Below are 229693 nucleotides of genomic sequence, written 5' to 3'. Positions count from 1 at the left end.
TGCCGTCGCCGGAGGTGACCAGCTCGGTGCGGCCGGTCCAGCGGTCGCGGACGAAGACGTCGCTGGGGTGCTTCACCTGTCCGGGCAGCACATTGCCGGCGTAGGTCGAGAACGCCACGTACCGGCCGTCGCCGCTGATCGCCGCGTCGTTGCTGCCGTTGTCCAGCGCGGAGCCGTCGGTGGCGACGCTGATCCGCTCGGTGTGGCCGTTGCGCAGGTCCCGGACGTAGAGGTCGCCCACGGCGCCGGCGCCGCCGGGCAGCAGATCGGTCGCGGACGAGGAGAACAGCGCGTAGCGGCCGTCGCCGCTCAGCCCGAGCGCGAGCGAGGGGCCGTCCAGGGCCTCGCCCTTGGCGCCCTCGCTGACCCGGGCGGTGTCGCCCTTGGGCGGCCTGGCCTCGGCGGCGGGCATCGCGGCGCCGGCCACGGCGACGGCCACCAGGACGGCCGCGGTACGGGCGAGCCGGCGGCGGGTGCGTGCGGTGGTCATGGATCATCCTCCCCTGATGACGGTGCCGGGCCCTTGACCCCCGCGGCCCGGTGGACACGAGCCAAGCGCCGGGCCGGTCGGGCGGTCAACGACCGGGAGCGATCTCGTCCGGAAACCGCCGTTCCGGCCCGCCCCCTCCACGCCGGCGGGTCCGCCCCGCCGCGCTGGCAGAATTGGTCCGTGATCGACGCACGACGGCTGCGGACCCTGCGGGCCGTGGCGGACCACCGCACCGTGACCGCCGCGGCGGCCGCCCTCTACCTGACCCCCTCCGCGGTCTCCCAGCAGCTGGCCGCCCTGGAACAGGAGACCGGCCACCACCTGCTCGCCCGGGAGGGCCGGGGCGTGCGGCTGACCGCCGCCGGGGAGATCCTGCTCGGCCACGCCGACGTGGTGCTCGCCCAGCTGGAACGGGCCGAGGCCGACCTCGCCGCGTACAGCGCCGGCGTCTCCGGGGAGGTCACCGTCACCTCCTTCGCCACCGCCATCGCCTCCGTGCTCGCCCCCGCCGTCGGGCTGCTCGCCGAGCGCGCGCCCGGGGTGCGGCTCAAGGTGCTGGACGCCGAGGGCGACGCCAGCCTGCCGATGGTCCTGGACGGCCGGGCCGACCTCGCGGTGGCCGTCGAGTACCGGGGCGCCCCGCGCGCCGACGACGCCCGGTTGACCAGGGTGCCGCTGTACGCCGAGCCCTTCGAGGCGGTGCTGCCGCTCGGCCACCGGCTGGCCGCCGAGTCCGGCCCGCTGGCCGTCGCCGCGCTGGCCGACGAGCCCTGGATCGGGCCGTACCCGGGCAACCCCTGCCACGACGTGGTGCTGCTGGCCTGCGAGCACGCCGGGTTCCAGCCCCGGCTGCTGCACTCCTCCGACGACTTCCGGGCCGTGGTCGCGCTCGCCTCGGCGGGCCTCGGGGTGGCGCTGGTGCCGCGCTCGGCACTGGGCGGCGTCGACCTCGGGCAGGTCGCGGTGCGCCCGGTGGACAGTGAGCTCGCCACCCGCCGGGTCTTCGCCGCCGTCCGGGCCGGCGCCGACGGCCACCCGCTGATCCGGCCGGTCCTGGACGCCCTCGCCGAGGCGGCCGCCGCGGGCGCCTGACCGGCGGCCGTGGGCGCCCGACCGGCCGCCGCCCGACCAGCCGTGATGCCCGCCGCATAGGGTGGGGGCGCCCGACGACCGCGCAGCACAGGAGCCTCCATGAGTTCGACAGCCGCCCCCGAGACCCCGCTCCCGGTCGGGGTGATCGGCCTCGGCGACATCGCGCAGAAGGCGTACCTGCCGGTGCTCACCGCGCTGCCCGGACTCGACCTGCGGCTGATGACCCGGGACCGGGCCAAGCTGGACCGGCTCGGCGAGGCCCACCGGATCGCCCCCGAGCACCGCTTCACCGACCTCGGCGCGCTGATCGGCAGCGGCATCCGGGCCGCGTTCGTGCACGCCGCCACCGACCAGCACGTCCCGATCGTCGAGCAGCTGCTCACCGCCGGGGTGGACGTCTATGTCGACAAGCCCCTCGACTACACCCTGGACGGCGCCCGCCGCCTGGTCGACCTCGCCGACCGCACCGGCCGCTCCCTGATGGTCGGCTTCAACCGCCGCCACGCGCCCGGCTACGCCCAGGCCAAGGAGCGCCCGCGCGACCTGATCGTGCTCCAGAAGAACCGCGAGGGCCTGGCCGAGAGCGCCCGCACCCTGGTGTTCGACGACTTCATCCACGTCGTGGACGTGCTGCGCTTCCTGGCCCCCGGCGAGATCGAGCACGTGGACGTCCGCTCCCGCGTCCGGGACGGGCTGGTCGAGCACGTGGTGCTCACCCTCGGCGGCGAGGGCTTCACCGCGCTGGGCATCATGAACCGGGTCTCCGGCTCCACCGAGGAGGTGCTGGAGGTCTCCGGCGGTGACTCCAAGCGCGAGGTGCGCAACCTGGCGGAGGTGATCGACCACCGCGGCCAGCCGACCGTCCGCCGTCGCGGCGACTGGGTGCCGGTGGCCCGTCAGCGCGGCATCGAGCAGTGCGTGCTGGCCTTCCTGGCGGCCGTCCGCGCCGGACAGCGGCTGGACGCCCATGACGCGCTGCGCACCCACGAGCTGTGCGAGCTGGTCGTGGAGCGGATCGAGGCTTCCTGGGAGTCGGCTGGGAGCGGGCTGTGAGGATCCCGGGTTGATCCACCGTCACGTCACCACCGGGGAACCGCGCGTTCACCGGTGAGGTCTTGTCGGGGTGATTTCTACGCGCGTATCTTAGGGGCGCCGCGGGGGGCGGGTGTCCGTTCCCCGCTACTTCCCCTCGCGAGCAGCGCGCGCTGAAGCGCGCCTCCGCCCGGACCGCCGTGCCACACCGTGCCGCACGACGGAGCTAGGAGCCCTGCCCCGGTGACCACCGCCCCCGCACCCCGCCCCCGCCTGCTGCGCGCCGCCCTGATCCCGGCCGCGCTGGCCGCCTCGCTGGTGCTCGTCCCGCTGCCGGCCGCGAACGCCGCCACGGCCGCCACCCCCGCCCCGACCGAGGTCGGCCCGCTGCGCGTCCACGACATCAAGGGCACCACCCGGATATCCCCGCAGGCCGGCAAGCCCGTCACCGGCGTGCCCGGCATCGTCACCGGCGTGCGCGCGTACGGCAGTTCCAAGGGCTTCTGGCTCCAGGACCCGAACCCGGACGCCGACCCGGCCACCGGCGAGGGCATCTTCGTCTTCACCGGCGGCAACCCGACCGTCAAGGTCGGCGACTCGGTGCTGGTGAGCGGCAAGGTCACCACGTACTACCCGAACTTCAACGGCGGCTCGCAGTCCCTCACCGAGATCTCCTCCCCGGCCGTCACCGTCCTGTCGGCCGGCAACCCGCTGCCCGCCCCGGTGGTCGTGGACACCCGCAACATCCCCGGCACCTACGCCCCGCCGGCGGGCCCGGACGGCACCATCTCCTCGGTGACGCTCAACCCGGAGAAGTACACCCTGGACTTCTACGCGTCCCTGGAGGGCATGCTCGTCCAGGTCAAGGACGTCCGGGTGGTGCAGGCGACCGACAAGTACAACGAGCTGTGGGTCGCCGCCGACAAGCAGGACCAGCGCAGCAAGCGCGGCGGGCTGCTGTACGAGTCGTACAAGGAGCCCAACGTGGGCCGCCTGATGATCCAGCAGCAGGCGGCGGTCACCCAGCAGCCGTTCCCGGTGGCCAACGTCGGCGACGAGCTGACCGGCACCACCACCGGCCCGCTGGACTACAACGGCTTCGGCGGCTACACCCTGGTCGCCGGCACCATGGGCACCCTGAAGGACAACCACCTCCAGCGCGAGGTCACCCCCCAGGCGACCGACCGCGAACTCACCATCGCCACCTACAACGTGGAGAACCTGGCCCCGGGCAACCCGGACGCCAAGTTCGCCGAGCTGGCGCAGGCCGTGGTCACCAACCTGCGCTCGCCCGACGTCGTCGCCCTGGAGGAGATCCAGGACAACAACGGCAACAAGAACGACGGCACGGTGGACGCGAGCCAGACCGTCGCCAAGTTCATCGCCGCGATCAAGGCGGCCGGCGGCCCGGCGTACGACTGGCGCTCGGTCGACCCGCAGGACGGCAAGGACGGCGGCGAGCCCGGCGGCAACATCCGCCAGGTCTTCCTGTTCAACCCGCAGCGGGTGTCCTTCACCGACATCCCCGGCGGCGACGCCACCACCGCCGTCGGCGTGACCGGCACCGGCGCGAACACCGCGCTGACCGCCTCGCCCGGCCGGATCGAGCCGAACGACGAGGCCTGGACGAACAGCCGCAAGCCGCTCGTCGGCCAGTTCTCCTTCCGTGGCAAGAAGGTCTTCGTGATCGCCAACCACTTCAACAGCAAGGGTGGCGACCAGGGCATCGACAGCCGCTTCCAGCAGCCGACCCGCGGCTCCGAGGTGCAGCGGATCAAGCAGGCCACCGTCGAGCAGTCCTTCGTCGCCAAGCTGCTGGCGGCCGACAAGGAGGCCAAGGTCGTCTCCCTCGGCGACTTCAACGACTACCAGTTCTCGCCCGCGATCTCCGCGCTCACCAAGGGCGGCGTGCTGCGCGACCTGGTGAACGAGCTGCCGGAGACCGAGCAGTACTCGTACGTCTACCAGGGCAACTCGCAGGTGCTGGACCACATCCTGGTCAGCCCCGAGGTCGGCTACGCCAAGTACGACGTGGTGCACATCAACGCCGAGTTCGCCCAGCAGGCCAGCGACCACGACCCGCAGGTGGTCCGCATCAAGCCGTGACGCCGTGACTGCCGCCTCCGCCGCCGGTTCTCACCGGTGGCGGAGGCGGCCTCGTTCTCAGCCCAGGTACTGGGCCAGGGCCTCCCCGGTGAGCGTGGAGCGGGCCGCCGCCAGCTCGGCCGGGGTGCCCTCGAAGACCACCCGCCCGCCGTCGTGCCCGGCCCCCGGACCGAGGTCGATGATCCAGTCGGCGTGCGCCATCACCGCCGGGTGGTGCTCGATCACGATGACCGACTTGCCGGACTCGACCAGCCGGTCCAGCAGCCCGAGCAGCTGCTCCACGTCGGCCAGGTGCAGGCCGGTGGTCGGCTCGTCCAGGACGTAGACACCGCCCTTGTCCGCCATGTGGGTGGCCAGCTTGAGCCGCTGGCGCTCGCCGCCGGAGAGCGTGGTGAGCGGCTGGCCGAGGCTCAGGTAGCCGAGGCCGACGTCCGCCAGCCGCTCCAGGACGCGGTGCGCGGCCGGGAGCTTCGCCTCGCCCGAGCCGAAGAACTCCAGCGCCTCCGTCACCGGCATCGCCAGCACCTCGGCGATGTCCCGCCCGCCCAGGTGGTACTCCAGCACCGCCGGCTGGTACCGCTTGCCCTCGCAGTCCTCGCAGGTGGTGGCCACCCCGGCCATCATCGCCAGGTCGGTGAAGACCACGCCGGCGCCGTTGCAGGTCGGGCAGGCGCCCTCGGAGTTGGCGCTGAACAGGGCCGGCTTCACGCCGTTGGCCTTGGCGAAGGCCTTGCGGACCGGCTCCAGCAGCCCGGTGTAGGTGGCCGGGTTGCTGCGCCGGGAGCCCTTGATCGAGCCCTGGTCGACGGAGACCACGCCCTCCTCCACGGGGATCGAGCCGTGGATCAGCGAGCTCTTGCCCGAGCCCGCCACCCCGGTCACCACCGTGAGCACCCCGAGCGGGACGTCCACGTCCACGTCCCGCAGGTTGTGGGCGCTCGCGCCGCGGATCTCCAGCACCCCGGTGGGCTTGCGCACGCTCTCCCGCAGGGCCGTACGGTCGGACAGGTGGCGGCCGGTCACCGTACCGCCGGCGCGCAGCCCCTCGACACCGCCCTCGTAGCAGACCGCGCCGCCCGCCGTCCCGGCCCCCGGGCCGAGGTCGACCACATGGTCGGCGATCGCGATGGTCTGCGGCTTGTGCTCCACCACCAGCACCGTGTTGCCCTTGTCTCGCAGGCGCAGCAGCAGCCGGTTCATCCGGTCGATGTCGTGCGGGTGCAGGCCGGTGGTCGGCTCGTCGAAGACGTACGTGGTGTCGGTGAGCGAGGAGCCGAGGTGGCGGATCATCTTGACCCGCTGCGCCTCGCCGCCGGAGAGGGTGCCGGTGGGGCGGTCCAGCGAGAGGTAGCCGAGGCCGATCTCCACGAAGGAGTCCAGGGCCTGCCGGAGCGTGCCCAGCAGCGGCGCCACCGAGGGCTCGTCGAGTTCGCGGACCCAGGTGGCGAGGTCGCTGATCTGCATCGCGCAGGCGTCGGCGATGCTGATCCCCGCGACCTTGGACGAGCGGGCCGCCTCGCTGAGCCGGGTGCCGCCGCAGTCGGGGCAGGCGGTGAAGGTGACGGCCCGCTCCACGAAGGCCCGGATGTGTGGTTGCAGCGCGTCCTTGTCCTTGGAGAGCATGGACTTCTGGATCTTGGGGATCAGGCCCTCGTAGGTGAGGTTGACACCGTTGACCTTGACCTTGGTCGGCTCCCGGTACAGGAAGTCCCGCACCTCCTGCTCGGTGAACTCGCGGATCGGCTTGTCCGGGTCGAGGAAGCCCGAGTTGGCGTAGACGCCGACCGTCCACCAGCTGTCCGTCTTCCAGCCGGGAATGGTGAACGCGCCCTCGGCGATCGACTTGCTCTCGTCGTACAGCTGGGTGAGATCGATGTCCGAGACCCGGCCGCGGCCCTCGCAGCGCGGGCACATGCCGCCGGTGATGCTGAAGCTGCGCCGCTCCTTGACGGTCTTGCCGCCGCGCTCGATGGTGACGGCCCCGGCGCCGCTGATCGAGGGGACGTTGAAGGAGAAGGCCTTGGGGGAGCCGATGTGCGGGGTGCCGAGGCGGCTGAACAGGATGCGCAGCATCGCGTTGGCGTCGGTGGCGGTGCCGACGGTGGAGCGCGGATCGGCGCCCATCCGCTGCTGGTCGACGATGATCGCGGTGGTCAGGCCCTCCAGGACGTCCACCTCGGGGCGGGCCAGGGTGGGCATGAAGCCCTGGACGAAGGCGCTGTAGGTCTCGTTGATCAGCCGCTGGGACTCGGCGGCGATGGTGTCGAAGACCAGCGAGCTCTTGCCCGAGCCGGACACTCCGGTGAACACCGTCAGCCGGCGCTTGGGGATGTCGACGCTGACGTCCTTGAGGTTGTTCTCGCGTGCGCCGTGCACGCGGATCAGGTCGTGGCTGTCGGCGACGTGCGGCTGTGCGTCCGTCCGCTTGGGCATCGTTCTCTTCGCTCCTGGGCTGGGCGGTCTGGGCGGTCTGGGCGGTCCCGACGGTCTCGGGCTTCTGCGGGGTCCATTGTGCTGCTGCCCGGCACCGGGCATGCCCGGTGCCGGTGCGAACTCCGCGGAATCGCCTCAGCTCAGCTCGTTGAAGCGGACCATGTTGCCCGCCGGGTCGCGGAACGCGCAGTCGCGGACGCCGTACGGCTGCCGGGTCGGCTCCTGGACGAGCTCGGCGCCGCCGGACTTCAGCCGGTCGAAGACGCCGTCCAGGTCGCGGGTGCCCAGGACGAGCCGGGCGTAGGTGCCCTTGGCCATCATCTCGGTGATGGTCCGCTGCTCCTCCGGGGTGCGGCCCGGGTCGGCGGAGGCCGGCTCCAGCACCAGGGAGACGTCGGGCTGGCCGGCGGGGCCGACGGTGATCCAGCGCATCGGGCCGCCGCCGACGTCGCTGCGCACCTCGAAGCCGAGCAGGTCGCGGTAGAAGGCGAGGGAGGCCTCGGGGTCGGTGTGCGGGAGGAAGGTCCAGTGAATGGTGATGTCGCTCATGACCGCAACGCTAGGCGTGCCCCCGGGGCGGGCGCTTCTCGAATCCTGATCGGTTCGGACGCCCCGTACGGCCGTGAACGGGGTCCGCGGATCGGGCGGTGGCGGCCTGCTGCTGGTAGACGGCCATGTGGGCGGCGAGCCCGGTCGCCCGGGCGCCACTGAGGGCATCGCGCATCAGGTCCAGGCGCTCCGGGCCCGGCTGCGCCTGTGCGGCGGACACCGCGGACAGGGCGGTGCGGACGGCCTCCCGGAGAGTGGCCCACGTGGCGTTCTGCCGCTGCGGCCAGGCCGACTCGGGAACCCGGAGCATCCGCTCCGCGGATTCGAGGTGGCGCTGCGCTTCACGGGTCGCCGTCTGCCGAGTGCGTCCGCCGTGGAGCGGCGGGTGGGCCGCGACGGTGTTCATGCCGGTTGCCGCGAGCGATGAGGGGCCGCCTGCCGGGCGTCGGCCAGGAAGGAGCGCAGCGGCTCGGCCAGTTCCTCGGCGCGGGAGAAGGTGTGGTACCTGGCGTCCACCAGCGGTGCCAGGTCCTGGAGCAGGGTGGTGCGGATCGGGCAGGAGGAGTGGACGGCGAAGAAGACGGGCAGCCGGGGCCCGGCGTGCACGTTGTAGGCCACCTCGTAGGCGCCGGACTCGCTGAGTTCGGTGCGCACCACCAGCATCGCCCGGGCGCTGTCCAACAGGCCCAGGCGCCAGGCCCGGAACGCGGCGGGTGTGAACGCGAGGCCGGTCTGCTCGGTGAAGGCGTCCCGGAACGTGCCGGCGTGCTGGGCGGAGGGGTAGGGCAGCAGGGTCACCGGGCCGCCCGCCACCCGGGGGTCGGTGGCCAGGTCCACCACGGCCTGCACCACGTCCCGGTCCCCGGGGCCGGAACGGGTCAGCGGCTGGCGGACGAACAGGCGCAGGGGCTCCGTTCCGGGCGCGGCCGGAGTCGTCGCGAGCGGGGGAGGGGAAGAGGCCGTGTGGATACCCACGGTGATCACCTCATGTATGTTTACCATTCCGTAATGTAATCGTAACTCTTGGCTTGCGTGCGGCGTCATTGCGTGTGGGCGGTGCGGTGCGGTCGGTCTACGATGCCGGTAGGGCGGGATGCCAATCAACCACACATGTGTACGGGATCTGCGATGAGTACACACCTGCACCCTTCTCCCGCGCGCCCGGCCCGGCCGCTGCGGATGCACAGCCGCCTGCGGCTCCACGAGCGGGCCTCCCCGCGTCGACCGCACCCCCCGACGGTCCACGGCGTCGCCACCCATCTGGCGGAGGCGGCAGTCGCTCTGCGCGGCGTCGACGAGACCGGCGACCGGGAGCGCGCCGAGATCTGGTGGACCGCGCGGCAGGCCACGGACACCGCGCTCGGCGTGCTCGCCGCGCTGGACGCGGCCCCTGGCCCCCGCCGGCTGGAGTTCCTGCGCGAATCGGTCCGTGCCGCGCGCGGCGCGGTGGAGTCCGGGAAGGCGGCGATCTACGAGAGCATCGGCAAGCGGCCCGGCTGACCCTCGGGGCGTACGCGGCCGACTCGCCCGTTCGGCGCACTCGGCGTGACGGCTCGACCGCGACGGGTGGCATCCGGCGTTACGGTACTTCCCGGCCCGACAGCTGGAGGAGACGCCGATGCCGGACGGGTTCAGTGCGGGCGACACCGCTTTCGTGCTCATCGGTGCCGCGCTGGTGATGTTGATGACCCCCGGGCTGGCCTTCTTCTACGGGGGCATGGTCCAGGTCAAGAGTGCCCTGAACATGCTGGCCATGAGCTTCGTCGCGCTGGCGGTCGTCAGCGTGCTGTGGGTGCTCTACGGCTTCTCGCTCGGCTTCGGACCCGATGTCTTCCACGGTCTGATCGGCGGCCTGGACCACCTGGGGATGCGCGGCATCGGCCTGGACGACCTCAGGGGATCGATCCCGGTCACCGCCTTCGCGGCCTTCCAGCTGATGTTCGCCGTCATCACCCCGGCGCTGATCAGCGGCGCGATCGCGGACCGGGCCAGGTTCTCCGCCTGGGCGCTGTTCGTCGCGCTCTGGGACACGGTGGTCTACTTCCCGGTCGCGCACTGGGTGTTCTTCTCCGACGGCGGGCGCGGCGGCTGGTTGGTCGACCGGATCGGCGTGATCGACTTCGCCGGGGGGACGGCCGTGCACATCAACGCGGGCGTCGCGGGGCTCGCGCTCTGCCTGGTGCTGGGCCGGCGGATCGGTTTCCGCAAGGACCTGATGCGTCCGCACAGCCTGCCGCTGGTGATGCTGGGCTCCGGGCTGCTCTGGTTCGGCTGGTTCGGCTTCAACGCGGGATCGGCGCTGGCCGCGAACGGCGTCGCCGGTATGGCGTTCATGAACACCCAGGTCGCCACCGCCGCCGCGATGCTCGGCTGGCTGGCCTACGAGAAGGTCCGGCGTGGTGTCCCCACCTCGCTGGGCGTGGCGTCGGGGGTGGTGGCCGGGCTGGTCGCGATCACCCCGGCCTGCGGCTCGGTGTCGATGGTCGGCGCCCTCGCGATCGGGCTGGCCGCGGGCGTGGCCTGCGCCGCCGCGGTCTCGCTCAAGTACCGCTGGGGCTTCGACGACTCGCTCGACGTGGTGGGCGTGCACGCGGTCGGCGGGGCGATCGGCTCGCTGCTGATCGGGCTCTTCGCCACCGGGCACGTCGGCCAGAGCGCCAGGGGCCTGTTCTACGGTGGCGGGGTCGGACAGCTGGGCAAGCAGGTGGTCGGGGTCGTGGTGGTCGCCGCCTACTCCTTCACGCTCTCCTGGCTGCTCGGCCAGGCGATCCAGCGGACCGTCGGGTTCCGGGTCGCCCAGGAGGTCGAGGCGGCCGGCGTCGATCAGGCCGAACACGCGGAGACCGCCTACGACTTCACGATGACGGCGGACCGCTGGCCGGTGGCGCCTCCGGAACGCCGGCGGCGGCCGAGGGCGTCGACCGGACGGCTGAGGGCGTCGCTGAGAAGGGTCCGGGGAGCGGGCCGGGGAGGGGACTCGGCCGGGGAGGGAGATGAGCCGGGCCGGGCGTCGGACGAGACCGGTCGGGGGGAGTCCTGACCGGTCCGTACGACCGCCCCGGGGAACGGGACCGTGCCGGTCGCGGCCACCGGGGGCCGGACCGGCACGGTCGTCGTGTGCGCTAGCAGTCGGGGATGACCGTGCCGTTGTTGTCCTTGGCCGTGTCGCTGCCCCAGTGCGACAGGTAGTAGGCGGAGACCCACTGGCCGGCCGGGCCGCCGTCCGCGTCCGTCTTCAACCACCAGTGGTTGTAGCTGCTGCCGTTGGAGACCTCACGGCCCCAGGCCTTGCAGTAGACGTAGTTCGTCCCCTGGTTCAGCGTGCCGGTGGCGTTGGTGGAGGTCGGCGAGGGGTAGACGCTGGCGCTGCTGAAGGTGTCCACCCAGTACTTGCCGGTGGAGCCCGGGGCGCCACCGCCCGCACAGGTGGGGATGACCGTGCCGCTGTTGTCCTTGGCCACGTCGTTGCCCCAGCGGGACAGGTAGTACGCCGACACCCACTGGCCGCCGGGGCCCGAGTCCGGGTCGGTCTTCAACCACCAGTGGTTGTACGCGGTGCCGTTGGAGACCTCACGGCCCCAGGCCTTGCAGTAGACGTAGTTGGTGCCCTGGTACAGGGTGCCGGTGGCGATGGTGGAGGTCGGGGAGCCGTACACCGACACGGTGGCGTTGGTGTCCACCCAGTACTGGCCGCCGTTCGACGGCGGCGGGGTGGTCGGCGGGGTGGTGGAGGTGCCGCCGGGGCCGTACAGCCGGATGGCGCCGTAGTAGTCGCCGTGCGAGGAGAGCGCCGCGACCTGGACGTAGCCGCCGGAGTACGGGGCCTCGGCTATGTAGCCCTGGCCCAGATACATCGCGACGTGGTGGATGGTGGAGGCGGTGTTGCCGAAGTACACCAGGTCACCGGGGAGCAGCGGTGCCGTCCCGTCCGCCCGGTAGTAGCGGGCGACCGCGCGGGAGGTCGGCCACTGGGTCCGGGTGGTGCCGTTGATGACGTCCTGCCCCACCGCCAGGTAGTAGGCGAAGCGGACCATACCGGAGCAGTCCAGGCCGCGGACATTGCAGTCGTTGGGCGCACCGTTGGCGGGGTCGCAGAGGCCGTACGTCGGGCCGGGCTGCGAGCCGTGGCCGCCGCCCCACGAGTACGGGGTGCCGATCAGCCCGCAGGCGGAGCGGACGGCGGCGTTCGCCTGGTCGGCCGCACCGGAGGAGAGCACCCCGCAGGCGGGAGCCGCGTGGGCGGGCTCGGCGCCGGCGAAGAACACCCCGACGGACACCAGCACCGACAGCAGGGCAGCCCACCGCAGCGGGGCCAACAGCCGCCTTGACAAGAGGTTGACGCGCGTAGTCATGGTCGCGCATCTTTCCGGAACCGTTGACTCCGGGTCAATGGATGTGTCGCACATAGCCCGTGTGGCTTCCGCACTTGCCGGTTGGCCCGTCACGGGCAGGGCAACCGGCAACTTCGCGCCGCCCTGTGAGGGGGTTGTGGAACGTCTTGTCGCGTGGGGCGAACCGGGCCCTGAAAACAAGCAAGCATGATTGCTTTTTTCCTCGGGCGGTGCCACGCTGCTGCCCGGCGGCGCTCGGCTGCGGGCGCGCCCAACTCGCCGACAGGGGAGGCGCATTGGTGGACGACGGCGCGGTACTGCGGATCGGCAACGCCTCCGGGTTCTACGGGGACCGCTTCGCCGCGGTGCGGGAGATGCTCACCGGCGGGCCGCTGGACGTGCTCACCGGGGACTACCTGGCCGAGCTGACGATGCTGATCCTCGCCCGGGACCGGCTGAAGGACCGCTCGCTCGGCTACGCCCGGACCTTCCTGCGGCAGATGGAGGAGTGCCTCGGCCTGGCCCGCGAGCGGGACGTGAAGATCGTGGTCAACGCAGGCGGGCTCAACCCCGCCCGGCTCGCCGAGGAGCTGCGCGCCCTGGCCGGGCGGCTCGGCGTCGAGGCGGCCGTCGCCCACGTCGAGGGCGACGACCTGCTGCCCCGGCGCGCCGAGCTGGGGCTGCCCGAAGGGCTGTTGGCGGCCAACGCCTACCTCGGCGGCTTCGGCATCGCCGCCTGCCTGGCCGAGGGCGCGGACGTGGTGGTGACCGGCCGGGTCACCGACGCGGCGCTGGTGGCCGGGCCCGGAATCGCCCGCTTCGGTTGGACGGCCGAGGATTTGGACGCCCTGGCCGGCGCCGTGATGGCCGGGCACGTGCTGGAGTGCGGGGCGCAGGCGACCGGCGGCAACTACGCCTTCTTCCATGAGCACGACGTGACCCGCCCCGGCTTCCCGCTCGCCGAACTGCGGGCCGACGGGTCCAGCGTGATCACCAAGCACCCGGGCACCGGCGGCGCCGTCACCATCGGTACCGTCACCGCCCAACTCCTGTACGAGACCGGTGGATCCCACTACCTGGGCCCGGACGTCACGGCCCGGCTGGACACCGTACGGCTCACCGGGGAGGGCCCGGACCGGGTGCGGATCGACGGGGTGCGGGGCGAGGCCCCGCCGTCCACCCTCAAGGTCGGGCTCAACCGGCTCGGCGGCCACCTCAACGAGGTGGTGTTCGTCCTCACCGGCCTGGACATCGAGGCCAAGGCGGCCCTGGTGCGGCGGCAGTTCGCCGACGCCCTGCCGCCCGAGGCCCGCCCGGCCGAGCTGCGCTGGACCCTCGCCCGGACCGACCACCCGGACGCCGCCACCGAGGAGACCGCCTCCGCGCTGCTGCGACTGGCCGCCCGCGACCCCGACCCGGCCAGGGTGGGGCGCGAACTCGGCAAGGCTGCAGTCGAGTTGGGGCTGGCCGGATACCCGGGATTCCACCTCACCGCGCCGCCCGGTCCGGGCGCGCCGTACGGGGTGTTCGGTGCGGCGTACGTCGACGCCAAGGCGGTCGAGCACATCGCGGTGCTGCCGGACGGCCGCCGGATCGCCGTACCGCCGGCCCCCGTCACCGCCCAACCCGACCTGAGAGAAGCCGAGTTGCCCGAACCGCTGCCCGCCGGGCCCACCCGTCGGGCCCCGCTCGGCCTGGTGGTCGGCGCCCGCAGCGGCGACAAGGGCGGGGACGCCAACCTCGGCCTCTGGGCCCGCTCCGAGGACGGCTGGCGCTGGCTGGCACACACCCTCACCGTCGAGCGGCTGCGCGAACTGCTGCCCGAGGCCGCCGAGTTGACCGTCGGCCGGCATCTGCTGCCGAACCTGCGCGCGGTCAACTTCACCCTCACCGGCCTGCTCGGCGAGGGAGTCGCCGCCCGGCACCGCTTCGACCCGCAGGCCAAGGCCCTGGGGGAGTGGCTGCGCGCGCGCCACCTCGACATCCCGGAGGTCCTGCTGTGACCGTCCTGCCCACCCGTGTCGACCCGGCCGGGCCCGACCACGCCGAGCACCGCGCCGTGATGCTCGCCAAGCTCGCCGAGCTCGACGCCGAGCACGCCAAGGCGCTGGCCGGCGGCGGCCCCACGTACCTGGAACGCCACCGCAAACGCGGCAAGTCGACCGCCCGCGAGCGGATCGAGCTGCTGATCGACCAGGACTCCCCGTTCCTGGAGCTGTCCCCGCTGGCCGCCTGGGGCAGCGACTACCCGGTGGGCGCGGCCCTGGTCACCGGCATCGGGGTGATCGAGGGCGTCGAGTGCGTGATCACCGCCAACGACCCCACCGTGCGCGGCGGCGCCAGCAACCCCTGGACGCTGCGCAAGGCCCTGCGGGCCAACGAGATCGCGCTGGACAACCGCCTCCCCCTGGTCAACCTGGTCGAGTCCGGCGGCGCCGACCTGCCCAGCCAGAAGGAGATCTTCATCCCCGGCGGCGCGCTGTTCCGCGACCTCACCCGGCTCTCCGCCGCCAGGATCCCCACCGTGGCCGTGGTGTTCGGCAACTCGACGGCCGGCGGCGCCTATGTGCCGGGCCTGTCCGACCACACCGTGCTGGTCAAGGAGCGCGCCAAGGTCTTCCTCGGCGGCCCGCCGCTGGTGAAGATGGCCACCGGCGAGGAGGCCGATGACGAGTCGCTCGGCGGCGCCGAGATGCACGCCCGCACCTCCGGCCTGGCCGACCACGTCGCGGCGGACGAGGCGGACGCGCTGCGGATCGCCCGCCGGATCGTCGCCCGGCTCGACCACCGCAAGCCCGGCCCGGACCCGGACCCGCTGGCCGAGCCCCCGAAGTACGCCGAGGAGGAGCTGCTGGGCATCGTCCCCGGCGACCTCAAAGTGCCCTTCGATCCGCGCGAGGTGATCGCCCGGATCGTCGACGGCTCCGACTTCGACGAGTTCAAACCGCTCTACGGCACCAGCCTGGCCACCGGCTGGGCCCGCCTGCACGGCTACCCGGTCGGCGTCCTGGCCAACGCCCAGGGCGTGCTGTTCAGCCAGGAGTCCCAGAAGGCGGCGCAGTTCATCCAGTTGGCGAACCAGCGGAACACCCCGCTGCTGTTCCTGCACAACACCACCGGCTACATGGTCGGCAAGGACTACGAGCAGGGCGGCATCATCAAGCACGGCGCGATGATGATCAACGCCGTCGCCAACTCCACCGTCCCGCACCTGTCGGTGCTGATCGGCGCCTCGTACGGGGCCGGCCACTACGGCATGTGCGGCCGGGCCTACGATCCGCGCTTCCTGTTCTCCTGGCCGAGCGCCAAGTCGGCCGTGATGGGCCCCCAGCAGCTCGCCGGGGTGCTGTCCATCGTCGCCCGCCAGTCCGCCGCGGCGAAGGGGCGGCCGTACGACGAGGACGCGGACGCGGCGATCCGGGCGATGGTCGAGCAGCAGATCGAGGCGGAGTCGCTGCCGGTGTTCCTCTCCGGCCGGCTCTACGACGACGGCGTGATCGACCCGCGCGACACCCGAACGGTGCTCGGCCTGTGCCTGTCCGCGATCCACAACGCGCCGGTCGAGGGCGCGCGCGGCTACGGCGTCTACCGGATGTGAGGGCTCGAATGATCACCAACCTGCTGGTCGCCAACCGGGGCGAGATCGCCCGCCGGGTGTTCCGCACCTGCCGGGAACTCGGCATCGCGACCACCGCCGTGCACTCCGACCCGGACGCCGACGCCCCGCACGTACGCGAGGCCGACGCCGCCGTCCGGCTGCCCGGGGCCGCGCCCGCCGACACCTATCTGCGCGGCGACCTGATCGTCCGGGCCGCGCTCGCCGCCGGTGCCGACGCCGTCCACCCCGGGTACGGATTCCTCTCCGAGAGCGCGGAGTTCGCGCGGGCCGTGCTGGACGCCGGGCTGGTCTGGGTCGGCCCGCCGCCGGCCGCGATCGCCGCGATGGGCTCCAAGACGGCCGCCAAACGCCTGATGGCCGAGGCCGGGGTGCCGGTGCTCGACGCCCTCGCCGAGCCCGCCGAGGCCGACCTGCCGGTGCTGGTCAAGGCGGCGGCGGGCGGTGGCGGACGCGGCATGCGCGTGGTGCGCCGATTGGCGGACCTGCCCGGCGAGCTGGCGGCCGCCCGGGCCGAGGCGGCCAAGGCCTTCGGCTCGGACGAGGTGTTCTGCGAGCGCTACCTGCCCACCGGGCGGCACGTCGAGGTCCAGCTGCTGGCCGACGCCCACGGCGCCGTCTGGGCGGTCGGCGACCGGGACTGCTCGCTGCAACGCCGGCACCAGAAGGTGATCGAGGAGGCCCCGGCCCCCGGCCTGCCCGCGGACGTACGGGCCGAGCTGCACACCGCGGCCCGCGACGCCGCCAAGGCGATCGGCTACGTCGGCGCCGGGACGGCCGAGTTCCTGCTCGCCGAGGACGGCCGGTTCCACTTCCTGGAGATGAACACCCGCCTCCAGGTCGAGCACCCGGTCACCGAGGCGGTCACCGGCCTGGACCTGGTGGCGCTGCAACTCGCCGTCGCCGAAGGGGAACCGCTGCCGGCACCCGAGCCCCCGGCGCCGCGCGGCCACGCGATCGAGGCCCGGCTGTACGCCGAGGACCCGGCCGAGGACTGGCGGCCCGCCACCGGCACCCTGCACCGGCTCCAACTCACCGTTCCGCACCAGGAGTTCACCGGCGCCGGGCTCCGACTGGACTCCGGCATCGCGGACGGCGGCGAGATCACCCCGCACTACGACGCGATGCTCGCCAAGGTGATCGCCTGGGCACCGACCCGCGCGGCCGCCGCCCGCCGACTGGCCGACGCGCTCGCCCGCGCCCGCATCCACGGCCCGGCCACCAACCGGGAGTTGCTGGTCCGGGCGCTGCGGCACCCGGCCTTCCTGGCGGCGGAACCGCACACCGGCTTCCTGGCCGAGCACGCCGCCGCACTCACCGCCCCGGACACCGGGGGCACCGCCCGCGCCGCCCTGGCCGCCGCCCTCGCGGACGCCGCCGCCCGGCGCACCGCGCTCCCCTCCGGCTGGCGCAACCTGCCCTCCCAGCCGCAGCTCAAGCGCTACCGCAGCGCCGACGGCACCGAAGCCGAGGTCCGCTACCGCCTCACCCGGGCCGGGCTGCTGGCCGAGGACCACCCGGACGTCGAACTCGTCGAGGCCGCACCCGAACGGGTCGTCCTGCGGGAGGGCGAGGTGCGGCGCGGCTACCGGATCGCCCGCTACGGCGACCGGGTGTACGTCGACACCCCGGGCGGCAGCATCGCGCTCACCGCCCTGCCGCGCTTCCCCGACCCCACCGTCCGCACCGAGCCCGGCGCGCTGCTCGCCCCGATGCCCGGCACCGTCGTCCGGGTCACCGCCGCCGTCGGGGACACCGTCGCCGCGGGGCAGCCGCTGCTGGTGCTGGAGGCGATGAAGATGGAGCACCGCGTCGCCGCACCCGCCGACGGCACCCTCGTCGAGCTGCGCGCCACCCCCGGGCAGCAGATCGAACCCGGCACCGTGCTCGCCGTCGTCCGGCCCGCCGAGGCCGTCAACCAGCCTCCCGAGGCCACCGCCTAGCCCCCGAAGCCGCTGCCCAGCCCCCGAGAAGCCTGAGGAAGGACCCGCGCATGTCCACCATCGGCAGTCAGCTCCTCGAAACCCCCGAACGCGCCGCCCTGCGCCGCGCCGTCGGCGACCTCGGCCGCCGCTACGGCTCCGCCTACTACCTCGCCAAGGCCCGGGCCGGCCAACCCGCCGACGAACTGTGGGCGGAGGCCGGGAAGGCCGGCTACCTCGGCGTCAACCTGCCCGCCGAGTACGGTGGCGGGGGCGGGGGCATCACCGACCTCGCCATCGTCCTGGAGGAACTCGGCGCGGCCGGCTGCCCGTTGCTGCTGCTCATCGTCTCCCCGGCGATCTGCGGCACCGTGATCGCCCGCTACGGAACCGAGGAGCAGAAGCGGCTCTGGCTGCCCGGACTGGCCGACGGCAGCCGCAAGATGGCCTTCGGCATCACCGAGCCGGACGCCGGCTCCAACACCCACCGGATATCCACCGTCGCCCGCCGGGACGGCGAGGACTGGCTGCTGACCGGCCGCAAGGTCTTCGTCTCCGGCATCGACCACTGCGACGCGGTGCTGTTCGTCGCCCGCACCGAGGACGCACGCACCGGCAGGCTCAAGCCCTGCCTGTTCGTCGTCCCGCGGGAGACCCCCGGCTTTGAGTACCGGCCGATCCCGATGGAACTCGTCGCCCCGGAGAAGCAGTTCCAGGTGTTCCTGGACGACGTCCGGCTGCCCGCGGAGGCCCTGGTCGGCGACGAGAACGCGGGCCTGCTCCAGCTGTTCGCCGGCCTCAACCCCGAGCGCGTCCTGACCGCCGCGTTCTCCCTCGGCCTGGCCCGCCAGGCCCTCGGCAAGGCCGTCGAGTACGCGAAGACCCGCACCGTGTGGTCCACCCCGATCGGCGCCCACCAGGGCCTGGCCCACCCGCTGGCCCAGTGCGCGGTGGAGATCGAGCTGGCCCGGCTGATGACCCAGAAGGCCGGACTGCTCTACGACGCGGGCGAGGACCTCGCCGCCGGGGAGGCCGCCAACATGGCCAAGTACGCCGCCGGGGAGGCCGCCGCCAGGACCGTCGACCAGGCGGTGCAGACCCTCGGCGGCAACGGCCTGACCCAGGAGTACGGGCTGGGCGCGCTGCTGGCCGCCACCCGGGTGGGCCGGGTCGCCCCGGTCAGCCGCGAGATGGTGCTCAACTACGTCGCCCAGCACACCCTCGGGCTGCCCAGGTCGTACTGAGTCCCGGTCGGCCGGACGGATGCGCGAGCCCGAGCGGACGTCCGACGGGAGTGACCAAGGGGGCGGGCGAGGCTCCAGGGGCGGTCAACGGTGGTGCGCGCCGTCCGGACGGGCGCCCCCCGGGAGCAACCGCGCCTCCCCTGATCCATCACGGGTTCCCCACAATGGCCGAGCCAGCCCCCCGACTGTCCGTATGCTCCTGAAAGCGCCCGCCGCACCGAATTGCTCGCTGGTTTGTTGCTATGTCAACTTCCTTACTGGAGGCTCACCTTGGTGTTCCGAAGCGAGTTCCCCGACGTCCCCGTGGTCGACCTGCCGATCCACGAAGCGGTGCTCGGCGCCGCAGCGAGGTACGGCGACCGACCGGCCCTGATCGACGGCCTCACCGGCGAGACCACCAGCTACGCCCAACTCGCGGCCGCCGTCGAGCGGGTGGCCGCCGGGCTGGCCGAGACAGGCGTGCGCCGCGGGGACGTCGTCGCCCTCTTCAGCCCCAACTCGACCGCCTACCCGTTGGCCTACTACGGCGCGAGCCGCGCCGGTGCCACCATCACCACGGCCTCCTCGATGGCCACCGCCGCCGACCTGGCCGGCCAGCTGCGCGACAGCGGCACCCGCTGGCTGGTCACCGTCGCCGCGTTCCTGCCGACCGCCCGTTCGGCCGTCGAACTGCTCGCCGAACAGGGCCGGCCGCCGGTCGAGATCATCGTCCTGGACGGCGCCGAGGGCCACCGCTCGCTCGCCGACCTGCTGGCCGCCACCGGCCCCGCCCCCGAGACCGCCGGCGACCCGGGCGAGGACATCGCCGTCCTGCCGTACTCCAGCGGCACCACCGGCCTGCCCAAGGGCGTGATGCTCACCCACCGCTCGATCTCCACCAACCTCGCCCAGTGCGACGCCCTCTACCACCCCGCCGTGGGCGAACGAGTGCTCGCCGTCCTGCCGTTCTTCCACATCTACGGACAGGCCGCGCTGCTCAACCAGCCGCTGCGCTGCGGCGCCACCGTCGTCGTGCTGCCCCGCTTCGACCTCGAACTGTTCTGCCGCACGATCCAGGAACACCGGGTCCAGGCCCTGGTGGTGGCCCCGCCGATCGCCCTCGCACTGGCCCGGCACCCGATCGTGGACCGCTACGACCTGTCCAGCGTCGAGTACCTGTTGTGCGCCGCCGCCCCGCTGGACCACGACCTCGCCACCGCCTGCGCCCGCCGCCTCGGCCTGCCGCACCTGCTCCAGGGCTACGGCATGACCGAGCTCTCCCCGGTCAGCCACGTGGTCTCCCCGCACGAGGACAACCCCCCGCCCGGCTCGGTCGGCCGGATGCTCCCCTCCACCGAACTGCGGATCGCCGCCCTGGACGGCTCCGACGGCGACCTCGGGCCCGGCGAGCGCGGCGAAATGCTGATCCGCGGCCCCCAGGTGATGAAGGGCTACCTCGGCCGCCCCTCCGAGACCGCCGCGCTGGTCGACGCCGAGGGCTGGCTGCACACCGGCGACGTCGGCTTCGTGGACGAGCGCGGCTACCTGCACATCGTCGACCGGGTCAAGGAGCTGATCAAGTACAAGGGCTACCAGGTCGCCCCCGCCGAGCTGGAGGCCGTCCTGCTCGGCCACCCGCAGATCACCGACGCCGCCGTGATCGGCGTCCCGGACGCCGAGGGCACCGAGTGCCCCAAGGCCTTCGTGGTCCGCGTTCCGGGCAGCGCCCTGACCGCCGAGGAGGTCGCCGGGTACGTCGCCGGGCAGGTCGCCCCGTACAAGAAGGTCCGCGCCGTGGAGTTCGTCGACGCCGTCCCCAAGTCCGCGGCCGGCAAGATCCTCCGCCGCGAGCTGCGCGCCCGCGAAGCGCAGCGCGCCACCGTCCGCTGACCGGCCCCGGCACCCGGCGGCCGGTGCCCGTCTGTGAAGATCGTCCCGCCGCGCCCCGACCGGGAGCCGCCGCGTCCCGACCGGAACAGGAACCGCCCGCCGCCATGACCAGCCACCCCGCCGCCCGCACCCCGCAGCAGGACCGCAGCCGAGCGACCAGGGCCCGGCTGCTCGCGGCGGCCGTGGACTGCCTGGCCGAACTCGGCTGGCACGGCTCCACCGTCGCCGTCGTCGCCGAACGGGCCGGGGTCTCCCGGGGCGCGGCCCAGCACCACTTCCCGACCCGCGAGGACCTCTTCACCGCGGCCGTCGAACACGTCACCGCCGAGCGACTGGCAGCCGTCCGCGCCCACGCGGACGAACTGCCCGCCGCGGGGCCCGACCGCACCCGGGCCGTGATCGACATGATCGTCCGCCTCTACACCGGCCCGCTGTTCCGCGCCGCCCTCCACCTGTGGACCGCCGCGGCCACCGAGGAGGCGCTTCGCGAACGGATCGTCGCCCTGGAGGGCCGGGTCGGCCGGGAGGCCCACCGGGCCGCCGTGGAGTTCCTGGACGCCGACCAGAGCCGCCCCGGAGTCCGCGAATCGGTGCAGGCCACACTGGACCTCGCCCGCGGACTGGGCCTCGCCAACCTGCTCACCGACGACAGCCACCGACGTTCCGGAGTGATCAGGCAGTGGGCGGGCGTTCTGGAGAGTACGCTGCGGCCGGTACGCCCATGACGCCCGTACATCCGGAGCGGCCGGACGCCCCCTGACCAAGGGGTCGCCGGGCGGCCGATGTCCGTGCAGTCTGGAGAAGAACCCGGCCGGCACGGACCGCGAGGCCCACCCCGGCCGGGCACGAGCCGAACCGGGGTGCTGCCTGATCATGCACGGACACGAGTGGGACGCGACCGCCGCCGACCCGGCACCGGGCGGAACCCCGACACGCCCCGAGGCCGCCCACTCCGAAAGTGAACGCCCCGAAGGCCACCGGCTCGTCCCGCTCGCGACGGCACTGCTCCAGGGCGACGGACTGATCCTGCACTGGAGCGAGGACGCCGAGGCCCTGCTCGGCTACACCAGCGAGGAAGCCGTCGGCAGCTACGCCGCCCAGCTGCTCACCGACGAGTCCGACCGCGCCGAGATCCTCGACCTGTTCCAGCGGATCATGGGCGGCACCGGCTGGTCCGGCGTCTTCCCGGTGCGCCACCGCGACGGCCACAAGGTCGACCTGGAGTTCCGCACCTACCCCATCTCCGGCCCGGCCGGCACCCTGCTGCTGCTCGCCACCGCCTCCGACACCCGCGCCCTGCACGCCGTCGAAGCCGACCTCGCCGTCCTGGACGGCATCTTCGACCGCTCGCCGATCGGCATGGCCGTCTACGACACCGGGCTGCGCTACATCAGGATCAACGAGGCACTCGCCCGGATGAACGGCGTCCCGGTCGCCGCCCACCTCGGCCGCCGGATATCCGCGGTACTGCCCGGCATCAACAGCGCCGAGATCGAACAGATCATGCGCCAGGTGCTGCGGACCGGGAAACCCGTGGTGGACGCCCGCTCGCACGGCCGGGTGCCCGGCGACCCCAAGCGGGACCGCGCCTGGTCCGCCTCCTACTTCCGCCTGCAGGACTCCACCGGGCGGATCTTCGGGGTCTGCTCCTCGATCATCGACGTCTCCGAGCGCTTCCAGGCCGAGGCCCGCGCCGCCCGGGCCCAGGAGCGGCTCGCCACCATCGCCGAGGCGACCGCCCGGATCGGCACCACCCTCGACCTCCAGCGCACCGCCGAGGAACTGATCGAGGCCGTCGTCCCCCGGTTCGCCGACTTCGCCACCGTCGACCTGCTGGAACCCGTGCTGCGCGGCGCCGAACCCACCGTGATCCCCTCCGACCGGAACATCACGCTGCGCGCCGTCGCCGTCGGGGAGTCCTACGACACCGGCCTCGCCCACGCCGTGGACGTGGTCGGCGAGACCTCCGAGTACGGCCCCGAGCGGAGCTACGTCCAGTGCCTGCGCAGCGGGAAGCCGCTGCTGCGCGCCCAGGTGGACGAGGAGGCGCTGCGCGGACTGGTCTCCAGCGAGGACCGGGTGGCCCCCGGCATGGCGGCGGGCATCCACTCGTACCTGATGGTGCCGATCACCGCCCGGGGCATGGTGCTCGGCGGCTCCGAGTTCATCCGGATGCGCAACCCCCAGCCGTTCAGCGCCTCCGACGTCGCCCTCGCCGAGGAACTGGTCGCCCGCACCGCGCTGGCCCTCGACAACGCCCGGCTCTACCGCCGCGAGCGGGAGACCGCCCTCACCCTCCAGCGCAGCCTGCTGCCGCAGGAGGTGCACCGCACCCTCGGCCTGGAGATCGCCTACCGCTACCTGCCCAGCAGCGTGGTCAGCGAGGTCGGCGGCGACTGGTTCGACGTGGTGCCGCTGTCCTGCGGCCGGGTCGCCCTGGTGGTCGGCGACGTGATGGGCCACGGCATCCGGGCCGCCGCCACGATGGGCCAGCTGCGCACCGTCGCCCGGACCCTCGCCACCCTCGACATGCCGCCCGAGCAGGTCCTCACCCGACTGGACGAAACGGCCTCGGGAATCGGCGAGGGCCAGTTCGCCACCTGTATCTGCGCGGTGTACGACCCGCTGGAGCGCACCCTCCAGGTCGCCTCGGCCGGGCACCTGCCGCCGGTCCTGGTCGCCCCCGACGGCACCGCCGCCAAGGTCGAGGTGCCGCCCGGGGTACCGCTGGGCGTCGGCGGGGTGGCCTTCGAGTCGATCGAGTTCACCCTTCCCGAGGGCGGCACGGTCGCGCTCTACACCGACGGCCTGGTCGAGCGCCGCGGCCAGGACCTGGACGCCGGGATCGACCTGCTCGCCCGCACCCTGGCCGGCCCCGGGCGGACCCTGGAGGAGAGCTGCGACGCCGTCCTCGGGGCACTGGTCACCGACGGCACCGAGGACGACATCGCGATGATCATGGCCCGGGTGCTGCCGCTGCCCGCCGACCGGGTCGCCGTCCTGCCGCTCACCGGCGGCGGCCGGGTGCCCGGCAAGGCCCGCCGCTTCACCCGCGCCACCCTGGAGGCCTGGGGCCTGTCCGGGCTCACCGACTACGCCGAACTGCTGGTCAGCGAGCTGGTCACGAACGCCCTGCTGCACGCGGGCGCCCCGCGCCGGCTGCGGCTGTTCCGCGACCGGGTGCTCACCGTCGAGGTCTCCGACGCCGGCGGCCAGACCCCGCAACTGCGGCCCTTCGCCGAGCAGGACGAGGGCGGGCGCGGGATGTTCCTGGTCAGCGAGCTGGCCCAGCGCTGGGGCAGCCGGCTCACCCGGGACGGCAAGGTGGTCTGGGCCGAGCTGGAGCTGCCCTTCGGGGTCTCGTAGAGAACGGGCGTTCCGGGTACGAGAACGGCCGTTCCCCCGTGGGAAACGGCCGTTCTCGCCCCTACGCGTCCACCCTCGGCTGGGCCGGCGGGGCGTCGACCACCTCCGCCGCCGACTGCCGGGGCTCCGGCTCGGCGAGCCCGCGCAACAGCCGCCAGGCCATCACGGCCGCACCGACCAGCAGCGCGGCGGCCAGCAGCCCGGCGCTGTTCATGCCGTCGACGAAGACCGACCGGGCGCTCGCCAGCAGCGGCCGCGCCAGCTCCGCCGGCAGTCCCTGCGCGGTCTCGATGGCCGAGCCCAGCGATTCGCCGGCCCGGGCGGCCGCCGCCGGGTCCGTCCCGGCCGGGACCGCCAGCCCGTTCGCGTAGATCGAGCCGACCACCGAGCCCACCAGGGCGATGCCGAGCGCGGTGCCCAGCTCGTACGCCGTCTCCGAGACCGCCGAGGCGGCGCCGGCCTTGTCGGCGGGCGCGGCGCTCAGCACCAGGTCGGCGCCGAGCGTGTAGACCACGCCCTCGGCCGTCCCGACCAGCAGGAAGGAGGCGGCCAGCAGCAGGTAGGTGGTGTCCTGCTCCATCCAGCCGAGCACGCCCACGCCCAGGCCCATGGCCAGCAGGCAGACCGTCAGCGCCGTACGGGCGCCGAACCGCCGGGCGATCCGGGCGGTCAGCAGACCGCCCGCCACCGAGCCGGCGAAGGCCGGCAGTTCGGCCAGGCCCGCCTGGAGCGGCTGGTAGCCGCGGACCAGCTGGAGGTACTGCGAGACCACGAAGATCACACCGGAGAGCCCGACCAGCGAGATCAGCGAGGCCGCGACGGCCGCGGTGAACCGCCGGTCGCGGAAGAGCCGGACGTCGAGCAGCGGGGTCTCCAGCCGCAGCTGGCGGCGGACGAAGAGGGCCAGCGCGGCGGTGCCGGCCAGGAAGGCGACCGGCACGTCCCAGCGGTCCACGCCGTGGGCGGCGGCCTCCTTGATCGCGTACACCGTGCCGATCACACCGGCCATCGACAGCAGCACGCTCAGCACGTCCCAGCGGCCCGGCTTCGGGTCCTTGGACTCCGGCAGCAGCCAGGCGCCGGACACCAGCAGCAGGAGCAGCACCGGGATGTTCATCAGGAACACCGAGCCCCACCAGAAGTGCTCCAGCAGCACCCCGCCGACCACCGGCCCGAGCGCGGCGCCGGCGGTGGCGGCCGCGCCCCAGACACCGATCGCGGTGGCCCGCTCCCGGTCGTCCGGGAAGAGGCCGCGGATCAGCGAGAGGGTGGAGGGCATGATCGTCGCGCCGGCCACGCCGAGCAGCGCGCGGGCCAGGATCAGCCAGCCGGGGCTCGGCGCGTAGGCGGCCAGCAGCGAGGCGGCGCCGAAGGCGGCGGACCCGGCCAGCAGCAGCTTCTTGCGGCCGATCCGGTCGCTCAGCGCGCCCATGCTGACCAGCAGTCCGGCCAGCACGAAGGAGTAGGAGTCGCCGATCCAGAGCAGCTGGGTGCCGCTGGGGCGCAGCGTCTCGCTGATCGAGGGGATGGCGAGGGAGAGGACGGTCGCGTCCAGCGCGACCACGGTCACGGCCAGGACGAGGACGGCGAGGCCGGTCCAGCGCTGGCGGGCGGTCAGGGTGCTCACGCTCCCACCTCGCTTCGCTCGCTCATGGGCGAATCGGTGTCCGGCCTGTGGTCGGAGGGGACGGGGGAGGGGGTGCGGGCGTCCGGTCTGCGCAGCGCGCCGCCGAGGAACAGCTCGGCGAGCGAGAAGGCGGCGTCGCGCGGGGCGAGCCGGCCGTCCTGGATGGACCAGCCGACGCCGGCCACCAGATCGAAGAAGGCCTCGCTCAGCCAGGCGGCGCTCAGCTCGATGCGGAACACGCCCTGCTGCTGGCCGCGCAGGAAGAGCGTGTGCAGCCGGGCGATCTGGACCTCCCAGAGGTCGTTGATGTCGTCGTTCTCGTAGAGCTGGTTCTCGCCGGCCAGGAAGGCGCAGAGCATGGCGTCCGGGACGGAGGCGTCCACCAGGCGGCGCAGCGCGGCCTCGGCGTCGCCCTGTTCGACCTCGGCGGTGTCCAGTGCGGCGGCGAACCGGCGCAGCCCGAGCAGCCCGACCTCGCGGATCAGCGCGTCACGCCCCGGGAAGAGCCGGTGCAGGGTGGCGCGGCTGATGCCGGCGGCGCGCGCGATCTCGTCCAGGTGGGCGCTCGGGCGGCGGGAGAGCACGCCGACGGCGGCTTCCAGGACGGTGTCACGATCGGTGGCCATGAGTCGAGTCTAGTTCAGATGAGACATTGATGTCTCAATCATTTATCCGAGGTCTCACCTGAGGCGCGGGCTGGAGGCGCCCGGACGGCAAAGAACCGGGGACGGTGGGTACCGTCCCCGGTTCGGGGGTGCCGTTTCGGTGCCGCTGCCCGGCAGCGGCGGCGGCTCAGCTCTGGTTGTAGAAGCCGGTGTCGTCCAGCGGGCGGTCGATCACCATGACCTCGACGTCGGCCGGGGTGAGCAGGAAGACCCTCCGGGCGATCCGCTCGATGCCGCCCTGGGTGCCGAAGATCAGCCCGGAGGCGAAGTCGACCATGCGCTTGGCCTCGGCCTCCTCCATCTCGGTCAGGTCCATGACCACCGGGGTGCTCGCCCGGATGTGCTCACCGACCGTCCGTGCCGCCTCGAAGCCCGTCGGCCGCAGGGAGACGATCTTCGCGGGCGCCGGGGAGGACGGAACCGTCTCCTGGTCGACCCACTCGTCCTCGTACACCGCGGCGGGGTAGCTTCCCGAGGGCATCAGCCACCCGTTGTGGTGCTCGTCGCGAAGTGCTCCCATGCCGCGCCTCCCTGTCTCGTCCCGTCCTGGTCCCCCGGGGGCGCGCGTCTGTTTTTGACACGTCATCCACTCGTCGGAACTGTCCGAGTATCGCACTGTTCACCGGTCCCGTGCCCGCTCGCGACCCCCGTACGAGTCGTGCCGCGCCGGAAACCCGGGCGGACCCGGGCACTCCCAGCGACGCGGCGCGGCGCCGTACGGTTGCGCGCGTTGACCTTATCGGTCGCATCAGCCCAGTAATTGACCGTCTGTCAACAATGCGGAAACGATTTCACCCGCCGCTTCACTCTCCGGTCACCCCGTCGACCGATTCCCGCAGAAGATCCGCGTGACCGTTGTGTCGCGCGTACTCCTCGACCACGTGGGCGAGGATCCAGCGCAGCGTCACCGGCTGTCCCCGGCGCGGGTTCTTGCCGACGGTGTCCAGCGGCAGGCCGTCGGCCGCTCGGCGGGCGGCCTCGATCTCGGCGCGCCAGACGGCGAAGTCGGCCGCGACGTCGGCGGTGTCGACGTCGTCGAAGTCGCCGTCCTCGTTGTCCTCGGTCCAGAAGTGGGCCTCGCTGATGTCCCGGCCGAGCAGGATGAACTGGAACCAGTACTGCTCGACCTCGGCCATGTGCCGGACCAGGCCCAGCAGCGACAGGTTGGACGGCGGGACGGCGCGCAGCCGCAGCTGGTCGTCGGCCAGGCCCGCGCACTTCATGGCGAGCGTGCTGCGGTGGTAGTCGAGGAAGCCGGTGAGGGTGGTGGCCTCATCGGCCGTCATCGGCGGGTCCACCCGCGGGTCGATTTCGATCATGCGGGCCATCCTGGCGGCCCGCGCCGTGCGGACGCCAACGATTTTGGGGCGCCGGGATTCCCCGGGGTCGGTCAGCCCGCCAGCGCCCGGCGGCGGGCCGACCAGGTCCGCCAGAGCCCCACCACGGTGCCCACCCCCAGCAGGGCGATCACCCCGGCCGACAGCAGGAAGGCCGCCGAGTCCGGCCGGCCGGCGCTGGCCGCCGCCGTGACGTACACCGCCGTGTTCGGCACCACGCCGATCGTGGTGGCGAGGATGAAGGGCAGGAAGCGGACCCCGGAGAACGCCGCGCCGTAGTTGGTCGCCTGGAACGGCATGCCGGGCACCAGCCGCAGTACCAGCACGCTGCGGAAGCCCTTCTCGGTGAACCGCTGGTCCATCGCGCCCAGCCACTTCCCCCGCAGGTACGGGCGCAGCGCCTCGCGGCCCAGGCTCCGGCCGAGGGCGAAGGCCACGACGGCGCCCACCACGGTGCCGAGCAGCGCCAGCGCCATCCCCAGCTGGAAGCCGAACAGCAGGCCGGCCGCCGCGTTCAGCGCCAGCCTGGGCATGAAGGCGAGCGTTCCCAGCGCGTAGACCAGGGCGAACAGCGGGCCGAACCAGTAGCCGGGCATCCGGTCGGCCAGTCCGCCGGAGAGCACCTCCGTCGGGCTCCACAGCAGCAGCGAGCCGGCCGCCGCCGTGAGCACCACCACCAGCGCGGCGAAGCGCCACCACGGGGAACGCGGCGCGACGGCGGGTATCGGGGGCGCGGCGGGCGGCGCGGTGGTGGCATCGGGCTCGGACACGGCGCGAAGCCTAGCGGGTGGTTACACCGCCCGCGTCGCCCGGGCGAGGAAGCCCAGCAGGCGGTGCCAGGAGTCCCGGGCGGCACGGGCGTGTTCGGCGGCCGAGAGCTCGAAGAAGTTGTGCGGTGCGTCCGGATAGCGGACGAACGAGTGGGGGCAGCCGGACGAGGTGAGCGCCGCGTCGAAGGCCTCGACCGTGGCGGCGGGGATGTGCTCGTCGGCCCCGCCCCAGAAGGCGAGGATCGGCGCGGTCAGCTCCGCGGCGAGCTGAGTGGGTCCCGGGGCGCCGTTGATGACGTCCGGGTAGCCGTAGTACCCGACCGCGCCGGCGAGGCCGAAGCGCGGCGCGGCGGCCCGGAAGGCCTGCCGGCCGCCGAAGCAGAAGCCGAGCGCGACCACCTCGGCGGGCCCGACGGCGCGCAGCCGGTCCAGCGCGGCGGTGATATCGGCGTCCAGCCCCGCGGGGGTGAGCGCGAGCAGGTGGGGGAGTAGGTTCGGCAGCTCGCCGAATTCCGCCGGGCGACTTTCCGGGGCGGCGCCGGCGGTGCGGCCGTAATAGTCGAGGACAAGGGCCGGATGGCCCTGTTCGGCGAGCCGCACGGCGGTCTGCCGGTAGAACGGGGAAAGGCCCTTGTTGTCCGGGAGGACGAGCACGCCGGCCCCGGTGGCGACCTCCGGACGGGCCAGGAAGGCGCCGAACCCGGTGCCGTCGGCCGAGGTCAGGGTCAGCGGGGCGGCCTCGGCCAGCGGCCACAGGGCGGGGCTGAAGGCGGGCGGAGCGGCGTCCGGGTCGTAGCACACGGGAATTCCTCTCGCGGAGCACGGAAAACCGCCGGGCGCGGCGGCGCCCGGCGGTTCGGGACTCTAGCGGGGAATTCCCTCAGGAATTCACGATCATATCGTGGAGAGATCTTTTCCGGAAGGATTTTCCGGTGACGATGTGGTCACGTTTTCGCCGCCGGAATTCCGTTCGGCCAGTCGCAGTGCCCCGGCGCTCAGCAGCAGGGCGAAGGTGAGCGCGGTGACCAGCCCGAAGGAGACGGTCAGCGAGGTGGCCTGGGCGAGGGTGCCGATCACCGCGGGGGCGATCAGGCCGGAGGTGTAGGTGACGGTGGCGACGCCCGCGATGGCCTGGCTGGGGTTGCTGCCGATCCGGCCGGCCGCGGCGAAGGCGAGCGGCACGATCACCGCGATGCCGATGCCGATCAGGGCGAATCCGGGGATGGCCAGCGCCGGGCTGTCGGCGGCGACCACCAGCAGGCCGCCGGCGGTGGCGACGGCGCCGCCGATCCGGGTGGTGCGGACGGCGCCGAGGCGGCTGATCGCGGCGTCCCCCGCGAGTCGACTGACGGCCATGGTGAGCGAGAAGGCGGTGTACGAGGCGGCGGCGACGGTGGCCGAGGCGCCGGTGACGTCCCGCAGGTAGACGCCGCTCCAGTCCATCGAAGCGCCCTCGGCGAAGACCGCGCAGAAGCCGACCAGGCCGATCACCAGCGAGCTGCGCGGCGGCAGCGCGAACCGTGGCGGCTCCTCCGCGCCCTCGTGGGCCCGGATGTCGGGCAGGCCGCGGCAGACGGCCTGGGCGAGGACGAGCAGGACCAGCGCGGTGACGGCCAGTTGGAGCCGGGCGTCGAGGTCCAGGTGGGCGGCGAGGATGCCGAACGGGGAGGCCAGCAGGCCGCCCGCGCTCCACATCCCGTGCAGACCGGACATGATCGAGCGGCCGAGCCGCTCCTCGATCTCCACGCCCTGGGCGTTCATCGCCACGTCCGCCATCCCGGACGTGGCCCCGTACACCAGCAGGGCCGCGCACAGCACCGGCAGCGAGGGGGCCAGGGCGGGCAGGGCGAGGGCCAGGCACCAGAGCGAGAGCAGTCCGCGCACCGCGGCCCGGCCGCCGTAGCGGTGTACGAAGCGTCCGGCCAGCGGCATGGCGAGGGAGGAGCCGACGGCGGGCATCACCAGGGCCAGGCCGAGCTGGCCGGCCGAGAGGTCGAGGTGGTGCTGGATCCAGGGGATGCGGGTGACGAAGCTGCCGGTGACGGCCCCGTGCACGCAGAAGACCAGGGCGATGCTCGCCCGGGCCCGGCGGGGGGCGGTCAGCGGCTCCGGCGGTGGTGGTGCGGTCGTCCCGGTCATGCGGTTCCCTCCCGGTCGCGCGGTGCGGGGCGCGACAGTGCCCTGTGGGTGGCCGTACTGGCAGTCAAGCGCAGCCGACCGCGGTGCGTCCGGTCCGCGCGGTCGGGGCGGGCCGTCCGGCGGACGGCCCGGTCGGTCGGACGGGTGGGGCCGGACGGTTCGATAAATTATCAGGAAGGGACCCTGATAGAAACACTCTGGAAGGATGCGCTGCCATGACCACCGCGCGTACGGCCACGCCGAGCACCGCCCGGGCGATCAACGACCGGCTGGCACTCAACCTCCTGCTCGAACAGGGCCCCCTGACCGCGACCGAGCTGCGCGACCTCACCGGCCTGTCCCGGCCTACCGTCGCCGACCTGCTCGAACGCCTCCAGCGCGGCGGCCTGGTGGCCGTCGTCGGCGAACGCGGCGAACAGCGGCGCGGCCCCAACGCCCGGCTCTACGCCCTGGTCGCCTCCCGGGCCCACCTCGCCGCCTTCGACGTCCGCTCCGGCGGCGTCAGCCTGGTCGTCGCCGACCTGACCGGGCGCGGCCTGGCCAGTGCCGAAGTCCCGGTCGAGGGCGAGGGCGGGCCGGACACCGCCGGGGCGATCGTCGCCACCCTGCTGGAGACCGCGCGCGACGCCGGCGTCGAGCGGCTGCACACCGTCGCGGTCGGCGCCCCCGGGCTGGTCGACCCGGCCACCGGGCGCCTGCGGAGCACCGGCAAGCTCCCCCGCTGGCACGCCGAACTCCTGGCCGCACTCAGGGAGTTGCCCGGCACCGAGGTGATCCTGGAGAACGAGGTCAACCTCGCCGGGCGGGCCGAGTACCGGGTCGGCGCCGCGGGGGACCGCGACACCTTCGTCCTGATCTGGCTGGGCCACAGCGTCGGCGCCGCCGTGATCCTGGACGGGCGGCTGCGCCGGGGCTTCTCCGGCGGCACCGGGGAGATCTGCTTCCTGCCCGTCCCCGGCGCCGTCGGCCTGCCCAGCGCCGACAGCTGCGAGGGCGGCTTCCACGGCCTGGTGGGCAGCGCCGCGATCTGCGCGCTGGCCCGCGCCCACGGGCTGCCCGCCGACCCGGCCGAGGACGCGCCCGCCGCCGAGGCCGCCGTCCGCGCGGCCCTGGCGGGCGGCCCGGCGGGGGAGGCGTTCCTGGACGAGCTGGCCGGGCGGATCGCGATCGGCGCGGCCGGCGTCTGCGTGGTGCTGGACCCGGGCTGCGTGGTGCTCGGCGGCGAGGTCGGCCGGGCCGGCGGGCCGGAGCTGGCCGACCGGGTCGCACGGCGGCTGGCCGGGCTCTCCCCGCTGAGCACCGAGGTCCGGGCCGGGACGGCGGGCGGCGGCGCGGTGCTCGCCGGGGCGGTGCTCACCGCCGGGGACGCGGTGCGGCGGGAGCTGTTCGGCGGGCCGTAGCGGGACTCAGGTGACCGCCCGCGCCGCCGGTACGGCAGGATGGCGCGGGGGCACCCCGCCCCCGGACCTCGAACCACCGTCAGGAGACGCCCATGGGCCAGCCGGAGGCGCCGGCCAACCCGTACCGCATCGGCGAGGCCGCGGCGCTGCTCGGCGTCAGCGCCGACACCATGCGGCGCTGGGTGGACGCCGGGCGGGTCGCCGCCACCCGCGACGAGCACGGGCACCGGATCATTCCGGGCGCCGAACTCGCGGCCTTCGCCCGGGAGTTGGCCCGGCCGGAGAACGCCGAGGCCGAGGGCCGCCCGTCCTCGGCCCGCAACCGCTTCCCGGGGATCGTCACCCATGTGGTGCTCGGCGACGTGGCCGCGCAGGTGGAGGTCCAGGCCGGGCCGTTCCGGGTGGTGTCGCTGATCAGCCGGGAGTCGGCGGAGGAACTGAACCTGGTCCCCGGCGCACCCGCCACGGCGGTCATCAAGTCCACCAATGTGATGATCGAGCGGCGCTAGCCGGTCCGTCCGTTCCTGCCCGTCCCCACCCGTCCCCGTCCGTCTCCGCCCGTCCCTGCACGACGAGTCCCGGAACCAACGAGAGGCCCGGATGCCACCCCCGCAGCTGCCGACCACCCAGAGCGCCGTCCTCGCGATCGAGGCCGTGGCCGAGCGGCACGGCCGCACCGTCCGCGCCCAGCACGACATCGGCCGTGACCGGACCTTCGCCGGGCTGGTCGGCGGTGTCGACAGCCTTGACGGGGAGCCGGACGGCATCCCGCACGAGGCACTGCTGGAGTTCGACGGCCACCCCGCCGTCACCGTCCGGCTGTTCACCCACGACGAGGTCACCGTGACCGTCGAGGGCATCGCCTTCGACGTCGACCGGGACCGGGTACCGGGCTTCCTGAACGCCCTCTGGTCCGACCTGGTGCACGTCAAGGCGCGCACCTTCCCGCCCTCCACCACGCTGATCGTCACCGTCCCGGGCGAGCGCGGCTACCGTGAAGCCATCGGCGTGCACGACCTCACCCCCTGGCTCGCCGGAAGGATCCGATGAACACCGCCGCCAAGCCCCTCGCCGTCGCCCACCGCGGGGACCCGTACCACCACCGGGAGAACACCCTGCCCTCCGTCGAGTCCGCGCTCGCCGCAGGGGCCGACGCCGTCGAGGTGGACGTCCAGCTCACCCGCGACCGGGTGCCCGTGCTGCTGCACGACCGTACGCTCGAACGGCTCTGGGGCGACCCGCGATCGATCGACCGGGTCACCACCGAGCAGCTGGCCGAGCTGCGGCACGGCCCGCTCGCCGTGCCCACCCTGGCCGAGGCGATCGAGGTGGTGGCCGCCGTCGACAGCCGCAGGCTGCTGATCGACCTGGACGACGCGGTGCCGGTCGCCGCGACCTGGTCGGCGGTCACCGAGCTGGGCGCGCAGCGGTCGGTCGCCTTCTGCGGCCCCGTCACCGCCATGCTCGCGGTGCGCGAACTGGCCCCCGACGCCGAGATCGCGCTCACCTGGAAGCAGCCCCGGATGCCGGTGCGCGCCCTGCTGGACGACCTGCGCCCGCGCTACCTCAACCCGCCGTTCGGCCTGGTCACCCCCGAGTTCACCGCCGCCGCGGCGGAACAGGGGCTCGCCGTCTCCACCTGGACCGCCGACCTGCGCCGCACCATGCGCCGGCTGCGCGCCGCCGGGGTCTCCTCCATCACCTCCAACCGGATCTCCGTGCTGCGCTCGGTGCTGGACGGCCGCCGGTGACGGTGCCCGGTCCCCGAGTGCTCGGCGCCCGGGCGCTCGGCCGGGCCCTGCTGGCCCGCCAGCACCTGCTCACCCGCACCGACCAGCCGCCCACCGCGCTGATCCACCACCTCGTCGGGCTGCAAGCCCAGGCCGCACCCCAGCCGCCCTACCTCGGCCTGCTCGCCCGGCTCGACGGCTTCGCGCCCGAGCGGCTGAGCGCGCTGATCGAGCGGCGGGCGGTGGTCCGGATCGCGCTGCAACGCGGCACCATCCACCTGGTCACCGCCGAGGACTGCCTGACGCTGCGCCCGCTGCTCCAGCCGATGCTGGACCAGGCGCTGCGCACCACGTACGGCAAACGGCTCGCCGGGCTCGACCTGGACGCGCTGGCCGCCGAGGCCCGCGCACTGGTCGAGGCGCGGCCGCGCACCTTCCAGGAGCTCGGCGGACTGCTCGCCGCGAGCCGCCCGGAGCACGACCCGGCCGCCCTGGCCCAGGCCGCCCGCTGCCGGCTGCCGCTGGTGCAGGTCCCGCCGCGCGGGCTGTGGGGGTGCGGCGGCCCGGCCGCCCACACCACCGCCGAGGACTGGCTCGGCCACCCGCTCGACCCCTCGCCCAGCCTGGACGACCTGGTGCTGCGCTACCTCACCGCCTTCGGCCCGGCCACCGTCGCCGACGTCCAGAAGTGGTGCGGGCTCAGCCGGCTCGGCGCGGTGCTGCGGCGGCTCGCGCCCCGGCTGCTCACCTTCCGGGACGAGCGGGGCCGGCAGCTGTACGACCTGCCCGAGGCACCCCGCCCGGACGGGGACACCCCGGCGCCGGTGCGGCTGCTCGCGCCCTTCGACAACCTGCTGCTCTCGCACGCGGACCGCACCCGGGTGCTGCCCGAGGAACACCGTGGCCGGGTGATGACCCGCAACGGGATCGTGCACGGGACGCTGCTGGTGGACGGGCTGGTCGCCGGGACCTGGCGGCTGACCGGCGACCGGGAGGTGGGTGTGTCGCCGTTCGGGCCGCTGCGCCGGGCCGACCGGGAGGCGGCGGAGGCCGAGGCGCGGCGGGTGCTGGCCTTCGCGGGGGCCAGGGCGGACGGCTCCGACGGCTCGGGGGGTACGCACGGTCCGGACGGCTCCGACGGCGAGGTGCGGTTCGAGGAGCCCGGGTAGCTCGTTCGGGTGCTCGCGGCTGATCCGCCGCGCGGCCCGGCGGAACCTCTGCTGAGCTGGGGCGGTCCGGAATCGTCGACGACCCCCCGGCGGAGGTGGCCGTGACCGTGGAGCGCGTGCCCGACGAGCGGCAGCGGCCGGACCACCTTCGGCCGTACCTGATGCTGCCGCCCGCCCTGCGGCAGGCGGCGGCCTGGTCGGTGGCGGTGATCCTGCTGATCGCCGTCGCCTCGCTGGTGGTCTTCGCGCTGGTCGAACTGCGGGCGGCCACCGTGCCGTTCGTCCTGGCGCTGCTCGGGGCCTCGCTGCTCTACCCGGTGGTGCCCTGGCTGGTGAGCCGGGGCGTCGGGCGGGGCCTGGCCGCAGGGCTGACCTGTACGGTGCTGGTCGCCGCGGTCACCGGGGTGATCGCCCTGCTGGTCAACTCCCTGGTGCACAGCGCCCCGCAGATCGCCTCCTCGCTCCAGGAGGCCGGGGCGCGGCTGGCCGACTGGCTCGGTCCGCTCGGGGCGAAGATCCAGCACGCGCTGAACAACGCCAAGGGAGAGACCAACTCGCTGGTCTCCACCCTCACCAACGGGGTGCTCTCCGGGCTCGGACTGCTCACCCAGCTGATCGCCGGCGGGGTGCTGTCCCTGGCCCTGGTGTTCTTCTTCCTCCGGGACGGCCACCGCACCGGCGACGCCATCCGCTCCTACCTGCCCGAGCGCAGCGCCGCCACCGTGATCGCCTGCGCCGAACGGGCCTTCGACGCGATGGCCGGATTCATGCGCGGCACCACCCTGATCGCCCTGATCGACGCGGGCTTCATCACCATCGGCCTGATCGCCCTCGGCGTGCCGGGCGCCCCCGGGCTGGGCGCCCTGGTCTTCATGGGCGCCTACATCCCGTTCGTCGGCGCCTTCCTGTCCGGCACCGTGGCGGTGCTGGTGGCCCTCGCCGACGGCGGCCTGGGCACGGCCCTGTGGGCGCTCGGAGTGGTGCTCGCGGTGCAGATGATCGAGGGCAACATCCTCCAACCGGTCATCCAGAGCCGCACGGTGGAGCTGCACCCGGCCACCATCATGGTCGCGGTGGTGGCCGGCTCCGGCATCGCCGGGATCATCGGCGCCCTGCTCGCCGTCCCGGTCTGCGCCGCCGGCATGGGCGTCATCTCGGTGCTGCGGGGCGACCCGGGCCGGGCGGGGAGGTAGCAGGTACGGCTACGAGTTCAGGGCCGCGCCACCGGCTCGGGCGAAGTCGTCCACCGCGTTCCAGAGCACGGTGATCGCGGGGCGGAAGTCGTCAACGGCACAGCTGCCCGCGACTATCGCCTTCAGAACACGGAGCACCTCCGTCGCCTCGGCGTGCACGGTTCTCGCGTGCGCGGCCACCGCTTCGGGGCCTTCGACGCTGACACGGTGCATCGCGATGTTCGCCAGGCTGTGGTGCGGCGAGAGCCTGTGTACGGCATCGAATCCCCCATGAGGGGCAGGGTAGGCGCGCCAGGGCGACGGCGGCAGCGGAAACGGGTTGCCGTCCATGAGGCGGTGTGCGAGCATCGCTAATGCGACGGTAGTCGCGATAGTGCTCGGGAGGGGCTGGATGGAACTGATCGAGGTCGCCGAGGCGGGGGCCGGGCCGTACGGGGTTGCCGTGGGGCCCGACGGGGGCGTCTGGTTCACCCTGGTGCACGCCGGGGAGATCGGGCGGCTGGCTCCGGACGGGGCGGTGGAGCGGTTCGGGCTCGGGGCACCGGAGTGCGGGCCGGCGGTGATCACGGCGGGGCCGGACGGCGCGATGTGGTTCAGCCGGATGCGCGATCACCGGATCGGGCGGATCGGCGTGGACGGGACGGCGACGTCCTTCGCGCTGCCGACGGAGAACGCCGGGCCGTACGGAATGGCCGCCGGGCCGGACGGGGCACTCTGGTTCACCGAGCTGAACGCCGACCGGGTCGGGCGGATCACCGTGGACGGGGAGGTGGCAGAGTATCCGCTGCCGATCGACGGGGCCTTCCCGTCCTTCATCACCACCGGGTCGGACGGGGCGCTGTGGTGCACGCTCAACCAGGCGGACACGGTGGCCAGGATCGGCACGGACGGTGAGGTGGCCGTCCACCGGCTGCCCACCGAGGGCACCGCGCCGGTCGGGATCACCGCCGGGGCCGACGGGGCGCTCTGGTACGTCGGCATCGGCGGCGGGCTGGTCGGGCGGATCGCCGTGGGCGGGGAAGTGACGGAGTACCCGCTGGCCGACCGGGCCGCCAAGCCCCACGCGATCGCGGCCGGGCCGGACGGCCGGCTCTGGTTCACCGAGTGGGGCGCGGGGCGGATCGGGGTGCTCGCCCCGGACGGGCGGCTCGACGGGTACGCCATCCCGGGCGGGGGCGCCGAGCCGCACGGCATCGCCGTCGCGCCGGACGGGGCCGTGTACGCGGCGCTGGAGCGAGGGCAGATCGCCCGGCTGGGGTGAGGCGTTGGCGCCCTCCGGGCCCGGGTGGTTCGTGCCCTCCGGGCCCGCGTTGCTGCTCCCCTCCGGGGCGCGGGATTGGCGGGGAAGAACAGTCAGACGGGGTCGGTTCGGGGGCGCAGGGTTGGCGGGTGATGGAACGTCGGGGCGGGGTGGGCTCGGGGGAGGCCAAGGGCGCGGGATCGGCCGGTGAAGGGAAGTCAGCCGGGCTGGGTTCGGGGGAGCCCGGGAGGGCGGTGGAGGGGCCTGACGCCTGGTCAGGGGGTCTGATGCCCGGTCGGGAGGTCCCGGTCGGGGGGTGGGAACTCGGGCCCAGCGGCCCCGGGCGGGCGGGCCCAAGGGCCCTGGGGTGCGGGGGCGGCCTGTTCGGATCATGGATCGCCATCCATTCGCACGACGTTCCGAAGGAGTGCGTCCTTGAGCGCCACCCAGGCACAGGGCGACCCCACCTCACCGCCAATTGCCCTTCCGGCAGCGGCGGTCAGGGCCAGGCGGCCCGGTTCGGCCCTGGTCAGGATGCTGACCACGACCGACCACAAGACGATCGGCACCATGTATCTGGTGTCATCGTTCGCGTTCTTCCTGATCGGCGGCATCCTCGCCCTGGTCATGCGCGCCGAACTCGCCCGGCCCGGAACGCAGATCCTGTCCAACGAGCAGTTCAACCAGGCCTTCACCATGCACGGCTCGGTGATGCTGCTGCTGTTCGCGATGCCGCTGTTCACCGGATTCGCCAACTGGATCATGCCGCTGCAGATCGGCGCTCCGGACGTGGCGTTCCCGCGGCTGAACATGCTGTCGTTCTGGCTGTTCATGTTCGGTTCGCTGATCGCCGCGGCCGGCTTCGCGACCCCGCAGGGCGCCGCCGACTTCGGCTGGTTCCTCTACGCGCCGCTGTCCGACGCGATCCACTCGCCCGGCGTCGGCGCCGACATGTGGATCATGGGCGTGACGCTGTCCGGCTTCGGCAGCATCTTCGGCGCGGTCAACTTCATCACCACGATCATCTGCATGCGCGCGCCCGGACTGACCATGTTCCGGATGTCCATCTTCTGCTGGAACGTGCTGCTGACCTCGATCCTGGTGCTGCTGGTCTTCCCGGTGCTGGCCGCCGCGCTGCTGGCGCTGGAGTGTGACCGCAAGTTCGGCTCGCACGTCTTCGACCCGGCCAACGGCGGGGCGATGCTCTGGCAGCACCTGTTCTGGTTCTTCGGCCACCCCGAGGTGTACATCCTGGCGCTGCCGTTCTTCGGCATCGTCTCGGAGGTCATCCCGGTGTTCAGCCGCAAGCCGATGTTCGGCTACGGCGGCCTGATCGCCGCGACGGTGGCCATCGCCGGCCTGTCGGTGACGGTGTGGGCGCACCACATGTACGTCACCGGGCAAGTCCTGTTGCCGTTCTTCTCGTTCATGACCTTCCTGATCGCCGTCCCGACCGGGGTGAAGTTCTTCAACTGGGTCGGCACCATGTGGAACGGCTCACTGAGCTTCGAGACGCCGATGCTGTGGACGGTCGGCTTCCTGGTCACCTTCCTGTTCGGCGGCCTGACCGGCGTGCTGCTGGCGGCCCCGCCGATCGACTTCCACGTCTCCGACTCGTACTTCGTGGTCGCGCACTTCCACTACACGCTGTTCGGCACCGTGGTGTACGCGATGTTCGCCGGCTTCCACTTCTGGTGGCCGAAGATGACCGGCAAGAAGCTCGACGAGCGCCTCGGCCGGATCACCTTCTGGACCCTGACCGTCGGCTTCAACGCCACCTTCCTGGTCCAGCACTGGCTGGGCGTGGAGGGCATGCCGCGCCGGTACGCGGACTACCTGGCCTCGGACGGCTTCACCACCCTGAACACCGTCTCGACCATCGGCTCGTTCCTGCTCGGCCTGTCGATCCTGCCGTTCCTCTACAACGTCTGGAAGACCGCCAAGTACGGCGAGAAGGTCACCGAGGACGACCCGTGGGGCTGGGGCCGCTCGCTGGAGTGGGCGACCTCCTGCCCGCCGCCGCGGCACAACTTCGTCAAGCTGCCGAAGATCCGCTCCGAGTCCCCGGCCTTCGACCTCCACCACCCGGAGATCGCGGCCCAGGACTACCTGGTGCACACCGGGGAGCGCGCCAAGCACCTGGCCGACGTGGAGCCGGTGAAGTACGACCGGCCGCTGAGCCGGGCGAACAGGTCCGCCGCCCTCGCCGCCGAGCGCCGCAAGCCCACCGACGGCTGAGGACGCTCCACCCCTGAACGGCCGTCCCCGTCCGCGTCGCTGCCCCCCAGTTCGGGCGGGGACGGCCATCACCTCCAGTCCAGTTCGATCTCCCGTTCGATCCAGGAAGGCCGGGTCGTGAACCACACCGTTCTCGCCATCGGCACCGCCGCGCTCACTGCGAGCGGCTGTGTCTGGTACCTGCCCGCCATCGCCGACCTTCAGGCCGGCGCCGACCGGCCCCGCTCCACCCGTACGGCCGCCGCGGCCTGCGTGCTGTGGTGGGCCGGGCTCGCGCTCGCGGGCGGGCTGCTGCTCGTCCTGCCGGACTGGCAGCCGGCCGCACAGGTCGCGCTCGCCGGACTGGTCGGCGGCGCGGCACTGCGGGTGCGGGCCCTGTGGGACCGCCGCAGTGAGGTGCGGGAGACGGCGGCGCGCTGGGCCGCCCTGGACGCCGGGCCCGCCCCGCGCTCCCACCGGACGCCGGCGCTCGCGCTGGCCGGCTGGCTGGTGGTGGGCGCGGCCGTCGCCTCGCTCGGGGCGGTGGCGATCCTGCTCTCCAGCGGCGGCGAGGTGATGCCCCGGGTGATGCTCGCGGCCGCCAGCGGGGCTGGCGTCGCGCTCGCCTTCCTGCTGATGGGGCTGGGCAACGTCCGGCGGCAGGGCCGCTGAGTACGAATACCGTGAGCCGCGCCCCGAGGGCCCAGGCACTCCGACCCCGTCCGAATGGGGCCGTTGGGCCCTGGGCCCGCGGCCGCTTCCGGGGGATGATGCCCTGGGCCCCGCTGGGAGTGTGCGGGGGTTGACGAAGGTGGAGCCGCGTGATGGCGACCAAGACGGAGGGTGCCGAGGCCTCGGCGCCGGTCCGGGTGTTCCTGCTGGACGACCACGAGGTGGTGCGCCGCGGGGTGCACGACCTGCTGGACGGCGAGCCGGACCTGGAGGTGGTCGGAGAGGCCGCGACGGCCGAGCAGGCGCTCGTCCGGGTGCCCGCGCTGCGGCCCGACGTGGCCGTCCTGGACGTCCGGCTCGGTGACGGCGACGGCGTCTCGGTCTGCCGTGAGCTGCGCTCCCGGATGCCCGATCTGGCCTGCCTGATGCTGACCTCCTTCGACGACGAGGAGGCGCTGCTGGACGCCGTGATGGCGGGTGCCGCCGGGTACGTGCTCAAGCAGATCAGCGGGACCGACCTGGTCGCCGCCGTCCGCACCGTCGCCTCCGGGCGCTCGATGCTCGACTCCGGCGCCGCGACCCGGCTGCTCAACCGGCTGCGCAGCGACGCCGAGCCGGCCCAGCCGGTCACCGCCGGGCCGGGCCTGACCGCGCGCGAGCAGGAGGTCCTCGAACTGATCGGGGAAGGCCTGACCAACCGGCAGATCGGCGAGCGGCTCTACCTCGCCGAGAAGACGGTCAAGAACCACGTCTCGCGGCTGCTCGCCAAGCTCGGCGTCGAGCGGCGGGTGCAGGCCGCCCTGATCGCCACCGAGCTGCGCCAGGCCTCCGCCGCCCCGCAGCCCTTCGCGCCGCGCTCCAGCCGGTACTGACGCGGGCGTACCGATGCGGCTGTACTGACACAGCTGTACCGGCATGGGCGTATCGATGCGGCTGTGCCGGGCGTGGGTGTACTGACGCGGGCGTACCGATGTGAGCGCACTGGCACAGTCGTACGGATGTGGACGTATTCGAGGCGGCTATACCCACACGGGCGTGCCGATGGGGCCGTACTGGCGCAGTCGTGTCGATGCAGCCGTACTGATGCAGTCGCACCGATTGCGACCCAGTCGGTGCGACTGTTCCGGTGCGGCCGTTCCGATGCGACCCAACCGGTGCGCCCGTTCCGAGGCCGCCGGGCCCGGGTCCTCGGCCCGGGTCCGACGGTCCGCCGACCGGGGCCCTCGCCCGGCCGTGCCGGGACCATCGGCCCTCGCGACCCGGGCCCGCTCCGGGTGAGCATCACTCGCATGAACCGCGACCACGTGCCGTACCCTCGGTCCTCCTCGTACGACCGAACCGACCTCCCCGGACTCCGTGAACTCGACCGGAAGCGGTCGCTGGAGCTGCTGTCCCGGGCCGCCGTCGGCCGGGTGGTCTACACCGTCGACGCCCTGCCGGCCGTCCTGCCGGTGCCGTTCCGGCTGGGCCCCGGCGGGGTGCTGGTCTCGGCCCCGGCCGACTCCGAACTGGTCCGGGCGGTCGACGGCGCCGTGATCGCCTTCGAGGCCGACGAGGTGGACGGCCGGGACGGCTCCGGCTGGTTCGTCACCGTCCTCGGCCGCGCCCAGGTCCGCCCGGCCGCCAGGGCGGCCGACCCGGAGGACACCGTACGGATCCGGATCCGCCCGGAGCTGGTCATCGGCCGCCGCCTGCTGTGAACCGGCCGGGGGAGCGGCGTTCGGAACTCCGCTGCCAGGGCCGGGAGTTACCGTCGGGACAGATCCGCTCGCCCGATCCGGATGGGCGCGATGACCGAGCAGACCGCCACCGGCCCCACCTCCGGCCTGCGTTCGTTCGACAGCGGCGACGGCCGCCTCGCCTGCCTCGGCTTCCTGCGCGCCCTGCGGGGCTGACCCGGCCTACGGCGAGCCCCGCGCGTCGGGAGGCCTCAGGACCCGATCGGGGCCTCCCACACCAGCCGGGTGCCGCCGCCCTCGGCCGGTTCGATCGCGAAGGAGCCGCCGACCCGCTCGGCCCGCTCCGCCAGGTTGCGCAGCCCGCTGCGCCGCCCGCCCTCGGGCACCCCGACGCCGTCGTCCGTCACGGTCAGCACCACCCGCCCGGCCAGGGCGCGCAGCGTCACCTCGACCCGGGAGGCCTTCGCGTGCCGGGCGGCGTTGCTGAGCCCCTCGGCGAGGACCGCGACCACGTGCCCGGCCAGCTCCTGGGGCACGTCGGTGTCCAGCAGCCCCTCCATGCTCAGCCGGGGCGGGAAACCGAGGGTGCCCTGGGCGTCGGTGACCACCCGGGTGGCGCGGGCGCGCAGGCCGCGGTCCGGCTCGCTGTGGGCGCGCAGGCCGAAGATGGTCGAGCGGATGATCTTGATGGTCTCGTCCAGGTCGGCCACCGCCCGGGCCACCCGGTCCGCCGCGCCCTGGCTCTCGATCAGCCGGCCCGCGCTCTGGAGCGTCATACCGGTCGCGAACAGTCGCTGGATTGCCAGGTCGTGCAGGTCCCGGGCGATCCGGTCGCGGTCCTCCAGCAGGTTCAACTGCTCGGCGTCGCGCCGCCGTTCGGCCAGTTCCAGGGCGAGCGCGGCCTGGTCGGCGAAGCCCAGCAGCGGTCCGGTCTCCTCGGGTCCGAAGGCCGGCTGCCCCTGCGCCCGGGCCAGCAGCAGCACGCCCCGCCCGTACCCGGCGCCGGTGCCCAGCGGCACCGCGACCGCCGCGCCCAGCCCGTCGAACCGGCCCGCCGGACCGGCCCGGAACCGGGCGTCGCAGGCCAGGTCGTCACTGGTGGCGGGCGAGCCGGAGAGGTACGCGGCGCCGGACAGGGTGCCGTCCACCGGCACCGTCACGCCCAGCCGGGCGGACGGCGTGCCGCCCATCGCGACCTCCACGGTCAGCTCCTCGGCCCGCTCGTCCGGGCCGGCCAGCGCCACCGAGACGTCCGCGAGCTCGGCGCCCGAGATCTCCCGGGCCCGGCGGGCGATCAGCTCGACCACCTCCAGCCGCGGCGCCCCCGACAGCAGGCTGCGGGTGATCTCGGTGCTCGCCCGAAGCCAGCGCTGGCGCAGCTGCGCCTCCTCGTACAGCCGGGCGTTGTCGATCGCCACGCCGGCCGCGACCGCCAGGGTGGCGATCACCGCCTCGTCGTCCTCGTCGAAGTCCAGCCCGCCGCGCTTGTCGGTCAGGTAGAGGTTGCCGAACACCTCGCCGTGCACCCGGACGGGCACCCCCAGGAAGGAGTTCATCGGCGGATGGTTCGACGGGAAGCCGACGCTCGCCGAGTGGTCGGAGAGCACCGGGCAGCGCAGCGGCTGGGGGTGGCGGATCAGCTCGCCCAGGATGCCCCGGCCCGACGGCGGGGCGCCGATCTCGGCGATCTCCTCCTCCGACAGGCCCACCGTCAGGAACTGCGACAGGGTGTGCCCGTCCGGGCCGATCACCCCGAGCGCCCCGTACCGGGCGTCCACCAGGTCGGCGGCGGCCTCCACTATTCGGTGCAGCGCCTGCGCCAGGTCCAGCTCCCGCCCGACCGCCAGCACCGCTTCCAGCAGGCTGTGCACCCGGTTCTGGGTGCCGCGCGCCGCGTCGATCCGCCACTGGAGCTCCTCCAGCAGCTCGTCCAGGCGCAGCCGTGGCATCCGCGCGCCGCCACCCGCCGCGCTGCCGTCCGCTCCGCCCACCGCTGTCCTCCTCGTACCGCTGCCCTTGACCGGCCCGTCCGCCATCCGGACGAGCCCCGACCGCCCCGCGGACGGCCGCCCCGCCGTCCCGTCAGGCCGAGGTGCCCGCCCGACCAGCGGGATTGCCGTGTTCACGGTAATGCCCACGTGTCGGTGGTGGGGACGGCGGGGTCGCCCGTAGGCTCCGTCGGGCGGGCCTTTCGTCCCGCCGCCGAGGGTCCTGCGGCCTCTGCCACCAGGCCGGGAACCGGTGTCAGGGTGGGGGTGGAGCGGACGGGGCGTCAGAGCGCACCGCGGGCCGCGCCGAACCGCCGAGCGTCGACAGCGTGTGTCGACAGTGTGGAGGAACAGTCATGACGTCAACCGTGCTGGCCGGGATCGACGGCTCGCCGCAGAGCACCGCGGCCGCCCACTGGGCCGCCGCCGAGGCGGTGCGCCGGGGTGCCACGCTGCGCCTGGTGCATGCCTGGCCGTGGCTGACCGACGGGGTGTCCTCCTTCGCCGAGCCGGACGACCTCCCCGAGGCCGTCCGGCGCGCCCTGGCCGAGACCGCCGACGCCGTCCGCGCCGTGCACCCCGACCTGGCCGTGGAGACCGACGCCGTCCTGGACGCGCCGGTGGACGGCCTGCTGGCCGCCGCCGCGGAAGCCGATCTGCTGGTGCTCGGCTCGCGCGGGCGCGGCGGCTTCGCCGGGCTGCTGCTCGGCTCGGTCAGCATGTCGCTGGCCGGGCGCAGCACCGTGCCGATGGTCGTGGTGCGCGAGGAGGGCACGGCGGGCGCGGCCGAGGTGGTGGTGGGCGTCGACGCCCACACCCCGGAGGCCGAGGTGCTGGAGTTCGCCTTCCGCGAGGCGGCCCTGCGCGGCGCCCGGGTCCGGGCGGTGCACGGCTGGGACCTGCCGCCGGTGTTCGGCTACGCGGGCGGCGCCGTCCCGGCGGCCGAGCTCGTCCAGCTGGAGGCCTTGGAGGCCAAGCTGCTCACGCTCGCCCTGGCGGGCCCCCGCGAGCAGCACCCGGACGTCGAGGTGGTCGAGGACGTGCAGCTGGGCGCCGCCCGCGCCCTGGTCGAGGCCTCGACCGGCGCCGCGCTGGTCGTGGTCGGCCGGGGCCGCCGCCCGATCGAGTTCGGGCCCCGGCTCGGCCGGGTCGCCCACGCCGTCCTGCACCACGCCGAAGCCCCCGTCGCGGTCGTCCCGCACGGGTGACGGTCGGCCCGCCCGGTGGATCGGTCCCCGTCCCCGATCCGCCGGGCGGGCCTTACCGGCCTGAAGGGCCCACGGGTCTTACGGGCCCACGGGCCTTACGGGCCTTACGGGCCTTATGACCCTGTCGCCCGTCCTCCCCGGCGCGCACGCTCGGAAGCAGCGGGCGTCGGACGCGTGCGTACGGGCCCCGCAGCCGAAGCCTCGCGGTTGAAGGAGTGGAACGCCATGACGCTCGACCCGGCTCTCACCCAGATGCTCAGCGCAGCCGATCTGCGGCTGCTCGCCGCCGCCGGCGGCGCCGCACCGTCGCTGCACAACAGTCAGCCCTGGCGCTTCGTGCCGACCCCCGACGGTCGCGGGCTCGCCGTGTACGCCGACACCGGGCGCTCCGTACCGCTGGCCGACCCGGTCGGCGCCGCGGTGCACATCGCGGTCGGCGCGGCCGTGTTCAACCTGCGGGTGGCGGCCGGACAGCTGGACCGCGAGCCGGTGGTCCGGCTGCTGCCGGAGGTCACCGAACCCGACCTGCTCGCCGTGCTCGACCTCTCCCGCCCGGCCGCCGAGACGGCCCCCTTCGGCCGCGACCTCTACCCCGCCATCCCCGCCCGGCACACCAGCCGCGAGCCCTTCACCCAGCGCGACGTGCCCGAGGCGGTGATCGGCGAGCTGATCGACGCCGCCCGCGAGGAGGGCGTGACGCTGGCCGCGCCGGAGGAGGAGGGCGTGCGGCGGGTGCTGGCGCTCACCGCCGAGGCCGAGAGCCGCAACGCCGCCGACCCGGCCCGGAGCGCCGAGTCCCGGGCCTGGCTGCGGCCCGACGACGGCACCGCCGAGGACGGCATCCCGCGCTCCGCGCTCGGCCCCCAGGACCACGAGGCCCGGGTGCCGATGCGCGAGTTCGGCGGCCACTCCTCGCAGGGCCCCGCCCACCCCTCCCGCCGCTTCGAGGCACTGCCCCAGCTGTTCACCCTCAGCACCCCCGGGGACGGCCCGCTGGACTGGCTGCGCACCGGCCAGGCGCTGGAGCGGGTCTGGCTGCTGGCCACGCTGCACGGCGTCCGGCTCACCATCTGGCACCAGGCCATCGAGTGGCCGGACACCCGCTGGGCGCTGCGCGACCCGGCCTCCGGCCCCGGCCACGTCCAGCTGGTGCTGCGGGCCGGCTACGGACCGCCCGGGGCGGCCACCCCGCGCCGTACGGTCGAGGAGACGCTCGGGGACCGCGGCCCGGTGGCCTGAGCGACTCCCCACGGGCAGGAGGCCGGACAGCCCTCGGAAGGGCGGTCCGGCCTCCTGCTGCAATCCGTCGTCCGTGATCCGTCAGCGCGGCCGCTCGGTCGCGGGCAGCACCTGGGCGCCGAGCCGCAGCGGCGGGCTGTGCCGGAAGGTGAGGGTGAACTCCACCCACTGGCCGGCCCGCAGCGGCGGCGGGTCGGCGATCACCAGGTCGGCGTCCTCCGGGGTCATCCGCAGCTCGCCGCCGCCCGGCACCGGCAGCGCCGCGACCGGCTCCCAGCGGCCCGCCGCACCCTGGTGCAGGTGCCGCTTCGGGGTGATCCGGCCGCCGAACTCCCAGGCGGCGCCGGTCAGTTCATCCGGGACGTCGCCCGGGTTGCGGATCGTGAAGAACGCCGCCGTCGCGGAGGACGCGCCGGCCGTCGGCAGCAGCACCCAGCCGGGCCCGGCCTCCACCGGGCGGGCCCGACCGGCCCCGCCGACCGCCGTCCAGCCGGTGAGCAGGACCAGGGCCAGCAGCGCCGCGCCGACCGGCGGGGCGACCGTCTTGAGCCGTTCGCTCGCCCTCACCGGCGGCCTCCCCGGCGAGTGGAAGCGCCCCGCCCCGGCTCCCAGGTGCGCAGCCGCAGGCTGTTGCCCACCACGAGCAGCGAGCTGAGCGACATCGCGACCGCCGCCAGCATCGGGTTGAGCAGCCCGACCGCGGCCAGCGGGATCAGCACCAGGTTGTAGCCGAAGGCCCAGAGCAGGTTGACCCGGATGGTCGCCAGGGTCTGCCGCGCCAGCCGTACCGCGTCCACCACGGCCTCGATGTCGCCGCGCACCAGCGTCAGCCCGGCCGCGCCGATCGCGGCGTCGCTGCCGGAGGCCAGCGCCACCCCGAGGTCGGCCGAGGCCAGCGCCACCGCGTCGTTGACGCCGTCGCCGACCACCGCCACCGTCCGTCCGGCGGCGCGCAGCTCGGCCACCACCGCGGCCTTGTCCTCGGGCGAGGCCTCGGCGTGCACCCGCTCGATGCCCAGCTCGGTCGCCACCGCCCGGGCGGCGCCGGGGCCGTCCCCGGTCAGCAGTACGGTCTCCAGGCCCAGCCCGCGCAGCCGGTGGAGCGCTCGCCAACTGCCCGGGCGCAGCGTGTCGCCGACCGCCAGCACGGCCGCCGCCCGCCCGTCCAGCTCGACCGCGACGGCGGTGCGGCCCGCCGTCCCGGCCGCCTCGGCCGCTTCGGCGAGGGCCGGCGGCAGGGCGGTGTCGTCCGGCCGCACCACCCGTACGGCCCGGCCTTCGACCGTCCCGGAGACCCCGAGTCCGGTGGCGGCCGCGAAGCCGTCCACGGCGGGCAGCGGCCCGCAGCGCTCCCGGGCGGCCGCCGCGACGGCCCGGCCGATCGGGTGCTCGGAGCGGTGCTCGACGGCGCCGGCCAGCCGCAGCACCTCGTCCTCGCCGAACCCGTCCGCGGTCGTGACGGCGGCCAGGTCCATCCGGCCGGTGGTCAGCGTCCCGGTCTTGTCCATCACCACGGTGTCCACCCGGCGCAGACTCTCCAGCACCTCCGGGCCGCGCACCAGCACGCCCAGCTCCGCGCCCCGGCCGGTGGCCGCCAGCAGCGCCGTCGGCGTCGCCAGCCCGAGCGCGCACGGGCAGGCCACCACCAGCACCGCGACCGCCGCGGTCACCGCCGCCTGCGGGGCCGCGCCCGCGCCCAGCCAGAAGCCCAGCACGCTCACCGCGACCGCCAGCACGCAGGGCACGAACACCCCGGCCACCGCGTCCGCGAGCCGCTGCGCCCGGGCCTTGCCGGCCTGGGCCTCCGCCACCAGCGCGGTGATCCGGGCCAGTTGGGTGTCCGCGCCGACCGCCGTGGCCCGTACCACCAGCGCGCCGCCGACGTTCACCGTCGCGCCCGCCACCGGCGCCCCGGGGCCGACCTCGACCGGCACGCTCTCCCCGGTCAACAGGCTCAGGTCGAGCGCCGAACCGCCTTCGACCACCACCCCGTCGGTGGCCACCCGCTCGCCCGGCCGGACGACGAACTCCTGCCCGGGTAGCAGCAGTTCGATCGGCACCAGGCGCTCCTCGCCGTCCGGCAGGCGCAGGCACACCTGCTTGGCGCCCAGCTCGGCGAGTGCGCGCAGCGCGGACCCGCTGCGCCGGCGCACCCGGCCCTCCAGCAGCCGCCCGGCCAGTACGAACAGCGGCACGCCGACCGCCGCCTCCAGGTACACGTGCGCCGCGCCGCCGCCGTCGGCGGTCAGTGAGAACGGCATCCGCATGCCCGGATCGCCGGCCCCGCCGAAGAGCAGCGCGTACGCCGACCAGCCGAAGGAGGCCAGCACGCCGAGGCTCACCAGGGTGTCCATGGTCGCCGCCGCGTGCCGCAGCCCCTGCCAGGCCCGGCGGTGGAAGCCGGCCGACCCCCAGGTGACCACCGGGACGGCGAGCGCGAAGCAGACCCACTGCCAGGCGGTGAACTGCGCCGAGGGCACCATCGACAGCACCAGCACCGGGACGGCCGGCAGGGCGGTGAGCAGCAGCCGCCACCGTCCGTCCGGCTCCTCGGCCACCGCCCCGACCGGTGCCCCCTCGGGCAGCGGCTCGGCGGTGTAGCCCGCCCGTTCGACCGCCGCCACCAGCTCGGTGACCGGCACCCCGGCCGGGTGCAGCACCCGGGCCCGCCCGGTCGCCAGGTTCACCCCGGCCGTCACCCCCTCGATCCGGGCCAGCCGCTTCTCGACCCGGCCCACGCAGGCGGCGCAGGTCATCCCGCCGACCGCCAGATCGGTGGCGACCACGGTCTCGGTGGCGGCGCTCACCGCATGCCGCCCATGTCGTGCCCGTGCCCGCCCATCCCGGGCGAGGCCCCGCCTCCGCTGCTCGGCCGCAGCCCGGGCGCCACCGGCCCCACCTGTCGGCCCACCCCGTAGGCCACCACGAACACCACCGCCAGCAGCAGGACGAACCCCGCCAGCACACTCAACGGCCGGACTCCCGGCGACTTCGCACTCACGCCCCAGCAGTCGGATACGACGGCCCGGTGGTTCCCGTACGTCCGGAAGTTCTTCGGGTACGGTCGGAGCCCGTCGGATAGCACTGGTGAAACCCTACAAGCCATCCCCAGAGGAATCCGTCGGGAGCCATACCCGAAGGCAGGCAAGTCCCCTGGCAGGGTGGCAGATGTCGTGATCATCTCCCGCCCGGCCATGGTGCGGGAGCTGTACTTCATCCACAAAGGGGGACTGCCAGATGAACGCAGTGGTGACCGGGCTGGGAGCCACCACGCCGCTCGGCGGGGACATCGTCTCGACCTGGGCCGGGCTGCTGGCCGGAGAATCGGGCATCAGCGCGATCGAGGAGGAGTGGGCGGCCGACCTGCCGGTGCGGATCGCCGGCCGGCTGAGGGTCGACCCGGGCGAGGTGCTCGACCGGGTCCAGGCCCGACGGCTGGACCGGTGCGAGCAGGTCGCGCTGATCGCCGCCCGCGAGGCCTGGGCCGACGCGGGCCGGCCCGAGGTCGAACCGGAACGGCTGGCCGTGGTCATCGGCACCGGTACCGGTGGCGCGCTCACCATGCTCGGGCAGGACGACGTGCTGGAGGCCTCGGGCGTCCGCAAGGTCTCCCCGCACACCGTCCCGATGCTGATGGCCAACGGGCCGGCGGCCTGGGTGAGCATCGAACTCGGCGCCCGCGGCGGCGCCCACACCCCGGTCAGCGCCTGCGCCTCCGGCGCCGAGGCGATCGCGATGGGCCTGGACCTGATCCGGCTGGGCCGGGCCGACGTGGTGGTGGCCGGCGGGGCCGAGGCCTGCATCCACCCGCTCCCGCTGGCCGGCTTCGCCCAGGCCAAGGCGCACTCCACCCGCAACGACGCGCCGCGGCAGGCGTCCCGGCCCTTCGACGTCGACCGGGACGGCTTCGTCATCGGCGAAGGAGCCGCCCTGGTGGTCCTGGAGCGGGCCGAGTTCGCCGCCGCCCGCTCCGCCAGGGTGCACGCCGTACTGGCCGGCGCGGGCGTTACCTCCGACGCCCACCACATCACCGCCGCCCACCCGGACGGCCAGATCCGCGCGATGCGCCGGGCCATGGCCGAGGCCGGCCTCGGGCCGCTGGACATCGGGCACGTGCACGCCCACGCGACCTCCACCCCCAAGGGGGACCTCACCGAAGCCGAGTCGATCCGGGCCGCCGTCGGCGCGCACCCGGCCGTCACCGCGACCAAGTCGATGACCGGTCACCTGTTCGGCGCGGCCGGCTCGATGGGCGCCATCGCCACCATCCTCGCCATCCGGGACGGTGCCATCCCGGCGACCGCCAACCTCGACCGGCTCGACCCGGCGATCGGCCTCGACGTGGTCGCCGGCCGCCCACGCCTCGGCGCCATCCCGGCCGCGCTCACCAACTCCTTCGGATTCGGCGGCCACAACGCCTCGCTGGTGTTCACCGCCGGAAGCTAAGGCCGCACGCTGCGCGGCCCGGTCACCTCGGCTCCCAACGAGCCGACCCGGGCGCGCAGTTCGCGGTCGGCGGTGACCACCAGACAGGCGCGCGCCGGGGCCTCGGCGCGCGCCGCCCGGACCAGCTCCACGATCCGGTCGTCCCCGCTGCCGCCCGCCTCGACCACCCGCACCCCGGGCACCCCGGCGACACCCCGGGCCGCGCCCTCCACCACCAGGACCACCTCCAGCGGTCCCGGGCGCTCCGGCACGCCCCGCTCGGCGACGGCGACCAGCGCGTCCCGCAGCCGCTCGGCGGCCCCCCGCCGGTCCCGCCACCAGCCGTCCGGCACCGAGCCGACCACGTTCGCGCCGTCCACCACCAGCAGCACGGGCGGCGCGGTCTCGTTCTCTCCCATGGCCGCCAAGCCTGCCACCGCCGAGCGCGCTCGGCCGAACCGGGGAGCGGTCCGGCATGTCCGGCAGCTCCTGCCCGGCGCCCGGACGGCCGGCCGGGTAGGCGGCGGGGCCATGGCGACACGCATCGACGGGAACGCCGAACGCGGCCACCGGCTCTCGGCGTTCGTCCCGCACATCGACCCGCCCGCCGGCTTCACCTTCCACCGGTTCCTGGTCGACGCCGAGGAACCGCTGATCTTCCACCCCGGCATGCGGGCGCTGTTCCCGGCCGTGTCCGGGGCGATCGGCCGGGTGGCGCCGGTGGAGCGGCCGCGCCGCACGCCCTGGCGGACGCGATGGAGGAGCGGTTCGCCCCGGAGCCGGAGTTCGTCGGGAGGCCGAGTGTGCCGGCCGGCCCGCACCCGTGCGTCAGTCGGCCAGGGTGATCCGGATGCCGACGGTGCCGCGCTCGCCGCGGCGCAGCCGGCTGCCGAGCAGGGTGAGCACGCCGAGCAGGCCGTACTTCTGACGCAGCAGGGTGCGGTAGGCGGCGGTGCGCTCGGGGCCGAGGATCTCGGCGGTGGCGGGGTGCTGCTTGCCGGTCGGGTGGCCCTTGACGTCGCACGGGCCGACCAGCACGTCGGCGCGGTTGCGGATCCGCTTGACCTTCCAGGAGTCCGCGACGGTCCAGATGCCGAGCGCCTCCCCGTCGCGCACCACCCACACCGGGGTCGGCACGGCGGTGCCGTCCTTCTTGTAGGTGGTGACGAGGAGGTAGCTCCCCGAGGAGAGCTGGACGATCCGGGCGAGCCGGTCCGCGGCGGAGGGGTCGGGGGTGGTCATGGCCGGAAGTCTAGGGTCTGTCGTCAAACCCGCGTCTGCGGGCGGTGCGCAGCAGGGCGCGGGTGCGGCGGGCCAGTCGGCGGTGGCCGCGGCCACCGAGGCCGGTGGCGCCTCCGACGGGGGTGGCGCCGCCTGCCTCGAACGCGGCGGCGGAGGCCGTGGCGGCGCGGCGGCGGGCGGTGATCCGGGCGGTGGCCCAGGCGGCGAGGCCGGTGCCGAGGGCGGCGGCCGTCCAGAGGGCGGCGGCGAGGCCGGTGCGGGAGCCGCCGAGGCTCGGCGTGCGGGACCACGGCGGCAGCTGGTCGCCGACCTCGGGCTCGGCCTGGGCGCCGGGGGAGGGTGCGGCGGTGTCCTCGACCAGCTTGCCGACCGGCTGGACCTTCCCGGCGGCCGCGAAGCCCCAGTCGAGCAGGCTGGCGGCCTCGTCGTAGACCTTGGCCTGGGCCTCGGGGTGCATCACCGTCACCAGCAGGGTGCGGCCGTCGCGTTCGGCGGCGCCGGTGAAGGTGGCGCCCGCGTTGGTGGTGTAGCCGTTCTTGACGCCGATCAGGCCCGGGTACTTGCCGAGCAGCCGGTCGGTGTTGGCGATGTCGAAGCTGGTGCGCCGGCCGGTGAGCTTGTCCAGCCCGCCGGGGAAGCGCGCGGTGCGGGTGGCGCAGTAGGAGCGGAAGTCGGCGTTGCGCAGCCCGGCTCGGGCGAACAGGGTGAGGTCGTAGGCGGAGGAGACCTGGCCGTCCATGTCGTAGCCGTCGGGGGAGACGACCTTGGTGTCGCGGGCCTGGAGGGTGCGGGCGCGCTCCTGCATCTCGGTGACGGTCCGCTCGATGCCGCCGTTCATGTGGGCGAGGACGTGGACGGCGTCGTTGCCGGAGCTGAGGAAGACGCCCCGCCAGAGGTCCTCGACCCGGTACGGCAGGTTCTCCTTGACGCCGACCAGGCTGCTGCCGACGCCGAGGCTGGCCAGCTCGGCGGTGGTGACCTGGTGTTCGACCGAGCGGTCGAACTTGGGCAGCACGGTGTCCGCGAACAGCATCTTGAGGGTGCTGGCCGGAGGCAGGGGCAGGTGGGCGTCGCGGGCGGCGAGCACCTCGCCGGTGGTCGCGTCGGCGATCAGCCAGGAGCGGCCGGTCAGCTCGGCGGGCAGCGCGGGCGCCCCGGCCAGCGGCGCGACCTGGACGGCTGGGCGGGCCAGTCGCTCCCCGCCGACGGCGGTGACGGAGTCCTGGGCGAGGGCCGCCGGGGCGGCGACGGCGAGCACCAGGGTGGAGGCGGCGGCGCCGGCCGCGACCCTGGTGACGGAGCGTTTCTTCTGCGCCGCGTACATGGGGAGCACACGGCGAACGTACCCGGGCCGTCGTCGGGCCGCCGGGCCTGCTGCTCCGTCCGGAGCGATGCGGGAGCCGGGCGGGGGTGGGGGCGACCTCGGTGGTGCGCCTTCGGTGGTGCGGCTTCGGCGGTGCGACCTCGGGGCGCGACTTTGGTGGCGCCGGTCCGCACCGAAAGTCGGATGTCCCCCGGGAGGGCCGCTTCCTAGGGTCGGAAGCATGAAGACCCTGCTCGGCTACCTCGGTTTCGTGTTGATCGTCGGCGGCGCCTCCGGCCTGGTGTCCGGCTGGATCCCCGGCTTCCGGCTGTTCGGCCTCGTCCGTTACCTGGTGCCGGACGGCCACGAGACCGCCGGGTACGCGACGCTGCTGGTGCTCGGTGTGCTGCTGGCGATCCCCGCCGCGCGGCGGGGCTGATCACGGCGGTCCACGGCGGTCCACGGCGGACGGTCGGCGTCCGCCGTGCCCGTCCTCACGCCCGGTCGATGCGGATGTGCTCCAGCGCTTCGGCGGAGGCGACGCCGGGCAGCAGGTAGCGCCACAGGGACACGACGCGCTCGGGCAGGTCGGACCAGCCCGCCGAGATCTGGGACTTCAGCTGGGTCCCGGTGAACGCGACGACCAGCACCTGCGCGAACTCCCGCTCGTCCACGCTCTCGCGCAACTCGCCCCGTTCGCGGGCCACCACGAGTTCGCCGTGGAAACGCTCCGCCCACCAGTCGTACGCCGAGTCGTCGCTCTGCGCGAGACCGCTCTGGTCGACCGCCAGCCGGACGCCGGCCCGCAGCAGCGTGTTGCTCTGCAACTCCACGGCGAGGGTCAGCGTGACGTCCACGAGCTGCTGGAGACCGAGGGGCTCCTCGGGCAGCCGGAGGTCGCTGGCCTGCTCCAGCATGACGGCCCGGGCCAGGTCCTCCTTGGACTTGAAGTGGAAGTACATCGCCCCGGAGGTCAGGCCCGCGTTGCTCAGGATCCGGTTGATCCCGGCGCCGTGGTAGCCGACCTGGTCGAACACCTCGGCCGCGGCGCGGATCAGCGTCGCCCGGGTCTTCATGGCTTGTTCGTGCTTGTGCCCTCTGCTCGTCCGTACGCTCATTTGCCTGTCGTGCTCCCCACAGAAACCTTTACATACCGAACGCTCTCTATGTTACATATGAATCATCGCCTGGGCGTTGATCGACGCTCAGGGGCCTTCCGAGGGGGACTCCCATGCCTGTTTGCGAGGAACTCCAGCGCACCCGCCCTGAGGACGTCGGCCATCCCCGTGCCACGGCCACCGTCTCGACTTGCGACGCCGACGCCGACGACGCCGTCCCCGTCGAACCCTGGCAGGTGCACAAGTTGCGCTCCGACGAGGTGTATCTCACCGGCTGGCACCGCACGGGGCCCGACGCCTTCCGGATCCTGGCCCGGCGTCCGCAGGAGCACCCGCTCTACCGGGTCCGGTCCGAGTTCGACCCGCTCCTGCTCTGTGAGACCGTCCGGCAGACCTTCCCCCTGTTGTGCCACGCCGCTTATGAGGTGCCGCCGGGGCACCAGTTGACCTGGGGCCGCTTCCGCTACGACCTCGACGACGCCGCCTTCGCCGGCGTCGATCGCGGCAGCGAACTGGAGTTGGCCGTCCTTTGCTCCGAACTGTCCTACCGGCGAGGGCACTTGGCGGGCCTTTCGCTGCGTGCCGAGGTCAGCTGGGGCGGTGTGCGGGTGGCCGTGGCCGAGACGCGGTTCACCGTCCAGTCCCGGGCCGTGTACCAGCGGCTGCGGGGCGGGTACGCCGATGCCGAGGCCGCGATGGCCTCGGCCGGTCCCGCCCCCGCCCCGGTGCCGTGCGCCGGCACCGGCCGCACCCGGCCGCGGGACGTGGTGCTCGCCCCGGCCGCCGGCGGCGTCCGGCGGCTGCGGGTCGACCCGGGCCACCCGGTCTACTTCGACCACCCCGTCGACCACGTGCCCGGCGCGCTGCTGCTGGAGGCGGTCCACCAGAGCGCCGGCCGGGCCGTCAGGACCCTTGAGTGCACCTTCCACCGGTTCGTCGAGTTCGACGCCCCCTGCACGATCGTCACCGCCCCGCTCGACCCCGAACCGGGGCGGGCGCGCAGGGACGACGACGGAAGCCCGGCGGTGGAGCGGACCCGGATCACCGCCGTGCAGGGCGGCCAGACCCGCTTCACCGCCGACCTCGTCCACCGTGTCGCCCCCGCCCGGGAAGGCAGCGTCCGGGCCGCACGGTGAGCGACGGCCATCACGGCCTCGGCCCACGGGGCACACCGGCAGCGTCGCCGGGGCGTGCGTCACCACGGGACCTCCGAACGCGGCCGAGCCGGCTCGGCCCCCGCCGAGCGCGGCTTCACCGGCCCGGCCCCCGCCGTGGACGCCGAGGGAAGGGTCGGCACGGTCCGTACCGTGCCGGCCGGGCTGCTCGCAGCCGTTCCCCGACACCGGTAGACCATCAAGAGAGGACTGACGGACACACTCATGAGCGCACCACTGGTAGACCACTCAGGCCTGCATCGGGTGCTTCCCAGCTCCGCCTCCCCGGCCCCCCAGACCGTCACGCCCGGCGACGTCTTCGGCCGGCTGACGTCCATCATGCAAGCCCACCAGAACATGTTGGTCAGCCTCTGCGCGCACTACGGGCTGCGCAGCCGTGACGTGGAAGTGCTCGTCCTGCTGCGCGAGTGCGCCGTGGACGAGGGCTTGTCGGCCAGCAGACTGGCCCGCGGGGTGAACCTCACCTCGGGCGGCATCACCGCGCGCATCGACCGCCTGGAGCAGGCCGGGCTCGTGGTCCGCTGCCAGGAGCCCCACGACCGCAGGGCGCTGCGGGTCCAACTCACCGAGGCGGGACGGGCGATCGCCGAGCGCTTCGCGGCCGAGACGGCGCGGATCCAGCGCGCCGCCCTCCAGCACCTCCCGCGCCAGGGGCTGCGCGTCCTGGACGAGCTGCTCGGCAGTCTGGAGCGGGGCATCCTGGCGTCCCAGGCCAGGCTGGGGCGCAGGGAGTGACGCTCCGCCCGTTGCGGCACACCCCGTGCCGCAACGGGCGCACGCTCCTCCCGCGCCCGCTTCCCGGCGCCGTTCAGACCTCCACGCGCTCGGGCACCGGCCCGAACCAGTCCGCCAGCGCCTCCCGCAGCCCCGTGGTGTTCGCCTTGGACACTCCCCGCCAGGCGAGGTAGCCGTCGGGCCGGCACACGAGGGCGCTCCACGGCAGCGGTGCGCCCGGGCCCAGGCGCAGTTCCGCCGAGTCCGGTTCGGGCTCGACGCGCAGCACCGCCACCCGCTCGCCCCAGCGGGCCGCCACCGGCTCCAGCGCGTCGGCCACCTCGGGCCGCAGCAGCACCAGGGGCCGGCCCGGGGTGAGGAGTTCGACCACCGTCCGGACGCCGTCGGGCGTGCGCAGCGCCAGGTTCGGCAGGAACCGCCCCACCGCCGGGTCCGTCGCGCCCTCGGGCGGGTACGCGATGCCCTGGCCGCTGATGACGTCGGCGGCCTCCCGGTTGACGCCCGGGTGCCGGAACATCCGGGCGGTGAACTCGCGCAGGTGGTCGTTCTCGGGCCCCGGCCGCATCACCGCCGCCTGCACCCGGGTGTTGGCGACGACGGCCTCGGCGACGGGCCTGCGCTCGGCGTCGTAGGTGTCCAGCAGGCGTGCGTCCGCCTCGCCGCGGGCGACCAGGGCCAGTTTCCAACCGAGGTTGAAGGCGTCCTGGAGGCCGGTGTTGAGGCCCTGGCCGCCCAGCGGGGCGTGCACGTGCGCGGCGTCGCCCGCCAGCAGCACCCGGCCCGCGCGGTAGCGGTCGGCGACGCGGGTGAAGTCGCTGAAGCGGTCCAGGTACGTCGGGTCGGCGAGCGCGACGGGCCGGCCGAGGATCCGCGAGAGGGTGCGCTGGAGCTCCTCCAGCGTCGCGGGGGAGCCGCGTTCGGGCAGCGGCAGCCGGAAGTCGTGGGTGATGATCCGGCTGTGGCCCGCCGGGTGCACGTTGGCGAGCAGCCAGCCCTCGGCGGTGTGCGTCCAGCCGGGCGGCACGGAGTACGGGTCGCGTAGCCGCACCAGGCCCACGATCGCGGCGAAGGTCGCCTCGTGGGTCGTGCACGCGAAGCCGGCCGCGCGCCGCACGTCGCTGCGCGCGCCGTCGCAGCCCACCAGGTAGTCGGCGGTCAGCTCGTACGGGCCGTCGGGCCCCTCGATGGTGGCGGTCACCCCGTCCGGGTCCTGGCGCAGGCCGGTGAAGCGGTGGCCGCGCAGGATCGCGGCGCCCAGCTCCCGGGCGCGGGCCTCGAAGGCCTGCTCCAGGGAGGCCTGTGACTGCCCGTGGATGGGCGGGCCCTCGGCGGTCGGCGTGGCGATCCGCAGGATCGGCGAGCCGCCGAAGTGGAACGAGGTCTCCTGCATCTCCTCCAGGCTGCCGCGGCCGTGCAGCCGCAGGTAGCCGCGGCGCAGCAGCGACTGGACGCTGCGCGCGTGCAGGGTGCCGGCGCGCGGGGTGTCCTGGGTGCGCGGGTGGGGCTCGACGACGACGGCCCCGATGCCCCGGGCGCCGAGTTCGGCGGCGAGCAGCATCCCGACGGGCCCGCCGCCCGCGATGAGTACGGAGGCCTGGCGGATCATGAGGGGAGTCCGATCGACTGGGCGTGCCGGAACCGGTCGCCCGGGTCCCACTGCGCCTTGGCCGCCTGGAGGCGCGGGTAGTTCTCCTTGTAGTAGAGCGTCGACCAGGGGACGCCCGAGGTGTTGTGCGCCGGGTCGCCCAGGTCCGCGTCCGGGTAGTTGACGTACGCGCCGTCCGAGCGCGGCCCCGGCACGGGCACCCCGCCGGTGTCCGCGTACACGTCGCGGTACAGCTCCCGCACCCGGGCCACGTTGGCCGCGTCGTCCTCGGGGTCGGTCCAGAACGCCTGGTAGAGCAGCTTGTACGCGGAGTCGCGCTGGGCGACGGCCGTGGCGCCGGGGGCGGTGGCGGCGATCTCGCCGCCGTAGGACATCGCCACGAGCATGAACTGAGGGTTGGGGTGTTCGCCGGGGGAGACCCGGGTGAGGTGGCGGTGCACGGTGTGCAGCTGCTCCTCGGTCAGGGCGGTGCGCGCGTACGCGGACTTGTGCTTGCCGCGCAGCGTCGGGTCGTTGAGGACCGGGGTGTTGGTGCCGATGTAGCGGGCGGCCGTGAGCCACGGCAGCCGCTTGGGGCGCAGCAGTTCGGGCATCGGGCCGAACTCGCCGACCGGGCCGTGGACGGGCTGCGGCCGCACCCCGGCGGCCTCGGTGATCCGGTCGAGGTAGGCGTCCAGCAGCTTCTCGGCGCCGGGAGCGGTGGCGTCGACCTGGGTGAGCAGGCCGACCGAGCCGTTGGCCCGGTGGTTGAGCATCAGCAGGCTGCCCAGGGCGGATCCGGGCGTGCCCGGGGCGGCGTGCTCCTGGTGCCAGGCGCCGTACGTGCCGAGCAGTCCGGCGAAGCCCTCCGGGGTCAGCCGGTCCCAGGGCAGGGCCAGCGCGCTCACCAGCACCTCGGCGGGCGGCTCGGGCAGCGCCTGGGCGGGGGCCCGGCCGCGGGCCCCGGGGCTGCGGAAGAGGTAGCGGGTCACGATGCCGAGGCTGCCGCCGCCCCCGCCGGTGTGCGCCCACCACAGGTCGCCGAGCGCCCCGGTGTCCTCGCGGGTCGCGACCACCGCGCGGGCCCGGCCGGTGTCGTCCACGACGACGACCTCGACGCCGTGGAGGTGGTCGACGACCAGGCCGAGCGAGCGGGACAGCAGGCCGTAGCCGCCGCCCGCGACGTGGCCGCCGGCGCCGACCGTGGCGCACACCCCGCCGGGCACGGTCACGCCCCAGCCCAGGAAGAGGGCCTCGTACACGTCGAGCAGCCGGGCCCCGGGGCCGACCGAGAAGGCGTGGTGCTCCTCGTCGTACCCGACGGCGTTCATCGCGGACATGTCGATCAGCGCCTCGACTTCGGAGTGGAAGACGAAGTCCTCGAAGCAGTGCCCACCGCTGCGCACCGACAGCCGGGCGTCCGCGTCCACCGCGTCCTGGACCGCGGCGACGGTCTCGGCGGTGGTGCGGGGCAGCCGGATCCGGCCGGGGGTGGCCCGCCAGCGCTGGTTGATGCCGCTGGTGAGCACGGGGTAGCGGGGGTCGCCCGGTCGTACGGTCGGTGCTGCCGCGTCGCCTCTGCCTTGTTCCACTGTTCTCCTCCTTGGTCGGGTACGGGCCCGGGGGCGGGTTCCCCTGGGGGTGTCGGCGGGCCCCTCCTGCCGCCGGTGCGGCCGGAGGTGGCACCGCGCCGCCCGGGGTCTCCGGACGGCGCGTCACATCACCACGGTGTCGAAGCTCCGGAGCCTCGAAGCCCTGCGGCTCCACGGCTCCACGGCCCTACAGCTCGCTGGCGAGCCGGCCGCCCTTGCCCCAGTGGTCCTTCTCGACCTCGGTGAGGATGACGGTGACGGCCTCCTTGGGGCAGTCGGCGATGCGGGCGACGGTGTCGGTGAGCTCGCTGACGAGGTCGCGGCGCTGGTCGGTGGTGTTGCCCTTCCAGAGGGCGATGTTGACGACGGGCACGGCAGGTCCTTCCGGTGGCTGGGGCGGTGGCTGGGCGGTGCGGGAGGCTGTCAGGAGTGCGACGCGGGCGCGGCGACGGCGGGCTCGGCCTGGGCGGGGGCGCCGGCCGGGGCGGAGGCGCCCGCGGTGCGGCGGGCGGAGGCGTCGCGGGCGGTGGAGGCCAGCGCGGTGACCAGGGCGGCGGCCGCGAAGGCGACACCGACCCAGGCGGGGGAGAGGTAGCCGTGACCGCCGGCGATGGCCAGGCCCGCCGTCCACGGGCCCACCGCGTTGCCGATGTTGAAGGCCGAGATGTTGCCGGCGCTGGCCAGCGAGGGGGCCTCGCCCGCCTCGTTCATCACCCGGGTCTGGAGGCCGGGGTTGATGAGGAAGCTCGCGACGCCGAAGGCCGCGAGGGTGATGACCATGGCGACCTTGTTGTGCGCGGAGACCTGGAAGAGCAGCAGCATCCCGCCGAGCAGGATCATGCCGATCCACAGGGTGCGCATCAGGTTGCGGTCGGCGAACTTGCCGCCGATCCAGCTGCCGCAGAAGGTGCCGATGCCGAAGAGGGTCAGCAGCACGGGCACCGCCCCCTCGCCGAACCCGGTGATGTCGGTGAGCAGCGGGGTGACGTAGGTGTACGCGGCGAACAGCGCGGCCTGGCTGAGCAGGGTGGTGGCCAGCGCCAGCCACACGTTGAGGCGGCGGAAGGCGGCGAGTTCGCCGCGCAGGTTGGCACCCTGCTCGCGGGGCTGGTGCGGGACGAGGAGGATGACGCCGAGGAGGCCGACGGCGCCGATGGCGAAGACGGCCCAGAAGGGGGCGCGCCAGCCGAAGTGCTGGCCGAGGAAGGCGCCGAGCGGGGCGCCGGCGATGGTGGCGACGGTCAGGCCGCCGAACATGATGGAGATGGCGCGGGCGCGCTTGGCCGGCTCCACCAACCCGGCGGCGACGACCGCGCCGATGCCGAAGAACGCCCCGTGGGCGACGGCGGTGATGAGGCGGGCGGCCATGAGCACGCCGTAGCTCTGCGAGGTCGCGGCGACGAGCTCGCCGACGAGGAAGACCGCCAGCAGGGTGACCAGGGTGGCCTTGCGGGGGACGCGCGAGGCCAGCATGGTGATCAGCGGCGCGCCGACGGTCACGCCGATGGCGAAGAGCGAGATGAGGTGTCCCGCCTGGGGGACCGTCACATCGAAGGAGTCGGCGAGCTCGGGGAGCAGGCCGGCGATCATGAACTCGGTGGTGCCGAGGCCGAAGATGGTGAGGCCCAGGATGAACAGGGCGATGGGCATGGCGACTTCTCCCGGAGAAGGGCGCGGAGGCGGGACGGGGGCCCGACCGGAGGCGGGGCGGGGGCCTCTCCCCGACGGGGGCGCGGGGAGAGGCCGGTGCGGGTGACGCCGGGGTGGTCAGCCCAGGACGGAGAGGCCGGCCTCGGCGATCTTGACGTCGTCGGTCCAGTGGCCGCCGGAGACGCCGATCGCGCCGACGATCTCGCCGTCGACCACGATGGGCAGCCCGCCGCCGAGGGCGACCAGGCGGGAGATGCCGGTGGGCGCGCCGTTGCCGACGACCTCGTCCTTCTTGAGGTTCTCCGACCACTGCTCGGTGGAGAGCTGGGAGGCGGCGGCGGTGTAGGCCTTGTCCTGCGAGACCTGAAGGGTGATCAACTTCGCTCCGTCCTGGCGGAGGAAGGCCTTCAGGTGGCCGCTCTCGTCCACGACCGAGATGCCGAAGCGCTTGTCGGTGGCGAGTGCGGCGGTGGCGGCCGCCTCGATGATCTTCTGGGCCAGCTCGCTGCTGATGGAGGCCCGGCGGACGACGTTGGACATGGTGATGCTCCTCGGAGGGGTTGCGGGGTGGTCCGGGTGAACAGCAAGCGTTCAATGACAAACTGTTCGATGTGGGAATGTACGCTATCGCAGCGTCGTTGGCTGCTGTCAAGGCGTCATCGATGTGGACCGAGCGGTACAGAAAATTGGCGCGATCCGGCCCCGTCAGTCCCAAATGCCTACCGTCCAGGGATGCTTGGTTGACCGAGCGGTCCACAACCGCCTACGCTCCTCGGCATGGCACGACCACGAGGCTTTGACGTGGACGAGGTGCTGAGCGCCGTCATGGACCTCTTCTGGCGGCAGGGCTACGAGGCCACCTCCGTCCAGGACCTGTGTACCGCCGCCGGCCTCGGCAAGGGTTCGCTCTATGCCGCGTTCGGCAGCAAGCAGGAGCTGTACGAGCGGGCCCTGCGGCACTACGTGAAGCTCACGACGCACGACCTCCAGGCCCAACTGCTGCGCCGGGTCCCGTTCCGGCAAGCCGTACGGGACCTGTTGCTCGACCGGGTCGCCCAGTCGCTCGGCGCCCCCGAACGGCCCGGCTGCCTGCTGGTCAGCGCCGTGGTCGAACGGGTCCCGCACGACACCGGCGCCGCCCGGATCGCCCGGGACGCGATGGAGGCGCTCAAGGGAGCCTTCGCCGCCGCGCTGCACGCCGCCAGGGCGGCCGGCGAGATTTCCGCCGACGCCGACGTCGACGCACTCGCCGGATTCCTCACGGCAATGGTCCAGGCATTGCGCGTGATGAGCATTTCGATGCCGGACGAGAAGCAGCTGGAGGCCATCGTCGACACCGCCGTCTCGGTTATCCCCGAATAATCGCCCGCCCGTTCCGGCCAGGCCGCCCCCAGGAGTAAGGGGGCGGCCGTTTTCGCGTGCGCGCGTTCCCCGCCCGCTGTGTCGGGAAATGTTTCGTCCGGGCAACACCGCTGGTCCCGTCGCTTGGCCGGAGAAATCTTGACCGTATGCGATTTTCCTTGGCGTTCCATCGCTTCCCCACTTAGCTTCTGAAGGGCCAGCCCGGTTAAAGGGAAGTTCTGGTCCGGTCAATTGCAAGGAGGTTCGGCGTGGGTGCCGACACTGTTAAGGGCGCAATAATTCGTCGTGAAGAATTCGCATTCTCGGCGTTCGACTGGGGCCGGGTCGCGGAGCCCGTCGGCCCGGCCATCGGCGCGCGGAAGGTCAAGCTCAACGTCGTCGAGGTCGCCCCCGGCGCCGTCTGGCGGCAGGGCTGGTCCTTCGAGGAGGAGAACGTCGTCGTCGTGTTCGCCGGAACCGGCCACGGCGACATCGGCAGCGCGCGCACCGAGCTGCGCCGCACCTCGGCCCTCTACTCGCCCACCGGCCGCACGCTCGAACTCACCGCCGGCGACGAGGGCTTGACGGCCTACGTGTGGCGCACCAAGCTCGTCGGCGGCGAGCCCGAGGGCGCGGACCCCAAGACCGCCGGCGCCCTCACCGACAGCGAGACCCAGCTGCGCGGCTTCTCCGGCATCGGCGAGTCCCCCACCGAGGGCGAGAGCGCGGTCATGAACTTCGTGTTCTGGCCGGGCAGCGGCTCCTCGCGCCTGTGCCTGCACTGCGGCGTCCAGCAGCCCGGCCAGACCTTCAACGTGCACATCCACCCCGAGAGCGAAGAGGCGTTCATCGCCTTCGAGGGCATCGGACAGCTCTACATGCACGACCAGTGGAACGACGTCCGCCCCGGCGACGTCCTGTACGCGCCCCCCGGCATCCCGCACGGCGCCCGCAACCCCCACACGGGCCCCGACGCCGAACCGTTCACCACCTGCGGGGGCCCCACCCCCTTCGATCCGGCGCTCTACCACGCTGCCGGCGTCTCCCCTGATGTGAAGTGAGGTAACGCACAGCCATGTGCCGGATATACGGACACTTCGGCGGAGAGCACTCCGCGAACCACCTGCGCACGGTCGCCCTGCTCCAGCGCCACGGCGGCCCCGACGCCCAGTACCAGGCCGCGGGCGACGGCTGGGCGCTCGGCAACAACCGCCTCGCCATCATGGACCTGGACCACGGCGACCAGCCGTACACCCTGGGCGACGGCATCAAGGTCGTCTTCAACGGCGAGATCTACAACCACGTCGAACTCCGCACCCGGCTGCGGACGTTCGGCTACACCTTCGACGACCACTGCGACGGCAGCATCCTCCCGGCGCTCTACCACCACTACGGCGCCGACTTCGCCGAGCACCTCGACGGCATGTTCGCCATCGCCGTCCTCGACCTGCGCCACGAGCCCACCCTGGTGCTCGCCACCGACCAGGCCGGCATGAAGCCGCTCTACTACCGGTGGGACCAGCAGCGCCGCTCGCTGCACTTCTCCTCCGAACTGCCCGCCCTGCTCTCGCTGCCGGGCATCAGCTGGGACCCGTGGCTGCCGGGCCTCGACGCCTACCTCACCAGCAAGACCCCCTTCGGCGAGCAGACGATGGTCGACTCGGTGCAGGTCCTGCCCCGCGCCACCACCGCCTTCTTCACCGCCGCCGACGGGCTGCGCCTCGTGCGCCGCGCCGACGTCACCTCCGACGAGCGGTTCGCCGATCTGGAGAGCGCCGGAGCCCGGCTCCAGGAGGTGCTGCGCGAGCAGACCCAGCTCCTGGCCCTGGCCGACGTGCCGATCTCCGCGATCACCAGCGGCGGCCTCGACTCCAGCCTGGTCACCGCGCTCCTCGCGGAGACCGTGCCCGACCTGACCAGCTTCAACATCGCCTACAAGGGCGACTGGCCCTTCGACGAGCGGCACTTCGCCCGCGAGGTCGCCGAGCTCCACCGCACCCGCTACCACCAGGTCGAGGCCGACCCGGCCCGCTTCCCCGAGCTGATGCGCGACGTGGTCTGGCACCTCGGCCAGCCCAACGCCGATCCCATCTCGATCAGCACCTACCTCCTGTTCCAGGCCGTGCGCGACGCCGGCTTCAAGGTCGCGGTCACCGGCGACGCCGCCGACGAGATCTTCGGCGGGTACGGGCGCATCAAGCAGGCCCTGCTCGACGGCGAGGGCGACTGGGCCCACAACTACCTCGAAGAGCTCGCCGCGATCCCCGGCGAACTGCGCCGATCGCTCTACACCGACGACTACCGCGCCTACCTGACGCAGCACGGCGGGGCGTACGACACCCTGCGCGACACCCTCGGCAAGAAGTACGGCGAGACCGGCGACCGGCTGGCGGCCATCACCGCCTTCGAGGTCGACGAGCGGCTGCCCGCCTACCACCTGCGCCGCGTCGACCACCTGTCCATGGCCAGCTCGATCGAGGTCCGGCTGCCGTTCTGCCAGCCCGCCGTCACCCGGCTCGCCGTCGGCCTGCCCGAGGAGTTCCGCGTCCGCGGCCAGGAGGGCAAGCGCGCCCTGTACCAGGCGGCCCGCGGACTGCTGCCCGACTCGGTCCTCAACCGGCCCAAGCAGCCCTTCACCCTGCCCATCACCGCGATGCTGCGCCCCGGCGAGGCGCTGCTCGACCACGCCCGGGAGACCCTGTCGCCCGCCGCGCTGGCGGCCGGCGGACAGCTCGACCCCACCGCCGTGCAGAAGCTCATCACCCGCCAGATCGAGCGGCCCGACGACACCAGCGCCCTGGCCATCTGGTCGCTGATGGTGCACCAGATCTGGCGGGAGCAGCTCGGCACCCGGCGGACGGCCGCCCTCCCGACGGGGGTGGCGGCGTGATCCGGGCCCACATCGCCTACGCCAAGGGCAGCCCCAGCCCCACCCTGGCGCTGCCCGCCGACGAGCTGCCCGAGCGCCCGGAGGAGCTGGAGCCCCTGCTGCGCGAGGCCGTCCGCGACCTCGTCGAGTACGGCGGCGGCCTGGAGCGGATCACCAAGATCGCGCTCATCGCCCCCTCCACGCACCCCCTGTTCGACATCGACTACCGCTTCGTGCAGGTCATGCCGGGGCCCGAGCCCCGCTTCGACTTCCACGGCAGCTGCGGCCACTCGGTGCTCGCCTCGGTGACGACCGCCGCCCGCCTCGGCTGGGTGCACCGGCTCGCACCCGGGCAGAGGGTGCGGGTCAACGTCCTCAACAACGGCGACCACGTGGTGTGCGAGGTCGACGACTGCGAGCGCGACCGCGCCACCTTCACCGCCCACTTCATGCACCACCCGGCGGTGTGCCTGGACACCCTCACCCACGGCGACGGCCCCACCACCTCGCTCGTCTACGAGGACGGCAGCATCACCGCGAGCTGCGTGTCGGTCAGCAACCCGTACGTCTTCGTCAACGCCGCCGACCTCGGCGTGCGCGACGCCGACGAGCTCTTCACCGACGACCCGGAGCTCTTCGAGGTCCTCCAGCGGATCCGCAGCGCCGCCGCCGACGTCTACCGGCTGCCCCGCGGCGGGGCCTTCCCGAAGATCGCGGCCCTGCTGGCCGACGGCGAGGGCACCATCGCCGCCCGGGCCATCTCCGTGCCCACCTGGCACCCCACCATCGCGCTCACCGGCGCGGTCTGCCTCGGCGCGGCGAGCAAGATGGCCGGCACCGTCCCGTACGCCCTGGCCGGCGCGGCCGCCGCCCCGGGCGAACCGCTCACCATCCGCACCGCGGGCGGCACCACCGTGGTGCGCGCCGCGGTCACCGGCAACACCCCCGCGGACAGCCTCGCCTGGGTGAGCGTCGCCCAGAAGTCCGTGGAGTTCACCGGCTCGCTCACCCTCGAACGGCTCCGGCCGCACGTCCGGAAGGAAGCGCTCTCCTATGCCCACCGCTGAACTCGGCAACACCCCGGCAACCGGCCGGGAGGCGCTGCTCGCCGTCCTCGCCGAGCACGCGGCGACGGCCGACCGGCAGGGCAGGCCCGCCCCCGAGGCGCTGGCGGCCGTCCGCGCCTCCGACGTCACCGGCCTGGTGGCGCCCACCCACCTCGGGGGCGCCGGGGCCGAACAGCTGGCGGTCAACCGGCGGATCGCCGAGATCGCCCGCCACGACCCCTCCATGGCCATCATCGTCTTCCAGCACCTGGCCGTCTCCAGCCGCATCGTCGAGTGGGGCACCGCCGAGCAGCAGGGCGAGCTGCTGCCCCGGCTCGCCTCCGGCGAGTGGCTCGCGGCCTCCGCCTGGAGCGAGTCCGGGGCGGGCGCCGCCAAGCGCAACCTCGCCACCATCGCCGAGGAGCGGCCCGACGGCAGCTGGTCGATCAGCGGCGGCAAGGCCTTCACCACGGGCGCGGGCCTCGCCGATGTCTACCTCGTGCTCGCCCAGACCACCCAGGTCGAGGACGACGGCGAGGTCTACGGCTCCACCGGCCAGAGCTTCTTCCTCATCCCCGCCGACACCCCCGGCATCACCCCGGACACCAGTCTCGACCTGGTCGGCATGCGCGCCTCGGCGACCGGCTTCATCGAGCTGGAGAACTGCGTGGTGCCCGCGGAGGCCATGCTGGGCCCGCGCGACGGCGCGAACCGGGTCATCGCCGGTGTTCGCCAGTCCGGCGCGACGCTGGGCGCCGTCGCCGTCGGCATCGCCGAGGCCGCCTGGGACCACGCCTTCGAGGCCTCCCGCAAGCGCGGCCTCTTCGACCACCAGGGCCTGCGCTTCCGGCTGGCCGAGGTCCGCACCCGCATCGAGGCCGCGCGCGCCCTGGTCGAGCGGGCCGGACGGTGCGACGCCGCCGACCCCGGCGCCGTCACCCTGTACAGCAAGATCTTCGCCGGCGAGGTCGCCGAGGAGGTCGTGCAGACCCTCGCCCGGCTGCTCGGCAGCGCCGGCTACGTCATCTCCAACCCCATCAACCGGATGGCCCGCGACGCCCGCGCCGTGGCGCTCATGGGACCGACGAACGACCTCGCAAGGGAGCTGGTGAGCACCCCGTGGACGCGCTGAACCCCACCCCGGAGTACGACCTCCTCGTCCGCGGCGGACGAATCGTCGACGGCAGCCGGGTCACCGAAGCCGACCTCGCCGTGAGCGGCGGGCAGGTGGCCGCCGTCCTGGCGCCCGGCGCCCCCGCCGAGGCCCGCGAGACGATCGACGCCTCCGGCCTGTACGTCCTGCCCGGCCTCATCGACTCCCATGTGCACTTCCGCACCCCGGGCCTGACCGGCAAGGAGGAGTGGGCGAACGGGTCGCGGGCCGCCGTCGCCGGCGGCGTCACCACCGTCATCGACATGCCCAACACCCGCCCCGCCACCTTCACCCCCGCCGACGCGCACGCCAAACACGCCCTGATCGAGGGCAACAGCCTGGTCGACTACCGCTTCCACGCGGGCGTCAACCCGGACGACGTCGCGCTCCTGGACGACTTCACCCCCCGTGAGGCGACCTCCGCCAAGGCCTTCCTGACCGGCCACCACACCGCGCCGCACGTGCTGCGCGACCCCGCCCGGCTGGACGGCCTCTTCCGGCTCGCCGCCGCCAAGAACCTGCGGCTGCTCTTCCACGCCGAGGACGACGACGTCTTCGCCCTCCTCGACCAGTGGCAGGGCGAGCCCCAGGCGTACCGCTCGTACGAGGCCCACCGGCCGCGCAGCGGCGGCATCGTCGCCGTCGCGAAGCTGATCGAGCTCGCCCGCAGGCACCGCACCGAGGTGCACGTCCTGCACGTGTCCAGCAGGGAGGAGGCCGACCTGCTCACCGCGGCGGGCGCGGCCGGCATCCCGATCACCTACGAGGTCACCGGGCACCACCTCTCCTTCACCACCGACGACACCCTGCGGTTCGGCCCGCGCATCCGGCTCAGCCCCGCCATCCGGGAGCAGGCCGACCAGGACCGGCTCTGGCAGGCCGTCATCCGCGGCGAGGTCGCCAGCGTCGGCAGCGACCACGCCCCGCACGCCCTCACCGACAAGGCCCTGCCCGCCCCCGACGCCCCGCCCGGGCTGCCCGGGGTGCAGGAGCTCTTCCCCGCCCTGCTCACCGGGCTGCGCCGAAGGCTGCCCGACGGCGACGCCGAGCGGGCCCTGCGGATCGCCGTCCGGGTCATGGCGGAGGGCCCGGCCCGCCTGTTCGGCCTCGACGGCCGCAAGGGGGCCCTCACCGAGGGCCACGACGCGGACCTCGTCCTGGTCTCCGCCGACACCAACTGGTGGCTGCGGGCCGAGGAGGCGTACGCCAAGGTCGGCTGGTCCGCCTACGAGGGCTGGACCTTCACCGGCCGGGTGGAACGGACCCTGCGGCAGGGGCACACCGTCTACGCCCGCGGTGCGGACGGCACCGCCGTCTTCGGCCGCCCCGACGGCCGCTGGCTGGAGGCACGGGTGCCCGCCCTGGCCGGAGCCGAGCGATGAGCCGGGGATCGCTGCTCGCGGCCTCCGACGAGCTGGAACCGCTGTTCAAGGACGCGATGGCCGCCCTGGCCGGCGGGGTGTGCGTGGTGACCACCACCGGGCCCGACGGCACGCCGTACGGCTTCGCCGCCACCTCCGTCACCTCGGTGTCGCTCGACCCGCCGATGATGCTGGTCTGCCAGGCCAAGTCCTCGCGCTCGTACGAGCTGTTCGCCGGGGCGGGGCCGGTCGCGATCAACGTGCTGGCGGCCGGACAGCGGTCGGTGGCCGAGCGGTTCGCGACCCCCAAGATCGACAAGTTCGCCGGTACGGGCTTCGAGTACACCGACGGTCTGGCCCCGGAGCTGCCGGGGGCCCTGGCCGCCGTGCAGTGCCGGCGGGCGCGCACGATCGACGCGGGCGACCACAGCGTGCTGCTGCTCGACGTCGTGGCCGTGCGCACCGCCGCCGGCGAGCCGCTGGTCTACCACGGCAGGCGCTACGGGCGCCTGGAGCTCACGACTCGTGGGTGACGAGCGCCGTGTCGAGCTTGCCGAGCAGCGCGGACAGCTGGCCGGCCTCCTCCTCGGAGAGCCCGCTGCCGAGCACCTCGCGCTCGGTCTGCTTCCGGGCGGCGATCACCTGGTCGACGACCTCACGGCCCTTGTCGGTGAGTCGGACGATCACGATGCGCCGGTTCTCCGGGCTCAGCCGGCGCTCGACCAGACCGGCCTTCTCCAGTCGGTTGACGCGGTTGGTCATGGTGCTGTTCGAGATGAGCAGCCGGTCGGCGATGGTCCCCGGGCACATCTCGTGCACCGGCGACTTGGTGCGTAGCGTGGTGAGCACGTCGAACTCCCAGGCCTGCAGCCCGAACCGGGAGCAGGTGCGGCCGAAGCGCAGCTCGGCCTGGCGTGAGACGCGCAGCAGCCGGTCGATGACCGGCAGGGCGACGGCCCCCTCCGTCAGTACCGGAGCGTTCGAAAGCTTCTCATCCATGCCCCGAGCGTAGCCGAGAACTGTTCGATGTCGTAATGATGAAAGGAAACCGATGTCCCTCCTGCACCTCCCCGAGCGTCCCGGCCCGGCCCCCCGCACCCGCGGCCCGGTGCCCCACGGCCAGCTCGACCAGATCGCCCCGACGACGCTTCAGGAGGAGTTCTGGCAGCGGATGCGGGCGCTGAGCGGCGTCTACCTCGCCCCGACCCACGTGCCCTACCCCGAGGCCCGTGCCATCCACCTGGCCCCGGAGTTCGGCACCGGGCCCGACGACGCCTTCATCCGGCAGAGCCGGGAGTTCGCCCACCAGCACCCGCCGCAGGACGGCAGCGTGCACCTCACCCTGCCCCCGGCGACCAAGAAGCACGTCACCGACGCCGGCTGGGGGATCCCGCACCCCATCCAGAACACCCTGCTGCTCTTCGGCCCGCGCGACCGGGACGAGATCGAGGTGGCCTGGCAGATCCTGCTCGCCTCGTACACCTACGCCCGTGGCCGCGCCCACGAGTGAGCCGGCGGACGGTCGGTTGAGTCGGTCGAGGGGAGGGCCCGCCCGTGTGGAACCCACACGGGCGGGCCCCCTCGTGTTCCGGGCGGCTATGCCCCGGGCGGCGACGCGATGCCGTCGAGCAGGACGGCGAGCCCGCTGCGGAAGGCCTCCCGGTGGCTGTCCTCCGGGGCGCCGCCGCCGGCGCTCTGCAAGGCGGCGAGCAGCGGGAAGCGATCCGCGAAGTCCGGTGCCAGCTCGGCCAGTCGGGCGGAGCGGGCGGACCACCAGTCCTCGTCGCTGACGCCGGTCGCGGCCGCCGCGCCGCGCGCGTCCGCGGCGGTGGCCGCCTGGCCGCGGACGAACTGCCAGAGCGCGGCGACCGCCCCGCGCAGCCGCGCCGGCGGCAGACCGGCCGGCCGCAGCGCGCCCAACAGCGCCTCCATTGCGGCGAGTTCGGCCGGGCCGAGGACCGGACGGGCCTGCGAGACCCGGAGCACCCAGGGGTGGCGCAGGTAGCAGGCGTACAGCTCCTCGGCCCAGTCGGTGACGGCCTCCCGCCAGCCTTCCGACTCCCTCGGCCCGGTGGGGAGTTCGGCGAGCACCCGGTCGTGCATCAGGTCGAGCAGCTCGGCCTTGCCGGGGACGTAGGTGTAGAGCGCCATCGCGGTGCGGCCGAGCCGTTCGCCGACGGCGCGCATCGACAGCGCGGCCATGCCCTCGGCGTCGGCCACCGCGATTCCGGCGGAGACGATCGCCGCCACGCTCAGGCCCGGCTTGGGGCCGCTGCGCCCGGTGCGGGGTCCCTCGGGAGCGCCCCAGAGCAGGGCGAGTGAGCGCTGGGCGTCGCCCTGTCCGGCGTAGACGGTCATCCGACATCTCCTTATGGCGTAAAGTATCGCCGCCACGGCAACTCTTTATGCCGTAAGGTTACCAATCGAAGGGGTTTCCCGATGACTCTGCCCGTCACCTTCGTCGAGGTCGTCGAGGCGCGCCGGATCACGCCGCGCACCGCCCGGATCACCTTCGCCGCCGAGGAGCTGCCCGACACCGTCGGCGCCACCCCCGACCAGCAGCTCAAGCTCTGCTTCCCGCGCCCCGGGCAGCGCGAGCCGCTGCTGCCCGCCCGGCAGGACGATCCGACGGGCTGGTACCAGGCCTACCTGGCGATCCCCGAGGCCGAGCGCCCGCTGCTGCGCAGCTTCACCCTGCGCCGCCGCCGGCCCGGCACCCGGCTGATCGAGATCGACTTCGTGCTGCACGGCGACACCGGCCCGGCCGCCGCCTGGGCGCTGCGGGCCGCGCCGGGCGACCGGCTCGGCATGGTCGGCCCCTCCGCGCTGTACGGCCCGGCGGTCCCGTTCGCCGAGGCCGCGACGGCCGCCGACTGGGTGCTGCTGGCCGGTGACGAGACCGCGCTGCCCGCCATCGCGACGCTGTTGGAGGCGCTGCCCGAGGAGGTGCGGGTGTACGCGTGGATCGAGGTCGCCGATCAGATGGAGCGTCAGGAATTGGAAACCCGGGCCGAGCTGGAGGTGGAGTGGCTGTACCGCGACGGCGCCGCCCCGGGCACGCTGCTGGCCGAGGCGTTCGAGGACGGCGTGCTGCCGGGCGGCGAGCCCTTCGTCTGGCTGGCCGGGGAGGCGGGGGCGGTCCGGGCGATCCGCCGGTGCCTGGTGGAACAGGAAGGGGTGCCGAAGGAGGACATCGAGTTCACCGGCTACTGGCGCCACCGGCTGACCCAGGACGACGCGCCGACCGCCGAGGACCTGGCGGACGCTCGGGAGCGGGCGGCAGGGTACTGATCCGGTCACCCCGGCGTCGCCCGATCCGGTCAGGGCCGATCGGCTGAAAGATGCGGATTCGGCCCGATTTCCTCCGTGAATTTTACTGATTGATGGTCAACTTTACTTTCTGATGGGGATTAAACCTCTTGTCGTGATCCTCTCAGGTGCGTTGGAATGCGTCAGCTCTTCATTTTGACGAGAGGATTTACATGATCGGCTGGCGGAAAACCCAGCTAGCAGCCGCCGTCACGGTCACCGCCGCGTCCATGGTCCTGAGCCTGGGGACCATGGCCACCGCGGCTCCGGCCCCCGAACCGCAGAACGCCCAGGCGGCGTCCGCGGACGGGGCCCCGGTACCGGTGATCGTCATTCTCAAGGACCAGATCGCGGACGCCCCGGCCGACCACGGCCACCTGGGCGCCCGTCAGCAGAAGACCGCCGCCGCGCAGGCGCCGCTGCTGGACAAGGTCAAGGCGGCCGGCGGTACCGATATCAAGAGTTTCGTGGTCGGCAACGCCTTCTCGGCGACGGTCAGCCCCGCGCTGCGCGCCCAGCTCCAGGCGGACCCGGCCGTCTCCGCCGTGGTGGCGGACACCCAGGTCCAGGTCGCCCCGCCGGCCGCCGGAAAGGCGAAGGCGGCCAAGGACGCCGCCACGGCCAAGGCGCCCAAGGACGCCACCGCTGCGCAGGCCGTTTCGGGCAGCAACGGCCAGGGCGGCGAGGAGAACGCGACCAACACGGTCTGCCCGTCCGACCCGGGCAAGCCGCTGCTGGAGCCCGAGGGCCTGTACTCGACCCGGGCCGTGACCGGCAACGGCAAGCCCGGCGTGGAGGACCTGGCCACCGGCAAGGGCGTCAAGGTCGCCTACATCGCCGATGCGCTCGACCCGAACAACCCGGACTTCATCCGGGCCGACGGCTCCCACGCCGTGGTCGACTACCAGGACTTCGCGGGCGACGGCTGGGACGCGCCGAGCGGCGCGGCGGAGGCCTTCGGCGACGCCTCGGCGGTCATCGCCCAGGGCCGCCAGGTCTACGACGTCTCCGCGTTCGTCAACCCCTCGCACCCGCTGCCGGCCGGCTGCAACATCCGCATCCGCGGCCTCGCCCCGGACGCCGACCTGGTCGCGCTGAAGGCCGGCGGCGAGATGATGTCCAACTCCTCGATCCTCCAGTCGATCGACTACGCGGTGCGGGTCGCCCACGTGGACGTGCTGAACGAGTCGTTCGGCGGCAACGTCACCCCGGACAGCGGCGCCCACGACACCATCTCGCTCTTCAACGAGCAGGCCGTCAAGGCCGGGGTCACCGTCGCCGTCTCCAGCGGCGACGCCGGCATCAGCGGTACGGTCGGCACCCCGGCCACCGACCCGTACGTGATCGCGGTCGGCGCCTCCACCGACAACCAGAACTACCAGCAGACCGGTTACGCGGCGTCCAAGTTCTCCAACGGGAAGTGGAGCGACAACCGGATCTCCGCGCTCTCCTCGGGCGGCTTCACCCAGGCCGGCCGCACCGTCGACCTGGTCGCCCCGGGCGAGTCGGACTGGTCGGTGTGCACGCCGGACCCGGTCAAGTACACCGAGTGCACCGGCTACAACGGCCGGCCCTCGCCGATCCAGCCCTTCGGCGGCACCAGCCAGTCGGCCCCGTTCGTCACCGGCGCCGCGGCCCTGGTCATCCAGGCCTACCGCGACACCCACGGCGGCGACTCGCCCACCCCGGCGCTGGTGAAGAAGTTCATCACCGGCACCGCCACCGACCTCGGCGTGCCGGCCGAGGAGCAGGGCGCCGGCCTGCTGAACGTCCGCGCCGCCGTCGAGGCCGCCCGCGGCTACCACGGCGGGGACGGCACCGAGGGTGCCAAGACCGTCGTGGTCAACACCGGCCAGGTCGACATCACCGGCGCCCCCGGCTCGACCCACACCGCCGACGTGTCCGTCACCAACACCAGTGACAGCACCCAGACGGTGAGCGCCACGACCCGCGGCTTCGCGCCGCAGTCGGGCAACCAGCAGACCGTCCAGCTGGACTCGGCCTCGACGGACACCTTCAAGTACGCGACCAACGGCGCGGACTGGGTGCAGAAGCAGGTCAAGTTCACCGTCCCGGCCGGCGCCGACCGCCTCGCGGCCTCGATCGCCTGGCAGGGCGCGCCCAACCCGGTCACCAACGGGCCGGTGGTCCGGATGACGCTGCTCGACCCCTCGGGCCGCTTCGAGACCAACACCCGTCCGCAGGGCGGCGCCACCCCGGCGAACTTCGGCCTGGTGGACGTCCCGCACCCGGTGGCCGGCGAGTGGACCGCCGTCCTCTACACCCCGGCCGGCGCGGCCGGCTACACCGGCGCCGTCCAGTTCGGCACCGCCACCCAGCGCGCGGTGCCGGCCGGCGCCGTCAGCCCGAACACCACCGACCTCAAGCCGGGCCAGACCAAGACCCTCAAGGTCCAGCTCACCACCCCGGCCACCAGCGGTGACTCCAGCGAGGCCGTGGTCGTCTCCGGCTCCAACGGCAACACCACCAGCGTCCCGGTGACGCTGCGCAGCCTCGTCCCGGTCAACCAGGGCAAGGGCACCTTCACCGGCACCATCACCGGTGGCAACGCCCGCAGCGCCTCGCCGACGCAGGGATTCTCGTACGCCTTCGACGTCCCGAAGGGCCAGAAGGACCTGCGGGTCGGCCTGACCGTCGCCAAGGACCCGAAGCTGCTCATGCAGGGCGCGCTGATCAGCCCGAACGGCACCCCGGTCGACATCGAGGGCAACGGGCAGTTCGACGCGCAGGGCAACCTGACCGGCACCGGCAACGGCGTCTCCGCCACCGCCGTCAACCCGGCTGCGGGCCGCTGGCGGTTCGTCCTGAACGTGCTCGGCCCGGTCAGCGGCCAGGAGCTCGCCCAGGACTTCACGGGCACCGTGGCGTTCAACCAGAACCAGGCCACCGCGGCCGGGCTGCCGAACGACGCGCGCACCAAGCTGGCGGCCGGCAAGCCGGTCACCGTCCAGGTGGACTACACCAACAACACCGTCTCCACCCAGAAGATCGCGGCCGACGGCCGGCTGGACCGCCGGGTCGACCTGCCGCTGGTGCCGCAGGGCGCCGCGGCGACCGTCACCCTGCCGCTGAGCCTCAGCTCCGCGGTGCCGTCCTTCCTGGTGCCGCCGGGCACCGACCGGCTCAAGGCCGTGGCGGCGTCCTCGACGCCCGCGCAGATCGAGCTGAGCGCCGCCACCGGCTCGCCCGACCTGTTCGGCGACCTGAAGAAGGCCCAGGACGGCTCGACCGTCTCGGTGGTGACCGACAACGGCTCCGCCGAGCAGCCGGTCGTCCCCGGCACCTGGGGCACCTTCGTCCAGCAGATCGGCCCGTTCGGCAACGCCGGGGCGCCGGCCGGCACCTCCACCATCTCGGCCACCGCGCACACCCAGGCCTTCGACCCGGCGCTGACCTCCAGCACCGGTGACCCGTACGCCGCCGGCGTGAACGCCTCGGCCTCGGCCGCCACCCCGGTGACCGTCGCCCCCGGCGCCACCGGCTCGTTCCGGGTGACGCTGACCCCGACCGGCCCGAAGGGCAGCACCGTCAAGGGCGTGCTGTACCTGGTGTCCGGTCCGACCGGTGTGGCCACCGCCAACAACGTGCTGAACACCACGGGTTCGGTGCTCGCGGCGATCCCGTACAGCTACACGGTGAACTGACGTCACGTCAATTCGCTCCACACCGAGGCCGTCCCGGAGTTCCGGGGCGGCCTCGGCCGTGTTCGGAGCGGTGTCGGACGGGGTTCCGGGGGCGGTCGGCTGGGCAGGGTCGGAAGTGAACGCACGGAACCGGATGGGGAGTCGAGAGTTGAGCGACGCGATCAGGCACCACGAGGTCGAGGTCAACGGCGTACGGCTGCACTACGCGGAACAGGGCGAGGGGCCGCTGGTCCTGCTGCTGCACGGCTTCCCGGAGAGCTGGTACTCCTGGCGCCACCAGATCGCGCCGCTCGCCGAGGCCGGCTACCGGGTCGTCGCGCCGGATCAGCGCGGGTTCGCCCGCAGCGAGCAGCCCGAACGGGTGGACCAGTACACCCTGTTGCACCTGGTCGGCGACGTGACGGCGCTGATCGGCGCGCTCGGCGAGGAGCGGGCGGTCCTGGTCGGGCACGACTGGGGCGCACCGGTGGCCTGGACCACCGCGGCGCTGCGGCCGGACCTGGTGCGCGGGGTGGCCGGACTGAGCGTACCGCCGGTCCCGGTGGGCGGCCCGCCGCCGCTGGAGGCCGCCCGGGCGGCCTTCGGCGAGGGCTTCTACCAGGTCTACTTCCAGGAGCCCGGCCGCGCTGACGCCGAGCTGGCCGCGGACGTCCGGGCCAGCCTGCGCCGCATCCTCTGCGGCAAGTCGCCGGACGGCACGCCGCGGGTGTGGGTCGTCGCCGAGGGCAAGGGCCTGCTGGACGGCATCCCGGAGCCGGAGCGCCTGCCGGACTGGCTCACCGAGGCGGATCTCGACGCCTTCGAGGCCGACTACGCCGCGCGCGGCGAGCGGGCCTTCACCGGCGGTCTCAACTGGTACCGCAACCTCGACCGCAACGCCGAACTGCTGGCCGCCTTCACCGGGGTGACGGTCGACGTGCCCGCGCTGTTCGTGGTGGGGGAGCAGGACCTCGTCAACGCGATGGTCCCGCGCCCGGCGCTGGACCAGCTGCTGAGCCGCCTGCCCAGGCTGCACGGGCACGTCCGACTGCCGGACACCGGGCACTGGACGCAGCAGGAGCGCCCGGCCGAGGTGAACGCGGCGCTGCTGGACTTCCTGGCGCACCTGGAGAAGTAGGCCGTCCGGTCGGCCGGCGGGCTCCGCGGGGCCCGCCGGCCGACTACACCGGCAGCAGGCGGGCGATCAGTTCGCCGAGGCGGCGGGCGTTGCGGCAGGAGTGCATCTCCACCACGCCCGCGTAGGCGAGGGCGGCGGAGTCGCCGGTCGGCCAGAGCGAGGGCTGCTCGGGGTTGAGCCAGAACATCCGGCGGGCGCGGGCGTCGATCCGGCGCAGCGCGTCCAGGTTGGGATCGCGGTTGTTGTTCCGGGCGTCGCCGAGGACCAGGACGCAGGTGCGCGGGCCGACGGCGTCCAGGTGGCGTTCGGCGAACTCGCCGAGGGCGGAGCCGTAGTCGCTGTTGCCGTGGTAGCCCGTGACCTTGGCCTCGGCGAGGATCCGGGCGGCCAGCCGGGCCGGGTCGTCGCCGGCCCGGAGCAGGCCGGTGACCTCGGCGGTGCGGTTGACGAAGGCGAACACCCGGACCTTGCTGAACTGCTCGCTCATCGCCTGCACCAGCAGCATGGTGAAGTCGGCGAAGCCCGCGACCGAGCCGGAGACGTCGCACAGCAGCACCAGCTCCGGGCGGGCCGGGCGGCGCAGCCGGTAGGCGGGGCGCAGCGGCACCCCGCCGGTGCTCAGCGAGCGGCGCAGGGTGCGGCGCAGGTCGATCTCGCCGCGGGCGGCGCGGCGGCGCCGGGCGGCCAGCCGGGTGGCCAGCTTGCGGGCCAACGGGTGGACGGTGCGGCGAAGTTCGGCGAGCTGGGTGCGGCCGGCGTAGAGGAAGTCGACCAGGTCGGCGGTGGGGGCGACGGCGCGTTCGGCGATCCGCTCGGGGCCGCGCAGTTCGGCGACCCGGCGGCGGGCCTCGCCGGCGGTCATCGCGCGGAACTCCCGGATGCGGCGGCGGATCTCGTCGGCGAGCACCCGGTCGGCGAGGTCGACGGCGCCCGGGTTCGCCTCGCGCAGGGCGGCGAGGACGCGGGCGAGCAGCGTCTCGGGGGCGAGCCGGCCGAGCGCCTGCTGGGCGGACCAGCCGTCGGAGCCCGGCGAGCCGCCGACGCCGTAGCGGCCGAAGGCCTCCATCACCTCGCCGGCCAGCCGGGCCTGGGCGGCGCGGTCGTCGGCGGCCAGCGCGGCGGCCAGACGCTCGCGCAGCTGTTCGCGCAGTGGGTCGGGGCGCCCGAAGCGCGGCGGTTCGGGGTCGTCGGGCACGGGCGGCGGGTCGGCCCGGACGGCCTCGGGGGTGCCGACGCCGAGCGGGAAGAACAGGTCGAAGGCGGCGTCGAAGACCGTCCGCCCGCCCTCGGAGCGCAGCAGGGCGGCGGCCAGGCCGGCTCGCATCTGCTCGCGGTCGGCGAAGCCGAGGACGTCCAGCACGGCGGCGGCGTCCACCGTCTCGGCGGGGCCGATCGGCAGGCCGTGCCCGCGCAGGGCGCGGACCAGGCCGGTGAGGCGGGCGGCGGTGTCCGCCGGTGCCGCGGCGGTCACGCGAGGGTGAGCTTCTGGGCGGCCTTGCGGACGTCGTCCTGGTGCTTGAGGATCACCCCGAGGGTGTCCCGGACGACGCCCTCGTCCAGGGTGCCGGCGCCGAGGGCCAGCAGGGTGCGGGCCCAGTCGATGGTCTCGGCGACGGACGGTGCCTTGCGCAGCTCCATCGCGCGCAGCGCGCCGACGACGCGGACCAGCGACTCGGCCAGCGTCTCGTCCAGGCCGGGCACCTTGAGCCGGACGATCCGGCGCTCCAACTCGGCCTCGGGGTAGTCAAGGTGGAGGAAGAGGCAGCGGCGGCGCAGTGCCTCGGAGAGCTCGCGGGTGGCGTTCGAGGTGAGCAGGACGAAGGGCCGGCGGCTCGCGGTGATGGTGCCCAGCTCGGGGACGGTGACCTGGAAGTCGCTGAGCACCTCCAGCAGCAGCGCCTCCACCTCGACGTCGGCCTTGTCCATCTCGTCGATCAGCAGCACCGTCGGCTCCTCGCCGCGGATCGCGGTGAGCAGCGGTCGGGTGAGCAGGAACTCCTCGCCGAAGATGTCGGTGCGGGCCTCCTGCCAGCCCTCGTCGCGGCCGGCGGTGATCCGCAGCAGCTGCTTGGCGTGGTTCCACTCGTAGAGCGCGCGGGCCTCGTCGATGCCTTCGTAGCACTGGAGCCGGACCAGCCGGGCGCGGCCGATCTCGGCCACCGCCTTGGCGAGTTCGGTCTTGCCGACCCCGGCGGGGCCCTCGACCAGCAGCGGCTTGCCGAGCCGGTCGGCGAGGAAGACGGTGGTGGCCACGGCGGGGGAGGTCAGGTAGCCGGTGGCGGCCAGCTGTTCGGCGGCGTCCGCCACCGAGGTGAAGAAGCCCGTGCCGTGTCCGTCGCTGCCGCTCATCAACCCGCCCCGTTCCGGTTCGCCGTCTTCGTGCGGCGCCACCCTACCGGCCGGTCACCTCGCTGTCTCGGGCCATGGTGCGGCGGCGTACGGCCCGGGGTGCGGGTACCGTACGCCGCCATCACTGGTGGGCCTGAGCCGAGCGTCAGTTGACCACGACGGCCGGGCTGCCGGCGACGGAGGTGTCCAGGACCTGGCCGTAGGTGGCGCTGAAGTAGCCGGTGGTGAAGCACAGGCTCGGGCCGGAGACCAGGGTGAACGGCTGGCCGGAGAAGCCGATGGTGTTGCCGGTGTTCGAGGCGGTGCCGCTGATCCCGGTGCTGTTCTGGTAGTTGCAGCTGACGCTGCCCAGGATGGTGTTGAGCACCACGGTGGTGCCCAGCGCGCCGGCCGTGCCGGGGGTGAGCGAGACCGGGTTGCCGGGGGCGTCGCTGACCGTGTTGGTCCACGGCAGGTTGGTGACGGTGATGCTCTTGACGCCGGTGACGCCCACGACGTTGGAGGTGCAGGAGCCGAAGGTCTGGGTGTTGAGCTGCTCGGTGGCGCTGCCCGGGGCGGCCGGGTTGGAGGTGACGGTCGCCGAGAAGGAGGAGGTGGCACACTTGACGCCACTCGTCCCGGTGGCGCTGTTGTAGAAGGTCGCGTTGGTGCCGGAGACCAGGTTGGCGGTGAGCACGTCGCCGACGGCGACGTTCCCGGCGCTGGTGGTCAGGACTGCCGTGCCGGCGGCCTGGGCGGGGGCCATGGCCGCCCCGGTGAGGGCGAGCGAGGCGAGGGCGACGGTGGCGAGGGTGCGGCTGATGCGCATGAGGGTGTACCTCTCTCCGTCCAGCGGACGGGTGGGGGAACCCCCGCGTGCGGGTGTACTGGTGTGCACGGCGGGGGAGGTGCAGGGCGTACCGGGGGCTTCGTACCGGAGGGGTTCGTACCGGCCTCGGACCAGGCCGGGGGCGGGCGGGCCCGGCGCCACGGGCCCGTCCGATGCGGTACGGCGGTGCGGACGTACGCGGGGTGCGCGTACGGCGGTGCGGCCTTGCGAGTGGTGCGACGGTGCGGTGGTTCGGCCTTGCGGACGGACGGCGGCGTGGAACGCCGCGGCACTGCGCCGTTCGGTCGGGGACGTGCGGTGCCGTGGCGGCACGTCGACGGCTGCCGCCGTCGCGTTCCCGCCTCCGCTGTGGTCCCGTGGCCTGGGCGTTTCGCCCCGGCCCGTCGGGGCCCCCGGAGGTCCGGCCGGTGGGTGTGTGCTCGACCACCGGTTGGAAACCTGTCAGTGTTGTAAACCCGGTGTTCCGTCAATGTCAATACTGGACACAGGAGTTGATGATGGATCGGAAATGGCTCGGCGGAGCCGACGTGGTCCTGCTGCCGGGCGCCCGGACCGGCCGCGATCCGGCCCGCTCGATCAAACCCGGGCCGCGCCGGCTGCCCGCCGGAGTGGTCGCCGCGACCCAGCGCGAACGGCTGCTGGACGGGCTGGTCCGGACGGTCGCCGAACGCGGCTACCAGCACGCCACGGTGAGCGACATCTGCCGCGCGGCGGGCGTGACCAGGCCGGTCTTCTACGAGCTGTTCACGGGTAAGGAGGACGCCTTCCTCGCCGCGCACCGGCACGGCACCGGTGTGGTGGTCCGGCGGATGGCGGCGGCCTTCACGGCCGAATCCGACTGGTGCCGCGGAATCCGCAAGGCGCTCGGTGCGATGCTCCAACTGCTCGCGGGTACACCGGCGTTCGCCACCATGGCGGTGATCGAGATCGAGGCGGTCGGCCCGGAAGGCCGCCTGGAGCGGGCCCAACTACTCACCAGGTTCCGGGCGTTCTTCGCCGAGGTGCCCCAACTCCCGGGCGGGGTGGCCTCGAAGGAGCTGGTGGACGCCGTGGTGGGCGGCGTCTACAGCACGGTCTACCGCTGGATCGACTCCGGTCGGACGGAGCAACTGATGGATCTGTTACCGGTGTTGAGCATGTTCTGCCTGTCGCCTTTCCTCGGTCCGGCGGAAGCGGCCGAACGGCTCGGTGTCCGGGACTGGCCGCAGCGCGTCGCCGATTGGTGAAGATCCTTCGTTCACCTGTATTGACCCGGCCAATACCGGGCAGTAGCTTCCCAGTTACCTACCGCGCGCCGACCGGGCCCGCCCCGCTGCCGAGGGGCGGACGCCGCGGCCGGGCCGGGGAACGCTGTCCGCGCCAGGACAACGTGCCAAGTGCCTGCACACCCATCTCCATCCACAGGGAGCACACATGGCCATGTCCGAGGACGCCGCCACGGCGGCCGAGACCCCGCAGACGCCGAGCGGGCCGAGAAGGGGCCGGGTCCGGTTGAAGCGGACCGCCCTGATGGCCGTTCCGGCCGTCGCGGCCGGGGGCGTCCTGATGGCGCTCACCGCCCAGGGCGTGCTCGCCGCCCAGTTCTCCATCTCCGGCATGCCGTTCACCATCACCGCGGACAAGCTGGACGGCGAGGGCTTCGCCCAGTTCGGCTCGCTGGACTCGATGATCCCCGACAGCCCCAACGCCGGCTCCACCGGCGGTCAGGTGCTGGTCGCGGTGTCGGCGATCAAGAAGGCCGAGATCACCAACCTGTGCCAGAGCGTCGACCTCGGCGGCATCAACCTGGTGATCCACGCGGGCGACGGCGGCACCCCCGTCTCCGCCACCGACCTCACCACCGACTCCGACATGCTGTCCGGCGACGCGGAGTTCAAGAACATCGAGATCGGCGGCGACGCCAGCACCTACACCAAGGCCGGCCCGGTCGGCAAGGGCAACCCCGGTGTGTTCGGCCAGCAGGCCGACCACGTCACGCTGACCCACCTGAACCAGCACAACTACGCGAGCACCGCCGTCGGGTTCAAACTGCCGAACCTGCGGCTGAGCTTCAGCTCCACGGGCTGCTGACCGTGGCGGAGTCCGTACCGGAGCCGGCCGGCACCGACGAGGGCGGCACGGCCCGGGCCGAGGAGGTGGCAGCCGAGGGGACGGCGGCCGCACCCGTCCAGGCCGTCGCCGCCCCCGCCGCCGAGCCGGCCGCAAGCCCGGTCAAGCGCGACTGGCGGGGCAGGCGGCCGTTCTGGGGCGGGCTGCTGGTGACGCTCGGCGGCGCCGAGATCCTGTTCACCCTGAAGGCCCCGCTGCCCGTCATCCTGCACATCGGGATGCAGGGGCTGGCCGGGTACCTGGTGCCGGCGGTGATGCTGCTGTGCGGCCTGCTGATCCTGTTCAACCCGGCTCAGCGGCTGTTCTACTCCTTCATCGCCCTCCTGGCCTCACTGGCCACCTGGATCACCTCCAACCTGGGCGGCTTCGTGATCGGGATGCTGCTCGGGGTGGTCGGAGCCTGCCTCACCTTCGGGTGGCTGCCCGACCAGCCGCTGCGCCAGGGCCGGCAGCGGCGGCTGGAGCGCCGACAGGCGCGCCAGGCAGGAGCCTGACGGCGGTGCCCCGGGTCCTGGTGGTGGGAGAGCACCAGGGCGCGGGGCGCCACTGAGCCGCTCCCGATTCCGTCGTGACGTAATGTCCGTCACATCCGCAATGGGTCGTTGGTCCCGGGTATGTCCGGGGCGATCGGCCCTTCTCGCGTTCGACGGGTCGGCAGTTCACTTGGCACGACATGGACAACAGCAGCATGAGCAATGGCACCGCCGCCACCGCCGAGTACGACCGCCTGATCGCCCGCCATCACGCGATGCGCCTGCGACGCCAACTCCTGGCCCCCTCCTCCTCGGGCGGCGGCGACTTCGGGATCAGCGCCTACGGCGAGGACGGCGGCTACGACGGTGCCGCCGACCAGCATCTGATCCGGTGCGACCTGGATGTGATCTCCCCGCTCTCGGACCTGATCGACCACCTCTACCTGGTGATGTTCAGCCACCGCCCGTACCTGCGGTCGCTCTTTCCCGCCTCGATGGAGTTCCAGCAGCTCCACCTGGAACGGATCTTCCACCACCTGATCGACCACCTCCACCGCCCGGTCGAACTGGAGCAGACCCTGCGCCAGCTCGGCCGTGACCACCGGAAGCTGGGCGTGCGGCCGGTGCACTACGAGGCCTTCGAGGAGGCCCTGTGCGCGGCCGTCCGGCACCGGGCCGGCGAGCGCTGGACCGAGGAGCTGGAGGGCGCCTGGGTGCGGATGCTGCGCTTCGCCGTCGGCGCGATGGTGGCCGGCGCCGACTCGGCGCTCACCGAACCCCCCTACTGGCACGCCGTGGTGACCGGCCACGAGCGGCGCCGCCCCGACCTCGCCGTGGTGCGGGTGCGCACCGGCGAGCCGTACCCGTACCGGGCCGGCCAGTACGGCACCGTCGAGCACCCCGGGCTGCCGCACACCTGGCGGCAGTACTCCATGGGGTGCGCCCCGCGCTCCGACAACGAGCTGGAGTTCCACGTCCGCCGCACCGGCCCCGGCGGGGTCAGCGCCGCGCTCGTCGAGCACACCTCGGTCGGGGACCGGCTGCGCCTGGGCCCGCCGCGCGGCACCCTGCTGCCCGACGGGGACCCGCGGGACCTGCTGCTGGTCGCGGGCGGCACCGGCCTCGCGCCGATGAAGGCGATCGTCGAGGAGCAGGCCGTCCACCGGCCGACCGGCCGGATGGTCCACCTGTTCGTCGGCGCCCGGGACCGCGCGGACCTGTACGACTGGCAGGCGCTCTCCGAACTCGGCCTGCACAAGCCGTGGTTGACCGTCACCCCGGTCACCGTCGGCGAACTCGCCGACACCGTCGCGGCGGCCGGCGACTGGCGTGACCACCTGGCCTGCCTCTCCGGCCCGATCGGCATGGTCGGCTCCGTCCGCACCCGGCTGGCGGCCGTGGGCATGCCGACGGCCCAGGTGCGGTTCGACCAGGCGCTGTACCGCTGACCACCTTCCTCACGCCGAGGCGCCCCACGCGCCTCGGCGCCGTCCGCACCCCTTGAACCCCGCGCGCCTTCGACACCCCGCGTGCCCCTCCAGGACCCACGCGCCCCGGCCCGCACGCGATGGCAGGAAAGGTGGGAAGCAGGTCATTGCTGCCACCGCGGCCCGCTGACACGCTGGCCGTATGAGAGCGCGCCACGTGGTCATCGTCCTCTTCGAGGACGTGCAGAGCCTCGACGTGACCGGGCCCCTGGAGGTCTTCGCCGGGGCGGCCAGAGCCAGCGGCCGACCGGACGCGTACCGGGTGACCACCGCCTCCCCGGGTGGTGCCCCGGTGCGCACCCACAGCGGCCTGCGGCTGCTGCCGGACGCGGACCTGGCCGAGGTCGGGCCGGTGCACACCCTGCTGGTTCCCGGCGGGGAGGGCACCGCCCACCCGGACGGTGCCCTGACCGAGGGGATCCGGGAGCTGGCCGGACGGGCCGAGCGGGTGGTGTCGGTGTGCACCGGGGCCTTCCTGCTCGCCCGGGCCGGGCTGCTGGCCGGCCGCCGGGCCACCACGCACTGGGCGTACTGCGAGGAGCTGGCCCGGCGGTTCCCGGACATCGAGGTGCTCCCGGACCCGATCCACGTCCGGGACGGGCACATCGCCACCTCGGCCGGGGTCACCGCCGGGATCGACCTGGCCCTGGCCCTGGTCGAGGAGGACCTCGGGCGGGACACCGCGCTGCTGGTCGCCCGTCACCTGGTGGTCTTCCTGCGCCGACCGGGCAACCAGGCCCAGTTCAGCACCCAGCTGGCCGCCCAGGTGGCGGTCCGCCGGCCGCTGCGCGAGGTGCAGCGGTGGATCGCCGAGCACCCGGAGGCCGACCTGTCGGTCGAGGCACTGGCCGACCGCTCGGCGCTGTCGCCACGGCACTTCGCCCGCGCCTTCACCGCCGAAGTGGGGGTGACGCCCGGCCGGTACGTGGACGGGGTCCGGCTGGAGGCCGCCCGGCGGCAGCTGGAGGACACCGACGACGGCATCGAGCAGGTCGCGCGCTCCTGCGGCTACGGCACCCCGGAGGCGATGCGGCGCGCCTTCGTCCGGGCCCTGGCCGCCCCGCCCGCCGAGTACCGCCGCCGCTTCCGGCCCGAACCCATCGGAGGTCACTGATGCGCATCGCCGTTCTGCTGTACGACGAGTACACCGCCCTGGACGCGGTCGGCCCCTACGAGGTGCTCTCCCGCATCCCCGGCGCCGAGGTGGTCTTCACCGCCGCCCGGCGCGGGCCGCTGCGCACCGACATGAAGAGCCTGGCGCTCACCGCGGACGCCACGCTGGAAGAGGTGGACTCGGCCGACGTGCTGCTGGTGCCCGGCGGCCCGGGGACGTCGGCCCGGCTGACCGACCAGGCCGTGGTGGAGTGGGTGCGCGCGGTCGACGCCACCACCACCTGGACCACCTCGGTCTGCTCCGGCTCGCTGCTGCTGGCCGCGGCCGGGCTGCTGGAGGGGCGCCGGGCCACCTCGCACTGGATCTGCCTGGACCAGCTGCCGCGGTTCGGGGCGCAGCCGATCGGGACGGAGCGGGTTGTGATCGACGGCAAGTACGCCACCGCGGCCGGCGTCTCGGCCGGGATCGACCTCGCGCTGACGCTGACCGGCCGGCTCGCCGGGGACACCATGGCGCAGGCGATCCAGCTGCTGATCGAGTACGACCCGCAGCCGCCGTACGCGTCGGGGGCCATGTCGAAGGCGTCCCCCGAGGTGGTCGAGAAGGCGCGGCAGCTGCTGTCGGGCTGACGGCCGGCCAGGGGCGCGGCGGGCTCAAGGACCACGGCCGCGCCCCTGGTGGCTGCTCAGCGGAAGCAGTAGGAATCGGAGGACGCGTCGCCGCCCGCCAGATGGGTCTGGTGGACGCGCAGGCCCCGGAAGTCGGCGCCGTGCGGGTAGAAGCGCTCGTCGATGCTCAGCCCGCCGGCCTCCGGGTCGGCATCCAGCTTGACCATCCAGGGCTCGATGCCGTCCGGGTAGAACTGGTCGTCCCAGGCGCCGTAGAGCGAGTTGGTGAGGTAGAGCCGGCGGCCGTCCCGGCTGATCTCCACCATCTGCGGGGCCCCGCTCAGCGGGCGGTCGGGCTCGGCCGGGTGCGGGGTGCGGGCGGCGATCCCGCCGAGCCGTACCGAGCCGGTGAGCCGGGGGTGGAACGGGTCCGAGACGTCGTACTGGAACAGCTCGCCGGTGCCCCAGGCGGAGACGTACAGCCAGCGGTCGTCCACCGACAGGTTGATGTCGGTGACCAGCGGCGGCACCGCGCCGAAGGGCTGGAGGGCGGGCGGCAGGTCCTCGGGCTTGGCCGGTTGGGCGGGGATCTCGATCACCTTGCGCGCGGTGAACGCCGCGCCGTCCCGGTACCAGAGCCACACCGAGGAGGAGAGGTCCTCGACGTTGGTGACCACCCCGACGAAGCCCCACTCCGCCTGCGGGTCGTGCGCCGGACGCAGCTCCAGCACCATCTGGTGCTGGTCGCCGAGGTCCACCCGCTGGAGGTGGCGGCCGGAGTCCAGCTCCCAGAAGTGCAGCGCGTGGCCGTACTTGCGCCCGAGCAGGAGGTCCGGCAGCACCCCGTCCTCGATCATCCGCGGGGTGCCCCACTCGCTGGTGATGCCCACGTTGGTGCCCAGGTGCCACCAGACGTCGTAGGCGAAGTGCTGCGGCCCGCGCTCGGTCTCCCAGGCGCGCAGCACCTCGAAGGTGGTGTGGTCGAGCAGCGCCACCCCGCCCGGGCCGTCGTCGCCCTCGGCGCCGCCCAGGCAGGAGAGGAAGACGCCGTCCGGGCCGCAGTGCAGGGTGTGGGGGCGCGAGTAGCCGGCCTTGGCGGCGAGCTCCTTCGCCTCGATCGTCTTGACCAGCTGCGGGCGGACCGGGTCCGGCCGGGTGTCCATCACGTGCAGCCGGGAGGAGCGCAGCCCGGGGAGCAGCAGGTAGCGGCGCTCCGGGTCCCGGTGGCAGGCGTGGGCGAGGGCGCTGGAGCAGGCGTTCCAGCCGAAGTGATGCAACTCGTCGCCGAGCGTGGGAAGTTCGGCGAAATTGAGGACCTTCCCGTAGCTCGCCGAGTCCGGATCGGTGTCGACGCTGAGCAGCGCGTCCGGCCGCTGCCCGGACCGGTCGAACCCGGCCACGTACGCGAGCTTCTCCGGCGGCGCCGCGATCGCCTCGGCGGCCGAGCGGTAGAGCGATGGATCGGTGTGCTCGTGCTGCATGCGGACTCCCAACTGGCCTGGTGTGTGCGGGAAGCGTTCCACACGGCCACCGGCGCACAGCAGGCGCGCGAGGGAGCTGCCGGGAGGCGCGAGCGGCTCCCCCCGGGGCGGCGCACAACCGCAGGCGCGCCCCCGCCGCGGTCGAAAGCATTGCGATCATCACATCCCGGCAGGTCGGCGAGGCCGGGGCCGGGCCAGGATCAGCCAGTACAGTCGGGTCCATGGAGTTCCGTGAAGACATCCTGGGTGCCCCCTACGAGGCGGCCGAACTGACGCTGCGGCCGGACGACGAGGGAGCCGTGTGCGCGACGCTCGTCCGGCGGCTGGTCCCCGGGGCGCAGCGCGCGGTGCTCTACATCCACGGGTACAACGACTACTTCTTCCAGACCAACCTGGCCGACCACTACACCGCGCTCGGGTTCTCCTTCTACGCCCTCGACCTGCGCAAGTACGGCCGCTCGCTGCGCCCGCACCAGTCGCCGAACTTCGTGCGCCACCTCGCCGAGTACGACGAGGAGATCGACCAGGCGGTGCGGATCATCCGCGACGTGGACGGGCACCGGCAGCTGCTGCTCAACGGGCACTCCACCGGCGGCCTGATCGCCGCGCTGTGGGCGGGCCGGCGGGCCGGGCGCGGGCTGGTGGACGGGCTCTTCCTGAACAGCCCCTTCCTGTCGATGCCGGCCGGGCCCGCGGTCCGTACGGTCGGCGCGCCGGCCGTGACGGCGATCGGGCGGCTGGCGCCGACCCGCGTCCTGCCGTCCTCGCTCAACCCGCACTACACCCACAGCCTGCACAAGGACCACAAGGGCGAGTGGGACTTCGACCTCACCCTCAAGCCCGCCGAGGGCTTCCCGCTGTACGCGGGCTGGCTGGCGGCGATCCACCAGGGGCACCAGCGGCTGCGGAACGGGCTGGGCATCGACGTGCCGGTGCTGCTGATGGCCTCGACCCGGTCGATCTCCACCACCACGTGGCACGACGGGCTGCACCGGGCCGACGCGGTGCTGCGCGCCGACGACATCGCCGCGCAGGGGCCCCGGCTGGGGCGGCACGTCACCATCGTGCGGATCGAGGGCGGCATGCACGACCTGGTGCTGTCCCGGGAGGCGGCCCGCACCCGGGTGTTCGCCGAGCTGGACGGCTGGCTGGCCGCCCACCTGGACGTGCCGGCTGTCGAAGCCCAGGCCGTCGACGCCCAGCCCGTCGGGGAGAGCGCGTGACCGACGAGCCGGTGCCGGTCGGCCGCACCACCGACCTCGGCTTCGCCAAGCTGATGCCCGACATCGACCGGGACGGCGGCTGGCTGCTCACCCTGGACGGCACCCCGCAGTCGTACGTCGACCTCAGCGAGCCGACCCACCTGGAGTTCGAGTACACCCGGCGCCTCGGCCACCTCGCCGACGCCCTCGCCCCCGCCGGGCAGCCACTGGACGTGCTGCACCTCGGCGGCGGCGCCCTCACCCTGCCCCGCTACCTGGCCGCCACCCGCCCCGGCTCCCGGCAGCGGGTGGTGGAGGTGGACGGGCCGCTGCTGGAGCTGGTCGCCGAGCGGCTGCCCTGGCAGGGCCCCGGCGCGGACATCACCGCGACCGTCGGCGACGCCCGGGCGGCCCTCGCCGAGGTCCCGGCCGCCTCGCAGGACCTGGTGATCGCCGACGTCTTCCGCGGCTCGCGCACCCCCGCCCACCTCACCTCGGTGGAGTTCCTGCGGCCGGCGGCGGCCGCGCTGCGCCCCGCCGGCTGCTACGCGGCGAACCTGGCCGACGGCCCGCCGCTGGCCTTCGCCAAGGCCCAGGCGGCCACGGTGCGGTCGGTGTTCCCGTACGTCTGCCTGGTGGCGGAGGCCCCGGTGCTGCGCGGGCGCCGGTACGGCAACATCCTGCTGGCCGGTTCGACGGCGCCGCTGCCGACGGCCGAGCTGACCCGGCTGCTCGCGGGCGACATCTTCCCGGCCCGGCTCACCGAGGGGGACGGCCTGGCGGCGCTGATCGACCGCACCGCCCCGGTCACGGACGCCGAGGCCACCGACTCCCCGCCCCCGCCGGACGGCGCGTTCAGCATCGGCTGAGCCGCGCGTCGGCCCGTACGCGCCCCCGCCGGGTGTCAGAATCGGCGGATTCACGCCCACGTCCGAAGGAGCGAGCGATGAGTGGCGGCGGGGAGCGGCCGGAGCTGGAGCAGGTGCCGGAGACGGCACTGTGGACGCTGTGGCACCGGGCGGTGGAGGCGCGGCGGCCGGACACCGTGCTGCACGACCCCAAGGCCGTCGAGCTGGTCGACCGGATCGACTACCCCTTCGCGGAGCGGTTCGGCACCGGTGGCCTGCAGGCCCAGCTCCAGGCCCTGCGCGCGGCCTGCTTCGACCGCGAGGTGACGGACTTCCTCGCCCGGGAGCCGCGCGGCACGGTGGTCTGCCTGGGCGACGGCCTGGAGACCCAGTACTGGCGGGTCGACAACGGGCGGGCCCGCTGGCTGAGCGTGGACCTTCCCGACTCGGCGGCGCTGCGCGCGGAACTGCTGCCGCCCGGCCCGCGCCAGCGCTACCTGGCCGCCGACGCCACCGACCTGGGGTGGGCCGACGAGGTGGACCGCGACCGCGGGGTGCTGATCAGCACCCAAGGACTGCTGATGTACCTTCCGCCGGCCCGGGTGCGGTCCCTGATCGCGGGCTGCGCGCAGCGCTTCCCGGGCGGCTCGCTCGTGCTGGACGCCGTGCCGCGCTGGTTCGGCCGACTCGCCCGGCAGGGCAAGGTGCGCGCCCACGGCTACCAGGCGCCGCCGATGCCGTGGGCGATGGACGCGGACGAGCGGGACAAGCTCCGCACCGCCGACCCGGCGGTGGCGGCGGTGCGGGACGTCCGGCCGACCGGCGGACGCGGGCTCGTCGGCGCCCTGCTGCCGCTCGCGCTGACCGTCCCGCCGCTGGCCACCCGCCGTCCCTCCGTCACCGCCCTGGACTTCGCGGCCCGCTGATCCGGTCACCCGCGGGTGCACTGGGGGATCCGAGCCAGTGCCTTCTGGATCAACTCCGCTCCGGGCCCGCCGCCTACCGTCATTCCGGGTCATATGAGCCCTAGTTCCCCGTGAATCCGGACGATCTTTCGCCCTGGTTCAACCACGGCGCTGTCGTGTCGCGTTTGGTCGACTGGATCACCGAACGCGGCGATCCGGAGGGCACCGGTGGGGGCGGCACGGGAGAACGGCCGCTCCGACCGGCGCCGCACCATCGGTCGGGTCGAAAGGAACGGGTGTCATGTCCGGCAAGGAGAGAGTGTCCGGCCCGGCGGCCGAGTGGGAGATGGTCGGCCGTTCCGCGGAACTGGCCGCGTTGCGCGCCTGCGCCGAGCAGGCCCGCGCCGGGAAGCCGCGCTGCGTGGTGGTGCGCGGGGGCACCGGGAGCGGGAAGACGGCGCTGCTCGACCGGTTCCGGCGCGACGGCGCCCCGGACGGGGCCACCGTGCTGTCCACGGCCGGCCACCGCACCACCCTGGAGACGCCGTACGCCACCGTCGGCCGGCTCTTCGGAGACCCGCGGGAGGCCGGGCCGCCCCGCCAGGAGCGGCTGGTCCCGGCGGCGCCGTCCCCCGGGCCCCTGGTGCTGGTCGTCGACGACGCCCAATGGTGCGACGAGCGCTCCCTGCGCTGGCTGGAATGCCTGCTGCACCGGCCGGAGGGCCTGCCGCTGCTGGCCGTCCTGGCCTGGGGAGGGCCCGGCAGCGGCCCCGGCGGCCCCACCGGCCAGGCCCTGGGCAGGATCGTCCGCCGCCCGGGAACCCGCCTGCTGTCCCTCGGGCCGCTGACCGAGGCCGAGGTGGCCGCGGCCGCGGCACGGTGCCTGGGGCGGCCGCCCGGCGCCGCCGCCGTGCGGCGCTGCGCGGAACTCTCCGGCGGGAACCCCCTGCTGCTCCGGCGCCTCCTGACCCGGCTGCGCGGGAGCGGCGCACGGCCCGGCGGCTGTGCCGTCGGCGACGTCGACGCGGCCTGGCGCCGCAGCCACGCCTCCCTGGTACGGGCCCACCTACGAGGACTGTCGGCGACGGAACTCCTGGTGGTGCGCGCCGCGGCCGTGCTCGGCTGGACCGGCTCCCCGGCGGCCGAGGCGGGCACCGGCCACCCCGCGTCGCCCGAGCGCGTCGGCGCGCTCGCCGGCGTACCGGCCCGACTGGTCCCGGCGGTGCTCGGCGGCTACCGCGACGGCGGACTCCTCGCCGCGGCGGGCCCGGAGGCCCTGCGCGCGGCGGTCCTGGAGGCCGTTCCGGCCGGCGAACTGGCCCGGCTGCGCACCGGCGCGGCCCGGCTCCTCAACGACGAGGGCTTCGCCGCCCCGGAGGTGGCGAGCCGGCTGTTGGAGCTCCCCCGGCTCGACGAGGGGTGGATGCGCGGCGTGCTGCGCGACGCGGCCGAGCGGGCGCGGCGACAGGACGACCGGTCCCTGGCCGCACCGTACCTGCGACGGCTGCTGGAGGACGAGGACGACGAGCCCGGCCGGGTGCGCACCGGACTGGAACTGGCCGGAGCCCTGGCCGCCACCGACCCCGAGGCCGCGCTGGAGACCCTGCGGAGCCTGCTGGACCGGACCGCCGACGCCCGGCTGCGGGCCTCCGTCGCGCTGCAGCTCGGAATGACCGCGCAGGCCACGGGCCGTCCGGCGCTCGCCGTGCTGTCCCACGCGCTCGACACCCTGCGCGCCGCACCGGGCGCCGACGGCGCCGAGGCCGACCGAGACCTGTGCTGGAGGATCGAGTCGGCCGCCCTCTCCGCCGGGCTGCAGGAGAAGCCCGCGTTCGCCGCCGCCCGGCAGCGGGCGCGCGCGGCCGTGGCGCGGGAGCCCGCCGAGCCCGCCGAGGGCGGCAGCCTGCTGCTGCGGGCCCAACTGGGCGCCCTGGAGGGCGTGTCCGCCCGCGAGGTGGTCGACCTCGCCGCCCGGGCGATGGGCGCCGAGGGCACCGCCGCCCCGGACTGGATGCGGGCCCACGCGGCCCTGCTGTTCCACCTGGCCGACGAGCCCGGCCGGGCACTGGAGACGCTGGAACCGGCGATGGCCGACAGCAGCGGCTGCCTGCCCCGCTGGTGGCTGCTGGCGGACCGGTCGAGGCTGCGCCACCGGCTCGGCGACCTCCCCGGTGCCGTCGCCGACGCGCGGGCCGCGCTGGAGTGCGCGGGCCGGCCCCGGCAGAGCCCCGGCTTCGCGCTGCCGCTCATCGCCTGGGCCGACGTCCAGAGCGAGCTGGGAGCCGCCGGGACCGCCGAGGCGGCGCTCGCCAGGGCGGCCGATTCCGGCCTGGGCCAGTCGGTCGTCGGGTGGTCCTGGTACCTGGCCGGCCGGGCCGGGCTGCGGCTGCGCGCGGGCGACCCGGACGGCGCGCTGGCCGCCGCCCGCCGCTGCGAGCGCTGGTTCGCGGAGGTGGGCATGGGCGACCCGGCGTGGACGTCCTGGCGCACCGTGGCCGTCCAGGCCCTGGCCGCGCTCGGCCGCACCGCCGAAGCCGTCGGCCTCGCCGAGGAGGGCCTGGCGGCGGCCCGCCGCTGGGGCACCCCGTACGCGCTCGGCCACGCCCTCCTCGCCGCGGGCACGGCGGCCCGCGGCGACCGCCGGGTGGAGCTGCTGACCGCCGCGGTCGAGACCCTCTCCCGCTCGCAGGCCCGGCTGGACCGCGCCCGCTGCGAACTCCTGTTGGGCCGGGAGCTGTCGGTGCGCGGCGACACCAGGGGCGCCGTCGCGCACCTGTCCCGCGCGCACGAGACGGCGCGGCGCTGCGGCTCGCTCCTCGTGGTGGCCAAGGCCCGAGAAGCACTGGCCGCCGCGGGGGCCGACCGCCCACGCCGGTCCGCCGCCGGCGCCGGACCGCTGAGCGGGACCGAGCGGCAGGTGGCCGAGGCCGCGGCGGCGGGCGCCACCAACCAGGAAATCGCCGAGGCCCTGTTCCTCTCCCGGCGCACCGTGGAGACGCATCTGACCGCCGTCTACCGCAAACTCGGGCTGGCCGGGCGGACCGACCTGCCCGCCGCGCTCCGCGCCCTCGCCCGGCCCGCCGCCCACGCCGCCGACCCGGCCGCCTCATGACCGGCGGTACGGCGGCGACGACCGCCCCCGCACCCGGCCGGCAGCCGGCGGCCGGCCAGGACGCCCTCGTCGAACGGGACGCGGAGACGGCGGCCCTGCGCGCGGCCGTCGCCGGGCTGCGCTCCGGCCGCCCGGCGGTGATCGCGGTCGAGGGGCTTCCCGGCACCGGGCGCAGCGCGCTCCTGCGGTACGCCGCCGCGGCGGCCCTCGACGCGGGACTCGCCGCCGCGTGCGCGGACGGCACCCCGGCCGAGACGGACCGGCCCTTCGGCATCGTCTCCCAACTCCTCGCGCGTCTGGGCGCGGACGACGCCGACGACCCGGCGGACGGACCACTGCCCCGGTCGTGCCGGGCCTTCCTCACGGCCGCCCGCGAGCGGCCGCTGCTGGTCGCCGTCGACGACGTGCAGTGGGCCGACCCGGACTCGCGACGGTGGCTGGAGACCCTGGCCCGGCGCACCCGCGGCGCGCCCCTCGTCCTGCTCGTCGCCGGAACGCCCGGATCGGTACCGGCCGCCCTCCCCGGCACGGCCGCGCGGCTCGCCCCGCGGCCGCTGAGCCGGGCGGGCACGGCCGGGATGCTGGCCCTCCACGGCGACGGGCCCGTCGAGGAGGCGTTCGCCGAGGCGGCCCATGCCGCGTGCGAGGGCAACCCGGCGGTGCTGCGCGCCGTCCTGGACTCGCTGGCGGCCGACGGCCTCGGACCCACCGCCGAGGCCGCGGCCTGCCTGCCGGGGCGCGCGGCCGAAGCGGTCGGCGACCGCACCGCCAGGCTCGTGGACGGACTCGGCCCCGAACTCGCCGCCCTGCTGCGCGCGATCGCCGTGGGCGGCCCCCACCTCGGCCTGCCCCAGCTGTGCGAACTGGCCGCACTGCGCACCCTGCCCGCTCCCCGCGCCCTGCGCCTGCTGGCCGCCGCCGGCCTGGTCACGGACCCGGACCACCCGAGCGCGCCGCCGGGCGTGGCCGACCGGGTGCTCGCCGGACTCACCGTGCGCCAGCGCGAGGACCTGTGCACCCGCGCCGCCGCGCTCGGCCACCGCACCGCCCTGCCCGACGCCGCGCTGGCCGAACTGCTCCTGGGCGCCCGGCCCGGCGGCGCCGGCTGGGCGGCGGACGCCCTGACCGGCGCCGCCGCCCGGTACCGCGGCACCGAACCCGCCCGCGCGGCCCGCCTGCTGGAACGCGCGCTGGCCGAACCGCTGGCACCCCAGCAGCGGGCGAGACTGCTCGTCGACCTGGGCGCGGCCGTCTCGACCGACGCCCCCGACAGCGGCGAACGCGCCCTGTGGAGCGTGCTGCACGACCCGAAGCCCGACGTGCCCCCCGCGGCCCGGCTGCGCGCCGCCGACCTGCTCGCCGTGTGGGGGCACGCGGCCACGGTGCGCCGCGGCACGGCAGTGGCCTGGTCCCTGCCCGGGGCCGGCCCGGCGGAACGGAGCGCCTTCCAGGCCCTGTACTGGCTGATCGGAGACGGAGCGGCGCCGGCGGAGGGCGTGGACGTGCCGGACGTCCCGCCGTTGTGCGCGCCACCGGACGGCCCCGCCCAGGCGGGCGTCCTCGCCCTGCGCTCGGCCCTCGCCCAGAGCCTGCCGCTCGCCCGGGTGCGCACCCTGGCCGAAGCCGCGCTGCGCCCCGACCGCGGTCATCCGGCGCTGTTCACCGCCCGGTTGGCGGCCTGCTACACGCTGGCCCTGACGGACGCCTACGAGGCGGCGGCGGCCGGCCTCGACGACATCGTCGCCGAGGCCCGGAGCCGGGGCGTCGGCACCACCGTCACGGCGGCGCTGAGCCTGCGCGCGGCGGTGGCACTGCGCCGGGGCTGGCTGGAGGAGGCGGACCGGGACCTCGCGGAGGTCGAGTGGGCGGTGCTGCCCAGCTCCGCGCCCGTCAAGGCCGGACCGCTGCTCCTGGCCATGCGTCTGCTGCTGCACCTGGAGCGGGACGAGGTGGACGAGGCGGCCCGGTGCGCGGCGGCCGAACTGCCCGTCCTGGCGGTGAACGGCCTGTGGTGGCCGATGTTCCTGCACGCCAGGGGCCTGCTGGGGCTGCGCACCGGCGACCACCGGGCGGCCCTGTCCGACCTGCTGGAATGCGGGCGCGGACTGCTGGCCAGAGGCTGGACCAACCCGGCCGTCGTGCCGTGGCGTTCGGCCGCGGCCGTCGCCCGGCTGGGCCGCGGGGACCGGGCCGGAGCCGAACTCCTGGCGAAGGCGGAGCACGCGGCGGCCGAGGCGTGGGGGAGCGCGAGCGCGGTCGGCACGGCCCTGCTCGCCCTGGGCCGGGTGACCGAGGGCGAGCCGGCCGCCGAGGCGAGGGCCGCGGCGGCCCGGCTGCTACGGGACGCCACCCCGCCCGAGTGGGCCACCCCCCGCCGCGCCCGCCGGGTCCGGGAGCTGACCGGTGGGCCCGCTGCCCTCCGACCGTCGTGGGACACCACGGCGGAGGCCGCCGGCGGCCGGGGCCCGGAGGCCGGGCGGACACTCACCGAGACCGAGCGGCGCGTCGCCGAACTGGTCCGGGGCGGCCTGACCAACGCCGCCGTCGCCCGGCGGCTCTCGGTGTCCCGGCGGATGGTGGAGACGCACCTGACCCGGGCCTACCGGAAGCTCGGCGCCTCCGGCCGGCAGGACCTCGCCCGCCTCATCCCCCAGGAGGACTGATTCCCTTGCTGTGCGAACGGGAGACCGAACTGCGCGCGGTGGCCGACGCCCTGGACACCGCCGCGGCCCGCGGCAGTTCACTGACCGTCGTCACCGGAGCCTGGGGCGCGGGCCGGACGGAGCTGCTCGACCACCTCCCGCGGCTCGCCGAGCAGCGGGGCGCACGGGTGTTACGGGCCGACGCGGCGCGCCCGGAGCGGGAGTTCCCGTACGGCGTGGTGCGCCAGCTCCTCGAACCGGCACTCGCGGGCGCGGCGTCCCGGGAGCGGTGGCTGGGCGCGGACGCCGAGGCCGTCCGGACCGTCCTCGCCGAGGAGGCGCCCGCCCCGGAGGACGGCGCGCACCCGCGGCTGCTGCGCGAACTGCGCGCGCTGACCGCCCGGATGGCCGCCGACCAGCCGCTGCTCATCGCGGTGGACGACGCGCACTGGGCGGACGAGGCCTCGCTGCGCTGGCTGGCGTACCTCGCCAGACGGCCCACCGCGCGGCCCGTCACGGTCGTGCTGACCCTCGCCGACGGCGACCCCGAAGCCGGGACGCCCCTGGTGCGGGACCTCCTCGCCGCGGCCGGCCGCACCCTGCGGCTGCGCCCGCTGTCCCCCCGCGGCACCCGGGCGCTGGTGGAACGGAGCTTCGGCGAGCCCGCCGACGACGCGTTCGTCCGGGCCTGCCACGAGGCTGCCGGGGGCAGCCCGATGGTCACCGCCGCCATCGCCCACACCCTGCGCCGGGCGGGGCTGCGGCCGGTCGCGGAGTGCGGCGAGCGGGCCGCGCGGGTCAGCCCGCCCGACCTCCGGGAGCGGCTCGCCCTGCGGCTGGAACAACTCCCCTCGCCGCTACCGGAGTTCGCGCGGGCCATGGCCGTCCTGGGGGACCAGGCCGAGCCGGAGCTCCTGGCGCGGCTCGCGGAGCTGGACGCGGTCGGCTGCCGCGCGGCCGAACGGGCCCTGCGGGCACTGGGCCTGATCCGTCGGCGCCCCGGCTCGCCGGTGCCGGTCTTCGCCCATCCCGTCGTCCGGGACGCAGCCGAGGAGACCGCCACCGTCGAGGAGCAGCAGCGGCTCCACAGCCGGGCGGCCGTGCTCCTCCTCCGGGCCGGCCACCCGGCCGAGCAGATCGCCGCCCGGCTGATGGCGACGTCCCCCTCGGCCCCGTCCGACGCGGCGTGGACGGTCACCGTGCTGCGCGCGGCCGCCGATGCCGCGCTCGACCGCGGCGCCCCCGAGGACGCGGTGCGCTTCCTGCGCCGGGCCCTCCAGGAGGCCTCCCCGGACGGCGAGGACCGCGCCGTGGTCCTGGTGGACCTGGCCGGTGCCGAGCGGATCACCGACCCCTGGACGGCCGCGCGGCACATCTCCCAGGCGGTGCCCCTGCTGCCCTCGGCCGAGCAGCGGGCGGCGGCGCTGCTGCGCGTCTCGCCGCTCGTCTTCGACACGGCGCCGCCGCAGACGGTCGGCCTGTTCCGGGAGGTCTTCGCCGCGCTCGATCCCGGCCGCGCGGCGAGCGGTGCCGGCCGCGAGGTGGCGCTGCGGCTGGAGGCCCGGGTCCGGTGCGCGCAGCCCGTCGCTCCCGGACGGCTCGCCGACTCGGTGCGGCGGCTGCGGGAACTGGGACCGGAACCCGGACTGGGGACCGGCGCCCAGCGCGAGCTGGTGACCGTGCTGCTGCACGACGCGGTGGCCGCGGGCGGGATCGCGCGGGAGGAGGCCGTCCGGCTCGCCCGGCAGGTCCTGGAGCGGGAACCGGCGCTGCCGGAGCTGTCGTACACCGCCCTGCCGCTGCTGGCGGTCACGCTCGTGGTGGCGGACGACCTGACCGACCTCGCGGCCTGGCTGGAGACGCTCCTGGCACGCGCCGTACGGCAGCGGGCCGTGGTGTCCCAGGTGATCACGGGAACCGAACTGGCCCTGGTACGGCTGCGGTCCGGGGACGTGGCCGGGGCCCTGCCCCTGGCCCTGGAGGCCCGCCGGCTCGCGGGGGAGCAGTGGGAGGCCGACCCGGCGGCCGACCTCGCCCTGGCCGCCGTCGCCGTCGAGACCATGGACGCGCAGCTGTGCGACCGCCTCCTGGCGCAGGACTCCGGCTCCGCCTACGGAGACCTCACCGACGTCCGCCGCGGCGTCGCCCACCGGATGCTCCGCGGCGTACGCGCCTTCCAGCGGCGCGACGACGCCACCGCCCTGGACCACTTCCTCGCCTGCGGCAGGCGGTTGGAACGGGAGGGCCGGCGCAACACCGTGCTCGGCCCCTGGCGCACCTGGGCGGCCCTCGCCCACCGCCGCCTCGACGACGTGCGGGCGGCCGAGGAACTGATGCGCGAGGAGTGCGAGCGGGCCCGGGCCTGGGGAGCCCCCGCCGAACTCGGCCGGGCCCTGCGCGTGCACGGCACGCTCGCCGGCGGGGAGCGCGGACGGGGGCTGCTGCGCGAGGCGGTGGACGTGCTGCGGGTCTCGCACCACCGCCTGGAACTGGCCCGGGCGCTGGTGCGGCTCGGCGGCCTGGAGGCCCGCGAGGGACGCCCGCGGGCGGCGGAACTGCTGCGCGAGGGCGCCGCGCTCGCCGACGCCTGCGGGCTGCCCGCGCTCTCGGCCCGCGCCCGCACGCTGCTGGGCGGACCGGCGCCGGATCCGGTCCGCGGCCTGTCCCCGGTGCAGCTCACGGTGGCCCGGATGGTGGCCCGCGGACTGCCGAACGGTGCCATCGCCGGCGAACTGGGGGTGAGCCGACGGGCGGTGGAGAAGAACCTCACCGCCGTCTACCGCAAGCTGGCCGTCCGGGGGCGTTCGGAACTGGCCGGGGCGCTGCGCGCGTCCGGATGCGGCTGAGCCGCCGGGCCCGGCCGTCGAGCGGACGGGCGGTGGAGCGGACGGACGGTGGAGCGGACGGACGGCCGTCGAGCGTGCGGCCGGGCGGGGCCCCGCGGCCGGAGCGACCGCAGGCCCGCCCCCGGCGCCGTCAGGCGGAAGCCCGCGCGTACAGGTGGTCGTCCGCGGTGAGGATCGCGTGGTGGACCCGGCGGGTGGCCAGGCAGGGTTCGAGGCCGAGCTCCTTCCGCAGGACACCGCGGGCCACCTGGTAGACGTGCAGGGCGTCCGCCCGCCGGTCGCAGCGGTAGAGCGCCAGAATGAGCTGTCGGTGGAACGCCTCGTGCAGGGGGTGCTGGCCGAATAACGAATAGAGCCGGCCCACCGCCTCACGGTGCCGGCCCAGTGTCAGTTCCGATTCCATCCACTGCTCGGTGCAGTCCAGCCGGGCCTGGTCGAGCCAGTTCACGAATCCGTTGATGATGGGGCCGCTGCGCAGTCCGCCGAGCGCCGTCTCCTGCGACAACTCCAGTGCGGCGCGCAGTTTCTCGACGGCCTCGTGGTGCGCCCCGGCCCGTGCCGCGGCCCGGCCCTCCTCGGCCAGCCGGCTGAACACGTGCACGTCGAGCTCGCCGGGCTCGACGTGGATGAAGTAGCCGGGGGAGCGGGTGACGATCGGGCTCTCGGCCATGCCGCAGGAGCGCAGGAGCTTGCGCAGCTCGCAGATCCGGACGTGCACCGCCGTGGTCGCCCGCAGTGGTGAATTCCCGCCCCATATCTCGGAAATGAGCTCCTCCAGCGACACCACGTGATTGGCCCGGGCCAACAGCGAGGCGAGGACGATCTCCTTCTTTCGCGCCGAGACGAAAACCGGTTCGTCGCCGTGGAGGACGTGGGGCTTTCCGAGAATGCTGTATCGCACGTGGTACTCCAGTAATCGGTGGGGTAGCCGCTTCGATGTGGCGGGAATGGCGGAAGGGAATCTGACGCAATGTCATCCGGCCGTAATGGCAACCTAACCGGCGGTGATCGACGCGGTCAACGAAGCGGAAGAAGGCTGCGGTGCGGTTCGGACCGAACCGCCGCCTGGTACGGAGGCGCCCCACCGCCACATTCGGAGGGAGTACGGGGCGGCGGCGAACCGCCGCCCCGGGGCACTCAGTGGCCTGCCGCTCCGCACAGCACGAGGTTCGCCTGGAACCGGTGGCGCAGCACCTCGCTGCGCAGTTCCCGCACGCCCACCTTGCCGATGAGGCGGCCTCCGGTGCCCACCGCGTGGAGCACCTGCCACTCGCCGGCCAGGATGGCGTTGACGTCGATCCAGCCCGCCGTCTGGATCTCCCCGTCCGGCAGGGTGATCTCCTCCCGGTAGAAGGCCATCAGGTGGCCGTCGGACGGCCGGTTGACGACCTTCCAGCTGTGGCCGACCAGGCGGCCCACGGAGTTGCCGTCGGCGTCGAAGAACTCGTCGGTGTGGGTGCTGCGGTCGCCGGCGTTGAAGCCGTTCTCCGCGACCGCCGTGTAGTCGAGATTCACCGTCTCGGACAGTCCGGTGAGCGCGAAGCAGTCGCCCGCGGGCTTCTCCGCCACCGCCATCGGCTCGGTGACCATCGAGGCCGCGCACTCGGGGCACATCTCCACCGCCGCGCGGAACGGGTCGATCAGACGCATGTCAAAACCTTTCGTTTACAGGGGACTTCATGGGGATACGAGGGAACTTCGGAGGGAGCAAGGGGCTTGGGGGGGGGCTCAGTGGCCGTCCGGTGCCGCGGACGCGGCCCCGAACCAGCGGCGCAGGGCCTCCTCCAGCTCCCGCGGGTCGGGCGTGCGGCCCTGGGGCGCGGCCCAGGCGACGTGCCCGTCCGGCCTGATCAGCACCGCTGACAGGTCGTCGGCCGCGGCCCGGGCGCAGGTGGCGGTGACGACGTCCACCCGGTCCGCCCAGCCGTCGGCGACGGCCTTCAGCTCGGGCGCGCCCGCCAGGTCGAGCAGCACCCCGCGCGCCCGCTCCAGCAGGCCCAGGCTGCCGTACACGGCGCCGTCCGGAGCGGTCAGCTCGCGGTGCGGCATCCGCTTGCCCACCAGCGGGTGGGCACCGCCGAGGTCGTAGCGCACGTCGACGGCACTGAGCTCCCCGGCCAGCCGGTCGTTCACCTCGACCGACTCCAGGGTCTCCGCGACGACCGTGCGCAGCGCGTCGATGTCCGGGCCCGCGGTCATCAGGACGTTCTGCGCCCGGGTGTTGAGCAGTACCCGGGCCGCGGCCGGATGGCGCTCCCGCTGGTAGCTGTCCAGCAGGCCCGCGGGCGCCCGGCCGTCGACCTCGGCCGCGATCTTCCAGCCGAGGTTCACCGCGTCGTGCACCCCCAGGTTGAGCCCCTGGCCGCCGAACGGAGGGTGCACGTGCGCCGCGTCACCGGCCAGCAGCACTCGGCCGACGCGGTAGCGCGCCGCCTGCCGGGTGGTGTTGCCGAACCGGCTCAGCCACTGCGGCGTCGCGCCCGAGAGGTCGATGCCGGCGACGGCGGCGACGCTCTCGCAGACCTCCTCGAAGGTCGGTGCCGCGGCCCGCCGCACCGGCGGCCGGGTGAAGTCGCCGACGATGAACCGCAGGACGTCCTCGCCCGCGGTCGAGACCGCGACGGCGGAGACCGCGAGCCAGCCGCGCTCGCTCCGCACGAAGGGGAAGGGCCGCTGCCGCAGCCCGGGGAGGTCCCGGCTCATCCCGGAGACGTCGGCCAGCAGGACGTCCGCCGTGGCGTCGGTCCCGGGGAACTCGACGTCGAGGAGCGACCTGACCGTGCTGCGGCCGCCGTCGCAGCCGACGACGTAGGCGCCCCGGAGCCGGTACGGGCCGTCCGGACCGGTCACCTCCAGGTCCACGCCGTCCGCGTCCTGGCGCAGCCCCGTCACCTCGTGGCCGCGCCGGACCTCGGCGCCCAGCTCCTGCGCCCACTCGGCGAGCACCCGCTCGATGCGCGCCTGGGGCAACAGCAGCACCGCGTGCGGGCTGTCGAGCCGGCCGAGGTCGATGCCGACCGGCAGCAGCGCGAAGTGGCTGTAGCGGCCCGTACGGCTGCCGGTGAACCGGTCGAGGATCCCGCGCTGCTCCCAGATCTCGATCGTCCGGGCGTACACCCCCGGCGCGCGAGACTCGCGGTCGTCGGTGAACCCCGGGCGCCGCTCCAGGACCACCACCTCCACGCCCGCGAGCCGCAGTTCGGCGGCCAGCATCAGGCCGGTCGGTCCGGCGCCGCAGACCACCACCGGTGGCCGGGTCTCGTTCGTCGTCATGCGGGTGACTCCTTGGTGTGCGGAGGGTTGAGGACGGTGCGCAGGTACCGGGCGAGGGACACGGGATCCGGGTGGTCGTAGACCACGACCGGTTCCAGCAGCAGCCCGGTGGCCTCGCACAGGCGGTTGCGCAGGTCGAGGGCGGTGAAGGAGGAGAAGCCGGCCCCCTGGAACGTGACTTCGGCCTGGACGGCGTCCGGCGTGTCGTGGCCTAGCACGGCGGCGGCGTGGGTGCGGATGATGTCCAGCAGGACGCGCTCCTGCTCCTCGGGGGAGGCGCCGGCGAGGCCCTCGGCCAGCCGCCGTTGCTTCTCGGTGTCCTCCAGGGCCCGGGGCGGCTCGGCGGCCCCGTCCGGGGCGTGCGGGGCCCGGCGGTTCCACCAGGCGGACAGGGCCGGCAGCACCTCGCCCAGCGCGGCCCGGCGGCCGTCGTCCAGCTCCAGGCGTTCCGCCAGCGCGTCCAGGTCCGCGCCCGCCACCGCGGTCCAGAACTCCGCTTCGCCGCCGCTCGTACGGCGCGCGCCGCGCACGGCGGCCGACTCCAGCCAGTAGCGCCGCCGGGGGAAGGCGTAGGGCGGCAGGTCGACGCGCCGCGCGTCGGGCAGGACGGCCTCCCAGTCCACCTCCGCGCCGTTGGCCCAGGCCCGGGCGAGGGCGTCCAGGGCGCGCGGGGCCTCGGGCCGGCCCTTGAGGAGCACCGGCGCGCACACCGCCTCGCCCGCGGGCAGGCTCAGCTGGGCCAGGGAGGTCAGTACGGCGTCCGGGCCGAGTTCGAGGCAGGTGGACACGCCCGCGTCGGCCAAGTGGCGGACGCCGTCGTGGAAGCGGACGGTCGCGCGGATCTGCCCGGCCCAGTAGTCGGGCGAGCCCAGCTCCCCGGCGGTGGCCGGGCGGCCGGTGACGAGCGAGACCACGGGGATCGTCGGCGGGTGGTAGGCCAGCGTCGCGGCGACCGCCCGGAACTCCTCCAACGCGGGCTCCATGAGCGGAGAGTGGAAGGCGTGGCTGACCCGCAGCGGGGTGGTTCGGCGCCCCTGCTCGGCGAAGGAGCGGGCGGCCCGCTCGGCCGCCTCCCGCTCCCCGGACAGCACCAGCGCCCGGGGGCCGTTGACGGCCGCGATGCCGAGGACGTCCGCGCGGTCCGCCAGCAGCGGCAGGACCTCCGCCTCCTCGGCCTCCACGGCGATCATGGCGCCCCCTTCGGGCAGCGCGTCCATCAGCCGCGCCCGGGCGGCCACCAGCTCGGCCGCGTCCGGCAGGTCGAGGACGCCGGCCACGTGCGCGGCGGTCAGCTCGCCGAGGGAGTGCCCGACGAGCCGGTCGGGCGTGATCCCCCAGGCCCGCAGCAGCCGGTACAGCGCCGTCTCCAGGGCGAACAGCGCGGGCTGGGCGTAGGCGGTGCGGTGCAGCAGCGCCGCCTCCGGGCTGTCCGGCGCGGCGAACACGACCTCGCGCAGCGGACGTTCCAGGTGCACGTCCAGGTGGTCGCAGACCTCGCCGAACGCCTTCGCGAAGACCGGGAAGGCCTGGCCCAGTTCGGCCCCCATGCCCGGCCGCTGGCTGCCCTGGCCGGTGAACAGGAAGGCGGTGCCGCCCGACCCGGCCGCCGTGCCGCGGACGAGCCCGGACGCGCCGCGGTCCCGGGCGAGGTTCGCCAGGGAGGCCATCAGCTCCTCGCGGTCCCGCCCCACGACCGCGGCGCGGTGCGGGAAGTGGGTCCGCGTGGTCGCCAGCGACAGGCCGACGTCCGCGGCCCCGGCCTCCGGGTGCTGGAGCAGGTGGCGGTGCAGCCGCCGGGCCTGGGCCCGTACGGCGGCGCGGGTGCGGGCCGACAGCACCCACGGCAGCGGGCCCTCCGGCGCGGCCTTCCCGGCCGCCGGCTCCTCGACGGCGGGCGGCTGCTCCAGCACGAGGTGGGCGTTGGTGCCGCTGATCCCGAAGGAGGAGACGGCCGCCCGGCGGGGGCGGCCCGGGTCCGTCTCCCACGGCGCCGCCTCGGTGAGCAGCGAGACGGCCCCCGATGACCAGTCGACGTGCGGGGTGGGCTCGCCTACGTGCAGGGTCTTCGGCAGCACGCCGTGGCGCATCGCCAGCACCATCTTGATCACGCCGCCGACGCCCGCCGCGGCCTGGGTGTGGCCGACGTTGGACTTGAGCGAGCCGAGCCGCAGCGGCCGTCCGGCGGGCCGGCCGCGCCCGTAGGCGGCCAGCACGGCCCGGGCCTCGATGGGGTCGCCCAGGGGCGTGCCGGTGCCGTGCGCCTCGACGGCGTCCACGTCGGCGGGGGTGAGGCGGGCGTTGGCGAGGGCCTGACGGATCACCCGCTCCTGCGCGGGCCCGCTGGGGGCCGTCAGGCCGTTGCTCATGCCGTCCTGGTTGACCGCGCTGCCGCGGACCACCGCGAGGATCCGGCGGCCGTTGCGCCGGGCGTCCGACAGGCGCTCCAGCAGGACCAGGCCCGCGCCCTCGGCCAGCCCGGTCCCGTCGGCACCGGCGGAGAACGCCCGGCAGCGGCCGTCCGGGGACAGCCCCCGCTGGCGGCTGAACTCGACGAGGGTGTTGGGCGTGGCCATCACCGTGGCACCGCCCGCGAGCGCGAGCGCGCACTCGCCGCCGCGCAGCGCCTGGACGGCCAGGTGGATGGCGACCAGCGAGGACGAGCACGCGGTGTCCAGCGTCACCGCCGGGCCCTCCAGGCCGAAGGTGAAGGAGATCCGGCCGGAGGCGACGCTGCTCGACGTGCCGGTCATCAGCTGGCCCTCGAACTCCTCGGGGGCCTCGTGCGGGTGCGGCGCGTAGCGCATGTCCGCCACCCCCACGAACACGCCGGTACGGCTGCCGCGCAGCGTCTCCGGGACGATGCCCGCCCCTTCGAACGCCTCCCAGGCGGTCTCCAGCAGCAGCCGCTGCTGCGGGTCCATGGCCGTGGCCTCGCGCGGGCTGATGCCGAAGAACTCGGCGCCGAAGTCGCCCGCGTCGTGCAGGAACCCCCCGCCGGAGGCGTAGGTCGTCCCCGGGCGGTCCGGGTCGGGGTGGCACAGGGACGCGAGGTCCCAGCCCCGGTTGACCGGGAAGTCCGAGACGGCGTCGGTCCCCGTCTCCAGGAGCCGCCACAGGTCCTCGGGGGTGCGGACGTCCCCCGGGTAGCGGCAGCTCATCGCGACGATGGCGATCGGCTCGCCGGCCGCCTCCTCGGCGGCCCGCAGCTTCTCCCGGGTGTCCTGGAGGTCGTCCCGGGTCTCCTGCAGGTCGGCGGTCACCCACTTGAGGTAGTCGAGCAGCTTCTCTTCGGTGGACATCGTGGGCTTCTCCTCGTCGGCGTCGGTCGGTCGGTGGGACATCAGCGGCCCGCCGCCCGGCCGAGGCCGTTGTCGATCAGGGCGAAGATCTCCTCGGGCGAGGCCTCGGCGATCCGCCGGGCGTCGGTCGGTCGGGAGTCGGTCGGTCGGGAGTCGGCCGGCCGGGCGGCGGCCGGCCGGGCGGCGGCCTGCTCCCCCTGCGGTCGGCGGGGCCGGCCCCAGGCGGCGACCAGGTCCTCCAGCCGTCGGACGAGCTCCTGCCGGACGGACTCGTCCGCCTCGGCGCAGCCGCTCAACACGGCTTCCACACCGTCCAGTTCGGCGAGAGCGGCGGCTCCGGCGGCGGGCTCGCCGGGGAGCAGCACCTCCCGCAGGTGACGGGCCAGCGCCTCGGGCGTGGGGTGGTCGAAGACGAGGGTCGCGGGCAGCCGCAGCCCGGTCGCGGCGACCAGCCGGTTGCGGAACTCGACGGCGGTCAGCGAGTCGAAACCGCTCTCCTTGAAGAGGCGCGTGGCGGCCACGGTGTCCGGCGTCGCGTGCCCGAGCACCGCGGCCGCCTGACCGCGCACCAGGTCGAGCAGCGCGCCCTCCCGCTCGCCCGGCGGCAGGGCGAGCAGCCGGCGCTCCCAGGAGTCGGGCCGCACCGCACCCTCCGCCGCGGCCACCCGGCGCACCGGGGCCCGCAGGACGCTCTCCAGCACCGCCGGCAGGGTGCCCGACTCGGCCCGCTCCCGGAGGACGGCCAGGTCGAGCCGGGCGGGCACGACGACCGGCTCGGCGCCGGACAGGGCCCGGTCGAACAGGGCGAGGCCGTCCTGCGCGGTGAGCGGGACCAGGCCGCCGCGCGCCATCCGGCCCAGGTCGGCGCCGTCCAGGTGGGCGGTCATCCCGGAGCGCTGCTCCCACAGGCCCCAGGCCATCGACACGGCGGGCAGGCCCGCGCGGCGCCGCCGCTGGGCGAGGGCGTCGAGGAAGGCGTTCGCCGCGGCGTAGTTGCCCTGGCCGGGAGCGCCGACCGTGGCGGCGGCCGAGGAGTAGAGCACGAACGCGGAGAGGTCTGCCGTGCGGGTCAGCTCGTCCAGGACCGCGGCCCCGTCCACCTTCGGGCCGAAGACCCGGTCCACCTGGGCCTCGGTCAGGTCGGTGACGACGGCGTCGTCGAGGGTGCCGGCGGTGTGGATGACGGCGGTGAGGGGGTGTTGGTCGGGGATGGTGGTGAGGAGTGCTGCCAGGGCGTGAGGGTCGGTGGTGTCGGTGGCGGTGATGGTGGTGTGGGCGCCGAGGGTGGTGAGTTCGGCTGTGAGTTCGGCGGCGCCGGGGGTGTTGGGGCCTTGGCGGCTGGCGAGGTGGAGGTGGCGGGCGCCGTGGTGGGTGATGAGGTGGCGGGCGGTGAGGGTGGCGAGGGTGCCGGTGCCGCCGGTGATGAGGATGGTGCCGTCGGGGTTGAGGGGGGTGGGGAGGGTGAGGGCGATTTTGCCGGTGTGGCGGGCTTGTTGGAGGTGGCGGAGGGCTTGGGGGGCTTGGCGGATGTCCCAGGTGGTGAGGGGGAGGGGGTGGAGGTGGCCTTGGGTGAAGAGGGTGAGGAGTTCGGTGAGGATTTCTTGGATGCGGTCGGGGGTGGCGTCGGCTTGGAGGTCGAAGGGGGTGTAGGTGGTGCCGGGGTGGGTGGTGGTGATGGTGTGGGGGTCGCGGGGGTCGGTTTTGCCCATTTCGAGGAAGTGGCCGCCGTGGGGGAGGAGGCGTAGGGAGGCGTCGGTGAAGTCTCCGGCGAGGGAGTTGAGGATGACGTCCATGCCGTGGCCGTCGGTGGTGTGGAGGAAGTGTTGTTCGAAGTCGAGGGTGCGGGAGGAGGCGATGTGGTCCTGGGTGATGCCCATGGCGTGGAGGGTGGGCCATTTGGCGGGGCTGGCGGTGGTGTAGACGTCGATGCCCCAGTGGTGGGCGAGTTGGACGGCGGCCATGCCGACGCCGCCGGTGGCGGTGTGGACGAGCAGGCGTTGGCCGGGCTGGATGTCGGCGAGGTCCCGCAGCCCGTAGTACGCCGTCAGGAACACCACGGGCACCACGGCCGCCTCGGCGAACGTCCACCCCTCGGGCACCCGGGCCACCATGCGGTGGTCGGTGTCGGCGAAGGTCGCGATGGCCCCGGGGAACAGTCCGAACACCCGGTCGCCGGGGGCGAAGCGGGTGACGTCGGGGGCGACCTCGGTCACCACGCCGGCCGCCTCGCCGCCGATCAGCGCCTCCTCGCCCGGGTACATGCCCAGGGCGATCAGCACGTCGCGGAAGTTCACCCCGGCCGCCCGCACCGCGATCCGCACCTGCCCCGGGCCGAGCGGCTCCCGGGGGCAGGCCGTCGCGGCGAGGCCGTCCAGCGTGCCCTTCCCCGCGCTCCGCAGCCGCCAGGGCTCCGCCGGCAGCGCCAGGGCGCCGGCCGGCCTCGGGCGCACCAGCCGGGCGGCACGCAACGCGCCGTCACGGACGGCGAGTTGGGGTTCGCCGGTGGCCGCCGCCGCCCGGACCTTCCGGTACGAGCCGTCCCGGCCGTCGAGGTCGACGAGCAGGAAGCGCCCCGGATTCTCGGTTTGCGCCGTCCGCAGCAGACCCCAGACCGCGGCGTGCGCCGGGTCGGCGACCAGGTCGCCCTCCCCGGCGGCCACCGCGCCCCGGGTGAGGACGACCAGCCGTGACGAGGCGAACCGCTCGTCGGCCAGCCACGTCCGGACCAGGTCCAGGACGCGCAGCGTCGCCTCCCGGGCCGCCCCGGCGAGGTCGTCCCAGGACTCCGTGCGGCACTCGACGGCCACCACCGGGGGCACCTCGCCGTCCAGCGAGCGCAGGTCGGGGTACGGCGCGGCGTCCAGGGCCGCGGCCAGGGCGGGCGAACCGAGCACGGCCCACGGCGCGTCGTCCCGGTCCGGCTCCGGCACGGCCGTCCATTCGACGACGAACATCGCGTCGGACCGCGCGTCCGGCGACAACTGCCCGGGCGAGAGCGGCCGCAGGACCAGCGACTCCACCGAGGCCACCGGCTGCCCGGCGGCGTCGGCCACGGTCAGCGCCACCGCGTCGGCGCCCGCCGGCGAGAGCCGGACCCGCAGCGTCTCGGCGCCGTGGGCGTGCAACTGCACGCCGCTCCAGGCGAACGGGAGCCGTACGGCGCCCTCCCCGGTGCGGGAGCCGTCCAGGGCGAGGGCGTGCAGGGCGGCGTCCAGCAGCGCCGGGTGCAGGCCGAAGGAGCCCGCCTCCGCCGACTGCTTCTGCGCCAGGCGGACCTCGGCGTACAGGTCCTCGCCGTGCCGCCAGGCCGCGCGCAGGCACTGGAACGCCGGGCCGTACTCGTACCCCAGGGCGGCCAGGCCGTCGTAGTGCCCGCCGAGGTCCACCGGGGTCGCCCCGGCGGGCGGCCAGGCGGTGAGGGCGTGCTCGTGCTCCCGGGCGGGCCGGGCCGCCGCGCCCAGGGTGCCGGTGGCGTTCCTGGTCCAGGGGAGGTCCGGCTCGGCGTCGCCGGGCCGGGAGTGGATGTGGAAGGGCCGCAGCCCCCTCTCGTCCGGCGGGTCGACGGTCACCTGGAGGTGCACCGCCTCCTCCGGCAGCAGCAGCGGTGCCAGCACGGCCAGTTCCTCGACGCGGGTGTGGCCCGTCTCGCCGGCGGCGTGCAGGGCCAGCTCCACGAAGGCGCTACCCGGCAGCAGGGTCGTGCCCAGCACCGCGTGGTCGGCCAGCCAGGGCCGGGTCCGCCGGGACAGGCTGCCGGTGACGACGAGGCTCTCGCCGCCGGCCAGCGGCAGAGCGGCGCCCAGCAGCGGGTGGCCGGTCGGCCGCAGCCCCAGCTGTGCGGCGTCCGCCTGTGACGGGGCCGGCTCCAGCCAGTGGCGGCTCCGCTGGAAGGCGTAGGTCGGCAGGTCCACGCCGCCGCGCGGGGCGTCCGGCAGGGCCGGGGACCAGTCCACGGCCAGGCCCCGGGTGTGGGCCGCGGCCAGCGCGGTGAGCATCCGGGCCTGGCCGCCCTCGCCGCGGCGCAGGGTGCCGACGACCGTGGCGCCCTGCGGGAGGTCCAGCTCCTCCAGCGTCTCCTGGAGGCTCGTGGTCAGCACCGGGTGGGGGCTGACCTCGACGAAGGTGCGGTGCCCGGCCGCCACGAGGACGCCGACGGTCTCCTTGAACCGGACGGTCCGGCGGAGGTTGCGGTACCAGTACCCGGCGTCCAGCGTCGCGGTGTCCACCAGGCCGCCGGTGACGGTGGAGTAGAAGGGGACCTCGGCGGAGCGCGGCGAGACCGGGGCCAACACCTCGGCCAGCCGCTCCCGGACGGCCTCGACGTGGGCGCAGTGCGAGGCGTAGTCGACGGGGATCACCTTGCTGCGCACGCCCTCGGCGGCGCAGCGGGCGTGCAGCTCCGCCAGGGCCCCGGTGTCACCGGAGACGACCGTCGAGCGCGGGCCGTTGACGGCCGCGACGGACAGCCGGTCCTCCCAGCGCCCGAGCAGGTCCGCCACCTCGCGGTGCGGCAGGGGTACCGACAGCATGCCGCCGCGGCCGCGCAGGGCGTCGAGCGCCCGGCTGCGCAGGGCGACCACCAGGGCCGCGTCGTCGAGGGAGAGCGCGCCCGCGACGCACGCCGCGGCGATCTCGCCCTGGGAGTGGCCGATGACCGCGGCCGGTTCGACGCCGTACGAGCGCCACAGGGCCGCCAGCGAGACCATCACCGCGAACAGGGCGGGCTGGATGGTGTCGGCGGTGTCCATGGCGGGCGCGCCCGGCCTGCCGTGCAGGAGGTCGAAGAGGTCCCAGCCGGTGTGCGGGGCGAGCGCCTCGGCGCACTCGCGCATCCGCTCCCGGAAGACCTCCGAGGTCTCCAGCAACTCCAGGGCCATTCCCTCCCATTGGGAGCCCTGGCCGGGGAAGACGAAGACCGTCTGGTGGCCGGTCCCGGCCGTGCCCTCGGTGAGCTGCGGCGCGGGCGAGCCCTGGGCGAGGGCGTCGAGGGCGGTGCGCAGCTCCGCCCGGTCCGCCCCGACGAGCACCGCGCGGTGCTCGAAGGCGGCGCGGGTCGTGGCCAGGGCGTGGGCGATGTCCCGGACCCCGGCCTCCGGGGCCGCGTCGGCCCAGGCCAGCAACCGCCGTGCCTGCTCCCGCAGCGCCCCGGCGGAACGCCCGCTCAGCAGCCACGGCACCACCGCGGCACCGGAGTCCGGCTCGGCCGGGGCGGCCGCGGCGGCCGGCTCCGGGGCCGCCTCCAGCACCAGGTGGGCGTTGGTGCCGCTCATGCCGAACGAGGAGACGGCGGCGCGGCGGGGCCGGCCGGTGGCGGGCCAGGGCGTGGTCCCGGTGACCAGGCGGACGGTGCCGGTGCTCCAGTCGGCGTGCGGGGTGGGCTCGTCGGCGTGCAGGGTCGGCGGCAGGACGCCGTGGTGCATGGCCAGCACCATCTTGATGACGCCCGCGACACCGGCGGCGGCCTGGGTGTGGCCGATGTTGGACTTCACCGACCCCAGGTGCACCGGCAGTTCCCGGTCGCGCTCCCGCCCGTAGGTGGCGAGGATGGCCTGGGCCTCGATGGGGTCGCCCAGGGTGGTGCCGGTGCCGTGCGCCTCGACGGCGTCCACGTCGGCGGGGGTGAGGCGGGCGTCGGCGAGCGCCTGGCGGATCACCCGTTCCTGGGACGGGCCGTTGGGTGCGGTCAGCCCGTTGCTGGCGCCGTCCTGGTTGACCGCGCTGCCGCGGATCACGCCCAGGACCCGGCGGCCGTTGCGGAGCGCGTCGGAGAGCCGCTCCAGCAGGACCAGGCCCACGCCCTCGCCCCAGCTGGTGCCGTCCGCGTCGGCGGAGAAGGCCTTGCAGCGGCCGTCGGGGGACAGCCCGCGCTGGCGGCTGAACTCGACGAAGAGCGTCGGTGTGGCCAGGACGGACGCGCCGCCGGCCAGCGCGAGCGAGCACTCGCCCCGGCGCAGCGCCTGCGCCGCGAGGTGGATGGCCACCAGCGACGACGAGCAGGCGGTGTCGATGCTGACCGCCGGGCCCTCCAGCCCGAAGGTGTAGGCGACGCGGCCGGAGATGATGCTCGCCGAGCTGCCGGTCAGCCGGTAGCCGTCGGCCTCCTCGGGCGCGGCGTCCAGCAGCGCCGTGTAGTCCTGCGAGCTGGTCCCCGCGAACACTCCGGTGTCGCTGCCGCGCAGCGTCGCCGGGTCGATGCCGGCGCGCTCGAACGCCTCCCAGGCGGTCTCCAGCAGCAGCCGCTGCTGCGGGTCCATCGCGGTGGCCTCGCGCGGGCTGATGCCGAAGAACTCGGCGTCGAACAGGGGCGCCTCGTGGAGGAACCCGCCGTGCCGGGTGTAGGTCCGGCCCGGTGTGCCGATCTCGGGGTGGTAGAGGCCCTTGACGTCCCAGCCGCGGTCGGCGGGGAACTCCCCGATGGCGTCGGTGCCGTCGGCCACCAGCCGCCACAGGTCCTCGGGGGTGCGGACGTCCCCCGGGTAGCGGCAGCTCATCGCGACGATGGCGACCGGTTCGTCCGCCGCCCCGGCCGCCACCGGTGCGACGGGGGTGGCGGTGGCCGGTTCGGTACGGCCGCCGAGCAGTTCCAGCACGTGGGCGGCCAGCGCGACGGGGGTGGGGTGGTCGAAGGCCAGGGTGGCCGACAGGCGCAGGCCCGTCGCCGCGCCCATCCGGTTCCGCAGCTCGACCGAGGTCAGCGAGTCGAAGCCGATCTCGCTGAACGGGCGGTCGACGTCGATGGATTCGGGCGCGGGGTGCCCGAGCACGACGGCGGCCTGCGCACGCACCAGGTCCAGCACGGCCCGCTCCCGCTCGGCGGCGGTGAGCCCGGTGAGCCCGGCGAGCGGCGAGCGCTCGTCGGCGCCGGTACGGCGGGCGGCGGCGCGGGGCAGCCCCGGTCGGACCAGGGAGCCCAGCAGGGCCGGCAGGGTGCCCTCGTCGGCCTGGCGGCGCAGCGCGGCCGGGTCCAGGTGCGCCGGGACCGTCAGGGCCCGCCCCGAGGCGAGCGCCGCGTCCAGCAGCTCCAGGGCCTCCTCCGGTGCCATCGGGGCGACGCCGGTGCGGCCGATCCGGGTGCGGTCGCCCTCGTCCAGGGTGCCGGTCATGCCGCTCGCCCGGTCCCACAGGCCCCAGGCGAGGGAGGCGCCGGGCAGCCCCTGGGCGTGGCGGTGCTGGGCGAGGGCGTCGAGGAAGGCGTTGCCCGCCGCGTAGTTGGCCTGTCCGGCGTTGCCGAGGGTGCCGGCGATCGAGGAGTAGAGCACGAACGCGGAGAGGTCTGCCGTGCGGGTCAGCTCGTGCAGGTTCCAGGCCGCGTCCACCTTGGGCAGCAGGACCTGCCGCAGGCGTTCGGGCGTGAGGTTCTCGATGATCGCGTCGTCGAGGGTGCCGGCGGTGTGGATGACGGCGGTGAGGGGGTGTTGGTCGGGGATGGTGGTGAGGAGTGCTGCCAGGGCGTGGGGGTCGGTGGTGTCGGTGGCGGTGATGGTGGTGTGGGCGCCGAGGGTGGTGAGTTCGGCTGTGAGTTCGGCGGCGCCGGGGGTGTTGGGGCCTTGGCGGCTGGCGAGGTGGAGGTGGCGGGCGCCGTGGTGGGTGATGAGGTGGCGGGCGGTGAGGGTGGCGAGGGTGCCGGTGCCGCCGGTGATGAGGATGGTGCCGTCGGGGTTGAGGGGGGTGGGGAGGGTGAGGGCGATTTTGCCGGTGTGGCGGGCTTGTTGGAGGTGGCGGAGGGCTTGGGGGGCTTGGCGGATGTCCCAGGTGGTGAGGGGGAGGGGGTGGAGGTGGCCTTGGGTGAAGAGGGTGAGGAGTTCGGTGAGGATTTCTTGGATGCGGTCGGGGGTGGCGTCGGCTTGGAGGTCGAAGGGGGTGTAGGTGGTGCCGGGGTGGGTGGTGGTGATGGTGTGGGGGTCGCGGGGGTCGGTTTTGCCCATTTCGAGGAAGTGGCCGCCGTGGGGGAGGAGGCGTAGGGAGGCGTCGGTGAAGTCTCCGGCGAGGGAGTTGAGGATGACGTCCATGCCGTGGCCGTCGGTGGTGTGGAGGAAGTGTTGTTCGAAGTCGAGGGTGCGGGAGGAGGCGATGTGGTCCTGGGTGATGCCCATGGCGTGGAGGGTGGGCCATTTGGCGGGGCTGGCGGTGGTGTAGACGTCGATGCCCCAGTGGTGGGCGAGTTGGACGGCGGCCATGCCGACGCCGCCGGTGGCGGTGTGGACGAGCAGGCGTTGGCCGGGCTGGATGTCGGCGAGGTCCCGTAGCCCGTAGTACGCCGTCAGGAAGACGACCGGAAGTACGGCGGCCTGGGCGAAGGTCAGGTTCTCGGGTATCGGCGCGGCCATCCGCTCGTCGGTGACCGCGAACGTCCCGGCGCTGCCGGGGAACAGCCCGAACACCCGGTCGCCGGGGGCGAAGCGGGTGACGTCGGGGGCGACCTCGGTCACCACGCCGGCCGCCTCGCCGCCGATCAGCGCCTCCTCGCCCGGGTACATGCCCAGGGCGATCAGCACGTCGCGGAAGTTCACCCCGGCCGCCCGCACCGCGATCCGCACCTGCCCCGGGCCGAGCGGCTCCCGGGAGGACGGCACGAGCGCCAGGTTCTCCAGCGTGCCCTTGGCGGTGACGTCCAGCCGCCAGTCGTCGGCACCGGCGGGCAGCGCCAGCCCCGCCGTCCGTCCGTCGATCCGTACGAGGCGGGGGACGGAGGCGGTGCCGTCGCGCAGGGCGAACTGCGGCTCCCCCGAGGCCAGTGCCGCCGCCAGCGCCGTCCGGGACGCCTCGGTGCGGTCGACGTCGACGATCTGCAGCCGTCCCGGGTGCTCGGTCTGGGCCGAGCGCAGTAGGCCCCACAGGGCGGCCGCGGCCGGGTCCCGTACCTGGTCGTCCGGGCCGGCCGCCACCGCGCCGCAGGTCACGACGGCCAGGCGGGCGGTGGCGGAGCGCTCGTCGGCCAGCCACTCCCGGACGGTCTCCAGCACCTCGGCGGTGGCTCGGTGCACCGTCGCGGGGACGTCCGCTCCGGGCGTCCCGGTGAACTGCGCCACCACGGCCGGGGCGTCGGCGGGGAGGTCGGCCAGGCTCGGGTAGCGGCCGGGCCCGGCCGGGCCGGCCGGGTCGGCACCGAGGACCGCCGGCGCGGCGGCGGACGTCCCGGCGGGAACGGGCAGGGGCGTCCAGTCGATGCCGTAGAGGCCGTCGCGGGTGGTCGGGGCGGCGGCGAGCCGGCCCGCTTCCACGGGCCGCACCGCCAGGGACCCGACGGACAGCAGCGGGGCCCCGGCCCCGTCGGCGACCGCGAGCGCCACGGTGTCGGGCGTGGTGTGCCACAGCCGTACGCGCAGCTCCTCGGCCCCCGCGGCGAACAGCCGCACATCGCCCCAGGCGAAGGGCAGCCGGAGGTCCGCGTGCTCGCCCTGCTCCGGCAGCGCCTCCAGGGCCAGCAGGTGCAACGCCGCGTCCAGCAGGGCGGGGTGGACGGTGAACAGCGGGTCGTCGTCGCCCGGGCCAGTGCCCGTCGCGCGCTGCGGGAGCCGCACCTCGGCGTAGAGGTCCTCGCCGTGCCGCCAGGCCGCGCGCAGGCACTGGAACGCCGGGCCGTACTCGTAGCCGTGCCCGGCGAGGCGCTGGTAGAGGCCGTCGGTGTCGATCGCCGTCGATCCGGCGGGCGGCCAGGGGGCGGTGGAGCCCGAGGCGTCCGTGACGGTGTCCAGCGGGGCGGGGGCCAGGGTGCCGACGGCGTGCCGGAGCCACTCGGCGCCCTCGTCCGTCCGGGAGTACAGCCGTACGGGCCGCTTCCCGGCGGCGTCCTGGGCGCCGACGACCAGCTGGACGTCCACGTCGGCGCCGTCGAGCCGCAGCGGGGCCTCCAGCGTCAGGTCCTCGACCACGGGCAGGCCGAGCCGTAGTCCTGCCAGGAGCGCCAGCTCCACCATCGCGGTGCCGGGCAGCAGGGGCGTGCCCAGCACCGCGTGGTCGGCGAGCCAGGGGAAGGCCGTCAGGGACAGCCGGCCGGTGAACACGTGCCCCTGGCCGTCGGCGAGTTCCACCGCCGCGCCCAGCAGCGGGTGTTCGGCCTCCGCCAGGCCCACCGCGCCCAGGTCGCCCCGTCCGGCCGGTGTCTCCAGCCAGTGCCGCTCCCGCTGGAAGGCGTACGTCGGGAGGTCCACGGCGGCGCGGCCGGGGCCGAACACCGCCTGCCACTCCACGGCCACGGCGCCCTGTACGTGCAGCTGCGCGAGCGCGGTCAGCGCGGCCTGCGGTTCGGCGAGGCCCTTGCGCAGCGACGCGGCGCAGGCGAGCGTGCTCCCGGGGTCCGTCCCGACCAGCGTGGTGAGGGTCGCGTCCGGGCCGAGTTCGACGCAGGCGGTGACCCCGTCGGCCTGGAGCGTCTGCATGGCGGCGTGGAAGCGCACCGCCTCCCGGGCATGGGCGGCCCAGTGGTCGGGGGAGGCCAGCTCCTCGGCCGTCGCGGCGCGCCCGGTCAGGGTGGAGACGAGTTCGATCCGCGGAGCGTGGAAGTCGAGACTCCGGGCGACGGCCCGGAAGTCCTCCAGCATCGCGTCCATGTGCGGCGAGTGGAAGGCATGACTGACCATCAGATAGCGGGTGCGGACGCCCAGTTCGTCGAGGCGCGCGGCGATCTCGGCCACCGCGTCGGCGTCACCGGAGACCACCGTCGACTCCGGACCGTTCACCGCCGCCGGCGCGACCGAGCCCTCCAGCCCGGCCAGCAGCGGCAGCACCCGCTCCTCCGGCGCCCGGACCGCGAGCATCGCGCCGCCGGAGGGCAGTGCCTGCATCAGCCGGCCCCGCTCCGCCACCAGCCGCGCGGCGTCCCCGAGGGAGAGCACACCGGCCACGTGGGCCGCCGTCAGCTCACCGACCGAGTGCCCGGCCACGACGTCCGGCCGCACTCCCCAGGACTCCCACAGCCGGAACAGCGCCAGCTCGATCGCGAACAGGGCCGGCTGGGCGAACTCCGTACGGTGGACCGTCTCGTCCGCCATCGCCTCGCGCAGCGGCACCCCCAGGGCGTCGAACGCGGCGCACGCCTCGTCGAAGGCGGCGGCGAACACGGGGAACGCGGCGGACAACTCGCGGCCCATGCCAGGCCGTTGGCTGCCCTGGCCGGCGAAGAGGAAGGCCAGCCTTCCCGGGGCGGACGCGATGCCCTGGATCGCGCCGGAGCCCGCCGCCAGGGCCGCCAGCCCGTCCAGCAGCGCCGCGCGGTCGGCCCCCAGCACTGCGGCGCGGTGCGGGAACCGGGTGCGCGTCTCCACCAGGGCGCGGCCGGCCTCCGCGGCGGAGACCTCCGGCAGCTCCGTCAGCCGCTCGTGCAGCCGCGTCGCCTGGGCGCGCAGGGCCGCTTCGCTGCGTCCGGAGAGGATCCAGGGGACGACGCCCGCGGGGGTCGGTTCGGCGTCGGCCTGCTCGGTGTCCTCCGCCTGCTCCTCGGCCTGTTCGAGGATGAGGTGGGCGTTGGTGCCGCTGATGCCGAAGGAGGAGACGGCGGCGCGGCGGGGTCGGTCCTCGGGGGTGGTCCAGGGGAGGGGCTCGGTGAGCAGGGCGACGTGGCCGGTCGTCCAGTCTACGTGGGGGCTGGGTCGGTCGGCGTGGAGGGTGCGCGGGAGGGTGCCGTGGCGCATGGCCATGACCATCTTGATGACGCTGGCGACGCCCGCGGCGGCCTGGGTGTGGCCGATGTTGGACTTCAGCGAGCCGAGGCGCAGGGGCTGGTCGGCGGGTCGGTTCCGGCCGTAGGTGGCGAGCAGGGCTTGGGCTTCGATGGGGTCGCCGAGCTTGGTGCCGGTGCCGTGGGCTTCGACGGCGTCCACGTCGGCGGGCTCCAGCCGGGCGCTCGCCAGCGCCTGCCGGACCAGCCGCTGCTGCGCGGGCCCGTTGGGCGCCGTCATCTGGCTGCTGGCGCCGTCCTGGTTGATCGCGCTGCCGCGGATGACGGCCAGCACCCGGTGGCCGTTGCGCCGGGCGTCGGAGAGCTTCTCCAGCAGGACGAGGCCGGCGCCTTCGCTCCAGCCGGTGCCGTCGGCGTCGGCGGAGAAGGCCTTGCAGCGGCCGTCCTCGGACAGGCCGCGCTGGCGGCTGAACTCGATGAAGGTGTTGGGTGTGGCCATCACGGTCACGCCGCCGGCCAGTGCGAGGGTGCACTCGCCGTTACGCAGCGCCTGCATGGCCAGGTGGATGGCGACGAGTGAGGAGGAGCAGGCCGTGTCGACGGTGACGGCCGGGCCCTCCAGGCCGAGCGCGTAGGCCACCCGGCCGGAGGCCACACTGCCCGCGCTGCCGGAGCCGAGGTAGCCCTCGAAGGACTTGGGGGCGGGCGTCAGGCGCGATGCGTAGTCGTTGTACATGACGCCGGCGAACACGCCCGTCCGGCTGCCGTGCAGGCTCTCGGGGACGATGCCCGCCCGTTCGAAGGCCTCCCAGGCCACCTCCAGGAGGAGGCGCTGCTGGGGGTCGGTGGCCAGGGCCTCGCGGGGGCTGAGGCCGAAGAACTCGGGGTCGAAGTCGGCGGCGTCGTGGAGGAATCCGCCGTGCCGGGTGTAGCTCGTGCCGGTCCGGTCCGGGTCGGGGTCGTACAGCTCGTCGAGGTGCCAGCCGCGGTCGGTGGGGAACTCGCCGATGGCGTCGGTGCCGTCGGCGACCAGGCGCCAGAGGTCCTCGGGTGAGGCGACTCCGCCGGGGTAGCGGCAGCTCATCGCCACGACGGCGACCGGCTCGTGCCGGTCGGCCTCGACCTCGCGCAGGCGTTGCTTGGCCCGGGCGAGATTGCCGGTGGCACGCTTGAGATACTCGCGGAGTTCTTCCTCGGTCGCCATTGCGGTGTTCAGCCTCTCGGAAAACGGGTCGGACGGGGTTCGGGGCGGAGCGGAACCGTTCAGGCCCGGTGTGCGGCCAGCGTGCGGCGGGTGCGGTGGGCGAGGTGCGCGGAGCGCAGGACGGTCCGGGGCAGGTAGTGGCCGCCCTTCATGCGGAGGATCGACAGGAAGCCCCACAGCTGCATCTCGGGCAGGTGGTGCGGGGCCCCGTGCACGTCGTCGTACTCGACGATCCGCAGGTCCCGGACGTGGCGGCGCAGCCGGTGCGGGTCCCCCGCCGGGATGATCTCGTCCCGCGCGCTCGCCGCGTAGGCCAACGGGACTGCCAATTCGGACAGCTGACGATCACTCAGGGCCCAGTCGCGGATGTGCTCGCCGACGTCCGCGGCCGGGACGCCGGTCAGGTGGGCGAGGGTGTCGACGGTGATCCGGGGCACCCGGGCCTGCCAGGAGCGGTCCGTGAAGAAGTCGTGCACCGGCGCGCCGACCGTCATGATGCCCCGGATACGCGGGTCCTCCAGGGCGGCCCGGACGGCCAGGTGCCCGCTGAAGCTCAGCGTGATGCAGTACGTCCGGGCCACGTCGGCCCGGTCCGCGACGGCGTCCAGGAGCCGGGGCAGCAGGTGCCGGCTGTCGGCGCCGTAGGTCAGCGTGTTCTCGCCGACGCCGGGCAGCTCGGTGACGAGCCCGGCGAAGCCCAGCCGGTCCAGGCGGGTGAGGAGCGGGGCCCACTGCTCCTTGATGCTGACGATGCCGCCCATGAACACCAGCAGGGGCCGCCGCTCGGTCCGGCTCAGTCCGCTCGTCCAGCAGCCCACCCGGCCGCCGGGAAGGTCCAGGTCGAGGCGTTCGATGCCGCCGGTCTCCCGGCGCCAGAGGTCGAAGGCGTTCACGCAGCGCTCCAGCGCCGCGCCGCGCGCGGGGCCGTCGACGTAGGGGAAGCGGGCCATGTTGAAGTGGCGGCAGGCCTCCAGGTACCGGCCCGCTTCCTCGAACCGCTCGCCGACCCGGTACCACTCCCGCGCCCAGGAGCCGGCCGCGCCCTCGTCGTCGGTGTGGATGCGGCCGAGCAGTTCCTCGAAGTGGCCCGGCGGCAGGGACTGCGCGCGGGCGTGGGCGCCCACGTACTGCTTGAGTTCTCCGACGTCGTTCATCGGCCCGTGGAACCGGCCGCCGTGGCACCGGCGGTCCGGTCCGCTCCTCCTTCCGGTGCGTCGGGGAAGCCTTCGAGGCGTTCCTTGATCTCGGTGAGCAGGTCGGCGGCCTCGGCGCCGTCGATGACCCGGTGGTCGAAGGCCAGGTTCAGGCGCATCACCGGGGCCACCGTCACGGCGCCGTCGCGGACGACCGGCCGGTCGACGACCCGTCCGACGCCGAGGGTGATCGTGGTGCCGCCGACGGAGTGGAAGCCGTCCACGGCGCGGTGGCCGAGCGAGCTGACCGCGAACGTCCCGGTGCGGGCCGCCCGGGCCGTCAGCGACCGGGTCGCCCTGCGGAACAGCGCACGGCCGATCGGCACCGGCAGCTTGTGCAGCGCGCGCAGGCTCGCGAACTCGGCCATCAGGTCGGGGTCGCCGTCCCGGTAGTGGTCCACCCGGCGCTGGATCTCGTCCAGGTCGGCCCGTTCGAGGTCGGGCAGGACGGCGGCGAGGACGACGCGCCGGCCGCCGAGCCGCCGGTCCAGGGCGAGCTTGGCGCTGGTGGAGCCGTAGCTGACGGTCTTCGGCAGCAGCCGGCCGCCGATCGCGCTGTTGGCCTGGGGGTGGTCGGCGACGACCCGCGCTCCGGAGTGGAGCACGTAGCTGACCACCGAGTAGCGGCGGCCCTGTGCGGCGGCGGCCGCGCGGTGGCGCCACACCCGCTCCATGTCGACCTCGGTGTCGAGGAAGACCGGCGCGAACGCCTTCGCCGCTTCGAGGAAGTAGAGCGTGTGCCGCCGCTCCCGGGCGACGGGGGCCGGCCTCATCCGGACACCGCCACGTCGTGCAGGCCGCGCAGCGTCGTCGCCTCCAGGGCGGCGGGCAGCGACAGCGAGCGGCCCGTACCGCGCTCCAGCAGGGTGAGCAGGGTGATGAGGTGGACGGAGTCCCAGCCGACGACCTCGTCGAGCGGCCGGTCCACGTCGGTGTCGTCGATGGGCAGGCCCAGGTCGTCCCGGACCAGTGCGATGAAGGAGTCGATGGAGCTCACGGGGTGTTCCCTTCGCAGGAGTCGGTCAGCCGTACGTGGTCGGGGACGGGGAGGACGGACGCCAGGTCGTGCCGGAAGACGAGCGCGCTGTCGGCGTCCGCCACGGGCACGAAGCCGTTCCGCGGGTAGAAGTCCCTGACCTTGGCGTTCTTGGCGCTCGGGCGGTAGGTGGCGAGCACCTCGCGCGCTCCGTCGGCCCGCGCCTGCCGCAGCACGACCGCCAGGGCGGTCTGCTCGATGCCGCGGGCGAACACCCGGCAGCTGAGCAGGAAGTCGTCGATGTGCACGGTGGCGCCCTCGCGGCGGGTGACGACCGCGCCGACCAGGCCGTTCTCCCCGAACCGGTCGCCCGCGTGCACGGCCAACACCCGGGTGTCCCGGCCCGCGGCCAGGTCCTTCACCTCGGCCGCCTGGCGGCGTCGGGTGGTGAGGTTGAACTGGTTGGTGCGCAGCGTCAGTTGGGACACCCGCGGCACCTCCCGGTCCTCGACCGGGCCGATCCGCACCCGCACCCCGAGCTCGCGCAGGTAGTCCTGGAGCGAGTCGAAGCTGTGCAGGAAGTCCTTGCGCTCGGCCTCGACGCGGTAGAGCGCGGGGCGCTCGCGGTCCTCGACGGTCAGCTCGCGGACGTCGAACCAGCCGTCCCGCAGCAGCTTCTCGACGTGCCTGGCCGGCTCCTCGTCCAGCGGGACGACGCTGACCCCAGGCAGCTCGTGGCGCACGAGACCGCACTCGTAGGGGCTGTCGTCGACGAACACGAGGCTCTCGACGGCCAGGTTGAGGTCCTCGGCCAGCTCCCTGAGGTTCTCGTGCTTGGGCCGCCAGTTCACGGCGAAGCGGACGAAGTCCGCCTCCCGCAGCGTCATCCCCGGGTGGTCGGCGACGACCTCGCGGACCGGGGCCAGGTCGTTCTTGCTCACCGCGGCCAGCAGCACCCCCTGGGAGGCGAGCTGTTTGAGCACCTTCTGGAACGCCCGGAACGCCTCGCCGCGCGGGCTGTCGGCGACCTCGATGCCGTCCGCGCCGTCGTCGCCGAGCACACCGCCCCACACCGTCTGGTCCAGGTCCACGGCCAGGCACTTCTTCGTCCGCCCGGCCACGACGCGGGCCAGGTGGCCGACCTCCCGGGCGTAGCGGGCGAGGATCCCCGGCGAGAGGTGGGCCTTGGCGTAGACGCTCAGCCGCGGATCGGTGACCGCGACGCCCTCGGCCGCGTGCGGGTCCAGGTCGAGGACGACCAGCTCCGGGTGGGTCTCGGCCAGGCGCAGCAGGCGGGCGTTGGCCTCGCGCCAGACGGCGCCGAGCCGGGCGCGGGAGCGGTGGTCGATCAGCTGGGACGCGAGGCCGCGGGGCAGCGGCATGGTGTTGAGTACCAGGGTGCCGCGGCCCGACCCGGCGAAGCGGGCGGTGAGGGCGTCCAGCAGTGCCGTCTTCTCGGCGAGCACCGCCTCGACGTCCTCCGGGCGCCAGGGCGTCGGCAGCTCGTCCGTGACGATCATGGGGTCGAGCAGGCACAGCACCAGGTCGGGCGCGGCGGCGTGCAGCGCGCTGCCCGGGTCCGTCAGGTCGAAGACGTAGGAGTCGAAGTCCGAGACGACGGTGCGCAGGACGACGCCGTGGCGGGCGCCCTCCAGGGCGAGGGCCGGGACGAGCGCGGAGAGCGTCCCGTGGCCGGTGACGGCGACGGTGAGGGACGGCAGCCCGGGGTGCTCGCGCAGCACCTGGTCCGGATCGACGCGGGACAGCAGCTGCGCGGCCCGTACGGACTCCGCCTCTGGCAGTCGCGCCAGCAGGGACGGCAGGCCCGGGTAGGCGGCGGCGAGACGCCCGGCCCGGTGCAGGGCGAGCAGCTCGTCGGCCGGCTCGGCGGCCGCGCCGGGACCGGCGACGGGAACGGGAACGGAGGTCATGGTGAGGCTCAGACCCCTTCCAGTGCGAAGCCGGCCTTGATCCACTTGCTGGACTCGACGGCGATGCCGATCGCCCGCTCACCGGGCGCGAGCCGCTCCAGCGCCCGCTCCAACTGGAAGAAGACCAGGGCGTTGGCGTTGTTGCCCGTCGTGTTGACGCAGGAGACCTCCTCGGCGCCCGCGAGCCCCAGCCGCTCCACGATCCGCCGCGTCATCCGGCCGGAGAGCTGCGGCGGCAGCAGGTAGGTGACGTCCTCCTCACGCCAGTCCAGGTCGTCCAGCAGCTCGTGCAGCGTCTCCTCGGACATCTCCGGCACGCGCCGCTCGATCGCCTTGTAGTCCTCGGTGGCCGCGGGCCGTTCCGAGTGCCGGTCGACCGGCCCGAACCACTCCAGCGTCGCCCCGGCCTCCTGGTTCAGCCCGGTCAGCCGGGTACGGACCGAGACCAGCTCGCAGCGGCCCGCCCCGGGGTCCGTGCTGAGGACGGCCGCGCCGGCGCCGTCCCCGAACAGGACGTAGTTCACCAACTGCTCGGGCGGGAGCTGCGCCAGTTCCGCGTCGCAGTCGTAGAACCGCGCCAGGACGTCCGCACCGATCACCAGCGCGGTGCGGTGCCGACCGGTCTGCAGCATCTGATGGGCCACGTCCAGGGCCTGGACCGCGCCCGAACAGCCCGACTGGAGCTGGTAGGTGGGCACGTCGTCGATGCCCAGCCGGTCGCAGATGACGTTGACCGTGGCGGGCATCAGCTGCTCCGGGGTGGCCGTGGCCATCACGACGAGGTCCACCTCGTCCGGCCGGACCCCCGCGTTCTCCAGGGCCCGCCGGGCCGCCGTCTCGCCCAGACCGGACAGCGACGCCCGGATCTCACCGGTCCCGATGTCGACCGCCAGGTGCCGGTTGCGCGTTCCGATGAACGCGTCCACCCACTGCTCCCACAGGGCGTCCATGCCGAACCGGCGGGCGAGTGCGGCATTGTCGACGGGCGGTCCGGGCAAAGCGGTTCCCACCGACAGGATCCGGATGTGTGGTGTGTCCACGACCTGCTCCTCTCTCTGCCCGGCCATGGTCCGGAAAGCCGCTACCGTGCTGCTTACGTCACGCTTTCGTGGACCGCCGCATTACGCGGCGCTAAAGCCCGGGCGGCACGGGCTTGCCGGGCATTCGCGGCGCCTCCTAGTTTTCGGCTGCGGGGAAATCCCCGCCCGCAGGAAGAAGACGAGGGGAACGCGATGGAAAACACCACCGCCCTTCCGGGCCTGTCCGCTGCACCGCCCTTTCCCCAGCAGAGGGCCTGCCCCTATCAACCACCGGCCGCCTACGAACAGTTGGGCGCGCAAGGGCCGTTGTCGCGGGTCACCCTCTTCGACGGCCGCGTCGTCTGGTTCGTCACCGGCTATCCCGAGGCGCGCCTGCTGCTCGCGGACCCGCGGATCTCCGCCGACCGGCAGCGCCCCGACTACCCGGCCGTCGCCCCCCGCTTCCAGGCCGAGGTCGCCAAGCGCCTGGTGCTCATCGGTATGGACCCGCCCGCCCACGACGAACACCGGCGGCTGCTCAACCCGGACTTCAGCCGCAAGCGGATCGCCGGCCTGCGGCCCGTCGTCCAGGGCATCGTCGACCAGCACGTGGACCGGATGCTCCGGACCGGCCCGCCCGCCGACCTCGTGCGCGACTTCGCGCTGCCCGTGCCGTCCCGGGTGATCTCCGAGGTGCTGGGCCTGCCCCCCGAGGACCTGGAGTTCTTCCAGGACGCCTCACGCCGGCTCCTCCAGGCCACCACCGGCGCGGAGTCCCAGGACGCGGGACGCGAACTCATCGGCTACCTCGACGCGTTGGCCACCCGCCGGCGCACCGAGCCCGGCCCCGGACTGATCGGCCGCCTCGCCCGCGAGGAGGTCGCCGCCGGCCGCCTCAGCCACGCCGACCTCGTCCAGATCGCCCTGGTCATCCTGGTCGCCGGACACGAGACCACGGCCTCCACCATCGCGCTGGGCGCCATCACCCTGCTCGACCACCCCGACCGGCTCGCCCGCATGCGGGCCGCCCCGGACACCGTGCCCGCCGTGGTCGAGGAGGTCCTGCGCTGCGTCGCGGTCACCGACCTCGCCGGCGTACGGGTCGCCACCGCCGACATCCCCGTCGCCGGACAGGTGATCCGCGCGGGTGACGGCGTCCTGGTGTCCGCCACCATGGCCAACCGCGACGACCGCGTCCACCGGGACCCGCTGGCCTTCGACACCGACCGCACCGGCCGCAGCCACCTGTCCTTCGGCTACGGCATCCACCAGTGCCTCGGCCAGAGCCTCGCCCGGCTGGAACTGGAGATCGCCTTCTCCACCCTCTTCACCCGCATCCCCACGCTGCGCCTGGCCGTCCCCGCCGACCGGCTGCCCACCCGGCCGCCCGGCAGCGGCACGGTGCAGGGCGTCAACGAACTGCCGGTGACGTGGTGAGCGCCGGCCGGCCCGCCGAGGCGCTGGTCACCGCCGACCGGGACGCCTGCATCGGCGCCGCCCAGTGCGCGTACAGCGCCCCCGACGTCTTCGACCAGGACGACGACGGCTACGTCCTGGTCCGCGACCCGCGCCCCGGACCCGACGCGCGGGAAGCGGTGCTGGAGGCCGTCGACCTGTGCCCCGCACGGGCGATCCTGTTCCGCGAGGCGGCCGACGGGAGCTGACCACCGGTACCACCACGGGACATGACGACGGGCCCCGGAGGTCGAAGCCTCCGGGGCCCGTCGTCATGCCTCACCTCACGGACCCCAGGCGACCGGCAACGAGCCCAGGGTCCTGATCTGCAGGCCCTTCAGCCACTGCACGTCCTCGGGCGCCACGTCGAGCCGCAGGTCCGGGAAGCGCGTGAGCACCGCGGTGATCGCCACCTGGATCTCCGCCCGGGCCATGGCGGCGCCGGTGCAGTGGTGCAGGCCGTACCCGAAGGACAGGTGGGAGCCCCCCGCCCGCCGCAGGTCCAGCACGTCGGGGTCCTCGAACGCCCGGGGATCCATGTTCCCGGCCGGAGTCGCGCACAGCACCGGCTCGCCGGCCCGGATCAGCTGCCCGCCGATCTCCACGTCCTCGGTCGGGTACCGGGCGAGCGCCGTGTGCGAGACGAGCGGGACGAAGCGCAGCAGCTCCTCCACCGCCTGCGGGACGGCCTCCGGGTTGTCCCGCAGCAACTGCGCCTGGCCGGGCTGTGACAGCAGGACGTAGAACATCGAGGCCAGCTGGGAGGCGGGAGTGTCGTAGCCGCCGATCAGCAGCGTGTACACCAGCTCCAGCAACTCCTCGTCGGTGTACGCGTCGTCCGCGGTCACGGTCTCCAGCATGGCGCTCACGAGGTCGTCCCCCGGCTCCTGGCGGCGCCGGTCGATCAGCCCGCGGACGTAGTCGCGCAGCAGGTCCAGCTCGGCCGCGACCTCCTCGGGCGACAGCTCCGTCCGGCCGAAGAAGCACTGCACCATGCCCTGGAAGCGGTGCCGCTCGCCCTCGGGCACGCCCAGCAGGTCACAGATGTTCAGCGCGGCGAACGGGCTGGTGAAGGCCGCGACGAGATCGGCCGGGGAGCCCTGCGCGGCCATCGCGTCGAGCAACTCCTCCGCCACCCGGGTGATCCCCGGCCGCATCCGCTCGACACCCCGGTTGGAGAACGGCTTGGAGATCAGGCTCCGCAGCCGGCCGTGGTCCGGCGCGTCCGCCCCCATGATGCTGCCGCCCACCGGCACCGGCGCCACCCGCGCCTCGTCGCGGCCCGCGGCGGCGGCGCGGCTGAACCGCTGGTCCCCGAGCACGGCCTTGATGTCCGCGTACCGGCTCACCAGCCACGCGTTCTCCCCGTATGGCGGAGTCACCCACACCGGGCGACCGTGTTCCAGGAGCTCACGGTAACTGTGGTCGAGGCCGAGCCCCTTGACCGCGGTGAATTCGAACGGGACGGGCACCCGCGTGGAGGTCATGGCGTCTTCCTTCGCTGGGAACGCACGCGCGCGCAGTGTGCGGCGCGTTGGTGCGCCCCAGCGTCACAAGGCCCGCTAACGGCGGACTTACCCGGCCCCCGGGAGGGAGCCGGGCGCGGCCGCGGAACGACGGACCGCGCGACGGGCAGGGCGAGGGCCGCCGCTCAGTCGAGGTCGCTGTCGATGAACTCGAAGAGGTCCTCGTCGGCCGCCGCGTCCAGCCCGCCCGGGAAGCCGGCCGAGACGTCCGGACCACCGGCGCCGCCCTTGGCGGCCAGCCTGCTCAGGAGCGCCTCCAGCCGGGCCTTCGTCCGGGACCGGCTCTCCTCGTCACCGGAGACCTCCTCGAACGCCGCCTCCAGCGCGTCGAGCGGCGACGGAGCCGCGCCCGGCAGCTCCTCGGCCAGCCGGTCCAGGAGATGGCCGGTGACGGCGACGGGAGTCGGGTGGTCGAACACCAGGGTGGTCGACAGCCGCAGACCGGTGGCCGCACCGAGCCGGTTGCGCAACTCGACCGCGGAGAGCGAGTCCAGGCCCATGTCGAGCAGCCCGCGCCGGGGCTCCACGGCCGACGGCGAGGCGTGCCCGAGCACCTCGGCGACCTGGCGGCGGACCAGTCCGTCGAGGAACCGCCGGCGTTCCGTGTCGTCCATGCCGAGCAACCGCTCCCGCACCCCGGACTCGCCCCCGGCCGACGGGTCGACCGTCGGCGCGGGCCCGGCCGGAACCGGCACCAACTCCCGGTACAGAGCGGGCAGTTCGCCCGCCGCGGCCCGGTTGCGCAGCGCCCCCAGGTCCAGCGCGGCCGGCACCGACAGCGCCGCGTCCCGCGCCAGCGAGGCGTCGAACAGCCGCAGCCCCACGGCCGAGGGGATCGGCAGGATGCCGCTGCGCCCGAGCCGGGCACGCTCCGCTGTGCCCAGCGAGCGGGTGAGACCGCTGGTCTCCTCCCAGAGTCCCCAGGCGAGGGAGGTGGCGGGGAGTCCTTGGGTGTGGCGGTGGTGGGCGAGGGCGTCGAGGTAGGTGTTGGCGGCGGCGTAGTTGGCTTGTCCGGGGTTGCCGATGGTGCCGGCGATGGAGGAGTAGAGGATGAAGGTGGTGAGGGTGGGGTGGTTGCGGGTGGCGTGGTGGAGGTGCCAGGCGGTGTCGGCTTTGGCGGTGAGGACGGTGTGGAGTTGGTGGGGGGTGAGGGTTTGGAGGGTGGTGTCGTGGGTGGTGCCGGCGGTGTGGATGAGGGTGGTGAGGGGGTGTTGGTCGGGGATGGTGGTGAGGAGGTTGGTGAGGGCGTGGGGGTCGGTGAGGTCGCAGGCGGTGATGGTGGTGTGGGCGCCGAGGGTGGTGAGTTCGGCTGTGAGTTCGGCGGCGCCGGGGGCGTTGGGTCCGCTTCGGCTGACGAGGTGGAGGTGGCGGGCGCCGTGGTGGGTGACGAGGTGGCGGGCGAGGAGGGTGGCGAGGGTGCCGGTGCCGCCGGTGATGAGGATGGTGCCGTTGGGGTCGAGGTCGAGTGGGGTGGTGGTGGGGGTGGTGGTTCGCTTGAGGCGGGGGGCGAGGAGGGTGGTGCCGCGGAGGGCGAGTTGGGGTTCGCCGGTGGCGAGTGCGGTGGTGAGGAGGTCGGGGGAGAGGGTGTCGGGGTCGGTGTCGGTGTCGAGGAGGACGAAGCGGTCCGGGTGCTCGGACTGTGCCGTGCGCACCAGACCCCACACGGGTGAGACATCGAGGCCGGTCACACCGTCCCCGGGTACCGCCGCGACCGCGTCGTGGGTGACGAACACCAGCCGCGCCCTGTCGTCCCGCTCCTCCGCGAGCCACTGCTGTACGGACCGCAAGGCCTCCTGAGCCGCCCGGTGCAGGGCCGCGGGCGCGTCCTTGTCCGTGTCCCCGTCCGTCCGCGTCGCGGAGCCGAACGACACGACGACGGGGGCGGGGCCGTCAGCGGGTCGGCCCGGCCCGGCCGGAGCCGCCGGGACGGGAACCCAGGCCACGTCGAACAGCGAGTCCCGGTGAGCGGCGGCTGACGACCGCAGCCGACTCACGTCGAAGGGCCGCAGGGCCAGGGAGTCGATCGACACGACCGGCCTGCCCTCGGCGTCCACGAGTGCCAGGGCGGCGGAGTCCGCCGACTCCGCCGACACCGGCGAGATCCGGATCCGGGCGGAGGTGGCACCCGCCGCGTACAGCCGTACCCCGCTCCACGCGAACGGCAGCCGCAGCGTGCCGCCGGAGTCACCGCCCCGTGCCCGGAGACCCAGGGGGTGCAGCGCGGCGTCCAGGAGCGCGGGGTGCACGGCGAACCGTGCCTCCTCCCCGTGCAGGGCCTCGGGCAGCCGCACCTCGGCGAACAGCTCGTCGCCGTCGCGCCAGACGGAGGTCAGACCGCGGAAGCCGGGGCCGTAGTCCTGGCCGTGCGCGCTCATCAGCTCGTACACCTCCTCCACCGGGACCTCGTGCGCGCCGGCCGGCGGCCAGTCGGCGGCGACCGAGGGGGCGCCCTGCTCCGCGCGGTCCGGTCGGGCCAGCAGGCCGTGCGCGTGGCGGGTCCAGGGGGCGTCGGACTCGTCGGGGCCGCCGGGCCTGGAGTGAACGGTCAGCGGACGGCGCCCGTCGCCGTCGGGCTCGCCCAGGACCACCTGCAGCTGGGTGGAGGACTGCGCGGGGACGACGAGCGGTGCCTCCAGGGTCAGTTCCTCCACGACCGGGTGCCCGGAGCGGGCCCCGACGCTCAGCGCGAGATCGACGTAGGCGGTGCCGGGGAGGACGGCCGTGCCCTGGATCGCGTGGTCCGCGAGCCACGGGTGGCTGCGCAGCGACAGCCGGCCGGTGAAGAGGTGCCCCTTTCCGTCCACGAGTTCGAGGTCGGCGCCGAGCAGCGGGTGCCCGGCGGTGCCGAGACCGAAGTCCGTTGCGTCACTCGTGACGTCCGGGGTGTTGAGCCAGTGGCGTTGGCGTTGGAAGGGGTAGGTGGGGAGGGGGGTGTGGTGGGTGGTGTTGGTGTTGTGGTGGGTGTGCCAGTTGATGGGGGTGCCGGTGGTGTGGAGGTGGGCGAGTGCGGTGGTGGTGGTGTGGGGTTCGGGGTGGTGGGGGTGGAGGGTGGGGATGAAGTGGCCGGTGGTGGTGGTGTGTTGGGTGAGGGTGGTGAGGGTGGTGTCGGGGCCGAGTTCGAGGTAGGTGGTGGTGCCGAGGGTGTGGAGGGTGGTGATGGCGTGGTGGTAGTGGACGGTGTGTCGGGCGTGGTTGATCCAGTGTTCGGGGTTGGTGAGTTGTTCGGTGGTGGCGGTGGTGCCGGTGAGGGTGGAGATGATGGGTGTGGTGGGTGGGTGGTAGGTGAGGGTGTGGAGGGTGTGTCGGAGTTCGTTGAGGATGGGTTCCATGTGGGGGGTGTGGAAGGGGTGGGAGACGTTGAGGAGTCGGGTTTTGATGGTGGGTTCGAGTTGGTGGGCGATCTTCTTCAGGGTGGTGTGGGGGCCGGCGATGACGGTGTGGGTGGGGCTGTTGATGGCGGCGATGGTGGTGTCGGGGTGGTGGTCGAGGAGGGGTTGGAGTTGGGTGGCTGGGGTGTTGATGGCCATCATGGCGCCGGTGGGGAGGTGTTGCATGAGGCGGGCGCGGGTGGTGATGAGGGTGGCGGCGTCGGTGAGGTTGAGGACTCCGGCGGTGTGGGCGGCGGTGATTTCGCCGATGGAGTGGCCGGTGAGGTAGTGGGGGGTGATGCCTTGGGAGGTGATGAGGTGGTAGAGGGCTGTTTCGAGGGCGAAGAGGGCGGGTTGGGTGTATTGGGTTTGGTGGAGGAGGTTGTCGGGGTTTTCGAAGATGACGGTGTGTAGGGGGGTGGGGAGGTGGGGGTCGACGGCTTCGCAGACGGCGTCGAAGGCGTCGGCGAAGGCGGGGTAGGTGTGGTGGAGTTCGCGTCCCATGCCGACGCGTTGGCTGCCTTGTCCGGCGAAGAGGAAGGCGAGGCGTCCGTCGTTGTCCGCGTGTCCCTGGATGATGTTGGGGGCCGGTTTGCCGGCGGCGAGGGTGGTGAGGGCGTTGAGGAGTTCGTGGCGGTTGGTGGCGGTGATGGCGGCGCGGTGGGGGAAGTGGGTGCGGGTCAGGGCGAGGGCGCGGGCGATGTCGGGGGCGGTGAGGTCGGGGTTGCGGGTCAGGTGCTGGTGGAGTTGGCGGGCCTGGTCGCGGAGCGCGTTCTCGCCCTTCGCGGACAACACCCACGACAACGGGCCGGCCGCGTCCGGGACGGGCTGCCGGTCCGGCACGGGAGCCGCCTGTTCGAGGATGAGGTGGGCGTTGGTGCCGCTGATGCCGAAGGAGGAGACGGCGGCGCGGCGGGGTCGGTCCTCGGGGGTGGTCCAGGGGAGGGGCTCGGTGAGCAGGGCGACGTGGCCGGTCGTCCAGTCGACGTGGGGGCTGGGTTCGTCCGCGTGGAGGGTGCGCGGGAGGGTGCCGTGGCGCATGGCCATGACCATCTTGATGACGCCGGCGACGCCCGCGGCGGCCTGGGTGTGGCCGATGTTGGACTTCAGCGAGCCGAGGCGCAGGGGCCGGTCGGCGGGCCGGTTCCGGCCGTAGGTGGCGAGCAGGGCCTGGGCTTCGATGGGGTCGCCGAGCTTGGTGCCGGTGCCGTGGGCCTCGACGGCGTCCACGTCGGCGGGCTCCAGCCGGGCGCTCGCCAGCGCCTGCCGGATGACGCGCTCCTGCGAAGGCCCGTTCGGTGCCGTCAGGCCGTTGCTCGCACCGTCCTGGTTCACCGCCGAACCACTCACCATGGCCAGCACCCGGTGGCCGTTGCGCTGGGCGTCGGAGAGCTTCTCCAGCAGGACGAGGCCGGCGCCTTCGCTCCAGCCGGTGCCGTCGGCGTCGGCGGAGAAGGCCTTGCAGCGGCCGTCCTCGGACAGGCCGCGCTGGCGGCTGAACTCGATGAAGGTGTTGGGTGTGGCCATGACGGTCACGCCGCCGGCCAGTGCGAGGGTGCACTCGCCGCTCCGCAGCGCCTGCGCGGCCAGGTGGATGGCGACGAGTGAGGAGGAGCAGGCCGTGTCGACGGTGACGGCCGGGCCCTCCAGGCCGAGGGTGTAGGCCACTCGGCCGGAGGCCACACTGCCCGCGCTGCCGCTGGTGAGATAGCCCTCCAGCTCGGCCGGCATGTGGTGGAGCCTGGACGCGTAGTCGTTGTACATGACGCCGGTGAAGACGCCGGTCTGGCTGCCGTGCAGGGTCTCGGGGGCGATTCCGGCGCGTTCGAGGGCTTCCCAGGCGGTTTCCAGGAGGAGGCGCTGCTGGGGGTCGGTGGCCAGGGCTTCGCGGGGGCTGAGGCCGAAGAACTCGGGGTCGAAGTCGGCGGCGTCGTGGAGGAATCCGCCGTGTCGGGTGTAGGAGTGTCCGGCCTTGGCGGGGTCGGGGTCGTAGAGGTCGTCGAGGTTCCAGCCGCGGTCGGTGGGGAAGTCGCCGATGGCGTCGGTGCCGTCGGCGACCAGGCGCCAGAGGTCCTCGGGTGAGGTGACGCCGCCGGGGTAGCGGCAGGCCATGCCGACGATGACGACCGGGTCGTCGGTGGTCGCGACGACGGGCGTGGCGGCGGCCTCGGCGGTGGCCGTCGTGCTTCCGGTGACCTGTTCGCGCAGGTATCCGGCGAGCGCGGTGGGCGTGGGGTGGTCGAAGACGAGCGTGGCGGGCAGGCGCAGGCCGGTGGCGGCGTTGAGCCGGTTGCGGAGCTCGACCGCCATCAGCGAGTCGAAGCCCAGCGCCTTGAACTCGCGTGCCGCGTCGATGGATCGAGGATCGTCGTAGCCGAGTACGGCGGCCGCGGCCTGGCGGACGAGGTCCGTCGTCCGGGCCCGCTGCTGGTCCTCGGGGAGACCGGCCAGCGTTCGGACCAGCGACGCCTCGGCGCGCTTCGTCGGCCGTGCGGGGGTGCGGCCGAAACCGCGGAGCACGGCCGGGAGGTGCTGCCCGGCCCAGGCGCGGAGTGCGGCCGTGTCCAGCCGCGCCGGCACCAGCGAGGGGTGCTCCGTGCCGAGCGCCGCGTCGAAGAGGGCGAGCCCCTCCTGAGCGCTGAACGGTGCGATGCCGAGCCGCTCCAACCGGGCACGGTCGACCGCGTCCAGCGCGCCCGCCATGCCGTCGGCCACGTCCCAGAGTCCCCAGGCGAGGGAGGTGGCGGGGAGTCCTCGGGTGTGGCGGTGGTGGGCGAGGGCGTCGAGGTAGGTGTTGGCGGCGGCGTAGTTGGCTTGTCCGGGGTTGCCGATGGTGCCGGCGATGGAGGAGTAGAGGATGAAGGTGGTGAGGGTGGGGTGGTTGCGGGTGGCGTGGTGGAGGTGCCAGGCGGTGTCGGCTTTGGCGGTGAGGACGGTGTGGAGTTGGTGGGGGGTGAGGGTTTGGAGGGTGGTGTCGTGGGTGGTGCCGGCGGTGTGGATGAGGGTGGTGAGGGGGTGTTGGTCGGGGATGGTGGTGAGGAGGTTGGTGAGGGCGTGGGGGTCGGTGAGGTCGCAGGCGGTGATGGTGGTGTGGGCGCCGAGGGTGGTGAGTTCGGCTGTGAGTTCGGCGGCGCCGGGGGCGTTGGGTCCGCTTCGGCTGACGAGGTGGAGGTGGCGGGCGCCGTGGTGGGTGACGAGGTGGCGGGCGAGGAGGGTGGCGAGGGTGCCGGTGCCGCCGGTGATGAGGATGGTGCCGTTGGGGTCGAGGTCGAGTGGGGTGGTGGTGGGGGTGGTGGTTCGCTTGAGGCGGGGGGCGAGGAGGGTGGTGCCGCGGAGGGCGAGTTGGGGTTCGCCGGTGGCGAGTGCGGTGGTGAGGAGGTCAGGGGAGAGGGCGTCGGTGTCGGTGTCGAGGAGGACGAAGCGGTCCGGGTGCTCGGACTGCGCCGTGCGCACCAGACCCCACACCGACGCGGCGACCACGTCGACGGCGTCGTCCGTGACGGCACCCCTGGTGACCACGACGAGGGGGGATTCCGGGGCGTCCGCGGTGAGGTGGCCCTGGACGGCGGCGAGGGCCCGGCCCAGCCGCTCGCGCAGTTCCTCCGGACTACCCGTGCCGGTGGTGGGCTCCACCTGATGGACCACGGCCCCGTGGTCCGCGTTCCGGCTTGAGGGCGTGGGAACCGGCGACCAGTCCAGCCGGAAGAGGGAGTCGGACGGCCCGGACCCTGCCGTGAGACGCCGGGGGTCCACGGCGCGCACCGTCAGGGACGAAGCGGAGAGCACCGGCCTGCCGGAGTCGTCGGTCACCGCCAGCGCCACGTCGCTCTCGCCGGTCGGCGTGAGCCGGGCCCGCAGCGAGGTCGCGCCGGTGCGGTGCAGAGCGACGTCGGACCAGGTGAACGGCAGCCGCACCGGCCGCGTTCCCTCGCCCTGCTCCAGGCCGTCCAAGCCGTCCAGCACGATCGGATGGAGGACGGAGTCCAGCAGCGCGGGGTGCAGGGCGAACCCGCCGCTGCCGGCCGGCTCGTCGAACCGCAGCTCCGCGAAGGTCTCCTCGCCGAGCCGCCAGGCGGCCCGCAGCCCCTGGAAGGCGGGGCCGTAGTCGTAACCGTGGTCGGCGAGCAGTCCGTACGCCCCGTCGAGGTCGAGGGGGACGGCGCCCGCGGGCGGCCAGGGCGCCGTCGCCTCCTCGGGCACGGTGTCCGGGGCCGGGGGTACGAGGGTGCCGGTGGCGTGCCGCGTCCACTCGGCGCGGCCCGCCGGCCGGGAGTGCATCCGGACCGGTCGCGCCCCTGAGGCGTCCTCGGCGGACACCACCAGCTGGATGTCCACCTCGATGCCGTCCGGCAGCACCAGCGGGCTCTCCAGCGTCAGCTCCCGCACCACGGGTACGTCGAGACGGGCGCCCGCGAGCAGCATGAGCTCCAGCACGGCCGTACCGGGCAGCAGCGGCGTGCCGAACACGGCGTGGTCCGCGAGCCACGGCTGCGTCGCCGACGACAGCCGGCCGGTGAAGACGTGTCCCTCGTCGTCGGCCAGCTCCACGGTGGCGCCGAGCAGCGGGTGATCCGCTGTCAGCAGTCCAGCCGCACCCAGGTTCGCGGAGGTCACCGGGGTGTTGAGCCAGTGGCGTTGGCGTTGGAAGGGGTAGGTGGGGAGGGGGGTGTGGTGGGTGGTGTTGGTGTTGTGGTGGGTGTGCCAGTTGATGGGGGTGCCGGTGGTGTGGAGGTGGGCGAGTGCGGTGGTGGTGGTGTGGGGTTCGGGGTGGTGGGGGTGGAGGGTGGGGATGAAGTGGCCGGTGGTGGTGGTGTGTTGGGTGAGGGTGGTGAGGGTGGTGTCGGGGCCGAGTTCGAGGTAGGTGGTGGTGCCGAGGGTGTGGAGGGTGGTGATGGCGTGGTGGTAGTGGACGGTGTGTCGGGCGTGGTTGATCCAGTGTTCGGGGTTGGTGAGTTGTTCGGTGGTGGCGGTGGTGCCGGTGAGGGTGGAGATGATGGGTGTGGTGGGTGGGTGGTAGGTGAGGGTGTGGAGGGTGTGTCGGAGTTCGTTGAGGATGGGTTCCATGTGGGGGGTGTGGAAGGGGTGGGAGACGTTGAGGAGTCGGGTTTTGATGGTGGGTTCGAGTTGGTGGGCGATCTTCTTCAGGGTGGTGTGGGGGCCGGCGATGACGGTGTGGGTGGGGCTGTTGATGGCGGCGATGGTGGTGTCGGGGTGGTGGTCGAGGAGGGGTTGGAGTTGGGTGGCTGGGGTGTTGATGGCCATCATGGCGCCGGTGGGGAGGTGTTGCATGAGGCGGGCGCGGGTGGTGATGAGGGTGGCGGCGTCGGTGAGGTTGAGGACTCCGGCGGTGTGGGCGGCGGTGATTTCGCCGATGGAGTGGCCGGTGAGGTAGTGGGGGGTGATGCCTTGGGAGGTGATGAGGTGGTAGAGGGCTGTTTCGAGGGCGAAGAGGGCGGGTTGGGTGTATTGGGTTTGGTGGAGGAGGTTGTCGGGGTTTTCGAAGATGACGGTGTGTAGGGGGGTGGGGAGGTGGGGGTTGACGGCTTCGCAGACGGCGTCGAAGGCGTCGGCGAAGGCGGGGTAGGTGTGGTGGAGTTCGCGTCCCATGCCGACGCGTTGGCTGCCTTGTCCGGCGAAGAGGAAGGCGAGGCGTCCGTCGTTGTTCGCGTGTCCCTGGATGATGTTGGGGGCCGACTCCCCCGGGGCGAGCGTGGCCAGGGTGTCGAGACCCGTCAGGAACCCGTCGAGGTCCTCGGCCACCACCGCGGCCCGGTGCTCGAAGGCAGTACGGGTGACCGCCAGGGACAACGCCACATCCGCAGGCCGCAGTTCGGGGTCGGCCGCGACCCTGGTGCGGAGCCGCGCCGCCTGGTCCCGCAGTGCCTCGGGAGTCCGCGCCGACAGCACCCAGGGCAGCGGGCCGCGGACGGTGGCCGCCTGCTCGACCGCCGGGGCCGCCGGCGGGGCCGCCTCCAGGACGACGTGGGCGTTGGTGCCGCTGATGCCGAAGGAGGAGACGGCGGCGCGGCGGGGTCGGTCCTCGGGGGTGGTCCAGGGGAGGGGCTCGGTGAGCAGGGCGACGTGGCCGGTCGTCCAGTCGACGTGGGGGCTGGGTTCGTCCGCGTGGAGGGTGCGCGGGAGGGTGCCGTGGCGCATGGCCATGACCATCTTGATGATGCCGGCGACGCCCGCGGCCGCTTGGGTGTGGCCGATGTTGGACTTCAGCGAGCCGAGGCGCAGGGGCTGGTCGGCGGGTCGGTTCCGGCCGTAGGTGGCGAGCAGGGCCTGGGCTTCGATGGGGTCGCCGAGGGTGGTGCCGGTGCCGTGGGCTTCGACGGCGTCCACGTCGGCGGGCTCCAGCCGGGCACTCGCCAGCGCCTGCCGGATGACGCGCTCCTGGGCCGGACCGTTGGGCGCGGTGAGGCCGTTGCTGGCGCCGTCCTGGTTGATCGCGCTGCCGCGGAGGACGGCCAGCACCCGGTGGCCGTTGCGCCGGGCGTCGGAGAGCTTCTCCAGCAGGACGAGGCCCGCGCCTTCGGAGAATCCGGTGCCGTCGGCGTCGGCGGAGAAGGCCTTGCAGCGGCCGTCCTCGGACAGGCCGCGCTGGCGGCTGAACTCGATGAAGGTGTTGGGTGTGGCCATGACGGTCACGCCGCCGGCCAGTGCGAGGGTGCACTCGCCGCTCCGCAGCGCCTGCGCGGCCAGGTGGATGGCGACGAGTGAGGAGGAGCAGGCCGTGTCGACGGTGACGGCCGGGCCCTCCAGGCCGAGGGTGTAGGCCACCCGGCCGGAGGCCACGCTGCCGTAGCTGCCGTTCCGCAGGTAGCCCTCCAACTCCTCGGGCACCGTGCTCAGCCGTGAGCCGTAGTCGTTGTACATGACGCCGGTGAAGACGCCGGTCTGGCTGCCGTGCAGGGTCTCGGGGTCGATTCCGGCGCGTTCGAGGGCTTCCCAGGCGGTTTCCAGGAGGAGGCGCTGCTGGGGGTCGGTGGCCAGGGCTTCGCGGGGGCTGAGGCCGAAGAACTCGGGGTCGAAGTCGGCGGCGTCGTGGAGGAATCCGCCGTGTCGGGTGTAGGAGTGTCCGGCCTTGGCGGGGTCGGGGTCGTAGAGGTCGTCGAGGTTCCAGCCGCGGTCGGTGGGGAAGTCGCCGATGGCGTCGGTGCCGTCGGCGACCAGGCGCCAGAGGTCCTCGGGTGAGGTGACGCCGCCGGGGTAGCGGCAGGCCATGCCGACGATGACGACCGGGTCGTCCGTGGTCGCGACGACGGGCGTGGCGGCGACTTCGGCGGCGGCCGTCGTGCTTCCGGTGACCTGTTCGCGCAGGTATCCGGCGAGCGCGGTGGGCGTGGGGTGGTCGAAGACGAGCGTGGCGGGCAGGCGCAGGCCGGTGGCGGCGTTGAGCCGGTTGCGGAGCTCGACCGCCATCAGCGAGTCGAAGCCCAGCGCCTTGAACGACTGGGTGGCGGCGACGCCGTCGGCCTCGCCGTGGCCGAGCACGGTGGCCACCTGGCGGCGCGCGAAGTCGAGCAGTGCCCGGTCGCGCTCCTCCGCGGGGAGGCCGGCGAAGCGCTGTGCCCACCCGCCGCCACCGCGCCCGTCGTCCACCGCCTGAGCGGCGCGGCGCACGGGAGTCCTGACGAGGCCGCGGAAGACCGGCGGCACTCCGTCCGGGACGGCGCGGGAGCGCAGTCCGGCGAGGTCCAGCCGGGCCGGTACCAGCGTGGCCTCCTCGCGGGTGAGCGCCGCGTCGAAGAGGTCGAGCCCCTCGTCCGAGGGCAGCGGCGCCACCCCTGCCCGGGTCATCCGCGCGATGTCCGCGCCGCCCAGGTGCCCGGTCATGCCGCTGGCCTCCTCCCACAGGCCCCAGGCCAGGGAGGTGGCGGGCAGCCCGTGGGCGCGGCGGTGGGCGGCGAGGCCGTCGAGGTAGGCGTTGGCGGCGGCGTAGTTGGCCTGCCCCGCGTACCCGATCGTGCCGACGACGGAGGAGAAGAGGACGAACGCGCGCAGGTCGCGGTCCCTGGTCAGCTCGTGGAGGTGCCGCGCGGCGTCGGCCTTGGCGCGGAGCACGGCGGCCAGGCGCTCCGGCGTCAGGCTGTCGAAGGTGCCGTCGTCCAGGGTGCCCGCGGTGTGGACGACGGCGGTCAGCGGGTGCTCGTCGGGGACGGTGGCGAGCAGCGCGGCCAAGGCCTCGCGGTCGGCGACGTCGCAGGCGGCGATGGTGGGGTCGGCGCCCAGGGCCGTCAGCTCGGCCGCCAGTTCGGCCGCGCCGTCGGCGGCGGGGCCGCGCCTGCTGACGAGCAGGAGGCGGCGCACGCCGTGCTCGGTGACCAGGTGTCGGGCCAGCAGTGTGCCCAGGCCGCCCGTGCCGCCGGTGACGAGGACGGTGCCTTCGGGGTCCAGACCCGGTCCGGCGGCCTCGGCGAGGTCGGCACGCCCCAGCCGTGGGACGCGGAACTCGCCGTCACGCAGGGCGAGTTGAGGCTCGCCCGTCGCCAGTGCGGCGCGCAGGAGGCCGGCCGCGGGCTCGGCCTCGTCGGTGTCCAGCAGGACGAGGCGTCCGGGCTGCTCGGACTGTGCGGTGCGCAGCAGACCCCAGACGGCCGCCGCGGCCAGGTCGGTGACGTCGTCGCCGTCCCGGGTGGCGACCGCGCCGCGCGTGGTGACGATCAGCCGCGCGTCGGCGAAGCGCTCGTCGGCCAGCCAGGCCTGGATCGTACGCAGCGTCTCTTCGAGGGTGGCGTGCAGGTCGCCGCCCGCGACCGGGAGCACCGCGTCGCGGCCCGGGGCGGCCTTGGCGAGCGCGACCGGCTCCGGGTGGGCGGCGTCGCCGGGGGCGGCGTCCTCCGCCGCCGGGGCGGCCAGGGCCGGCCAGTCCAGCCGGTACAGCGACCGGCCGGGCCCGCAGGTGCGGCCCGCGGCGGCCAGCCGCTCGACGGCGACGGGCCGCAGGGCCAGCAGCCCGGCCTCGGCGACCGGGGCTCCCGTCGGGTCGTAGGCCGTGACGGACAGGGCGTCCCGGCCCGTCGGCGTGAACACCACCCGCAGTTCCCGGGCTCCCGTGGCGTGCAGCCGCAGGCCGTCCCAGGCGAAGGGCAGCAGCGGCCCGTCCTCGGTGCGGTCCCGCAGCACGACGGCGTGCAGGGCCGCGTCGAGCAGCGCCGGGTGGAGGCCGAACGCGTCGGCTCCGGCCCGCTGTTCCTCCGCCAGCCGCACCTCGGCGAACACCTCCGCGCCGCGCTGCCACAGGGCGCTCAGCCCCTGGAAGGCGGGGCCGTACTCGTAGCCCCGGTCGGCGAGGAGCCGGTAGCGGCCGGTGAGGTCGACGGGCGTGGCGCCCGCCGGGGGCCAGACGGCCAGGGCCTCCGTGGCGGCCGGCTCGCCGAGGGCCAGGACGGCGGTCGCGTGCCGGGTCCACGCCCCGTCGTTCGCGCCGGGGGCGTCGGCGGTGGGGCGGGAGTACACGCGCAGCGGGCGCCGGCCTGACCGGTCCGCCGCGCCCACGGCCAGCTGGAGCTGGACCTCGCCGTGCTCGGGGAGGACCAGCGGCGCTTCGAGCGTGAGGTCGTCGACCTGGTCGCACCCCGCCTCGTCCGCGGCGCGCAGGGCCAGTTCCACGAACGCGGTGCCGGGCAGGAGCACGGTGCCCACCACGGCGTGATCGGCCAGCCAGGGCTGGGCGCGCACCGACAGCCGGCCGGTGAGCAGCAGTCCGCCGTCGTCGGCGAGGGAGACCAGGGCGCCCAGCAGCGGATGGTCCGCCGCGGCGAGTCCGGCACCGGCCATGTCCCCCGTCGCGGCCGGGGTCTCGATCCAGTACCGGCGGCGCTGGAACGCGGAGGTGGGCAGCTCCACCCGCCGGGCGGGCCCCGCCGTGCCGGGCACCGCGGCCCAGTCGACCTCGTGGCCGCCGACGAACACGGTGGCGAGGGAGGTGAGGAACTCGCGCCAGTCGCCCTTGTCCCGGCGGAGCGAGCCGACGACCACGGCGGGCGCGTCCTGTCCGGTCTCGGCCGCAGCCGCTTCGAGGGTCTCCTGCACGCCCATGGTCAGCACGGGGTGCGGGCTGCTCTCGACGAACGTCCGGTAGCCGTCGGCCGCCAGGGCCCGGATCGCCTTCTCGAACTGAACGGTGTTGCGGAGGTTGCGGTACCAGTAGTCGCCGTCCAGCGCCGTCGTGTCGACGGGCTCGCCGAGGAGCGTCGAGTAGAACGTCACGTCCGAAGCGCGCGGTGTGACGTCCGCCAGGGCCCGGAGCACCTCGTCGCGGATCTCCTCCACGTGCGCGGAGTGCGAGGCGTAGTCCACCGCGATCGTCCTGGCCCGGACACCCTCGCGGCGGCAGGACTCCACCAGCTCCGCGAGTGCGTCGGGATCGCCGGAGACCACCGTGGCGGACGGCCCGTTGACCGCCGCGACCGACAGCCGGCCGCCCCAGCGCTCCAGTCGGGCCTGGGTCTCCTGCGGTGACAGCGGTACGGAGCCCATGCCGCCCTTGCCCGCGAGCGCGCGGATCGCCTGGCTGCGCAGGGCGACCACCTTCGCCGCGTCGTCGAGCGACAGCGCGCCGGCGACGTACGCGGCGGCGATCTCGCCCTGCGAGTGCCCGACCACGGCGGCGGGGGTGACGCCCACCGAGCGCCACACCGCCGCCAGCGACACCATCACGGCGAACAGCGCGGGCTGCACCACGTCCACGCGCTCCAGCCCCGGCGCGCCGGGGGTGCGGCGCAGCACCTCGGTGAGCGACCAGTCCACGTACGGCGACAGGGCCCGCTCGCACGCGGCGATGCCGTCGGCGAACACGGGGTGGGAGTCCAGCAGGTCCACCGCCATTCCGGCCCACTGCGAGCCCTGGCCGGGGAAGACCAGGACGGCCCGGTCGGCGCCTGCCGGGGCAGCCGTGACCACGGAGGCCGGGGTGTCCCCGTCGGCCAGCGCGTCCAGGCCGGCGACGAGGCCCTCGTGGTCCTCGCCGAGGACCACGGCACGGTGGTCGAGCAGGGCCCGGCCGGTGACGAGGGCGTGGGCGACATCGGCGGGGCGGGGGAGGGGAGTCGCGGCGAGGTGCTCGCGCAGTCGCTTCGCCTGGGCGCGCAGCGCGGCCTCGTCCTTGGCCGACAGCACCCAGGGGACGACGCCCGCGGGGGTCGGTTCGGCGTCGGCCTGCTCGGTGTCCTCCGCCTGCTCCTCGGCCTGTTCGAGGATGAGGTGGGCGTTGGTGCCGCTGATGCCGAAGGAGGAGACGGCGGCGCGGCGGGGTCGGTCCTCGGGGGTGGTCCAGGGGAGGGGCTCGGTGAGCAGGGCGACGTGGCCGGTCGTCCAGTCGACGTGGGGGCTGGGTCGGTCGGCGTGGAGGGTGCGCGGGAGGGTGCCGTGGCGCATGGCCATGACCATCTTGATGACGCTGGCGACGCCCGCGGCGGCCTGGGTGTGGCCGATGTTGGACTTCAGCGAGCCGAGGCGCAGGGGCTGGTCGGCGGGTCGGTTCCGGCCGTAGGTGGCGAGCAGGGCTTGGGCTTCGATGGGGTCGCCGAGCTTGGTGCCGGTGCCGTGGGCCTCGACGGCGTCCACGTCGGCGGGCTCCAGCCGGGCACTCGCCAGCGCCTGCCGGATGACGCGCTCCTGCGAAGGCCCGTTCGGTGCCGTCAGGCCGTTGCTGGCGCCGTCCTGGTTGATCGCGCTGCCGCGGATGACGGCCAGCACCCGGTGGCCGTTGGCCTCGGCGTCCGACAGCCGCTCCAGGGCGATCATGCCCACGCCCTCGCCCCAGGCCGTGCCGTCGGCGTCGGCGGAGAAGGCCTTGCAGCGGCCGTCCTCGGACAGGCCGCGCTGGCGGCTGAACTCCACGAACATGCCGGGCGTCGCCATCACCGTCGCGCCGCCGGCCAGGGCGATGCGGCACTCACCCTGGCGCAGCGACTGCGCGGCGAGGTGCAGGGCGACCAGCGAGGAGGAGCACGCCGTGTCGACGGTCACCGCCGGGCCCTGCAGACCGAGGGTGTAGGCCACCCGCCCGGACGCGACGCTCGCCGTGCTGCCCGTCAGGAGGTACCCCTCGTACCCCTCCGCGGGCTCGTGCAGGCGCGGGCCGTAGTCCTGCGACATGGCGCCGACGAACACGCCCGCGGTGGTCCCCCGGAGCGAGGTCGGGGCGATGCCCGCGCGCTCCAGCGCCTCCCAGGAGGTCTCCAGCAGCAGCCGCTGCTGCGGGTCCATCGCCGCGGCCTCGCGCGGGGAGATGCCGAAGAAGGCGGGGTCGAACTCGTCGGCGTCGTGCAGGAAGCCACCGTGCCGGACGTAGGTCTTGCCGGGGCGGCCGGGCACCGGGTCGTACAGCTCGTCCACGTCCCAGCCGCGGTTGACGGGCAGCCCGGAGACGGCGTCACGGGCCTCGTCGACCAGGCGCCAGAGGTCCTCCGGCGAGGTGACGCCGCCGGGGTAGCGGCAGGCCATGCCCACGATCGCGATCGGCTCGTCCGAGAGCCCGGTGACGGTCACGTCCCGCTGCCCGGCCGGACCACCGGTGAGCGATGCCCGCAGGTGTTCGGCGAGCGCGGCGGGGCTCGGGTGGTCGTAGACCAGCGTCGGCGAGAGGCTCATCCCGGTCGCGGAGTTCAGCCGCTTCCGCAGCTCCACCGCTCCCAGGGAGTCGAAGCCGAGTTCCTTGAACGTCTGCTTGGGGTCGACGGAGTTCGACGTCAGGTGGCCGAGCACGGAGGCGACGTTCGTCCGCACCAGCTCCAGGAGGACGCGCTCGCGCTCGGCCCGCGGGAGCCCGGAGAGGCGCTGGGCGAGCGGGAGTTCGGCGGCGGGTGCCACCTCGTGCTCGTGCTTGTGCTCGCCCGGGTCCGCGGTCCCGGCCGGCGGGGGAGCGACCGCGGGCGGGGTGGTGGCGGGGTCGGTCGTGAGCCAGTGGCGTTGGCGTTGGAAGGGGTAGGTGGGGAGGGGGGTGTGGTGGGTGGTGTTGGTGTTGTGGTGGGTGTGCCAGTTGATGGGGGTGCCGGTGGTGTGGAGGTGGGCGAGTGCGGTGGTGGTGGTGTGGGGTTCGGGGTGGTGGGGGTGGAGGGTGGGGATGAAGTGGCCGGTGGTGGTGGTGTGTTGGGTGAGGGTGGTGAGGGTGGTGTCGGGGCCGAGTTCGAGGTAGGTGGTGGTGCCGAGGGTGTGGAGGGTGGTGATGGCGTGGTGGTAGTGGACGGTGTGTCGGGCGTGGTTGATCCAGTGTTCGGGGTTGGTGAGTTGTTCGGTGGTGGCGGTGGTGCCGGTGAGGGTGGAGATGATGGGTGTGGTGGGTGGGTGGTAGGTGAGGGTGTGGAGGGTGTGTCGGAGTTCGTTGAGGATGGGTTCCATGTGGGGGGTGTGGAAGGGGTGGGAGACGTTGAGGAGTCGGGTTTTGATGGTGGGTTCGAGTTGGTGGGCGATCTTCTTCAGGGTGGTGTGGGGGCCGGCGATGACGGTGTGGGTGGGGCTGTTGATGGCGGCGATGGTGGTGTCGGGGTGGTGGTCGAGGAGGGGTTGGAGTTGGGTGGCTGGGGTGTTGATGGCCATCATGGCGCCGGTGGGGAGGTGTTGCATGAGGCGGGCGCGGGTGGTGATGAGGGTGGCGGCGTCGGTGAGGTTGAGGACTCCGGCGGTGTGGGCGGCGGTGATTTCGCCGATGGAGTGGCCGGTGAGGTAGTGGGGGGTGATGCCTTGGGAGGTGATGAGGTGGTAGAGGGCTGTTTCGAGGGCGAAGAGGGCGGGTTGGGTGTATTGGGTTTGGTGGAGGAGGTTGTCGGGGTTTTCGAAGATGACGGTGTGTAGGGGGGTGGGGAGGTGGGGGTCGACGGCTTCGCAGACGGCGTCGAAGGCGTCGGCGAAGGCGGGGTAGGTGTGGTGGAGTTCGCGTCCCATGCCGACGCGTTGGCTGCCTTGTCCGGCGAAGAGGAAGGCGAGGCGTCCGTCGTTGTCCGCGTGTCCCTGGATGATGTTGGGGGCTGGTTTGCCGGCGGCGAGGGTGGTGAGGGCGTTGAGGAGTTCGTGGCGGTTGGTGGCGGTGATGGCGGCGCGGTGGGGGAAGTGGGTGCGGGTCAGGGCGAGGGCGCGGGCGATGTCGGGGGCGGTGAGGTCGGGGTTGCGGGTCAGGTGCTGGTGGAGTTGGCGGGCCTGGTCGCGGAGCGCGTTCTCGCCCTTCGCGGACAGCACCCACGACAACGGGGCTCCGTGGTCGGCGAGTTCGGTGGAGTCGACGGATTCGGAGGATTCGGGGGAACCGGGGGCCTCGCCCGTACCGCTCGTCGCCGGGGCCTCTGCCAGGATGACGTGGCAGTTCGTCCCGCCCATGCCGAACGAGGAGACGCCCGCGATCAGCGGACGGTCCGGGTGCGGCCAGGGGCCCAGCTCCGTCCGCACCCGGAGGTTGAGGTCGGTCAGCGGGATCCGGGGGTTCGGCGTGGCGTAGTTGAGGCTCGGCGGCAGCGTCCGGTGGCTGATGCTGAGCGCCACCTTCAGCAGGCCCACGATGCCCGCGGCACCCTCCAGGTGACCGACGTTGGTCTTGGCCGAGCCCACCAGCAGGGGGGACCGCGCGTCGCGCTCGCGCCCGAGCGCCGCGCCGAGCGCCGTGGCCTCGACGGGGTCGCCGACCGGGGTGCCCGTGCCGTGGAGCTCGACGTACTGCAGGTCCCCGGCGCGGACCCCGGCGTTGTGCCGGGCCAGGCGCAGCACCTCCTCCTGGGCGCTCGCGCTGGGCACCGTCAGACCGTCCGTGGAGCCGTCGTTGTTGACGGCGCTGCCGCGGATCACGCAGTACACCCGGTCGCCGTCGCGCAGCGCGTCCGCCAGCGGCTTGAGGAGGACCAGGCCGCCGCCCTCGCCCCGGACGTAGCCGTTCGCGCGCGCGTCGAAGGTGTAGCAGCGGCCGTCTGGCGACAGGCCGCCGAACTTCGCGGCGCTCACGGTGCTCTCGGGATCGAGGATGAGGCTGACGCCGCCCGCGAGCGCCAGGGTGGACTCGCCGCGCCGCAGGCTCTCGCACGCCATGTGCACGGCCACCAGGGACGAGGACTGGACGGTGTCCACGGCGACGCTCGGCCCGTGCAGCCCGAGGGTGTAGGAGACCCGGTTGGCGATGATGCCGCGCTGCAGCCCGGTCAGGGTGTGCCGGCCGATGGCCGCGGCCCCGCCGCGCCGCAGCAGGGTCGCGTAGTCGTCGCCGATGGCGCCGATGAAGACGCCGGTGCGGGTGTCCCGTACCGCGGAGGGCACCACCCCGGCGTCCTCCAGGGCCTCCCAGCTCAGCTCCAGCACGAGCCGCTGCTGCGGGTCCATGGCCGCGGCCTCGCGCGGGGAGATGCCGAAGAACGCGGCGTCGAACCGGTCCACGTGGTCGAGGTAGCCGCCACGGCGGGTGGGCGCCTTGCCCGGCGCGGCGGGGTCGGGGTCGTACCACGCCTCGGCGTCCCAGCGGTCCCGCGGCGTCTCGCCGACCGCGTCCACCCCGTCCCGGAGATTGCTCCAGAAGTCCTCGGGGCGAGGCGCCCGGGGAAGTCGGCAGGACAGTCCTACTACGGCAATGGGAACGTCCTGGCCGACGGGTGCGCCGGAGGCGACGGGGACGGTCTGACTCGCGATGGGCTCCATACCCTCCCATCCTGCGAACGGCTCTTACGCGGCCCTAACCAGCGCCTTACGGGTGCGCGGCGCGAGCCCGGGCCGGTGCGCGCCCCGCGGCCGCTCGCGCGCCGGACCGAGCAGCGCCCGTCGGTGGTCGTGCGACGTTTTGCCGAGTCTTGAGAAAACCCTGGTCAAGCTGGAACCATGGCTTCGGGGCGTACGTCGTAACCACGGGTGATCGGCCGGGGGGACAGGCCGCCCGGCACGCTAGGCTCGCTCCGGGGGAGCGGCCCGGGTGCCGCCATCGGATCAGTACAGCTCGGGACGGGCACGCGGCTCTACGGGGAGCGGCGGCCCGTCCGTCCTGCCACGGAGGGACTTGGCCTTGCACATCGACGCCTTGATCGAGGGGATCCCACCGACGGCGGTGTACGCCGTGGTCGCTCTGATCATCGGGCTGGAATCGTTGGGCATTCCCCTGCCCGGCGAGATCGCCCTGGTCACGGCGTCCCTGATGGCGGTCAAGGGCGTGGTGAGCCCGTGGGGCGTCGCGGCCTGCGCGATCGCCGGGGCGATCATCGGTGACTCGATCGGCTACTCGATCGGGCGCAAGGGCGGCAAGCCGCTCTTCGAGAAGCTGGGACGCAAGTTCCCCAAGCACTTCGGCCCCTCGCACCTGGCCACCGCCGAGCGCTCCTTCCAGAAGTGGGGCATGTGGGCGGTCTTCTTCGGCCGCTTCATCGCCCTGCTGCGCATCTTCGCCGGTCCGCTGGCGGGCGCGCTGAAGATGCCGTACTGGAAGTTCCTGATCGCCAACGTGCTGGGCGGCGTGGTCTGGGCCGGCGGTACGGCGCTCCTGGTCTACAAGGTCGGCAAGAAGATCGAGCCCTGGCTGGCCCGGTTCTCCTGGGCGGGCCTGGCCGCGGCCGCGGTGATCGGCGGACTGTCCTTCTGGATCATGAAGCGGCGCGCCGCCAAGACCCACGCCAAGATGGAGGCGGAGGCGGCGGCCGAGGCGGCCGCCGCCAAGGAGCCGGTCAACGACTGATTCCCCAGGTCGCAGCCCCTTCGGGCCCTCGGAGTAGCATCGGTCGGGTACTGCCGATCTTGCGCTCCGGAGGGCCCGAAGGCGTTTTCGGCCGACGGTTTCACTGGAGAACGGAGACGACTCGTGCGGATCGGACTGCTGGGCACCGGCCCCTGGGCGCAGCGGGTGCACGCTCCCGTCCTGGCCGAACACCCCGGGCTGGAGTTCGCCGGCGTCTGGGGCCGCCGCCCGGAGGCGGCCGAGGAGCTGGGCGCGGCCCACGGGGTGCCCGGGTACGCCGACCTCGACCGGCTGCTGGCCGAGGTGGACGCCGTCTCCATCGCGCTGCCCCCGGCCGTCCAGGCGCGGCTCGCGGTGCGGGCCGCCGAGGCGGGCTGCCACCTGCTGCTGGACAAGCCGATCGCGCTGACCGTCCCGGACGCCCGGGCCGTGGCCGAGGCCGTACGGGAGCACGAGGTCGCCTCGGTGGTCTTCTTCACCGTGCGCTTCGGCGGTGAGCAGATCCCCTGGATCGAGCGGCAGGCGGAGCTGGGCGGCTGGTTCACCGGCCGCTCGGACTGGCTCGGCTCGGTGTACGCCCCCGGCAGCACCAGCCCGTACGCGGCCTCGCCGTGGCGGAAGGAGAAGGGCGCGCTGTGGGACGTCGGCCCGCACGCGCTGTCCGTCCTGCTGCCGGTGCTGGGCGACGCGATCCGGGTGACGGCGGTGGCCGGCCCGCTGGACACCGTGCACCTGCTGCTCCGGCACGCCGGCGGCGCCTCCAGCACCCTCGCGCTCAGCCTCACCGCGCCGCTCGCGGCGGGCGGGACGGGCATGGAACTGCGCGGCGAGCACGGCGTGGTCCAGCTGCCACCGCGCGGCGAGGGCCCGGTCGCGGCGCTCCACCGGGCGCTGGACGCCCTGAGCGCCTCGGCCGCCTCCGGCGAACCGCACCCCTGCGGCGTGGACTTCGGCCTGCGGGTGGTGGAGATCCTCGCCGCCGCCGAGCGCTCCCTGGCGAGCGGCGCCACGGTGGACGTCTGAGCCGACCACCCCGGCGGGGCTCAGAGCCAGTAGGGGTGGAGCGAGGCCCGCGCACGCTCGACGGCGAGCTCGATCCACGTCCCGGCGACGCCGTCGGGCAGCCGCCCGGCCACGTCCAGCAGGATGTTCGTGCCCGGCAGGGACAGTACCGCGACTCCGTCCTCGTCGAGCCACAGCCGCCCCCGCAGGACGACACGGCTCCCGTCCGACCGGACCAGCGGCCCGGGGTCGGGAGCGGGCCCGGCGTTCCGTCCCCAGGCGAGGTCCTCGTCGACGTCCCACTCCACGTGGTACTCGCCGGGCCCGGCGGCCCGGTCCCCGCACCAGCGGACCACGGTGCCGCCGGCCGCCGTCCTGACCCGGGCCAGCGGCGGGCCTCCCGGGGACTTCGTGATGTTCTCCACCGTCACCAACACCCCGTGATCATGCGGCACCCGTCCCCGTCGGCGGAAGCCGGTGTCAGAGCGGCGGCAGCGGCGGCCGGACCGTGGACGGGCGGCGGTCGGTGGGGCGGGTCGGCGGGACGACCGCCGCGTGGAAGTCGCGCGGGCCGGTCCACAGGGCCGGGACGGCGTCGCTGCGCCGGGCCAGCTCGTACGCCAGGGCCTCGTAGTTGACCCGCCAGCCGTGGAAGTGCGCCCAGGCGTCCTCGACCGGGCGCTCGCGCGGGAAGCCGGCCGCGGTGATCATCGCGACGGCGCCCAGGTACTCGGCGTAGGTCAGCCGGATCGGGACGTCCGGGTCCGGATCCGGGTCGAAGTCGAACCGCAGCGAACGGGCGATGTCGCGCATCGCGGTGAAGCCGGCCCGGATCACCAGCCGGGCCTCGGGCGGGGCCGAGCGCGGGCAGAGCGCCAGGTGCAGGGCGGCGGCGTCCATCACGGCGATCAGGCCGACCACCCAGCTGCGGTTGGCCTGCGGGGAGCGGAAGGAGAGCAGCACCGGGTAGTTGGAGTGGCTCTCGCCGATGTCGGCGGCCAGCCGCTCCCAGTCCCGGTAGAGCTGGGGCAGCGCCGTCTCGGTGTCCACCAGGGACTGGCGGGCCAGCAGCTCCGGGCCCCAGGCGGGTTCGCCGGCCCGGGACTGGAGCAGCGTCACCTCGGTCTCGCGGCGCTGGTAGGCGGCGTAGAGGGTCGGCAGGTAGGCGATCTGGAGGGCGATCACCAGCGGGCCGCTGGCGGCGGCCAGGAAGTCGATCGCGGAGAGGTGGAGCCGCTCGCCGCTGGCGAAGCCGAGCGTGAACAGGCTGGACCCGGCCTCGCGCACGGCCACCGACCAGCTCAGCTCGGAGGTGCCGTGCAGCAGCATGGTGTAGGCGGCCAGCATCCCGCTGAGCCAGACCCCGAGCATGCCCAGCAGCACCAGCGGCGCCAGCCAGGTGAGCGCCCGGTCCTGCGCGTGGTAGCCGCCGGACGACGGCGCGAACAGCCTCAGCAGGGTGCGCAGCACCCGCCAGAGCCGTATCACCAGCGCCGAGTAGAGCCCGCGCGGAACGACCAGCGTGCGCAGGATGCTGCCGATGATCAGCAGGAGCAGCAGCGTGCCGAGCACGGTCTGGATCATTCTCATGGCGTCATTCTGACGGTCGGCCGGGGCTGCCGCGGGCCGTCGTGGGTGGTCGCGGGTCGTGGCCGGCCGCTTCCCGGCCGCTCCAGCGCTTCGACGGATGACCTCGGCCGCGAAGTATGACCATGATCACACCGAAATCGTGCCTACGTATCTCAGTGCTCCTTGCGTCTATCTGTTCGGAGGGTCAGATCCACGAACGAGCGGAGACCGGACTGTGCGTGATCAGCAAGACGGCGGCGGGGCCGAGGAGACGAAGCCCGGGCGCCGGCGGCCCTTCCCGTCACGGCCGCGCAGGTCACGGGGCAACCGGCGGCGACGCCGCTCGCTGCGGATCGACTACCCGCGCGGCGGGCGGCGCGGGGTCCGCCGCTGGCTCCCGTCCTGGCGGCAGCTGCTGCTGCTCGGCGGCGCGGGGGCGGCGGTGCTGACCGGCCTGCTGGCCTGGTTCTACGCGACCACCAAGGTCCCGGAGGACCTGAACTCCTTCGCCACCCAGCAGAACAACGTCTACTACTGGGCGGACGGCACCGAGATGGCACGGATCGGCCCGACCAACCGGCAGGAGGTGCCGCTCGGCCGGGTGCCGGAGCCGGTGCAGTGGGCGGTGCTGGCCGCCGAGAACGCGACCTTCTACTCCGACCCGGGCATCTCGGTGACGGGCATCGGCCGCGCCGTCTCCGAGATGGTCACGGGCGGTGAGACCCAGGGCGGTTCGACCATCACCCAGCAGTACGTCAAGAACATCTACCTGAACCAGCGCCAGGACCTCTCCCGCAAGCTCAGCGAGATCGTCATCGCGATCAAGCTGGACGACCGGATGAGCAAGCAGGACATCCTGGCCGGCTACCTGAACACCAGCTGGTTCGGTCGCGGCAGTTACGGCATCCAGCGCGCCGCGGCGGCGTACTACGGCAAGGACGTCTCCGAGCTCGACCCGAGCGAAGGCGCCTTCCTGGCGGCCCTGTTGAAGGGGGCCGGGCAGTACGATCCGGCACTCGGCCCGGAGAACCGCAAGCGGGCCGAGGACCGGTGGTCCTGGACCCTGGACCGGATGGTGGAGGTCGGCAAGCTGTCCGCCGCCGAGCGGGCCACGTACACGACCTTCCCCGAGCCCAAGCCGCAGCCCAAGTCGGCGGGGCTGAGTGGGCAGACCGGGTACCTGGTGGACATGGCCCGGGCCTACGTGGAGAGCCACAGCGATATCACCCCGGCCCAGTTCGACCTCGGCGGCCACCAGATCCTCACCACCTTCGAGAAGCCGAAGGTCGACGCCCTGGCCGCCGCCGTGCAGGACGCCACCAAGGGGATCGATCCGGACAACCGGGAGGCCGACAAGCTGCTGAAGGTCGGCGCCGCCTCGGTGGCCCCGGACGGCAGGATCGTCGCGCTCTACGGCGGCCCGGACTACCTGAAGCAGGGCTTCAACAACGCCAACACCACGACGGTGCCCATCGGTTCGGCCTTCACCCCGCTGGTGTACGCCGCAGGGCTCACCGAGGGCGTGCAGCTCCGGCGCGGCGGCAGCCGCGTCCCGGTGACGCCCGCCTCCACCTACAACGGCGACGACGGGGCGAACGTGATGACCCCGGAGGGGCCGTACTGGGGGCGGGACGGGAAGATCGCGAAGACCGCCAACGACGGCAAGCGCAGCTGGGGCCAGGTGAGTCTGCGCAGCGCGATGGAGCAGTCCGTCAACGGGCCGCTGATGCAACTCGGCATGGACGTCGGCCTGGACCGGGTGCAGAAAACGGCCGGCGACCTCGGCGTCCTGCCCGGCAGCATGGGCGAGTTGGTGCCGGCCTTCGGCGTCGGCAACTCCACCCCGAGCGCGATCCGCGCCGCCGACGCGTACGCCGCCTTCGGCGCCGGGGGCAGCCACACCGACCCGTACTCGGTGGTGAAGATCAGCCGCAACGGCGTGCCACTGGGGCTCCAACTGCCCACCGCCGTCCAGGCGTTGCCGACCGCTGTCGCGGCCGAGGTGGACGCGGCGCTGAAGGGCTCGGTGCGCGACGGCGCCGCCAAGGCGGTCGCGGAGGCGGGCCCCGGCCTGGCCGCGAAGCCGGGCACCACGCCGGATCGGACGGCGGGGTGGATCGTCGGCTACAACGGGCAGCTGTCGACGGCGGTCACCGTGTTCCGGGCGGACCTGAAGGACATGAAACTGCTCTCCCTGGAGGGCCTCGGCGGAGCCGCGCCGGACGTCCCCGACACGGCGCTGCCCGCTCGGATCTGGACCACTTACATGAAGTCGGCGGCAGGGCGGTAGGCGCTGCGGGGCCCGCGGCGCAGTCAGCCGCGGGGAAACTCCGTGGACCGCGGCGGCGCGCGGGGTGCGGGCGCCTCCTCGACACCGGCGCGTCCGGACGGGACGATTCCGGCCATGAACCTCGCCCTGGCGCCCCACACCGGTCTCGTCCTCGCGGAGGTCGCCGGCCTGCTGCTGGTGATCGGCGGCATCTGGCTGGCGGCGGCGCAGATCCCCCGGCTGCGCCACGCGGCCGCCCGGGCGGTCGTCGCCGGGATCCTGTTCGCCGCGGCCGGTGCGCTGCTGATCATCGCGATCCACTGGGGCCACTTCGGGTAGGGGGCGGTGCCGATCGTCCCGCCGTGGCGCCGCCCGGGCTGTCAGATCGTGATGGTCGGGGTGGTCGGGCCAAAGGAAACGCGTTGCCCGACCACGGCCCGAACGTCTAGTCTCACGCCCATCGACGTGTAGCTCAGCAGCAGAGCACCGGGCTCTGGACCCGGAGGGCGCAGGGGCGGAACCTGCCACGTCGGCTCATGAACGACGACGCTGATCAGCAGCACCCCACCGGGGCCGGCGCATCCACGGGCTACCCCCAGGGCCGGCTGGCCCGGGCGTTCCTCACCTCGCTCACCCACCCCGACGACGAGACCCGGCGCCGCGCCGAGGCCCGCGCCGACCGCTGGCGCGCCGTACTCGCCGGCACGGCCGACGGGCGGCTGACCATCGGCTCGCGCACCCCGGTGGCCGGGCTGCCCTCCTGGGTGACACCCGAGGTCCTGCGCGGCGGCTTCGCCACCACCGCCGCCAGCGCCGAAGGACCGCTCCAGCCGTACGAACGCGAGGCCGCCGAACTCGCCGGAGTGCCGGCCGACCGCGCGGCCCTCTTCGCCCACTGCCTCACCGAACCCGGCCTGGCCCGGCTGCACGAACTGCTCGACACCGGCCGCTACGAGGTCACCGTGCCCGAGGAGGCGGCACTGCTGACGGTCGCCTGGCTGGCCCGGGCCGGGGACACCGCCGCCGCGCTCGACCTCGTCGACACCCTCGAACCCTTCGCCGACCGGCTGCGCTTCACCCCACGCCCCACCACCCTGCCCGCACCGGACCCCGAATCCGTACACCGCACCACGGTCGGCGACGCCGTCACCACCCTCGTCGGCCGCCGGCCGAACGCCGCCATCGAGACCCAGCGCGAGGCGCTCACCGTCTGGCAGCCCTTCGGCGACCGACTGCTCACCCACTGGCTGGAGGGCGAGACACCCGACGACTCCTGGCGGGAGCGCGGTGCCCAACTCCTGCGCGAGTACCGGCATTTGGCCGCCACCCGCACCCGCTGCACCAAGCACCGCAACCCGAAGGAGAACCTCGGCATCCTGCGCGGCGCCCTCGAAGAGACCGTCGCCGGCCGACCACTGGACACCCGCCGCCTCGGACTGCTGCGGCACGCGATCGACTCCATGCTGCGCCGCCGCGGCCGCCCCGACACGGCCGCGCACACCGACCTGCGCACCCGCCAGGCCACCCAGGCGGCCCTGCCCTCCCACCACGACCTCGCCCAGCTCGTACTGCGCCGCCTCGCCGTGCAGCCGCAGGACACGGGCACGGCGGACACCGAACCGCTGGTCGCCGAGATTTCCGCTTCGGAGGCCGAGGAGACCGGCCTGCCAGTGGGCACACCGGTACCCGCGGCGATCCGCCAGACCGTCGAAGCCGCGCTGAGCGCCCCGATCGGCACCCTCGTCGAGCGCGGCGTCGTGCCCTCGGCCGAAGTCCTCGCCGAACTGGTCCCGCAACTCGTCGCGGCCGTCAGCGCCGAAGCCCACCCGGACGCGGCGCTGCGCACCCTCGCCGCCGCGAACTACCGGGCCTTCCGCAACCGTCGCTCACTCCTGCTGCTGAACCTCGCCCGACAGGTACGGGTCGAAGAACTGCCCTGGGTACGGGCGGTGGCCCCCCACCGACTCGACGAGGACGGCCGAAGCCCCGCCCGCGCCGCCCTGCGCCGCCTCGGCGAACTCGCCGTCCAGGCCTTCCCGGGCACCCTCCTGCCCAACCCGCTGGTCCGCGAACTCGCCGCCCTCGGGCGGCAGTCGGGGATCGAAGCGCCGCTCGTGGAGGAACTCGCGGCGGACATCTTCATGGGCACCTTCACCCCGAAGTTCCTCGACGCCGCCCACATCGCGGCGGACCTGCTCGAAGGCACGCTGTACGAGCGCTACTACGGCATCGACTACGCGGCGGTCCGGAACCTCACGGGGGCGGCGGAGTTCGCCGCCCTGTGCTCGCGGCGCGCCGAGGTCGGCGGCGGCTGGTCGGTGGCCGCCAACGGCAAGGTCATCGAGCAGGCCCAGATCCTCACCACCCACAACCTGGCCACCCTCGTCACCCGCGTCGGCATCAGCCCCCGGCCCGGCTGGGACGACCTCGCCCGCCGCACCTTCACCACCGTCCGCCGCCTGACGGCCCGCATCGAAGGCAACCCGCGCCCCCTCTCCACCATCAAGGACGCCGCCTACGCCTGGCGCCAGATGATCTTCCACCTCTCCCTCTGCACCCCCGACACCCAGCGCCGCACCCTCGCCGGCTTCGCCGCCGAAGCCACCCGCCACCCCGGCCTCACCCTCGCCCTCACCACCCTCCAGCAGGCCGCCGAGGGCAGACCCACCAGCCACCCCCCACTCCTCGCCTGGACCACGGGCCCCCACCCCCTCCGCCCCGCCCCGAGGGCCTGACCCTCGGGCCGGTGCGGGGAGTGCGCTGGCGCAATCTTCTACGGGCCATGATGACCGGCTGACCCCTGCCCGTGCGGGGAGGACTTAGAGCCGTCGGTCGCCCTGATTTGGAATTCCGGCTGACCCCCGCGAGTGCGGGGAGGACACCGCGGAGTTCGTGCGGCGGCTGGGGCCGGCTGGCTGACCCCCGCGGGTGCGGGGAGGACCCGCCCCCACCGGCAACAGGGGCCGGGCGGGTCGGCTGACCCCCGCGGGTGCGGGGAGGACCCTACCCGGGTCCAGCGGCTGGTCAGCGTCCCGGGCTGACCCCCGCGGGTGCGGGGAGGACGTCGCCGATCCCCGTCCACATGACGGCATCGGCGGCTGACCCCCGCGGGTGCGGGGAGGACATGGGCCTGTTCGTCCCCGCGATGGTGGCCGCCGGCTGACCCCCGCGGGTGCGGGGAGGACTCGGCGCCGTCCCGGATCGCTCGGGCGCCGGCCGGCTGACCCCCGCGGGTGCGGGGAGGACCCCAACCGCGAACTCGCGGAACGATTCAATGTCGGCTGACCCCCGCGGGTGCGGGGAGGACAACGTCGCGGCACTGGAGACCGCGGGCCCGAACGGCTGACCCCCGCGGGTGCGGGGAGGACGCCGCGTCGCACATCTCCGCCATGTTGCTCGTCGGCTGACCCCCGCGGGTGCGGGGAGGACTCCACCGCTGGGGGACGGGAGGTGTCCCAGGTCGGCTGACCCCCGCGGGTGCGGGGAGGACACCGGCGAGAACGGCCTCACCGTCGAGGTCGACGGCTGACCCCCGCGGGTGCGGGGAGGACCGCGGCCCCCACCGCAACCGGGTCACCCGGCGCGGCTGACCCCCGCGGGTGCGGGGAGGACGGTCCGCGAGAGCCCCGTCGTACCAACTCGTGCGGCTGACCCCCGCGGGTGCGGGGAGGACGTTCCTGGACGATCGCCCGTGCTTCGTCGGCCGGGCTGACCCCCGCGGGTGCGGGGAGGACGTCCACTGCCTGGTCGACGTCATCCCGGGCGACCGGCTGACCCCCGCGGGTGCGGGGAGGACCCTTCGTGACCTGGGGTGATGCGGGGGCTTTGCCATTTCTTTGCGCGATGTGGCGTGCTGTCATGTGGGCGGCCCCTCACGCCCACGGGGGCTGTTGAGGTGTCAAAGGTCGCGCCAATCATCCCATGAGGCGCTGTCGTTCGGGTGGCCGGATGTTGTCTGGAGAGCTGGCGGTGGCTTCACCGGAGTGTCGGGGAGGTGCCCGCTCTTCTGCGGGCTCCGATGGGTGGGTCTGCGGCGGTGCGCTCCGGGCTTGGCCGGCAGCACTTCTCGCGACGGGACGCGGTACTTCGCGGGGCGCTCCTGCTGGGCGATCCGCCGCTGCGCAGGTAGTCGGGTCGGCCGACTTCCTGCGCAGCGGGGTGGTGTTCGTCAGAGCTTGGCCGCGGAGCCGTTTTGTCCGCTCCGCGCACTGGGGCTGATCGCCGGGTGCAGTCCTGTGGCCGGCTACTTGGTCAGGCGGGACCAGTCGGCCGGCTGGGCCGGGTCGAGTTGGCGGAGCTTGTCGAGTACCTTCGGGTCCTGGGCGTCGAGCCAGTCGGCGACTTGGCGGAAGGATACGCAGCGGACGCCGTCGCGCTTGCAGACGCTCTTCATCACGTCTTCGATGGCCTGCATGTAGATGCCGCCGTTCCAGTCCTCGAAGTGGTTTCCGATGAACAGCGGGGCGCGGCTGCCGTTGTAGACGCGTTCGAAGCCGGCGAGGTAGCTGTCGCGGGTCTCCTTCTCCCAGGTTTCGTACTTCTTGGGGTCGCCCTTGGTGCTGTCCCCGGACTGGCCGGCCAGGAAGTTGAAGTCCATCGAGAGGCCCTGGGTGGACTTGCCGGGGTAGGGCAGCATCTGGAGCGGGAAGTTCCAGATGCCGTCCTTCTTGGTGGGCCAGACCTGGAACTCGCCGGGCGAGCTGGCGTCGTAGCGGAAGCCCTTCTCCTTCTCCGCCGCCAGCAGGTTCTTCTGGCCCTCCAGGCAGGGGGCGCGGCCGCCGACCAGTTCCTTGGTGTAGTCGAAGGGGAGCGGCGGGAGGTCCTTGTAGCCGGTGTTGGTCTTCCAGTTGGTGACGAAGGAGATCGACTGGTCGAGTTCGCTCTTCCATTCGTCGACGCTCCAGTCGCCGCCGCCCTTGGCGCCGCAGAAGTGCCCGTTGAAGTGGGTGCCGATCTCGTTGCCGTCCAGCCAGGAGAGGCGCAGCTGCTCCAGGGTGTCCTTGATGTGGGGATCGGTGGCGAAGTCGATGGAGGCGGCGCCGGGTTCGTGCTGAGGCGGGTGGTAGAGCGTGCCCTTGGACTTGGGGAGGACGTAGAGCCCGGTGAGGAAGAAGGTCATCTGGGCGTTGTTCTCCACGCCGAGTTTGCGGAAGCGGGAGTACAGACGCTCGTCGCCTTCGAGGGCGCCGTCCCAGGAGAAGACGACGAACTGCGGGGGCTTCTCGCCGGGCTTGAGCTTCTCGGGCTTGGGCGGCTGCTTGGGCTGCGGCCCGGTGTCGGAGGTGGAGCCGTCGCCGAGGATCTTGACCTGCCCGTCCCAGGTGGGGCTGGGGGCCGGGGGCGGCGGGGCGGGGGCGTCGGACGGGGCGCCGGGAGCCGGGGTGGAGAGGGCGGTGTCGCCGGCGGCTGTGGGTCTGCCCGACGTGCTGGAGCATCCCGTCGCGAGGGCGGAGGCTCCGAGGACCCCCATTGCCAGCAGGATGGCCGAGCCGCGAGCAGTCCGCACCGGACCCCCATTTCTCTGATGTTTGATCAGGACATGTCCGAAAGATGTTCGATTGGCCCGATCATCAGAACATTTTTGATCAAACTCTGTCGAGGTGGAGCCGGCGCGGACGCGGCGGGGCTGGATCGGGGGGTAACTCCCTTACGTCACACGGCGCCTGGCGGCGGGGTGGCGGTCCTTCCCGGTCGCCGCTGCTGCCGGCGAATTCGGCGGCAGCTGATCCTCGCTCCTCCCCGGCGAGCCCCCGAGCCGCCCGGCTCGGGGGCTCGCCGGCATTGACAGGGGACCGCCGCAGCTGAATGCTAAGCAAGCGCTTAGTCAATGACCCGCACCAAGGAGCTGCCCGATGGTCGAGACCTCCGCTTCCCCGCCCGGCCTGGACCTCGGCCGTCTCCGATCCCATCTCGACCGCGAGCTGCCCGGTCTCGTCCAGGGCCCGCTGCGGGCCGACCTCATCGAGGGCGGCCGCTCCAACCTCACCTACGTTCTGAGCGACGGCGCCTCCCGTTGGGTCCTGCGCCGCCCGCCGCTCGGGCACGTCCTCGCCACCGCGCACGACATGGGCCGCGAGTGCCGGGTGATGACGGCGCTGTGCGACACCGGCGTGCCCGTTCCCCGCACGCTCCTGCTCGACCAGGGCGACGACACCCTCGGCGCCCCCTGGTACCTCATGGAGTACGTCCCCGGCACCGCTCACCGGGACGCCGCCCCCCTCGCCGCCCTCGGGGAGGAGCGGGTGCGCGCGCTGGGGAGCCGGCTGGTCGAGACCCTCGCCACCCTGCACCGGATCGACCCGGCCGCCGTCGGCCTGGAGGACTTCGGCCACCCGGACGGCTACCTGGAGCGCCAGCTGCGTCGCTGGTCCCAGCAGCTCGCCGCCTCCCGCAGCCGCGACCTGCCCGACCTCGACCGCCTGCACGCCCTCCTGGCCGAGCGGCTCCCAGTTTCGCCCGCGCCCGCGCTCATCCACGGTGACTACCGCCTGGACAACGTCCTGGTCGACGACCGCGACAGCATCGCCGCCGTCCTGGACTGGGAGATGTCCACCCTCGGAGACCCGCTCACCGACATCGGCCTGCTGGTGATGTACACCGAGCTCGCCGGTGTCGGCGGTGGCATCATCCCCTCCGCCATGACCGCCTCCGGCTTTCCCAAGCCGGACGAAATCGTCGCCCAGTACGCTGAGTTGACAGGCCGTCAGGCGGAGGATCTCGACTGGTACGTCGCCTTCGCCTCGTTCAAGCTCGCCGCCGTCGCCGAGGGCATCCACTTCCGCTTCCAGCAGGGCCGCACCCTGGGTGCCGGCTTCGACCGCGCGGGCGAGATGGCCCCGATCCTCGCCCGGCACGGCCTGGGCACCCTCAAGGAGAACTGAGATGGACTTCGCCTACGACGCCCGGACGAACGAGCTGCGTGAGCAACTCCTCGCGTTCATGGACGAGCACGTCCACCCCGCCGAGTCCGTCCTCGCCGCCCAGCTCGCCGACCCGGCCCGCGACCGCTGGGTGATTCCGCCGGTCGTCGCCGACCTCCAGGCGCAGGCGCGCAAGCAGGGCCTGTGGAACCTCTTCATTCCCGGTGAGCACGGCGCCGGGCTGACCAACCTCCAGTACGCGCCGCTCGCCGAAATCACCGGCCGCAGCATCCAGTTGGCCCCGCCCGCGCTCAACTGCGCGGCCCCCGACACCGGCAACATGGAGCTGCTCGCCCAGTTCGGCAGCGCGGAGCAGCGCGAGCGCTGGCTGCGGCCCCTGCTGGAGGCCGAGATCCGCTCCGCCTTCGCGATGACCGAGCCCGAGGTCGCCTCCTCGGACGCCACCAACATCGCCACCCGGATCGAGCGGGACGGCGACGAGTACGTGATCAACGGCCGCAAGTGGTACATCACCGGGGCGATGAACCCCGACTGCAAGATCCTGATCGTGATGGGCAAGACCGACCCGTCCGCCGAGCCGCACCGCCAGCAGAGCATGGTGCTCGTCCCGCGCGACACCCCCGGGGTGAGCGTCCGGCGCGGCATGACGGTCTTCGGCTATGACGACGCCGACCACGGCGGCCACGCCGAGGTGCTGTTCGAGGACGTCCGCGTCCCGGTGGAGAACCTGATCGGCGAGGAGGGTGCGGGCTTCGCCATCGCCCAGGCCCGGCTGGGCCCGGGTCGGATCCACCACTGCATGCGCGCCATCGGCCTCGCCGAGCGGGCACTGGAGCTGATGTGCCGGCGGGCCAACGAGCGGGTCGCGTTCGGGAAGCCGCTGGCCGAGCAGGGCGTGGTGCAGGACTGGATCGCCGAGTCCCGGGTGCGGATCGAGCAGCTGCGGCTGCTGGTGCTGAAGACCGCCTGGCTGATGGACACCGTCGGCAACCGGGGCGCGCACACCGAGATCCAGGCGATCAAGATCGCCACCCCGCGCACCGTCGAGTGGATCCTGGACAAGGCCGTCCAGACGTACGGCGCGGCCGGCGTCAGCCAGGACACCCCGCTCGCCCAGCTCTGGGCCGGCAACCGCACCCTGCGGCTGGCCGACGGCCCGGACGAGGTCCACAAGCGCTCGCTGGCCCGGCGCGAGCTGCGCAAGTTCCGCTGACGTACGAAGGAGCCGGCCGTACGAACCCCTTGACCGGACCGCCGCCGCTGCGCGAGCTTGCTGCCATGCGAATGCACTTCATCGGCGCTGACCCGCTCGGCGGCCCGGCCATGGTCTGGGTGGACCTGGACACGGGCGGCATCATCATCAAGGGCCTCAAAGCCCTCCCCGAGGACCTGCGGGCCGTCCCGCCGCCCGGCTCCGAAGCGCTCGAACTGCCGGACCGGATGAAGCCGATCCTCCTGGAGGCGGCCGAGTTCTCCGCGTCGCTCGGGCTGGACCGGGACTGACCGGGCCCTGATGCGGCGGTGACCCGTAAGGGTGCCATGCCCGGTTATTCAGGGGCCGGTTGGCTCTGAGGGAGGACGGCCGCGGCCCGTTCCCGCCCCTAGTGTCCTGCGTGTTCGATCAATCGGAACGCGGAGGGACACATCATGGGCAATCCGGGACGGGCCGTGGCGGCGGTCCTGCTGGCGGCGACGACGGCGGCCACGGCGGCGCTGGGCGCGATCGGCGAGACCGTGGTGGCTGCTGCGGCGCCGGGGGAGGCGAACCCCGGACGGCAGGCGCGGGCCTGGCTGCCGGAACCCAGCGGGCCGTACCCGATCGGCACCACCGCGCTGCACCTCGCCGACGCCGGCCGGGAGGACCCGTGGTGGCCCGGGCAGCGACGCGAGCTGATGATCAGCCTCTGGTACCCGACCTCCCGGCCGGCCTCCGGCGACGACCGCGCCCGGTACATGGAGCCCGTCGCCGGGGCGCACTTCGACGGCCCGGACGGTGTCGGGCTGCTCAACTACGGTACCGAGCCCGGCCGTACCGACTGGTCGGCCATCCGCACCCACGCCCGCAAGGACGCCCCGGCACTGCCCGGCGGCCCGCGCCCGGTCGTGCTGTACTCGCCCGGCCTCGGTGACCCGCGCACCTGGGGGACGGCCCTGGTCGAGGACCTCGCCTCGCGCGGCTACCTGGTGGTCACCGTCGACCACACCTACGAGGCCTCCGAAGTCGCCTTCCCCGGAGGCCACTTGGCCACCTCGGTGCTCCCCGGCATGCTCGGGCGGCCCGACCTGGACATCGGCGCGGTGCTGCGCAAGGCGCTGGCCACCCGGGTGGCCGACACCCGCTTCGTGCTGGACCAGCTCGCCCGGCTCGGCGAACGGCCGGGACTGCCAAGCGGGTTGGCCGAAGGCCTCGACCTCACCCGGATCGGCATGGTCGGCCAGTCCGCCGGAGGCTTCACCGCGCTCCAGACCATGCACGACGACCCGCGGATCGCGGCCGGCATCAACATGGACGGCCAGATGCACTTCCCCGGGCCGGACGGCCACACCGGCGTCCTCCTGCCCACCGTCGCCGAGGACGGCCTGAACCGCCCCTTCCTGCTGATGGGCACCGGGAGTGAGGACTCCGGCAGCTACCGCAACCAGCCCGGCTGGAACGCCCTGTGGCGGCACAGCACCGGCTGGCACGCCGACGTCACCCTCACCGGCTCCCGCCACGGCTCGTACACCGACGCCCAGCCGCTGCTGCCGCAGCTCGCCCGGCAGGGCGTGCTCGGCGCGGACCAACTGCGCCGGGACGTCGGCGACATCCGCCCGGGCCGGGCCGAACTCGCCACCCGCTCCTACGTCGCGTCCTTCTTCGACCGCTGGCTGCGCGGCCAGGACGACCACCTGCTGGACGGGCCCTCGGCGCGCTTCCCGGAGATGGCGTACGAGCGGTAGCGGAGACACCGGGCACCTGGCGGGTAAATCCCCGACCCCGCCCGGGTGTTGGCACCCGAAGACTATGCTGGTCGCGATTCCTGGCAGCGAGGGGTGAGCATGATCGACGTCGACGGGTACCTGGCCGTGCTGGGGGTCGAGCGGCAGGCCGCACCGACCGCCGAGGCGCTGTGGGCACTGCACCGGGCGCACGCGGAGCGGATCCCCTACGAGACCATCGACATCCACCTGGGGCGGCCGACGGGCATCGGTGCCGAGGAGTCCGTGGCCCGCATCCTGCGCGGGCGCGGCGGCTACTGCTTCCACCTCAACGGGGCCTTCAGCGAGCTGCTGACCGCCCTCGGCTACGACGTCACCCGGCACTGGGGCGCGGTGCAGAACACCCTTGAGGAACCGGCGGGCGTGATCGGCAACCACCTCGCGCTCACCGTCCGGCTCGACGATGAGCGGTGGCTGGTCGACACCGGGCTCGCCGGCGCCCTGTACGAGCCGATGCCGCTGCGCGAAGGCAGCCACACCCAGGGGCCGTTCACCTTCGGCCTGGCCCCGTCGGAGGCGCTGCCCGGCGGCTGGCGGTTCACCCACGACCCGCGCGGCGGGTTCGCCGCGATGGACTTCAAGCCGGCCCCGGTGGAACTCTCCGCCTTCGCCGCGGAGCACGTCAGGCTGTCCACCTCGCCCGAGTCCGGCTTCGTCCGCGTCCTCGTGGCCCAACGCCGTGACGCCAAGGGGCATCTCGCGCTGCGCGGCTGCGTGCTGCGCCGGACCGAGGCCGGCGGCACGGACGAGCGGACCATCGACTCGGCCGACGAGTGGTACGACGTCCTGGCCGAGGTGTTCCGGCTGGACCTGGCCGACGTCGACGCCCCCGCGCGGGCGGCGCTGTGGCACCGCGTCCGCACCGCGCACCAGCGGCGGGAGGCCGCCCGGCAGTCGTAGCCGCCGCGGCTAGCGGATCTCCGAGCCCGGGTTGGCCGCGTCCCACCGCTGCCGGGAGTCGACGATCGCGTCGTGGTGGTCGTACGACCAGTCCGTCATCGCCCGCAACAGGTGGGTCAGGCTGTGGCCGAGCGCGGTCAGCTCGTACTCCACCTGCGGCGGCACGGTCGGATGCACGGTCCGCGACACCAGGCCGTCCCGCTCCAGGCGGCGCACGGTCAGCGTGAGCATCCGCTGCGAGATGCCCGGCAGCGCGCGCTGCAACTCGCGGAACCGCCGTACACCCTGGGCGAGTTCGATGACGGTGAGGACTGACCACTTGTCGCCGAGCCGGTCCAGCAGATCGCGGACCCCGCACTCCACGCCGTCCTCGCACCAGATCACCGGACGGGGGGTGGTTACCGCGGTGTGCCCTGCTGACATGAAAGTGCCTCCTTACGCCGGACGCCCAGGCTACCGAGGATGGTCACGCAGCCAAGCGAAATGATCATCTTTGGAGGACCCCATGCTGCTCGTCACCGGTGTCAACGGAGGCCTGGGCGCGCTCGTACTGGAGCGGCTCGCCGGACGGGAGGGCGTCGTGGCCGGATCGCGAACCCCGGAGCGCGTCCCGGCCGGAACGCCCGCCCGGCTGGTGGACTTCGACCGACCGCAGACGCTGGAAGCGGCCTTCGACGGCGTACGGACCCTGCTGCTGATCTCGGCCGGCGCCGGCGAGGACGACGTGGTGATCGCCCGGCACGGCGCCGCGATCGAGGCGGCGGAGCGGGCGGGCGTCGAGCACCTCGTCTACACCAGCCTCTCCGGCGACGGCGACCACCTGCCCTACGCCCTCGCCCACCGCTGGACCGAGCGGCGGCTGCGCGAATCCGCCACCCTGCGCTGGACGGTGCTGCGCAACGGCCTCTACGCCGAGTTCCTGGGTGCGATCGCCGCACCCGGCCCGGACGGGGTGATCGGCGCCCCGCTCGGCGACGGGAAGCTCGCCGCGGTGGCCCGCGCGGACCTCGCCGAGGCGGCGGTGAACGTCGCCCTGGACCCGGGCGCCCACGCGGGCCGGACGTACGAGCTGGTGGGGGAGCGGGCGTTGGGCGGGGCGGAGGTCGCCGAGGCGCTCGGCGCCGAGTACCGCCCGGGCCGGCTGACCGACGCCCGGACGGCGCTGGCGGCCTCCGACGCGTATGACTTCCAGGTGCCGATGGTGGTGGGTACCTACTCCGCCATCGCCCACGGCTTCCTGGCCGGCCCGGGTGGGCCGGGCGACCTCGCGGCCCTGCTCGGCCGCGAGCCCCGCCCGGCCCTGGAGGTCATCGCCGCGGGGCGGTGAACTCCGGTGCCACTACGGGCAACGGCGGTTCGGGGTCGGGATGCAGTCGTCTGGGCCCGGGTCGACCGGGCCGGATCCGTTGGGGTTGAAGTTGGACCACCACAGCGGGGTGCTGCCGGAGTAGACGACCATGTTCCCGGAGTTCTGGATGGCCAGGTAGGCGCCCGGGTGCCCGGCGGTCTTGCTGTTCCACAGCGGGCGCATGGCGGCGTCGTACGCGACGAGGTTGCCGTCGCCCTGCATGAAGAAGGACGTGCCGATGCCGTACGTGCCGACGGCCGTCCAGATCGCGACGCCGTTGTGGTAGAGCACCACATGCCCGTCGTTCTGCTGGAACACCGCGGTGGAGCCGTCGGGCGAGCCCCAGCCCTGGCCCCGGCCCAGGCCGGAGTTGGGCTGCACGACCGTCTGGTTGCCGTCCGACACGGCGGCGGCGACGGTGGTGACGGCGGCCGTGCTCGCGGCGGTGCCGGCGGCCGGAGCGGCCTGGGCGGCCTGGGCGGTGCCGCCGAGCAGCCCGGCGGCCATCAGCGCGGCGCCGAGGACGACGCCGGCCCGGGGAGCGAGAGTACGTGTGCGCATTGCGTGTCACTCTCCTGAACTCGTATGAAGATGACGTGAGTTCTATCAGCTCTCGTGAGTCCTGACCATGGGGTCGGTTTCGGCCATGTCAGTCCACCGGGTCCGGTGCCCGCCGTCCACCGCTTGTCTACCGGTGCCTCGTACGTTCTGCCGTGGTAAGGTCACCGACCTTCTGGAGAAGGCATGTTGCGGCTGCGAACGACTGTCCGGCCGGGCCGGACACCGGGGGGATCGCCTGGCCGTCCTCCAGGTCCATGCGGATGAGGGTGGACGCCGGCACGGGGACCGCCACGATGACCAAGCCGCCGACCGCGATCGCGGACGGTGGGCGCAGTCTGGCCGGAACTGCGTTCACCCACATGGAAGTCGACATCGGCCATGCCGCCGACCGGGTGCTCGACGGTCCCGGACCCATCGGCACCGCCTTCGCCTCCCCGACCTGGGCGGGAGCGACGCTCGGCAGTGGCTCAGCCCCGCTCCGTAGCACCGTTGCGGCCGCCTTCGCTCCTGTGGCGAGGGCGGCCGCAACGGTAACGTCGGCCGGTGGTCACATGCCGCCGCCGAGGGTGACCCCGCCGTCCAGGACCAGGGTCTGGCCGGTGACCCAGCCGGCGTCGGGGGAGAGCAGGAAGGCGACGGCGCCGGCGATGTCCTCGGGGACGCCGAGGCGGCCGAGCGGGTAGGCCTTGGCGACCTTCTCCTCGCGGCCCTCGTACAGGGCCTCGGCGAACTTGGTCTTGACCACGGCGGGGGCGACGGCGTTGACCCGGATGCCCTGGGGGCCCAGTTCGGAGGCGAGTTCGGTGGTGAGCCGGATCAGCGCGGCCTTGCTGACGCCGTACATGCCGATGCCGAGCGAGGAGCGGATGCCCGCGATGGAGGCGACGTTGACCACCGAGCCGCCGTGCTCGCCCATCCAGGCGGCGTGCGCGCGGCGGGTCCAGGCGAGCGGGGCCAGGACGTTGACGGCGAGGATCTTGGCGGCGACGGCCTCGTCGGTCTCCAGGACCGGCCCGTACACCGGGTTGATGCCGGTGTTGTTGACCAGGTGGTCGAGCCGTCCGAAGGCCTCCAGGGTGCGGGCGACAGCCTCCTCCTGGTGCGCCGGGTCGTCGGCCTTGCCCGCGACGGCGATCGCGTTCTCCGGGCCTCCCAGGTCGCGGACGGCCTCGGCGAGCGGCTCCGGGTTGCGGGCGGTGAGGCAGACCTTGGCCCCGCGGTCGACCAGCTCGCGCGCGATGCCGAGGCCGATGCCCCGGCTCGATCCGGTGACGACGGCCACCCGGCCCTTGAAGGAGTGCACCACGGAGCGTCCTGCCTTTCCTGCGGGGGTCGCCGGCATCTGCCCTGCCACCTGCTGACTAAGCGCTTGCTCAGCATGCTGTGGGTGAGGGAGCCTGTCAACAGTCCGTCGAACACGACAGCCCGCCGAACGCCCGTGCGATCGGCGGGATGGTGGGCGGGAATGCCTGTACGAGTTCTCTGCGAGGATGACGCCCATGACCAGCACCCCGCTCGCCGACCTCTGGCCGACCCTGCCCGGCGCCGACGCCCGCCCCGAAGCGGCGTACCGGCTGCTCCAGGCCGCCGTCGAGTCGTTCGCGGAGCGCGGCTTCCACGCCACCACGACCCGGGACATCGCCACCGCGGCGGGGATGAGCCCGGCCGCGCTGTACATCCACTACCAGTCGAAGGCCGCGCTGCTGGCCGAGATCAGCCAGGCCGGGCACGCCGCCACACTGACCCTGGTCCGGGACGCGGCCGCCGGTCCGGGCGGCCCGGCCGAGCGGATGCGGCGGCTGGTCGAGCAGTTCACCGCCTGGCACGCCCGCGCCCGTACGGTCGGCCGGGTGGTCAACTACGAGCTGCACGCGCTGCCCGAGGACGCCTACGCGGTGGTCGCGGCGCTGCGCCTGGACATCGAGCGCGAGGTCAGCGCGCTGATCGAGGCCGGCGCGGCGGCCGGCGACTTCCAGGTGGCCGAGGTGCGCACGGCGGCCCGGGCGGTCACCTCGCTCGGCATCGACGTCTCCCGCTGGTACACCGGCAACTCCACCGAGACGCCGGAGGAACTCGGGCGCCGCTACGGCGAGTTGGTGCTGCGGATGCTGGGCGCCGGGGTCTGAGGCCGGAGGGGTCTTGACCTGCCCGCGGGGCGCGAGCAGACTCGTATACGAAGTACGTGTCCCTCGTACGTGTGCCTCGTATGTGTACGGCGCCCACCCGGGCGCCACCCGGCCCGGACAGACGGACGGACCCCCGCGCGGCCCCGCGCCGCGCACCCCAGCACCACCCCTCCCGCGGCGACCACGCCCCCGACCGGCGGCGCCGACGGGAGCAGACCCCGACCCGGGCCGGTCCGGCCGGCCGTGCCGACGGGCCCGTGCGGCCCGGTGGCACCGGAACGGCGCGCGAGACGCGCCGGGCGCGGCCCGGGCGGAGGGAGAGGGGAGGCGCGAGCGATGCCTTCCCGGCACACCGACCCCAACCCACAACCGAGCCCCGACCGGCGATCGAGTCCGGTCCGCCCCCGCTTCTGGCTGGAGACGGCCCTCGGCGGGCTGTCCGGGCTCCTGTTCCTGCTCACCCTCCTGTGGCCGCAGTGGATGGAGACACTGCTCGGCCTCGACCCGGACGCCGGCAGCGGCACGGTGGAATGGCTGGTGGTCGCGCTGGCGGCCGCCGTCACCGCCGCCTGTGCGCTCGGCGCGCGGTTCGAGTGGCGCCGGGAGCGCCCGGCCCCGCTGCTGCGGCCCGATGAGCGCATCGGAGGACCGTCATGACCGACACCGCACCCGCCGCCGCGTCCGCCGCCGCACCCCGGCTGACCGAGCTCGTCCGGAGTGCGTCGCTGAGCTTCCTGGGCACCGTCACCCGGATCGCCGGCACCTCGCTCCCGTTCCTCTCGGCCGAGGCCGTGAACGAGCGGACGGCCGTGGTGCGGGTGGATCAGGTGCTGCACGCCCCGCCCGCCTTCCGGCAGCTCGGCGGCAGTGAGATCACCGTCCAACTGTCCCCTGACGAAGACCTGTTGAAGGTCGGCGACACGGCAGCCTTCTTCACCCGGGGGATGGTCTACGGGGAGGGCCTGGGCGTCACCGAGGTCGGCCGGCTGCCCGCCGACGCCGTCCGCTCGCACGTCGCGCTGGCCGCCACCACGGCCGACGAGCTGCCGTTCTCCTCGGTGCAGCGGGAGATCCGGGACCAGGACCTGGCCGCGCACGCCGGCCAGGCGGACGCCGTCGTCGTCGCCACCGTGGTCGGCCTGGAGGACCTCGGCCTGCCCGACTACTCCGAGCACGCCCCGCACTGGTGGCGCGCCACGCTCGACGTCTCGCTCGCCGAGTCCGGCAGCGCCACCCCCGGACGGACCACCGTCCTCTACCCGAGCAGCGGGGACGTCCGCTGGAGCCGGGTGCCCAAGCCGGTGCCGGGGCAGCTGGGCCTGTGGCTGCTGCACGCCACCGAGGGCGACCTGGCCGCCCGGGCGCCGTACCGGCTGCTCGACCCCGACGACTACCAGCCGGCGCAGAAGCTCGCCGTGCTGCGGGAACGGAGGTGAGCGGACATGCCCACCATCAAGGTCGTCGACATCACCCCCAGGGCGCTGAGCGGCGACACCAACCTGGACAGTGAGCCCAACCTCGCGGTCAACCCGGAGAACCCGGCCGAGATGGTCGCGACCGCCTTCACCCCCGACCCGATGGGCGGGCCGCTCGCCCCCGTCTACGTCTCGACGGACGGCGGGAACACCTGGGTGCTCAACAGCGTCGTCCCGGGCAACGGGGGGCTCGGCACCGGGGACATCAGCGTCGGCTTCGGCGGACAGGGCGGGCGCCTCTACACGGGCATCCTCAACGGCACGACCGGTGACCTCCAGATCCTGCGCGCCCCGGCCGTCACCTCGCCCACGCCGATGACCGTGCTCGTCGACCGGAGCGGGGAGGACCAGCCGTGGGTGGTCGCCACCACCGTCACGGCGAACGGCCACAGCACCGACCGGGTCTACATCGGCAACAACGACGTCGCGAAGCAGCCGGGCGCCAGCGCCACCGTGGACGTGTCGAACGACGCCGCTACCGGGCCCGCACCGGCCGGCTTCGCGCCCGTCCTGCTCGACCGGCGGGCCGGCACCCTCTTCGACGGGCCGCCGGTACGGATCGCCGCGCACCCGGACGGCACGATCTACATCGCCTTCATGAGCGTCACCGCCACCGGCCAGGCGGCCCAGATGACCTTCGACGTCGTGGTGACCCGCGACGACAAGGGCGGCATCGGGCCGACCCCCTTCGAGGACCTCCTCGACTCGGCCGACGGCGAGGCCGGCCAGCGGGCGGTCACCGCCCGCAAGGTCCGGTTCAACCCGAAGCTGCGGACGCTGGGCCAGGAGCGCACCGGCGCGGACCTGTCGATCGCGGTGGATCCCACGGACTCCAACAGCGTGTGGATCGCCTACTGCGACAACCTCGGCGGCACCGCCCCCACCGACTACGTGCTGCACAGCCTGCACTCGACGGACCGGGGGCAGACCTGGTCCACGGCCCGCCCGGACGTGATCGACGGCAAGAATCCGTCGTTCGCGGTCAACTCCGCCGGTCTGGTCGGGCTGGTCTACCAGCAGCTGGCCCACAACCAGTGGTCCACGGTGCTGGAGCTGACCGGTGACGGCTTCGCCACCACCGAGAGCCATGTGCTGCACCAGGCCCCGGGCGACATCCCCCCGGCGGGCGTACAGCTGCCCTACCTCGGCGACTACATCCGGATGGTCACGGTCGGGACGGACTTCTACGGCGTCTTCGCCGGCAACAACACCCCCGACCAGGCCAACTTCCCGGTGGGCGTGACGTACCAGCGCAACGCCAACTTCACCACCCACCAACTGCTCAGTACGGACGGCGTGACGCGGGTGCCGCCGTCCATCGACCCGTTCTTCTTCCACCGGGCCGCCTGAGCGCGGATCCCGCGAGGGCGCCCGCCACGACCGGTCGTGGCGGGCGCCCCGCTGTCGGGCACTGTGGCTTGGTGGTTCAGGCGGCGGCCAGGCAGAACTGCACCAGCCCGGCGTCCACGTCGAGGACGATCTGTTCCATCTCCGCCCACCGCGGGTGGAACTCGGTGCCCCACTCGACGGTGAAGCCGAGCACCTTGCCCTGGTCCGGGTCGGCGAAGTGGCGGGAGTAGACGTAGTCGTCGCTGGTGCCGCTGGTCGGGTACAGGTGGAAGCCGGTGATCGGCCGGTAGGACAGGCCGCGCACGCCGTTGACACCCGTGCAGAACGCCTCGGCGAGCTGCACGGCGGTGTCCTCGTCGTCCTTGGGGATGTACTCGGCGTACGCGAGGTCGCCGGGCAGGCCGCGCTTGCCGTCGTAGTCGGAGTTGCGGAAGTTCATGTCCGGGTCGACCGACTGGTTCTCGTCGTCGCCCCAGTTGTAGAGCATGTCCTGGGAGTAACTGTGCACGTCGACGAACCATCCGGTCAGCGGGAACTGGTCCAACAGCCACTGGACGTTCTGGGTCTCCGGCTCGGAGAACGCGCTCGGGCCGGCGTAGACCTGCGGGTCGCACGGATCGTTCGACACCTGGGGGTTGGCGTTCGGGGCGAAGGCGGTGACGAAGTCGAAGAGGAAGTCGTAGTTGCGGTTGAGGTCGATGCCGACGCAGTCCGGGTTGGCGCTGCCGGCGGCGTTGGCCGGGTTGCGGTTCTTGCGCCACATCGGCCGGACGGTCTGGCTGTAGTGTCGGCCGTCGGGGTTGACGAGCGGATAGATCACCAGGTCGATCCGGTGGAGCAGGTCGCTGACCTGGGCGGTCGTGAACCTGGTGCCTCCGTAGCCGAGGCCGGTGCCGTCGCGGTGGGCCTCCAGCAGGTCGGCGGCGAGGTGAACGAGGATCTCGCAGCTGCCCCACTCACGGGCGTGGACGCCGCCGATCATCATCACGACCGGCTTGGGGGCGACCGCGGGGACGCCGATCTGGAGGGCGTGGGCGGTGCGGGCCTCGAACGAGGGATTGGGCAGGGTGACGAGCTGGGTGACGTCGGGGTAGGCGGTGGCCAGACTGGTCACGGCGGACTCGACCTCGACGACGTTCAGGTACGGCATGACGGGCCTCCCGGGTCAGCCGGAGATCTTCTCGGCCAGGCCGTGCGGGACGGCGTCGGCGGGGGCGAACCGGTCGCCGCCGCCGACGTCGGCCTGGGCGGCGCGCCCGGCCTCGCTGGCGTTGCCGATGCGGGTCACCGTGACGCCCTCGCGTTCGAGGGCCTGGACCTGGTCGGCGGGGGCGTAGACGTCGATGCCGACGCGGCCGTCCGCCTCGACGTGCGGGCGTCCGCCGACGTCGGGACGGGCCTCGCGCAGCAGCGCGCGCAGGGTCTCCCGGTCCTTGGCGGTGACGCGGAGCCGGAGGATGTCGGGTCGGGAGGGTGGGGACGGTCGGGTGGGAACGGCGGACATGGTGGCCTCTTCTCGGGCGCCGGGGAACGCGGCCTGCGGCCTGGGCTCATGGCGCCGATGGGAGCGGATATGTCCGACGTGTACCTCGTATCCTCAGGATGCGTCGCCGCCGTAGAACCCGTCAAGGGACGGCTTGGGCATCCCGTCGAGCAGGCTGTCCAGGCCGGCCAGCATCTCGGCGTCGTCGTCGAATTCGGCGAACCGGGGCACCAGGGCGCGCAGCCGGGGGTAGTCGGCGGCGGGCAGCCGGTGCAGGCCGAGCCGAAGGACCGGGTCCGGCTCGTTGGGATTGTCGACCACCTGGCGCTTGTCCACCAGCAGACAGCCGAGGTTCCAGGCGACGAAGGTGCGGTAGACGGTCAGCGAACCCGCGTCGTCGAATCCGGCCCGGCCGAGCACGGCGAGGATGTGCTCGGTGAGTTCGAGCACCGAGGCCGGGCGGCGGGCCACCGGGACGGCCAGCGGGCGGGTCGCGACCAGCGGCAGGATCTCCGGGTGGGCGTGCGCGGTGGCGGCGAACGCCTGGGCGATCCGCCGCAGTTCGGCGCGCCAGCCGTCCTCGCGGGGGGTGTCGCGGCGGGTGCCGGTGCGCAGCCGGGCGTTGATCTCGTCGAAGTAGGCCTCGACCAGGCCGTCGATCAGCGCCTCCTTGCCCGGGGTGTAGCGGTACAGGGCCATCGACTCCACGCCGAGCTCGGTCGCCAGCCTGCGCATGGTCAGCGCGGCCAGGCCCTCGCGGTCGACCAGGGCCACGGCGGCGCCCAGCACCAGCGGGCGGCTCAGCCGGCCCCGCCTCTCGGGGGCGTCCTGCTCGGCCATGTCCGCACTCCTCCGGGTCGGTGACAGCGTCGTCGGCCGGGTCCGGGCCGGCCGGATCTGCGGTGTGCAGGGCCTGCTGCCGGGCGGGGTCTTCGGCGGATGTCACTCAGCGGATACAGAACCAGGATACAAGGTATGAATCAGGCATAAGCGGGCGAACGGATTCCGGCGGTCGACACGCCGATCCCGCTGGTCAGCCGACCGGCCGGTGTGGTGGGCGCGACGACTGGCGCGGCGGAGCCGACTGCGCTGCGTAGCGGTTGCGGCCCCGGTCTTGCGGGTTGGCGGTTGGCGGCGGTCATGCGGCTCGGCGGCTCGGTCGGTCGGCTGGCCGGTGGTGTCGTGAAGGGCGGCGGGAGCCGGTGTGGTGCGCGGCGACCGCTGCGCGGACGCCCGGGGTCGGCCGGTTCGTCAGTGAAGAGGTGGGGCCCTACGGCATGCCGCCGGTCGCTCAGTCAAGCAGCGGCCGGACGGCGAGGGCGGCGAAGGCTCCGGCGGTGAACGCCGCCCGGGCGGGGATGCCGTCCTGGCTGCCGCCGCCGAGGACGAGGGCGGCGAAGTAGAGGACGGTCAGCGGGTTCAGCAGGGTGATGCCCAGCAGGGTGAGGAAGGCTCGGGCGGGGGTGGGCGGCGCGGCCCGCGGGCCGGCGTCGCTGCCGGGGCGGCTGCGCGGCGCGGTGACGGCCGTCCGGGCGGCCAGGGCCGGCAGGACCAGGGCGGAGACGATCCGCAGCGGCCGGGCGACCGGGTCGAGCAGCGGGGCGAGGCCGGTGCCGCCGGCCGTCGCGACCAGCGCGTACAGCCCGTCCGCGGTGGCCATGCCGAGGGCCGCGCAGGCGCCGGTGTGCAGCGAGGTGCGTGCGGTGAGCGAGACCAGGTGGGCCCCGACGGCGCCCACCGGGACGGCCGCGCCGAACCCGGCGAGCAGCCCCGCGACCAGCGCGGCGCTCACGCGCGGGCGATGTCGGGCCTGCGGAGGTGCGGTGGCAATCGGATGTTCCGGGCGCCGGGTAGCGTGGGGCCGAACCGTGACGCGACCGTCCCGAAGGAGAACAGATGCCCCGTCAGAACGACTTGGTGCGCTCCCTGTTGGCAGAGGTCTGGGCCTCCTGGGCTGAACGCGGAGCGGCCCTGGACGCCAAGGACTGGGACCGACCGACCCGGCTTCCGGCGTGGACGGTACGGGAGTTGTACGCGCATGTGGCGCCGGTGCCGGAGATGTTCACCGGGCTGCGCGGCGTCGTTCAAGACGGGCCGGCCGAGGTGACGGACGGCGCCGGCATCCTGCGCGCCTACAACCGGCCGGGCGGCATCGCCCACACCGCCGCCGAGCAGGTCGCGGATGCGGCGAAGCAGGCCGCCGAGGCGGTCGAACCCGCTGTACTGATCGCCCGGTTCGGCGTCGAGGGGCCGGCCGCGCTGGCCGGCCTCGCCGATCTGCCGCCGGCCACCACGGTGGCGCACCCGCTGCTCGGCAGCGTGACGATCGGCGCGCTCGGCGAGGTGGCGCTGATGGAGGCGACGGTCCACCTGCTCGACCTGATCGCGGCCGTCGGCGGACCGCCGCCCGCCGAGGGCGCGCTGCGCTTCACCCGGGCGCTGTTGGCGGAGCTCGCCGATCCGGTGGCCTTCATCGAGGCGGCGACCGGCCGCGGCGACCGGCCGGTGCTCCCGGTGCTGCGCTGAGGATCTGACGCGGGTGCCCCGCACCGGGTGGGGCCGGTGCGGGGCGCTGGGGCGGGGCGGGATCAGCCCAGGGCGAGGGCGCGGATGCGGTCGGCCGCGCCGTTGAAGTAGTTCTGGTCGCCGGGGAAGGTGCCGGCGTCGGCGAACTGCCAGATGGTCTGGTAGCTCCAGCCGGCCGGCAGGGTGCCGACGGTGGAGGCGTAACGGGCTATCCAGAGCGGGTTGGTGGCGCCGAAGCCGCTGTAGTTGCCGGTGCACTGAGTCCACCAGTTGGTGGTGGTGTAGATGGTGGGGTAGCGGCCGGTGCGGGTGTGGACGGTGTCGCTGAAGGAGCGGATCCAGCTGACCATGGCGCTCTGGCTGAGGCCGTAGCAGGTGGCGCCGTAGGGGTTGTACTCGATGTCCAGCGCGGGCGGCAGGGTCTTGCCGTCGGCGGACCAGCCGCCGCCGTGGCTGACGAAGTAGTTGGCCTGGGTGGCGCCGGAGGAGACGTCCGGCAGCGCGAAGTGGTAGGCGCCGCGGATCAGGCCGGCGTTGTACGAGCCGTTGTACTGCTGGGCGAAGTTGGGGTTGGTGTAGCTGGTGCCCTCGGTGGCCTTGACGTAGGCGAACTTGCCGCCGTTGGCGGACACCGACGACCAGTTGACGTTGCCCTGGTAGCTGGAGACGTCCAGCCCCGGGGTCTGGGTGGCGGCGAGGGTGGCGACCGGCGCGGCGGCGCCGCGGCCCTCGTGGGTGGCGACGGTGGAACCGGCGAAGTCCTGGTCGGGGTGGAAGTTCTGGTGGCCGTGGGCGGCGGGGGCGACAGGGGCGGGCTCGGCCGCGTACGCCGGGGCGGCGACACCGGCGACCAGGGCGGTCACGGCGGCGAGGGCGGCCACGGCGGGCAGGCGGCGGGCCGATCTCTCGGTGCCGGCGGTACGGGCGGTGCGGGGGGAGCGGGGCATGGGGCACTCCGTAAGGTGTTAGGCGGCCCAGGAGGGCCGGATGTGGCTTATGGGGTCTTGCCTTCAGTGGCTCCTGAGGAGTGGCCGTCCGGCTCTCCGGGGCGCCCTGGCTGCTGATTGAGATGTGCGCGCTGTGTGCGGTCGCTGTTTACGGAGACGACGGCGGGGTGTTCCTCGGGCCAACGTGATGCCGGTGGGAGCGAGGAGGGGCGAGTGAGTGAGCGAAGTGCCTGTGTCTGGGCGGGTGTTGACGCCGGGAAGGGCCATCACTGGGCGGCCGTGGTCGACGAGGGTGGCGCCACGCTGTGGTCGAAGAAGGTCGACAACGACGAGACCGCGATCCTGACCGCGCTCGGCGAGATCCTCGCTCTGGCCGACCGGGTCCACTGGGCGGTGGACATCTCCGGGACGTCCTCCGCCCTGCTGCTCGCGTTGCTCGCCGCGCACGGTCAGCAGGCTGTCTACGTGCCCGGCAGGACCGTCAACCGCATGGCCGGCGCCTACCGGGGCGAGGCGAAGACCGACGCCCGTGACGCCTACGTCATCGCCGAGACCGCCCGCCACCGCCGGGACTTCACCACGATCGAGGTACCCGCCCAGCTCGCGGCCGACCTCGCCCTGCTGACCGCCCACCGCTCGGACCTGGTCGCCGACCGGGTACGGATGATCAACCGGCTCCGCGACGTGCTGACCGGTATCTTCCCGGCCCTGGAGCGGGCCTTCGACTACTCCGCGCACAAGGGCGCCCTGGTCCTGCTCACCGGCTACCAGACTCCCGCCGCGATCCGTCGCCGCGGCCGGGCCCGGCTGACGGCCTGGCTGGCCAACCGGGGTGTCCGCGGCGCCGATGCCGTTGCGGCTACCGCGCTGGAGGCCGCCGAGGCCCAGCGCACCGTGCTGCCCGGTGAGGACGTCGCCGCCGCCATCGTCGCGGACCTGGCCGCGCAGATCCTGGCCCTGGACGACCGGTTGAAGCGGGTCGACAAGCAGATCCGCGACACCTTCCACGCCCACCCGCAGGCCGAGGTCATCGAGTCCTTGCCCGGCATCGGCCCGATACTCGGCGCGGAACTCGTCGTCGCGGCCGGCGATCTGACGGCCTACGCGGACGCCGGGCACCTCGCCTCGGCGGCCGGGCTCGTGCCCGTCCCCCGCGACTGCGGACGCCGCACCGGCAACCTGCGCCGGCCCAAACGCTACAGCCGCCGCCTGCGCAGGGTGTTCTACCTGTCCGCGCAGACCAGCATCATCAAGGACGGCCCCAACCGGGACTTCTACCTCAAGAAGCGCGCCGAGGGCTGCAAACACGTCCAGGCCGTCATCGCGCTGGCCCGCCGACGGGTCAGCGTCCTGTGGGCCCTCCTGCGCGACAACCGGGTCTTCACCCCCGATCCCGTCGCGCAGACGGCTTGACTCAATCATTGAGACTCCTCTGGATCCGGGCGTGGGGAGGGTCGAAATGACCCGGTATGGCCAGGGTCTGAACGGCCGTACGGAAGAGTAGCCATGTACCCGCCATCGCCACCAGGCATCTTTTTTCACATGGTGAACGCATGTCACATGGGGCGGAACACCATGACCGGCAAGCGGCGTTGCCGGTGTTGCCGGTTCCGGCGACCGCGAAACGGCGAGGTGGGGAGCGTGCGGCGGCGCCGGGGCGGGCCCGGGGGGTGGGCCCGAGGGGCGCCGGGCGCCCCCGGCGTGCTGTGGCACGATGCCCATGGGCCGGCCACCACGGGCGGCCCCCCGCACGTGAGGAGAGCTCCAGTCATGCACGAGACCGCCGCCGGGACCGATCCCGAAGCCGCCGCCGACGCCCCCCGGCCTGCCGGACAGCCCGTGTTCCGGTCCGCCACGGCCGCCGACGTCCCGGCCCTGGTCGAGCTGGTCGAGTCCGCCTACCGGGGCGACTCCAGCCGGGCCGGGTGGACCACCGAGGCGGACCTGCTGGGCGGCCGGCGCACCAATCCGGCGGCCGTCACCGAAGCGGTCGGCCATCCCGAGGGCCTGGTGCTGCTGGCCGAGCGGGACGGCGAACTGGTCGCCTGCTGCCAGTTGGAGCGGCGCGGCGATCGGGCCTACTTCGGCATGTTCTCGGTGCGCCCCGGGATCCAGGGCGGCGGCATCGGCCGGGCCGTGCTGACCGAGGCGGAGCGGTTGGTCGGCGAGGAGTGGGGCGTCGGCGCCATGGAGATGACGGTGATCGAGCAGCGCCCCGAGCTGATCGCCTGGTACGAGCGGCGCGGCTTCCGGCGCAACGGCGAGTTCAGCCCGTTCCCGTACGGCGACGAGAACTTCGGCATCCCGCAGCGGTCGGACCTCCGCTTCGTTCACCTCGTGAAGGAGCTGACGAGCGACTCGGAGAGCTGACGGGCGGGGCGGGGCGGGCGGGTCGGGAGTGGCGGGCGGATCGGGGAGTGGCGGGCGAGTCGGGAGTTGACGCCCCTGTGAAACGGCTCGCCCGCCGGGTCCGGTTCAGCTTCGCGCGGCCGGATTTCCGCAGGTGACGGGGCGTCAACTCGTTGAGCTGGGGCGATGCGGAGATGTCATACCTCGTTCATGATTGGTCTAGGCCAATATGAGAGGCTGAGCGCGAACGGCCACGTACCGTCCGCTGCCCAGGGGGCCATTTCCGCATGCCCGTACTCCATGGCACCGCCATGCCCGCACCCGACACCGGTCCGCGCCGGACACCCGCGGACCCCGACGGCCACCGACTGCCCGCCCCGCCGGACGACCAGGAGCTCTACTGGTACTTCGGCCCGCAGCGCCGCTGGGTGCTGCTCTGCGCCACCCTCTCCTACGCGGGAGCCACCGCCACGCTCGGCCTGTTCGCCCTCAGCAAGCCGCTGCTCTGGCCGTTCCTGCTGCTCACCGTGCTCAACGCGGCCACCTGGCTGCTCTCGCTCGCCGACGGCCAGCGCGCCCGCCGCTTCACCCGCGACTCGCACGACCTGCTGCTGCGCGCCTGGAGCCCCGCCCGCCACCCGAGCGTGGACCTGCTGCTGCCGACCGCCGGCGAGCCGCTCGCCGTCCTGGACAACGCCTACCGGCACACCGCCGCCGTCCGCTGGCCCGGCGAGCTGACCGTGCTGGTCCTCGACGACGCGGGCCGCCCCGAGGTGCGCGAACTCGCCGAGTCCTACGGCTTCCGGTACCACGCTCGCCCCGACCGGGGCCGGTTCAAGAAGGCCGGCAATCTCAACCACGGCCTGGCCGAGGGCGGCGGCGAGATCGTCGCCGTCCTGGACGCCGACTTCTGCCCCCGCCCCGACTTCCTGCACCACCTGGTGCCCTACCTCGACAACCCCGAGGTCGGCATCGTGCAAAGCCCGCAGTGCTTCGACACGGACGCCGACATGTCCTGGCTCGAACGCGCCGCGGGAGCCACCCAGGAGATCTTCTACCGCTGGATCCAGCCCTCCCGGGACGCCCAGGACGGCACCGTCTGCTGCGGCACCAACGCCCTCTACCGCCGCGCCGCGCTGAAGCGGATCGGCGGCTTCGCCGAGATCGACCACAGCGAGGACCTCTACACCGGCCTCGCCCTCGCCCGCGCCGGATGGGCCACCCGCTACGTTCCCGCGCTGGTCGCGAAGGGCATGTCGCCCACCGGCCTGCCCGCCTTCATCAGCCAGCAGTACCGCTGGTGCCTCGGCTCCCTGGCCCTCGTCCGCGACCCGGACTTCCGCCGCGGGCCACTGTCCCGCTCCGCCCGGCTCTGCTTCTGGAACGGCATCCTCGGCTACGTCACCAGCGCGGTGAACGTCTTCGCCGTGCCGCTGCCGGCCCTGATCATGCTGTTCTTCAGGCCCGAGGAGATCCAGCCCTGGCAGGTGCTGCCGTTCCTGCCGCCGATCTGGGTCGCCCTGGTGCTGCTGCCCGCGATGTCCCGCACCCGCTGGCGCTTCGAGGTCACCCGGGTCCAACTCCTCGGCGGGCTCTGCCACGTGGTCGCCATCGCGCACGCGCTGCGCCGCCGCTCCGCCGACTGGGTGCCCACCGGCGCCGTGTCCGGCGGCAGTTCGCTCGCCCGCGCCGTCGCCCGGATCGGTATCGGCTGGCTCGGGCTCGTCGTCCTCGCGGGCGTCGCCGGACTGGCGCGGGCCGTGCTGCTGTACGGCTGGCGGCCGTACTGGGCGCTCGCCGGGCTGCTCGCGCTCACCGCGTACACCATGGTCCCGCTGATCCGGGAGCTGTGGCCGCTGCTGAACGGGACGAACGGCGGCAAGGGCGCCGCCGTCGGCGAGGTCGCCGCCCCCGCGCCGGGCCGCTCCGACCTCGGGTTCGGACGCTCCGAGGCCGTCGCCGTCACCGCCGTGCTGCTGCTGTGCGGGCTGCTGGCATCCGGCTGGGCCGATCCGCTGATCTTCTGACCCTTCGTCAACTCGCTGACGAATAACCGAGTTTCCTTGCGCGTCGCCCCACCGGCGCGGACACCGCCCGGCCGCCCCAACGGCCCGGCGGCCCGACAACCCGCTGCCAGCCCTGCAAGGAGCGCCGCCGTGCCAACGGCCGTACCACCACAGTCGTCCTCTCCCGGGATACCCACCGCGGACCTGCTGCCCGGCGTCGTCCGGCTCGGCCCGGACCCCGCCGCCCCGCAGCCCGTCGCCGCCACCGCCACCGCCACCGTCGCCGAGAGCGGGCAGCCCCGCCGGCGCACCGCCTTCCGCCCCGACATCGAGGGGCTGCGCGGCCTCGCCGTGCTCTGCGTCCTCGCCTTCCACTCCGCCGTCCCGGGCCTCACCGGCGGCTACATCGGCGTCGACGTCTTCTTCGTCATCTCCGGCTTCCTGATCACCGGCCTGCTCATCGGCCGCCCGCTCGGCCTGTGGGACTTCGCCGCCCGCCGGGCCCGACGCATCCTGCCCGCCGCCGCCACCGTGCTGGTCGCCACCGCGGCCGCCGGCGGCGCGCTGCTCGACCCGCTGCGCGGCACCGACCTCGCCCGCGACCTGATCGCCGCCGCCGGACAGTTCGCCAACTGGCGCTTCGTCGGCGAGCAGACCGACTACCTGGCCGCCGAACGCGACCCCAGCCCCCTCCAGCACTTCTGGTCGCTCGGCGTGGAGAACCAGTTCTACCTGCTCTGGGGCATCCTGCTGCTCGGCCTCGCCCGCTACCTGCGCGGACGCCGCCGCACCCTGGCGATCACCCTCGCCACGGTGGCCGTCGGCGGCATCTCGCTGGCGCTCTGCCTGCGCTGGACGGCCACCTCCGCGCCGCTCGCCTACTTCTCCACCGGCAGCCGGCTCTGGGAGTTCGCGGCCGGCGCCTGCGCGGCGCTCGCGGGCTCGGCACCGGCCATCCGCGGTGAGCGCCGCCCGGTGCGCTGGTCGCTGCGGGTGCTCGGCTGGGGCGGCCTGGCGGCCGTGCTGGCGCCGGTCGTCCTCTACGACCGCGACACGCCGTTCCCCGGCACCGCCGCGCTGCTGCCCGTCCTCGGCACCGCCGCCGTCCTGCTCGCCGGGCACGGCCCGCTAGGCGCCGCCGACGCCGGACGCCTGCTCGCCACCCGCCCGCTGCGCGCCGCCGGACGGCTCTCCTATGCCTGGTACCTGTGGCACTGGCCGGTGCTGACCATCGCCCAGGCCCGGTGCGGCGCGCTGCCCTGGACCACCCTGCTCGTGCTCACGGCCGCCAGCGCGCTGCCCGCCTGGCTCACCCTGCGCCTGGTCGAGCAGCCGCTGCGGTACGGCAGCAGCCCGGCGCCCCGGCGCGGGCTCGCGATCGGCGCCAGCGCCCTGGTGATCCCGCTGATCGCCGCCCTCACCCTCGGCGGCGGCACCGTACGCGCCCTCGGCGACCCCGCCGCCGGGCCGGTGGCCGCCCCCGCCGGAGCCGTCGACGGCCCGCTCCTGCTCGCCCCCGGCAGCCGGGTGCTCACCCTGACGCCCCCGCTCGCCCGGGCCCGGGAGGACTTCCCGCCCGGCCGGGGCTGCGAGATCCCGCTCAACGCCGACCGCAGCCCGCGCTGCCTGTTCGGCGCCGAGGACAGCCCCGACCGGATCGTGCTGCTCGGCGACTCGCACGCCGGGCAGTGGATCTCCGCCGCCCTCGCCCTGGCCGAGCAGCGCCACTGGGCCCTGGAGGTCCTGGTCAAGCCCGGCTGCCCGCTGGCCACCCTCACCGTGCGCAACAACGTGCTCGGCCGCACCTTCGAGGAGTGCGACCGCTGGCGCGAGAACACCCTCACCCGGCTGACCTCCGGCCCCCGGCCGCGCCTCGTCCTGATGGCCGGCCTGAACCGCTACGGCAGCCGGCAGGAACGCACCGAGGGCTGGACCCGCACCCTCGACCGCCTCACCGCCCTCGGCGCCCCGCTCGCCTACCTCGGCGACACCCCGATGCCCGGCAAGGACATCCCGACCTGCCTGGCCGCCTCCGACGGGCGCTCGGACGCCTGCTTCTTCCCCCGCGACACCGCCTTCGAGCCCGACCCCCTGCTGGACGGCGGGCTCGCCGCCCGGTACGGCGTACGGACCCTGGACCTCGGCCCGCTGCTCTGCCCCGGCACCGGGCCCTCCTGCCCGGCAGTGCTGGAGGGCGTGGTGCTGTACCGGGACACCGGGCACATCACCGACACCCTGGCGCGGGTGCTGGCGCCCCGGCTGGACAAGGGGCTGCTGGGGGCGCCGGGAGCCCCGGCCGCGTCGGCGGCGCCAGGGTCGTCGGCCCAGTCGGCCCGGCCGATGCAGCCAGTGCAGCCAGTGCAGCCGATGCAGTCGGTGCAGCCGGTTCAGCCGTAGATGTTGTGGCAGAGCCGGGCCTGGTCCGACCCGGCCGGCCAGTGACCCGCCCGTTCGGCCTGGTCGCAGATGCCGCTCCGGTTGCCGCCCGACCCCGCCCCGGAACCCGCCGGGGCGGGTGCGCCCGACGGGCCGTGGGCGGGCGTGGCGTGCTGGCTGTGCGCGGGCTTGGGGTGAGCGCTCGCCGAGGCGTGCTGGGCGTCGCCGGTCGGGGCGGCCCCCGGAGCCGGCGCCGCCGCCGTGGCCGGCGCGCTCGTCGCCCCGGCCCCGCTCGCTGCCGCCGCCGCGCCCGGGGTGGGCGGCGGCAGCGGGGACGGCGCGGGCGTCAAGGGCGACGGCGGGGCCGGCTCCAGGCGCTCCGCCGGATCCGAGGCGGTGGGCGAGGCGTCCGGCGACGCCGTCAGCTGCGCCTCGTCACCCCCGCTCGGCCCGCACATCGCCAGGACGGAGGCCAGCACGGCACCCGTCCCGACCATCGCGGCCGTCCAGGCCTTGCGCGACAGGCGCCTCGGCGGCGGGGACGCGGGGGGCGGGGTCGGGGGGACGGGCGGCGGCTGCCAGGCGTTCTGCGGCCACTGCCACTGCCCTCCGGTGGGCTGGTCAGTCATGTACGTGTCCCTCCAGCGGCCCCCCTTGACCTTTTTGTGCTCAACGAGTGCGCCGACGCCGGGACATGACCCGGAAGAGGGGTTTGAACGGGCGTTGATTGCCACCACGCCACATGCTGGGGGGCATGGAGACCAACAGCACGTCCAATGCCCTCGTCGAGGTGGCCGAGTTCGGGACCGACAGCCGCTACCGCCTGGTCCACTTCGAGGGCCACGGCTGGGAGCCGCTCGCCCCCGAGGAGTTCGAGCCGCGCGTCCACCAGCTCTTCCCCGACCTCGACCCGCACGACCCGCAGCGGGTCCAGTGGGCCGACCACCCCTGGGAATGGCCCGCCTGGCACCCCGGCGAGGCCTGAACCCGGGTCCGTTAGGCTGCTCGGGTGAGCGTGGATCAGATGTGCGGCCGCCCGCTCGGCCGGGAGACGCGGTGAACGGCACCGCCGGGCCGGCCGGCACCGCGGGCTACGGCGAGGCGGCCGAGCAACTCGCCGTCCAGTACGAGAGCGTGAGCTTCGCCGAGGTCCACCGCGACCTGCACCACCGGTATCCGGAGCCGCCCGCCGCCGTCCTCGACATCGGTGCCGGCACCGGCCGCGACGCCGCCGCCCTTGCCGCCCTCGGGCACCGGGTCGTCGCCGTCGAGCCGACCCCCGAACTCCGTGCCGTCGGCGAGCGCCTGCACGCCGGTACGGGCATCCGCTGGGTCGCCGACGCGCTGCCCGAACTGCCGCTGCTGACGGCCGAGGGCGAGTGCTACGACCTCGTCCTGCTCACGGCCGTCTGGATGCACCTGTCCCCGGCCGAGCGCCCGCCCGCGATGGCCGCCCTCACCCGCCTGCTCGCCCCCGGCGGCCGCCTCGCCCTCACCATCCGGCACGGCCCCGTCCCGCCCGGCCGCCGGATGTTCGACCTCCCGCCCGAGCCCACGATCACCCTCGCCGCCGCCCACGGCCTGCGCCTGCACCACCGCGCCGCCCGCCCCGACCTGCACGGCCGGGACGGGGTGCACTGGACGGCGCTGCTCTTCGAGCGGGAGGCGTAGCCGCTCAGCCGATGCCCGGGCGGACGGTCTCGATCGGGAGCGGCCGCCAGGCGACCTCCTCCTCGGTGAGGTCCGCCGCCTCCAGGGCGGCGATGGCGATCGGGCAGCCGCTGATGTAACGGGAGGCCTCCAGGCGCTCGGCGAAGACACCGATCGGCCGCTCGGCGAGGGTGGCGGCGTCGGCGCCCTCGGCGGCCAGGCCGGTGAGCAGCGCTTCGACCTCCTGGCCGGCCTGGGTGAGCGCAGCGGCCACCAACTGGTCCTTGCCGCCCGGGAAGTGGGAGTGGAGCGAGCCGCGCGGGGCGCCGGTGGCGGCCAGAATGCGATTGAGGCCCGTCCCGAAGTAGCCCTGCGCCTCGACCAGTTCCAGGGTGCCGGTGATCAGCCGGGCCCGGGTCGCCTCGCCCTTGACTCCCATGCGGCGAGAGTGGATCGGTCCGCGCATTCCTGTCGACGGGCTCGCTTCGCCCCCTCGAAGCGCCTTGCTCGGAAGCGGAGTTGGCCAGGGGGCCCGGTCCGGCGCAGCTCCTTCGGAAGGTGCCCCCGGTCGTTCGGCAGCAGCACGGCCGGCGGTCGGCCGGGGCCGGTAGCGCGGCACGATCAGCGTGCGGTGGGCGGAGATCAAGACGAGGATCAAGTCGCCCCGGCGTGACGCGCCGCGGTCCGCGTCCGGTTGCGGATCAGCCTGTGTGGGCCTGGTCGAGCAGGGCCAGCTCCTCCGTCGACAGGCGCAGCGCGCCTGCGGCGATGTTGTCCTCCAGGTGCGCCACGTCGCCGGTGCCCGGGATGGCCAGCACGTGCGGGCCGCGGTGCAGGGTCCAGGCCAGCCGCACCTGGGCGGTGCTCACCCCGCGCGCCTCGGCCACCGACCGCACCTGGGCGGGCTCGGACTCACCGAAGCCGCCCTCCCGGCCCGCACCGGCGATCGCGTAGAAGGGGACGAAGGCGATGCCCTGTTCCCCGCAGAGCCGCAGCAGTTCGTCCTGGCCGGGCGAGGCGCCGATGCCGTACGGGTTCTGCACGCAGACCACGGGGGCGATGGCCTGGGCCTCGGCGAGCTGGTGGGGGTGGATGTTGGACAGGCCCAGCTGCCGGATCAGCCCGGCGCGGCGCAACTCGGCCAGGGCGCCGAAGCGTTCGGCGATCGAGTCGGTGCCGAGGACGCGCAGGTTCACCAGGTCGAGGTGGTCGCGGCCGAGCTCGCGCAGGTTCTGCTCGACCTGGGCGCGCAGCAGCTCGGGGGTGCGGGCGTGCTCGGCCCAGGTGCCGTCGAGGTGGCGGCCTGGGCCGACCTTGGTGGCGATCACCAGGTCGTCGCCGTACGGTGCGAGCGCCCGGTTGATCAGCTCGTTGGCGGAGCGCAGCGGGGAGAAGTAGAAGGCGGCGGTGTCGATGTGGTTGACGCCCAGTTCGACCGCGCGGCGCAGCACCCGCAGCGCCTGCTCGCGGTCGCGCGGTACGGCGTGCGGGACGAGTGCCGGGCCGGTCTGCGGCAGCCGCATCGTGCCGAAGCCGATCCGGTGGACGGGGCGGTCGCCGAGCTGCCAGGTGCCGGAATCGGCAGCGGTCCTAGGGGAGTTCACGATGGCGTTCGAAGTCATGTCGGTCATGATCGCTAGTGAACTGTTCCGACCGCTACCGATTCGAACATGTTGGAAGCGGCGGCATCGGCGGTTAGGCTGCCCGGCGTGGAGAAGGAACACCGGCTGACCGCCTTCGACGGGCGGCTCGTCCTGGACCCGGACAGCCGGATCGTCACCGTGGACGGCCGGGAGGTGCGACTCACCCACGCCGACACCAGGCTGCTGCGCGGTCTGATCGAGCTCGGCGGGGGCGTGCACGACTCGGAGACGATCCTGTGGAAGGTCTACCGGATCGTGCTCCACCCGGTCGAGTTGCGGTACCCGATGGCCGTCCTACGGGTGAAGCTCGGCGAGCCCGTCTGGATCGTGCGGACCGGGGAGGGCTACGGCCTGCGGCCCCCGGAGCTGCCCTAGCCGGGCGGCGGCGGTTCCTACCGGGCGCTGAGGTCCCCGAAGGTCGCCCGTCCGGTCGGGCGGTAGGTGCCGATCACCACGCCCGCCCCGGTGGTGCGCGACTCCGTCAGCGCGAAGGAGGTCGGCAGACCGCCGTCGGGGAAGAGCCGGGCGCCCCGGCCGAGGACCACCGGGAAGACCAGCAGGTGGTACTCGTCGATCAGGTCGTGGGCCATCAGGGTGCGCGCCAGCGCCCCGCTGCCGTGGATCTGCACCTCGCCGTCGAGGTCTTCCCTCAGCCGGGCGACCTCGGCCGGGACGTCCCCGCCCAGCACCGTGCTGTGGGCCCACGCCGGGTCGGTGAGGGTCCGCGAGGCGACGTACTTGGGCTTGTCGTTCAGGGCGGTGGCGATCGGGTCGGCCGGGTCGGTCACGTTCGGCCAGTAGGAGGCGAAGATGTCGTACGTCCGCCGCCCGAGCAGGAAGGCCCGCGCCCGGCCGAGCACCTCGGCCATGTGGCCGCCCATGTCGTCCTCGGCGAACGGGGCCAGCCAGCCGCCGTACGGGAAGTCGTCGGCGGGGTCCTCCTGCGGGCCGCCGGGGGCCTGCATCACTCCGTCGAGGGTGAGGAAGGTGGTGAGGGTGAGCCTGGCCATCGTCGGTCTCCCTGCGTGCCGGTGCCGGGTGGGGTCCCCTCCGCCGGCCACTGTGACAGACCGGCGGCTCCGGTGGGCGGACCGATTCACCCACTGGGCTGACGGCCCCACCGTCGGCCGGGGGCCGACCGCATACTGACGGCATGACGAGGACGGCATGAGGAGCGGAGCCGGCGGGCGTGGCGGCCACGGCCCGGACCGGCGCGGACTGCTGCGGGCGGGCGCGGCGGCGGCACTGGCGCTGGGCACGGCCGGGTGTACGGGCGGAGGCAAGCCGGCGGCCACGGGTGCGGCCGCCACCCCTGCCCGAAAGCCCGCCGAAAGTCCCGCCGCGACGCCCGCCCCGCTGCCCCGCCCGCCGCTCTGGCAGCCCGGCCCCGGCGAGATCCAGCCCGACGTCAAGCGCCGCGCCGTCGAGCTGGTCGCCGCGCTCGGCGCCTGGCCGCCCGGCGGGCAGGGCGCGGAGGCGGCCCGGGCGCGGGTGGCGGCGCTGGGCCTGCCGCCCGCGCTGGCGGACCGGGCGGGCCCGCCGGCCCCGGCGGCGGCCGAGGCGAGCCTGGAGGTGATCGTCGCCCAGTACGGCGGCATCCTCGACGACTCGGCGAGCGTGCTGGTGGTCTGCCGGCAGTGGACCCGAGGCCAGGACGGCTCGGTGGCCGAGGGCGGCACCACGGTGGACGTCCGGCTCAGCCGGGCCGAGCCGCGCTGGACCGTCACCGACCTGCACCCGGGCGTCCCGGGCCCGGCCGCCGCTTCACCGTCGGCCGACGTAGCCCGGGCGCTGGCCGAACCGCGGATCGAGCTGCCGCCCGAGGCCGCCGCCGACCTGCGCAGCGGTACGGTCCACGACAGCGCGGTGGAGGCGATGCTGCGGCTGGCCGGCCCGTACACGCTGTCGGTGAGCGTGGTGCGGACCGGCCACCCGATGGACGTCTTCGGGACGACCCGGCCCAGCGACCATCCGCTGGGCCGGGCCTTCGACGTGTGGCGGATCGACGGCCTGGCCGTGGTCGACCCGGCCACGCCCCGGCAGCTGATCGAGTCCTTCATGCGGGACGCGGCCGCCGCCGGTTCGTACAACGTGGGCGGCCCGGTGGCGATCCCGGGTGTCGGCAACCAGTTCTTCACCGACGACACCCACCACGACCACTGCCACGTGGGGTTCAACCGCTAGGCGGTCAGCTGACGTTGACCCCGCTCCAGGCCGCCGCCACCGCGTTGTACTCGGTGCTGCTCGCGCCGTACAGGTCGCGGGCCGCGTTGAGGGAGGCGGCGCGGGCGCCCTTGTAGTTGGTGGTGGAGGTCATGTAGACGGTCAGCGCGCGGTACCAGATCTTGGCGACCTTGTCGTTGCCGATGCCGGTCACCGTGGAGCTGTTGCAGGTGGGGCTGTTGTAGGTGACGCCGTTGATGGTCTTGCTGCCGCTGCCCTCGCTGGCCAGGTAGAACCAGTGGTTGCCGACGCCCGAGGAGTAGTGCACGTCCAGGCTGCCGACCGAGCTGCTCCAGCAGTCGGCCGAACGGCCGTCCAGCGAGGGCTTGTCGAAGCGGCGCAGCCACGGCGGGGTGGACTGGTCGCTGAACAGGTAGTCGCCGGTGTCGACCGTGTTGTTGGCGTACCACTCGACCATGGTGCCGAAGATGTCGCTGGTGGACTCGTTGAGGCCGCCGGACTCGCCGCTGTAGCGCAGGTTGGCGGTGGCGCTGGTGACGCCGTGGGTCATCTCGTGGCCCATGGTGTCCAGGTCCACCTGCTCCGGGTCGGTCACGCCGTCGCCGTCGCCGGTCATCATGCAGAAGCAGCTGTCGGACCACTGGGCGTTGTCCCACTTGGTACCGACGTGGACGAAGACGGTGGCGCCCTTGCCGTCGTTCTTGATGCCGCTGCGACCGTGGACGTTCTTGTAGTAGTCGTACGTCCAGGCGGTGTTGGCGTGGGCGTCGACGGCGGCGGTGGAGCGGTTGGCGGAGAACTTCTTCCCGTCGCCCCAGACGTTGGTGGTGCTGGTGAACGCCGTGCCGGAGGTGGCCTTGAGCGAGCTGGCCGAGACGTTGTTGGCGTCCTTGGTGACGTGGCCGCGGACCGGGTCGGTCAGGGTGTAGCCGCCGCCGGACTTGGCGGTGGTGTCGATGGCGATCGTGCCGGTGTACTCGGAGTTGCCGGTGCCGGCCGCCTGGTGCTCGGCGTCGTAGGACTCGATCCGCTCGCCGGTGGTGGCGTCGGTGACGACCACCTTGCCCGCCGGCTCGCCGTGCGCGCCGGTGCCCTCGACGGTGGTGCGCCAGGCCAGCCGGGGCGTGCCGTCGGCGGCCCAGACGACCAGCTCGGGGCTGCTGACGGCGTCCTTGACGCCGGGGGCGGCGGCCAGCGCGCCGGCCGCGCCGGACTGGGCGGTGACCTTCGGGACGGTGGACTTCACGGCGGCGTCGTGGGCGGCCGCGCGGGAGGAGTCCTTGAGCCGGCCCTTGGCGTCCTGGTGCACGACCAGGTCGCCGCCGACCACCGGCAGGCCCTGGAAGGTGCGGTCGAAGCGGACGTGCGAGGTGCCGTCGGCGTCCAGGACGACGTCCTTGACCACGAGGTCCTGGCCGGTGCCGAAGCCGAACACCCCGGCGTTGCGGGCGACGTTGGCGCGGGCCTGGGATATCGCGCCCTCGCGGCCACCGGAGGCGGCGGAGGCCGTGGCGGCCGGGACGGTGGCGCCGGCGAGGGCGGCGACCACGGCGACGGCTGCGGCCACGCGGGCACGACGGGAGGAGGGGGTGGGGGTCACGCTGACTCCAGTGGGGGTAGCTGTGCAGGGAAAGGAGCTGCGACCGAGATTGACGGGGGACAGTCAGATTCAGCTAGAGGAAAGGTCATAACTTTGCCAAGTTGTGTCCTTGGTCAATCAAAAGTGATCGGAAATCAACAATCGCTCTAGAGTTCCGTGGTGACGATCGACTACCGCTGGCGAGGCCGGCTCACCGACCCCGAACTCGATGCCCTGCACGCCGAGGGCTTCGGCCACCCGATCGAGCCCGGCGGCTGGCTCGCCCGCCTGGAGCGGCACAGCCTCGGCTGGGTCACCGCCCGCCGTGCGGCCGACGGCGCCCTGGTCGGCTTCGTCAACCTGGCCTGGGACGGCGGCGCCCACGCCTTCCTGCTCGACACCGCGGTCTCCCCGGACGTCCGCCGCCGGGGCGTCGCCACCCGACTGGTCGCCGAGGCCGCCGACGGCGCCCGCGCGGCCGGCTGCGCCTGGCTGCACGTGGACTTCGAGCCGCACCTGCGCCCGCTCTACCTCGACGCCTGCGGCCTGCGCCCCACCGATGCCGGCCTGTTGGCGCTCTGAGGCCCCAACTCCCGTAGCGCGTCCGGGCGCTGGCGCGTCCACCCCTCGGACGGACCGGCCCGCCCCCGCCCGACGGTTGTACTCTGCACGCGGACGGACGGCGCCGGCCCGTCCGGTGCGGCGCCCCGCCCGCACCCTGCCCGGCGCCGCGATCGGAGTCCCATGAACCCCACCACCCCCGACTTCGACGGGCCGGTGCTGCGCACCCGGGACGTGGACGTCGTCCGCGACGGCCGCCACCTGCTGCGCGGGATCACCCTGGAGATCCACCCCGCCGAGCACTGGGCACTGCTCGGCCCCAACGGTGCGGGCAAGTCCACCCTGCTGGCGCTGCTCGGCGCGGTCTCCCACCCCACCCGGGGCGAGGTCGACGTGCTCGGCCGCCGGCTCGGCCGGGTGGACATCCGCGAGCTGCGCGCCCACCTCGGGCACGTCAATCCGCGCCACCCGCTGCGCTCGCCGCTGACCGTGCGCGAGGTGGTGCTCACCGGGCACACCAACACCATCGAGCCGGAGTTCCACCGCAAGCCTGCCCCGGAGGCGCTGGAGCGGGCCGAGCGGCTGATCGACACGCTCGGCATGCGCGCGATGGCCGAGGCCGCGTGGACCACCCTCTCCCAGGGCGAGCGAGGCCGGGCCCTGATCGCCCGGGCGCTGATGCCCAGCCCCCGGCTGCTGCTGCTCGACGAACCCGCCACCGGGCTCGACCTGACCGCCCGCGAGCTGTTGCTGGACAGCCTCGACCTGCTGCGCCACCAGCATCCGGAGCTGGCGAGCGTGCTGGTCACCCACCACCTGGAGGAGCTGCCGGAGAGCACCACCCACGCCCTGCTGCTGCGCGGCGGCGAGTGTGTCGCGGCCGGGCCGGTGGACGAGGTGATGACCACCGAGCTGATCAGCGAGACCTTCGGCCACCCGATCCGGATCAGCCGCCACGAGGGGCGCTGGACGGCCCGCGCCGCCGACCGTCGGACGCCGGGAGGCCGGCCCGCCGGAACATCGGGAAGGTAACGGTTGAGGGGGTGGGTGTAGACGTTAAATCGTCTTTACGTAAGGTATGCCTTAGCTAATGAGGTCTGCTGGTCCCCGGCCGGCCGCACCACCTTGGCACACCCATGCCCTTTGTCCGTTGGAGCCCGCATGTCCGCCCGTCGTCGTTCCACCGCAGCCGCGCTGCTCACCCTCGCCGTGGCGACCGCAACCCTGGCCGGCTGCGCGTCCAAGAAGGACGACAAGGCGGCCGCCTCCGACGCGGTCAAGGTGAACGCGACCGACACGGCGTGCGAGGTCTCCAAGACCAGCTTCCCGGCCGGCCACGTGGTGCTGGACATCAGCAACAAGGGCTCCAAGACCACCGAGGTCTACGTCTACGGCGACGGCGACAAGATCGTCACCGAGCGCGAGAACATCGGCCCCGGTACCAAGGCCAGCATCAACGCCGAGATCAAGGCCGGCTCGTACGAGATCGCCTGCAAGCCGGGCATGGTCGGCGACGGCATCCGCCAGAAGATCACCGTCACCGGCGAGGGCGGCAGCTCCGCGAAGGCCGACCCGCGCCTGGCCGCCGCCGTCGAGGCCTACCGCACGTACGCCCAGGAGCAGGCCGACGCCACCATCCCGGCCGTCGAGGCCTTCGTCGCCGCGATCAAGGCGGATGACCTGGCGAAGGCCAAGTCGCTGTACGCGCCCTCGCGCACCGGCTGGGAGCGCACCGAGCCGGTCGCCGAGAGCTTCGGCGACATCGACCCGAAGACCGACACCCGCGAGGACAAGCTGGAGCCGGGCCAGGCCTGGACCGGCTGGCACAAGCTGGAGAAGTCGCTCTGGGTGGACGCGAAGATCGGCGACGACGAGAAGAAGCTCGCCGACCAGCTGGTCGCCGACCTCAAGGACTGGCAGAAGAAGATCCCCGAGGCCGAGATCACCGCGACCAGCATGGCCAACGGCGCCAAGGAGCTGCTGGACGAGGTCGCCACCAACAAGATCACCGGCGAGGAGGAGCGCTACAGCCACACCGACCTGGACGACTTCCAGGCCAACGTGGAGGGCGCGCAGAAGGCCTACGAGCTGCTGAAGCCGGTCGCCTCCGAGAAGGACCCGGAGCTGGCCAAGACGCTGGACTCCGAGTTCGCCGAGATCAACGCCCTGCTGGCCAAGTACAAGCAGGCCGACGGCGGCTTCACCTCCTACGACAAGGTCACCGACGCCGAGCGCAAGACCTTCTCCGACGCGGTCAACTCGCTGGGCGAGCCGCTGTCGAAGCTGGCCGCCGCCGTGGTCGTCAAGTAACCGGCCGCACCGCCCCGAAGTACCCCCACCGACGCCGTGGCCGCCCGTGATCCGGGCGCCACGGCCGCCGTGGGGCAGCAGCACCGAGCAGCCCGGCGCAGAGAAGCCCGGCACAGGAGAAGGGCCCGCCCACCGATGGACGCGGAGAACGAGCAGCAGAACGGGACGCCGGCCACCGCCGGCGCCACCGCGACCAAGGGCGCGGTCAGCCGCCGCGCCGTCATGGGCTGGGCCGGCGCGGGCGTCGCGCTCGGCGCCGCCGCCGTCGGCTCGGTCGCCGCGGCGACCCGGCAGGACGACGCCGTCCCGGTGGCCGCCACCCAGGTCGGCGCCGAGGTGCCGTTCTACGGCGAGCACCAGTCCGGCATCTCCACCCCGGTCCAGGACCGGCTGCACTTCGCGGCCTTCGACGTCTCCGAGAAGGCGACCAAGGAGTCCCTGGTCAAGCTGCTCAAGGAGTGGACCAAGGCGGCCGCCGCGATGACCGGCGGCCGCGAGGTCGGCACCGGCGCGGTGCCCGACTCGGGGGAGGCGCCGCCGGACGACACCGGCGAGGCCCTCGGCCTGCCCGCCTCCCGGCTCACCCTGACCATCGGCTTCGGCCCGAGCCTGTTCGAGAAGGACGGCGTCGACCGCTTCGGCCTCCAGGCCAAGCGCCCCGAGGCCCTGATCGACCTGCCGAACTTCAAGGGCGACAAGCTCGACCCGGCCCGCAGCGGCGGCGACCTCTGCGTCCAGGCCTGCGCCGACGACCCCCAGGTCGCCGTGCACGCGATCCGCAACCTGGCCCGGATCGGCATGGGCACCGTCAACATCCGTTGGTCGCAGCTCGGCTTCGGCAAGACCTCCTCGACCACCCCGGACGAGCAGACCCCGCGCAACCTGATGGGCTTCAAGGACGGCACCCACAACATCGCGGGCACCGACACCGGGAAGCTGGCCGACCACGTCTGGGCCGCCCCCGGCGACGGCCCGGAGTGGATGACCGGCGGCTCCTACCTGGTCGCCCGGCGGATCCGGATGCACATCGAGACCTGGGACCGCGCCTCACTGAAGGACCAGGAGGACACCTTCGGCCGCACCAAGGGCGAGGGCGCCCCGTACGGCAAGGGCAAGGAGCACGACGCGCCGGACCTCGCGGCGATGCCCGCGACCGCGCACGTCGCGCTGGCCCACCCGGACGCCAACAACGGCCTGATGATCCTGCGCCGCGGCTTCTCCTTCACCGACGGCACCGACGGCCTCGGCCGCCTGGACGCGGGGCTGTTCTTCCTCGCCTACCAGCGCGACACCCGCAAGGCCTTCGTCCCGCTCCAGCAGAAGCTCGCGGCGAGCGACAAGCTCAACGAGTACATCCAGCACGTCGGTTCCGCGCACTTCGCCTGCCCGGCGGGCGTGCGCAAGCCGGGGGAGTGGTGGGGCCAGGCCCTGTTCGGCTGACGCCCCGACCGCGTTCCCCTCGTACCACCTCGACACCCCCCAGGAGCCCGCGTGTTCGGCAACTACCTGATCGGCCTGCGCGAAGGCCTCGAAGCCAGCCTGGTCGTCTGCATCCTGATCGCCTACCTGGTCAAGACCGACCGCAAGGACAAGCTGCCGCCGGTGTGGATCGGCGTCGGCTCGGCCGTGGCGCTCTCCATGGCCTTCGGCGCGGTGCTCCAGTTCGGCTCCTCGCAGCTCACCTTCGAGGCCCAGGAGGCGCTCGGCGGCACCCTGTCGATCATCTCGGTCGGCCTGGTGACCTGGATGGTCTTCTGGATGCGGCGCACCGCCCGGCACCTGAAGACCGAGCTGCACGGCAAGCTGGACGCGGCGATCGCGATGGGCACCACCGCCCTGGTGGTCACCTCCTTCCTGGCCGTCGGCCGCGAGGGCCTGGAGACCGCGCTGTTCATCTGGTCGGCCGTGCAGGCCACCGGCGACGGGTGGAACCCGCTGATCGGCGCCGCGCTGGGCCTGCTCACCTCGATGGTGCTCGGCTGGCTGTTCTACCGGGGCGCGCTGAAGATCAACCTGGCCAAGTTCTTCACCTGGACCGGCGCGATGCTGGTCGTGGTCGCGGCCGGCGTCCTCGCCTACGGCGTGCACGACCTCCAGGAGGCCGGCTGGCTGCCCGGCCTGCACAGCACGGCCTTCGACATCTCCAGCACCATCCCCAAGGACAGCTGGTACGGCACCCTGCTGAAGGGCGTGTTCAACTTCCAGCCGGACCCGACGGTGCTCCAGCTGGTGGTCTGGCTGCTCTACCTGGTGCCCACGCTGGCCGTGTTCTTCAACCTCTTCGGCGGCGGCAAGGCCAAGCCCGCCCAGCGGGTGGCCGCCAAGCCGGCCGCCTGATCCGGCGCTCCGCCACCCCGCACCACCCCGCACCACCCCGCACCACCCCGTACCGCCCCGTCCGGCCTCCGCCGGGCGGGGCGGTTTCGTGTCAACACGGTGGTTTCGGGGCGAAATTCGGCCAGTTGCGGCAAACACCAGCCCCAGTGGAACCGTTGCGCCACGGCCTTCGTACTTAGGGTGACAGAACCATGCCATGACTCACCCTTGGGGGGAACATGACCGTTCGCAGGCCTGCCAGGTTAGTCGCCGTCGGTGTCGCCGCCCTCGCGGCGACCGTGCTGCTGACCGCTTGCGACGACGTGAAGTACACGGACGACAAGCCGGGGGACCCGAAGGCGAGCGCCGCCGGGGCCACCGTCCCGAATGACCCGATGGCCGAGCAGGCCGCCGGTTCGCGCTGCAAGAGCGACGAGATCAGCGCCACCGTGCAGCTCAAGGGCGCCGGTTCGGCCCTGCTGACGATCAAGAACAAGAGCAACCACAACTGCACCCTGTACGGCTACGCGGGCTTCGGCGGCCTGCGGGCCGACAACAGTGCGGACGCGCTCACGGCCAACCGCGACGCGCACCCCGGGCCGGCGACGCTGGTCACCCTGAAGCCCGACAAGGCCGGCTACGCGGGCCTCAAGTGGAGTGCCTGCGACAAGTCGGACGCCTCTTGCCACGTGCTCACCGGTCTCCAGGTCACCGCGCCGGACGAGACCACCCCGGTCACCGCCGAGGTGCTCGGCACCGACGGCAAGCCGGTCAGCCAGCTGCTGGTCTCGGCCGCCGGGCTGACCACCGGCACCTTGCAGAAGAGCAACGACAAGGTCCTGTTCAACTGACGCTGCCCGCCTGATCTGTTCGAGCTGACGACATGGCGGAGCCCCCGGCCGGTTCCTTCGAACCGACCGGGGGCTCCGCGCGTTCCCGCTCCCGGACTACTGGCTCTTGATCGCGCCCAGGATGTCCAGCTTCGCCGCCCGGTAGGCCGGCCAGAGCGCGGCCAGCAGGCCGATCACGGCGGCCGCGACCAGGAAGCCGACGATCTGCACCGGCGGAATCACCGTGACGACCTTGAGGCTGCCCGGCATCGTGCGCACACCCGCCCAGGCGAGCAGGGTGCCGAGGCCGACACCCACCAGCCCGCCGAACAGCGCGATCAGCAGCGACTCCAGCCGGATCATCCGACGGATGCCGAGCCGGTTCAGGCCGATCGCCCGCAGCATGCCGATCTCCCGGCGGCGCTCGAACACCGACATCGCCATGGTGTTGACCACGCCGAGCACCGCGATGACCAGGGACATGCCGAGCAGCCCGTACATCAGGTTCAGGATGCCGGAGATGATCTGGCTGTTCTCCGCCTTGATCTCCTTCTGGCCCTTGACCGCGATCAGCGGGTTCCCGTCGGTCGCGTCGCGCAGCGCCTGCTTCAGCCCTTCGGTCGCGCCGTTGGTGCCCTTGACCAGGACCGCCTCCAGGCCGGAGCCGGGCAGTGCGTGCGGGCCGACCACGGACTCGGGGGCGATCACCGAGGCCAGTGCGGTGCTGGCCTCCAGGATGCCGCCGACGGTCAGCGAGCCCTTGGCGCCGTCCGGGTAGGTGACGGCGAGGGTGTCGCCGACCTTGTACCCGGCCTTCTCGGCCCGGCCCGAACTGACCAGCAGCTTGCCCTGCTTGAGGGCGTCCGCCGAGCCCTCCTTGACCTTGATGGTGGCCAGCTGGTCGATGGTCGCGGCGTCCACCGCCGTGATCCACTCGCTGTCCTCGCCGTTCTGCCCGATCGTGATCGAGAGGCCGCGCTCCGCGCTCGTCGCGGTGACGCCGGGCGCCTTGGCGAGCTGGGCGGCGACTTCGAGGGAGAGCGGCGAGCGGTTCTCCATCGCGACGGTGTAGTCGGCCTTGAGGTCACTCGCGGTGGCCTTGTCCACGGCCTGGTTCACCGAGGCGCCGAGCACGGTCAGCGAGGTGATCAGGGTGACGCCGATGGTCAGCGCCGAGGCGGTCGCGGCGGTACGGCGCGGGTTGCGGACCGCGTTCTCCTGGGCCAGCTTGCCCGGCGTGCCGTACACGGCGCGCAGCAGCGGGGCGAACAACGCGATCAGCGGCCGGGACAGCAGCGGGGTCAGCACGAACACGCCGATCAGCAGCGCGCCCCCGCCGAGTCCGACCGTCTTGATCTCCTTGCTGCTCACACCGGCGGCCAGCGCGGCCGCACCGGCCAGCGAGAAGACCAGGCCGATGGTGTTGCGGACCACCAGGCCCTTGTGGGTGGCCGGCTGTTCGGCCGAGCTCATCGCGGCCACCGGGGCGATCCGGGAGGCCCTGCGGGCGGGCAGCCAGGCGGCCAGCACCGTCACCAGGACGCCGACCGCGATGGTGGCGATCACCGTGGACGGGGCGACGATCAGCGGACCGTCCGGCAGGTTGGCGTCCATCGGGCCGTTGAGCAGGGCCTTGAGGCCGACGGCGATCCCGATGCCGGCCAGCAGACCGGTCACCGACGCGGTCAGGCCGATCAGCAGCGCCTCGATCAGCACCGAGCGGGTGATCTGGCGGCGGGTGGCGCCGACGGCGCGCAGCAGGGCCAGCTCCTTGGTGCGCTGGGCGACCAGCATGGTGAAGGTGTTGGCGATGATGAAGATGCCGACGAACAGGGCGATGCCGGCGAAGCCCAGCAGGGCGGTGCTCAGGAACTTGGTGCCCTGCTCGATCATCTTGTCCTGCTCGTCCGCGAGTTCGCGGCCGGTCTTGGCGTCGATGTTGTCGCCCTGCGGGACGGTCTGCCGGACGGCGGCGAGCAGCGCGGAGTCGTCGGTGCCCGGCTTGGCCTTGACGTCCAGCTCGGCGAAGCGGCCCGGGGTGAGGTAGAGCTTCTGGGCGGTGGCCGTGTCGAAGGCGGCCAGCGAGCCGCCGGCCACCACGCGCGGGTCGTTGGTGTGCAGCGTGCCGGTGAGCTTGAGCCGCATCACCGGGCCGTTGACGGCCACTCGGACGGTGTCGCCGACCTTGAAGCCGCCCTTGTCGGCGGTCTTGGTGTCGAGCGCGACCTCGGTGGCGTCCTTGGGGCCGCGGCCCTCGACCAGCGGGTAGCGCGGGTCGGTGCCGTCGGCGCCCGGCACGTAGTTGGTGCCGGTGGTGGAGAAGCTGCTGCCGATCAGCGCGCCCTTCTTGTCGGCGATGCCGGCGAAGCCGCTGACCACGCCGCGGACCTCGGCGGCGCCCGGCAGCGCGGCGACCTTCGTCCGGGTCTCCTCGGTGAGGGTGGGGCCGGAGACGGCCCGGTCACCGTGGTCGAAGCTGCGGTTGGCGGCCTCGTTGTCGCTGACCGTGACGGCGATGTCGGTGTAGCTCTTGGAGTTCTGGGTCCTGAGCGCGTTGCCGAAGGTGTCGGAGAAGACCAGCGTGCCGGCCACGAAGGCGGTGCCGAGCAGGACGGCGAGCGTCGTCATCAGCAGCCGGCCCTTGTGGGCGAGCACGTTGCGCAAAGCTGTGCGGAACATGAGGGTTTGTCAGTCCTGGGGGTACTCGGGGGACGGGTGGCGTTTCGGGGCCAGGACGGTCAGCTGGTGCGGCCCTTGGCGTCGAAGCGGCGCATGCGGTCCAGGACGGTGTCGGCGGTGGGGTGGTGGAGCTCGTCCACGATGCGGCCGTCGGCGAGGAAGACCACGCGGTCGGCGTAGGAGGCGGCGACCGGGTCGTGGGTGACCATGACGACGGTCTGGCCGAGTTCGCGCACGGAGCTGCGCAGGAAGGAGAGGATCTCGGCGCCGGAGCGGGAGTCGAGGTTGCCGGTGGGCTCGTCGGCGAAGATGATGTCCGGCTTGGCGGCCAGGGCGCGGGCGCAGGCGACGCGCTGCTGCTGGCCGCCGGAGAGCTGCGACGGGCGGTGGCTGAGCCGGCCGGAGAGGCCCACGGTGTCGACCACGCGGTCCAGCCAGGCCTTGTCGGCCTTGCGGCCGGCGATGTCCATGGGGAGGGTGATGTTCTCCAGGGCCGTCAGGGTCGGCAGCAGGTTGAAGGCCTGGAAAATGAAGCCGATGTGGTCGCGGCGCAGCTGGGTGAGCTGCTTGTCCTTGAGCCCGACGAGTTCGGTGTCCCCGATGGTGGAGGAGCCGGAGCTGACGGTGTCGAGGCCGGCCATGCAGTGCATCAGGGTCGACTTGCCGGAGCCGGAGGGGCCCATGATCGCGGTGAACTCGCCCTGGGGGAAGACGACGCTGACGTTGTCGAGGGCGACGACGCGGGTCTCGCCCTCCCCGTAGACCTTGTTCAGGCCGGTGGCGCGGGCGGCCGCCCGACCGGTGTGGACGGCGGTTGCGGGGAACGTCACGTGGGACTCCTCGAACGGTTCAACGGAATGTCTGACTCCGGTAAATCATTCCAAAAAGTTCGAACGCGATACGTAATGCCGGGTGAGCAGTCCACCCCCGCCGACCCGGCGGCACGGCGGGGGTCCCTCTCACCCTCAGGTATGACCCGAAACCCTGGGGGCGCCGATCGGTCGGCTACTCCACCGCCACGCCGAAGGCCGTCGCCAGACCGGCCAGGCCGTTGGTCACCGTCCGGCCGGAGGGGCTGAACTCCCAGCCGCCCCCGGTCCGTCGGAACGCGCCGAGCAGCATCGCGCTGTCCGGCACCCCGCCGGTCGGGCCCGCCCAGGCGGCCGGACCGTCCGCGCCCGGCCCGTACGCGGCGGCGACCGCCAGCCCGTGCACATAGCCGAGCGGCAGCGCCGGCGGCTCCTCCTCCTCGGTGGAGACGGCGACCACCACCTCCTCGACCCCGGTCGGCAGCCGGTGCAGGTCCAGGGTCAGCCGGGCCGCCCGGGTCGGCTCGCCCGGCACCGAGTGGGTCGGGTGCAGCCGGACCGCGCCGTCCGGATCCTGCGGGCTGTTGAAGAAGACGAAGTGCTCGTCGCTCAGCACCCGGCCGCCGGCGCACAGGAAGGCGGTGACGTCCAGCTCCACGGCGTCCCCGCCGGCCGTCCGGCTCTGCCAGCTCACCGTGAGGGCGCTCTCGCGCGCCTCCTCGTTCCGGCCGCTCCCGTCGTCCTTGCCGCTCGCGGTCGAGGGCTTGCTCGCGCCCGCGCCGCCGCCGAGCCGGCCGCGCAGGCCCTGCTCGGCGAGCAGCACCACCAGCTCCGGGCCGCTCACCAGGGTCAGCGGCTTGCCCTCGATGTAGCTGTACGAGCCGCGGCCGAAGCCCGCGGTGGTGACCAGGATGCCCTTGTTCGCGCCGTGGTGGCGGACGGTGGACTCCAGGTCGCGCACCGCCGTGGGCGGCACCGTCTTCTTGTAGCGCTTCGCCTGGATCACGATCTTGCCGCCGGTCACCGGGTCCAGGTCCTCGGCCACCACGTCCACCCCGACGTCCCCGCTGCGGGCCGTGGTCATCACCTTGAAGCCGCGCAGCCGGAACAGCTCGGCGATCAGGTCCTCGAAGTCGAGCGGGTCCATCTCGAACAGGTCCGGCTCCTCCTCGCCGCCGTGCCCGGCCAGGCTCCCGCCGACGCTCTGCGGCCGCCGGTCGGGCCGCACCTCGTCCAGCCGCTCCGGGCGCGCCGACAGCCGGCCGCCCAGGCCCTGGAAGCACTCCACCGGGGCCACCCGGTCCAGCGCCAGACCGGCGAAACCGGAGCGGGCCGCGGTCAGGGTGGAGAGGAATCGTTCGGCCTCCCGACCGGTCGCCGGGTCGATGCCGAGGACGAAGCCGTTCACCACCACCGAATCCAGCAGCCCGTCCCGGTCCGCCCGGAACAGCTCCGCCGCCACCCGCAGCGCCGACTGCGCCAGCACCTCCCGGTACAGCGCCTTGCGCTCCGTCGCCGGGCGGGCCACCTCCGCCTCGCGGTCGTCCGTCTTCACGTACCGCACCCGGGAGGCGGCCGGCACCACGTCCGGCCCCGGCAGCTCCCAGTCCACCACCAGCTGGCGGCTCCCGGCGTCGAAGGCCGCCACCAGCCGGTGCGGGAAGCCCTCCGGCCAGGCCGCCGAGGCGTACAGGCCGGCCGTGAAGTACTCCTGCACCGCCTCCGGCTCACCCGCCGCCAGCCGGCGCAGCAACTCCTCGGTCCGGGCGCCGAGTTCCTCCTGCTGCCGACGCGACTGCTCGACCCGGACCAGGTACTCCCGGTGGTACGCGGCCAACCGGCGCTGCCGGTCCGCCTCCTGGGCCTGCGCGGCGTACCAGTCCTGCTCGAACCGGGCCCGGGCCTGGGCGAGGTACTGCTCGTACTGCTGCCGCACACCCCGGTTGCGGGCCTGGACCTGGTCCGGCGGCGGCACGAAGTACACGGCCGAGGACTGGTCGGGCATCCGGATCGGCTCGCCCAACGGCCCCGGATCGAAGGGCGGTTCGGCCGACGATGCCAGCAACGCCTGCGGACCGAACGCCGGGGCGGCCAGACCTGCGGCCAGCAAACCCCTCAACTCCTCGACCCGGGCGTCCAGTTCGGCCGTCCGCCCGGCCGCCTCCGCCTCCCGCGACTGCTGGTAGGCGCGCTGCGCCTCCCGCTCGTCGCGGGCGGCCGCCTTCTGCGCCTCGCGCTGCTCCCGCTCCCGGCGGCGCAGCTCCGCCGCCTCGGCGCGCCACCGGACCTCCTCCCGGCGCTGCTGCTGCCGCTGCGCCTCCGCCCAGATCGCCAGCACCCCGCCGCTCCGCCGCCCCGACACCGTCCGTCCACCCCATTCGCCTCGTGCCGACCCTCAGGCCCGGTCGCACCGCGTCGCCTCCCGACCACGCCGCCGACCGCGCCCGCAACAATAGAGCGTGAACACCCTGTCGGGCCAAGGCCGGCCTTGTCAGTGGCGCCCGGTAGGCTCGACGGCTACCGACGGCAAGGAGAAACGTGACGATCCCCCCGCAGCACCCCCGGCCCGGCGGCTGGATCTCCACCGGCCTGAGCTGGCAGGACGGCCGTGCCGTGCTCGGGGCCGCGCGCGGCGCCCAGGTGCACGAGCGCGCCGTCGAGCCGGGCACGGAGGTCGGCTGGCTGCTGGGCGGCCCGCGTCGGTGCGTCGGGGCCTGGCTGGCCGGGGCGACGGAACGCACACCCTGCCCGCACCACGCGGTGATCGATCCGGCCGGCGGGGCGACGCAGTGCCCGGCCTGCCAGAGTGTGGACCGCGGCCTCGCCCTCGCCCGGGACCAGATCCTCGACGACGGCCGCACCTACCTGCTCTACCTCGCCTGGTTCGGCGAGGGCCTGCTCAAGGTCGGCCTGACGGCCGAGCAGCGTGGTGACGCCCGACTGCTCGAACAGGGCGCGCTGGCCTACGCGTTCACCGCCCGCGGCGGCCTGCCGGCCATCCGGCGCGCCGAACTCACCGTCGCCGCCTCCGGCCTGGCCCGCGAGCGCTACAAGTCCCGGCTCAAGACCGACCACTGGTGGTCGCACGGCGACGCCCCCCACCGCCGTACGGTGCTCACCGAGGCTCGGGCCCAGGCGTACCGGCTGTTGGAGGGCCACACGCTGGAGCTGCTCGCCGACCGCCCGGTGGTCGACCACGTCGAGCGCTACGGCCTGACCGGCGGTGCCCCGGAGGCCTACCGGGAGATCGCCGGGCTGGCCGACGGCGCGGTGGTCGCCGGGCGGCTGCGGCCCCCGGTGGGTCGGCACCTCTTCCTCGACCAGGCGGACGGCTCCGGCCCGCTGCTGCTGGACACCCGGCTGCTCACCGGCTGGACACTCAGCCCGGTCACCGACCGTGACTCCGAGGGCCTCACCCTGCACGAGCGCCTGCGTCCGCCGGAGCCGGACACCCAGGAGGCGCTGTTCTGACCGGTCATGACTCCGGCCCGCACGCACGGGGCGTACGGGCCGGAGGCCTTGCGGGTCGCCGGTCGGTCAGTTCGACGGCGTCGGGCGCTTGCGCTGGAGCCACAGCCCGATCAGGGAGACGACCACGGTGAGCGCCAACGCCAGCACGGCGTCGGTTCGCGACTCCTCCAGGACGATCATCACCGAGTACAGCCCGAGCAGTGCGGCCAGCGTCACCCAGGTGAGTGCCGGGAAGAGCCAGACGCCGGTGCCGGGGACGGGCTGGCGCCCGTCGCTGCGGTCGTGCCGACCGAGCACCAGGTGTGCCGCCGCGATGCCGATCCAGGTGACGTAGACGGTGTCCCCGGTGATGTCCACCAGCCGGCTGAAGGCCGTCGTGGGGTGGAAGACCTGGAGCAGCAGGCAGAGGGCCGCGAGCGAGGCGGTGAACAGGATGGCCGTGTGCGGCGCCCCGCGCCGGGAGACCCGGGCGAAGAACGACGGGGCATCGCCGTCCCGGGCCAGCGCGAACAGCATCCGGGAGCTCGCGTAGACCTGGGAGTTCATCGTGGAGAGCATCGCCGCGAACAGCACGATGTTCAGCACGGTGGACGCGTTGCCCATGCCCAGGTGGCTGAGGGTCGCGGCGAACGGGCTCTCGCCCACGGCGGCGCTGTCCCAGGGCAGCAGCATGACGACCACGGCCAGCGAGCCGAGGTAGAACACGGTGACCCGCCACAGGATGGTCCGGGTGCTCTTGCGGATCGCGGCGGCGGCGTCCTGCGCCTCACCGGCCGCGATGGTCACGATCTCGGTGCCGGAGAAGGAGAACATCGCCCCCGAGGTGGCGATGACCACACCGCTGAACCCCATCGGGAGCAGGCCCCCGTGGTCCAGCAGGTTCGAGGTGCCGGGCGCGGGCGTGCCCGGCAGCAGGCCGGCCACCGCGACGATGCCGACGCCGATGAACAGCGCGATCACCGCGACCTTGAGCCAGACGACCCAGAACTCCATCTCGCCGTAGGCGCGTACGGAGGCGAGGTTGACGCCGACCATCAGGGCGACCAGGACCAGGGCGACCAGCCAGACCGGAAGGGCCGGCAGCCAGCCGTTCACGATCCGCGCGGCCGCGATCGCCTCGATGCACAGCCCCAGCGGCCAGCCGACCCAGTAGATCCAGCCGCTGGCGAAGCCGGCCCAGCGGCCGAAGGCCAGCCGCCCGTACACGGCGAAGGCGCCGGTGTCGGGGCGGGTCACGGACATCTCGGCGAGCATCCGCATGACGGCGATGACGATGGCGGCCGTGATGGCGTAGGCGATCAGGACGCCCGGGCCGGCCTGCTGGATGCTCACACCCGAGCCGACGAAGAGCCCGGCGCCGACCGCGCCACCGATGCTGATCATGGTCATGTGGCGGCTGAGCAGGCTCTGCGCCAGCTGCGGTGTGCCGCCGGTGGCGGCCGGGGAGCCGTCGGTGCGGCTCCCGCCCTCCACCTTGGTGTCTGCGTCGCTCACGACCGCGGCTCCTCTCTCTGCTGGGCCTGCACCTGGGTCAGCAGCGCGCTGAACAGCGGCAGCCGGAGCTCGGGGTCGGCGATGTCGATCGCCTCGGGGTGCCACTGGATGCCGACGGTCCAGGCCGCCGGGGCGGAGTCCTCGCCGGTGGCCGCCTCGACGGCCTCCACGCAGCCGTCGTCGGCGCGGGCCGCGATCCGCAGGCCCTCGCCCACCCGGTCGATCGCCTGGTGGTGGCCGGTCGCCACCGCCATCCGGTCGCGCTGGAACACATCGGCCAGCGCGGTGCCGGCCGACAGCACGACGTCGTGGATGCCCCACTCCTCGCCGGGCGCGGCGTCGTGCTCGACGGAGCTCGGCGCCAGGTCGATGTGGAGGTTCCCGCCGTGGAGGATGTTCAGCAGCTGCATGCCGCGGCAGATGCCCAGCAGCGGCCGCTCGTTGTCCAGGGCGTACCGGATGACGGCGGTGTCCAGCTCGTCCTGGGCGGGGTTGACGTCGTAGAGCGCCGGGTGAGCCGGGTCCGCGCCGTACAGGGCCGGGTCGACGTCACCGCCGCCGGGCACCACGAAGCCCTGCAGGCCGGCGAGCTGAGCCTCCAGCGGGCTCTCCTCGGAGTGCGGCCGCACCAGGACGGGCTCGGCGCCGGCCGCCCGGATCAGGTCCACGACGTCCTCGAAGATACGGTTCGCCTCGCCGATGCGGTGGTCGGCGTCGGGCGCGTCCCCATCGCTGAGGCGGACGGGTATCCCGATCAGGGGGGCTGGGTGCTCGGCGGTGCTCATGGGGGTTCTCCTGCGATCAAGCTTGCCTATCAGATGCGAAATCTAGAAGATAGATTTCATGGATGACAAGTGCTGGACGAAACACATTTCTCCGGTGCGCTCGGCCGGGGCCGCCGAGGCCATCGCCCGCCGACTCGGTGAGCTGATCGGCGCACGGATCCTCGTGGGCGGCGACCGGCTGCCTCCGGAGAAGAACCTCGCGGAGCTTTTCGGGGTCGCCCTGATGACCATCCGCCACTCGATGGCGGTGCTGCGGGAGGACGGCCTGATCGAGACCCGGCGCGGTCGAGGCGCCGGCACCTTCGTCGTCCCCGACGTCCTCGCCCGGATCGGCGAGCTCACCGCCCTGCACCCGTACACGCTGGACGACGTCGAAGAGCTGACGGCCTGGCGGATCGCGGTGTCCGGAGAAGCCTCCGCGCGGGCCGCCCGGCGGGCCTCCGCGGCAGGGCTGGCCAGGCTGCGTGAACTCGAAATCGCCGCCGACGCGGCCGTCGCCGACTCCGAGGCGTACCGCACGGCGGACGCCGGACTCCACCTCTACATCGCCGAACTCTCAGGCTCCAGGCGGCTGTTGGAAGCCGAACAGGGAATCCAGCACGAACTGACCAGGATGCTGGCCAACCACCCCGGCGGCTCGGAGGCCCGCGGCCTGCCCGACCAGCGGCACCGCGCCCTCGCGGCGGCGATCGAGGAGCACGACCCGGCCCGGGCCCGCGATCAGTTCACCGTCCACGCCGAGGCGACGGCCGACCTGCTGCTCCCGTTCGTGCAGCAGCCGGCCGGGCCCGCCGAGACGCCCTGACCGCAGGCGCGGGCGGGATCAGCCCAGCTTGCTGCGCACCCCGCCGGGGCCACTGCGGGCCCGGCGGGAACGCGGCGGGCGGGACGGGCGGACGTCGGAGCGCGCCGGCTGCTCGGCGGCCTCGGCCGCCTCGGCGATCCGCCCGGCCAGTGCGGCCCGGGCGGCGGCCAGCGCGACGCGGGCGAGCAGCGGGTCCTCCCGGACGCCGGCCGCGCGCTTGACGCCCTGGCAGGCGGTGCACCAGACCGGCGAAGCCGGCCCGTCCGGGTACACCATGTCCTCCGGCGGCAGGTAGTGTCCACCGCACTCGACACACTCGAAGACGAACCTCATCCGATGATCACCGTCCCGGATCCGTGGCACCGACCGCAGGGCGACCAGAAGGTGTGGACTCTGGGCACCATGCTTCCTTCCTCGTCCAGTTCGACCGTTGCCTCGGTCTTCTGGGTCCCCCCGGACCCGCCGCAAGCGGAACAGGACTGAACCTGAGGCATATGCCGTCCTTCCGTAGCGGAGTATCACCGTACGCGATTCTCCGTCAGGAAGCACCGCCGCCGGTGATCCACCACCCGTACGGGTAACGGGAACTGCCGCGTCGGCCCCCTCGCCTGAGCACCAGAGCGAGGAGGCCGACCGTCGGTGGGGAGTCGTCAGCCGCGGGCGGCCCGCAGGAACTCCCGGTTCATCGCCGCGATGCTGGGCAGCGGGATGCCCTTGGGGCAGGCGGTGGCGCACTCGCCGGTGTTGGTGCAGCCGCCGAAGCCCTCGGCGTCCATCGCCGAGACCATGCTCCGTACCCGGCTTGCCCGTTCGGGCGCGCCCTGCGGCAGCACGTTGAGGTGGACCACCTTGGCGGAGGTGAAGAGCATCGCCGAGCCGTTCGGGCAGGCCGCCACGCAGGCGCCGCAGCCGATGCACTCGGCGTGCTCGAAGGCGGTGTCGGCGGCCTCCTTGGGGACGGGCGTGGCGTGCGCCTCGGGGGCGCTGCCGGTGGGGGCGGTGATGTAGCCGCCGGAGCCGATGATCCGGTCGAAGGCCGAGCGGTCCACCACCAGGTCCTTGACCACCGGGAAGGCGGCCGCCCGCCAGGGCTCGACGTCGATGGTGTCGCCGTCCTGGAAGTGCCGCATGTGCAGCTGGCAGGTGGTGGTCCGCTCGGGGCCGTGGGCCTGGCCGTTGATGACCATGCCGCAGGCGCCGCAGATGCCCTCGCGGCAGTCGTGGTCGAAGGCGACGGGCTGGTCGCCGCGGGTGATCAGCTCCTCGTTGAGGGTGTCCAGCATCTCCAGGAAGGACATGTCCGGGCTGATCCCGCTGACCTGGTAGGGGGTCATCGACCCGGGTGCGTCCGGGCCCGCCTGGCGCCAGATGCGCAGGGTGAGGTTCATGCGTAGCTCCGCTGGGTGGGGTGGACGTGCTCGAAGGTGAGGTCCTCGCGGTGGAGGACGGGGGCGGCGCCGGTGCCGGTGAACTCCCAGGCGGCGGCGTAGGAGAACTCCTCGTCGCGCCGGGCGGCCTCGCCGTCCGGGGTCTGGCTCTCGGCGCGGAAGTGGCCGCCGCAGGACTCGGCGCGGTGCAGCGCGTCCAGGCACATCAGCTCGGCCAGCTCGAAGTAGTCGACCAGCCGGTTGGCCTTCTCCAGCGACTGGTTGAGCTCCTGGCCGGTGCCGGGCACCTTGATCCGGCGCCAGAACTCCTCGCGCAGCTGCGGGATGCGCTCCAGCGCGCGCTTGAGCCCGGCCGCGTCGCGGGCCATCCCGCACTCGTCCCAGAGCAGTTCGCCGAGCTCGCGGTGGAAGGAGTCCGGGGTGCGGTCGCCGTCCACCGCGAGGATCAGGTTGAGCCGGTCCTCGACCTCGGCCTCCACCTCGGCGAGCACCGGGTGGTCGGCGGGCACCGCGGGCAGCGGGTGGCGGGCCAGGTAGTCGTTGATGGTGGGAGGCAGCACGAAGTAGCCGTCGGCCAGGCCCTGCATCAGCGCGCTGGCGCCCAGCCGGTTGGCGCCGTGGTCGGAGAAGTTGGCCTCGCCGACCGCGAACAGGCCCGGGACGGTGGTCTGGAGGTCGTAGTCGACCCAGAGCCCGCCCATCGTGTAGTGGATCGCCGGGTAGATCCGCATCGGCACCCGGTACGGGTCCTCGGCGGTGATTCGCTCGTACATCTCGAAGAGGTTGCCGTACTTGGCCTCGACGGCGTCGCGGCCCATCCGGCGGATCGCGTCGGCGAAGTCCAGGTAGACGCCCTGGCCGCCGGGGCCGACGCCGCGGCCCTCGTCGCAGACGTTCTTGGCGGCCCGGGAGGCGATGTCGCGCGGCACCAGGTTGCCGAAGGAGGGGTAGATCCGCTCCAGGTAGTAGTCCCGCTCCTCCTCCGGGATCTGTCCGGGCGGCCGGTTGTCGCCCTGTGCCTTGGGCACCCAGATCCGGCCGTCGTTGCGCAGCGACTCGCTCATCAGGGTGAGCTTGGACTGGTGGTCGCCCGAGCGCGGGATGCAGGTCGGGTGGATCTGGGTGAAGCACGGGTTGGCGAAGTACGCGCCGCGCCGGTGCGCCCGCCAGATCGCGGTGGCGTTGGAGTTCTTGGCGTTGGTGGAGAGGTAGAAGACGTTGCCGTAGCCGCCGCTGGCGAGCACGACCGCGTCCGCGGTGTAGCTGGTGATCTTCCCGGTGACCAGGTCGCGGGCGACGATGCCGCGGGCCCGGCCGTCGACCACCAGCAGGTCCAGCATCTCGGTGCGCGGGTGCAGCTCCACGTTCCCGGCGGCGATCTGCCGGGAGAGCGCCTGGTAGGCGCCGAGCAGCAGCTGCTGGCCGGTCTGGCCGCGGGCGTAGAAGGTGCGGGAGACCTGCACGCCGCCGAAGGAGCGGGTGTCCAGCAGGCCGCCGTACTCGCGGGCGAACGGGACGCCTTGGGCCACGCACTGGTCGATGATCTCCACCGACACCTGGGCCAGCCGGTGCACATTGGACTCGCGGGCGCGGAAGTCGCCGCCCTTGACGGTGTCGTAGAACAGCCGGCGGATCGAGTCGCCGTCGTTGCGGTAGTTCTTGGCCGCGTTGATGCCGCCCTGGGCGGCGATCGAGTGGGCCCGCCGGGGGGAGTCCTGGAAACAGAACTGGACCACGTGGTAGCCCTGTTCGGCCAAGGTGGCGCCGGCCGCGCCGCCGGCCAGGCCGGTGCCGACCACGATCACGGTGTGCTTGCGCCGGTTGGCCGGGTTGACCAGCTTGGCGTCGAACCGCCGCTGGTCCCAGCGCTGTTCGATCGGCCCGGCGGGGGCCTTGGTGTCGGCGACCGGCGCGCCGAGGGTGTAGTCCAGGTAGCTCACGTCGGTCACTTCACCACTCCGGTCATCACGGCCACGGGGACGGACAGGAAGCCGACCGTCAGCACCAGCGCCAGGCCGTTCGCGGTCAGCTTGAGCGCCCGGTCGCGCCGGGCGTTGTTGGCACCGAGGGTCTGCGCGGCGCTCCAGAACCCGTGCCGGATGTGCAGGCCGACGGCCAGCATCGCGACGATGTAGAACACGTCGACGTACCAGCGGCCGAAGGAGGCCACGATGTTCTGGTACGGGTGGCCGTGCTCGGCGGCCGGGTTCACGGTCAGCGTGGTGAGGTCGAGGACGTGCCAGACGATGAACAGCGCCAGGATCACCCCGCCCCAGCGCATGGTCCGGGTCGCGTAGCTCGCCCGGCGGCGGCGGTGCGCGTACTTGCTCGGGCGGGCCGCGAGGTCGCGGCGGCTGAGCTGGTACGCGGAGACGCCGTGCAGCACCACGGCGGCCAGCAGGCCGACCCGGGCGATCCACAGGAACCACTCGTGGCCCAGGAACGGCTGGCCGATGGTGCGCAGCCAGGCCGCGTAGCCGTTGATGTCGTCCGGGCCGAAGAACACCTTGAGGTTCCCCAGCATGTGCGCGACCAGGTACAGCAGCATGGCCAGTCCGGTGACGGCCATGACGGCCTTCTTGCCGACGGTCGACCGCCACAGGGTCGCCAGGGTGGACGGATGCCGGGCCGTCCGAGTCGCGGTTGTCATGGCTGCAACGGTAGGGACGGCCGCCAGGGTGCGTCCAAGACATGATGCGGCTCGTGACAATAGGCATGGACTATCGCTGCGGCCTATCCTGGGCGGGTGCAGCTTCAACAACTCCGCTACTTCCTGGCCGTGGCCGAGACCCGGCACTTCACCCGGGCGGCCGAGGCGGCGCATGTCGCACAGCCGTCACTCTCGCAACAAATCCGTGCGCTGGAACGGGAGTTGGGTGCCGAGCTGTTCCACCGCACCCGGGGCAACATCGCCCTCACCGATGCCGGGGACGCGCTGCTGCCGCTGGCCCGGCGCATCCTCGCCGACACCGAGAGCGCCCGACTGGCCGTACAGGAGACGGTGCAGCTGCGCCGCGGCCGGGTCCGGCTGGGGGCGCCGCCGAGCCTGTGCACCAGCCTGGTGCCGGACGTGCTGCGGGTGTTCCGGGACCGCTACCCGGGAGTGGCGCTGGCGGTCCGGGAGGGCGGCTCTCGTGACCTGGTCGGCTGGCTGGCGGCGGGGGAGCTGGACCTCGCGCTGATCATCACCCGGCCGAGCGGCGAGCAGCCGCCCGCCCTCGCGGTCACCGAACTGCTGCACGAGGAACTGGTGTTGGTCGAGGCGGACCGGAAGGGGGCGGGGCGCAAGGTCCGGGTGGCGGAGCTGAAGGGCCGGCCGCTGGTGATGTTCCGGGAGGGCTACGACGTGCGGGAGGCGGCCCTGGCGGCCTGCCGGGCGGCCGGGTTCGAGCCGGAGTTCGCGGTGGAGGGCGGCGAGATGGACGCGGTGCTGGGCTTCGTCCGGGCCGGGATCGGGCCCGCCGTCGTCCCCGGCATGGTGGCCGCCCGCTCCGGCCTCGCGGTGACGGCGTTCGCCGGGCCGGGCCTGGGGCGCACCATCGCCGTCGCGCACGGTCACGAGGTGCCGCTCACCCGCGCGGCGGAGGCGCTGCACACGACCCTGCTGGCGCACCTGCGCGACGCCGCCAGGGCGGGTGAACTACCGCCGGGCACAAGGCTTTTGCTCTGACGGAGGCCCGGTGGCGGGCCTCCGTCAGCGGTGGCGTCAGGCCGGCAGCACGGCCTCGATCGCGGCGGTCAGCTCCGCCGACTCCGGCTCCACCGGCGGGCGCAGCCGCGCCACGACGGCGCCGTCCGGGGAGAGGAGGAACTTCTCGAAGTTCCAGGAGACGTCCCCGGCCTGGCCCTCCGCGTCGGCGGTCTCGGTCAGCTTGGCGTACAGCGGGTGCCGGTCCTCCCCGTTGACGTCGATCTTCTCGAACAGCGGGAAGGTCACGCCGTAGGTGGTGGAGCAGAACGCCTGGATCTCCTCGGCGCTGCCCGGCTCCTGCCCGGCGAACTGGTTGCAGGGGAAGCCCAGCACGGTGAACCCGCGCCCGGCGTAGCGCTTCTGGAGCCGCTCCAGGCCCTCGTACTGCGGGGTCAGGCCGCACTGGGAGGCGACGTTGACGATCAGCAGGGCCTTGCCCTTGTGGTCGGCCAGCGAGGTGGCCGCGCCGTCGAGGGTGCGCAGCGGGATGTCGTACAGGCTCACGGTGGTGGTCCTTTCGGCAGGGGTGCCAACGGGGTCTCGCCCGGGCCACGGTAGCGGCCCCGCGCGGTTCGGCCGAGCCGACGCCACCGGTGTGCGGGGCGCGCGGGGGCGTACGCGCCGCTCCGTACGCCCCTGACGGCGCAGGTCAGAGCGCCAGCGGTCGGATCGCCGTCGGGGCGTGCTCCGGGAGGGTGGCCGACTCCTCGAACTCGTTGACCTTGTCGATGTCGTCGGCGCCCATCGAGATGTCGGTGACCCGCTCCAGGATCGCCTCGACCACCACCGGGACGCGCAGTTCGGCGGCCAGCTTCCGGGCCTCCTCGAAGGCGGGCAGCAGGCCGTCCGGCTCGGTGACCCGGATCGCCTTGCAGCCCAGGCCCTCGACGACCCTAACGTGGTCCACGCCGTAGCCGCCCAGCTCCGGCGCGTTGACGTTGTCGAACTCCAGGTTGACCTGGAAGTCGATGTCGAAGGCGCGCTGCGCCTGGCGGATCAGCCCCAAGTAGGAGTTGTTCACCAGCACGTGGACGTACGGGATGCGGTGCTGGGCGCCGACGGCCAGCTCCTCGATCATGAACTGGAAGTCGTAGTCGCCGGAGAGCGCGACGACCCGGCCCCCGGGGTCGGCGGTGGCGACGCCGAGGGCGGCCGGGATGGTCCAGCCGAGCGGGCCGGCCTGGCCGCAGTTGATCCAGTGCCGCGGCCGGTAGACGTGCAGCAGCTGCGCCCCGGCGATCTGGGACAGGCCGATGGCGGTGACGTAGCGGGTCTCCGGCCCGAAGGCGCGGTTCATCTCCTGGTACACCCGCTGCGGCTTGATCGGCACGTCGTCGAAGTGGGTGCGGCGCTGGAGCCGGGCCCTGCGTTCCTGAGTGGCGGCGGCCCAGGCGCCGCGGTCCTTGAGCGTGCCGGCCGTCCGCAGCTCGCGCGCCACCCGGACGAACAGCTCCAGGGCGGCCCCGGCGTCGGAGGCGATGCCCAGGTCCGGGGCGAAGATCCGGCCGAGCTGGGTGGGTTCGATGTCGACGTGGACGAAGGTGCGGCCCGCGGTGTAGACGTCCAGGCCGCCGGTGTGGCGGTTGGCCCAGCGGTTGCCGATGCCGAGGACGAAGTCGGAGGCGAGGAAGGTCTCGTTGCCGTAGCGGTGCGAGGTCTGGAGGCCGACCAGTCCGGCGTTCAGCGGGTGGTCGTCCGGGATGACGCCCCAGCCCATCAGGGTGGGGACCACCGGGACGCCGGTGAGTTCGGCGAATTCCCGCAGCAGCTCGGCGGCGTCGGCGTTGATGACGCCGCCGCCCGCCACGATCAGCGGGCGTTCGGAGCGCTGGAGCAGTGCGACGGCCTTCTCGACCTGGGTGCGGTTGGCGGCCGGCCGGTGGACGGGCAGCGGCTGGTAGGCCTCCGGGTCGAAGTCGATCTCGGTCAGCTGGACGTCGATCGGCAGGTCGATCAGGACCGGGCCGGGGCGGCCGGAGCGCATCAGGTGGAAGGCCTGCTGGAACACGCCGGGCACCTGCGCGGCCGTCAGTACGGTGGTGGCGGCCTTGGTGACCGGTCGCGCGATCGAGGCGATGTCGACGGCCTGGAAGTCCTCCTGGTGCAGCCGGGCGACCGGGGCCTGGCCGGTGACGCAGAGGATCGGGACGGAATCGGCCATCGCCGAGTACAGGCCGGTGACCATGTCGGTGCCGGCCGGGCCGGAGGTGCCGAGGCAGACCCCGATGTTGCCGGGCGCGGCGCGGGTGTAGCCCTCGGCCATGTGGGAGGCGCCCTCGACGTGCCGGGCCAGGACGTGACGGATTCCGCCGGAGGCTTGGAGTGCGGCGTAGAACGGGTTGATGGCCGCACCCGGCACGCCGAAGGCGACGTCCACGCCTTCGAGCCGGAGGATTTCCACGGCCGCGCGGGCGGCTGTCATACGGGGCATCGGATCTCTCCTGCGTCGGCCGCGGTGGACCGGAGGGCTCATCTCTCGAATTCCACGATGCGGAAATCAGATTTCTGGATGTGGAATCACGGTAGAGTGGCGCCCGAGGGGCCGTCAAGGGAGCTTCAACGAAATGTTGAAGCCTGGAGGAGTATGGCTCGTACGCATGGACGACGGTCGCGCTGGTGTGCCAGGGGAAGCGGACGCTCCGCGCCGGAAAGCGCGGCCGGTGTGCAGTGCCGGTGAAGGGGCGGTGCCGCCGGTGGGCCCGCCCCGGCGCCCTGGGTACCGTCGGTGGCACGCCGGGCCCGTGACGTCCAACTGAGGCCGCGGCAAGGGGGTTTGGGATCGTCCGGTGCTCGGGGGAGCGCCGGGGCCGGTCCCGTCCAGGACCAGCGCGCCCGGTCCGCCGCACCCGAGCGAGACGCACCCCCTGGCCGCACCGACCCGACACCCGCCGCCGCGCTCTGGTCCGCCCGGACCCGCGGCCGTACCGGGGTTTCCTCCCCTTCCTCCCGCTTCCCGCTCTTGCGACGGCGCGCCCGCTGCGGCGGGCGCGCGGAAGGAACGTCCCCATGCGCTGCTGCACCTCGACCCGATCCCGGGCGGTGACCGGGTGAACCCGCCGCCTCGGCCCCAGCGGAGCGACAGCCCGCCGGGCCGCCTCCGCAAGCACGGCCCGCCGGGCCGGCCCCGCACCCCGGCCGCCGTCCTGCGCGCCGTCCCCTGGCGTCACGACCTGCCGGCCTCGCTGGTGGTGTTCCTGGTCGCCCTCCCACTCTGCGTCGGGGTGGCCGTCGCCTCCGGCGTCCCCGCCGAACTCGGTCTGGTCACCGGGATCGTCGGCGGTCTGGTGGCCGGGCTGCTGCCCGGCAGCAGCCTCCAGGTCAGCGGTCCCGCCGCCGGGCTGACCGTCCTGGTCGCCGACGCCGTCCAGCGCTTCGGCGTCAGTGCGCTCGGTCTGCTGGTGCTCGGCACCGGCCTGCTCCAACTGGCGATGGGCGCCCTGCGGCTCGGCCGCTGGTTCCGGGCCATGTCCGCCTCGGTGGTGCACGGCATGCTGGCCGGCATCGGACTGACCCTGGTGCTCGGGCAGCTCTACGCGCTCGCCGACCGCCGCGCCCCCGCCACCGGCCCGGAGAAGATCGCCGGACTGCCCGCGCTGCTCGGGGACGTGCTGACGGCCGCGGCCAACCCGAGCGCGGTCGCCCTCGGCCTCGGCACCCTGCTGATCCTGATCGCCTGGAAGTACCTGCCGGAACGCGCCGCCCGCGCCGTCCCCGCCCCGCTGGCCGCCGTCGGGGTGGCCGCCGCCGTCACCGCCGCCGCCGACCTGCCGGTGGCCCGGATCCACGTGGCCGGGCTGCTCGACGTGGTGCACCTGCCCGACCGTGACGCGCTGACCGCCGTGGTCGGCACCGCCGGACTCGGCACGGTCGTCGCCCTCGCCCTGATCGCCTCCGCCGAGACGCTGTTCAGCGCCGCCGCCGTCGACCGGATGCACCACGGTCCGCGCACCGACTACGACCGCGAGCTCACGGCCCAGGGCATCGGCAACACCGTCTGCGGGCTGCTCGGCGCGCTGCCGATGACGGCGGTGATCGTCCGCAGCGCCACCAACGTCCAGGCCGGGGCGCGGACCAAGGCCTCGCGCGTCCTGCACGGCGGGTGGCTGCTGCTGTTCACCGTGCTGCTGCCCGGCGCGCTCGGGCTCGTCCCGCTCACCGCGCTGGCCGCCGTGCTGGTGCACGCCGGTGCCAAGCTGGTGCCGCTGCGCCGGATCGTCGCGCTCTGCCGCGGGCACCTGGGCGAGGCGCTGGTGCTGGTGGTGACGGCGGGCGCGATCATCGCCACCGACCTGTTCGACGGGGTGCTGATCGGCATCGGCCTGGCGGTGGCCAAGTCCGCCTGGCAGACCTCGCACCTCCAGATCGCGGTGGAGGAGCAGGTGCGGCCGGGCGGGGAGTCGGTGCACCGGGTGCGGCTGAGCGGCAACGCCACCTTCCTGCGACTGCCCCGACTGCTGGACACCCTGGAACGGCTGCCGGGGGACCGGCCGGTGGAACTGGACTGGTCCGGACTGCGCCACCTGGACCACGCCTGCACGGTGGCCCTGGTCTCCTGGGCCGCCCAGCACCGGGCCCGTGCCAGCGCGCCGCTGGCGGTCGAACCGCCGCTGCCCTCGGTGGCGTGATCCCTGGGCCTGCTCGCTGGTCCGGGTCGGCCCGGACCAGCGGGCAGTGTCATCACCGACTAGCCGTCAGGCCGTCGAACTCGGCTGGATGGAGGGCTCGTTGGCCGCTGTCACCGGTCGCCGGGCGAGCAGGCGGTCCAGGGCGTACGGGCCGGAGCCGAGCGCCGCGATGGCCAGGAAGGCCCAGCAGAACATCACCGAGGGCTCGCCCCCGTTCTGCAGCGGCAGCAGCGCGTGCTGCTGGTGGACGGTGAAGTAGGCGTAGGCCATCGAGCCGGAGCAGAGCAGGGCGGCCACCCTGGTGCCGGCGCCGAGCAACACCAGGGCGCCGCCGACCAGTTGGATCAGCGCGGCCCACCAGCCGGGCCACTGGCCGAGCGGGACGGTGCCGCCGCCCTTGGCGCCGCCGAGCACGCCGAACAGCGAGGCGGCGCCGTGGCAGGCGAAGAGCAGGCCGACGACGATCCGAAAGGCCGTCAGTACGACGGGTCTGGCCGTGTCAACGGCCTGTCGAGGGCCGGTGGGACGGTGAGCGGTCATGCGAAACGCCTCCTGTGGGGGAAGGAGGGGGATGGGAGCGGCCAGGGTAGCTATGGTCTAGTCCAATAGGCAATGCTCCGTCAGATATCGGGCCCGGGGCACCGATCGCTGTCATTTGATCGACCGATCCAGAAAGGGATGGTCTTCCCGGCATGGCGCGAACGAAGGAATTCGACCCGGACGCGGCGCTCCAGGCGGCCCTGGAGCTGTTCTGGCAGCGCGGCTACGAGGCCACCTCGATGGCCGACCTGGTCGAGCGGCTCGGTATCGCCCGGGCCAGCATCTACGCCACCTTCGGCAGCAAGCACGAGCTGTACCTGCGGGCGCTGGAGCGCTACTGCGAGCAGAGCGACTCGGCGCGGCTGGAGGAACTGTCCCAGCCCGGCCCGGCGCTGCCCGCCGTCCGCGCGCTGGTCCGCCGCCACGCCGCCGCGGGGGAGCAGGACCGTCGGCGCGGCTGCTTCGTCACCAACGCGGCGGTGGAGCTGGCCCCGCACGACCCGGCCGCGGCCCGTCGGGTGGAGGCGAGCCTCGACCGGCTGGAGACCCTGCTCGCCGCCGCCCTGGTACGCGCCGCCGCGCAGGGCGAACTGCCCGCCGGGCGGGAGCCCCGGGCGCTCGCCCGGATGCTGGTGGTGCTGCTCCAGGGCATCCGGGTGGTGGGCAAGGCCGCCGACGGCGGGCCCCGGGCGCGGGAGGCCGCCGAACAGGCGCTGGCGCTGCTGGACTGACGCCCGGCCGGGCGGAGCGGGCCGGCGCTTCCTGCCGCGCTCGTTCCAGACCGAGCGTTCTCGACAGAGGAGAGGGTTTTACGCGGCCGTCATCATTACCGGCCGGTACGCCGCCGCGCTACTCGCCCAGCCACTGTCCGGGCACCGCCTCGTAGAGCGCCTCCAGTGCCTCCGGGGTGCGCGCCCGGGCCGCCACCCAGGCATCCCCGGCCACCCCGACCAGTACCTCCGGCCCCTGGTACCAGCGGAAGTCGCGGCCCAGCGCGGGCAACTCCCGCAGATCGCCCGGCAGATCCCCCTCGGAGTCGAGGAAGTCGGCCAACTCGTGGTCCTCCAGCAGCTTCTCCATCATCGCCATCGCCACGGCCGCCGTGGAGAAGCGGTCCTCCGAGGGCTCCCACCGCTCCTGCGACTTGTCCGCCAGGTCGAGCCGGCCCACCGTCGGCGGATCCTCCCGGCCGAGGTCGGCCAGCGGCACGCCCCAGTGCGCACAGCCCTGGTTCTCCGCCCGGTACACCAGCGCGCCGTCCAGCACGTGCAGTTCGTCGGGCGTCAGCAGCACGTCGTGACTGCTGGTCAGGTCCGCCCGGCGGCCGAACAGCCGGTACGCCTCGCGCAGCGCCGCGGGCAGTCGCAGGCCGAGACGCCGCTCGGCCGCGTCCAACTCCGCGTCCGTGAAGCCGTCCTCGGGCCCCAGCGGCTCGCCCCAGTGCGCGGCGAAGCCCCTGACGAACGCCCAGGCGCCCGCGCGGGAGCGCACACTTTCGGCCATTGCGGCCGGGATGTCGAATTCCGTTTCGTCCACCAGCGCACCGTACGCCACCCCTCTGACAGTGCGGCGAACCGCCCGACGGCCCCGCCGCTGCCCGATTGCTGCCCCTTTGGGGCCCGTCCGCCCACGACCGGCCGGATCTGACGCGAACGCGTAATCCCGCGGACACCAGTTGATCACCGCGAGGTTCCCGCGCCGTCGTGTGGGCAGGACACGGTTTCGGCCGGAACCAACATCACGAAAGGCGGACGCGCGAAAGATGCCGACCGCACCGCACACCGCGACCCTCCCGGGACGCCGCCCAGGAAGGCGCTGGGGCGAACACGGGCTCGCCTGGGCCTTCCTGCTGCCCTCCCTGGTGGTCTTCGTCCTCTTCATCGGCTACCCGCTGGGACGGACCATCTACCTCAGCGCGCACGCCAACGACCTCTTCGGCGCGCCCTCCCGCTACGTCGGGACGAAGCACTACACCGACCTGTTCGCCTCGGCCGACTTCGGCCGCACCCTGCTGACCACGGCGCTGTTCACGCTGCTCACCGTGGTGCCCGGAGTGCTCGGCGCGCTGGTGCTGGTGCTGCTCCTGGAGAACCGGATCCGGGGCGTGCGGCTGCTGCGCTCGGCGTTCGCGCTGCCCTTCGCGTTCTCGGTGGCCAGCGCCTCGGTGGTCTTCGCGGTGTTCTTCAACCCCGCCAGCGGGGTGCTCAACGGCCTGCTCTCGCACGTCGGCCTCGGCCCGATCGGCTGGCTGACGGACTCCCGCTACGCGCTGGTCTCGGTGGCCGTCACCACGGTCTGGATGAACCTCGGCTACAACGTGCTGGTGCTCTCCGCGGGCATCGGCTCGATCCCGGGCGAGGTGGTGGAGGCGGCCCGCATCGACGGCGCCTCCGGCCTGCGGCTGGCCCGCTCGATCACCATCCCGATGCTCGGCCCGAACCTGTTCTTCCTGACCGTGGTCTCCACCGTCCACGCGCTCCAGAGCTTCGGCCAGATCCACATCCTCACCAAGGGCGGGCCGGACGGCTCCACCCGGACCCTCGTCTACTCCGTCTACGAGAAGGCCTTCGCCTACGGCTCCAGCGACTTCGGCACCGCGAGTGCCCAGGCCGTGGTGCTGCTCGTGGTCGTCCTCGCCTGCACGGCCGTCCAGTTCGGCGTCCTGGAGCGGAAGGTGCACTACGCATGAGCACCCTGACCACCGAGACCAAGACGGAGGCCGCGCCGCCCCGCCCGCGCGCCGGCGTCCTCGCCGGGCGCTCCCCGCGCGACCTGCTCGGCCGCGCCGCCGTCTACCTGCTGCTCGCCGTCGCCGTGGTCACCGTGGCCTTCCCGGTCTACTACGCGATCGCCGGCGCCTTCATGGGGCCGTCCGAACTCTCCTCCTACCCACCGGCGTTGGTGCCCCACTCGGTCACCGGGCGGAACTTCTCCGGCGCCGTGGACGCCATTCCGCTGGCCCGCCAGTACGCCAACTCGGCGATCGTGGCGACCGCCATCACCCTCGCCCAGCTGTTCACCTCGGTGCTCGCCGCGTACGCCTTCGTCTTCCTGCCGATGAAGGCGCGGGCCGTGGTGTTCGGGCTGTTCCTGGCCACCCTGATGGTCCCGTGGGAGGCCATCATCATCCCCAACTACCTGACGCTGTCGGACTGGGGGCTCGGCAACACCTACTTCGGCCTGGTGCTGCCCTTCCTCGCCTCCGGCTTCGGCACCTTCATGCTGCGCCAGGCCTTCCGCCAGCTGCCCGGCGAACTGCGCGACGCCGCCCGGATCGACGGGGCCGGCCACTGGCGGTTCCTGTGGCGGATCGTCGTCCCGCTCAACAAACCGGCCCTGGCGGCACTGTCGATCTACGTCTTCCTGTCGGCCTGGAACCAGTACTTCTGGCCGCTGATCATCACCCGCACGGCGGAGATGCAGACCCTCCAGATCGGTCTGACCTCGCTGCGCGACGCCGAGATGGCCGACCCCGGGCTGATCCTGGCCGGCGTCGTGCTCTCCCTGCTGCCCACCCTCGCCCTGGTGGTCTTCGGCCAGCGCTTCATCGTCCGCGGCCTCACCGCGGGCGCGGTCCGCTGACCCCCCGTTCACGTCCCCCCGCTTTCCCAGACAGAGAGAGAACCCTCGTGAAGAAGAGTGCGCGCGCGCTCGCGGCCCTGCTGGTGGCCGGCCTGTCCCTGACCGCCTGTGGCTCCGGCGACTCCGGTTCCGGCTCCGGCGGCTCCGCCGACGCCGGCGCGCCCGGCGCCCAGGCGCTCGACCAGGCGACCGGTGTCACCAGCGTCGAGTTCTGGCACTCGATGACCGGCAAGAACGCCGACGTGCTGAACGGGCTGGTCAGCCAGTTCAACGCCGCCCACCAGGGCAAGATCGAGGTCAAGGCGCAGTTCCAGGGCAAGTACGACGAGCTGGTCACCAAGTACAAGGCCGCGGTGCAGCAGAAGGGCACCCCCGCCCTGGCGCAGGTCTACGACATCGGCACCCGGTTCATGATCGACTCCAAGCAGACCGTCCCGGCCCAGGCCTTCGCCGACAAGGACGGCTACTCGCTGGACGACCTGGACGCCAACATCCGCAACTACTACTCGGTCGGCGGCAAGCTCCAGTCGATGCCGTTCAACTCCTCGATGCCACTGCTCTACCTGAACACCGACGCCTTCAAGGAGGCCGGCCTCGACCCGGCGCAGGTGCCCAAGGACCTCAACGAACTGGGCGAGCTGGCCAAGAAGCTGACCAAGAAGGACGCCGACGGCAAGACCGTCCGGTACGGCTTCGGCGCGGCCATCTACGGCTGGTTCGTCGAGCAGCTGCTCGCCGAGTCCGGCAGCATGTACTGCGACAACGACAACGGCCGCAGCAACAAGGCCGGCAAGGTCGTGTTCGACTCCGCCCAGGGCGCCCAGATCGTCCAGTGGTGGGCCGACCTGGTCAAGGGCGGCTACGCGGCCAACACCGGCCGCACCACCGACGACGCCCAGGCCGCGTTCAAGGCCGGTACGGTCGCGATGCACCTGGAGTCCACCGGCGTGCTGCGCGGCTACACCGAGGCGGCGAAGTTCGGCGTCGGCACCGCGGCCTTCCCGAAGGTCACCGCCGCCGACCAGGGCGGCCCGGTGATCGGCGGCGCCTCGCTGTGGATCAGCGGCCCCGGCCACTCGGACGCCGAGAAGCGCGCCGCCTGGGAGTTCGAGAAGTTCGTCTCCGCCCCCGAGCAGCAGGCCGTCTGGCACACCGGCACCGGCTACTTCCCGGTCAACACCAAGTCCCTGGACGACCCCAAGGACAAGGAGTGGGTGGCCAAGTACCCCCAGTTCCAGACCGCGATCGACCAGCTCAAGGCCACCAAGCCCACCCCGGCCACGGCCGGCTGCCTGCTCGGCGTGATGCCGCAGGCCCGCAAGGGCGTGGAGACCGCGATCGAGCAGACCATCGCGGGCAGCAAGTCGGCCCAGCAGGCGCTGGCCGATGCCGCGAAGGAGCTGCAGCCGGCGATCGAGAGCTACAACAGCTCGGTCGGCTGAACGGCACCACCGGAAGCACCACGACGACGGCCCGCCCCGCGCACCCCGCGCCGGGCGGGCCGTCGCCCGTCAGGCCGAGAGCGCCTCGCCGTGCCCGTCGTCGGCCGGCAGCGCACAGGCGGCGGCCAGTTCGTCCAGCGACAGGTCGAGCGCGAAGGCCAGCGCCGCGATGGTGAAGAAGGACGGCGTCGGCGCCCGTCCGGTCTCGATCTTGCGCAGCGTCTCCGCCGAGACGCCGGCCACCGCCGCCACCTCGACCATGCTGCGCTCGCCACGCGCCCCGCGCAGCAGCGCCCCGAAGCGCTCCCCACGTTCGCGCTCCCACGGGGTCAGCGGAGTCCTCACCATGAGGGCGAGTCTAGGGCCTCCGCCGGGCCGCGTCCCCACGCTCCGGGACACGCCCCGCGACCGAGCGGTGCCCCCGCCTGCGCCCGGCGCGCGTCGATCCGCCGTCGATCGCCCTCCGCACCGCCCGGCCCCTGCCCTCCGCCGGGCCGCGTCCTGCGCGCCACACCCTGCGGCGGCACACTCCGCGACGTCACACCCTGAGACCGTGATACAAATACCGGTATAAGAATTGGATTCAGGGGAGGGCCTCGCCATGGTCGAACTCAAGTCGGACACCGCACTCGCCGCGATGCGCGAGGCCGGGCGGGTGGTGGCCAACGCGCTGGCCGCCGTCCGGGAGCAGGCGGCCGTCGGCGTCAGCCTGCTGGAGCTGGACGAGGTGGCGCGCGGCGTGCTCAAGGCCGCCGGGGCGACCTCGCCGTTCCTCGGCTACCGGCCGCACTTCGCGCCCGTCCCGTTCCCGGCCGTCATCTGCGCCTCGGTGAACGACGCCGTGGTGCACGGCATCCCGGACGGCTACCGGCTGCGCGACGGCGACCTGGTGAGCATCGACTGCGGCGCCGTCCTGGACGGCTGGGCCGGCGACTCCGCGATCAGCTTCACCGTCGGCACCGCCCGCCCCGAGGACACCGCCTTGATCGAGGCCACCGGGCGCGCCCTGGAGGCGGGCATCGCCGCCGCCGTGGTCGGCAACCGGATCGGCGACATCGCCCACGCCGTCGGCACCGTCGCCCGGTCCGCCCGGTACGGCCTGCCCGACGGCTACGGCGGGCACGGCATCGGCCGCCGGATGCACGAGGACCCGCACCTGCCCAACGAGGGCCGCCCGGGCCGGGGTTACCCGCTGCGCCCCGGCCTGGTGCTGGCGATCGAGCCGATGCTGCTGGCCGGCGGCCGCGACGACCACCGCACCGACCCGGACGGCTGGACCGTCCGCACCGTCGACGGCGGCCGGGCCGCCCACATCGAGCACACCGTCGCCGTCACCGAGGACGGCCCGCGCGTCCTCACCCTGCCCTGACCCGGCCGGGGCCCGGCCGGCCGGGGTGACGCGGGACACGAGGTGGCGCCCCAGCGGCCCGGAGTAGCGTGCGGTCATGAGTGATCAGGACTTCACCACACACATCACCGTCCGCGGCTACGAGACCGACGCCCAGGGCCACCTCAACCAGGCGGTCTACCTCCAGTACGCCGAGCACGCCCGCTGGGAGTACCTCCGGGCGGCCGGCATCCGCCAGGCGGACCTGGTCGCCAAGGGTGTCGGCCCGGTGGTCCTGGAGACCACGGTCAAGTACCTGCGGGAGCTGCGCGCCGGCGACGCGGTGACGGTCAGCTGCTCGTTCACCTGGCGCGACGGCAAGACCTTCCAGGTGGTGCAGCGGCTGGTCCGCGAGGACGGCATGCTGGCCGCCGAGATCACCGGCGTCGGCGGCATCCTCGACCTGGCGGAGCGCAAGCTGGTCGCCGACCCGCGCGAGCCGCTGCGGGCCCTCGCCACCGCCCCCGGCCTGCTCGGCCTCTGACCCGCCCCGCCCGTCCGCCCCCTCCGAGCCTGGAGACCGCCACCGGGAGCGGTCTCCACCGGACCCCAGGGGGTTACCCCCACCCCGGACCGTCCTGCTGTCCGGATGGGGCCAAGTCCCGTGCCGCAGCAGACTCTTGGGCATGTCGAAACCCGCTCGGACCATCACCGCCGCGCTCACCGCGGCCGCCGCCCTCGCCGTCACCGCGCTGAGCGCCGTGCCGGCCGGTGCGGCCGACTCCCAGCCGCCCGGAACGGGCCGCCTCGCCTGGACCGGTTGCGCGGGCAAGGTCAACCGGGACCAGCAGTGCGCCGACCTCACCGTCCCGCTGGACTACCGCGATCCGCACGGCGCGCAGATCACGCTCGCCGTCTCCCGGATCGCCACCGCCAAACCCGGCCTGCGCCGCGGCGTCCTGCTGATCATCCCGGGCGGCCCCGGCGACAACGGACTGGACCGCCCGTCCACCCGGTTCGACCGGATCCCGGAGCCCGTCCGGGACCGCTACGACCTGGTCGGCTTCGACCCGCGCGGGGTCGGCCGCTCGACCCCGATCAGCTGCGGCCTGGACCACGCGGACCTGGCCGGGGTCAAACTCCGCCCCTGGCCCGCCGCCGACGGCTCCGTCGACGAGAACGTCACCACCGGACGCCGGTTCGCCGAGGCCTGCGCCCGCAACGGCGGCCCGGTGCTGCGCAGCGTCTCCACCGCGAACGAGGCCCGCGACATCGACAGCATCCGGCACGCGCTCGGCGAACGCCGCCTCGCCGCCTGGGGCACCTCGTACGGCACCTACGCGGGCGCCGTCTACGCCACCATGTTCCCCGAGCGGACTGACCGGATCGTGCTGGACAGCAACGACGACCCGGATCCGGCCCGGGTCGGGCGCGGCTGGCTGGCCGCCTTCGGCCGGGGCGCCGAGGACCGCTTCCCGGACTTCGCCACCTGGGCCGCCGCGCCGGACAATCCGGACCGGATCGCGGACACCCCCGAGGAGGTCCGCCCGCTCTTCCTCGACCTCGCCACCCGGCTGGACCGCACGCCGATCCCCTGGCCGGGGGCCAATCCGGCGGAGCTGAACGGCAACGTGCTGCGCGAGACCATGATGCAGGCCCTGTACGCGGACGAGAGGTTCCCCGTCCTCGCCCGGCTGATGCTGGCGGGCCCCGGCCGCCGTCCGATGCCCGCGGCGCCGGCCCAGCAGCCCGACGAGGTGATGCAGAACCACATCGCGGCCTCGGCCGCCACCCTGTGCAACGACGTGAGCTGGCCCACCGACCTGTCCGGGTACGCCGAGGCGGTCGCCGCCGACCGGGCCGCCCGTCCGCTGACCGCGGGCATGCCGGTGAACGCGATGCCCTGCGCGTTCTGGCCGTACGCGCCCGCCGAGCCGCCGGTGCGGGTCACCGACCGGGGCCCGGCGAACGTCCTGCTGGCGCAGAACCTGCGCGATGTCGCCACCCCGTACAGCGGTGCGCTCAAGCTGCGTTCGGCGTTCGGTGACCGGGCCCGGATGGTGACGGTGGATTCGGGCGGCCACGATGTGTACCGGGCCCATGGGAACGCCTGCGGCGACCGGGTGGTGACGGACTACCTGGTGACCGGCCGCCGCCCGGCCCGCGACGTCTTCTGCCCGGCCGACTGAGCGGAAGGGGAGCGGCCCGCCGGGTCAACCGGCCGTGAGCGAACGGCCCTTGTCCCGGCGGGCACACCAGTTCGGCCCTCGGGAATGAGTCGAATCCGTCGCGATTTTGTGACAATCCTTCGCCGACACCCGCCCCCCAGGGCCAGTTCACGGCCGTAATGTTCGATCTATGTCACCGAAGAGCCGCATACCCGCCGCCTCGGACCCGGGCGACACCTGGGTGCCCCGCCCGAGGCGCCGCGAGACCCCGATCGGCATGCTGGGCCACGCGGCCACCTTCCTCGGCGCCACCGTGCTGGGCGGCGTGCTGCTGGCGGGCCTGATCCTCCCGGCGGCCGGGGCGGTCGGACTCGGGGCGAAGAACGGCGCCGAGGGCTTCGAGAGCATCCCGGACGACTTCAAGGCCCCGCCGCTCAGCCAGGCGACGCAGATCTACGACGCCAAGGGCGGTCTGATCGCCAAGGTGTACGAGCGCGACCGCACCGTCATATCCGCCGAGCAGATGTCCCCGCTGATCCGCACGGCGCAGGTGGACATCGAGGACGCACGCTTCTACGAGCACGGCGCCGTCGACCTCAAGGGCGTCCTGCGCGCGATCACCAAGAACGCCGAGAGCGGCGCCGCCGTCCAGGGCGCCTCCACCCTGACCCAGCAGTACGTGAAGAACGTCAACGTCGAGAAGGCCGGGGACGACGTGGACGCGGTGCGCGAGGCGCAGCGCAAGACGCTCGGCCGCAAGATCCAGGAACTCCGGTACGCCATCAAGCTGGAGGAGGACCTGACCAAGGAGCAGATCCTCACCAACTACCTCAACATCACCTTCTACGGCCACCAGGCGTACGGCATCCAGGCCGCCTCCCAGCGCTACTTCAGCAAGGACGCCAAGGACCTCAGCCTCCCCGAGGCGGCGATGCTCGCCGGGCTGGTGCAGAACCCGTCCCAGTACGACCCGAAGCTCCACCCGGTGGCCGCCCAGAAGCGCCGCGACACCGTCATCGACAAGATGGTGGAGAACAAGCACATCACCGCGGAGCAGGCGAAGGAGGCGAAGGCGGCCCCGCTCGGCCTCAACTACAAGGATCCGCAGAACGGTTGCATCACCGCCCAGGCCGGCATGGGCTTCTTCTGCGACTACGTGCGCCACGTGGTCAAGCAGGACCCGGCGTTCGGCAAGAGCGCGGCCGACCGCAAGAAGCTGTGGGACACCGGCGGACTCAACATCTACACCACGCTGGACCCGGACAAGCAGGCCGCCGCCCAGAAGGCCGTCTCCACCAAGGTGTACGTCACCGACCCGGTCTCGGCGGCGATGACGATGGTCGAGCCCGGCAGCGGCAGGATCCTGGCGATGGCCCAGACCCGCCCGTACGGCCTGGACAAGGAGAAGAACCAGACCGTCGTCAACTACAACGTGGACGCGGGGATGGGCGGCGGCATCGGCTTCCAGCCCGGGTCCAACTTCAAGCCGATCGTGGCCGCCGCCGCCCTGGAGGCCGGTCTGCCGTCCACCCAGCGGTACGACTCGCCCAACCGGATGGACTGGCCGACGATGAAGACCTGCGACGGCACCTGGAAGAACCTCAGCAAGGGCAAGAAGGACGGGACGATCCCCAACGAGAGCGCCTCCGAGGTCGGCCCGTACGAGCTCAAGCAGGCCATGGCGCTCTCGGTGAACACCTACTTCGTGCAGATGGAGCAGGAGATCGGCCTCTGCGCGGTCAAGCAGATGGCCAACAAGCTGGGCATGGCGGGCAAGGCGGACGGCTCGCCGCTCCAGGAGTCGCCCGCGCTCGGCCTCGGCACCCAGGAGGTCAGCCCGCTGACCATGGCCAACGTGTACGCGACCTTCGCCGCCCGGGGCACCTACTGCGCGCCGACGGCGATCAGCCGGATCACCACCGTGGCCGGCGCCGACGTCCCGGTGCCGCCGGCCCGGTGCACCCCGGCGATGTCCGAGGACACCGCCGACGTGATCAACAGCGTGCTGCTCGGGGTGACCGAGAAGGGCGGCACCGCGCGGGACCTCGGCCTGGACGACGGCCGCCAGATCGCCGGCAAGACCGGGACGACGGACGAGAAGAAGTCGGCCTGGTTCACCGGCTACACCGGCAACCTGGCGGGCTCGGTCTGGCTGGGCAGCCCGGGTACCAAGGTGCCGATGCGCAACATCCGGATCGGCGGCAAGTACCAGGCCGAGGTCTTCGGCGCCACCGGCCCCGGGCCGATCTGGCAGCAGGCGATGAGCGACGCGGTCCGCGGCATGCCGGAGCGGGACTTCACCACCGTCTACATCCCGGACCCGGTGCGGCGGGACGGCAACTGCGCCGGCTCCAGCGGCGCGCCGGGCTCGGCCGGCTGCACCGGCGCCCCCGCCACCAGCGGTCCGGGCAACGGTGCTTCGGGCAACGGCGGTTCGGGCAACGGTGGCAAGCCGCGCGGCGTCAACCCGGCCCCCAGCCGCACCGGGACGTCCTCCACCCCGCCCGGCGCCACCGACCCCGAAGACCAGTAGCCGCAGGGCCCCGCGCGAGTACGGGTACTCGCGCGGGGCCCTGGCTCCTTCGCGGCCCTACCGCGCCTCGACCGGCTCGCCGCTGTCCTGGTCGAGGTTGAACACCCGCCGGTAGGAGTCGGTCACCACGGTGATCTGCGACCGTCCGGTCCAGCTCGCCCCCAGCAGCCGGGCGTCGTCCGGGCCCCCGCCGACGTCCGCGAGCGCCCAGCGCCGGGCCGACCAGCCCTCGCCGCTCTCCAGCAGCACCTGCCAGTGCTCTCCCGCCCCCCGCCCGGTGGCGTACGAGCGGTGCACCACCACCAGGGCGTTCTCGGCCCCGGCCGGGGCGTCCTCCCTGCTGCGGGTCTCGGCCGCCGACACCTTGTGCGCGGACAGCACGCCGAGCAGGAACACCACCCCGGCGGTCACCGTGACCGCCCGGGTGGCCGTCCGTACGGCGGTGCGCAGGTCGCCCAGCCAGGCGGCGGCGATCAGCGCGGCCAGTGCCGCGCCCAGCAGCAGCTCCGGCCGGTTGAGCAGGTCGGCGACCAGCATCCGCCCGCCCGAGCGGCTCTCCCACTGGCCCTCGGTGTAGAGCAGGATGGCGGCCAGCCCGCCGACCGCCAGCAGCCGGACCAGGATGCGCCTGATCCGCGGGCTCCGCCCGTTCGTCCTCGTCCACTTCATCGTCGCGGCTCCCCCCGTTCCCCCCGTCGCCGCGGTCACAGCTCGGCGAGCAGCTTGCGGCCCTCCGGCCAATCGCCCAACCCGGAATCGGAGTTGAGGTGCCCGTACGCGCCCGGCTCGACGTACCGGGCGCCCCAGGCGGCGGCGAAGGCCCGGGCCCGCTCGGCGGAGACCCAGGGGTCGTCGGTGGAGGAGACCACGACGGCCGGGAACGGGAGCCGATCCAGCACCACCGGACGGAAGTTCACCAGCTCCTCGACCTCGGCGGTGTCGACGTCCGCGGGGGCCACCAGCAGCGCGCCCCGGACGGCGGCGGTCCGCTCGGCCGGCGCGGTGGTCGCCCAGTGGGCCACGGTGACGCAGCCCAGGCTGTGGGCGACCAGCACCACCGGGCCCTCGGCGGCGGCCTCGGCCACCGCCGCGTCCACCCGGGCCACCCAGTCCGTCCGCTCCGGGTGGTCCCAGTCCGCCTGCTCGACCCGGCGGAAGGACTCGGGCTCGGCGGTCTCCCAGCGGGTCTGCCAGTGCTCGGGGCCGGAATTCTGGTAGCCGGGGACGACGAGATGGGTGGCGCGGTCCGGCATGGGCTCCTCCGGGAGAGGGACGGTCGTGGGCAGCAGGAGTCTAGGCCGCGGCCGGCGGGCCCCCGCAGCCGGGCGGTCGACCGGCGTGCGCTCCCCACAACCGGCGCACGCGCCTCCATATGCGCCGTCGTACGTCCGGTGCGCCCCATTGCCGGCGGTACCGCCGGTACGGAAGGTTGGACCGGGCCCGGGCCGTTCGCCACCACCCGGCGCCCGTACCCGACCTGAGGCTCGACCATGTGGAGGGATGTCGGCGATGACATCGAAGATCCTGCTCGTCACCGGGGACGCCGCCGAATCACTGGAGGTGTTCTACCCCTACCAGCGGCTGCGCGAGGAGGGCTACCAGGTCGACATCGCGGCCCCGACCAAGAAGCGGCTCCAGTTCGTGGTGCACGACTTCGTCGAGGGCTTCGACACCTACACCGAGAAGGCCGGCTACACCTGGCCCGCCGACCTCGCCCTCGCCGATGTCGAACCGGCCGACTACGTGGCCCTGGTCATCCCCGGCGGCCGCGCCCCCGAGTACCTGCGCAACGACCCCGACATGCAGCGGATCGCCCGGCACTTCTTCGCCGAGGACAAGCCCGTCGCCCAGATCTGCCACGGCCCGCTGATCACCGCCGCCGCCGGCCTGCTGGACGGCCGCCGCACCGCCGCCTACCCGGCCCTGGCCCCCGACGTCAAGGCGGCGGGCGCCGAGTTCGTGGACGGAGAGGCGGTGGTGGACGGCGTGGTCGTCTCGGCCCGTGCCTGGCCCGACCACCCGTCCTGGCTGCGGGCCTTCCTGGAGGTGCTGCGCACCAAGGCCCCGCTCGCCTGACCCTCTTGACATACCCCCTACGCTGACCGGCGATACGAGGACACCGTCACCAGGAGGACGAGCCATGGCAGAGCCGTTGATCGCCGCAGTCGGGGGCAAGAAGCCCGCCGTCGACCCGGGTGCCTTCGTGGCGCCCAACGCCGTCGTGATCGGAGACGTGACCGTCGCGGCCGGCGCGAGCGTCTGGTACGGCGCGGTGCTGCGCGGCGATGCCGAGTCGATCACCGTCGGCGCGGGCAGCAACATCCAGGACAACTGCACCCTGCACGCCGACCTCGGCTTCCCGCTGGTGATCGGCGAGCGGATCTCGGTCGGCCACAACGCCGTGCTGCACGGCTGCACGGTCGAGGACGACGTGCTGGTGGGCATGAACGCCACCGTGCTCAACGGCGCCCGGATCGGCACCGGCTCGCTGGTCGCGGCCGGCGCGGTGGTGCCCCAGGGCATGGCCGTCCCGCCCGGCTCGCTGGTGGCCGGCGTCCCGGCCAAGGTCCGCCGCGAGCTGACCGAGGACGAGAAGGCGGGCATCAAGGTCAACGGCGCCGGCTACCAGCTGCTCGCCGACGCCCATCGGGAGATCTAGACGGCGCTCGTGGCGGCCGGCGCCCAGTCCGCCGCCGGTTCCACCGGGACCGGGGCGGGCCGGCGCCGGTCGGCCGCCCAGGCGAGCACCGCGACCACCGCGCCGGAGGCGGCCAGGGCCGAGCCGACCAGCGTCGGCGCGGTCCAGCCGAGCCCGGCGGCCAGCGCCAGCCCGCCGAAGTACGCGCCCTGGGCGTTGGCCAGGTTGAAGGCGCCCTGGACCGTCGCCGAGGCCAGGGCCGGCGCGCTGTGCGCCTTCTGGAGCACCAGGGTCTGCACGGCCGGCACGATCGCGAAGCCGAACAGCCCGATCAGCACCACCGTGACGGCCGCCGACCAGCGGGCGTGCGCGGTGAGCGCGAACAGCGCCAGGGTGGCGGAGAGCAGGACGAAGGCCGCGCAGACGGTGGGACGCAGCGCCCGGTCGGCGGCGAACCCGCCCAGCACGTTGCCGATCGTCATGCCGACCCCGAACAGTGCCAGCACCAGGGTCACCGAGCCGGTGGCGTACCCGGAGACCTCGGTGAGCAGCGGCGCGATGTAGCTGTAGCAGGCGAAGAAGCCGCCGCAGCCGAACACCACGGTGGCCAGCGCCAGCCAGAGCTGCCCGCTGCGGAAGGCGCGCAGCTCGTGCCGGAGCCCGGACTGGCCGGGGGAGGGGAGCGCCGGCACCAGCCGGGCGATGGCGAGCGTCCCGGCGGCCGCGATCAGCACCACCACCAGCATGGTCGCCCGCCAGCCCAGGTGCTGGCCGAGCAGGGTGGCGGCCGGGACGCCGACGATGTTGGCGACGGTCAGCCCGGAGAACATCACGGCCACCGCCCGGGCCCGCCGGTCCGGTGCGACCAGTTCGGCCGCCGCCACCGCGCCCGCCCCGAAGAAGGCGCCGTGCGGCAGCCCGGTGATCAGCCGGGCGGCGGCCAGCGTCCAGAAGTCCGGCGCCACCGCGCACAGCAGGTTGCCGGTCGCGAACAGTGCGGCCAGCGCCACCAGCACCGCCTTGCGCGGCCGTCCGGCGGCCAGCGCGGTGAGCAGCGGCGCACCGATCACCACCCCCAGCGCGTACGCCGAGATCAGCCAGCCGGCCTGGGGGATGGAGACGTGGAGGCTGTCGGCGACCTGGGGGAGCAGCCCCATGGCGGCGAATTCGGTGGTTCCGATGGCGAAAGCGGTGACGGCCAGCGCGAGCAGCGCGAGAGGCAAGGGGGTGACTCCGGAGTGATGCCGACGGACCGGGGAAGCGCGCGGCAGGATGAATTCGTTCGTCCGGAATCTTAATCCGGTCGGATGACGGCCCTGGGTGGTCCGCATGACGGGCGCATGAGGCGGACATGAGGGGTGTGCGCCGGGGGCGTGCCGGAGGGGGTCGCCGATGGGGCTCCCGCGCGCGAGACTGGGGGCATGTGCCGCAACATCAAGACGCTGCGACCCCCCGTGACGCCCGACGCCGACGAGGAGGATTTCCGCGCCGCCGCGCTCCAGTACGTTCGGAAGGTGTCCGGGTTCCGCGCCCCCGCGGCGCACAACCGGGAGGCCTTCGACCGGGCCGTGGACACGGTCGCGGAGGCCACCGCCCGGCTGCTCGCCGAGCTGGAAGTCCGCGGCTCGCACGCCAGGGCCGTCGAGCCGGCCGAGGCCGTCGGGTAAGGCAGGAGCAGGTGATGACCCACGCCAACCGCTACGCCCTCACCTTCCCAGGCACCCCGGGCACCCAGGCGCCGCAGGACGTCGTGGTGGTCACCCGCACCGACGCGACCGGCCCGGGCGGCCACCCGGTGTACGAGGACGAGACCGGGATCGTCCGGGCCGAGATCAGCGACGCCGGTGAGGTCCGGATGCTCGCCAGCGGCGGCCACCAGAGCCCGCACGTGCCGGTGCACGCCCACCCGCTGTCCTGAGCGCCCGGCCGGTGCCCGGAACCCGGGCGCGCACCGCCGCCGCGTCAGGCACAATCACCGTATG

The 229693-nt window shown here is 73.7% G+C and carries 178 protein-coding genes, 1 tRNA gene, 1 pseudogene and 1 CRISPR repeat array (2 of these 181 cut by a window edge); of the genes and pseudogenes, 102 read left to right on the top strand and 78 right to left on the bottom strand.

Annotated features, from left to right (window positions below):
• A protein-coding gene (locus QWJ13_RS27880) for a TolB family protein (protein ID WP_316527890.1) crosses the window boundary here: on the bottom strand, window positions 1-490 show its start. 944 nt of this gene lie to the left of the window's left edge; 490 of the gene's 1434 nt are visible here — the first part of the coding sequence; its start codon is at window positions 488-490; the stop codon falls past the left edge of the window.
• 180 nt (window positions 491-670) lie between these two features.
• On the opposite strand from QWJ13_RS27880, the gene QWJ13_RS27875 reads away from it, so the two are divergent.
• The 3 genes from QWJ13_RS27875 (at window position 671) to QWJ13_RS27865 (ending at window position 4720) form a co-directional block, all read left to right on the top strand.
• Window positions 671-1582: a LysR family transcriptional regulator gene (locus QWJ13_RS27875; RefSeq protein ID WP_316527889.1), complete on the top strand. Its 912-nt coding sequence runs from the start codon at window positions 671-673 to the stop codon at window positions 1580-1582.
• Window positions 1583-1681: 99 nt separating this feature from the next.
• Window positions 1682-2635, top strand: coding sequence for a Gfo/Idh/MocA family protein (locus QWJ13_RS27870; RefSeq protein WP_316527888.1), 954 nt, complete (start codon window positions 1682-1684; stop codon window positions 2633-2635).
• A gap of 222 nt (window positions 2636-2857) precedes the next feature.
• Window positions 2858-4720 (top strand): DUF8508 domain-containing protein, encoded by a 1863-nt coding sequence (locus tag QWJ13_RS27865; RefSeq protein ID WP_316527886.1) that lies wholly within the window; start codon window positions 2858-2860, stop codon window positions 4718-4720.
• Window positions 4721-4777: 57 nt separating this feature from the next.
• Here QWJ13_RS27865 and QWJ13_RS27860 read toward each other — a convergent pair whose 3' ends face one another.
• From QWJ13_RS27860 to QWJ13_RS27845, 4 genes are all read right to left on the bottom strand, one after another.
• Window positions 4778-7153 carry an ATP-binding cassette domain-containing protein gene (locus QWJ13_RS27860; RefSeq protein WP_316527885.1) on the bottom strand — a complete coding sequence of 792 codons (2376 nt, stop codon included), beginning with the start codon at window positions 7151-7153 and terminating at the stop codon, window positions 4778-4780.
• A gap of 135 nt (window positions 7154-7288) precedes the next feature.
• Window positions 7289-7702, bottom strand: a complete 414-nt coding sequence (locus QWJ13_RS27855; RefSeq protein WP_316527884.1) for a VOC family protein — start codon at window positions 7700-7702, stop codon at window positions 7289-7291.
• 10 nt (window positions 7703-7712) lie between these two features.
• Window positions 7713-8012, bottom strand: a complete 300-nt coding sequence (locus tag QWJ13_RS27850) for a hypothetical protein (protein WP_316527883.1) — start codon at window positions 8010-8012, stop codon at window positions 7713-7715.
• A 92-nt stretch (window positions 8013-8104) separates the two neighbouring features.
• Window positions 8105-8677, bottom strand: coding sequence for a hypothetical protein (locus QWJ13_RS27845; protein ID WP_316527882.1), 573 nt, complete (start codon window positions 8675-8677; stop codon window positions 8105-8107).
• Window positions 8678-8830: 153 nt separating this feature from the next.
• On the opposite strand from QWJ13_RS27845, the gene QWJ13_RS27840 reads away from it, so the two are divergent.
• Together QWJ13_RS27840 and QWJ13_RS27835 are read left to right on the top strand one after the other, a co-directional pair.
• A complete protein-coding gene (locus QWJ13_RS27840; protein ID WP_316527881.1) occupies window positions 8831-9202 on the top strand; it encodes a hypothetical protein in 372 nt (123 codons plus the stop codon).
• Between the two features lie 118 nt (window positions 9203-9320).
• A complete protein-coding gene (locus QWJ13_RS27835) occupies window positions 9321-10742 on the top strand; it encodes an ammonium transporter (protein ID WP_316527880.1) in 1422 nt (473 codons plus the stop codon).
• An 82-nt stretch (window positions 10743-10824) separates the two neighbouring features.
• On the opposite strand, the gene QWJ13_RS27830 is transcribed toward QWJ13_RS27835, so the two are convergent.
• Window positions 10825-12054, bottom strand: coding sequence for a C40 family peptidase (locus tag QWJ13_RS27830; protein WP_316527879.1), 1230 nt, complete (start codon window positions 12052-12054; stop codon window positions 10825-10827).
• Window positions 12055-12332: 278 nt separating this feature from the next.
• On the opposite strand from QWJ13_RS27830, the gene QWJ13_RS27825 reads away from it, so the two are divergent.
• The 7 genes from QWJ13_RS27825 to QWJ13_RS27795 all read left to right on the top strand — a co-directional run bounded on the left by QWJ13_RS27825 (window position 12333) and on the right by QWJ13_RS27795 (window position 24050).
• Window positions 12333-14036, top strand: coding sequence for an acyclic terpene utilization AtuA family protein (locus QWJ13_RS27825; protein ID WP_316527878.1), 1704 nt, complete (start codon window positions 12333-12335; stop codon window positions 14034-14036).
• On the top strand, window positions 14033-15631 hold the full coding sequence (locus QWJ13_RS27820; protein ID WP_316527877.1) for an acyl-CoA carboxylase subunit beta: 1599 nt from the start codon (window positions 14033-14035) through the stop codon (window positions 15629-15631). Before QWJ13_RS27825 ends, QWJ13_RS27820 begins: the two co-directional genes overlap by 4 nt.
• 8 nt (window positions 15632-15639) lie before the next feature.
• The gene (locus tag QWJ13_RS27815) at window positions 15640-17592 is read left to right on the top strand and encodes an acetyl/propionyl/methylcrotonyl-CoA carboxylase subunit alpha (protein ID WP_316527876.1); all 1953 of its coding nucleotides are present in this window, start codon (window positions 15640-15642) and stop codon (window positions 17590-17592) included.
• A 50-nt stretch (window positions 17593-17642) separates the two neighbouring features.
• Complete coding sequence (locus QWJ13_RS27810; protein ID WP_316527875.1) at window positions 17643-18815, top strand: acyl-CoA dehydrogenase family protein; 1173 nt, start codon at window positions 17643-17645, stop codon at window positions 18813-18815.
• Between the two features lie 270 nt (window positions 18816-19085).
• Window positions 19086-20684, top strand: a complete 1599-nt coding sequence (locus QWJ13_RS27805) for a 4-coumarate--CoA ligase family protein (RefSeq protein ID WP_316527874.1) — start codon at window positions 19086-19088, stop codon at window positions 20682-20684.
• A gap of 104 nt (window positions 20685-20788) precedes the next feature.
• The gene (locus tag QWJ13_RS27800; RefSeq protein WP_316527873.1) at window positions 20789-21409 is read left to right on the top strand and encodes a TetR/AcrR family transcriptional regulator; all 621 of its coding nucleotides are present in this window, start codon (window positions 20789-20791) and stop codon (window positions 21407-21409) included.
• A 148-nt stretch (window positions 21410-21557) separates the two neighbouring features.
• Window positions 21558-24050 (top strand): SpoIIE family protein phosphatase, encoded by a 2493-nt coding sequence (locus QWJ13_RS27795; RefSeq protein WP_316527871.1) that lies wholly within the window; start codon window positions 21558-21560, stop codon window positions 24048-24050.
• 61 nt (window positions 24051-24111) lie between these two features.
• Here the strand turns inward: QWJ13_RS27795 and QWJ13_RS27790 are convergent, their stop codons facing one another.
• From QWJ13_RS27790 to QWJ13_RS27760, 7 genes are all read right to left on the bottom strand, one after another.
• Complete coding sequence (locus QWJ13_RS27790; RefSeq protein WP_316527869.1) at window positions 24112-25677, bottom strand: MFS transporter; 1566 nt, start codon at window positions 25675-25677, stop codon at window positions 24112-24114.
• The gene (locus tag QWJ13_RS27785) at window positions 25674-26303 is read right to left on the bottom strand and encodes a TetR/AcrR family transcriptional regulator (RefSeq protein ID WP_316527868.1); all 630 of its coding nucleotides are present in this window, start codon (window positions 26301-26303) and stop codon (window positions 25674-25676) included. The genes QWJ13_RS27790 and QWJ13_RS27785 overlap by 4 nt, the downstream gene beginning before the upstream one ends.
• Before the next feature lie 166 nt (window positions 26304-26469).
• On the bottom strand, window positions 26470-26862 hold the full coding sequence (locus tag QWJ13_RS27780; RefSeq protein ID WP_316527867.1) for a cell division protein SepF: 393 nt from the start codon (window positions 26860-26862) through the stop codon (window positions 26470-26472).
• A 283-nt stretch (window positions 26863-27145) separates the two neighbouring features.
• On the bottom strand, window positions 27146-27661 hold the full coding sequence (locus tag QWJ13_RS27775) for a DinB family protein (protein WP_316527865.1): 516 nt from the start codon (window positions 27659-27661) through the stop codon (window positions 27146-27148).
• A gap of 71 nt (window positions 27662-27732) precedes the next feature.
• Window positions 27733-28449, bottom strand: a complete 717-nt coding sequence (locus QWJ13_RS27770; RefSeq protein ID WP_316527864.1) for a TVP38/TMEM64 family protein — start codon at window positions 28447-28449, stop codon at window positions 27733-27735.
• A 21-nt stretch (window positions 28450-28470) separates the two neighbouring features.
• Entirely contained in the window at window positions 28471-29250 is a 780-nt protein-coding gene (locus QWJ13_RS27765; RefSeq protein WP_316527862.1) for a dienelactone hydrolase family protein, read from the bottom strand.
• A gap of 93 nt (window positions 29251-29343) precedes the next feature.
• Window positions 29344-30588: an MFS transporter gene (locus QWJ13_RS27760; RefSeq protein WP_316527860.1), complete on the bottom strand. Its 1245-nt coding sequence runs from the start codon at window positions 30586-30588 to the stop codon at window positions 29344-29346.
• Window positions 30589-30803: 215 nt separating this feature from the next.
• On the opposite strand from QWJ13_RS27760, the gene QWJ13_RS27755 reads away from it, so the two are divergent.
• The 6 genes from QWJ13_RS27755 to QWJ13_RS27730 all read left to right on the top strand — a co-directional run bounded on the left by QWJ13_RS27755 (window position 30804) and on the right by QWJ13_RS27730 (window position 36080).
• Window positions 30804-31988 (top strand): ROK family transcriptional regulator, encoded by a 1185-nt coding sequence (locus QWJ13_RS27755; RefSeq protein ID WP_316527859.1) that lies wholly within the window; start codon window positions 30804-30806, stop codon window positions 31986-31988.
• A 92-nt stretch (window positions 31989-32080) separates the two neighbouring features.
• Window positions 32081-32497 (top strand): TOBE domain-containing protein, encoded by a 417-nt coding sequence (locus tag QWJ13_RS27750; RefSeq protein WP_316527857.1) that lies wholly within the window; start codon window positions 32081-32083, stop codon window positions 32495-32497.
• A 91-nt stretch (window positions 32498-32588) separates the two neighbouring features.
• Window positions 32589-33038, top strand: coding sequence for a hypothetical protein (locus QWJ13_RS27745; RefSeq protein WP_316527855.1), 450 nt, complete (start codon window positions 32589-32591; stop codon window positions 33036-33038).
• Complete coding sequence (locus tag QWJ13_RS27740; protein WP_316527853.1) at window positions 33035-33739, top strand: glycerophosphodiester phosphodiesterase; 705 nt, start codon at window positions 33035-33037, stop codon at window positions 33737-33739. The genes QWJ13_RS27745 and QWJ13_RS27740 overlap by 4 nt, the downstream gene beginning before the upstream one ends.
• Complete coding sequence (locus tag QWJ13_RS27735) at window positions 33736-34887, top strand: winged helix DNA-binding domain-containing protein (RefSeq protein WP_316527852.1); 1152 nt, start codon at window positions 33736-33738, stop codon at window positions 34885-34887. Before QWJ13_RS27740 ends, QWJ13_RS27735 begins: the two co-directional genes overlap by 4 nt.
• A gap of 101 nt (window positions 34888-34988) precedes the next feature.
• Window positions 34989-36080, top strand: a complete 1092-nt coding sequence (locus tag QWJ13_RS27730) for an AI-2E family transporter (RefSeq protein WP_316527851.1) — start codon at window positions 34989-34991, stop codon at window positions 36078-36080.
• Window positions 36081-36089: 9 nt separating this feature from the next.
• On the opposite strand, the gene QWJ13_RS27725 is transcribed toward QWJ13_RS27730, so the two are convergent.
• Window positions 36090-36428, bottom strand: coding sequence for a hypothetical protein (locus QWJ13_RS27725; protein WP_316527850.1), 339 nt, complete (start codon window positions 36426-36428; stop codon window positions 36090-36092).
• A 43-nt stretch (window positions 36429-36471) separates the two neighbouring features.
• On the opposite strand from QWJ13_RS27725, the gene QWJ13_RS27720 reads away from it, so the two are divergent.
• From QWJ13_RS27720 to QWJ13_RS27700, 5 genes are all read left to right on the top strand, one after another.
• Window positions 36472-37341, top strand: coding sequence for a Vgb family protein (locus QWJ13_RS27720; RefSeq protein ID WP_316527848.1), 870 nt, complete (start codon window positions 36472-36474; stop codon window positions 37339-37341).
• 456 nt (window positions 37342-37797) lie between these two features.
• Complete coding sequence (gene ctaD, locus QWJ13_RS27715) at window positions 37798-39558, top strand: aa3-type cytochrome oxidase subunit I (RefSeq protein WP_432277623.1); 1761 nt, start codon at window positions 37798-37800, stop codon at window positions 39556-39558.
• Window positions 39559-39675: 117 nt separating this feature from the next.
• The gene (locus tag QWJ13_RS27710) at window positions 39676-40209 is read left to right on the top strand and encodes a hypothetical protein (RefSeq protein WP_316527846.1); all 534 of its coding nucleotides are present in this window, start codon (window positions 39676-39678) and stop codon (window positions 40207-40209) included.
• A 152-nt stretch (window positions 40210-40361) separates the two neighbouring features.
• Window positions 40362-41081, top strand: a complete 720-nt coding sequence (locus QWJ13_RS27705) for a response regulator transcription factor (protein WP_316527845.1) — start codon at window positions 40362-40364, stop codon at window positions 41079-41081.
• Between the two features lie 417 nt (window positions 41082-41498).
• A complete protein-coding gene (locus QWJ13_RS27700; RefSeq protein ID WP_316527844.1) occupies window positions 41499-41909 on the top strand; it encodes a pyridoxamine 5'-phosphate oxidase family protein in 411 nt (136 codons plus the stop codon).
• A 230-nt stretch (window positions 41910-42139) separates the two neighbouring features.
• Here QWJ13_RS27700 and QWJ13_RS27695 read toward each other — a convergent pair whose 3' ends face one another.
• Window positions 42140-43837 carry a sensor histidine kinase gene (locus QWJ13_RS27695; RefSeq protein ID WP_316528064.1) on the bottom strand — a complete coding sequence of 566 codons (1698 nt, stop codon included), beginning with the start codon at window positions 43835-43837 and terminating at the stop codon, window positions 42140-42142.
• Window positions 43838-44232: 395 nt separating this feature from the next.
• On the opposite strand from QWJ13_RS27695, the gene QWJ13_RS27690 reads away from it, so the two are divergent.
• Window positions 44233-45084, top strand: coding sequence for a universal stress protein (locus tag QWJ13_RS27690; RefSeq protein ID WP_316527843.1), 852 nt, complete (start codon window positions 44233-44235; stop codon window positions 45082-45084).
• A gap of 225 nt (window positions 45085-45309) precedes the next feature.
• A complete protein-coding gene (locus QWJ13_RS27685; RefSeq protein WP_316527842.1) occupies window positions 45310-46323 on the top strand; it encodes an Acg family FMN-binding oxidoreductase in 1014 nt (337 codons plus the stop codon).
• 81 nt (window positions 46324-46404) lie between these two features.
• Here QWJ13_RS27685 and QWJ13_RS27680 read toward each other — a convergent pair whose 3' ends face one another.
• The 3 genes from QWJ13_RS27680 to QWJ13_RS27670 are packed head-to-tail and all read right to left on the bottom strand — an operon-like array spanning window position 46405 to window position 49294.
• Window positions 46405-46890, bottom strand: a complete 486-nt coding sequence (locus QWJ13_RS27680) for a copper chaperone PCu(A)C domain-containing protein (RefSeq protein ID WP_316527841.1) — start codon at window positions 46888-46890, stop codon at window positions 46405-46407.
• Complete coding sequence (locus QWJ13_RS27675; RefSeq protein WP_349256306.1) at window positions 46887-49130, bottom strand: heavy metal translocating P-type ATPase; 2244 nt, start codon at window positions 49128-49130, stop codon at window positions 46887-46889. Before QWJ13_RS27675 ends, QWJ13_RS27680 begins: the two co-directional genes overlap by 4 nt.
• Complete coding sequence (locus QWJ13_RS27670; protein ID WP_316528070.1) at window positions 49127-49294, bottom strand: hypothetical protein; 168 nt, start codon at window positions 49292-49294, stop codon at window positions 49127-49129. Before QWJ13_RS27670 ends, QWJ13_RS27675 begins: the two co-directional genes overlap by 4 nt.
• Window positions 49295-49560: 266 nt before the next feature.
• Between QWJ13_RS27670 and QWJ13_RS27665 the strand changes: the two genes are divergently transcribed.
• Window positions 49561-50769 (top strand): beta-ketoacyl-[acyl-carrier-protein] synthase family protein, encoded by a 1209-nt coding sequence (locus QWJ13_RS27665; RefSeq protein ID WP_316527840.1) that lies wholly within the window; start codon window positions 49561-49563, stop codon window positions 50767-50769.
• On the opposite strand, the gene QWJ13_RS27660 is transcribed toward QWJ13_RS27665, so the two are convergent.
• From QWJ13_RS27660 to QWJ13_RS27650, 3 genes are all read right to left on the bottom strand, one after another.
• Window positions 50766-51167, bottom strand: coding sequence for a PIN domain-containing protein (locus QWJ13_RS27660; RefSeq protein ID WP_316527839.1), 402 nt, complete (start codon window positions 51165-51167; stop codon window positions 50766-50768). The two genes, QWJ13_RS27665 and QWJ13_RS27660, sit on opposite strands and share 4 nt — an antisense overlap.
• A gap of 409 nt (window positions 51168-51576) precedes the next feature.
• Window positions 51577-51990 (bottom strand): PPOX class F420-dependent oxidoreductase, encoded by a 414-nt coding sequence (locus QWJ13_RS27655; protein WP_316527838.1) that lies wholly within the window; start codon window positions 51988-51990, stop codon window positions 51577-51579.
• Between the two features lie 10 nt (window positions 51991-52000).
• Entirely contained in the window at window positions 52001-53314 is a 1314-nt protein-coding gene (locus tag QWJ13_RS27650; RefSeq protein ID WP_316528062.1) for a D-alanyl-D-alanine carboxypeptidase family protein, read from the bottom strand.
• A 220-nt stretch (window positions 53315-53534) separates the two neighbouring features.
• On the opposite strand from QWJ13_RS27650, the gene QWJ13_RS27645 reads away from it, so the two are divergent.
• Window positions 53535-53732, top strand: coding sequence for a hypothetical protein (locus QWJ13_RS27645; RefSeq protein ID WP_316527836.1), 198 nt, complete (start codon window positions 53535-53537; stop codon window positions 53730-53732).
• Between the two features lie 55 nt (window positions 53733-53787).
• On the opposite strand, the gene QWJ13_RS27640 is transcribed toward QWJ13_RS27645, so the two are convergent.
• Complete coding sequence (locus QWJ13_RS27640; RefSeq protein ID WP_316527835.1) at window positions 53788-54369, bottom strand: ScbR family autoregulator-binding transcription factor; 582 nt, start codon at window positions 54367-54369, stop codon at window positions 53788-53790.
• A 155-nt stretch (window positions 54370-54524) separates the two neighbouring features.
• Here QWJ13_RS27640 and QWJ13_RS27635 point away from each other — a divergent pair, with 155 nt between their 5' ends.
• Complete coding sequence (locus QWJ13_RS27635; protein ID WP_316527833.1) at window positions 54525-55547, top strand: ScbA/BarX family gamma-butyrolactone biosynthesis protein; 1023 nt, start codon at window positions 54525-54527, stop codon at window positions 55545-55547.
• 282 nt (window positions 55548-55829) lie between these two features.
• Window positions 55830-56321: a MarR family winged helix-turn-helix transcriptional regulator gene (locus QWJ13_RS27630; protein ID WP_316527832.1), complete on the top strand. Its 492-nt coding sequence runs from the start codon at window positions 55830-55832 to the stop codon at window positions 56319-56321.
• Window positions 56322-56394: 73 nt separating this feature from the next.
• Here the strand turns inward: QWJ13_RS27630 and QWJ13_RS27625 are convergent, their stop codons facing one another.
• The 5 genes from QWJ13_RS27625 to QWJ13_RS27605 all read right to left on the bottom strand — a co-directional run bounded on the left by QWJ13_RS27625 (window position 56395) and on the right by QWJ13_RS27605 (window position 61688).
• The gene (locus QWJ13_RS27625) at window positions 56395-57927 is read right to left on the bottom strand and encodes an FAD-dependent monooxygenase (RefSeq protein ID WP_316527831.1); all 1533 of its coding nucleotides are present in this window, start codon (window positions 57925-57927) and stop codon (window positions 56395-56397) included.
• Entirely contained in the window at window positions 57924-59498 is a 1575-nt protein-coding gene (locus tag QWJ13_RS27620; RefSeq protein ID WP_316527829.1) for an FAD-binding oxidoreductase, read from the bottom strand. Before QWJ13_RS27620 ends, QWJ13_RS27625 begins: the two co-directional genes overlap by 4 nt.
• A 187-nt stretch (window positions 59499-59685) precedes the next feature.
• On the bottom strand, window positions 59686-59871 hold the full coding sequence (locus QWJ13_RS27615; protein ID WP_316527828.1) for a tautomerase family protein: 186 nt from the start codon (window positions 59869-59871) through the stop codon (window positions 59686-59688).
• Window positions 59872-59921: 50 nt separating this feature from the next.
• Entirely contained in the window at window positions 59922-61148 is a 1227-nt protein-coding gene (locus tag QWJ13_RS27610; protein ID WP_316527827.1) for a Cmx/CmrA family chloramphenicol efflux MFS transporter, read from the bottom strand.
• 117 nt (window positions 61149-61265) lie between these two features.
• Window positions 61266-61688 (bottom strand): GlcG/HbpS family heme-binding protein, encoded by a 423-nt coding sequence (locus QWJ13_RS27605; RefSeq protein WP_316527826.1) that lies wholly within the window; start codon window positions 61686-61688, stop codon window positions 61266-61268.
• Window positions 61689-61925: 237 nt separating this feature from the next.
• On the opposite strand from QWJ13_RS27605, the gene QWJ13_RS27600 reads away from it, so the two are divergent.
• The 7 genes from QWJ13_RS27600 to QWJ13_RS27570 all read left to right on the top strand — a co-directional run bounded on the left by QWJ13_RS27600 (window position 61926) and on the right by QWJ13_RS27570 (window position 69451).
• Window positions 61926-62510 (top strand): TetR/AcrR family transcriptional regulator, encoded by a 585-nt coding sequence (locus QWJ13_RS27600; protein WP_316527825.1) that lies wholly within the window; start codon window positions 61926-61928, stop codon window positions 62508-62510.
• A 248-nt stretch (window positions 62511-62758) separates the two neighbouring features.
• Window positions 62759-63550: a cupin domain-containing protein gene (locus QWJ13_RS27595; RefSeq protein ID WP_316527824.1), complete on the top strand. Its 792-nt coding sequence runs from the start codon at window positions 62759-62761 to the stop codon at window positions 63548-63550.
• A 14-nt stretch (window positions 63551-63564) separates the two neighbouring features.
• Entirely contained in the window at window positions 63565-65379 is a 1815-nt protein-coding gene (gene asnB, locus QWJ13_RS27590) for an asparagine synthase (glutamine-hydrolyzing) (RefSeq protein WP_316527823.1), read from the top strand.
• Window positions 65376-66425 (top strand): PrpF domain-containing protein, encoded by a 1050-nt coding sequence (locus tag QWJ13_RS27585; protein ID WP_316527822.1) that lies wholly within the window; start codon window positions 65376-65378, stop codon window positions 66423-66425. Before asnB ends, QWJ13_RS27585 begins: the two co-directional genes overlap by 4 nt.
• Window positions 66412-67536 (top strand): acyl-CoA dehydrogenase family protein, encoded by a 1125-nt coding sequence (locus tag QWJ13_RS27580; protein WP_316527821.1) that lies wholly within the window; start codon window positions 66412-66414, stop codon window positions 67534-67536. The genes QWJ13_RS27585 and QWJ13_RS27580 overlap by 14 nt, the downstream gene beginning before the upstream one ends.
• On the top strand, window positions 67524-68939 hold the full coding sequence (locus tag QWJ13_RS27575) for a dihydroorotase (RefSeq protein WP_316527820.1): 1416 nt from the start codon (window positions 67524-67526) through the stop codon (window positions 68937-68939). The genes QWJ13_RS27580 and QWJ13_RS27575 overlap by 13 nt, the downstream gene beginning before the upstream one ends.
• Window positions 68936-69451 carry a flavin reductase family protein gene (locus QWJ13_RS27570; protein WP_316527819.1) on the top strand — a complete coding sequence of 172 codons (516 nt, stop codon included), beginning with the start codon at window positions 68936-68938 and terminating at the stop codon, window positions 69449-69451. The genes QWJ13_RS27575 and QWJ13_RS27570 overlap by 4 nt, the downstream gene beginning before the upstream one ends.
• Here QWJ13_RS27570 and QWJ13_RS27565 read toward each other — a convergent pair.
• Entirely contained in the window at window positions 69435-69917 is a 483-nt protein-coding gene (locus tag QWJ13_RS27565; protein ID WP_316527818.1) for a MarR family winged helix-turn-helix transcriptional regulator, read from the bottom strand. The two genes, QWJ13_RS27570 and QWJ13_RS27565, sit on opposite strands and share 17 nt — an antisense overlap.
• Before the next feature lie 52 nt (window positions 69918-69969).
• On the opposite strand from QWJ13_RS27565, the gene QWJ13_RS27560 reads away from it, so the two are divergent.
• Entirely contained in the window at window positions 69970-70428 is a 459-nt protein-coding gene (locus QWJ13_RS27560; protein ID WP_316527816.1) for a luciferase domain-containing protein, read from the top strand.
• Between the two features lie 86 nt (window positions 70429-70514).
• Here QWJ13_RS27560 and QWJ13_RS27555 read toward each other — a convergent pair whose 3' ends face one another.
• Window positions 70515-71276, bottom strand: coding sequence for a TetR/AcrR family transcriptional regulator (locus QWJ13_RS27555; protein ID WP_316527815.1), 762 nt, complete (start codon window positions 71274-71276; stop codon window positions 70515-70517).
• 81 nt (window positions 71277-71357) lie between these two features.
• Between QWJ13_RS27555 and QWJ13_RS27550 the strand changes: the two genes are divergently transcribed.
• The 3 genes from QWJ13_RS27550 (at window position 71358) to QWJ13_RS27540 (ending at window position 77009) form a co-directional block, all read left to right on the top strand.
• Window positions 71358-72209, top strand: coding sequence for a siderophore-interacting protein (locus tag QWJ13_RS27550; protein ID WP_316527814.1), 852 nt, complete (start codon window positions 71358-71360; stop codon window positions 72207-72209).
• 269 nt (window positions 72210-72478) lie between these two features.
• A complete protein-coding gene (locus QWJ13_RS27545) occupies window positions 72479-75892 on the top strand; it encodes a S8 family serine peptidase (protein ID WP_316527813.1) in 3414 nt (1137 codons plus the stop codon).
• Window positions 75893-76040: 148 nt separating this feature from the next.
• The gene (locus QWJ13_RS27540; protein WP_316527811.1) at window positions 76041-77009 is read left to right on the top strand and encodes an alpha/beta fold hydrolase; all 969 of its coding nucleotides are present in this window, start codon (window positions 76041-76043) and stop codon (window positions 77007-77009) included.
• A 43-nt stretch (window positions 77010-77052) separates the two neighbouring features.
• Here QWJ13_RS27540 and QWJ13_RS27535 read toward each other — a convergent pair whose 3' ends face one another.
• From QWJ13_RS27535 to QWJ13_RS27525, 3 genes are all read right to left on the bottom strand, one after another.
• A complete protein-coding gene (locus QWJ13_RS27535; RefSeq protein ID WP_316527810.1) occupies window positions 77053-78480 on the bottom strand; it encodes a vWA domain-containing protein in 1428 nt (475 codons plus the stop codon).
• On the bottom strand, window positions 78477-79358 hold the full coding sequence (locus QWJ13_RS27530; protein WP_316527809.1) for an AAA family ATPase: 882 nt from the start codon (window positions 79356-79358) through the stop codon (window positions 78477-78479). The genes QWJ13_RS27535 and QWJ13_RS27530 overlap by 4 nt, the downstream gene beginning before the upstream one ends.
• A gap of 145 nt (window positions 79359-79503) precedes the next feature.
• On the bottom strand, window positions 79504-80166 hold the full coding sequence (locus QWJ13_RS27525) for a Tat pathway signal sequence domain protein (protein WP_316527807.1): 663 nt from the start codon (window positions 80164-80166) through the stop codon (window positions 79504-79506).
• Between the two features lie 515 nt (window positions 80167-80681).
• Here QWJ13_RS27525 and QWJ13_RS27520 point away from each other — a divergent pair.
• The 6 genes from QWJ13_RS27520 (at window position 80682) to QWJ13_RS27495 (ending at window position 85999) form a co-directional block, all read left to right on the top strand.
• Window positions 80682-81413, top strand: a complete 732-nt coding sequence (locus tag QWJ13_RS27520) for a TetR/AcrR family transcriptional regulator (protein WP_316527806.1) — start codon at window positions 80682-80684, stop codon at window positions 81411-81413.
• A gap of 187 nt (window positions 81414-81600) precedes the next feature.
• The gene (locus tag QWJ13_RS27515; protein WP_316527805.1) at window positions 81601-82257 is read left to right on the top strand and encodes a DUF6230 family protein; all 657 of its coding nucleotides are present in this window, start codon (window positions 81601-81603) and stop codon (window positions 82255-82257) included.
• 65 nt (window positions 82258-82322) lie between these two features.
• The gene (locus QWJ13_RS27510) at window positions 82323-82790 is read left to right on the top strand and encodes a DUF6114 domain-containing protein (RefSeq protein WP_432277622.1); all 468 of its coding nucleotides are present in this window, start codon (window positions 82323-82325) and stop codon (window positions 82788-82790) included.
• A gap of 194 nt (window positions 82791-82984) precedes the next feature.
• Window positions 82985-84217 carry a globin domain-containing protein gene (locus QWJ13_RS27505; protein WP_316527803.1) on the top strand — a complete coding sequence of 411 codons (1233 nt, stop codon included), beginning with the start codon at window positions 82985-82987 and terminating at the stop codon, window positions 84215-84217.
• A gap of 181 nt (window positions 84218-84398) precedes the next feature.
• A complete protein-coding gene (locus QWJ13_RS27500) occupies window positions 84399-85370 on the top strand; it encodes a GlxA family transcriptional regulator (protein WP_316527802.1) in 972 nt (323 codons plus the stop codon).
• Entirely contained in the window at window positions 85370-85999 is a 630-nt protein-coding gene (locus QWJ13_RS27495) for a DJ-1/PfpI family protein (protein WP_316527801.1), read from the top strand. The genes QWJ13_RS27500 and QWJ13_RS27495 overlap by 1 nt, the downstream gene beginning before the upstream one ends.
• A 56-nt stretch (window positions 86000-86055) precedes the next feature.
• Here QWJ13_RS27495 and QWJ13_RS27490 read toward each other — a convergent pair whose 3' ends face one another.
• Window positions 86056-87459: a selenium-binding protein SBP56-related protein gene (locus tag QWJ13_RS27490; protein WP_316527799.1), complete on the bottom strand. Its 1404-nt coding sequence runs from the start codon at window positions 87457-87459 to the stop codon at window positions 86056-86058.
• Window positions 87460-87680: 221 nt separating this feature from the next.
• Between QWJ13_RS27490 and QWJ13_RS27485 the strand changes: the two genes are divergently transcribed.
• From QWJ13_RS27485 to QWJ13_RS27460, 6 genes are all read left to right on the top strand, one after another.
• Window positions 87681-88682 (top strand): alpha/beta hydrolase, encoded by a 1002-nt coding sequence (locus tag QWJ13_RS27485; RefSeq protein WP_316527798.1) that lies wholly within the window; start codon window positions 87681-87683, stop codon window positions 88680-88682.
• A 53-nt stretch (window positions 88683-88735) separates the two neighbouring features.
• Window positions 88736-89530, top strand: a complete 795-nt coding sequence (locus tag QWJ13_RS27480; protein WP_316528061.1) for a spermidine synthase — start codon at window positions 88736-88738, stop codon at window positions 89528-89530.
• Between the two features lie 77 nt (window positions 89531-89607).
• Window positions 89608-90435, top strand: a complete 828-nt coding sequence (locus QWJ13_RS27475) for a class I SAM-dependent methyltransferase (protein ID WP_316527797.1) — start codon at window positions 89608-89610, stop codon at window positions 90433-90435.
• Between the two features lie 280 nt (window positions 90436-90715).
• Window positions 90716-93526, top strand: coding sequence for an AAA family ATPase (locus QWJ13_RS27470; protein WP_316527796.1), 2811 nt, complete (start codon window positions 90716-90718; stop codon window positions 93524-93526).
• The gene (locus tag QWJ13_RS27465) at window positions 93523-96189 is read left to right on the top strand and encodes a helix-turn-helix transcriptional regulator (protein WP_316527795.1); all 2667 of its coding nucleotides are present in this window, start codon (window positions 93523-93525) and stop codon (window positions 96187-96189) included. The genes QWJ13_RS27470 and QWJ13_RS27465 overlap by 4 nt, the downstream gene beginning before the upstream one ends.
• A 5-nt stretch (window positions 96190-96194) precedes the next feature.
• Window positions 96195-99014, top strand: coding sequence for an ATP-binding protein (locus tag QWJ13_RS27460; RefSeq protein WP_316527794.1), 2820 nt, complete (start codon window positions 96195-96197; stop codon window positions 99012-99014).
• 130 nt (window positions 99015-99144) lie between these two features.
• On the opposite strand, the gene QWJ13_RS27455 is transcribed toward QWJ13_RS27460, so the two are convergent.
• The 10 genes from QWJ13_RS27455 to QWJ13_RS27410 form a co-directional block, all read right to left on the bottom strand.
• A complete protein-coding gene (locus QWJ13_RS27455) occupies window positions 99145-99915 on the bottom strand; it encodes an AfsR/SARP family transcriptional regulator (RefSeq protein ID WP_316527793.1) in 771 nt (256 codons plus the stop codon).
• Between the two features lie 236 nt (window positions 99916-100151).
• Window positions 100152-100664 carry an allene oxide cyclase barrel-like domain-containing protein gene (locus QWJ13_RS27450; protein WP_316527792.1) on the bottom strand — a complete coding sequence of 171 codons (513 nt, stop codon included), beginning with the start codon at window positions 100662-100664 and terminating at the stop codon, window positions 100152-100154.
• A gap of 78 nt (window positions 100665-100742) precedes the next feature.
• Entirely contained in the window at window positions 100743-102287 is a 1545-nt protein-coding gene (locus tag QWJ13_RS27445) for an FAD-dependent monooxygenase (protein WP_316527791.1), read from the bottom strand.
• A complete protein-coding gene (locus QWJ13_RS27440; protein ID WP_316527790.1) occupies window positions 102284-105586 on the bottom strand; it encodes a type I polyketide synthase in 3303 nt (1100 codons plus the stop codon). The genes QWJ13_RS27445 and QWJ13_RS27440 overlap by 4 nt, the downstream gene beginning before the upstream one ends.
• 41 nt (window positions 105587-105627) lie before the next feature.
• Entirely contained in the window at window positions 105628-118407 is a 12780-nt protein-coding gene (locus QWJ13_RS27435; protein ID WP_316527789.1) for an SDR family NAD(P)-dependent oxidoreductase, read from the bottom strand.
• Window positions 118408-118466: 59 nt separating this feature from the next.
• A complete protein-coding gene (locus QWJ13_RS27430; protein ID WP_316527788.1) occupies window positions 118467-119561 on the bottom strand; it encodes an alpha/beta hydrolase in 1095 nt (364 codons plus the stop codon).
• Window positions 119558-120373, bottom strand: coding sequence for a 2-oxo acid dehydrogenase subunit E2 (locus tag QWJ13_RS27425; protein ID WP_316527787.1), 816 nt, complete (start codon window positions 120371-120373; stop codon window positions 119558-119560). Before QWJ13_RS27425 ends, QWJ13_RS27430 begins: the two co-directional genes overlap by 4 nt.
• A complete protein-coding gene (locus QWJ13_RS27420; protein ID WP_316527786.1) occupies window positions 120370-120597 on the bottom strand; it encodes an acyl carrier protein in 228 nt (75 codons plus the stop codon). The genes QWJ13_RS27425 and QWJ13_RS27420 overlap by 4 nt, the downstream gene beginning before the upstream one ends.
• Window positions 120594-122507 carry an HAD-IIIC family phosphatase gene (locus QWJ13_RS27415; protein WP_316527785.1) on the bottom strand — a complete coding sequence of 638 codons (1914 nt, stop codon included), beginning with the start codon at window positions 122505-122507 and terminating at the stop codon, window positions 120594-120596. Before QWJ13_RS27415 ends, QWJ13_RS27420 begins: the two co-directional genes overlap by 4 nt.
• 8 nt (window positions 122508-122515) lie before the next feature.
• Window positions 122516-123574, bottom strand: coding sequence for a 3-oxoacyl-ACP synthase III family protein (locus tag QWJ13_RS27410; protein ID WP_432277615.1), 1059 nt, complete (start codon window positions 123572-123574; stop codon window positions 122516-122518).
• 165 nt (window positions 123575-123739) lie between these two features.
• Here QWJ13_RS27410 and QWJ13_RS27405 point away from each other — a divergent pair, with 165 nt between their 5' ends.
• The gene (locus tag QWJ13_RS27405) at window positions 123740-124963 is read left to right on the top strand and encodes a cytochrome P450 (protein ID WP_316527783.1); all 1224 of its coding nucleotides are present in this window, start codon (window positions 123740-123742) and stop codon (window positions 124961-124963) included.
• Window positions 124960-125190 carry a ferredoxin gene (locus tag QWJ13_RS27400; RefSeq protein WP_316527782.1) on the top strand — a complete coding sequence of 77 codons (231 nt, stop codon included), beginning with the start codon at window positions 124960-124962 and terminating at the stop codon, window positions 125188-125190. Before QWJ13_RS27405 ends, QWJ13_RS27400 begins: the two co-directional genes overlap by 4 nt.
• Window positions 125191-125265: 75 nt before the next feature.
• Here the strand turns inward: QWJ13_RS27400 and QWJ13_RS27395 are convergent, their stop codons facing one another.
• Together QWJ13_RS27395 and QWJ13_RS27390 are read right to left on the bottom strand one after the other, a co-directional pair.
• Window positions 125266-126468 carry a cytochrome P450 gene (locus QWJ13_RS27395; RefSeq protein WP_316527781.1) on the bottom strand — a complete coding sequence of 401 codons (1203 nt, stop codon included), beginning with the start codon at window positions 126466-126468 and terminating at the stop codon, window positions 125266-125268.
• Window positions 126469-126632: 164 nt separating this feature from the next.
• Window positions 126633-145493 carry an SDR family NAD(P)-dependent oxidoreductase gene (locus tag QWJ13_RS27390; RefSeq protein WP_316527780.1) on the bottom strand — a complete coding sequence of 6287 codons (18861 nt, stop codon included), beginning with the start codon at window positions 145491-145493 and terminating at the stop codon, window positions 126633-126635.
• A 358-nt stretch (window positions 145494-145851) separates the two neighbouring features.
• On the opposite strand from QWJ13_RS27390, the gene QWJ13_RS27385 reads away from it, so the two are divergent.
• Window positions 145852-146514 (top strand): DedA family protein, encoded by a 663-nt coding sequence (locus QWJ13_RS27385; protein WP_316527779.1) that lies wholly within the window; start codon window positions 145852-145854, stop codon window positions 146512-146514.
• Between the two features lie 123 nt (window positions 146515-146637).
• Window positions 146638-147537: a Gfo/Idh/MocA family protein gene (locus QWJ13_RS27380; protein WP_316527778.1), complete on the top strand. Its 900-nt coding sequence runs from the start codon at window positions 146638-146640 to the stop codon at window positions 147535-147537.
• A 20-nt stretch (window positions 147538-147557) separates the two neighbouring features.
• Here the strand turns inward: QWJ13_RS27380 and QWJ13_RS27375 are convergent, their stop codons facing one another.
• Both QWJ13_RS27375 and QWJ13_RS27370 read right to left on the bottom strand, forming a co-directional pair.
• Complete coding sequence (locus QWJ13_RS27375; RefSeq protein WP_316527777.1) at window positions 147558-147941, bottom strand: hypothetical protein; 384 nt, start codon at window positions 147939-147941, stop codon at window positions 147558-147560.
• Window positions 147942-147996: 55 nt separating this feature from the next.
• Window positions 147997-149106 (bottom strand): hypothetical protein, encoded by a 1110-nt coding sequence (locus QWJ13_RS27370; RefSeq protein ID WP_316527776.1) that lies wholly within the window; start codon window positions 149104-149106, stop codon window positions 147997-147999.
• Window positions 149107-149320: 214 nt separating this feature from the next.
• Here QWJ13_RS27370 and QWJ13_RS27365 point away from each other — a divergent pair, with 214 nt between their 5' ends.
• The 4 genes from QWJ13_RS27365 to QWJ13_RS34400 all read left to right on the top strand — a co-directional run bounded on the left by QWJ13_RS27365 (window position 149321) and on the right by QWJ13_RS34400 (window position 154089).
• Window positions 149321-151375, top strand: coding sequence for a transglycosylase domain-containing protein (locus tag QWJ13_RS27365; RefSeq protein WP_316527775.1), 2055 nt, complete (start codon window positions 149321-149323; stop codon window positions 151373-151375).
• A 114-nt stretch (window positions 151376-151489) separates the two neighbouring features.
• Window positions 151490-151693 (top strand): hypothetical protein, encoded by a 204-nt coding sequence (locus QWJ13_RS27360; RefSeq protein WP_316527774.1) that lies wholly within the window; start codon window positions 151490-151492, stop codon window positions 151691-151693.
• Window positions 151694-151815: 122 nt separating this feature from the next.
• Window positions 151816-151887 (top strand) — tRNA-Gln (locus QWJ13_RS27355).
• A gap of 3 nt (window positions 151888-151890) precedes the next feature.
• A complete protein-coding gene (locus QWJ13_RS34400) occupies window positions 151891-154089 on the top strand; it encodes a hypothetical protein (protein WP_432277614.1) in 2199 nt (732 codons plus the stop codon).
• A 55-nt stretch (window positions 154090-154144) separates the two neighbouring features.
• A CRISPR array of direct repeats spans window positions 154145-155150; the repeat unit is 29 nt; unit sequence CGGCTGACCCCCGCGGGTGCGGGGAGGAC.
• Between the two features lie 447 nt (window positions 155151-155597).
• On the opposite strand, the gene QWJ13_RS27345 is transcribed toward QWJ13_RS34400, so the two are convergent.
• Complete coding sequence (locus QWJ13_RS27345) at window positions 155598-156824, bottom strand: polysaccharide deacetylase family protein (protein WP_316527772.1); 1227 nt, start codon at window positions 156822-156824, stop codon at window positions 155598-155600.
• Window positions 156825-157206: 382 nt separating this feature from the next.
• Between QWJ13_RS27345 and QWJ13_RS27340 the strand changes: the two genes are divergently transcribed.
• The 5 genes from QWJ13_RS27340 to QWJ13_RS27320 all read left to right on the top strand — a co-directional run bounded on the left by QWJ13_RS27340 (window position 157207) and on the right by QWJ13_RS27320 (window position 162114).
• Window positions 157207-158235, top strand: a complete 1029-nt coding sequence (locus tag QWJ13_RS27340) for a phosphotransferase family protein (RefSeq protein WP_316527771.1) — start codon at window positions 157207-157209, stop codon at window positions 158233-158235.
• A 1-nt stretch (window position 158236) separates the two neighbouring features.
• Complete coding sequence (locus QWJ13_RS27335) at window positions 158237-159448, top strand: acyl-CoA dehydrogenase family protein (RefSeq protein ID WP_316527770.1); 1212 nt, start codon at window positions 158237-158239, stop codon at window positions 159446-159448.
• A gap of 65 nt (window positions 159449-159513) precedes the next feature.
• A complete protein-coding gene (locus tag QWJ13_RS27330) occupies window positions 159514-159738 on the top strand; it encodes a hypothetical protein (protein ID WP_316527769.1) in 225 nt (74 codons plus the stop codon).
• Between the two features lie 144 nt (window positions 159739-159882).
• Window positions 159883-161175 carry an alpha/beta hydrolase family protein gene (locus QWJ13_RS27325; protein WP_316527768.1) on the top strand — a complete coding sequence of 431 codons (1293 nt, stop codon included), beginning with the start codon at window positions 159883-159885 and terminating at the stop codon, window positions 161173-161175.
• Between the two features lie 99 nt (window positions 161176-161274).
• Entirely contained in the window at window positions 161275-162114 is an 840-nt protein-coding gene (locus QWJ13_RS27320; RefSeq protein WP_316527767.1) for an arylamine N-acetyltransferase family protein, read from the top strand.
• Between the two features lie 9 nt (window positions 162115-162123).
• Here the strand turns inward: QWJ13_RS27320 and QWJ13_RS27315 are convergent, their stop codons facing one another.
• Window positions 162124-162537: a winged helix-turn-helix transcriptional regulator gene (locus QWJ13_RS27315; RefSeq protein WP_316527766.1), complete on the bottom strand. Its 414-nt coding sequence runs from the start codon at window positions 162535-162537 to the stop codon at window positions 162124-162126.
• 82 nt (window positions 162538-162619) lie between these two features.
• Here QWJ13_RS27315 and QWJ13_RS27310 point away from each other — a divergent pair, with 82 nt between their 5' ends.
• Window positions 162620-163441, top strand: coding sequence for an NAD(P)H-binding protein (locus tag QWJ13_RS27310; protein WP_316527765.1), 822 nt, complete (start codon window positions 162620-162622; stop codon window positions 163439-163441).
• Between the two features lie 12 nt (window positions 163442-163453).
• Here QWJ13_RS27310 and QWJ13_RS27305 read toward each other — a convergent pair whose 3' ends face one another.
• Together QWJ13_RS27305 and QWJ13_RS27300 are read right to left on the bottom strand one after the other, a co-directional pair.
• Window positions 163454-164023, bottom strand: a complete 570-nt coding sequence (locus tag QWJ13_RS27305; protein ID WP_316527764.1) for a hypothetical protein — start codon at window positions 164021-164023, stop codon at window positions 163454-163456.
• Between the two features lie 547 nt (window positions 164024-164570).
• Window positions 164571-165365, bottom strand: a complete 795-nt coding sequence (locus QWJ13_RS27300) for an SDR family oxidoreductase (RefSeq protein ID WP_316527763.1) — start codon at window positions 165363-165365, stop codon at window positions 164571-164573.
• A 157-nt stretch (window positions 165366-165522) separates the two neighbouring features.
• Between QWJ13_RS27300 and QWJ13_RS27295 the strand changes: the two genes are divergently transcribed.
• The 4 genes from QWJ13_RS27295 (at window position 165523) to QWJ13_RS27280 (ending at window position 168974) form a co-directional block, all read left to right on the top strand.
• Window positions 165523-166149 (top strand): TetR/AcrR family transcriptional regulator, encoded by a 627-nt coding sequence (locus tag QWJ13_RS27295; protein WP_316527762.1) that lies wholly within the window; start codon window positions 165523-165525, stop codon window positions 166147-166149.
• 336 nt (window positions 166150-166485) lie between these two features.
• Window positions 166486-166806, top strand: a complete 321-nt coding sequence (locus tag QWJ13_RS27290) for an ABC transporter permease (RefSeq protein WP_316527761.1) — start codon at window positions 166486-166488, stop codon at window positions 166804-166806.
• Window positions 166803-167585, top strand: a complete 783-nt coding sequence (locus QWJ13_RS27285; protein WP_316527760.1) for a hypothetical protein — start codon at window positions 166803-166805, stop codon at window positions 167583-167585. Before QWJ13_RS27290 ends, QWJ13_RS27285 begins: the two co-directional genes overlap by 4 nt.
• Window positions 167586-167591: 6 nt before the next feature.
• The gene (locus tag QWJ13_RS27280) at window positions 167592-168974 is read left to right on the top strand and encodes a hypothetical protein (RefSeq protein ID WP_316527759.1); all 1383 of its coding nucleotides are present in this window, start codon (window positions 167592-167594) and stop codon (window positions 168972-168974) included.
• Window positions 168975-169050: 76 nt separating this feature from the next.
• Here the strand turns inward: QWJ13_RS27280 and QWJ13_RS27275 are convergent, their stop codons facing one another.
• The 4 genes and pseudogenes from QWJ13_RS27275 to QWJ13_RS27260 all read right to left on the bottom strand — a co-directional run.
• Complete coding sequence (locus QWJ13_RS27275) at window positions 169051-170124, bottom strand: M14 family metallopeptidase (RefSeq protein ID WP_316527758.1); 1074 nt, start codon at window positions 170122-170124, stop codon at window positions 169051-169053.
• A 15-nt stretch (window positions 170125-170139) separates the two neighbouring features.
• Entirely contained in the window at window positions 170140-170478 is a 339-nt protein-coding gene (locus QWJ13_RS27270) for a hypothetical protein (RefSeq protein WP_316527757.1), read from the bottom strand.
• A gap of 93 nt (window positions 170479-170571) precedes the next feature.
• A complete protein-coding gene (locus QWJ13_RS27265) occupies window positions 170572-171297 on the bottom strand; it encodes a TetR/AcrR family transcriptional regulator (protein ID WP_316527755.1) in 726 nt (241 codons plus the stop codon).
• Window positions 171298-171754: 457 nt separating this feature from the next.
• Window positions 171755-172249, bottom strand: a pseudogene (locus tag QWJ13_RS27260) (LysE family transporter); the annotation flags it as partial.
• Window positions 172250-172353: 104 nt separating this feature from the next.
• On the opposite strand from QWJ13_RS27260, the gene QWJ13_RS27255 reads away from it, so the two are divergent.
• Window positions 172354-172983: a maleylpyruvate isomerase N-terminal domain-containing protein gene (locus tag QWJ13_RS27255; protein WP_316527753.1), complete on the top strand. Its 630-nt coding sequence runs from the start codon at window positions 172354-172356 to the stop codon at window positions 172981-172983.
• 62 nt (window positions 172984-173045) lie between these two features.
• Here the strand turns inward: QWJ13_RS27255 and QWJ13_RS27250 are convergent, their stop codons facing one another.
• Entirely contained in the window at window positions 173046-173930 is an 885-nt protein-coding gene (locus QWJ13_RS27250) for a lysozyme (RefSeq protein ID WP_316527752.1), read from the bottom strand.
• Between the two features lie 213 nt (window positions 173931-174143).
• Here QWJ13_RS27250 and QWJ13_RS27245 point away from each other — a divergent pair, with 213 nt between their 5' ends.
• The 4 genes from QWJ13_RS27245 to QWJ13_RS27230 all read left to right on the top strand — a co-directional run bounded on the left by QWJ13_RS27245 (window position 174144) and on the right by QWJ13_RS27230 (window position 180682).
• Entirely contained in the window at window positions 174144-175343 is a 1200-nt protein-coding gene (locus tag QWJ13_RS27245) for an IS110 family RNA-guided transposase (protein ID WP_316527751.1), read from the top strand.
• A 357-nt stretch (window positions 175344-175700) separates the two neighbouring features.
• Window positions 175701-176300 carry a GNAT family N-acetyltransferase gene (locus tag QWJ13_RS27240; RefSeq protein WP_316527750.1) on the top strand — a complete coding sequence of 200 codons (600 nt, stop codon included), beginning with the start codon at window positions 175701-175703 and terminating at the stop codon, window positions 176298-176300.
• Between the two features lie 266 nt (window positions 176301-176566).
• The gene (locus tag QWJ13_RS27235; RefSeq protein WP_316527749.1) at window positions 176567-178306 is read left to right on the top strand and encodes a glycosyltransferase family 2 protein; all 1740 of its coding nucleotides are present in this window, start codon (window positions 176567-176569) and stop codon (window positions 178304-178306) included.
• Window positions 178307-178435: 129 nt separating this feature from the next.
• On the top strand, window positions 178436-180682 hold the full coding sequence (locus tag QWJ13_RS27230; RefSeq protein WP_316527747.1) for an acyltransferase family protein: 2247 nt from the start codon (window positions 178436-178438) through the stop codon (window positions 180680-180682).
• Here the strand turns inward: QWJ13_RS27230 and QWJ13_RS27225 are convergent.
• Window positions 180673-181290, bottom strand: a complete 618-nt coding sequence (locus tag QWJ13_RS27225; protein WP_316527745.1) for a hypothetical protein — start codon at window positions 181288-181290, stop codon at window positions 180673-180675. The genes QWJ13_RS27230 and QWJ13_RS27225 overlap by 10 nt on opposite strands.
• Before the next feature lie 125 nt (window positions 181291-181415).
• Here QWJ13_RS27225 and QWJ13_RS27220 point away from each other — a divergent pair, with 125 nt between their 5' ends.
• Window positions 181416-181646, top strand: coding sequence for a hypothetical protein (locus tag QWJ13_RS27220; RefSeq protein WP_316527743.1), 231 nt, complete (start codon window positions 181416-181418; stop codon window positions 181644-181646).
• 71 nt (window positions 181647-181717) lie between these two features.
• Complete coding sequence (locus tag QWJ13_RS27215) at window positions 181718-182332, top strand: class I SAM-dependent methyltransferase (protein ID WP_316527741.1); 615 nt, start codon at window positions 181718-181720, stop codon at window positions 182330-182332.
• Window positions 182333-182336: 4 nt separating this feature from the next.
• Here the strand turns inward: QWJ13_RS27215 and QWJ13_RS27210 are convergent, their stop codons facing one another.
• Both QWJ13_RS27210 and QWJ13_RS27200 read right to left on the bottom strand, forming a co-directional pair.
• Entirely contained in the window at window positions 182337-182750 is a 414-nt protein-coding gene (locus QWJ13_RS27210) for a TetR/AcrR family transcriptional regulator (protein ID WP_316527740.1), read from the bottom strand.
• Between the two features lie 262 nt (window positions 182751-183012).
• The gene (locus tag QWJ13_RS27200; protein WP_432277621.1) at window positions 183013-183933 is read right to left on the bottom strand and encodes an aldo/keto reductase; all 921 of its coding nucleotides are present in this window, start codon (window positions 183931-183933) and stop codon (window positions 183013-183015) included.
• Window positions 183934-184020: 87 nt separating this feature from the next.
• On the opposite strand from QWJ13_RS27200, the gene QWJ13_RS27195 reads away from it, so the two are divergent.
• Window positions 184021-184329, top strand: coding sequence for a hypothetical protein (locus QWJ13_RS27195; protein ID WP_316527738.1), 309 nt, complete (start codon window positions 184021-184023; stop codon window positions 184327-184329).
• Between the two features lie 17 nt (window positions 184330-184346).
• On the opposite strand, the gene QWJ13_RS27190 is transcribed toward QWJ13_RS27195, so the two are convergent.
• Window positions 184347-184964, bottom strand: coding sequence for a dihydrofolate reductase family protein (locus QWJ13_RS27190; protein WP_316527737.1), 618 nt, complete (start codon window positions 184962-184964; stop codon window positions 184347-184349).
• 157 nt (window positions 184965-185121) lie between these two features.
• Here QWJ13_RS27190 and QWJ13_RS27185 point away from each other — a divergent pair, with 157 nt between their 5' ends.
• Window positions 185122-186138, top strand: coding sequence for a hypothetical protein (locus tag QWJ13_RS27185; protein ID WP_316527736.1), 1017 nt, complete (start codon window positions 185122-185124; stop codon window positions 186136-186138).
• Window positions 186139-186142: 4 nt separating this feature from the next.
• On the opposite strand, the gene QWJ13_RS27180 is transcribed toward QWJ13_RS27185, so the two are convergent.
• Window positions 186143-187738, bottom strand: coding sequence for a M4 family metallopeptidase (locus QWJ13_RS27180; protein ID WP_316527735.1), 1596 nt, complete (start codon window positions 187736-187738; stop codon window positions 186143-186145).
• A gap of 159 nt (window positions 187739-187897) precedes the next feature.
• On the opposite strand from QWJ13_RS27180, the gene QWJ13_RS27175 reads away from it, so the two are divergent.
• The 6 genes from QWJ13_RS27175 (at window position 187898) to QWJ13_RS27150 (ending at window position 193755) form a co-directional block, all read left to right on the top strand.
• The gene (locus QWJ13_RS27175; RefSeq protein ID WP_316527734.1) at window positions 187898-188299 is read left to right on the top strand and encodes a GNAT family N-acetyltransferase; all 402 of its coding nucleotides are present in this window, start codon (window positions 187898-187900) and stop codon (window positions 188297-188299) included.
• Window positions 188300-188461: 162 nt separating this feature from the next.
• Entirely contained in the window at window positions 188462-189310 is an 849-nt protein-coding gene (locus tag QWJ13_RS27170) for an ABC transporter ATP-binding protein (protein WP_316527733.1), read from the top strand.
• 129 nt (window positions 189311-189439) lie between these two features.
• Window positions 189440-190588 carry an iron uptake system protein EfeO gene (gene efeO, locus QWJ13_RS27165; RefSeq protein ID WP_316527732.1) on the top strand — a complete coding sequence of 383 codons (1149 nt, stop codon included), beginning with the start codon at window positions 189440-189442 and terminating at the stop codon, window positions 190586-190588.
• Between the two features lie 135 nt (window positions 190589-190723).
• Complete coding sequence (gene efeB / locus QWJ13_RS27160) at window positions 190724-192028, top strand: iron uptake transporter deferrochelatase/peroxidase subunit (protein ID WP_316527731.1); 1305 nt, start codon at window positions 190724-190726, stop codon at window positions 192026-192028.
• Between the two features lie 51 nt (window positions 192029-192079).
• A complete protein-coding gene (gene efeU / locus QWJ13_RS27155; protein WP_316527730.1) occupies window positions 192080-192925 on the top strand; it encodes an iron uptake transporter permease EfeU in 846 nt (281 codons plus the stop codon).
• Window positions 192926-193143: 218 nt separating this feature from the next.
• A complete protein-coding gene (locus QWJ13_RS27150; protein WP_316527729.1) occupies window positions 193144-193755 on the top strand; it encodes a DUF4232 domain-containing protein in 612 nt (203 codons plus the stop codon).
• 96 nt (window positions 193756-193851) lie between these two features.
• Here the strand turns inward: QWJ13_RS27150 and QWJ13_RS27145 are convergent, their stop codons facing one another.
• The 3 genes from QWJ13_RS27145 to QWJ13_RS27135 form a co-directional block, all read right to left on the bottom strand.
• Window positions 193852-196413, bottom strand: a complete 2562-nt coding sequence (locus QWJ13_RS27145; RefSeq protein WP_316527727.1) for an ABC transporter permease — start codon at window positions 196411-196413, stop codon at window positions 193852-193854.
• A 59-nt stretch (window positions 196414-196472) separates the two neighbouring features.
• Complete coding sequence (locus QWJ13_RS27140) at window positions 196473-197243, bottom strand: ABC transporter ATP-binding protein (RefSeq protein WP_316527725.1); 771 nt, start codon at window positions 197241-197243, stop codon at window positions 196473-196475.
• A 175-nt stretch (window positions 197244-197418) separates the two neighbouring features.
• Entirely contained in the window at window positions 197419-199584 is a 2166-nt protein-coding gene (locus QWJ13_RS27135; RefSeq protein ID WP_316527724.1) for a restriction endonuclease, read from the bottom strand.
• Between the two features lie 176 nt (window positions 199585-199760).
• Here QWJ13_RS27135 and QWJ13_RS27130 point away from each other — a divergent pair, with 176 nt between their 5' ends.
• A complete protein-coding gene (locus tag QWJ13_RS27130; RefSeq protein WP_316527723.1) occupies window positions 199761-200693 on the top strand; it encodes a DUF2797 domain-containing protein in 933 nt (310 codons plus the stop codon).
• Between the two features lie 66 nt (window positions 200694-200759).
• Here the strand turns inward: QWJ13_RS27130 and QWJ13_RS27125 are convergent, their stop codons facing one another.
• Both QWJ13_RS27125 and QWJ13_RS27120 read right to left on the bottom strand, forming a co-directional pair.
• Window positions 200760-202187: an amino acid permease gene (locus QWJ13_RS27125; RefSeq protein WP_316527722.1), complete on the bottom strand. Its 1428-nt coding sequence runs from the start codon at window positions 202185-202187 to the stop codon at window positions 200760-200762.
• Window positions 202184-202972, bottom strand: coding sequence for a gamma-glutamyl-gamma-aminobutyrate hydrolase family protein (locus QWJ13_RS27120; RefSeq protein ID WP_316527721.1), 789 nt, complete (start codon window positions 202970-202972; stop codon window positions 202184-202186). The genes QWJ13_RS27125 and QWJ13_RS27120 overlap by 4 nt, the downstream gene beginning before the upstream one ends.
• Window positions 202973-203030: 58 nt before the next feature.
• Between QWJ13_RS27120 and QWJ13_RS27115 the strand changes: the two genes are divergently transcribed.
• On the top strand, window positions 203031-203777 hold the full coding sequence (locus QWJ13_RS27115) for a FadR/GntR family transcriptional regulator (protein ID WP_316527720.1): 747 nt from the start codon (window positions 203031-203033) through the stop codon (window positions 203775-203777).
• An 18-nt stretch (window positions 203778-203795) separates the two neighbouring features.
• Here QWJ13_RS27115 and QWJ13_RS27110 read toward each other — a convergent pair whose 3' ends face one another.
• The 4 genes from QWJ13_RS27110 to QWJ13_RS27095 form a co-directional block, all read right to left on the bottom strand.
• Window positions 203796-204110, bottom strand: coding sequence for a hypothetical protein (locus QWJ13_RS27110; protein WP_316527718.1), 315 nt, complete (start codon window positions 204108-204110; stop codon window positions 203796-203798).
• A gap of 317 nt (window positions 204111-204427) precedes the next feature.
• On the bottom strand, window positions 204428-205165 hold the full coding sequence (locus tag QWJ13_RS27105) for a succinate dehydrogenase/fumarate reductase iron-sulfur subunit (protein ID WP_316527717.1): 738 nt from the start codon (window positions 205163-205165) through the stop codon (window positions 204428-204430).
• A complete protein-coding gene (locus QWJ13_RS27100) occupies window positions 205162-207105 on the bottom strand; it encodes a fumarate reductase/succinate dehydrogenase flavoprotein subunit (protein ID WP_316528060.1) in 1944 nt (647 codons plus the stop codon). Before QWJ13_RS27100 ends, QWJ13_RS27105 begins: the two co-directional genes overlap by 4 nt.
• Window positions 207106-207110: 5 nt before the next feature.
• Complete coding sequence (locus tag QWJ13_RS27095; protein WP_316527716.1) at window positions 207111-207815, bottom strand: succinate dehydrogenase cytochrome b subunit; 705 nt, start codon at window positions 207813-207815, stop codon at window positions 207111-207113.
• Window positions 207816-207911: 96 nt separating this feature from the next.
• Between QWJ13_RS27095 and QWJ13_RS27090 the strand changes: the two genes are divergently transcribed.
• On the top strand, window positions 207912-208835 hold the full coding sequence (locus QWJ13_RS27090; RefSeq protein ID WP_316527714.1) for a LysR family transcriptional regulator: 924 nt from the start codon (window positions 207912-207914) through the stop codon (window positions 208833-208835).
• A gap of 36 nt (window positions 208836-208871) precedes the next feature.
• Here QWJ13_RS27090 and QWJ13_RS27085 read toward each other — a convergent pair whose 3' ends face one another.
• The gene (locus tag QWJ13_RS27085; protein ID WP_316527713.1) at window positions 208872-209360 is read right to left on the bottom strand and encodes a glutathione peroxidase; all 489 of its coding nucleotides are present in this window, start codon (window positions 209358-209360) and stop codon (window positions 208872-208874) included.
• Window positions 209361-209505: 145 nt separating this feature from the next.
• Window positions 209506-211287, bottom strand: coding sequence for a glyoxylate carboligase (gcl, locus tag QWJ13_RS27080; RefSeq protein ID WP_316527712.1), 1782 nt, complete (start codon window positions 211285-211287; stop codon window positions 209506-209508).
• A gap of 616 nt (window positions 211288-211903) precedes the next feature.
• Here gcl and QWJ13_RS27075 point away from each other — a divergent pair.
• Window positions 211904-213481 carry a SulP family inorganic anion transporter gene (locus tag QWJ13_RS27075; protein ID WP_432277613.1) on the top strand — a complete coding sequence of 526 codons (1578 nt, stop codon included), beginning with the start codon at window positions 211904-211906 and terminating at the stop codon, window positions 213479-213481.
• Window positions 213482-213547: 66 nt separating this feature from the next.
• Here the strand turns inward: QWJ13_RS27075 and QWJ13_RS27070 are convergent, their stop codons facing one another.
• Window positions 213548-214021, bottom strand: a complete 474-nt coding sequence (locus QWJ13_RS27070; RefSeq protein ID WP_316527711.1) for a DoxX family protein — start codon at window positions 214019-214021, stop codon at window positions 213548-213550.
• Window positions 214022-214173: 152 nt separating this feature from the next.
• On the opposite strand from QWJ13_RS27070, the gene QWJ13_RS27065 reads away from it, so the two are divergent.
• The gene (locus QWJ13_RS27065; RefSeq protein ID WP_316527710.1) at window positions 214174-214752 is read left to right on the top strand and encodes a TetR/AcrR family transcriptional regulator; all 579 of its coding nucleotides are present in this window, start codon (window positions 214174-214176) and stop codon (window positions 214750-214752) included.
• A gap of 118 nt (window positions 214753-214870) precedes the next feature.
• On the opposite strand, the gene QWJ13_RS27060 is transcribed toward QWJ13_RS27065, so the two are convergent.
• On the bottom strand, window positions 214871-215557 hold the full coding sequence (locus tag QWJ13_RS27060; RefSeq protein WP_316527708.1) for an SMI1/KNR4 family protein: 687 nt from the start codon (window positions 215555-215557) through the stop codon (window positions 214871-214873).
• Between the two features lie 226 nt (window positions 215558-215783).
• Here QWJ13_RS27060 and QWJ13_RS27055 point away from each other — a divergent pair, with 226 nt between their 5' ends.
• The 3 genes from QWJ13_RS27055 to QWJ13_RS27045 are packed head-to-tail and all read left to right on the top strand — an operon-like array spanning window position 215784 to window position 219045.
• Window positions 215784-216710 carry a carbohydrate ABC transporter permease gene (locus tag QWJ13_RS27055; RefSeq protein WP_316527707.1) on the top strand — a complete coding sequence of 309 codons (927 nt, stop codon included), beginning with the start codon at window positions 215784-215786 and terminating at the stop codon, window positions 216708-216710.
• The gene (locus QWJ13_RS27050) at window positions 216707-217603 is read left to right on the top strand and encodes a carbohydrate ABC transporter permease (RefSeq protein WP_316527706.1); all 897 of its coding nucleotides are present in this window, start codon (window positions 216707-216709) and stop codon (window positions 217601-217603) included. The genes QWJ13_RS27055 and QWJ13_RS27050 overlap by 4 nt, the downstream gene beginning before the upstream one ends.
• A gap of 47 nt (window positions 217604-217650) precedes the next feature.
• On the top strand, window positions 217651-219045 hold the full coding sequence (locus tag QWJ13_RS27045; RefSeq protein ID WP_316527705.1) for an ABC transporter substrate-binding protein: 1395 nt from the start codon (window positions 217651-217653) through the stop codon (window positions 219043-219045).
• A gap of 69 nt (window positions 219046-219114) precedes the next feature.
• Here QWJ13_RS27045 and QWJ13_RS27040 read toward each other — a convergent pair whose 3' ends face one another.
• Window positions 219115-219393: a helix-turn-helix domain-containing protein gene (locus QWJ13_RS27040; protein ID WP_316527704.1), complete on the bottom strand. Its 279-nt coding sequence runs from the start codon at window positions 219391-219393 to the stop codon at window positions 219115-219117.
• 253 nt (window positions 219394-219646) lie between these two features.
• On the opposite strand from QWJ13_RS27040, the gene map reads away from it, so the two are divergent.
• From map to QWJ13_RS27020, 4 genes are all read left to right on the top strand, one after another.
• Window positions 219647-220414 (top strand): type I methionyl aminopeptidase, encoded by a 768-nt coding sequence (map, locus tag QWJ13_RS27035; protein WP_316527703.1) that lies wholly within the window; start codon window positions 219647-219649, stop codon window positions 220412-220414.
• Window positions 220415-220490: 76 nt separating this feature from the next.
• Window positions 220491-220916, top strand: coding sequence for an acyl-CoA thioesterase (locus QWJ13_RS27030; RefSeq protein ID WP_316527702.1), 426 nt, complete (start codon window positions 220491-220493; stop codon window positions 220914-220916).
• A 142-nt stretch (window positions 220917-221058) separates the two neighbouring features.
• Window positions 221059-222561, top strand: a complete 1503-nt coding sequence (locus QWJ13_RS27025) for an alpha/beta hydrolase (RefSeq protein ID WP_316527701.1) — start codon at window positions 221059-221061, stop codon at window positions 222559-222561.
• 256 nt (window positions 222562-222817) lie between these two features.
• A complete protein-coding gene (locus tag QWJ13_RS27020; RefSeq protein WP_432277620.1) occupies window positions 222818-225073 on the top strand; it encodes a transglycosylase domain-containing protein in 2256 nt (751 codons plus the stop codon).
• 57 nt (window positions 225074-225130) lie between these two features.
• Here the strand turns inward: QWJ13_RS27020 and QWJ13_RS27015 are convergent, their stop codons facing one another.
• Both QWJ13_RS27015 and QWJ13_RS27010 read right to left on the bottom strand, forming a co-directional pair.
• Window positions 225131-225742, bottom strand: coding sequence for a hypothetical protein (locus QWJ13_RS27015; RefSeq protein ID WP_316527699.1), 612 nt, complete (start codon window positions 225740-225742; stop codon window positions 225131-225133).
• 35 nt (window positions 225743-225777) lie between these two features.
• Entirely contained in the window at window positions 225778-226326 is a 549-nt protein-coding gene (locus QWJ13_RS27010; RefSeq protein ID WP_316527698.1) for an RBBP9/YdeN family alpha/beta hydrolase, read from the bottom strand.
• Window positions 226327-226582: 256 nt separating this feature from the next.
• Between QWJ13_RS27010 and QWJ13_RS27005 the strand changes: the two genes are divergently transcribed.
• Together QWJ13_RS27005 and QWJ13_RS27000 are read left to right on the top strand one after the other, a co-directional pair.
• Complete coding sequence (locus tag QWJ13_RS27005) at window positions 226583-227149, top strand: DJ-1/PfpI family protein (RefSeq protein ID WP_316527697.1); 567 nt, start codon at window positions 226583-226585, stop codon at window positions 227147-227149.
• Window positions 227150-227213: 64 nt separating this feature from the next.
• The gene (locus QWJ13_RS27000; protein ID WP_316527695.1) at window positions 227214-227732 is read left to right on the top strand and encodes a gamma carbonic anhydrase family protein; all 519 of its coding nucleotides are present in this window, start codon (window positions 227214-227216) and stop codon (window positions 227730-227732) included.
• Here QWJ13_RS27000 and QWJ13_RS26995 read toward each other — a convergent pair.
• Window positions 227729-228934: an MFS transporter gene (locus QWJ13_RS26995; RefSeq protein ID WP_316527693.1), complete on the bottom strand. Its 1206-nt coding sequence runs from the start codon at window positions 228932-228934 to the stop codon at window positions 227729-227731. The two genes, QWJ13_RS27000 and QWJ13_RS26995, sit on opposite strands and share 4 nt — an antisense overlap.
• A 198-nt stretch (window positions 228935-229132) precedes the next feature.
• Here QWJ13_RS26995 and QWJ13_RS26990 point away from each other — a divergent pair, with 198 nt between their 5' ends.
• The 3 genes in view from QWJ13_RS26990 to QWJ13_RS26980 are tightly spaced (at most 14 nt apart) and all read left to right on the top strand, a layout consistent with a single transcriptional unit that may run on beyond the window.
• On the top strand, window positions 229133-229378 hold the full coding sequence (locus QWJ13_RS26990) for a DUF2277 domain-containing protein (RefSeq protein ID WP_316527691.1): 246 nt from the start codon (window positions 229133-229135) through the stop codon (window positions 229376-229378).
• Window positions 229379-229392: 14 nt separating this feature from the next.
• A complete protein-coding gene (locus QWJ13_RS26985) occupies window positions 229393-229629 on the top strand; it encodes a DUF6296 family protein (protein ID WP_316527690.1) in 237 nt (78 codons plus the stop codon).
• A protein-coding gene (locus QWJ13_RS26980; protein WP_489753401.1) for a DUF427 domain-containing protein crosses the window boundary here: on the top strand, window positions 229556-229693 show its beginning. It continues 282 nt past the right edge of the window; 138 of the gene's 420 nt are visible here — the first part of the coding sequence; its start codon is at window positions 229556-229558; its stop codon lies beyond the right edge, outside the window. Before QWJ13_RS26985 ends, QWJ13_RS26980 begins: the two co-directional genes overlap by 74 nt.

This window comes from Kitasatospora brasiliensis (assembly GCF_032654805.1).
GTDB classification, from domain to species: domain Bacteria; phylum Actinomycetota; class Actinomycetes; order Streptomycetales; family Streptomycetaceae; genus Kitasatospora; species Kitasatospora brasiliensis.
The sequence above is the reverse complement of the archived record's forward strand: the minus strand, read 5'-3'. Positions and strand labels throughout refer to the sequence as shown.

Excerpts from the sequence above, each read along its gene's own strand:
- QWJ13_RS27650 (WP_316528062.1), bottom strand. The coding sequence starts at position 53,314 with ATGTACGCGGCGCAGAAGAAACGCTCCGTCACCAGGGTCGCGGCCGGC.
- QWJ13_RS27560 (WP_316527816.1), top strand. The coding sequence starts at position 69,970 with ATGTCCCTCCTGCACCTCCCCGAGCGTCCCGGCCCGGCCCCCCGCACC.
- QWJ13_RS27800 (WP_316527873.1), top strand. The coding sequence starts at position 20,789 with ATGACCAGCCACCCCGCCGCCCGCACCCCGCAGCAGGACCGCAGCCGA.
- QWJ13_RS27750 (WP_316527857.1), top strand. The coding sequence starts at position 32,081 with ATGGGCCAGCCGGAGGCGCCGGCCAACCCGTACCGCATCGGCGAGGCC.
- map (WP_316527703.1), top strand. The coding sequence starts at position 219,647 with ATGGTCGAACTCAAGTCGGACACCGCACTCGCCGCGATGCGCGAGGCC.
- QWJ13_RS27335 (WP_316527770.1), top strand. The coding sequence starts at position 158,237 with ATGGACTTCGCCTACGACGCCCGGACGAACGAGCTGCGTGAGCAACTC.
- QWJ13_RS27425 (WP_316527787.1), bottom strand. The coding sequence starts at position 120,373 with ATGAGGCCGGCCCCCGTCGCCCGGGAGCGGCGGCACACGCTCTACTTC.
- QWJ13_RS27445 (WP_316527791.1), bottom strand. The coding sequence starts at position 102,287 with ATGACGACGAACGAGACCCGGCCACCGGTGGTGGTCTGCGGCGCCGGA.
- QWJ13_RS27530 (WP_316527809.1), bottom strand. The coding sequence starts at position 79,358 with ATGAGCGGCAGCGACGGACACGGCACGGGCTTCTTCACCTCGGTGGCG.
- QWJ13_RS27645 (WP_316527836.1), top strand. The coding sequence starts at position 53,535 with ATGAAGACCCTGCTCGGCTACCTCGGTTTCGTGTTGATCGTCGGCGGC.
- QWJ13_RS27210 (WP_316527740.1), bottom strand. The coding sequence starts at position 182,750 with ATGGGAGTCAAGGGCGAGGCGACCCGGGCCCGGCTGATCACCGGCACC.
- QWJ13_RS27830 (WP_316527879.1), bottom strand. The coding sequence starts at position 12,054 with ATGACTACGCGCGTCAACCTCTTGTCAAGGCGGCTGTTGGCCCCGCTG.
- QWJ13_RS27495 (WP_316527801.1), top strand. The coding sequence starts at position 85,370 with ATGCGCATCGCCGTTCTGCTGTACGACGAGTACACCGCCCTGGACGCG.
- QWJ13_RS27435 (WP_316527789.1), bottom strand. The coding sequence starts at position 118,407 with ATGGCGACCGAGGAAGAACTCCGCGAGTATCTCAAGCGTGCCACCGGC.
- QWJ13_RS27050 (WP_316527706.1), top strand. The coding sequence starts at position 216,707 with ATGAGCACCCTGACCACCGAGACCAAGACGGAGGCCGCGCCGCCCCGC.
- QWJ13_RS27405 (WP_316527783.1), top strand. The coding sequence starts at position 123,740 with ATGGAAAACACCACCGCCCTTCCGGGCCTGTCCGCTGCACCGCCCTTT.
- QWJ13_RS27325 (WP_316527768.1), top strand. The coding sequence starts at position 159,883 with ATGGGCAATCCGGGACGGGCCGTGGCGGCGGTCCTGCTGGCGGCGACG.
- QWJ13_RS27705 (WP_316527845.1), top strand. The coding sequence starts at position 40,362 with ATGGCGACCAAGACGGAGGGTGCCGAGGCCTCGGCGCCGGTCCGGGTG.
- QWJ13_RS27870 (WP_316527888.1), top strand. The coding sequence starts at position 1,682 with ATGAGTTCGACAGCCGCCCCCGAGACCCCGCTCCCGGTCGGGGTGATC.
- QWJ13_RS27835 (WP_316527880.1), top strand. The coding sequence starts at position 9,321 with ATGCCGGACGGGTTCAGTGCGGGCGACACCGCTTTCGTGCTCATCGGT.
- QWJ13_RS27855 (WP_316527884.1), bottom strand. The coding sequence starts at position 7,702 with ATGAGCGACATCACCATTCACTGGACCTTCCTCCCGCACACCGACCCC.
- QWJ13_RS27275 (WP_316527758.1), bottom strand. The coding sequence starts at position 170,124 with ATGCCGTACCTGAACGTCGTCGAGGTCGAGTCCGCCGTGACCAGTCTG.
- QWJ13_RS27505 (WP_316527803.1), top strand. The coding sequence starts at position 82,985 with ATGAGCAATGGCACCGCCGCCACCGCCGAGTACGACCGCCTGATCGCC.
- QWJ13_RS27795 (WP_316527871.1), top strand. The coding sequence starts at position 21,558 with ATGCACGGACACGAGTGGGACGCGACCGCCGCCGACCCGGCACCGGGC.
- QWJ13_RS27525 (WP_316527807.1), bottom strand. The coding sequence starts at position 80,166 with ATGCGCATCAGCCGCACCCTCGCCACCGTCGCCCTCGCCTCGCTCGCC.
- QWJ13_RS27095 (WP_316527716.1), bottom strand. The coding sequence starts at position 207,815 with ATGACAACCGCGACTCGGACGGCCCGGCATCCGTCCACCCTGGCGACC.
- QWJ13_RS27255 (WP_316527753.1), top strand. The coding sequence starts at position 172,354 with ATGCCCCGTCAGAACGACTTGGTGCGCTCCCTGTTGGCAGAGGTCTGG.
- QWJ13_RS27320 (WP_316527767.1), top strand. The coding sequence starts at position 161,275 with ATGATCGACGTCGACGGGTACCTGGCCGTGCTGGGGGTCGAGCGGCAG.
- QWJ13_RS27250 (WP_316527752.1), bottom strand. The coding sequence starts at position 173,930 with ATGCCCCGCTCCCCCCGCACCGCCCGTACCGCCGGCACCGAGAGATCG.
- QWJ13_RS27840 (WP_316527881.1), top strand. The coding sequence starts at position 8,831 with ATGAGTACACACCTGCACCCTTCTCCCGCGCGCCCGGCCCGGCCGCTG.
- QWJ13_RS27300 (WP_316527763.1), bottom strand. The coding sequence starts at position 165,365 with ATGCCGGCGACCCCCGCAGGAAAGGCAGGACGCTCCGTGGTGCACTCC.
- QWJ13_RS27240 (WP_316527750.1), top strand. The coding sequence starts at position 175,701 with ATGCACGAGACCGCCGCCGGGACCGATCCCGAAGCCGCCGCCGACGCC.
- QWJ13_RS27860 (WP_316527885.1), bottom strand. The coding sequence starts at position 7,153 with ATGCCCAAGCGGACGGACGCACAGCCGCACGTCGCCGACAGCCACGAC.
- QWJ13_RS27755 (WP_316527859.1), top strand. The coding sequence starts at position 30,804 with ATGACCACCGCGCGTACGGCCACGCCGAGCACCGCCCGGGCGATCAAC.
- QWJ13_RS27665 (WP_316527840.1), top strand. The coding sequence starts at position 49,561 with ATGAACGCAGTGGTGACCGGGCTGGGAGCCACCACGCCGCTCGGCGGG.
- efeB (WP_316527731.1), top strand. The coding sequence starts at position 190,724 with ATGGACGCGGAGAACGAGCAGCAGAACGGGACGCCGGCCACCGCCGGC.
- QWJ13_RS27280 (WP_316527759.1), top strand. The coding sequence starts at position 167,592 with ATGCCCACCATCAAGGTCGTCGACATCACCCCCAGGGCGCTGAGCGGC.
- QWJ13_RS27190 (WP_316527737.1), bottom strand. The coding sequence starts at position 184,964 with ATGGCCAGGCTCACCCTCACCACCTTCCTCACCCTCGACGGAGTGATG.
- QWJ13_RS27745 (WP_316527855.1), top strand. The coding sequence starts at position 32,589 with ATGCCACCCCCGCAGCTGCCGACCACCCAGAGCGCCGTCCTCGCGATC.
- QWJ13_RS27310 (WP_316527765.1), top strand. The coding sequence starts at position 162,620 with ATGCTGCTCGTCACCGGTGTCAACGGAGGCCTGGGCGCGCTCGTACTG.
- QWJ13_RS27785 (WP_316527868.1), bottom strand. The coding sequence starts at position 26,303 with ATGGCCACCGATCGTGACACCGTCCTGGAAGCCGCCGTCGGCGTGCTC.
- QWJ13_RS27740 (WP_316527853.1), top strand. The coding sequence starts at position 33,035 with ATGAACACCGCCGCCAAGCCCCTCGCCGTCGCCCACCGCGGGGACCCG.
- QWJ13_RS27430 (WP_316527788.1), bottom strand. The coding sequence starts at position 119,561 with ATGAACGACGTCGGAGAACTCAAGCAGTACGTGGGCGCCCACGCCCGC.
- QWJ13_RS27640 (WP_316527835.1), bottom strand. The coding sequence starts at position 54,369 with ATGAAGACCCGGGCGACGCTGATCCGCGCCGCGGCCGAGGTGTTCGAC.
- QWJ13_RS27685 (WP_316527842.1), top strand. The coding sequence starts at position 45,310 with ATGACGCTCGACCCGGCTCTCACCCAGATGCTCAGCGCAGCCGATCTG.
- QWJ13_RS27390 (WP_316527780.1), bottom strand. The coding sequence starts at position 145,493 with ATGGAGCCCATCGCGAGTCAGACCGTCCCCGTCGCCTCCGGCGCACCC.
- QWJ13_RS27150 (WP_316527729.1), top strand. The coding sequence starts at position 193,144 with ATGACCGTTCGCAGGCCTGCCAGGTTAGTCGCCGTCGGTGTCGCCGCC.
- QWJ13_RS27410 (WP_432277615.1), bottom strand. The coding sequence starts at position 123,574 with ATGGCCGGGCAGAGAGAGGAGCAGGTCGTGGACACACCACACATCCGG.
- QWJ13_RS27200 (WP_432277621.1), bottom strand. The coding sequence starts at position 183,933 with ATGACTTCGAACGCCATCGTGAACTCCCCTAGGACCGCTGCCGATTCC.
- QWJ13_RS27345 (WP_316527772.1), bottom strand. The coding sequence starts at position 156,824 with ATGGGGGTCCTCGGAGCCTCCGCCCTCGCGACGGGATGCTCCAGCACG.
- QWJ13_RS27625 (WP_316527831.1), bottom strand. The coding sequence starts at position 57,927 with ATGATCCGCCAGGCCTCCGTACTCATCGCGGGCGGCGGGCCCGTCGGG.
- QWJ13_RS27020 (WP_432277620.1), top strand. The coding sequence starts at position 222,818 with ATGCTGGGCCACGCGGCCACCTTCCTCGGCGCCACCGTGCTGGGCGGC.
- asnB (WP_316527823.1), top strand. The coding sequence starts at position 63,565 with ATGTGCCGGATATACGGACACTTCGGCGGAGAGCACTCCGCGAACCAC.
- QWJ13_RS27695 (WP_316528064.1), bottom strand. The coding sequence starts at position 43,837 with ATGCCACGGCTGCGCCTGGACGAGCTGCTGGAGGAGCTCCAGTGGCGG.
- QWJ13_RS27580 (WP_316527821.1), top strand. The coding sequence starts at position 66,412 with ATGCCCACCGCTGAACTCGGCAACACCCCGGCAACCGGCCGGGAGGCG.
- QWJ13_RS27005 (WP_316527697.1), top strand. The coding sequence starts at position 226,583 with ATGACATCGAAGATCCTGCTCGTCACCGGGGACGCCGCCGAATCACTG.
- QWJ13_RS27025 (WP_316527701.1), top strand. The coding sequence starts at position 221,059 with ATGTCGAAACCCGCTCGGACCATCACCGCCGCGCTCACCGCGGCCGCC.
- QWJ13_RS27515 (WP_316527805.1), top strand. The coding sequence starts at position 81,601 with ATGGCCATGTCCGAGGACGCCGCCACGGCGGCCGAGACCCCGCAGACG.
- QWJ13_RS27660 (WP_316527839.1), bottom strand. The coding sequence starts at position 51,167 with ATGGGAGAGAACGAGACCGCGCCGCCCGTGCTGCTGGTGGTGGACGGC.
- QWJ13_RS27115 (WP_316527720.1), top strand. The coding sequence starts at position 203,031 with ATGGATGACAAGTGCTGGACGAAACACATTTCTCCGGTGCGCTCGGCC.
- QWJ13_RS27465 (WP_316527795.1), top strand. The coding sequence starts at position 93,523 with ATGACCGGCGGTACGGCGGCGACGACCGCCCCCGCACCCGGCCGGCAG.
- QWJ13_RS27635 (WP_316527833.1), top strand. The coding sequence starts at position 54,525 with ATGCCTGTTTGCGAGGAACTCCAGCGCACCCGCCCTGAGGACGTCGGC.
- QWJ13_RS27600 (WP_316527825.1), top strand. The coding sequence starts at position 61,926 with ATGGCACGACCACGAGGCTTTGACGTGGACGAGGTGCTGAGCGCCGTC.
- QWJ13_RS27270 (WP_316527757.1), bottom strand. The coding sequence starts at position 170,478 with ATGTCCGCCGTTCCCACCCGACCGTCCCCACCCTCCCGACCCGACATC.
- QWJ13_RS27500 (WP_316527802.1), top strand. The coding sequence starts at position 84,399 with ATGAGAGCGCGCCACGTGGTCATCGTCCTCTTCGAGGACGTGCAGAGC.
- QWJ13_RS27815 (WP_316527876.1), top strand. The coding sequence starts at position 15,640 with ATGATCACCAACCTGCTGGTCGCCAACCGGGGCGAGATCGCCCGCCGG.
- QWJ13_RS27235 (WP_316527749.1), top strand. The coding sequence starts at position 176,567 with ATGCCCGTACTCCATGGCACCGCCATGCCCGCACCCGACACCGGTCCG.
- QWJ13_RS27725 (WP_316527850.1), bottom strand. The coding sequence starts at position 36,428 with ATGCTCGCACACCGCCTCATGGACGGCAACCCGTTTCCGCTGCCGCCG.
- QWJ13_RS27010 (WP_316527698.1), bottom strand. The coding sequence starts at position 226,326 with ATGCCGGACCGCGCCACCCATCTCGTCGTCCCCGGCTACCAGAATTCC.
- QWJ13_RS27490 (WP_316527799.1), bottom strand. The coding sequence starts at position 87,459 with ATGCAGCACGAGCACACCGATCCATCGCTCTACCGCTCGGCCGCCGAG.
- QWJ13_RS27720 (WP_316527848.1), top strand. The coding sequence starts at position 36,472 with ATGGAACTGATCGAGGTCGCCGAGGCGGGGGCCGGGCCGTACGGGGTT.
- QWJ13_RS27185 (WP_316527736.1), top strand. The coding sequence starts at position 185,122 with ATGAGGAGCGGAGCCGGCGGGCGTGGCGGCCACGGCCCGGACCGGCGC.
- QWJ13_RS27570 (WP_316527819.1), top strand. The coding sequence starts at position 68,936 with ATGAGCCGGGGATCGCTGCTCGCGGCCTCCGACGAGCTGGAACCGCTG.
- QWJ13_RS27415 (WP_316527785.1), bottom strand. The coding sequence starts at position 122,507 with ATGACCTCCGTTCCCGTTCCCGTCGCCGGTCCCGGCGCGGCCGCCGAG.
- QWJ13_RS27315 (WP_316527766.1), bottom strand. The coding sequence starts at position 162,537 with ATGTCAGCAGGGCACACCGCGGTAACCACCCCCCGTCCGGTGATCTGG.
- QWJ13_RS27370 (WP_316527776.1), bottom strand. The coding sequence starts at position 149,106 with ATGAGAATGATCCAGACCGTGCTCGGCACGCTGCTGCTCCTGCTGATC.
- QWJ13_RS27305 (WP_316527764.1), bottom strand. The coding sequence starts at position 164,023 with ATGCGCACACGTACTCTCGCTCCCCGGGCCGGCGTCGTCCTCGGCGCC.
- QWJ13_RS27480 (WP_316528061.1), top strand. The coding sequence starts at position 88,736 with ATGCCCGACATCGACCGGGACGGCGGCTGGCTGCTCACCCTGGACGGC.
- QWJ13_RS27340 (WP_316527771.1), top strand. The coding sequence starts at position 157,207 with ATGGTCGAGACCTCCGCTTCCCCGCCCGGCCTGGACCTCGGCCGTCTC.
- QWJ13_RS27440 (WP_316527790.1), bottom strand. The coding sequence starts at position 105,586 with ATGTCCACCGAAGAGAAGCTGCTCGACTACCTCAAGTGGGTGACCGCC.
- QWJ13_RS27655 (WP_316527838.1), bottom strand. The coding sequence starts at position 51,990 with ATGACCACCCCCGACCCCTCCGCCGCGGACCGGCTCGCCCGGATCGTC.
- QWJ13_RS27775 (WP_316527865.1), bottom strand. The coding sequence starts at position 27,661 with ATGATCGAAATCGACCCGCGGGTGGACCCGCCGATGACGGCCGATGAG.
- QWJ13_RS27605 (WP_316527826.1), bottom strand. The coding sequence starts at position 61,688 with ATGTCCAACGTCGTCCGCCGGGCCTCCATCAGCAGCGAGCTGGCCCAG.
- QWJ13_RS27105 (WP_316527717.1), bottom strand. The coding sequence starts at position 205,165 with ATGAACCTCACCCTGCGCATCTGGCGCCAGGCGGGCCCGGACGCACCC.
- QWJ13_RS27295 (WP_316527762.1), top strand. The coding sequence starts at position 165,523 with ATGACCAGCACCCCGCTCGCCGACCTCTGGCCGACCCTGCCCGGCGCC.
- QWJ13_RS27330 (WP_316527769.1), top strand. The coding sequence starts at position 159,514 with ATGCGAATGCACTTCATCGGCGCTGACCCGCTCGGCGGCCCGGCCATG.
- QWJ13_RS27700 (WP_316527844.1), top strand. The coding sequence starts at position 41,499 with ATGAACCGCGACCACGTGCCGTACCCTCGGTCCTCCTCGTACGACCGA.
- QWJ13_RS27070 (WP_316527711.1), bottom strand. The coding sequence starts at position 214,021 with ATGACCGCTCACCGTCCCACCGGCCCTCGACAGGCCGTTGACACGGCC.
- QWJ13_RS27470 (WP_316527796.1), top strand. The coding sequence starts at position 90,716 with ATGTCCGGCAAGGAGAGAGTGTCCGGCCCGGCGGCCGAGTGGGAGATG.
- QWJ13_RS27120 (WP_316527721.1), bottom strand. The coding sequence starts at position 202,972 with ATGAGCACCGCCGAGCACCCAGCCCCCCTGATCGGGATACCCGTCCGC.
- QWJ13_RS27265 (WP_316527755.1), bottom strand. The coding sequence starts at position 171,297 with ATGGCCGAGCAGGACGCCCCCGAGAGGCGGGGCCGGCTGAGCCGCCCG.
- QWJ13_RS27015 (WP_316527699.1), bottom strand. The coding sequence starts at position 225,742 with ATGAAGTGGACGAGGACGAACGGGCGGAGCCCGCGGATCAGGCGCATC.
- QWJ13_RS26990 (WP_316527691.1), top strand. The coding sequence starts at position 229,133 with ATGTGCCGCAACATCAAGACGCTGCGACCCCCCGTGACGCCCGACGCC.
- QWJ13_RS27285 (WP_316527760.1), top strand. The coding sequence starts at position 166,803 with ATGACCGACACCGCACCCGCCGCCGCGTCCGCCGCCGCACCCCGGCTG.
- QWJ13_RS27610 (WP_316527827.1), bottom strand. The coding sequence starts at position 61,148 with ATGCCCATCGCCCTGTTCATCCTGGGCCTCACCATCTTCGGCCTCGGC.
- QWJ13_RS27220 (WP_316527743.1), top strand. The coding sequence starts at position 181,416 with ATGGAGACCAACAGCACGTCCAATGCCCTCGTCGAGGTGGCCGAGTTC.
- QWJ13_RS27475 (WP_316527797.1), top strand. The coding sequence starts at position 89,608 with ATGAGTGGCGGCGGGGAGCGGCCGGAGCTGGAGCAGGTGCCGGAGACG.
- QWJ13_RS27555 (WP_316527815.1), bottom strand. The coding sequence starts at position 71,276 with ATGACCGTCTACGCCGGACAGGGCGACGCCCAGCGCTCACTCGCCCTG.
- QWJ13_RS27550 (WP_316527814.1), top strand. The coding sequence starts at position 71,358 with ATGACTCTGCCCGTCACCTTCGTCGAGGTCGTCGAGGCGCGCCGGATC.
- QWJ13_RS27360 (WP_316527774.1), top strand. The coding sequence starts at position 151,490 with ATGAACCTCGCCCTGGCGCCCCACACCGGTCTCGTCCTCGCGGAGGTC.
- QWJ13_RS27565 (WP_316527818.1), bottom strand. The coding sequence starts at position 69,917 with ATGGATGAGAAGCTTTCGAACGCTCCGGTACTGACGGAGGGGGCCGTC.
- QWJ13_RS27225 (WP_316527745.1), bottom strand. The coding sequence starts at position 181,290 with ATGACTGACCAGCCCACCGGAGGGCAGTGGCAGTGGCCGCAGAACGCC.
- QWJ13_RS27145 (WP_316527727.1), bottom strand. The coding sequence starts at position 196,413 with ATGTTCCGCACAGCTTTGCGCAACGTGCTCGCCCACAAGGGCCGGCTG.
- QWJ13_RS34400 (WP_432277614.1), top strand. The coding sequence starts at position 151,891 with ATGAACGACGACGCTGATCAGCAGCACCCCACCGGGGCCGGCGCATCC.
- QWJ13_RS27810 (WP_316527875.1), top strand. The coding sequence starts at position 17,643 with ATGTCCACCATCGGCAGTCAGCTCCTCGAAACCCCCGAACGCGCCGCC.
- QWJ13_RS27395 (WP_316527781.1), bottom strand. The coding sequence starts at position 126,468 with ATGACCTCCACGCGGGTGCCCGTCCCGTTCGAATTCACCGCGGTCAAG.
- QWJ13_RS27040 (WP_316527704.1), bottom strand. The coding sequence starts at position 219,393 with ATGGTGAGGACTCCGCTGACCCCGTGGGAGCGCGAACGTGGGGAGCGC.
- QWJ13_RS27545 (WP_316527813.1), top strand. The coding sequence starts at position 72,479 with ATGGCCACCGCGGCTCCGGCCCCCGAACCGCAGAACGCCCAGGCGGCG.
- QWJ13_RS27520 (WP_316527806.1), top strand. The coding sequence starts at position 80,682 with ATGATGGATCGGAAATGGCTCGGCGGAGCCGACGTGGTCCTGCTGCCG.
- QWJ13_RS27000 (WP_316527695.1), top strand. The coding sequence starts at position 227,214 with ATGGCAGAGCCGTTGATCGCCGCAGTCGGGGGCAAGAAGCCCGCCGTC.
- QWJ13_RS27065 (WP_316527710.1), top strand. The coding sequence starts at position 214,174 with ATGGCGCGAACGAAGGAATTCGACCCGGACGCGGCGCTCCAGGCGGCC.
- QWJ13_RS27030 (WP_316527702.1), top strand. The coding sequence starts at position 220,491 with ATGAGTGATCAGGACTTCACCACACACATCACCGTCCGCGGCTACGAG.
- QWJ13_RS27760 (WP_316527860.1), bottom strand. The coding sequence starts at position 30,588 with ATGACCGGGACGACCGCACCACCACCGCCGGAGCCGCTGACCGCCCCC.
- gcl (WP_316527712.1), bottom strand. The coding sequence starts at position 211,287 with ATGCCCCGTATGACAGCCGCCCGCGCGGCCGTGGAAATCCTCCGGCTC.
- QWJ13_RS27170 (WP_316527733.1), top strand. The coding sequence starts at position 188,462 with ATGAACCCCACCACCCCCGACTTCGACGGGCCGGTGCTGCGCACCCGG.
- QWJ13_RS27450 (WP_316527792.1), bottom strand. The coding sequence starts at position 100,664 with ATGCGTCTGATCGACCCGTTCCGCGCGGCGGTGGAGATGTGCCCCGAG.
- QWJ13_RS27485 (WP_316527798.1), top strand. The coding sequence starts at position 87,681 with ATGGAGTTCCGTGAAGACATCCTGGGTGCCCCCTACGAGGCGGCCGAA.
- QWJ13_RS27690 (WP_316527843.1), top strand. The coding sequence starts at position 44,233 with ATGACGTCAACCGTGCTGGCCGGGATCGACGGCTCGCCGCAGAGCACC.
- QWJ13_RS27850 (WP_316527883.1), bottom strand. The coding sequence starts at position 8,012 with ATGCTCCGGGTTCCCGAGTCGGCCTGGCCGCAGCGGCAGAACGCCACG.
- QWJ13_RS27110 (WP_316527718.1), bottom strand. The coding sequence starts at position 204,110 with ATGAGGTTCGTCTTCGAGTGTGTCGAGTGCGGTGGACACTACCTGCCG.
- QWJ13_RS27780 (WP_316527867.1), bottom strand. The coding sequence starts at position 26,862 with ATGGGAGCACTTCGCGACGAGCACCACAACGGGTGGCTGATGCCCTCG.
- QWJ13_RS27290 (WP_316527761.1), top strand. The coding sequence starts at position 166,486 with ATGCCTTCCCGGCACACCGACCCCAACCCACAACCGAGCCCCGACCGG.
- QWJ13_RS27055 (WP_316527707.1), top strand. The coding sequence starts at position 215,784 with ATGCCGACCGCACCGCACACCGCGACCCTCCCGGGACGCCGCCCAGGA.
- QWJ13_RS26985 (WP_316527690.1), top strand. The coding sequence starts at position 229,393 with ATGACCCACGCCAACCGCTACGCCCTCACCTTCCCAGGCACCCCGGGC.
- efeO (WP_316527732.1), top strand. The coding sequence starts at position 189,440 with ATGTCCGCCCGTCGTCGTTCCACCGCAGCCGCGCTGCTCACCCTCGCC.